The following is a 228,177-nucleotide window of genomic DNA, read 5'->3' on the forward strand; positions in this document are numbered from 1 at the left end:
AATTCTGTTCAAGGTGGTGCTGCCGGCGGCGATGCCGTCGATCCTGACCGGCTGCCGGATCGGCCTTGTCATTTCCTGCATCGTGGTGTTTCTGGCCGAGATGATCACATCGACGGACGGTCTTGGCCATGCGCTCGTGACGGCGGCCCGGACCTTTCAGGCTGTCGACATGTTCGTGCCGCTGATCACGATCTCGCTCTTGGGGCTGATCCTCAACGGCCTGTTGGGCGTCCTGCGATCGTACCTCTTGCGGGGCTTCCCCGAGGCGTGATTTGACTGACAAGAAACCACAAGACCGGGGAGTGAAACATGCTGGCGGATCGCATCGAGGCCAAATGGATCGACGCATTTTGCGAGATTTTTGAGCGTTGTGCCGTCAAGGCCGGCGATACCGCAGCGATCCTCTCGGAGACCCAGTCGCGCGCACTGAATGTGCATCTGGCAGAGCTCGCGCTGCTGCGGATGGGGGCGCGGCCGTTTCACGTGGTGATGCCGACACCGCGGAACCGGAATATCGTTCCGGTTCGCTCGACCGGAGCAAGCGAGGCGATCCAGCGGCTTGGCCCGGTCATCACCGCACTTCAGCAGGCCGGATTCGTGGTGGATTGCACCATCGAGGGCTTGATGCATGCGGTGGAGACGCCTGAAATCCTTAAGGCTGGCGCGCGGATCCTGGTAATCTCCAACGAACATCCGGAGGCGTTGGAGCGGATGGTTCCGGATCCCGCGCTGGAGAAGCGTGTAAGGGCAGCGGCGAAGATGCTGCGCGGAACCAAGCGCATGCGCGTCACCTCGAAGGCCGGAACCGCGCTCGATGTCGACATGGTCGGTGCTTCAACAGTCGGCGTGTGGGGCTGGACTGACAAGCCCGGCACGCTGGCGCACTGGCCCGGCGGTATCGTCGTCAGCTTCCCCAAGAGCAGAACGATCAACGGCACGCTGGTGATGGCGCCCGGCGACATCAACCTGACCTTCAAGCGCTATCTGACCTCGCCGGTCAAGATGACGTTGAAGGACGATTACGTCGTCGAGTTGGAAGGCGACGGGACGGATGCAGCGATGATGCGCGCCTATCTCGCCGCCTGGGGCGATCGTGAGGCCTATGCGGTGTCGCATGTCGGCTTCGGCATGAACCCGGGTGCGCGCTACGAGGCGCTGTCGATGTACGATCAGCGCGACACCAACGGCACGGAGATCCGAGCCGTCTCCGGCAATTTCCTGTTCTCGACCGGCGCGAATGAATTCGCCGGCCGCTATACGGCCGGCCATTTCGACTTGCCGATGATGGGAACGACCATCGAGCTCGATGGCGTCGCGGTCGTTCGCGAAGGCGTGCTTCAGGACGTCTTCGGCTAGCTGCGATCGAGCACCGGCGGGCGAGCCAGGTCGAAGTGGCGGAGCAGGTCGACCATGGACTGAAGCCGCTTTGTCCGATAGGCATCGACGTCGAGACCGGAATAATCAAGAAAGCCTGCACCCGTTCGCAGGCCGATCCGTCCTTCCTGCATGTTTCGTGCGATGACGTCCGGCGCGCGATAGCGGTCGCTGCCGAGCGCGCCTTCGAGATAGCGGCTGGCGTAATACAGGATGTCGCCGCCACCCCAGTCGATGAATTCGAGTAACCCCAGCACGGCGTAGCGGAAGCCAAAGCCGTAGCGGATAGCCTTGTCGATCTCCTCTGCGCTTGCAACGCCTTCCTCGACCATGCGTGCGGCCTCGTTCATCGCCAGCGCCTGGATGCGTGGAACGATGAAGCCGGGCGTCGCTGCGCAGACCACCGGCACTTTGCCAATGCCTTCGAGGAGCACCTTGACCTCGTCGATGATGGCGGGATCGGTCGCTTTGCCTGGTGAAACCTCGACCAGAGGGATTAGATAAGCGGGATTAAGCCAATGCACGTTGAGAAAGCGGCGTGGGTTTTCGATCGCGCCGGAGAGGTCGTCGACGAGAATGGTCGATGTCGTCGATGCGATGACCGTGTCCGGTCCGACCTGCTTTGAAGCAGCTCCCAGCACCTCGCGCTTCAACTCGACGACCTCGGGAACGCCTTCGAACACCATTCCGGTCTCGGCCAGCACCGCACCGCTTTGACCGGAGGGCACCACCGAGACCCGCGCGATGAGCGGTTCGACGTCTGCCTCGGCCAGCAGCCCAAGCTTGGACAGGCTGGCAAAGGTCTTCCTGGCTTCGCCGAGCGCGTCCGCCTCCAGCTTGGCGAAGTCTTCCGGGGAGCGAGCCTTGACGTCGATCATGGTGACCCGGTGGCCTGCGTAAGCGAACGCGACGGCGATGCCGCGCCCCATGCGGCCGGCCCCGAGACAGGCGATGTTGGCGCGAGTGGTCATCAGTCAGAACCCTTTGCAAAGAAGCGTCTGCAGTTCCGCCTTGTCGAGATTGCCAAGCCCCAGCGTCTGAAGCGTTCGGCCGCCTTGCGCAAAATCCTCCCCGCAGACCGCGCCGCCGATCGCCAGAAACGCCGTTGCCAGCGGCGTGGCCACATCTGCAAGGCCAGCGACGGAAACCAGCAGCGAAAGCCCCAGCCGCAGATCCTCGCGCATATAGCGGTGCTCGGTCAGCACGATGCGTTCGCGCCAATCGCCGGAATCGGTCAGTCGGTCATGCGAGCCGCGGCCATACATCCAGATCTCGCCTTCCTTGGCGTAATGGTGAGCGAGCGGAAAATGTGGCGCGCCGTAGCCGAGCGCCTCTCGCACCGCGATCCGCTCGGCGTCGAGCGCGTCGGTAACCCGCCGGATCGCGGCTTGCGTTCCTTCCTTGTGAATGTCCCACCGCTCGAAATGTTCGATTGGCCCGGCGTTCATCACGATCAGCGGCGGATGGATGATGGGGCCCGCGTTCATCAGTGCTCCGGACAGCGCGTCTCCGCACGGCTCGATCGCATCCGGAAACGCGCGTCCGATCACCTCGAGCGCGTGCGGCGCCCGATCGAGCGGAAACACGCCGACCGGCAATCGCTTGGCGCGGATCGTGATCGCGACCTCGAACGGCCCGTGCTTGCGGGTCAGCCAGGGCAACGTGCCCGTTTCCGCAAAGCTCGCTTTGGCGCGATTGCCGGCATCCCGCGCAGCTTGTGCGAAGATCATCGAGCCGAATGTGGCAGGTGGCAGAAACACGACCTGTCCGTCCCGCAGGTGCGGCGCAAGGATCCGCGCAATGTCCCACTGTGCGAAAGCAGGGGCGGGGCACAGGATCAGCTCGGCGCCGCTGATGGCCTCAGCGATATCTGTCGTCACCAGCGCCAGCTTGACGTCGTGACGACCGTTGTGGTCCTTCACCAGGATGCGCGAGCCGGCGGCGCGATGCGCTGCGATCTCCTCTGCATCGCGGCGCCATAGCCGGACCTCATGCCCCGACAGCGCGAAATCGCCCGCGGCCGCGAAAGAGCCGTTTCCCCCACCCAGAACCGCAATCTTCAAGATGCTTCTCCTTGCGCGCGCGCCTGCGCATCAAGCTGCTTCAGCAGGAAATGCTGGACCTTTCCCAGCGCCGTGCGCGGCAGGTCGGTCACGAAGACGATGTCGCGCGGAATCTTGTAACGGGCGAGCTGGACCTGAAGATGTGCTCTCAGCTCCTCCGCCTCGAGCCTGCACCCGGATCGCCGGATCACATAGGCGATCGGCACTTCGTCCCAGCGCGGGTCCGGCCTGCCGATCACGGCACATTCGCTGACATCGGGATGCTCGAGCAGGACCCGTTCGACCTCGGCCGGATAGACGTTCTCGCCGCCGGAAATGATCATGTTCTTCTTGCGGTCGCGGACCCAGAAATAGCCGTCGGCGTCGCACAAGCCGATATCTCCGGTACGATACCAGCCGTCGTGCAGCGCGTCGCGCGTGGCTTCCGCATTGCCCCAATATTCGAAGAACACGTTGGGGCCTCGTACCGAGATCTCGCCGGGCGTGCCCGCGGGCACTTCAGTCCCGGCCTGGTCGATCACCTTCGCTTCGCAGCACAGGCCCGGAAGTCCGGTCGATCCCATGCGCGAAAGATCGCCGCCCAGCCGCGTGTAAACCGCTATAGGGCAGGTTTCGGTCGAACCATAGACCTGGAGCACCGGCACTCCGCGCGAGACGATACGGTCGATCAGATGAGGCGGTACGATCGTCGAGCCGGTGGCAACGGCCTTTAGCGAAGAGAGATCTGCGGTTGCCCAGGCCGGATGCTCGCTCACGGCCTGGATGATGGCTGGGACCATAACCGTCAATGTCGGTTGTTCTTGCGCGATAGTCGCGAGCGCGGTGTCCGGCGTAAAGCGGGCGTGGATCGTGACGGTCGCGCCCAGCTGGAGCGCCGGGGTAGTCTGGATGTTGAGGCCGCCGACATGGAAGAACGGCAATACCGTCAGAACATGATCGTCAGACGTCATGTTGTGCATGTGCTGGCTCATGACGCCGTTCCAGAACAACGCCTCCTGGCGCAGCACCGCGCCTTTCGGACGCCCGGTCGTTCCGGACGTGTACACGATGAGCAGCGGACAGGAGAGATCGGTATGCGGGTTGCGGCTGTTGCCTTCGCTGCGAGCCAGCAAAGCCTCGAATGTCGCGCCGTGAGGCGGCGTGAAATCGAGCCCGATGACGGCTGTTCCCGGCGCAAGCCCGGGAAGAACTCCCTCGAATGCCTGCTCGAGCACCAGCACCTTGGCGCCTGCATCGGTGAGAATGAAGAGTTGCTCTACGACGGCGAGTCGCCAGTTCAGCGGCACCAGCATCGCGCCGAGTCGCGCGCACGCGTAGAGCAGAACCAGATAGTCCGGCCGGTTCAAACTCAGGATCGCGACGCGGTCGCCGCGGCCGACGCCGAGCTCTTCCTTCAAGGCCGTTGCAGTCCGCCCGATGCGTGCTGCGAATTCGGCGTAGGTAAGCCGTTCTCCTTCGAAGGAAATGGCCGTCTTGTCTGGCGCAAAGGCCGCGTTGCGATCGATCAGACTACAGAGATCCACCGTCAGTCGTCCGTTTCGCCGGCCTCGTACAGCGCCTCGCGGCCGATCCGGTCGAGGCAGAGCTCGGCCGTCCAGGGCAACATCAGCGAGCCGCAGCGGCTGTCGCGATAGATGCGCTCGAGCGGCAGCGACCGAAGCATGGCCTGACCGCCACAGGTGCGGATCGCGAGCGCTGCCAGCTCATTGGCACCCTCCATCACCGAATATTGCGCGGCATAGGCGCGCAGCACCTGCTCCTTGCTCGGATTGGCGCAGGCTTCGGTCACGGACTGGAACCAGATTGCCTTGATCTGCTCGAGCTTGATCTGCATCTGCGCGACTGCGATCTGCTTGGTCGGATACATCCGACGCTTGACCGGCGGCATTCCCGGAACCTCGCCGCGCAGATAGCGCACGGTGAAATCGTAGGCGGCTTGCGCAAGGCCCATATAGGTCGGCGACAGCGTCAGGAACATGTGCGGCCAGCGCATCGCGGCCTGAAAATAGACGCCGCGCGGCATCAGCGCGGAATTCTCCGGTACGAACACGTCCTTGAACAGAAGTGTCCGGGAGACCGTTCCGCGCATGCCGAGCGGATCCCAGTCCCCGACGACAGAGACACCTTCCGATTTCGCGGCGATAGCGAGGTAGAGAGTGTTGCGGCGCGAGGCCTTCTCGCCCTCCTCGATCTCGGTGCAGAGCACGCCGTAATAGTCGGCGTGGCCGGACAGCGATGCAAAAATCTTCTTCCCGTTGACGATCCAGCCGCCCGCGACCGGCTTTGCTTCCGTGCCGAAGGCAACGCCACCCGCAGCCGCAGCGCCGCCCTCCGAAAACGGTTGCGAATAGATCGCGCCGTCCTCGACGATGCGCTTGTAGTGGACGGCACGTCGCCGCTCATGCTCGGCACGGGTCTCCGCGTCCATATCGAGATCGTCGGCGAGGGGACCCGACCACAAGGTCGAGCAGACATGCATGTTCCAGGTGAGCGCAGTTGCACCGCAATAGCGGCCGATCTCGGCGGCTGCTAACGCGTAAATCTGGTAGTCCGCGCCAAGACCGCCGTGCTTCTTGGGGACGGCGATGCCGAGCAGGCCGACGCGATGCAGGTCGCGATAGTTCTCGCTCGGGAAGACCGCCTCGCGATCGTAGGTGGCTGCGCGACCGGCGAATACGCTCTGACCGATCTCTCGTGCACGCGTGATGATGCCGGCCTGCTCGTCGTTCAAGCGGAATGCGACGGGGTCGAAGATCGGTGTATCCAGCGCGATCTTGTCGGTTGTACTGATGTTCTTGCTGACTTGCATGGTCATTGCGCAGTCACCTTACGCGTTGGTCGTGACGGAGTTCAGGAATCGGCCAAGAGCCTCGTCAAATGCATCGGGACGCTCGAGGTTGGCGAGGTGGCCGACGCCGGGCAGCTCGACATATTGGGCCGAAGGAATGTAGGTCGCCGTCTTAGCCATCATCGGTGCGGGCGCATTGTTGTCCTTTGAGCCGGACAGCAGCAGCGTCGGCACGGAAATGTCCTTGAGCGTGCTGCGCTGATCGAATCCGATCAAGGCGAGCATCATGGCGCGATAGCTCGCCTCAGGCACGGCTGCCATGCACTCGCGCGCAAGCTCCATCCCCTTCGGATCGGGATTGTCACCGACGAGCTCCTTCACCAGGGAAGGGGCCAGCGACTTCATCGTCTCCCCGCGATCGAGCGGCCCCAGCCGTGCGGCGATGAACGATTTCTGCCAGTCGCCGTCGGCTTTGCCAAAGGCCGGGCTGGTCTGTGCCAGCACGACCGCTCGTGCAAGTCCCGGTGATTGCACTAGCCACTTCTGAACGATCATGCCGCCGATCGAATGCCCCACCAGAATAGGTTTCGCTGCGCCGATTTGCTCGATGAATTGTTGAAGGGCATTGGCCAGGGCAGCGATGCTGACGCTGGTGAGCGGTGCAGATCCACCATAGCCCGGCATGTCCCATGCGATTGCGCGGAAGCGGTTGCCGAAGGTGGCAAGCTGCTGCCGCCAGGCCCGCGCCGCGCCGCCGATGCCATGGAGGAAAATCAGAGGTATCGCGCCCGGCTCGCCCGCAGCTTCATAGGCGAAGCGTCCGTCCTTTGTTATCATTGGCGCAGGCTGCGACACGCGACATCCTTTTGCTCGGCCCGGCGATGCTAACAGGCCTGCGGGCGATGGGAAGAGATAATTTTATACTTAAAGCAATTTTCAGGCCGGTCTTCGGCGCTGTCTGTTTGCGGTGGTTCGGCGGACGCTTCGTTGCAAAAGCTTGAAGTTTAAAATATATCCGAAGCATAGACCCGCAACTGCGTCAGGGAGTCAGCGCATGTCCGGATTGCCGCATACGCCGCACGCACTGGTGACTGGTGGCGGCCGCGGCATCGGTCGTGCGATTGCAGCGGCTTTGGCTGGAGCTGGCGCCACGGTTACGGTGCTTGGGCGGAATGCCGCAACCCTCGAAGAGGCGGTGAATGCGGGAGCCGCGCACTTTGCGGCCGTCGCGGACGTCTCGGATGAAGCTGCGCTGAAGGCCGCGGTGGCCGAAGCGCATGCGCGAAAGCCGATCGATATCCTGGTCGCCAACGCGGGCAGTGCCGAATCCGCACCGTTCTCAAAATCGGATAGTGCGCTGTTTGCGCGCATGATGGACGTCAATTTCATGGGCGTGGTCCACGCCGTCCATGCTGTGTTGCCGGGGATGAAGGACCGTCCTTATGGCCGCATCGTCGCGGTCGCGTCGACCGCGGGCCTGAAGGGCTATGCCTATGTCAGCGCGTACAGCGCCGCCAAACACGCTGTGGTCGGTCTGGTGCGTTCGCTTGCTCTCGAGATGGCGGGGACCAATGTGACCGTGAATGCGGTCTGTCCTGGCTTTACCGATACTGATCTCGTCGCCGGCAGCATCGAAAATATCATGAAGAAGACGGGACGAACCCGCGAGCAGGCAATCGCCGAACTGGCCAAGCATAATCCGCAAGGACGGCTGGTCAAACCTCAGGAGGTGGCAGACGCGGTTCTTTGGTTGTGCGGGACGGGGGCCAGCGCGATCAACGGGCAGGCAATTGCCGTGGCCGGTGGTGAAATCTAGCGCATACGGCGCAGGCACGGAACATGGAAGCCAAGGAGATCGCATGAGCAGACCAGCCAATCCCGTGACGCTGCCGCTGGCAGACTATTCGCCGCAGCATTTCCTGCTCGCCGTTGTCGACGGTGTTGCCACCGTGACGCTCAATCGTCCCGAGCGCAAGAATCCACTGACTTTCGAGAGCTATCGGGAACTGACGGATTTCTTCCGCGCCTGCGCGTTCGACGATGCGGTCAAGACTGTCGTCGTCACCGGTGCCGGCGGCAATTTCTCGTCCGGCGGCGACGTGTTCGAAATCATCGGCCCGCTCGTGAAGATGGATACCAAGGGGCTGACGGCGTTCACGCGGATGACCGGCGATCTCGTCAAGGCGATGCGGGCCTGCCCGCAGCCGATCGTGGCGGCGGTCGAGGGCATTTGCGCTGGTGCCGGCGCGATCATCGCCATGGCCTCGGACATGCGCCTTGCGGCCAGCGGCGCCAAGGTAGCGTTCCTGTTCAACAAGGTCGGTCTCGGCGGCTGCGACATGGGCGCCTGCGCGATCCTGCCGCGGATCATCGGACAGTCCCGCGCTTCCGAACTGCTCTACACCGGCCGGTTCATGACCGCGGAGGAGGGCGAGCGCTGGGGCTTCTTCAGCCGCATCGTCACGCCTGAGCAGGTGCTGCCTCAGGCGCAGTTGCTGGCCAAACAGGTCGCGGACGGCCCGACCTTCGGCAACACTATGACCAAGCGCATGCTGGCGATGGAATGGGCGATGTCGGTGGAAGAGGCGATCGAGGCGGAAGCCGTTGCCCAAGCCCTGTGCATGACGACGGCCGATTTCGAGCGCGCCTTCGAAGCCTTCGCCAACAAGGTCAAGCCGGTATTCAGGGGCGACTAGGTCAGCGGGCTTTGATCGCAGCCCAGCCAGCGACGAGGACTTGCGCGAAATTATTTTAGGGTTAAAATAATTTCCGCCGGGTCAATTGGCGAGGCTCCCATGAAAGTCGCGATCATCGGTGGTGGACCTGCGGGTCTCTACGCAGCGATCCTGCTCAAGAAGCAGCGCCCTGGCGCTGACATCACCGTGTATGAGCGCAACCGTGCCGACGACACGTTCGGCTTCGGCGTCGTGTTCTCCGATGCGACGCTCGATAATTTCGAGAAACACGATCTTCCGAGTTACCAGCGCATCACCCAGGAGTTCGCCTATTGGGACGACATCGCCGTGCATTTCCGCGGCACCGTCCACCGGGTCGGCGGTAACGGTTTTTGTGGCTGCTCGCGGCAGAAGCTGCTTCTGATCCTTCAGGAGCGGGCGCGCGAACTCGGTGTCGGCTTGCATTTCGAAGTGGATATCGATGACGAATCCCGCTTCGCTGATGCCGATCTCGTTCTGATCGCCGACGGCATCAACAGCCGTTTCCGCGAGAAGTATGTCGATCATTTCCAGCCCGAGGTCGATCTCCGCTCCAACAAGTTCGCCTGGATGGGCTCGACCAGGCCGCTCGATGCCTTCACTTTCATCTTCCAGGAGACGGAGTGGGGCCCGTTCATCGCCCACGCCTATCAGTACGAGGCGGGGCACTCGACCTGGATTTTCGAGACCGATCCGGAAACGTTCGAGCGCGCGGGGTTGACGGGGCTCGACGAGACCCAGTCCGCCGGGCGCATGGCCGACATCTTCGGCTGGTTCCTGGATGGGCATAAGCTGCTCACCAACCGCTCGATGTGGCGCAACTTCCCGATGATCCGCAGCAAGCGCTGGGTCAAGGACAACATGGTACTGCTCGGCGATGCCAAGGCGAGCGCGCATTTCTCGATCGGCTCCGGCACCAAGCTGGCGATGGAGGATGCGATCGCGCTGGCTGAGGCGATGGAGAGAGCGCCCGGCATTCCGGCCGCGTTGGAGGTCTACGAGCACGGAAGGCGCGAGGAAGTCGAGAAGACGCAGCATGCCGCCGACGTCTCGCTGGTCTGGTTCGAGCACGTCGACCGCTTCTGGGAGTTTGATCCGGTGCAGTTCGCCTTCGGCGTGATGACGCGCTCGAAGGCGATCACCTATGACAATCTGAAACTCCGCGCTCCCGATTTCGTGGCGGAGGTCGAGAAGTCGTTTGCCAGGCAGGTTCACAGCAACGGCTTCGACGTCAACACCGACAAGCCGGTGGTGCCGCTGTTCCAGCCGTTTCGCTTGCGCGAGATGGAGATCGCCAATCGCACCGTCGTGTCGCCGATGTGCATGTATTCCGCCAAGGAAGGCGTGCCGACTGACTTCCATCTGGTACATTACGGCTCGCGCGCGATCGGCGGCGCCGGCCTGATCTTCACGGAAATGACCTGCGTCAGCCGCGACGCCCGGATCACGCCCGGTTGTGCCGGGCTATGGAACGATGAGCAGGAAGCCGCTTGGCGCCGCATTGTGGATTTCGTCCACGCCAACTCGGCTACAAAGATCTGCCTGCAACTGGGCCATGCCGGCCGCAAGGGCGCGACCAAGCTGATGTGGGATGGCATCGATCGTCCCCTCGACGAGGGCGGTTGGGAAGTGTTCTCGGCCTCGCCGTTGCCCTATTTTCCGGACAGCCAGGTGCCGCGCGAGCTCGATCGCGCCGGCATGAGCGTTGTGAGGGATTCGTTCGTCGCAGCGGCTGAGCGCGGCGAGCGCTGTGGTTTCGATATGCTCGAGCTGCACTGCGCCCATGGCTATCTGCTCGCGAGCTTCATCTCGCCGCTGACGAACACACGCACCGACGAATATGGCGGTTCGCTCGAAAACCGGCTGCGCTTCCCGCTCGAGATCTTCGAGGCACTGCGCGCCGTTTGGCCGTCGCACAAGCCGATGTCGGTCCGCATTTCCGCGACCGATTGGGCGGACGGTGGCATCACCGGCGATGACGCCGTTGCGATCGCGCGCGCCTTTGCCGAGGCTGGCGTCGATCTCGTCGATGTCTCGACCGGCCAGACCGTCCGCGATGCACAGCCGATCTACGGGCGCATGTTCCAGACGCCATTCTCCGACCAGGTCCGCAACGAGGCGCGCGTCGCCACCATGTGCGTCGGAAACATCACGACGGCGGATCAGGCCAATACCATTCTGGCCGCTGGCCGGGCAGATCTCGTTGCGCTCGGGCGGCCGCATCTGGTCGATCCGTTCTTCACCATGAAGGCGGCGGCCTGGTACGGGGCGGACGGGGCGTTCTGCCCGCCGCAATATCTGCCCGGCAAGGACCAGATTTTCCGCAACAGCGTGCGCGACAGGCAGGATCTCGAAGAGCTGAGAATTAAGGCTAAGCCCAGGACGCGGGCCGAACTGAAGGCGGAGGCGACAAAGCCGCTTGCGGCGGAGTAACCGGCTGTGCGACCTTAACCCGTTGCCTGGCGTGTTTTGAGTGGAGTTGAGGGCGATGAAGGCGATTATCGTCGGTGGCGGTATCGGTGGTCTGACTACGGCGTTGATGCTGCGTTCGCGCGGCATCGGTTGCGAGATTTTCGAGCAGGCGGACACTATCCGCGAGCTCGGCGTCGGCATCAACACGTTGCCCCATGCGATGCGCGAGCTCGCCAGCCTCGGCCTGTTGCAGAAGCTCGATGACGTCGCGATCCGCACCGACCAGCTCTACTACCTCAGCCGCCATGGCCAGGAGGTCTGGCGCGAAGCTCGCGGCGTTGACGCCGGCCACGACGTGCCGCAATTCTCGATCCACCGCGGCCGCCTCCAGGGTGTCATCCATCGTGCCGTCGAGGAGCGGCTCGGGCCGGAAGCGATCCACACCGGCTGCCGGCTCGGCGCGTTCACGCAGGACGAGGGCGGCGTCACCGCTTATTTCTTCGATCGCGCCGGCGCGCACATCCACACCGCGCGCGGCGACATTCTGATCGGTGCTGACGGCATTCATTCGCGTATCCGTGACACGCTGTTCCCGAACGAGGGTCCGCCGTGCTGGAACGGCCTGATGCTGTGGCGCGGTGCGCGCGATTGGCCGCTGTTCCTCACTGGTAAATCGATGATCGTGGCCGGTGGCCTCAACGCCAAGGTGGTGATCTATCCGATTGCGGAAGGATCCAGTCCCGCCAGCCGCCTCACCAACTGGGCAGTGCTGGTAAAGGTCGGTGAGGGCAATGCGCCGCCGCCGCGGAAAGAGGACTGGTCGCGGCCGGGCCGGCGCGAGGAACTGATGCCGCACGTCGCGCGCTTTTCGGTGCCCTACATCGACGTGAAGAGCCTGATCTCGGCGACACCCGAATTCTACGAATATCCAACCTGCGACCGCGATCCTTTGCCCTATTGGTCGTCCGGGCGCGTCACGCTGCTCGGCGATGCCGCGCATCCCATGTATCCGGTCGGCTCGAACGGCGCGTCGCAGGCGATCCTCGACGCGCGCTGCCTCGCCGATGCGCTGGTGCGCGCTGAGCACCCGCGTCAGGCGCTGATGGAATACGAGAAGAAGCGCCTGCCGATGACGGCCGACATCGTCCGCTCCAATCGGCGTGGCGGCCCCGAGGGCGTCATCGACGCCGTCGAGCAGCTCGCGCCCGACGGCTTTGACAATGTCGACAACGTCCTGAGCTATTCCCAGCGCGAGGCGATCGTGCGCGGCTACGCCACCAAGGCCGGGTTCGCCGCGGTGCCGGGACTTGCGGCAGTGCGCGCTTGACGTGAGTTGCTAGCCGGCGCCGGGAGGCGGCGGCAGAAAGTGGATGTTGAATTCGGCGGCCATCGCCACCACGTCCTCCGGCTTCTGTTCCTTCATGTTGTGAAGGCCCCAGAACAGATCGAACAGCTTTTTGGTCGGAGAGACCCAGAACAGCACCTTCGCGGTCTGCTCCGACTTGTTGAAGATACCGTGCGGCACGCCCATGCCGAGCCGGATCAGGTCGCCCGGAGTCGCCTGCGCCTCGGAGTTGCCGAGCACGAAATCGAGCTTGCCCTCCAGCATATAGAGATACTCATCCTGGTCGGGATGGATGTGCGGCGGCACGAACGTGCCCGGCGGCAAGGTCGCGTGCCAGGAGAAGCTGTGCTCGGTGTTGCTCTTTGGCACGTAGGTCTGGCCGAGGATGTTCCAGGAAATGCCCTGAATGCCCTCGTTGGCCCGCGTGATGCCGGTGATCTCACTTTTCATGCAGTTCTCCCTTTAACGCGACGCGCAGCTTTAGTTCGCCGCCTTGCAGTCCTTGGCGTACCGGTCGCCGTAATTCTCAAAGACCTTCTGAACGATCTCGGTCTGGAACTTGCCGTCCGGACGTTTTGCGACCTTGGTCAGGTAGAAGTCCTGGATCGGATAGCCGTTGGTGTTGAACTTGAAGCCGCCCCGCAGCGAGGTGAAGTCGGCCTTCTTCAGCGCGGCTCCAACGGCTTCCTTGTTCGAGAGATCGCCCTTTACGCCCTTGATGGCGCTGTCGATCAGCATCGCGGCGTCATAGGCCTGGAAGGCGTAGGTGCCGGGCACGATGTTATAGGCAGCCTCGTAGGCGGCAACGAATTTCTTGTTCTGGGGATTGTCGAGATTGGGCGCCCAGTTCGCGCCGCCGAACATGCCGACCGCGGCATCCTGCTGCGCCGGCAGCGTCGATTCATCCACCGTGAACGCCGAGAGCACCGGAATGCTGTCGGCAAGACCGGCCTGCTTGTACTGCTTGACGAGATTGACGCCCAGGCCGCCGGGCATGAACGTGAAGAGTGCATCGGGCTTCTGCGAGGAAATCTTGGAAAGCTCCGGCTGGAAATCCAGCGTGTTCAGCGGCATGTAGGACTCTTCGACGATCTCGCCCTTGTAGTCGAGCTTGAAGCCGGCCACTGAATCCTTGCCGGCCTGATAGTTCGGCACCATCAGGTACATGCGCTTGTAACCGCGATCCTGCGCGACCTTGCCGAGGATCTCGTGCACCTGGTCGTTCTGGTACGACGTCACATAGAAGAACGGGTTGCAGTCCTTGCCGGCAAAAGTCGACGGTCCGGCATTGGGACTGATCAGGAAGGTCTTGGATTCCGTGACCGGCCGATGGATGGCCTGGAGGATGTTGGAAAAGATCGGGCCGACCACGAAGTCGACCTTGTCGCGTTCGAGCAGGCCCTTGACCTTGGTCACGGCCGCGTCCGGCTTGAGCTCATCGTCGACCACGACGACCTCGACATCGCGGCCGCCCATCTTGCTGCCAAGGTCCTTCACGCCGAGCGCAAAGCCGTCGCGAACCTGCTGGCCAAGCGCGGCTGCAGGTCCCGACAGGGTCACGATCACACCCAGCTTGAGCTTTTCCTGGGCGAGGGCAGGGCTGATCGCGGTGCCAAGCAGCAAGGCCGCTGCGGTCAAGGTCAATTGCGTCTTCATGATCCGTCCCCCGTGACATCAGGGCTTGCGTCGCAAGCCGCGTGCTCCGATCCAAGCTTATGCCGATGATGGCTGCCGCGGCAAGCAAGGCCGCGGCGTCGGGCCATCGCAGGCGGCGTTCATGCAAGCGCCGCGCCAATTGCTTGAATCTTAAAGAAATTGGTACACGGTCGATTGTTGCAGCTTTAGGCTTGCGGCCGCCGCGGATTTATTTGAAGCTCAAAACGTTGGGGAATCCGTGCCGGCGCCAATGCCGGCCGTGCGTGACTGCATCAAGATGCTCGATTCCGAGACCAAAGCCGTCGAGACGCCGGAGGATCATGCCGAGGAGCTTCGGCTATGGCTGCGGCTGCTCACCTGCACGACCCTGATCGAGGGCGAAGTGCGTGGCCGGCTGCGGCAGCGTTTCGATGTCACGTTGCCCCGCTTCGATCTGATGGCGCAGCTCGACAAGGCACCCGACGGCATGACGCTGTCCGACGTCTCCAAGCGCATGATGGTGTCGAACGGCAACGTCACAGGCCTCGTCGAACGGCTCGTCGAATCCGGCCATCTCGACCGGCGGACCTCGGAGACGGACCGCCGGGTCCAGGTGATCCGCCTCACAAAGCTCGGCCGTGCCGAGTTCCGCAGAATGGCTGCGGAGCACGAGACCTGGATCGCCGATCTGTTCGCCGATCTGACGCCGAAGGATGTGCGCGAGCTGATGAGGCTCCTCGCCAAGACCAAGGCGTCGGCGCAGAAATCGGCTGCACGCCGCCGGTCCTAAGCCCGCGAACTGCGGGTCCGCCAATCCCACTCTGCCGCAGGAAATTGCATGGGATGCCCAAAATCCACTATTGCGCCGAATTGCTTTAAGCCTAAAATGTTTCCCAGATAGTGCTGCCGGGTGCTTTCCATGCGCAAAGGAGCGTGCGATGGCCAACGCCGCGAAGGTTCAAGTCTCGGGCTCGCATGACGGCAACGCCGCGACGGCCCATGTCGATACGTTCGCGCGGCAGCACCTGCCGCCGCGCGAGTTTTGGCCCGAGTTCATCTTCACGCGGCCGGAGCTGCAATATCCGCCGCGACTTAACTGCGTCAGCTATTTCCTCGACCGTTGGGTCGAAGAGGGCCATGGCGATGCGCCCTGCGTCATGAGTCCCGCCGTCAGCTACACCTATCGCGAACTGCAGGCGCTGGTGAACCGCATCGCCAACGTGCTGGTCGGCAAGCTGGGTCTCGTGCCCGGCGGCCGCGTGCTGCTGCGCTCCGCCAATAGTCCGATGATGGTTGCGACCTATCTTGCGGTGATCAAGGCCGGTGGTATCTGCGTTGCGACGATGCCGCTGCTGCGTGCCAAGGAGCTGTCTTATCCAATCCACAAGGCGGAGATTACACTCGCGCTCTGCGACGGGAAACTCTCCGACGAGATGGAGAAGGCGAAGCTAGCTGCGCCCGGTCTTAGGCGCGTGGTCTATTGGGGCAACGGCGCCGCCGACTCGCTCGAGGCCTTGATCGCCGACGCAAGCCCCGAGTTCGCTGCTGTCGATACCGCCTCCGACGACATCTGCCTGATCGCCTTCACGTCGGGCACGACCGGCGATCCCAAGGGCACCATGCATTTTCACCGCGACATGCTGGCGGTCTGCGACGGTTATGCACGCAACATCTTGCGCGCGGAGCAGAAGGACCGCTTCATCGGCTCGGCGCCGCTCGCGTTCACTTTCGGCTTCGGCGGCGTGCTGTTCCCGATGCACATCGGCGCCTCCTTCGTCGTGCTGGAGAAGACGACGCCCGACGACATCCTGACCGCGATCGAGCACTACAAGACCACGGTCTGCTTTACGGCGCCGACCGCCTATCGCGCCATGATCGGCAAGCTCCCGGGCCGCGACGTTTCCTCGCTGCGCAAATGCGTCTCCGCCGGCGAGACACTTCCCAAGCCGACCTTCGATGCCTGGCTCAAGGCCACCGGTATCAAGCTGATGGACGGCATCGGCTCGACCGAGATGCTGCACATCTTCATCAGTGCGACCGAGGATGATATCCGGCCGGGCGCGACCGGCAAGCCGGTGCCGGGCTACGAGGCCAAGATCGTCGATGACGCCGGCGACGATATGCCGCCGGGCACGATGGGCCGTCTGGCCGTGCGCGGACCTACCGGCTGCCGCTATCTCGCCGACGATCGCCAGCGTAAATACGTCCAGAACGGCTGGAACATCACCGGCGATACCTATCTGATGGATAGCGACGGCTATTTCTGGTATCAGTCGCGCTCCGACGACATGATCGTATCGGCTGGGTACAACATCGCCGGAACAGATGTCGAGGCGGCGCTGCTGACGCATCCCTCGGTCATCGAGTGCGGCGTGGTTGGAGCGCCGGACGAGGCGCGCGGAATGATCGTGAAGGCCTACGTCATTGCCGCGCCCGGGGTGGCGCCGGATGCTCAACTCGCGGCCGAGCTGCAGGACTACGTCAAACGCGAGATCGCGCCGTACAAATATCCGCGTGCGATCGAATTCGTGATGCAACTACCGAAGACCGAGACCGGCAAGTTGAAGCGCTTTGCCCTGCGGCAACTGGCGCAGGCCGCCGTGACGTCATCGGGCGTCGCGGCAGAATGAAAAGGATCGAGAATTGTCCGTGACGACGCCGAAAGGCCCGCAGCTCGCGGTGCTGCCGACCGCAGCCGAAGATGGCATTCGTTCTGGAGCGCAGGTGCTCCAGCCCTCCGGCTGGCCTGTGCCGAAGGGCTATGCCAACGGAATGGCGGCCGAAGGGCGCATTGTCGTCACCGGCGGCGTGATCGGCTGGGACGCCGAAGAGCGTCTCGCGGATGGCTTCGTCGCGCAGGTGCGCCAGACCCTGAGCAACATCGCCGCGATTCTGGCCGAGGCCGGTGCTCGGCCCGAGCACCTCGTTCGCCTGACCTGGTATGTCGTCGACATGGACGAATATCTGGCGAACCTGAAGGAGCTTGGCAAGGTCTACCGCGCCACCTTCGGTGCGCACTATCCCGCGATGGCACTCCTCCAGGTGGTGCGCCTCGTCGAGAAGACGGCGCGCGTGGAGATCGAGGCCACCGCCGTCATTCCCAACTGAATTGAGCCTCAGCCTGTCTTGGCGAGATCGTCGTCCTCGGGCGAGTTCAGATAGACGCCCGACATGGTGTCGACCCAGCACAGATGGTCGTGCACCTTCTTCACGCCATCCACGTTCTCTGCCGCGACGACCGCGGCCTGCCGCGTGCGTTCTTCGGTGATCACGCCGCTGAGATGAACGATGCCGTCGCGGACGATGACGTTCAACCCAAACGGACACCAGTCGTTCTTCTCCATGGCTTCGATGATGCGGCCGCGAATGTGATCGTCGTCGGCGGTCGGATCCGGCACCTCGCGGGCGAGGCCGGCGACCGCCTGCAGCAGGTTGGCGCGGGAGACGATCCCGACGACCTTGTCTCCGCGTACCACCGGCAGCCGTTTCACGTTGTTCCGCTCCATGAGATCGACGATCTCCGCAAGCGCGGTGTCTTCGGTGATGGTGACCGGCGAGGCGGTCATCACTTCCGAGACCTTGCGACCGTGCTCGTGCACGAAGTCGCTGGCGGACTTGCCGGGCCCGAGGATGAACCGCAGCCAACGGCCGCGCTTGCGGCCGGTGCCGATTTCGCTGCGGCGGATGAAGTCCCCCTCCGAGACGACGCCGACCAGCTTGCCGCTATCGTCAACCACGGTAAGGCCGCTGATGTGCCTCTTCAGCATGATGTTTGCCGCCTCGACGATACTGGTGTCGGGGGTAACCGAGATGACCGATCGGGTCATGATCTGGTGGGCGCGCATGGGAGAACTCCGCAAATTCGTCGAATTTCGATGAAAACAGCCTAATTCACGCATCGAGGTCCGTTTTGACTCAGGTCAAGCAGGGTGAACCGGTCAGGGCGATGAAGCAATCGTGATTGGCGAACGAAGTTGATACAGCTCAACGGCATCTGAAGCGGGTCGCCATATCCTGGCAGAGCCCGAAACCGTAAAGCGCGCAGGAATATTCAGCCATGAGCGTCGTGCAGCTTGTCCCACGAGCCGATCAACCGGCTGAAGAGCCTTCCGTCAATCCCGTTGCGAGCGTCGGCCCTCCGGCCGAACAGCCGGCAACGCAACCGGCGTCAGCGCCAGAGCCATACCCCGTCGACCGCGCATTTCACGCGATGCTGGCGCAGTTCACGGGCGGGATTTCACCGGTGGCCCTGTCGCTCGCCTGGCTCGATTGGAGTTCGCACCTCGCCGCCGCGCCGCAGCGGCAAACGGAGATCATCAGAAACGCCTTTCGCGACACCGGCCGGTTCGTGGAGGCCGCGTTGCACGCGACGTCGCCGGATCGGAAACCGTGGTCGGTGATCCAGCCGCAGCGCCGGGATCGCCGCTTCAGGGAGCCGCAGTGGGAGACCGCGCCGTTCAACCTGATGGCGCAGGCCTTCCTGCTCGGAGAGCGCTGGTGGCACGATGCCACGACTGGGGTGCGTGGCGTCGCGCCTGCGAATGAAGCCGTCGTCGAATTCGCGACACGCCAGATGCTCGACACGTTCGCGCCGTCGAATTTCGCGGCGACAAATCCGGAAGTGCTTGAAAAAGCCTTTCAGAGCGGCGGCGAGAACTTCGTCTTCGGTTTGCAGAATTGGTGCAGCGATCTGATGCGGCTGCTTTCCGCCGCGAAACCGGCTGGCGACGAGCAATTCGTGGTTGGCAAGACGGTCGCGGCGTCTCCCGGAAAGGTCGTCTACCGCAACGAGCTGATCGAGCTGATCCAGTATCATCCGACGACCGCGCAGGTGCGGCCCGAGCCGATCCTGATCGTGCCTGCCTGGATCATGAAGTACTACATCCTCGATCTATCGCCGCATAATTCACTGGTGCGTTATCTTACCAGTCAGGGCTTCACCGTGTTCGCGATCTCATGGCGCAACCCGGATGCCAAGGATCGGGATGTTGCCTTCGATGACTATCGCAAGTCGGGCGTCATGGCCGCGCTGGACACGATCGGCCGGATCGTGCCGGGCCGGACAATCCATGCGCTCGGCTATTGTCTGGGCGGCACGTTGCTGTCGATCGCCGCCGCGGCGATGGCGCGCGATGGCGACAAGCGATTGGGTACCGTCACATTGCTTGCCGCGCAGACCGACTTCACCGAGGCCGGCGAGCTGACGCTCTTCATCAACGAGAGCCAGGTTGCGTTCCTCGAAGACATGATGTGGAAGCGCGGCTATCTCGATACGACGCAGATGGCCGGCGCGTTTGCGCTGCTGCGATCCAACGATCTGATCTGGTCGCGGCTGTCGCACGACTATCTGATGGGAGAGGCGTCGTCGTCGAGCGACCTGATGGCCTGGAACGCCGACGCCACGCGACTGCCTTATCGCATGCACTCGGAATATCTGCGCAAACTGTTCCTCGACAATGATCTGGCCGAAGGCCATTACCGTGTCGATGACAGGAACATCTCGCTTTCCGATATTCACGCGCCGATGTTCGTGGTCGGCACGCTCTCCGATCATGTGGCGCCGTGGCGATCCGTCTACAAGCTCCACTATCAGGTCGATGCCGACGTGACGTTCCTGTTGACGAGCGGCGGTCACAATGCCGGTGTGGTCGCGGCTCCGGACGAGCCGGGCCACAGCTATCAGGTGATGACCAAGGCCGCGGATGCGCCCTATGTCGGTCCCGATGAATGGCTGAAGCTGGCGCCGCATGTTGAGGGATCGTGGTGGCCGGAGTGGAGCAAATGGCTCGCCGCCCGCTCGGGCGAGCCCTGCGATCCGCCTCAGATCGGGCTCGGGGACGGCTCCGGCCTGCCCGACGCGCCCGGAGACTACGTCCACACCTAGTCCTCGGGCTCCGCGTTCGGCGCGAGATCCGAAGAGCGGAACGGCTTGGCCTTGTCCAACTTCCGATAGGCTTCCGAGGCGGTTCGCAGCAGCTTCTTCTCCCGCTTGCGGTCGAGGAAGCGAATGCCCGCCCCGGGGATGGCCTCGTTCAATGAGGCCGCCAGGATCTGCCCGCGCGCATCGTCGTTCAACTGTCCGAGAGACCTTTGCGCCTTGCGCAATTGCTTGAGGATCGACTTCTGCTTGACCAACGATTCATCGGCGAACAGGTCCTCGAGCGACTCGATCGAATAGGTCAGCCGCTTGTTCAGAAGCCGCAGCTTGTGCCGTTTCTCGACGTCGAGCTTGCGAAGCTTCCGCGCCTTCCTGAGCAGCGTCGTTTCCCATGCGGTGAGTTGCGCCGTCGCGTGGTCGGCGAGCGTGCGGCGCCGCAATCTGATGGCCTCCTTGCTGCGCCGGGTCGACCAGGGACCGCTTTCGATCCAGGCCGAGGTCTGCTCGACCAGGCGCCGATAGCGCGCGGAGTGCAGCGCGCGCGCCAGCAGGCGATGGCTCTCGGCGCGCTTGTCGTCCCAGTGCCGCAGCTCGGCGATCACGGCGAGCTCTTCGCCGCTCTCGGCGACGACGCGTTCGATCGCCACGTCGAGGTCCCGCACCATGCCGAGCTGGCTGTTCAGCCATTTCAGGCCGGCCCAGACCTCCGGCCGCCGTGCGTCGTCGACCATCGGCGAGAAGAAGCGGATCGAGGTACGCAGATGCGTCAGTGCAATCCGGATCTGATGCAGCGCTTCCTGATCGCCGCGGCAGGTGCCGTCGTGCTGGGCGAGCACGGCATCGAGATGGCGGCGGGCGATGATCCGGAACGCGGTGTCGCAGGCCATGCCGGGGCTGAGGCGTCCAGGCAGGGCATTGCGTCGCACCGCCGGATTGACGCGGGCGGTCGCTGTCGAGCGCGTGGTGGGTCGCGACATCCTTATCCGCGTCACTCAGATTGCCTTACCTGCCCTCAGCGATCGCGCCCCGGCAGTTCTGGAGCGTCTGCCCTGGTGTCCCGGATGCATCGATGGTCGCCCAACCGACATGGCCGATATTATAGTGCTCTTGCCGCGCGGCAACCTCTTGCGTGGCGTCGGATGCGTCGCCCCGGCGGCCGCCGATCCGCGCCTGGCGGATCGCGAGGTCTGCGACCAGGAATAGTCCGTTGAGCGTCACACCGCACGCGTGCGCCAGAGCTGCCAAATCGTCCCGTTCTGATTCGTGTGCAAACACAGCATCGACGATGACGGAATGGCCTTGCGCCAGGACCTGCCGGGCGCGCTGCATCAGCACCTCGTACACGCGCGCTGTCACGTCGGGCCGGTACGTGGAGGGCGGCAGCCGATCGGTGTGCCCCACCTGAAACAACTGCTTGCGAATGACGTCGCTGCGCAGCACGACGGCGCCCGGTTGCGGCGCTATGGTGGGGGCCAGCGCGCGGGCGAGCACGGACTTGCCGGTGCCCGACAGTCCGCCAACCGCGATCAGGCGAGGGGCGGGCGGATGAATCAAGGTTCGGGCGAGCTCGAAATAGCGGCGCGCCTCGCCGAGAATTTCGGGACGGTCGGCATTGGGCCGGTTCAGCCTCGCCAGCGCCACTTGCGCACGGATCGCCGCGCGGATGGACATGAACAGCGGCAGCGCGGCCAGGGCGTCGAGGGTCTCGACGGGTGCGTTGATCAGATACTGGTTCAGGACCGCATTGGCTGCGTCTGCCTGATCGTAGCGCAGCAGATCCATCAGGGTGAACGCGAGGTCGTAAAGCACGTCCACGGTTGCCATCTGCGCATCGAATTCGATCGCGTCGAACAGGACGGGCTGCCGGTCGATCAGCACGATATTGGCAAGATGCAGGTCGCCGTGACAGCGGCGTACGAAGCCGTGGCGAGCGCGTTGCTCCAGCGTCGCACGGAGGTGCAGGAAGGCCCGGTGGGAAGCCTTGCCAAGCTGTTCGATAGCTGTCGCTTCAAGATGGTCGCCATTGCGCAGGCCGGTGCCGTTGCCGTCGATCAGGACAGGAATGGAGTTGATCCACGCCGCGCCGTCGGCAACCGTTGCCTTGGCATGCGATGATGCGATCGCATCGGCGATGGCCAGCGCCAGTTCGGCGCCCAGCGGGCCCGCCTTCGCCAAATGGTCCAGCGTCCGGTTCTCATCGAAGCGCGCCATATCGACCGCATATTCGATCGGCCGTCCGCGACCGTCGATCTTCACCGATCCATCCGGCTCCTCCGTGATCGCCACGACACGGTGGTAGATTTGCGGCGCGAGCGGCCGGTTGATCCTGATCTCCTCCTCGCAGGCTGCCTTGCGCTTGTCGAGCGTCGAATAATCGAGGAATGGAAACTTGACGGCGCGCTTGATCTTCAGCGCGCGGTCGCCGTCCAGGAATACCGAAGCGCCATGCGTGTCGATCCGCGCCACGCCGGTGTGTCCGGCGAGGGTCTGGAAGATCCGTTCCTGGGCCGCAGTTTCATCTGTCATCGAAGCAGGCATCCGCAATTACTCATGGCGTCAGCACGGCCGCGCCGAGAATCCGGCCGTCGCGCAGCATGCTCAGAACCTCGTTGGCTTGATCGAGCGGAAATGCCGTCGTCTCGGTGCGCACGCCGGCTTGCGGGGCGATCTTGAGAAAGTCGAGGCCATCCTGCCGGGTCAGATTGGCGACCGAGACGAGCTGCCTTTCCTCCCAGAGCAGGTCATACGGAAAGCTCGGAATGTCGGTCATGTGGATGCCGGCGCACACGACGCGACCGCCTTTGCGCACGGCGCGCAACGCGGCGGGTACCAGCTCGCCGGCTAGTGCGTAGATGATGGCTGCGTCGAGCGGTTCGTCGGGCATTTCGTCAGAAGCCCCCGCCCAGGCAGCGCCGAGACGACGGGCAAGACCTTGTGCCGCGCCGTCACCGCGCCGCGTGAATGCATAAACGGATCGCCCCTGCCAGACCGCGATTTGCGCGATGATGTGGCCGGCGGCGCCGAAGCCGTAGAGGCCCAACCTCTCCGCAGGGCCGGCCAGCACCAGCGAGCGCCAGCCGATCAGCCCTGCGCACAGCAGAGGAGCCATCTCCACGTCATTGCCGGCCTCGCCGAGCGGAAATGCATAACGTGCATCGGCGATGGCGTGCGTCGCGTAGCCGCCGTCACGCGTGTAGCCGGTGAACATCGGGCTGTCACACAGATTTTCCATGCCTTCCCGGCAGAATCGACAGTGTCCGCAGGTGAAACCGAGCCAGGGAATGCCGACCCGGTCACCGGCCGCATGTGTCGCAACATTGGGACCGACCAGATCAACCCGGCCAATGATCTCGTGGCCGGGCACGATCGGATAGCGAATATCAGGCAGCTCGGCGTCGATGAGGTGAAGGTCGGTCCGGCATACCCCGCAAGCGGTGATCCTCACCCGGATCTGCCCCTCGCCGGGCACCGGATCGGGCCGCTCCTCCATGCGGAGCCGCGCTCGTGGGGCCGGCAACACCATCGCATGCATAGGTCTCTCCGGTGCGAACCGCTCCGACTGGATTATCCATAGAGCGGCCGAGTGGCCAGTCCTTGACTTCGGTCAACGCGCAGCCCCGGCTGACCTCACTGAGTGAAGGGCTTGACGAGGATCAAGCGTCCCGACCGGAGCGGGCCTATTTTGATGGCCAAGGAGAATTCCGATGCCCATCAAGGACGTCTTTCTGCCGCTGGTCGGCCACCCCCAGGGGCAGGCTCTCGCTGCGATCGAAAAATGCGTTGCCGCGGCTGCCGATCTCGGCGCCAGGATCACGGCGCTCGCGCTGGAGGACGATGTATTCGTGCGTCCGCGCGTGGTGCTTCCGGCCGATCGGGAATCCGCCGAAGCGCGCGCGCCCGAGGTGGGCGACATGCAGCAGCTTTTGAATGCATTTACCCAGGCAGCCTCCCGCGCCAACACCCGCGCCCAAACTCGGTCGGGCAAGGTGCCGGCGGACCAGATCGCGTCGGTCCTGGCCGAGCATGCGCGCTTCAGTGATCTCACGCTGGTCCCCGTGAAGCCGCATGACAGCCGAACGGAGCACATCATCGAAACGCTCCTGTTCGAATCCGGACGGCCGCTCTTGCTCTGTCCGGAACAGCATGTGGATGCGTTACGTTCAGAATTCGAGAATGTCATGATCGCCTGGGATCACTCCGCCCGAGCCGCGCGGGCGGTCGGCGACGCGCTGCCCATTCTTCAGGCTGCGGCATCCGTTCAGGTGATTACGGTCGCGGACGACAAGACCGACGAGATGGTTCGATCCGGAACTGCGCTCGTGGACCATCTGAGGGAACACGGGGTCCACGCCTCGTTCGAAACGGCGAAGGCCGGTGGCAGCTCGATCGGTAAGGTGCTCGGAAGCTGGGCGAAATCCCATGCTATTGATGCCATCATCATGGGCGCCTATCATCATTCGCGCTTGAACGAGATCGTTTGGGGCGGTGTGACAAAGACTGTCATTGGCCAGCCACCGTGCTGGGTTATGATCTCGCACTAGGCGCGTCGCCAGTTTTTCGGCCTGATCCTCAACTGTCGGAATCCGCCCCCGACCGGGTGCATTTGGTTTCATGTCTACCTATCGCTTGAAGAATCTGCTGTCGCCACGCTCGGTCGCGCTCGTCGGGGCGAGTGCCCGTCCGACCTCCGTGGGGCGCGCCGTTCTGGACAACATCCGCAAGGCGGAATTCAAGGGGCAGTTAGGCCTCGTCAATCCGCGCCATGCGGAGATCGGCGGCATCGCCGCGGTCAAGAGCCTGGACGGGCTGGGCTTCGTGCCCGAGCTCGTGGTCATCACCGCGCCGGTGCGAGAGGTTCCCGGCATCATCGACCAGGCCGGCCGTCTCGGCTCGGCGGGTGCGCTGATCGTCTCGGCCGGACTCGGCCAGGGGCCGGGATCCCTGCAAGAGGCCGCCATCGCCGCGGCCCGCAAATACGGCATGCGCCTGATCGGCCCCAACTGTCTCGGCATCATGATGCCGGGCGTGAGCCTCAACGCGAGTTTTGCCGCGCACATGCCCGGCGCGGGAAATCTCGCGCTGATTTCGCAGTCCGGTGCGATCGCCGCCGGCATGGTCGATTGGGCCGCGCAGCGCGGCGTCGGCTTTTCCGGGATCGTCTCGATCGGCGACCAGATCGACGTCGACATTGCGGATCTGCTCGATTATTTCGCGATGGATCACAAGACCCGCGCGATCCTGCTCTATATCGAGGCCATCAAGGACGCGCGGAAATTCATGTCGGCCGCTCGCGCCGCCGCACGTGTCAAGCCTGTGGTCGTGGTCAAGTCCGGCCGCATGGCGCAGGGCGCAAAGGCAGCGGCGACCCATACTGGAGCGCTCGCCGGCGCCGATGCCGTCTATGACGCGGCGTTCCGTCGCGCCGGTGTCCTTCGGGTGTCGGATCTGCGCGAGCTGTTCGATTGCGCCGAGACGCTCGGCCGCGTCGAATCGCCGGCGGGAAAGCGTCTCGCGATCCTGACCAATGGTGGCGGTATCGGCGTTTTGGCTATCGATCGGCTGGTCGAGCTTGGCGGAATTCCGGCGTCCATCTCGGCCGACGCGCGCAAGAAGCTCGATGAAGTGCTGCCCGCGACCTGGTCCGGTGCAAATCCCGTCGACATCGTGGGCGACGCGGATGCTTCGCGCTACGCGGCCGCGCTGGAGGTGCTGCTCGTCGATCCGGACAATGACGCAATTCTCGTCCTCAATGTGCAGACCGCGATCGCCTCCGCTTCCGACATCGCAAGGACCGTGACCGAGCGCGTTGGAAAATATCGCGAGCAGCAGCGTCGATGGGCAAAGCCGGTTCTGGCTGCCTGGGTCGGAGCCGATCAAGAGATCATCGCAACGCTGTCCAGCGCCGGCATTCCCAACTATCCGACCGAAGACGACGCGGTGCGCGGCTTCATGCATCTGGTGAGGCATCGCGAAGTCGTGGAGGAACTCAGTCAGGTCCCGCCCGCGATGCCCGATACGTTCGTGCCCGACGCCAAGGGTGCCCGGCAGATCGTCGCCGCGGCGATCGCCGATGGCCGCAAATGGCTCGAGCCTGTCGAAATCAAGCATCTGCTCGAAACCTATGACATCGCGATGGTGCCGACTTATGCTGCGACGGACGTCGAGCAGGCGGTCGGCTACGCGAACGAGGTGTTTGCGCAAGGCTCGACCGTCGTGCTCAAGATCATGTCGCGCGACATCGTCCATAAATCCGATGTCGGCGGCGTCGTGCTGAATCTGACCACGCCGGACGCGGTGCGTACCGCTACCTCCGACATTCTCGCCCGGGCGAGGAAGCTGCGCCCCGAAGCCCGCATTGAGGGCGTCATCGTGCAGGCGATGGTCGTCAAGGTGAAAGCGCGTGAGCTGATCCTCGGTCTTGCCGACGATCCGACCTTCGGCACCGTCGTCGTGTTCGGCCGGGGTGGAACGGCGGTGGAAATCATCAACGACAGGGCGCTCGCGCTGCCGCCGCTCGATTTACAGCTCGCCCGCGACCTCATCGACCGCACGCGCGTGTCACGGCTGCTGAAGGCCTATCGGGATGTGCCGGCTGTCAAGCAGGATGCTGTCGCCATGGTGCTGGTCAAGCTCGCCCAGATGGCGGCCGACATTCCCGAAATCCGCGAATTCGACATCAATCCGCTGCTGGCGGACGAAACCGGCGTGACGGCGGTCGATGCTCGCGTTGCGGTCGGGCCGCCGCAACGGAAATTTGCAGGCTCCGGCCCGGCCAATTTCGCCGTTCGGGCCTATCCGTCGCAATGGGAGCGCCGGCTCAAGCTCAAGGACGACTGGCGCATCCTGGTGCGGCCCTTGCGCCCCGAGGACGAGCCGACCATTCACGAATTCCTGCGTCACGTCACGCCGCACGACCTCCGCCTGCGCTTCTTCGCGCCGATGAAGGAGTTCACCCACGAGTTCATCGCGCGCCTGACCCAGCTGGACTATGCGCGCGCGATGGCCTTCATCGCGTTCGACCAGGCCACCGGAGAAATGGTCGGCGTCGTCCGGCTTCATTCCGACTCGATCTATGAGAGCGGCGAATATGCAATCCTGCTGCGGTCGGACCTCAAGGGCAGGGGGCTCGGTTGGGCCTTGATGCAGTTGATCATCGACTACGCGAGGTCCGAAGGGCTGAAGGTCATATCCGGTGACGTGCTCAAGGAGAACACCGTGATGCTCGAGATGTGCCGGCAGCTCGGTTTCGAAGTAAAGCCGGACCCGGGCGAACCCGATATCTGCGACGTCCGGCTCAAGCTCTGAGCACCTCGGCTGACTTGGGCTATGAGTCTTGGGCTATGAGTGGGCTTCGCGTGATGTCGCCGCGGCGGGATCCTTGGCTGTCTTCCGCAGGCTCTTGATGATGATCGCGATCAGCGGTAGCAGCACAGGCACGATTGTGCTGAGCGGATGGTGGACCGCGCCGGACACTTGTGCCTGCAGCGCGCGCGCCTCGATCTGCAGGGCCTCGATGGATGAGCTGTGAATTTCGTTGGCCAGCTCAATGTCGCGGCCGGACGGAGAACGGCCAGCGATGATGAAGAGAATCCCCGCGATGGCAAAATTGACAGCGCCGAGGATGGCTGCCGCGACTATCGCGCTCCAGATCTGGACCAGCGCGAAATAGGCCGACAGTTCCAGCATCAGAAGGCCGAACGCTGCGATCAGGGCCGCAAAGGCGCGCAGGCCGAGGCCGACCAGCAGGTGGCGCAACCTGATGTCCGCAATGATCCTGTCGGTACGCCACAGCACACGCAGATGTTTGACGACATTCTCCGTATTCACCTAGTGTCTCCTCAGCATGAAGCCGACCACCACGCCGAGCGCGAAAGCCGAGGCGAGCGAGGTGATCGGGCGATCCGCAATGATGCCCTGGAGCTGTTCCTGCTCGTCGCTGACGGTCTCGCCGAGCTCGGCAAGCGCGATCTTGATCTGATCAGCCAAGGCTTCGGCCCGGTCCTTCGAGCTGTCGAATATCTCCTCGCCGGCGGTGCTCAGCAGGCGGGTGACATCAACCTTGAGAGTTCGCAATTCTTCGCTCATCCTGTCGCTGTCGAACATGAATAAGGTGCCTCCGTTAACTGGAAACGAACCTAGGGCCGCCAGCGCGGCCGCGCTTGATTTGCGTCAAGGGGCGCGCGATGTCCTGGTCTTGAGACAGGTCAAACCGGTCGCCACATGCTGGCCTAGAAGTGTCGTCTGAATGGGGACGGATTGTCCCGATGAGGTGGAAAGCGTGAACTCCCAACCGCTGTTGCTGGCGACGCCCTCCGGCGACGTGCTGAAATTGCGCCCGGAAGGGCCGTGGACCGCCGCCAATGTGTCGGCGCTCGAGACGCTGTCCCGTTCGGTCGGGGCAGATGTGGATCGATTCAGAACCGTGACGCTGGACATGTCGGGTGTCAGCGCTCTGGACACGCTTGGCGCCTGGGTCCTGGAGAAGCTGTCGCGCAGGGCCGCGTCTTCCGGCAGGTCGGCGGAATTCATCGGAGTTGCCGATCATTTCAGCGGTCTCCTGGACGAGGTGCGTCAGGTCAATCGCCACACGCCGGCGCCGACGGCCGCCCCCAATCCGATTTCGCTCAGGTTGTACGATCTCGGCAAGGCCACGGTCGGTGCGCGCGAGGACGTCACGATCTTCCTTCAAATGCTCGGCGCATTGTTCATGGCCGTGATCGGCGTGTTGCGCCACCCGCGATCGCTGCGGCTGACGTCGCTGATCTATCAGCTCTACCGCATCGGCTGGCAGGCCATCCCGATTGTCGCGCTGATTACCTTCCTGATCGGCGCCATCATAGCCCAGCAGGGATTCTTTCATTTCCGCAGGTTCGGTGCCGAATCCTACACGGTCGACATGGTCGGCATCCTCGTGCTGCGCGAGCTCGGCGTGCTGATCGTCGCCATCATGGTGGCCGGCCGTTCGGGGAGCGCCTACACCGCCGAGCTCGGCTCGATGAAGATGCGTGAGGAGATCGACGCGCTCTCGACCATGGGCCTCGATCCCGTCCACGTCCTGATCCTGCCGCGGGTTGCGGCTCTCGTGATCGCGCTGCCGATCCTGGCCTTCATTGGATCGCTCGCCGCGCTCTATGGCGGTGGCCTCGTCGCGCAATTCTATGGCGACATGGGGCCGGCGATCTACATCGCGCGGCTGCACGAGGCCATCTCCGTCACTCATTTCGAGGTGGGCATCCTGAAGGCGCCGTTCATGGCGCTGGTGATCGGGATCGTCGCCTGTAGCGAGGGGCTGCGCGTGAAGGGCAGCGCCGAATCGCTGGGACGCCAGACCACGACGTCGGTGGTGAAGTCGATCTTCCTGGTGATCGTGCTCGACGGCCTGTTCGCGATCTTCTTCGCCTCGATCGGAATGTGATGATGGCCGAATCGCAGGAAGTCTTCGCGATCCGCGTCCGCGACCTCGTGGTCGGCTTCGGCCGCCAGACCGTGCTCGATCATCTGTCGATCGACGTCCGCAAGGGCGAAATCCTCGGGCTGGTGGGTGCGTCCGGTGGCGGCAAGTCGGTGTTGATGCGCACCATCATCGGCCTCATCCCGCGCCGAAGCGGGACGATCGAGGTCATGGGACAGCCCATCGGCGGCCGCACGCAGGGCGCGGCCACGACGTGGGGCATCCTGTTCCAGCAGGGCGCGCTGTTCTCCTCGCTGACGGTCCGGCAGAACGTCCAGTTTCCGCTGCGCGAGAATCTTACCCTGTCGCAGGAGCTGATGGACGAGATCGCGATCGCCAAGCTCGAAATGGTGGGGCTGCGTCCGCAGGACGCCGACAAATATCCGGCTGAACTCTCCGGCGGCATGACCAAGCGTGTCGCGTTGGCGCGCGCGCTCGCGCTCGATCCGCCGATCCTGTTCCTGGACGAGCCGACCTCCGGCCTCGATCCGATCGCCGCCGGCGATTTCGACGCGCTGATCAAGACGCTGCAAAAGACTTTGGGCCTCACCGTGTTCATGGTGACCCATGACCTTGCGAGCCTGACCACGGTCTGTGACCGCGTCGCGGCGCTCGCTGACGGAAAGATCGTCGCGATCGGCCCGATGCGCGAATTGCTGCAATCCGAGCATCCCTGGGTGCGCGCCTATTTCCACGGCAAGCGCTCGCAGATGCTGCAACACGAGATGAGATGAGACATGGAAACCCGCGCTCCCTACGTGCTGATCGGCACCTTCGTGCTGGCTGCGATCCTCGCGGTGTTCGGCTTCGTCTATTGGCTGAACAACACCGGCGGCATCGGGCCGCGCACGAACTATCATGTGCAGTTCCAGGGGCCGGTGCCGGGCCTGCTGGTCGGCGCGGGTGTGCTGTTCAACGGCATCCGCGTCGGTGAGGTGACGCAGCTTGGCCTTGCATCTGACAATCCGCGCTTCGTCAATGCGACGGTCTCGGTAGCCTCGACGACGCCGGTGCGCGCCGACACCAAGGTTGGGCTCGATTTCCAGGGGCTGACCGGCGTGCCCGTGGTGACGCTGGAGGGCGGCACGATCGTCGCCAAATCCGGCGAGCCCCCGGTCTTGATCGCCGAGGCTGGCGCAGGCCAGAGCATGACACAGGCCGCGCGAGACGCGCTGCGGCGGGTCGACTCCGTGCTGCAGGACAATTCCGGCCCGCTCAAGGACACCATCGCCAATTTCAAGACGTTCTCCGACGGGCTGGCGCGGAACACCGGCAAGGTCGACGGTATTCTGGCGGGCCTCGAGAAGATGACCGGAGGCGGGGCGCCGGCGCAGAAGATCACCTATGACCTGCGCACGCCGCAGAACCTGGGACCGGCCGGCAAGACGCTCTCGGCGTCGCTGGCCATTCCCGAGCCGACCGCGGTCGCGATGCTCCAGACCCAGCGCATGCTGTTCGCGCCGGTTGGCGACAATCCCGGCTTTGCAGATTTCCTCTGGGCCGACAGCATTCCCAAGCTGGTGCAGGCGCGGCTGATCGACAGCTTTGAGAACTACGACATCGCCCACGCTCCCTTGCGCACGACCGATCTCGGGCAAGCGGACTACCAGCTCTTGATCGACATCAGGCGCTTCCGCATCGCCACCGACGGCGAGACAAGGGTCGAGATCGGACTAACGGCGCGGATCGTCGACAAGAGCGGCAAGGTCATCGCGTCACGCCTGGTCGAGGCCAGCGAGAAGCTCGACAAGCTCGAGCCGGCCGCGGCGGTCGCAGCCTTCGACGCGGCCTTTGCCCGTATCGCCAAGGAGCTGATCGGCTGGACGGTGCAGGCGGTGTGACGTCGGCTATTCCAGCGTCTTCAGGTAGGACAGCAGATCGTGGATCTGGTCCGGACTGAGCTCGAACACCGGCATGTCGGCGTGGCCGGTGTTGATGCCTTCGGCCAGCGCCTCTTCGAGGGCTTCGACCGGATAACGCTGGTGCAGGGTACGCAGCGGCGGTGCGATCTTGAGCGGGCTCTTCGACGCACGGTCGATCGCGTGGCAACGAGCACAATTGGCCCGCGCGAAGGCCTTGCCGCGTTGTTCGGCAGTCGGGGCCGCCAAGGCAGGCGTGACCAGAAGCAGCCCGATCAGGCCGTGGCGGAACGCGCTTGGCAGCATGGAAGGTATCCCTCGAACTCTGGAAGCAGAATAAGGCGGTGATGTCCGCCAAAATTGATCTGAGTCAACCGTCTTTGGCGCAGTGCAGTAAAATGCAGCCCGCGCGGTGGACCCGGCCTGATGCGGGGCAGCCGGCGCTTGGAGCGGTGGATGAAGGCTTCCCTGGTGACGACCGAGCCAAACGGGCATCTTTGTAGCGATTGTGCGGTCCGCGATTTCGCGGTTTGTTCGTCGCTGGACCCAGCCGAGCTCCGGGAATTCGAGCATCTGGGGCGTCGCGTCCAATTCAGCTCGGGCGAGACCGTGTTCTCCGAGGAGGACATCACGACCTCGTTCTACAACCTCCTCGAAGGCGTCATGCGGCTCTACAAGCTGCTGCCCGACGGCCGGCGGCAGATCGTGGGATTCGCGCTATCAGGCGATTTCCTGGGGATGAATATTTCCGGCCGACACAATTTTTCGGCTGATGCGATCGGCACGGTGACCGTCTGCCAGTTCGCGAAGGTGCCCTTTGGCCGTTTCATCGAGGGCCGGCCGCATCTTCTGCGTCGGATCAACGAGCTGGCCATTCGCGAGTTGAGCCAGGCCCGCGACCACATGGTTCTGCTCGGCCGGCGCTCGGCGGACGAGAAGATCGCGACCTTTCTGCTCGGTTGGCGGGAGCGGCTGGTCTCGCTCAAGGGATCGTCCGACATGGTTCCGCTTCCGATGAGTCGGCAGGACATCGCCGATTATCTCGGCCTGACCATCGAAACCGTCAGTCGCACCTTCACCAAGCTTGAGCGTCATGGGGTGATCGAGATCATTCATGGCGGCATCAGCCTGCTTGATCCGGCTCGCGTCGAGGCGCTGGCGGCGGCCTGACCCTCGATCCTGACGCCGCGTCCCCCGATTTTTGATCCCGATCAATGACGCCCGCTTTGTGTCGCCAATAATCCCCAAAACAATCAGGGGAGGGCATCATGCCGATGGACGCGGTGCTGATGAGTGTCGTCGTTGTGGCTATCTTTGTTGCATTCGGTGCGGTTTTGGCTTGGGCAGACCGCCAAACCAGCGCAGGCCGGCGCGACCAGAGCGCCAAGCGCCGAAGCTCCTGAGATCACAATCGCATTTTGCGGTGGCCACCGCGGGGCTTGCCAGTCGGCTCGCGACTGTCCGGCAGCGCCTCGACGCAATACGACGTGCACAGGCTGCAACTCTGCATCCCCCGGATCGCATTGGTGCATCCTTCGGGTGCCGGCGTGGCGGCCGGCCGTGGCATTTTCGCCGTATTTGCCTAAAACAGCGCGCATGCTTTCCGGTTGAAAAGCAGGGCAACACTGACTACGCAGGAACTCCAGTGCCTCGCAGCCTTAGGAGCCCAGCGGCGTGCCTCAGGACAAGACCGGCGATCCCCGACAAGCGGCGGGCAACAAACTATCGGTCCTGCGCAAGCATCCGATCTTTGCGGATCTGGAACCGGAGGCTCTCGACCAGCTCTGCCGTTACGCCAAGCACACCACGGTGAAGCGCGGTGCGACGATCGCCGCCAAGGGCGATCCCGGCAACAATTTGTTCGCGGTGATCACGGGAACAGTGAAGATATCCTCTTCGTCGCCCGATGGCCGGAACGCCATTCTCAATCTGATCGGTCCCGGGGAGATCTTTGGCGAGATCGCGGTTCTCGACGGCGCGCCGCGCTCGGCCGACGCGACGGCCAACACCAATTGCGAGCTCTACATCATCGACCGCCGCGACTTCCTGCCGTTCGTGAAGAGCCAGCCGGCGCTGGCAATGAAATTCATCGAGCTGCTCTGCGCGCGCCTGCGCTGGACCAGCCAGCAGGTCGAGCAGGTGATCCTGCAGAATCTTCCCGGCCGGCTGGCAAGCGCGCTGCTCGGTCTCACCGAAGAGCGCAAGTTCGACTCCGGCAGCGGCACGCTCACCATCACGCAGCAGGAGATCAGCGAGATGGTCGGGATGACGCGCGAGAGCATCAACAAGCAATTGCGCGCCTGGGCCGGACGCAACTGGGTTCGTCTCGAGCATGGCGCCATCGTTGTGCTCGATACCGAGGCGCTGCGCGAACTCGTCGAAAGCGGCCTGGACGGCAGCTGATCGTGCGGGCCTAGCTGTCGATGATGGCAACCGCGCGGGTCCAGCCCGCGGAGGCGCGTTCGATCTTCACGGGGAAGCATGAGACCGTGAATCCGGTCGAAGGCAGCTGGTCGAGATGGTGCAGCTTCTCGAGATGACAATAGCCGATGTGCCGACCCGCCTTGTGGCCTTCCCAGATCAGGCCGGCATCTTTTGTTTCGGCATATTTCTTCGCCGTGTGGACGAACGGCGCGTCCCAGCTCCAGCCGTCGGTGCCGGTCAGCCGCACGCCGCGTTCGAGCAGGTACATGGTGGCCTCGTAGCCCATGCCGCAGCCGGAATTGACGTAACCGGCCTGGCCGAACTTTGCGCCGGCGCTCGTGTTGACGACCACGATCTCGAGCGGCGACAGCGTGTGCCCGATGCGCTCGAGCTCTCTTTCGACGTCGTCGGCGGTCGCCACGTATCCATCCGGCAGGTGCCGGAAGTCGAGCTTCACGCCAGGTTGAAAGCACCATTCCAGCGGCACCTCGTCGATGGTCCATGATCGCTCACCGCGGTTCATGGTCGGGTGGAAGTGCCAGGGCGCGTCGAGATGCGTGCCGTTATGGGTGGACAGCGAGACCTGTTCGACCGCCCAGCCCTGGCCATCCGGCAGATCCTGCGCCTTGAGGCCGTCGAAAAACTGCAGCATCCGCGGCAGTCCCTGCTGGTGGTCGATATACTGGATCGTCGGGTGGTTGCCCGGCGGATCGGACGTCACGTCGTTTCGAAGCGGCACGGAAATATCGATCAGCTTCCGCGGCATGGGCATTTCCTCGATATGGTCCAATGTTTCGGACATCTTGGGCGGCGTGCATCGGCGACGTCAAGAGACGCGCCCGTGCGGATGAGTTCGGAAAAGCGGCATCATTGGCCGATCGCCGGCCCGGCCCGTTGCCCGACTGATCGATGCAACTCCGGCATTGATCGATGCCGGATTTGGCTTGGACTCGGCATGCCGCCCGCCCTAGGGACGACATTGGCGATATCGCGCGGACGCAGTGCGCTCGCGAAAGGGATGAGACGACCGTCTCGTCCGAACCTCCAAGCCGCAGCCAATAGCGGTCGAGTATAAAGCGAGAGGAACGTCCATGGATACGACGAGCATCGTTACCTCGCATCCGGCACTGGCCGATGGCGAGACGGGATTGCAGGATGCCGGCACTCGCCGCCGAGGCACGGCATCGACCTGCGCTCTGTCGTCAACCAGCCAAATCCGCTCGACACCGCCGCGCAATCCTACCAAGGTGATGCGTTTGTAACGCTTGACTTTACACCTGAAGTGGAGCGACCCAAGGCGGCCCTTAGCACCTGCCCGACAACGACATAATCAAATCAGGAGGAAAGCCCAGATGAAGACTCTCATTGGTATCGTCGCGGCCGCTGTGCTGACGGTCTCGGCCCCGCTTGCGGCCGCACGCGATTTCCGTTCCGCCGACATTCATCCCGCCGATTATCCGACCGTCGAGGCCGTCAAGTTCATGGGCAAGCAGCTCGCGACGGCGAGCGGCGGCAAGCTCGGCGTGAAGGTGTTTCCCAACGGCGCCCTGGGCTCCGAGAAGGACACCATCGAGCAGCTCAAGATCGGCGCGCTCGACATGATGCGCATCAACGCATCGCCGCTCAACAACTTCGTGCCGGAGACCATCGCGCTGTGCCTGCCCTTCGTCTTCCGCGACACGCAGCACATGCGCACGGTGCTTGACGGGCCGATCGGCGACGAGATCCTGGCGGCCATGGAGCCTGCAGGGTTGGTCGGGCTTGCCTATTACGACAGCGGCGCCCGGTCCATCTACACGGTCAAGGCGCCGGTGAAGTCGCTCGCGGACCTCAAGGGCTTGAAGATCCGCGTTCAGCAGTCCGACCTCTGGGTCGGCATGATCCAGAGCCTCGGAGCCAATCCGACGCCGATGCCGTATGGCGAGGTCTACACCGCTCTCAAGACCGGTCTGGTGGACGCTGCCGAGAACAACTGGCCGTCCTACGAGTCGTCGCGTCACTTCGAGGCGGCCAAGTTCTACAACGTGACCGAGCACTCGCTCGCGCCCGAAGTTCTCGTGATGTCCAAGAAAGTCTGGGACACGCTGAGCAAGGAGGACCAGGCGATGGTCCGCAAGGCGGCCAAGGAGTCGGTGCCCGTCATGCGCAAGCTCTGGGACGAGCGTGAGCAGGCCTCCCGCAAGACCGTCGAGGCGGCCGGCGTTCAGGTCGTCACGATCGCCAACAAGGCGGAATTCGTCGACGCGATGAAGCCGGTCTATGACAAGTTCGCCGGTGACGAGAAGCTGAAGGGCCTCGTCAAGCGTATCCAGGACACGAAGTAAGACCAGTGCGTCGGGTCCGGCGCCGCCGATTGGCGGCGTCGGACCCTCGCAAGGAGCCGCTGGAATGACAGACCCACATGTCGCAAGCTACGAGCAGGACGAGGCCGGGCGCCCGTCGACCAATCTGCTGTCGCGGATCAACGCCGTCGTCGCTCGCTTCGGCATGTATCTGTCCGTGACCGGCCTGCTCGTCATCGTCACCATCGTGTTCTATCAGGTGTTTGGACGCTACGTGCTCAATTCCAGCCCGACCTGGACGGAGAACCTGGCGCTGGTCCTGATCCTGTATGTCACGCTGATCGGTGCCGCCGTCGGCGTGCGCGATGCCGGGCACATCGGAATGGACAGTCTGCTGGTGATGCTCCCGGACCATGTGCGGGAGAAGATCGAGCTCGTGATCCACGTTCTGGTGGCCGTGTTCGGAGTTGCGATGGCTTACAATGGCTGGATCCTCGGGGCTTCGGTCGGAACCGTGAAGATTCCAAATCTCGGTCTGCCCGAGGTGATCCGCTACGTGCCGCTGATCGCTTCAGGCGTCCTGATCGTCTCCTTCTCCATCGAGCACATCATCGCTCTGCTGCGCGGCGAAGAGGTCGTCCCCTCATGGAATTGATCATTCTCGGCGCCTCCTTCTTCGGCTTCCTCATCCTCGGCGTCCCCGTCGCCTTCGCGATCGGTCTCTCGGCGATCTGCACCATCCTCTATGAAGGCCTGCCGGTCGCCGTCATCTTCCAGCAGATGATGTCGGGGATGAACATCTTCTCGTTTCTTGCCATCCCGTTCTTCGTCTTCAGCGGTGAGCTGATGCTGCATGGCGGCGTCGCCGACAAGATCGTGCAGCTCGCCAAAAATCTCGTTGGACACATCCGCGGCGGGCTCGGCATGTCGAATGTGGTCGCCTGCACCCTGTTCGGCGGCGTCTCCGGCTCGCCGGTCGCCGACGTGTCCGCGATGGGCGCGGTGATGATCCCGATGATGAAAAAGGAAGGGTTCGACACCGACTACGCCGTCAACGTCACAACCCACGCCTCTCTGGTGGGCGCGTTGATGCCGACCAGCCACAACATGATCATCTATGCGCTTGCCGCCGGCGGCAAGGTCTCGATCGGCGCGCTGATCGCCGCCGGTCTTCTCCCGGCGCTCGTGCTCATGGTGTGCATGCTGGTCGCCGCCTACGCCGTCGCGGTGAAGCGCGGTTATCCGGCCGGCAAGTTCCCGGGCTGGGCCGAGGTGTTCCGATCATTCGCGGCCGCGCTGCCCGGCCTCCTGATCGTCGGCATCATCCTGGCAGGGATCCTGTCCGGCGTCTTCACCGCAACGGAATCCGCGGCCGTCGCGGTCACCTACACGATCCTGCTGACCTTCTTCATCTACCGCACCATGACCCTGCCGAACTTCCTGCGCGCCGCCGCGAAGGCGGTGAAGACGACCGGCGTGGTCCTGCTGCTGATCGGCGTTTCCACCATGTTCCAGTACCTGATGGGACTCTACGAGGTGGCCGACTTCGCCGGTGACGTGATGAGCAAGGTGTCCTCGCAACCCTGGGTCATCTTCCTGCTCATCAACGTGATCCTGTTCGTGCTCGGCACCTTCATGGACATGGCGGCGACCATCCTGATCTGCACCCCGATCTTCCTGCCGATCGCGATGAAGGCCGGCATGGATCCGGTGCAGTTCGGCATGCTGATGCTGATCAACTGCGCGCTCGGGCTGAACACGCCGCCGGTCGGAACGACGCAGTTCGTGGGCTGCGCCATCGGTGGCATATCGGTGGGCGCGGTGATGCGCACCATCCTGCCGTTCTACGCCGCCCTGATCGCAGCTCTGATGTTCGTGACCTACGTCCCCGCGTTCTCGCTGTGGCTGCCCCGCCTGCTGATGGGCTACAAGGGCTAGCACAACAGGGAGAATTCGTTCGTGACAGACTATCGCAAGCTCTTCGATCTCACCGGCAAGACGGCCGTGGTGCTCGGTGCCGCATCGGGTATCGGCAAATCGTCCGCCGAGGCGCTGGCCGGGCTCGGTGCCCGAATCGTCTGCGCCGATCGCGCGCTTGACGGGGCGGAAGCCACCGCCGCCGGCATTCGCGACGAGGGCGGCTGGGCGGAAGCGGCAAGTTGTGACGCCGCGAGCGCTGCGGACGTCAATGCGCTGGCGAAAACCGTGATGCAGAAATTCCCGCGGCTCGACATCGCCGTGACGACGCCTGGGCTCAACATCCGCAAGACCATCCTCGACTACACCGAGGAGGATCTCGACCGCGTCCTCAACCTCAACGTCAAGGGCACGGTCTGGTTCTTCCAGGCCTTTGGCCGCATCATGGTCGAGCAGAAGGGCGGCAGCATCATCGCCTGCTCGTCGGTGCGCGCGGTGACCATCGAGCCCGGCCTCGGCGTCTACGGCTCGACCAAAGCAGCGATCGGCCTGCTGGTGAAGGGCTTTGCCTCCGAGGTCGGCCGCTCCGGCGTCCGTGTCAACGCGATCGCGCCGAGCATCGCCGAGACCGCGCTGACCGGCCCGTTCAAGCAGCGGCCGGATATCTACAATCTCTACGCCGGCCACACCGTGTTCAACCGCTGGAGCAGCGCCGACGAGGTCGCCACCGCCGTTGCCTATCTCGCGTCGGATGCCGCGAGCTATGTCAGCGGCAGCACGCTGTTTGTCGATGGCGGCTGGACCGCTGTCGACGGCCCGCCGACCGGCCTCACCCAGCTGCATAAATAGAGCTCGCATCTAGCCGGCAAAGCCCACGCGCTGGCGCAATGCCTTGCGATCTGCGCCAGCCAGCAGCGCGACCAGTGCAGCGGCCTCTTCGGGATGCACGGCCCGTGTGGTGACGCCGGCCGTGTACATCGTCACGAGCTCGCATCCCGGCGGCAGCGATCCTGATAGCGTGATGCCGTCGGTCGCGATGATTTCGGTCGCCTGCGTGCATCCGATCGGCCTCTGCGCGGTGGAGGTCGCAAGCTCCCGCATCGCGGTCGCGCCGTTCGGGAAGATCTTGAGGCGCGATGCGACCTCATAGGCGATGCCGAGCTGATCCAGCACCCTTGCGACGTGCTGCCCTGCCGTCGAGGCCTTGGTGTCGGGGACGTAGATGGCGTCGGCACTGCGCAGCGCATCGCGCAGATCGGCCTCGGTCTTCACCGTCACCTGGGGATCACGGCTGCGGACCGCCAGCGCAGTCTCGACCCGACCGATATCCGTGATCGAGGCGGGGGCGACGAGCTTCTCCTCGGCGAGTTTGGCGAGGAGGGCCTGCGTCAGGATGACGAGATCGGCCGGCGTGCTCGCGCGCAGCTTGTCGGCCATCACGCCGACCGCGCCGAACTCGCCGTCGATGCCGAGGCCGGTCTGCGCCTTGAAGGCCTCGGTGAGCCCGCGAACCAGGCCTTGCGCCGCGCCGCCGCTCAAAATGGTCACTGTCTTCACGATGCAAGCTCCATGGCTGCGATGATCCTGTCGCGCGTGATCGGCAAGTCGCGCACACGCACGCCGAGGCAATCGAACACCGCATTCGCGATCGCCGCCGTCACCGGGCCGTGGGCGGCTTCTCCGGCTCCGACCGGTTCGATCTCCGGCCGCTGGATGATCTCGACATCCACGGCCGGCACCTCGCTGAAGGTCAGAATCGGATACTCCGTCCAGGAGGTGGAGGTGATGCGCGTCCGGTCGAAGCGGACACGTTCCTTCAGTACCCAGCTCGTCGCCTGGATGGCGCCGCCCTCGATCTGGTTGACGACGCCGTCCGGATTGATGGCTTCGCCGACATCGATCGCAAGCGTCAGCCGCCTCACACGGATGGCGTCGGTGCCTTCGATCTCGGCGATCGCGGCACAATAGGCCCCTGTGTTCTTGTAGCGAGCAAAGCCGACGCCGTAGCCGACGCCGGGTTGTTTCTGCGGCTTCCATTGCGCCCGCCGAGCGGCTGCGCGGACGACATCGCGCGCCCGCTCGTCGCGTAGATGCCGCAGACGAAACGCGACCGGGTCTTCGCCGCGCAGTTCGGCGATCTCGTCGAGCAGCGCCTCGATGGCGAACACGTTGCCTTGCGCGCCGAGGGTCCGCAGCGCCGAGGTGCGCACCGGCATCGTCAGCAGCCGGTGGCTGGTGATCGTCCAGGCCGGGAAATCATAGAGCGGAACGGAGTTGCGATCGCCGCCGCCGCCGTTGGCAGCGGGCGGGTTGGTCGAGACCATGCGCGGGTAGGGGTTTTCGATCTCGGTCGCCGCGAGCAAAGCCGGCTGCGCCGCGCGCCCCGGCCGCGCCGCATGGCCGTTGCTCCAGATGTCATGGCGCCAGCCGATGATGTCGTTGTCCGCATCGAGATCGGCCTCGATCTCGATGGCCATGGCGGCACCAAACGGCGCGTGGGCCATCTCGTCGTGGCGCGACCACAGGACTCTCACAGGACGACCGCCGGCCGCCTTCGCCAGCAGGACGGCATCGAGCGCAACGTCGTCGGCCGCATTGTGACCGTAGCAACCGGCCCCTTCCATGTGCTCGACGAGGATGTTTTCGGCCGGCAGCTTGAGCACGATCGCGAGATCGGCGCGCAGCAGATAGACGCCCTGGCTGTGCGTCCAGACATGGACACGATCGCCATCCCATCGCGCCATGGCGCAGGACGGTGCGATCGAGGCATGCGCGACGTAGGGGCGGGTGTATTGCCGGCGGAGGGTGCGCGCAGCCTTCTTCGTCGATGCCGCTGTTCGGGTGTCGATGGCGGTCGTCTCGACCGGCTGGCTCCTCAGGAAGCCTGCCAGATCATCTTCGTCGGGCAGCGGCTCGCCGGCCGACCATGCCGCGCCCTTGCGCAAGGCTGTGAGCGCGGCTTGCGCCGCCATCTCGCTGTCGGCGATCACGCCGGCAAAGCCGCCGTCGCGGACGATCGCGACGAGGCCGGGAACGGCGCGCGCGGCCTTTTCGTCCAGTGCGATCGGTTTCGCGCCCGAGACGTCGGGCCGCAATATGCGTCCGTACAGCAGGCCTGGCAGCGCGAAATCATGAATGAAGCGCGGCCGCGCGAACACCTTGTCGGGAATATCGACGCGCGGGACCGAATGTCCGGCAACGGCGCGCATGGCGGCGCTCTTCGCCGCAGCGCCCGGGGTGGCGTGGTGGTCGAGCGAGACGTCGCCGGCCAGTTCCCAATAGCTGGTCCGGACATTGCCGGGGCCCGAAATCGTGCCGTCATCGATATCGAGCAGCGATGCATTGACGCCGAGACGCTCCGACGCCGCGGCGAGGAAGCGCTGGCGCACCTCGGCGCAGGCGTGGCGCAGCGCACGGCCGGATTGCTGGATCGACAGGCTGCCGGAGGTCACGCCTTCGTTCGGGCTTGCTGCCGTCGAGGCGCGGATCATCTCGACCTTGGAGATGTCGATGTCGAGCTCGTCCGCCGCGATCTGGGCCAGCGCCGTGACGATGCCCTGGCCGATCTCGACCTTGCCGGGAGAGATCGCGACGCGCCCTTCATCGGTGAACCGCACCCAGGACGACAGTCTTGGATTGGCCGCGAGGCTGACCGGCAGTGGAGGGGCAGGGGACGTCATCGGGCGGCTATCTCCGAGGCCGCCCGCAACACGGCGCGGACCATGCGATTGTGCGATCCGCAGCGGCACAGATTGCGATCGAGCGCGGTTCTGACCTCAGCTTCGGTGGGTGACGGATTACGCTTCAGCAGCGCCGCCGCGCTGGTGAGGATTCCCGAGACGCAATAGCCGCATTGCATCGCCTGCTCGGAGATGAAGGCGCGTTGCAGCGGATGCGGGCGCTCCGTTGTGCCGAGGCCCTCCACCGTGACGACGTCCTTGTCCGCAACCGACCACATCGGCATGTCGCAGGAGGTCATCGCGTGGTCGCCGACCATGACATGACAGGCCCCGCACTCACCGGCGCCGCAGCCGAAATGCGGACCGGTGATGCCGAGCCGACCGCGCAGCACGTCGAGCAGGGTGTGATCCGGGTCGGCATCCACGGCGATCGTCGCGCCGTTGAGCTGAAACTGAATGGTGGACATTGCTCTACGATCTCAGGATTTGTCGAACTTCTTGACGACATCGGCCCATTTGTCGATGTCGCCGCGCAGGAATTTGTCGAACTGCTCCGGCGTCATCGACATGGGGACGGCGCCTTGCTCGGTCCAGAGCTTGACGATGTCCGGCCGCTTCACCATTGCGTTCACGGCGGCATTGAGCTTGTCGATCACGGGCTTTGGCGTGCCGGCCGGCGCCATCAGGCCAAGCCAGATCGTGGCTTCATAGCCCGCTACGCCCGCCTCGATCGCGGTCGGCACGTTCGGCAGCACCGCGGAGCGCTGCTTGCCGGTGGTCGCGAGCGCGCGAACCTGGCTCTCGCCGATGTTCGGCGCCATCGCCGGCACGGCGTCGATCATCATCTGAACCTGTCCGCCGATCACGCCGCTGCGCGCCTCGCCGCTGTTGCGGTAGGGGACGTGGACGAGGTCGATACCGGCCATCGCTTTGAACAACTCGCCGGCCATGTGATACGGCGTGCCCTGGCCGGATGAGGCATAGTTCAGCTTGCCGGGTTGCGATTTGGCGAGCGCGATGAACTCCTGCAGCGTCTTGGCCGGAATTTGCGGATTGACCACGATGACGAGATCGGAAGCGTTCACCGGGGCGATCGGCGCGAGGTCGCGCATCAGCTCGTATTTGCGCTTGTCCGGCGTCAGCAGCGATTCGTTCGCGGTCTGGGTGTTGGACATCATCAGCAGCGTGTAGCCGTCGGCCGGCGACTTCGCCGCTTCGACCGTGCCGATGACGCCGCCCGCGCCGGTGCGATTCTCGATCACGAAGGGCTGGCCAAAGCTCTCCTGGAGCGCGTTGCCGATCAGCCGGGCCGCGACATCGGCCGGACCGCCGGCGCCGAACGGGACGACAATGCGGACCGCGTGGTTGGGATAATCCTGTGCGACTGAGGGGGCTGCTGAGAATGCGGCGAGCAGGCCGGCGGCCAGCGCCAGCATCGATTGTCGGGCCATCATGCCCACCTCCCTGATGTCGTTCTTTTGACCGACACTGTAGCGGCAGGGCAAGCCGGCTGTCGACGCCTCACAATGTCGATTGTGCCGGGAATATCAGGCGGTTTTCGGTGTGGCCGCGGCGTGCTTCGCGGCCGCGACGGGAACCGGCGGCGCGTGCGGTTTGAGCAAATCGCATGGGCATTGCCGGGAAAATGCGCTCGGCTGGCCGGTATTTTGGTGTTACGAACTGGGAGATGAACCAGCACGCCAAGATCGAAATCCGCCATTCGACCTGTCCGCATGATTGCCCGTCGGCCTGCGCCCTCGATGTCGAGGTGGTCGAAGGCCGCAGCATCGGACGCGTCCGAGGTTCGAAGAAGCAGACCTACACGGCCGGCGTCGTCTGCGCCAAAGTTGCCCGCTATGCCGAGCGCATCCATCATCCTGAAAGGCTGATGTATCCGATGCGCCGCATCGGGCCGAAGGGTTCCGGGCAGTTCGCGCGCATCTCGTGGGACGAGGCGCTGGACGAGATCGGCCACCGCTTCAACCAGGCCGAACGCGAGTTCGGCGCGGAATCGATCTGGCCCTATTACTATGCCGGCACGATGGGGCTGGTGATGCGCGACGGGCTCAACCGCCTCACGCATGTGAAGAAATATTCGCGCTTCTATCAGACGATCTGCGCCAATGTCGGGCGCATCGGCTTTGCGATCGGCACCGGCAAGATCGCCGGCGTCGATCCGCGCGAGATGGCGCTGTCCGACCTCGTGGTGATCTGGGGCACCAATCCCGTCAACACCCAGGTCAATGTGATGACGCATGCCGCGCGGGCGCGGAAGGAGCGTGGCGCCAAGATCGCCGCGGTCGACATCTACGACAACGAGACCATGAAGCAGGCTGACATCAAGATCATCCTGCGCCCCGGCACCGATGGCGCTTTCGCCTGCGGCGTCATGCACGTCCTGTTTCGCGACGGCCATGCCGACCGCGCCTACATGGACAAATACACCGATTGCCCCGGTGAACTCGAGGCGCATCTGAAGACGCGCACGCCCGAATGGGCCTCCGCCATCTGCGGCGTGCCGGTGGCCGAGATCGAGGCCTTCGCGAAGCTGGTCGGCGAGACCGAGCGGACCTTCTTCCGCCTCGGCTACGGCTTCACCCGCTCGCGCAACGGCGCGATGCAGATGCATGCGGCGCTCTGCATTCCCGCGGTGACCGGCGCCTGGCAATATGAAGGCGGCGGCGCCTTCTTCAACAATTTCGCGCTGTGGCACTTCAACGAATCCATCATCGAAGCCCACGACGCCATCGACAAGACCACCCGCGCGCTCGACCAGTCGCAGATTGGCCGCATCCTCACCGGCGATGCCGAAGCGCTGCTCGGCAAGGGGCCGGTCAAGGCGATGCTGATCCAGAACACCAACCCGATGACGGTGGCGCCGGAGCAGGCGCTGGTCCGGCAGGGCTTTGCGCGCGAGGATCTGTTCGTCGCGGTGCACGAGCAGTTCATGACCGAGACGGCTGCGATGGCCGACATCGTGCTGCCGGCGACCATGTTCATGGAGCATGACGATCTCTATTATGGCGGCGGCCACCAGCACATCTCGGTCGGGCCGAAGCTGATCGACCCGCCCGGCGAGTGCCGCTCCAACCACCAGGTATTGCAGGCGCTGGCGCCGCGCCTCGGCGCCAAACATCCGGGTTTCGAGATGACCCCGCGCGAATTGATCGACGCGACGCTGAAGCTCAGCAGCCATGGCGACATCGCCGGCCTCGAAGCCGACCTCTGGCGCGACCTGCAACCGGATTTTCGCACCTCGCATTATCTCGACGGCTTTGCCCATGCCGACAAAAAATTCCACTTCAAGGCCGATTGGGCGCATCCGCCGTTCGGGCAGACGATGGGCGACTTCGACAAGATGCCGTCGCTGCCGGACCATTGGGCGGTGATCGAGCACGCCGACCAGGCCCATCCGTTCCGGCTCGCGACCAGCCCCTCGCGCAGCTTTCTCAACACCACCTTCAACGAGACGCCGTCATCGCAGGCGCGCGAGGGCAAGGCGAGCGTGATGATCCACCCGCTGGATGCGGCCTCCCTCGACATCGCCGACGGCGACGCCGTGACGCTCGGCAATACCCGCGGCGAGACCACGCTTGTCGCGACCCTGTTCGAAGGCGTGCGGCGCGGCGTGCTGATCGCGGAGTCCGTTCACCCCAACAAGAATCATATCGGTGGCCGCGGCATCAACATGCTGACGGGCGCGGACACCATCGCGCCGATCGGCGGGGCTGCGTTCCACGACAACAAGGTCTGGATCAAGAAGGCGGCCACGGTCTAAGGCACACACTCCGTCACCCCGTAGCCGGCAAATTCCCTGGCGATGTTGGGATTCATGGACTTCGCCTGCGCGATGTCAGTGGCGCCGTTGCCGCCGCTCCTGCTGGTGGCGATACCGCGGCCGAAGAGCGAGGATGACGAGCGCGGGTTGCGCTGGATCGCATCGGTGTAGTCCTTGATCGCCTCGGCGGTACGCCCGAGCTTGAGGTTGACCAGTCCGCGGCTGTCGAACGCATCGCTCAATCCGGGATTGCTCTGGAGCGCCAGATTGCAGTCGGCGAGGGCGCCTTGCAGATCGCCGGTCGCAGCCCGCGTCCAGCAACGGTTGTTGAGCGCTTCGGCATCCCTGGGATCGCGGCGGATCACCACGTCGAAATCCTGCATGGCGAGCGCGTAGGCACGCTTGATCGCGTAGACCTGGCCGCGCTTGTAGCGAGAGACGGCATCGTCGGCGTTGGCCGCGATCCTGCGGGTGAGATCGGCGATGACAAGGTCTTTGGCGAGGTCGTCGGCGCTTGGGGCAGGCTCTGCTTGCGGAGCCTCGCAGACCTGTTTCTGCGGATCAGGCTTCGTTTGCGCCGGATCGGCGCCCTTTTTATCCGGCGGCCCTGCCACCAGGCCTGCGAACGAGAACTCCGTCGTCAGCGAGGACGACAACCACGGCACCTGCTCCCTATTGGTGGCGGCGACCACGCCGTTCTTGGTGTTGGTCAATGCCTGCTCGGCGCTGATGTTTGGCGCGCGCATCTCGCGCAGCAGCTCGGTGACGAACAGGCTGCGATCGGTCTTGCTGTTCGCTACGACCGCGCCAAGTGCGGCAGAATACAGGATCAGCGAATTGCCAGGCGCAATCGCCGGTGCGAGGCCCGCCGAGTAGCGACGAAACCTTCGTTCGAACGGATTGCCGCGGGAGGCGTCGATCAGCGCGATCTTGATCGCGGCGCCGCGCGTGTTCATCTCGGCGAGAATGGCGTCGAGGCTGAAGCCATCGCGCGACACGTCCGGCTCGGTCCAGATCTGCGCGTCGACCGGCAGCAGATAGGTCTGCCGGTTGGACTGGATGCCGAAGCCATCGAAGAAGATCAGCGCGACGGCGCCGCGTTCGATCCGGGCATAGAAGCGATCCAGCGCCTGCCGCATGGCGTCGGCCGTGAGGTTGCTCTGCCGGTCGACGACGAACCCGTCGCGCTTCAATTCCTCGGCGACGGCCTGGGCGTCGTTGGCGGCGTCGCTCAGAACGAATTCATTGTCAGGATATTTTGCGTTGCCGATCACCAGCGCGAGTTTTGTCGCGTCGGCCGCCTGGCTTGCGGCTCCGCTGCTTGCGACGATCAAGCCTGCCAGCAGCAACATGACGGCGGCGCGCATGAAATGGCTCATCGGTGATAAAATCTCCAGTCAGGATAGTCGCCGCAGTTCATAATTCAATCGGCAAGCCAAGTTGCGCCCACACGCTATGGTGACACAGCGTTGCAGTTTGCCCTTGCGCGCGCCGCCCCACCTGCCGCAAATGGCGGCAAAACGGGAGCAAGGAAGCGAGCGTGCCATGACCGACACCACAGCCGTCATCACCGAGAAGCGCGGGCAGGCGTTCTGGATCACCATCAACCGGCCCGAGAAACGCAACGCGTTGAACGGCGACGTGATCGCCGGCATCACCAAAGGCTATCGCGACGCGCATGACGACAAGGACGTCCGCGTCATCGTGCTGACGGGCGCGGGCGACAAGGCGTTCTGCGCGGGCGCCGATCTGCAGAATTCCGGCGCCGCTTTCGCGATGGACCATTCCAAACCAAATGTCGACTATGCCGATCTGTTACGTTTGTCACAGAACGCCACGAAACCGGCGATTGCGCGGGTCGGCGGCGTCTGCATGGCCGGCGGCATGGGCTTGCTCTGCATGACCGACATGGCGATCGCGGCCGATCACGTCATCTTCGGCTTGCCAGAGGTGAAGGTCGGCGTGTTCCCGATGCAGGTGCTGAGCCTGTTGCAGAACATCGCGCCGCCGCGGCTCGTCAACGAATGGGCGCTCACCGGCGAGCCGTTCGATGCCAAGGCCGCGCAAGCCGCGGGCCTGCTCAACTACGTCGTGCCTGCCGCCGAGCTGGATGCCAGGGTCGACTGGCTGATCGGCCGCATCGTCGACAAGTCCCCGACCGCGATCCGCCGCGGCAAGTACGCCATGCGCGCCATCGCCGCGATGTCGTTCGACGAGAGCATCGCCTACACCGAAAGCCAGATCGCGCTGCTCGCGATGACCGAGGACGCGAAAGAGGGGCTGAAGGCGTTCGGCGAAAAGCGCAAGCCGGTCTGGACGGGGAGGTGACATTGTTAGACCCGTCATCTTGAGGTGCGAGTGGCGCGATGCGGTTAGCAGCGCGCCGGGAGCCTCGAAGGATGTACGGCCGAGATGCAGCCGGGCCGTCGCCCTTCGAGGCTTGTTCGGCGGCGCGATTGCGCCGCAGAACGCGCACCTCAGGGTGACGGTGATACAGCCATCGTCCCGTCGCTCCCCAATTTACATCTCATACAGCAGACGCAGCTTCGCATTCTCGCGACGTATTCGTCCGAGCTTTGCTTCATCGTCTCACCCTCAAATGAAAGAGGGCGCAGGGAAGACCGGGTGCCGGCTGGCACCCGCGGTCCACTGTGCGAAGTCGTAGTGAGAAATCTGCACAGCGGCATACAGGTGAAGCCAAACATCCGGCCTTCCCTGCGCGGTGGCTTTACGGCTTATGTCGCGCTCTCCCCGGGGAGCGATGCACTATTGCCCCCGTCGCCTTGCGGATGGCTGATGCGCGGGCCCGGTCGGGCCGCCACATCACCGCAACGCTTGACGCCAGCCTGCGGGCGCCAGGACCACACGATTTTGCCGTACGCGGATCACACCGGTCGTACGTGCGATGTGCCTCGCTCACGGTTTCCCGCCCTGCGATCACCGTCGCACCGATGTGGCCCACGTCCACCGCCGTCCGGCCCGCGTTCGTGACGATCGCGATACGCCCCTCTTCCTTGGGCCGGAGTGCTCGCAATATCCGCCGATTCCGAATTTCTGTAAAGGCGAATATTTTTGGCGGCGCGCATTGACCGACAGATGGGGTGTTTTGCCCGTCGGGCAGCGCAAGGGATTGTAGCTGCGTAGGGTGGGTTAGCCCTGCAGATGCGCGAAGCGCATCTGCTCGGCGTAACCCACCTCCGTTCCTACGGAAACGAACAGTGGTGGGTTACGCCTTCGGCGAACCCACCCTACGATGACGTCAGCCCGCGTTGGCCTTCAGTCCCGCCGCCTGGATGCCTGCCACTGCGCAGGCCTCGTCATTGTCGGAAGTGTCGCCGGAGACGCCGACGGCGCCGAGCAGCGTGATGCCGTCCAGGATCAGCACGCCGCCGGGGACCGGCACCAGCGCGCCTTTCGCAATCGTGTTCACGGCGTCGATGAAATAGGCCTGCTCCTGGGCGCGCTGATAGAGCGCGCGCGAGCCCATGCCCATGGCGAGCGCGCCATAGGCCTTGCCGTGCGCGATCTCCGCACGCATCAGGCTGGTGCCGTCCTGCGCGGCGGCGAGCTTGAGCACGCCGCGCGCGTCGAGGATGGTGACGACCAGCGGCTTGAGCTTCAATTCGGTGGCTTTTGCGAAGGCGGCGTCGAGGATCTTGCGGGCGGCGTCGAGTGTGAGGTCAGCCATGGCTGGGTTCCTTTGCGGCGGGAGGGGTGGATTGGGTTGTTGCGCGATCGAGGCTCATCGCCAGCACGCGCGCGACGTGAAGCGCCTCGCGCTTGGTACCATCGTGGATCTGGTGCCGGCAGGAGGTGCCGTCGGCGACGACAAGCGTTGCCTCACCTGCACGCCGCACGGCGGGGAGCAGCGACAGCTCGGCCATCTCGATCGAGGCGTCATAGGTGTCCGCGCCATAGCCGAAGGCGCCGGCCATGCCGCAGCAGCTCGACTCGATGGTCTCGACCTCAAGGCCAGGGACGAGGCGTAGCACCTGCTCGACCGGCTTGAAGGCGCCGAAGGATTTTTGATGGCAATGACCGTGCACCACGGCCTTGTCGGCGATGGCGCCGAGCGGCAGTTGCAGCCGGCCGGCCTCGGCCTCGCGCACCAGAAACTCCTCGAAGGTCAGCGCGTGGGCGCCGACGGCCCTGGCGTCGTCGTCCTTGCGCAGCGAGGCGAGCTCGTCGCGCAGCGTCAGGAGACAGCTCGGCTCGAGGCCGACGATCGGCACGCCGCGTGCGGCGAAGGGCGCGAAGGCGGACACCAGGCGATCGAGCTCCGACCTGGCTTCGTCGACGAGGCCGGCGGAGAGGAAGGTGCGGCCGCAACACAGTGGGCGGCCGCCGTTCGTGGGCTTCGGCAAATGCACGCGATAGCCGCCGGCGTTAAGCACGCGCAGCGCGGCGTCGAGATTCTCGCGCTCGTAGATGCGGTTGAAAGTGTCGGCGAACAGCACGACTTCGCGGCCGGTCTGTGGACCGACGCTGGCGGCCGGCGCCACGAAAACGTCGCTGCGGAAGGCGGGCAGGGCGCGGCGTGCGCTGATGCCGGCGAAGCGCTCGAACAGCTTTCGCAGCAGCGGGCTGCGGTTGCGCAAATTCGCCAGCGGCGCGAAGCGCGAGGCAAGGCCGGCATAATGCGGGAGGTAGCCGACCAGCCGATCGCGCAGCGTCAGCCCGTGGGAGGCGGCGCGTGCCGCCAGCACCTCGATCTTCATCTTGGCCATGTCGACGCCGGTCGGGCATTCGTGGCGGCAGGCCTTGCAGGAGACGCAGAGTTTCAGCGTCTCCATCATCTCGTCGGAGGAGAGCGCGCCTGCGCCGAGCTGGCCGGAGATGGCGAGCCGCAGCGTGTTGGCGCGGCCGCGCGTGACGTCCTTCTCGTTGCGCGTTGCGCGGTAGGACGGGCACATCACGCCGCCCTCGAGCTTGCGGCAGGCGCCGTTGTTGTTGCACATCTCGACCGCGCCCTGGAAGCCGCCGCCGGCGCCGGGGTAGGCGGACCAGTCGAGCTTCGTCTTCAGCTCAGTGACGCGATAGCCGGGCTTGAAGCGGAACAGCGAGCGGTCGTCCATTTTGGGCGCGTCGACGATCTTGCCGGGGTTGAGGACGCCGCCGGGATCGAAGCGCTGCTTCACTTCCCTGAAGTCGGCAACGAGACGTTCGCCGAACATGGCTTCGTGGAATTCCGAGCGCACCAGGCCGTCGCCATGCTCGCCGGAATGCGAGCCCTTGTACTCGCGCACCATCGCGAAGGCTTCTTCGGCAATGGCGCGCATCGCCTTGACGTCCTTCTCCAGCTTCAGGTTCAGAACGGGACGCACGTGCAGACAGCCCTCGGAGGCATGGGCATACATCGTGCCGCTGGTGCCGTGTTTGGCAAACACTTCGTTCAGCCGCGCGGTGTAGTCGGCGAGATGGGGCAGCGGCACGGCGCAGTCCTCGACGAAGGAGACCGGCTTGCCCTCCTGCTTCATCGACATCATGACGTTGAGGCCGGCGGCGCGGAAATCGGCAATGCCACCCTGAAGCGCGGGCTCGGTGATCTCCACCACGCCGCCCCATTTGCGCTTGTCGTTATTCCAGCCGAAACCGAGATCGCCCATCAGCTCGCCGAGCTGCTTGAGGCGCATGAGATTGTCGGCCTGGTCTTCTTCCGCGAACTCCACGACCAGCACGGCATCCGGATCGCCCTTGATCGCTGCGGAGATGATGGGGCGGAACATCGCGATGTCGCGGCCGAGCGCGAGCATGGTGCGGTCGACCAGCTCGACCGCGATCGGCTTCAGCTTGACCAGGTGCTGGGCCGCGTCCATCGCCTCATAGAAACTGCCGAAATGGCAAATGCCGAGCGCCTTGTTGCGGATGACGGGCCACAGCTTCAGCTCGACCTTGGTGGTGAAGGCCAGCGTGCCTTCGGAGCCGACCAGCAGATGCGCCATGTTGTTGGGCGCATTGCGCGGTACCAGCGCATCCAGATTGTAGCCGCCGACCCGGCGCTGCACCTGTGGGAAGCGCGCGGCGATTTCGTCGGCCTCGCGCGTGCCGAGATCGAGCATATCGCGGAACAGGGACCGTGCGCTGTCGCTTGCGTCGATCTCGGAGAGATCGCGGGAGACCTCACCGAAGCGGCTGAGCGTGCCGTCGGCAAGGGCCGCCTCCATCGACAGCGTGTTGTCGCGCATGGTGCCGTAGCGCAGGCTGCGGCCGCCGCAGGAATTGTTGCCGGCCATGCCGCCGATGGTGGCGCGCGAGGCCGTGGAAACGTCGACCGGAAACCACAGGCCGTGCTTTTTGAGCTGGCGGTTGAGGTCGTCGAGCACGATGCCGGGCTCGACCACGCAGGTCCGGCTTTCGACGTCGAGCGACAGGATGCGGTTGAGGTGCTTCGACAGATCGACCACGAGACCGTCGTTGACGGTCTGGCCGCATTGCGAGGTGCCACCGCCGCGCGGGGTGACTTTCAGTCCCTTTTCGCGGGCAATCGCGAGCGTCCGCAGCGCCTCGTCCATGCTGCGCGGCACCACCACGCCGGCCGGCACGATCTGGTAGAACGAGGCGTCGGTGGCGTAGCGGCCGCGGCTGAACGGGTCGAACAGGACGTCGCCCGAAATCTCCCGGGCCAGCCGTGCCGCCAGGCCGTCCATTTGGGCCGATTCCTGTGATTTTCCGGCCACTTCAGCCGCCATGGTCCGCTCTCGCCTGTTCGCCGCCCCCGTCTTGCCTACCGGCGGGCCCCTTGGCAAGGCGAGCCCTGCTTCTTGTGCCTTGACGGACCCCACCCGGCGAGGGACAAGCCCGGCGAATAATGATATGCGAACGGCTCGCCAAGGCCTTTCGATCGAGGCCGACAGACGCAAAGCCAAGACAGGCTCAAAGACAGATTCAAGACCGGGAAGGACGCCGATGACCGTGCATAGTGGAAGGCATTTCCTACAGATTCCAGGACCGACCAATGTGCCGGACCGCGTGCTGCGGGCGATGGACATGCCGACGCTGGACCATCGCGGTCCGGAATTCGCCGAGCTCGGTTTCGGCGTGCTGGCCGCGATGCAGCGGGTGTTCCGCACCAAGCAGCCCGTGATCATCTTCCCTTCGTCCGGGACCGGTGCCTGGGAAGCGGCGATGGTCAACGTGTTCGCGCCCGGCGACAAGGTCTTGATGTGCGAGACCGGCCAGTTCGCCGTGCTGTGGCGCGGCATCGCCGAGAAATTCAAGATCGACGTCGATTTCATCCCGAGCGACTGGCGCCACGGCGCCGACCTCGCCGAGATCGAGAAGCGCCTGACCGCCGACAAGCAGCACGCGATCAAGGCGGTCTGCGTCGTGCACAACGAAACCTCGACCGGCTGCGTGACGCCGCCGCTGGAGGTGCGCAAGCTGCTCGACCGCGTCAAGCATCCGGCGCTGCTGATGGTCGACACCATCTCCGGCCTGGGCTCGATGGAATATGAGCATGACGCCTGGGGCGTCGACGTCTCGGTCGCCGGCTCGCAGAAGGGCCTGATGCTGCCGCCCGGCCTCAGCTTCAACGCTGTCTCGGAGAAGGCGCTCGCGGTGGCGAAGGCCAATCCCGGCATGCGTTCCTATTGGGACTGGCAGGAGGTCATCACCTTCAACAAGCTCGGCACCTTCCCCTACACGCCCGCCACCAACCTGCTCTACGGCCTGCGCGAAGCGGTCAAGATGCTGGAGGAGGAGGGGCTGGAGAACGTCTGGACCCGTCACAAGCGCCACAGCGCCGCGACGCGCGCGGCGGTCAAGGTCTGGGGCCTGGAGACGCAATGTGCCGATCCCGCCGCACATTCGCCGGCGCTGACCGGCGTGCGCGTGCCTGACGGACACGACGCCGACGCCTTCCGCAAGGTGGTGCTGGAAAACTTCGACATGTCGCTCGGCACCGGGCTGAACAAGGTCAAGGGCAAGGTGTTCCGCATCGGCCATATCGGCCATTTCAACGATCTGATGCTGATGGGCACGCTCGCCGGCGTCGAGATGGGCCTGGATCTTGCAAAGATTCCGCACCGGAGCGGCGGCGTGCTGGCTGCCATGGACGTCCTGAAGGGACGCGATGTGGTGCCGATGACCAAAGCCCAGGTCGCCTGAACTGAACTGGAAAGTGAGCGCGCGATGAACGCACCGACGACGACCAACGAAGACCTGCTCTACTCCGTCACGGACGGCATCGCGCGGATCACCTTCAACCGCCCCCAGGCGCGCAACGCCATGACCTTCGCCATGTATGACCGCATGGCGGAGATCTGCACCGAGATCAACGCCGACCGTTCGATCAAGGCGCTGATCCTGACCGGCGCCGGGGACAAGGCATTTGCCTCCGGCACCGACATTTCCCAGTTTCGTGCCTTCAAGACCGCGCAGGACGCCCTCGACTACGAGGCCCGCATCGACCGCGTGCTCGGCACGCTCGAGCAATGCCGCGTGCCCGTGATCGCGGCGATCGCGGGAGCCTGCACCGGCGGCGGCGCCGGCATTGCGGCCTGCTGCGATCTCCGCATCGGCACCGAGACGACGCGGATGGGCTTTCCGATCGCGCGCACGCTCGGCAACTGCCTGTCGATGTCCAACATCAGCCGCGTCGTCGCGCTGGTCGGTCCCGCCCGCACTAAAGACATGATCTTTAGGGCGCGCCTGGTCGAGGCGCCCGAGGCGCTGGCGCTCGGCCTGCTCACCGAAATCGTGCCCGACGTCGAGACGCTGCAGCGCCGCGCCGACGAAACCGCCAAGCTGGTCGCGAGCCACGCGCCGCTGACGCTGGAAGCCACCAAGGAAGCGGTGCGCCGCATCCGCCGCACGCTGTCGCGCGAGGAAGGCGAGGACCTGATCCTCAAGGCCTATATGAGCGAAGATTTCCGCGAGGGCATGGACGCTTTCCTCAACAAGCGCACGCCGAACTGGAAGGGCAAGTAGCGCGACGGCATCTCCGCGTCTCGATGACAAAAGCGGGCGCGCGAGCCAAGCGGATCACCTCGCAGCCTTCGCTCCGGTCAGCCGGGCCAGGGATATGCCCAACGCAGCAGCAAACGTTCGCTTAGCCAGCCGATCCAGATTGCCGGCGCCATGAAGAGTCCGAACGGCAGGAATGCCGTCGCCCGCATTGGTCGCCTGCGCATTGCCGCTGCTGCGATATAGGCGGCAATCGCTGAAAGCGCTGCCAACTCGATCACCGCAGCCGCTGTCGGGAGTTCGAGCCAGGCACCGGCAACCGCGGCAAGCTTGACGTCCCCAAGCCCCAATCCCTCCCGGCCTCGCCAATGGTGATAGAACACCGAGAGAAGCAACAACGGCAGAGCTACCGCAGAGGCGCGGAAGACCATCCAGAGCATGGATGATGCACCAGCATCGGGAGTGATTGCTGCTGCGTGCAGAAAAGCGAGTCCGAAGGCCGCGGCGGTCAGTTCGTTTGGAATGAGGTAGCAACGGGCATCGTTAGAGGCGATGGCCAGCATCAACGTTGCGAGATATGCACCCAGCAGCCCGTCTGCGCCCGGCGCGATCAGAAGACTTGTGACGACGGCCGCAACCACGACAGGCGGGGATAGCAGGCCGCCTCGGATAGTGGTCGACCGCCCTGTGCTGGAGCCTTGATTGGAGTCGTGCATCGCTCCCCGGCGTGTGCGACATGGAGCGAACGAGAAGGCCATTTCCTACAGGAGCGTCAGAGAGGAGCGGAAGGCGACCGATGCTTCCGGCGGCCTTTCGAACTCTGTCGCACAAGAATGTGACAAGCATCTCTCGATTGACCCAGACGGGCTAATTTCTCGATAGACCATGGGCCATCGATGATCGAGAGGGCCGAAACGCGTGCAGAGAACGGTCTGATCGTTACTGCTGGTGTGCGGGGGTCTCTACGCGCATTGCAATCCATAGCAGGTAGGCTGCGAAAAGAACCAATGGAAGCTGAACGAGGTAGGCCGGCCAACCCATCCAAGGTCCATAGTGGAGGAAGAACATCTGCTTCGGGAATTCCGCGAGATCCGCATAGTCGTTGCCTTCCCACGGGGCGATATTGAACTAATGTTCGGACCAGCGCAGGGGGCGGGTCTGATCGAGCCGCGGCGAAGGGGATGAACGGGATTCACGCCTGGAGGTTGGGCTGCAGGCCACAGTCTCGAGGATCGATTGCAAGCGTGTGCTTGCAATCGATCTCATTCCAAAGTCATAAGCGGGGCGGTGCCGGGCCGGCTTGAACTGGCCGGCATTCGCCCGCACAATGCAATTCGCCTGAATCTTGAATTACCAATCCAAACAATAACATAGGCGAAGAATAGGGAAGACGCGCGTGAGACATGGAATGAAGGCCGCGATCACGCTGGCCGCCGCGCTTTGCGGCACGCCGGCCTTTGCCGCTTGGGAGCCGACCAAACCGGTCGAGATCGTGGTGGCGGCGGGCGCGGGTGGCGCCTCCGACCAGATGGCGCGGATGATGCAGGCCGCGATCCAGAAGAACAATTTGATGAAGCAGCCGATCGTCGTCTCGCTCAAGGGCGGGGCTTCGGGCGCGGAAGCGCTGATGTACATGAAGTCCAGCGAGGGCGATCCGAACAAGGTGCTGATCGCCTATTCGCTGATCTACATGCTGCCGCTGTCGGCGAAGATCCCGTTCAACTGGCGTGAGCTGACCCCGGTCTCGGTGATCGCGCTCGACCAGTTCGTGCTGTGGGACAACAGCGCGGGTCCCAAGACCGTGAAGGAATTCGTCGCGGCGGCGAAGGCGGCGAGCGCGCCGTTCAAGATGGGCGGCACCGGCTCCAAGCGTGAAGATCACGTGCTCACCGTCTTCCTCGAGCAGAAGACCGGCGCGAAATTCTCCTATCTGCCCTACAAGTCCGGCGGCGAGGCCGCGACCCAGCTCGTCGGCAACCACACCGAAGCCAACGTCAACAATCCATCCGAAAATCTCGAAGTCTGGCGCGCCGGCCAGGTGCGGCCGCTCTGCGTCTTCGACAAGGAACGGATCTCCTACACCACCAAGGTGACGGACACGCAGTCCTGGGCCGACATCCCGACCTGCAAGGAGGAGGGCGTCGACGTCCAGTATCTGATGCTGCGCGCGATGTTCCTGCCCGGCAAGGTCACGCCGGAGCAGCAGGCGTTCTATGTCGAGCTGTTCCACAAGGTGACCCAGACCGCCGAGTACAAGGACTACATGGAAAAGCAGGCGTTGAAGCCGATCTTCCTCACCGGCAAGGACATGGTGCAATTCCTCGAGGAGGATGATGCCGTCAACAAGTCGCTGATGACGGAAGCGGGTTTCGTCGCGAAGTAAGCACATCCTCCGCGTCATGCCCCGCGAAGGCGGGGCATCCAGTATTGCACAGAACTCGAAGACGGCTTCTGCACGGCGTACTGGATCATCCGCTTTCGCGGATGATGACAGCGCAACTTGATCTGGCAGAGCATGTCCCAAACCGATCTTGAAATCGTCGTCGACGATCCGACCGCGCCTGAAGAGGATTCACCCTCCGTCGTCTCCTCCGGCACGATCGAGATATTCGTCTGCATCCTCTTGTTCGCGCTGGCCGCAACGCTCGGCTACGACAATTGGCGCACCGGCGCCTCCTGGGATTCGACCGGGCCCGAGCCCGGCTATTTCCCGTTCTATCTCTCCGTCATCCTCGGCGGCGGCAGTCTCTACGGCCTGATCGCGGCGCTGGTCGCGCACCGCAAGGCGGCTGAGACTTTCGTCACGCGCGCGCAGGCGCGCCGCGTGATGGCGGTGTTCGTGCCGACGCTGCTGTTCTGCCTGGTGACGCAGTTCCTCGGCCTCTATGTCGCGAGCTTCCTGCTGATTGCGAGCTTCATGCGCGTGATCGGCAAGATCGCGCCGTGGAAGTCCCTGCTCACCGCCTTCGTGTTCACGGCGATCATGTTCGTCACCTTCGACATCGCCTTCGACGTCATCATGCCGAAAGGGCCGCTCGAAGCGGCCTTCGGCCACTAGGCGGGCCCGCGATGGAAGCTTTCGGTCTCCTGCTCCACGGCTTCGCCGTCCTGCTGACGTGGAAGACGCTGGTGCTGATGATGGTCGGGCTGGTGCTCGGCGTCTTCGTCGGCGTGCTGCCGGGCCTCGGCGGCCCCAATGGCGTTGCTATCCTGCTGCCGCTCACCTTCACGATGGATCCGACTTCGGCGATCGTGATGCTGTCCTGCATCTACTGGGGGGCGCTGTTCGGCGGCGCGATCACCTCGATCCTGTTCAATATTCCCGGTGAAGCCTGGTCGGTCGCTACAACGTTCGACGGCTATCCGATGGCGCAGCAGGGCAGGGCGGCGGAGGCGCTGACCGCGGCGTTCACGTCCTCCTTCATCGGCTCGCTGGTCGCGGTGCTCCTGATCACCTTCCTTGCGCCGATGATCTCGTCCTTTGCGCTGAAGTTCGGCCCGCCCGAGTTCTTTGCGGTGTATCTGTTGACCTTCTGCTCCTTCGTTGGTCTCGGGCGCGAGGCCAAGCACAAGACGGTCATCTCGATGTCGCTCGGGCTCCTGCTCGCGGGTATCGGCATGGACACGGTGTCGGGCAATCTGCGCATGACCTTCGGCTCGTCCGAGCTCTTGCGCGGCATCAACTTCCTCGTCGCCGTCATCGGCCTGTTCGGCATCAGCGAGATCCTGCTGACGATGGAGGAGCGTCTGGCGCTGCGGGGACATGCGGCGAGCATCTCGCTCCGCGTCGTGCTCGGCGTCTGGAAGGACCTGCCGAAATACTGGGTGACGCTGCTGCGCTCCTCCTTCATCGGCTGCTGGCTCGGCATCACCCCGGGCGGCGCGATCGCGGCGTCGTTCATGGGATATAATCTCGCCAAGCGCTTTTCGAAGGATCCCGAGAGTTTTGGCAAGGGGCGCATCGAGGGCGTGTTCGCACCGGAGACGGCGGCGCATGCCTCCGGTACCGCCGCGCTGCTGCCGATGCTGGCGCTCGGCATCCCCGGCTCCGGCACCGCCGCCATCCTGCTCGGCGGCCTGATGGTGTGGGGGCTCAATCCGGGCCCGCTGCTGTTCGTCGAGCACAAGGATTTCGTCTGGGGGCTGATCGCCTCGATGTATCTCGGCAACGTCGTCGGCCTCGTGCTGGTGCTGACGACGGTGCCGATCTTCGCCTCGATCCTGCGCGTGCCGTTCGCGGCGGTGGCGCCGATGATCGTGGTGTCCTGTGCGATCGGCGCCTACGCGATCCAGAACGCGATGTTCGACATCTGGCTGATGCTGGGCTTCGGTGTCGTCGGCTACGTCTTCAAGAAGATCGGCATTCCGCTCGCGCCGTTCACGCTGGCGCTCGTGCTCGGCAACCGAGCCGAGGATGCCTTCCGCCTCTCGATGATCGGCTCCGGCGGGACTCTGAAGGTGTTCTGGTCGAACGGCCTGGTCGGCTCCATTACAACCCTGGCGATTGTGCTGCTGTTCTGGCCGGTGATCGATGGTTTGCTCGCCCGCGTCGGCTTGACGCAGCGGGCCAAACCCGCGTCGGGTTAGTTTGGCGGGTAATATCGTTTGATATCAATCGTATAGAAGGTGTGGTGGTGTCCTGGTCAGGATGCTACTTTAGCTCGATTGTTTCCGGATGTTGCCGGCGCGGCACAGTTCTTGGGCAGGCAAAGGAGTATATTTCGATCACAAGATTGTGCGGAGGGAATTCCATGAAGCGGATCGTGATTGGAATGGCAGCGGCGATGTCGCTGTTTGCAACCGGCGCAACGGCTGCGGACCTCGCGGCAAAGCCCTACGTCAAGGCGCCGGTCATGGTCGATCCGGTCTGGAGCTGGACCGGCTTCTACGTCGGCGCCAATGGCGGTTACAGCTGGGGCCGCTCGCGCACCGACGTCTCCTACTTCAACACGGCAACCGGCGCTGCGATCGTGCCGCCGGCCGGCTCCATCACCAATGCGGCGTTCGACATGAACGGCGGCATCGCCGGCGGCCAGGCCGGCTACAATTGGCAAAGCGCCAATTGGCTGTTCGGCATCGAGGGCGACCTGCAGTGGTCGGGCGAGAAGGGCAGTGCGGTCTACAGCTGCGTAGGCAGTGGCGTCGTTCCCATCCCCGGGCCGTGTATTCCCGGCCCGACGTTCCTTCCGCCCGGCGGTCTCGCCGGCACGACGCTGACGATCGATCAGAAGTTGCAGTGGTTCGGCACGGTCCGTGGCCGCGTCGGCATCCTGGCGACCCCGAAGGTGCTGTTCTACGGCACCGGCGGTCTGGCTTTCGGCGAGATCAAGACCACGGGCACCATGAACGGCTTCAGCGGCGGCGGCCTCCCGATCGTATCGATCGGGTCGACCTCGACGACACGCGCCGGCTGGACCGTTGGCGCCGGTGTCGAAGGCAAGATCACCCAGAACTGGAGCGCCAAGCTCGAATATCTCTACATGGATCTCGGCCGCTTCTCATCGGGTCCGTTCACGCTGGCGCCGGCCGCCACGATCGCTGCCAATGTCTCGTCGCACTTCACCGACCACATCCTTCGTGCCGGCATCAACTATCAGTTCTCCGGCCCGGTGGTTGCCAGGTACTGAGATCAACAAAGGCGTCAACAAGAAGCAAAGCCCGGCCTCGTGCCGGGCTTTGTCGTTTCTGTCCTGACCTGTGCAAAACGCGCCGCAGCCGGCGGCCGGGCAGCGAGCCCCGTCTGTTGCGGGCGTACCACATCCACGGCGTGATCTTTACTGGTTGGACCACGAAGCAGTCCGCATCGAGCGGCTCTCGAGGCTATGGCGCCAGTCCGCAGAATTTATCCCGATCATCGAAACGCGCTGAAATAGCAGCGATTTTGCGATCGACCGGATGGCCCACGCATGCCTTCCGCGCGCGATCGGCGGCTTGCGTCCTCCAAACGACTGACCTTCGAACGCAGGACGCGGAGCGATGCGCGCTTTCCTAGTGTCGCGGCACTGAATCGTCCGCGCATCGCGCGAGCAGGCGTAACGCCGCTTGTCGAGGGAAATCTGATGACACGAACTTTGCTGGTTGCGGCCGCGATCGGAATGCTGCTCGCACCGCGGGCCTTTGCCGCCGATATGGCGGTGCCGCGCGTCTATACCAAGGCTCCGCCGGCGGTCGTCGATCCCGGATACGATTGGAGCGGCTTCTATGCCGGTCTCAACATCGGCTATGGCTGGGGCCGCTCGGGGACGACGGCGGACTTCATCGACAGCGGAGGCGGCGCGCTGCTGAGCTCGAGTAGAGGCACGTTCGACCTGAACGGCGTCACCGGCGGCGGACAGATCGGCTACAACTGGCAGCGCGACATGTTCCTGGCCGGCATCGAGGCCGATTTCCAGGGCAGCGGCCAGAAGGGCAGCATCGACGCGCTGTGCGCCGGCGCGCCGGCCGGTTTGCAGGACGGCGTCTGTACACCGGGCCATCGCGGCGACAACACGTTCGATCCTGCGCTGCCGGTCGCGTTCAATCTCACCCAGAAGCTCGACTGGTTCGGCACCGTTCGCGGCCGTCTCGGCGTCGCCGTGGCGCCGCGCGTGCTGTTCTACGGCACCGGCGGTCTCGCCTATGGCCGTGTCTCCACCTCGGGCAGCGTGAGCGCGATCAATGTCGGCGGCTTCCCAGGCGCCGACGGCGGGACGTTCACGCCTGTTGCGGCAAGCTTCAGCAGCAGCACCACCAAGGTCGGCTGGAGCGCAGGCGCCGGCATCGAAGGTGCGTTCGCCGACAATTGGAGCGCCAGGTTCGAATATCTCTATGTCGATCTCGGAACCGTCTCGGGCTCGATTGCAACGCCGGTGATCGCACTCAGCGGTGCGCCGCTGGTCGTCGGCTATCGCTCGCACGTCACCGACAACGTCCTGCGCTTCGGCGTGAATTATCGGTTCGGCGGTCCGGTGGCCGCCAGATGACCGATGCGGCGTGGCCGGAAAAAAGCCTGTCTCACGCCCGGCCTTGTCGTCTCGACGATCCGTCATGCGACATTGGTTCGCGCGAGAGCCTAGCTAGCGCAACAGCGCGGCTCATCTAAAATCCTGTGCAGTTCGAAGGCGAGCCGCGACGCTTGCATGTGGGCTTTCATAGTGGTCTAGTCCGCATGAATTCCCGTTTTGCGCGTGGCTCGAAGCCGTTGTTGGACGAGGTCGTGGCCTGTCGCTGGCTGCAGGATTTTGGTAGTGAAGACCATAAGTATCGTCACTCCTTGCTTCAATGAGGAGCTCAACGTCAGGGATTGCTACGAAGCGATCCGGAAGATCTTCGACGATGAGCTGAAGGGTTATCAGCGCGAGCACATCTTCTGTGACAATGCCTCCGATGATCGCACTGTCGAGATCCTGCGCGAGATCGCTGCACAGGATCCCTTGGTGAAGGTCATCGTCAACGCGCGCAATTTCGGGCCGCTGCGCAACACCTACAATGGCGTGATGGCAAGCAGGGGCGACGCGGTTCTCCTGTTCATGCCGGCCGATCTTCAGGACCCGCCGGAACTGCTTCCCCAATTCGTCAAGCTGTGGGAGGCCGGCAACGAGATCGTTTACGGCATCCGCGCCGTCCGGGAAGAAAGCCGTCTGATGCGCGGCCTCCGAGACGCCTACTATCGTGTGTTGACCAGATTTTCCGAGCTCAAGGTGCCTCCGGGCGTCGGTGACTTCCAACTGGTCGACAGGCGTGTTGTCGAGGCCATGCGTCACATTCGTGACGCCTATCCGTTCATGCGAATGATGACGTTCGAGTGCGGCGGCCGCATGGTCGGCGTGCCCTACACTTGGCGCGAGCGCAAGAAAGGGCTTTCGAAGAACCGCGCCAGCGCGCTGATCGATCAGGGCATCAACGGGCTGGTGTCCTTCACCACCGCGCCGGTACGCTTCGGCCTGTTCGCGGGCTTTGTGATATCGGGCGTGAGCATCGTATACGCAATCGTCAATTTCATCATCGGCCTGGTGCTCTATCAGAAGCTCGCCGAACCAGGCATTCTCACGCTGATCGTCGCCATGTTCTTCTTCGGCGGAGTGCAGCTGTTCTTCATGGGCATGATCGGCGAATATGTGCTCGCGATCTACGGGCAGGTGCGCGACAAGCCCGTGGTGTTCGAGCGCGAGCGCGTCAATTTCGGACCGCCGCCGCCTTCGGGAGCGTAAGGCAGGCCCGTCAGCGTTTCGCCAGCGACTGCTCGATCCGCGCGACGATCGCCTGCACCGACAGGCCGGCGGCGTCGAGCAACGCCTCGCGCGAACCCGCGCTCGACGTCTTGCCGCCCTGCTCGGGGATACCGAGACCCGTGACCGGCGGCCGCTGCGCATCGCCGGCGAACGCGCCCGCCACCAGGCTGAACAGCCCGCCGCGCAGGATGTGCTCCTCGAGCGTCACGATGAGAGAGGCGTCGCGCACGGCCGCACGGATCGCAGCGTCGTCGAGCGGCTTCAGGCAGGAGACGCTGACCACGCCGACCTCCCTGCCGCGTCCGGCGAGTTCGCCGGCCGCCTCCAGCGCGCGCGAGGCGATTGGTCCGGACGCGAGGATGACGACCTCCTGTCCCGCACGCAGGATTCGCGGCTTGCGCGGGTCGGCCACTGCGGCCCCGAGATCTGGCTCACCCTGCCGGCTGAGCCGCAAGTAGGACGGCTTGCGGCTTGCCGCGATCAGACGGGTCGCGGCGCGCACCTCCATGGGATCGCAGGGCACGAATATCTCGATGCCCGGCAGCATTGACATGATGCCTGCGTCTTCCAAAGCATGGTGGGTGTAGCCTTGGCCGCCATAGGCGTAGCCGGCGCCCACCGCTACGACCTTGACGTCGGCCCCGTGATAGCAGACGTCGTTGCGGAGCTGCTCCAGGCAGCGAAGCGTCGGGAAGTTGCCGATCGAGTAGATGAAGACCGTCTTGCCCGACAGCGCGATGCCGGCAGCCATGCCCGCCATGTTCTGCTCGGCGACGCCGACATTGAGATAGCGCTCTGGGAACTTCGCCGCAAAGGGCTCCAGCACGGAATAGCCGAGATCGCCGCAGAGCAGCCAGATATCGGGGTTCTCGCTCGCTGCCTGCGACAGGCTCTCGATGAAGGTCGTCCTCATGCGCCGATCTCGGCCAGCGCCTGCGCGAGCAGTTCATCGGACGGCGAACGATAGTGCCATTCGAGCTTGTTCTCCATGAAGCTCACGCCCTTGCCCTTCACGGTGTGCGCGATCACCACGGTCGGCCGGCCCGATGGTGCCGGCACGGCGCTCAGTAAGCGCTCCAGCGCGACGACGTCGTGGCCGTCGATCTCCTCGACCTGCCAGCCGAACGACTTCCATTTCTCCGCGAACGGATCGAGGTTCAGCACCTCGGCGACCGAGCCGAAGCTCTGGATCTTGTTGAAATCGACGATGACGCAGAGATTGGAGAGCTTGTGATGGGGCGCGAACAGGATGCCCTCCCAGTTGGAGCCCTCATCGCATTCGCCGTCGCTGAGCAGGCAGAACACGCGGCTGCCGGCACCTGCGGAGCGCGCCGCCAGTGCCATGCCGATTGCGATCGGCAGACCATGGCCGAGCGAGCCGGTCGAGACCTCGACACCGGGAACGGCATGGCTGACGTGCCCGGTGAAGATCGATCCGTCACGGCAATAGGTGTCGAGTTCGGCCAGCGAAAAGAAACCGCATTCGGCGAGCGTGGCGTACATGATCGCCGTGGTGTGGCCCTTGCTGAGCACGAAGCGGTCGCGGCCCGGGCTGTGCGGCTCGGCGGGATCGAGGCGCAGGATCCGCGTGTACAGCACCGCAAGGATGTCCGCCATCGAGAGGCAGCCGCCGATATGCGAGGCCTTGGCGGCGTGCACCATGCGCAGTGCGTGCGCGCGAATGCGTCGCGCAAATTCCTTCGGCTCAGGACGATTTGCGGGAAGAGTTGGTCGTGTCATGCCAGTTTACCGTTTCGCGTAGTCCTTCGTCCAACGACACTTCGGGCCTCCAGCCCAACGCGAGCATGCGCGAAACGTCCGCAGCCAGAATCATAACCTGATCGGGCCGGTACGCCAACTCGCCGAACCCCAGGGTTGCGCCGGGATCGACGAGATCGCGCAGCCGCGTCACCGTCTCGCGCAGCGGCGGCGCCTCCGGGCTGCCGACGTTGTAGATGCCGCTCGCGCCAGTGTGCGTGGTCGCCAGCCGGAAGGCCGCGGCCGCATCACGCGCGTGCAAAAATCCCCAGCGCTGCTCGCAGGCCGTCAGCGCCATATGTTGTCCCGAGCGCAGGTTCCGGATCATGCTCGGGATCAGCCAGTGGTCGGCATCCTTCGGGCCATAGGTCGAGAAGATCCGCAGCCACGCCGCGCGCAGGCCCCGCTCTTCGCACAGTCGCATCGCCATCGATCCGGCAGCGAGCTTGGCCTTGCCGTAAAGCGTCGTCGGCCGCGGGATGTCGTCCTCGCGGATAGCGCGATCATAGGGACCGTATTCGGCCTGTGATCCGGCCCCGACGAATATTCTGGCGCCGGCCTCGGCGGCGAGCTCGGCAAGTCCGACCGCATCGGCGACGTTCGCCGCCTGAACCGGGCTGTTGCGGTCGCTACCCGCAACGCCGCGCCAGGCCATGTGCACAACAGCCTCCGGCGCAAATGCGCCCAGGACGCCGCGCAGCCCCTCCAGATGCTCCAGGGCGCCCGGAATTACGTGCAGGCGGTCATAGGTCTCCCCGAGGCGCCAGCGATCGCTGTCCGGCCGCAACAGAACAGCCACCTCGTGCCCCCGCGCCAGCAGGTCCGCAACGAGGTAGGAGCCCAGAAAGCCACTCGCACCGGTGATAAGAACACGCATGCTTCGGGGTAGATCGGTTCCCTGGGCCGGTCAACGGAGCGCCGATCCGAACTTGATTATCCGGCCCACGAAGCTAAACGGGGGCTCCAGAACAGTCGTTTCACGACACAGGGGTAGATGCATGGGCGACTTCAGGCTGGCCATGATTTCCGCGGGCTTCGAGCACGGCGGCAACGTTACCCACCGCCACTTCGACGGCCATCCCGACCTGCTCGTCTATCCGTTCGAGTCACAGCTCGGCAATCGCAACTTCAACGACTTCCTCGCCTCCGTCGAGCGCGTTCAGTACCGCTACCCCGAATTCCCGGAAGGGCTGACGGCGACCGAGCTCTACGAGCAGATGATCGACGAGGAGCTGAAGACATTCCTGCGCAAGCGCAACGGCTCCAAGTTCCGCGACGCCGATTGCGTCATGGACGAGAACAAGCGCGTCGCCGAATTTTCGCGGATCGTCGGCGAGCCGCCGATCTTCCGGCGCCAGGTGGTCGAAGCCTACTTCCGGTCGACCTTCGCGGCCTGGGAGAACTACTACACCAAGCCGCGCCCCGGCATGGTCCATGTCGGCTACTCGCCCGCGATCGGCATCGACGCCGACCGCATGGTGCGCGACTTCCCGAACATTCGCATCCTGCACATCGTGCGCAATCCGTTCTCGGCCTATCGCGACACCAAGCGCCGTCCGTTCCCGCAGCCGCTGACGAAATATCTGATTACCTGGAACATCTATCACTCGACCGTCGAGATGTTCGCCAGGATGTATCCGGACAACGTACGCATCGTCCGCTACGAGGACCTCGTCGAGGACAAGCGCAAGTTCATGACGGAAGCCGCCGGCTTCATCGGCGTGCCGTTCGCCGACAGCATGCTCTATCCGAGCTGGAACGGCGTCGAGATCAAGGACTCCATCGCGCCCTGGGGAACCGTGCTCAAGAGCACCAAGGACTACAACCAGGCCGTGATCCAGGAACTCTCGAACGAGGAGCGCAAGCAGATCGCGCAGGGTACCGCGGCACTGGCCCGCCATTTCGGCTACGACCAGATCGACTATCTGGGCCCGCTGTACCGTGCTGGGTAAGATCGCGTTCTTCGAAACTGACGACCGCCCCGACATCGCCGTCGATCGCGCGCGCGTCCTGCCCGCGCTGCGGCAGCAGCTGCAGTCATTCGGCCGCGCCGTCAGCGTGACGCCGGCGCCGCGCGGCACGCTCGGTGTTTGTTTCGACGCGGAGATTGCGGGCGAGAAGCGGTTTCTGAAGACGCATCTTCCAGGCGCGGCCGCCCGAGCGAGCCTTGCCAGGGAAGCCGCCGTGCTTGCGCGGCTCTATGGCGACACCATCGTGCTCGACCGCTTCGACCTCCTGCTCGCGGATGGAACAACACGGCTCTGCCTCCTGATGCCGGCGCTGCTGCCGCTGGCCGCCCAGATGCAGCCGGCCGAGGCGGCTGCGATCGCAGGCAGGTGCAGCGAGCGGCTCGGCGATTGGCGGCCGGATCATATCCCCACCTTCGAGCAACATCTGGCCGCCGCCGCCCGCGCGCTGGAGACGCTGTCGGATCGCAACTTGATCGAGCAGGCCACCGCGGCCGAGACGCGCAGGCTTATCGCACGGCTCGAAGAACGTTTCCCGAAGCTGCCCGCAGCGCTGTGTCACGGCGATTTCGGACCGAAGAACATCATGCTTGCCGGCACCGAGCCGCTAATCATCGACTGGGAAGACGCGTTCGGCGGCGTCGCCGGCTACGACTATCTGTACTGGCTGACGTTTATGGAGAATCGGGCGTTCCTGCGAACGGCGGCCTTCGGCCGAGCCGGTCTTTCGCCCGATATCGAGCGCGCGATTCTCGCGCTTGTCGTCCTGCTCAAATCATATCTTGCGGTCTGCTCGGGTGCATATCTGAAGCACGCGGTGTCGCCGCAGGCACGCATTGCCGAGATTCTGCAGCTGCGCTGATCACGCCGCTTGCGCGGCACCGACGACCTGATCGAGCTGATCGAGCGAGAATTTGCGCAGATCGCGGCCCTCGCGCAGCGCCTTGTACCAGTCGACGGTGAGGCGCAGGCCGTGCGCCAGATCGAGCCGCGGCGTCCAGCCGAGTTCGCTCCTCGCCTTCGCGCAGTCGAGCCTGAGATAGGCAGCTTCGTGCGGATGCGGGCCTGCATCGGCCGTCCAGTGTGCGCCGTTGCCCCACAGCGCGATCAGATGATCAGCCACCGTCCAGACCGGCACCTCGCTGGTGGCATCGGGCCCGAAATTCCAGCCGCCGACGAAGCGCTCATCGTCCGCCAGCCGCTCGACCAGCTCGAGATAGCCGAGCACCGGATCGAGCGCGTGCTGCCAGGGCCGCACCGAATTGGGATTGCGGATGCGCAGCGCTTCGCCCGCGAGGAACGCCTGCATCGCGTCCGGCACCAGGCGGTCGCGCGCGAAATCGCCACCGCCGAACACGTTGCCGGCGCGCGCGCTCGCGACGCGGGCTGCGCCCTTTCCGTTGAAAAAGCTGTGACGATAGGAATGCGTCACGAGTTCGGCGCAGGCCTTGCTGTTGCTGTAGGGGTCGTGGCCGCCGAGACGGTCGCCCTCACGAAAGGCCGCGCCTGCGCCATTGTTCTCGTAGCACTTGTCGCTGGTGACATTGAGGATCACCTGCACGGAAGCCAGCTGCCGAGCGGCCTCCAGCACATGCACCGTGCCCATCACGTTGGTCGCGAAGGTCTCGACCGGTTCCTCGTAGGACGGCCGCACCAGAGCTTGCGCCGCCATGTGGATGACGATGTCGGGCTCGGCCTCTGCCATCGCGGCGCGCAAGGCGGAGAGATCGCGGATGTCGGCCACGCAGTGCTTGATGTCGTCGGCGATGCGCGCGGTCACGAACAACGCGGATTGGTGCGTCGGCGGTAGTGCATAGCCGTAGACGCAGGCCCCGAGGCGGCGCAGCAGCAGCGAGGCCCAAGCGCCCTTGAAGCCGGTATGCCCCGTCAGGAAGACCTTCTTGCCACGCCAGAACGAAGGCTCCGTCACCAGACCCTCCATTCGGCGCGGTTGCCTGCCCACTCGCCCTCGAGGAAGTTGCGATCGCGCAGCGAGTCCATCGGATGCCAGAAGCCGGGATGCACATAGGCGCGCAAATCGTCACCACGCACGAGCTGCTCCATCGGCTCGCGCTCCCAGATCGTCTTGTCGCCTGCGATCAGATCGCCGACCGACGGCGACAGCAGGAAGAAGCCGCCGTTGATCCAGCCGCCGTCCTCCTTGGGCTTCTCCTCGAAATTGACGACCCGGTCGCCCTCGATCGCGACTGCGCCGAAACGCTTTGCAGGGCGCACCACCGAGACGGTCGCCCTTCGCCCATGCGCCTTGTGGAAGGCGATCTCGGCGGCAAGGTCGATGTCGGCGACGCCGTCGCCATAGGTCAGCGCGAAGAACGGCTCGTTCGCGACGTAATGCAGCACCCGCTTCAGGCGGCCGCCGGTCTGGGTGTCCTCGCCAGTATCGACCAGCGTCACCCGCCAGGGCTCGGCGGTTTCGCGATGCACCTCCATCCGGTTCTCGGCGAGATGGAAGGTGACGTCGGACATGTGCAGGAAGTAGTTCGCGAAGTACTCCTTGATCATGTAACCCTTGTAGCCAAGGCAAATCACGAAATCATTGATGCCGTAATGGCTGTAGATCTTCATGATGTGCCACAGGATCGGCCGGCCGCCGATCTCGACCATCGGCTTCGGCCGCGTGCTGGTCTCTTCGGCGATTCGCGTACCCAAGCCTCCTGCGAGGATTACGACTTTCATTCACTTGCTCCGAACGAGGAAGCACATCCCATTGTTCTCCCGAGCTTTGACTTGGGTGTTATAAGGCCTTGGAGTCAAATTCCCCTGGCTTGCCTCAGAGACGCCGGCCGCCCGAGCAGCAGCATGGACGACGTCATACGACCCTGGCGTCCCTGAGTTTCGTGATCTCAGCGGCGCTGAATCCGAACTCGGCGAGGACCTCACTGGTCTGCTCGCCGAATTCCGGCGGCCGCGCCACCATCTTGCTGGGCGTGCGCGACAGCGTCACGGGCTGGCCCACCAGGCGGATGTGGCGACCCTCGTCGTTCGGCACGTCCTGCGCGATGCCGAGATGCTTGACCTGCGCGTCCTCGAACATCTGGTCGATGGCATAGATCGGCCCGCAGGGCACACCGGCGTCGTTGAATTCCTTGACCCAAGTGTCGGTCGACTTCGTCAGCGTCCGCTTCTCGATCTCGGCGTTGAGCGCGTCGCGGTTCCTGGAGCGGGCAGGCGCCGTCGCATAGTCGGGATGGCTGTAGAGCTCGGGCGCACCGATCGCCTGCGCGCAGCGCTCCCAGATCCGGCCGCCCGTGGTGGCAATGTTGATATAGCCGTCCGAGGTCTTGAACACGCCGGTCGGGATGCTGGTCGGGTGGTTGTTGCCGGCCTGCTTTGCCACTTCCTTCTCCATCAGCCAGCGGGCGGCCTGGAAGTCGAGCATGAAGATTTGGGCCTGGAGCAGCGAGGTCCGCACCCATTGGCCCTTGCCGGAGACCTCGCGCTCGAGCAGCGCGGTGAGGATGCCCATGGCGCAGAACAGGCCGGCGGTGAGGTCGGCAACGGGGATGCCGACCCGCATCGGGCCTTCGCCCGGCGCGCCTGTGATCGACATCAGCCCGCCCATGCCCTGCGCGATCTGATCGAAGCCCGGCCGCTTGTGATAGGGGCCGTCCTGGCCGAAGCCGGAGATGCTGCCATAGACGATGCGCGGATTGACCTCGCGCAGGCTCTCATAGTCGATTCCGAGCTTCTTTTTCACGTCGGGGCGGAAATTCTCGACCACGACGTCGGCCTTGGCGGCAAGGCGCTTGAACACGGCGAGGCCGCGCTCGTCCTTCAGGTTGAGCGTCATCGCCCGCTTGTTGCGGTGCAAATTCTGGAAATCGGAGCCATGCCGCGGCCCGCCCGGCTGCTCGCCGCCTGAATCCTCTGTCAGCGCGTCGATCTTGATGACAGTGGCGCCCCAGTCCGCCAGCTGCCGCACGCAAGTGGGCCCGGACCGGACGCGGGTCAGATCGAGCACGGTGAAGCGCGACAGGGCTTCCGAGGCATGCGGAAAGGGCATAGTGAAAGGCTCCGGGGACAGATTGCGAAGCCACCATAGTGCCGAAACATCAGGCGGCAAGTCTGCCTCAACGCGGATGCCGCCTGTCGAAATGCAAAGCCTCGCAGGGTCTGACAGGGGGTTGGTCTGACGCAGCTTGCTGCGCTGCGTGAAAAGGATCAGCGCGGCAGGCGCTTCAGCTCGGCGCGGGCCTGGTCGGCCAGCGGGTCGTCGCCGTGACGCGCAATGAACAGCTCGAACGCCTCCCGCGTTCCCGTCCGGCGGGCGGCTTCGTATTCTTCGGCGACCGCGGCGGCGGGATCGCGGGCCACCGGCATTGAGGGCGCGCGTCCCGCCTTGGTGCCGTCGTCTGCACTTGCCTTCCCGACCATGACAGGCTGTTCCCCGATGGGCAGATGGTCCGGCCCGACGAGCACCGCGAGGACGCCGATCAGACTGGCTGAAATTGGGCCTAGTTTCATGATCTCCCTTATAGATCATACCCGCAGGCAGAGCCTGCATCCTTAGCCCTTGGCCGCAGTACTACAGGACTTGATGATCGAGAGTCCATTGGCCGCCTCTGTCGCCTTTTGGCGCCGCCAACATACGGAGGCCCAATATTCGCTGGGCTTGCTCTACGACCGCGGCCAGGGCGTGCCGCAGGACATCGTCGAGGCCTCCAAATGGCTCAATCTGTCGACGGCCGCGGCGCCCCCGCCGGCGCGGGAGGCGCGGGCACGGATTCGCGATGCCGTCACCACCAAGATGACGCGCGGACAGATCGCCCAGGCCCGCCTGCGGGCGCTGGAATGGACGCCGAGCCGCGAGCACTGAGCTTGCTGGCGCCTGGTCTTTCCCGGCGGCCCGCGACCGCTCGACAAAAAGGTCGAAAACAACCCCATGCACAGTAGCCGACGGCAGCCGGCAAGGCGCCGCCGAGAGCCGATGCCATTGCACGGCTGGTCACTCGACGACCGCCTGATAACATTACTTATGATACATTTCTTTAATCTGTATGTTAATTACGATCGCTAGAGACCCGCCTACCGTCGCTGCTGCGACCGAGTAGGAATAGGCAATCTTCCATGAGCAATGACGACATCGACCGCGCTGGAACCCATCGTTCCGGCAGCAGCAATTCCATGCGCCAAATGATCGATCGCCGCGCGGTCCTCCAGGGCGCGGCCAGCCTTTCCGTGCTGGCGCTCGGCGCGGGCGCGGCAAGGGCGCAGACCAGCACTCCGTCATTGACCAGCTTCTCGATCGCGGTGCTGCCCGATACGCAGTTCTATTCGCGTTACGCGACGACCGACGAAAGCCAGCAATTTCAGAAGGCCTACGGCTCAACGCCGTACGACGCGCAGACCCAGTGGATCGCCGACAACGCCGCGAAATACGGCATCCGCTTCGTCATCCATCTCGGTGACGTGGTCGACCAGCAGAGCAAGCCGAACCAGTGGATCATCGCCGACGCTGCGATGAGGAAGCTGGAAGATGCCAGGGTCCCCTATTCGATCCTTGCCGGCAACCACGACGTCGTCACCGACAACGACTACCACACCCCCTGGGATCAGAATTCCGGCACCGACGCCCAGCGCAGCCTCAACGCCGAGCCCTATTTGAAGTGGTTCCCGAGCAGCCGCGCGGCGCAGCAGTCCACGTTCCGCGAGCGCGACAGCAGCGGCTTTCACGAATGCCATATCTTCCAGGCGAGCGGCGTGAAGTTCATGGTGCTTTCGCTGTCCTGGCGCATTTCGGACGGCGCCATTGCCTGGGCGCGCGACGTGATCGATCGCAACCCGACGCTGCCGGTCATTCTTTCCAACCACCAGCTGCTCAACATCGACAGCGACGGCCTGTCGCCGCTGGAGACCGACTACGGCAAGATGCTGTGGGAGTCGCTGATCCGCGACAAGGATCAGATCTTCATGACGCTGAACGGCCATTACCATGGCGCCTCGTATCTTTCGAAGACCAATAATTTCGGCAATCCGGTTCACCAGATGGTGGTCGACTACCAGATGGACTATCAGGGCGGCAACGCCATGATGCGGCTCTACGAAGTCGACTTCACCAACAACAAGATCGACGTGATGTCGTTCTCGCCCTGGGTGGTGCAGAAGCCGAAGAACACGCTCAACCAGTTCGATCACGCCGAACTGACGGGACCGAACAACAGTTTCTCGATTCCCATCAACTTCAAGAGCCGCTTCGCCCGGTTCACGCGCTTCAGCCCGAGCAAGGCGCTGACCGGACCTGCGATCCTGCCGTCGGTGCGCGCCGACCTGCTCGCCGGTTATGTCGATCCGCCGACGCCGGAAGTCGCGCTGCCCGCCGATACCGAGGACTATCCTCACGTCGCCGATACCGTGGCGCACTGGCGCGTGCCCTCGACGGTCGTCGACGGCCAGGCCGTCCCGATCGGCGGAATCCTGCCTGACGTCGCCGGCGGCAACAATCTGATGCGTGCATCGCTCGTCGCATCCGCACAGCTTGGCGACGTGGTGTGGTCCACGGACAAGCACCGTCTGTCCTCCGCCGCGGGCAGCGTGTCGTTCCTCAACACCGACAACACCGTCGGTCGCCTCAACGCCTTCCTGACGGCATCGGCCGCCTCGCTCAACGGCCGCAGCTTCTGGAACGGCTACACGGTCGAGGCCTTCGTGAAGATCCCGGCCGGCTGGACCGCAAGCCTGCACAAATGGGGCAATATCCTCGGTCGCGCGGGCAATCGCGGCAACGTTCCCGGCGGCTATCAGGGCGGCGATCCGGAGGCCTCCAGCGTGCTGTTCGCCATCTCGAACCTGCGCGAAGTGCAGTGGGAAGTGGTGCCGGCATCCGTTTCGCATTACGCGCAGACCAACTGGTCCGGCGAGATCATCCGCGACAGCTGGTATCACGTCGCGATCGTCAACGATCCGGCGACTCTCACCACCACCTTGTACATCGACGGCGCGCCGGTGTTGCGCAACGTCGGCAACGCGGCGATCGGGATGCGCTCGCAGAGCACGCCCCAGCCCTGGATCCTCGGGGCCGGCTGGTGGAATGGCGTACTGTCCGACGGCTTCTTCGGTGCGGTCGGAGAGATCCGCATGGTCTATCGTCCGATCGGGCCCGACCAATGGCTGACCGCGCGCCGAACCTGATCTGACCGCGTCCAGGCGGCGCGATCACCGACGCAGACGATGTGGAGTTCGCTTCGGCGGGCTCCACATTTTTTTTGGCCGCTGGTCCGGCGCGACGGCGGTGCCGCGCGATGCCTGCACGCACACTGTTGCAATCCGAACTCACGACCGCGTCATTCACATAATACATAACATGCCATTAAATTTATGATATATTGCGATGCAATACGGGCGCTCTCGCAACTTTTTGCCTTGGACGGGCGGACGACATCCGCTGCCGGCACAGTTTGAATGAAAGCGATCCAGAACTATGGCTGCTCCCGTTGTAAAAGTCGGCTCCGAATTCTCCGTGACCACCAACAAGACCGGCAGCCAGGAGGCGCCGACCGTCACCGGGCTCGCCAATGGCGGCTTCGTGGTGACTTGGGATGACGCCAGCGGAACGCTGGGCGATGCCAGCGGCACCAGCATCAAGGCGCAGGTCTTTGCCGCCGACGGCAGCAAGGTCGGTTCGGAATTCCGGGTCAACACCCAGACCGCCGATGGCCAGCTCGCACCCGTGATCACGGGCCTTTCCAATGGCGGCTTCGTCGTCAGCTGGTTCGACAACAGCCATACGCTCGGCGACAGCGAAGGCACCAGTATCAAGGCACAGGTGTTTTCGGCCGACGGCACGCCGGTCGGGTCGGAAACCCTCGTCAACAGCGCGACGTCCTATTCGCAGTTCGCGCCGACCGTCGCGGGTCTGGGCAATGGCGGCTTCGTCGTCAGCTGGACCGACGACAGCGGTGAGGGCGGCGACGACGACGGCACCAGCATCAAGGCGCAGCTGTTCGCGGCCGACGGCAGCAAGGTCGGCGCAGAATTCCTGGTCAATACCGAGACCGGCGGCAGCCAGGACAACGCCACCATCACCGGGCTGGCCAATGGCGGGTTTGTCGTGACCTGGGAAGATCCCAGCGGAACGCTCGGCGACAGCGATGCGACCAGCGTCAAGGCGCAGATGTTTGCCGCCGACGGCAGCAAGGTCGGCAGCGAATTCCTGGTCAACACCGCGACCGCCTCCGATCAGCTCAAGCCGACCGTCTCGGCGCTGCCCAATGGTGGCTTCGTCGTGACCTGGTACGATTTCAGCCAGGCCGGCGGCGACAGCAGCGGCAGCGCCATCAAGGCGCAGATCTACGCGGCCGACGGCAACAAGGTCGGCAGCGAATTCCGCGTCAACACCACGACGGCCAACTCCCAGTTCACGCCGACGGTGACCGCGCTCAGCAACGGTGATTTCGCCATTGCCTGGCAGGACTGGAGCGGCACCGGCGGAGATGCCAGCGGCAGCAGCATCAAGCTGCAGGTGTTCACCGCGGACGGACGCAAGGTCGGGACTGAATTGCTGGTCAACACCAGCACGTCGTCCGATCAGTCGCATCCCTCGATCGCCGGTTATGCCGACGGCCGCTTCGTCGTCACCTGGCAGGATGCCAACGGAACCGACGTCAGGTCGCAGGTATTCTCGGTCGATACGGTGAAGCCGGTGCCGGTGCTGTCGGCCGTGGATGCGACCAGCCCGTGGGTTGCGGGGCTGTCCGGTTCGGTCGACGTCGACGCTGCCGGCCAGATCCTCACGCTGCGCGACGGCACGTCGCAAAACGCCGGCTGGAGCACCACGGTGACCGTCGGCAGCAATGGCGCCTGGAACGCCGAGCTGTCCTGGGACCAGTTCAATACCGCGGTCGATCTCGTCGTCACCGACGCCGCCGGCAACACCGGTGTCTCGAACTACGTGTACGGCACCGCCAGCGGCCGGAATTTCGGCGCCGGCAGCCATCAATACATCTACGGCACGGCGAGCGATTACGTCATCGGAGGCGGTGCGGAGCAGCACGTCTATGCTGGCGGAACGGCTATCGGCACGACCCTGAACGTCGGCGGCGTGCAGATCGACTGGGGCAACGCCATCGGCACGACCATCAACGGCGGTGCTCAATATGTCTGGGGCACGGCCAGCAACAGCACGATCGTCTCTGGTGCGCAGTACGTCGGGGCCGGCGGCAGCGCCAGCGGCACCACTATCGGTGCGGGCGGTCTTGAATACATCCACACCGGCGGCACGCTGACCGACGTCACCTTCGGCGGCGCCTCGGCGAGGCTGGTGCTCGACCAGTCGTCGGCCTTCAGCGGGACGATCTCCGGCTGGCAGGATGGCGCGCAGCTCGACCTCGGTGACGTCGCCTTCGGCGGCAACACCTCGCTTGCCTATGCGGCCAACGCCGGGAACACCGGCGGCACGCTGACGGTCACCGACGGCGTTCATACGGCCTCGCTGCAACTGCTTGGCCAGTACAGCGCCGCGGACTTCGCGCTGGCCGCGGACGGCAATGGCGGTTCGGTCATCACCAATCCGGTGGATCAGCCGCAGGCCCAGCTGTCCATTTCGCACGCGGCGTAAGCTGGAAGCGAAGCCGGGGCGGATCCGCTCGGGCAAACGGAGGTAGATCAAAGGGGCGCGCCTTATGGTGCGCCCCTTTTCGATCCTCCGCTGCTCGTTCTGGCAGAGCGGCAACCGAATGATTTTGTCAGCTTCGGTCGACGTCCTTGGTCGGCCAATCGTACGCGCAACGTCGGCTGGCGATGGTGATCGACCTGTTCATCGACAGTCAGGGAAGAACCGACGCTGCACGTCCCGGCTAGCACTCTCGGCAGGCGGGCTACGGTCGATGTTGAAGGCCGTGTCATCTGCATGATTTCCCTTTGGAATTTGGCCTCGCCGAAACGCTCTATCCCCGTATGAATACGGAATTTCATGCTTTACGCTTGGTTGCGCAGGAGCCAATGCGGTTGCCAAAATTAAACCAAACGTATCACTCTCAAGCTAGGATTCGGCGCCCGCGCCCCGAATCGCGCGCGAGCCGCTGCTCAGGAGAGTCCCTTGGCCAGTTCTGTCGCCGTCAGTGCCACCAACAATGCCGATATCGACGGCCTGCTGTCGGGCGTCAAATGGTCCGGCACGATCAGCTACAGCTTCCCCGACTCGCCTAGCGATTACATCAATCCCTACAGCGGCGGCAGCAGCGAGCCCACCACTTCGGGCTTCGCCTCGGCGCCGAGCCAGATGCAGTCGGCGATCAACTACGCGATCGCACTGATCCTCGGCTACACCAACGCCAGCTTCCAATACAACGGGACCGGCAGCGCGGATGTCATGATCGCGCAGTCACCGTCGGCCAACCCGACCTCCTACGCCTATTACCCCGGCAACTATGCGGCGGGCGGCGACGTCTGGTTCGGAACGCATTACGATTACTCGCAGGCCAAGCTCGGCAACTACTATTTCACGACCGCGCTGCACGAGCTCGGCCACGCTCTCGGCCTCAAGCACAGCCAGGAGACCGGCGGTCCCGCCAATGTCGCGGTGCCGAGCGCGCATGACGACAGTGAATACACCGTCATGAGCTATCGCAGCTATGTCGGCGCCTCGACGTCGACTGGCTACACCAACGAGGCCTACGGATATCCGCAGACCTACATGGCCAACGATATCCTCGCGCTGCAGACCATGTACGGCGCGAACTTCACGACCCAGAGCGGGACCACCGTCTACACCTGGAGCCCGACGACGGGGCAGGAGTTCATCAACGGCGTCGGGCAGCTCGCGCCGGGCGGCGGCGCCGGCGGCTCGGCCAACCGGATCTACGAGACGGTCTGGGACGGCGGCGGCGTCGATACCTACGATCTGTCGAACTACACGACGAATCTGAGCATCAATCTCAATCCCGGTGCGTCTTCGCTGTTCTCCTCCGTCCAGCTGGCCAATCTCGGCAACGGCTTTTACGCATCGGGCAACGTCTATAACGCCTATCTCTACAACAGCGACGTGCGCTCCTACATCGACAACGCCATCGGCGGCAGCGGCAACGACACGATCATCGGCAATGCGATCGCCAACGTGCTGAATGGCGGCGACGGCAATGACACCATCACGGGCGGCGGCGGCAACGATACGATCATTGGCGGCTCCGGAACGGATACCGCCGTGTATTCTGGCAGCCGGGCGAATTACAGCGTTGCCTACAATTCGAGTTCGCAGACGTTCACGTTCACGGATTTGCGTTCGGGTTCGCCTGACGGCACCGACGTTGTGACGGGGGTGGAGAACTTCCAGTTTGCGGATATGACCGTTGCGAGCACGACACTGATCAGCCAGCTCGTGCCTGTTGTGATCGAGGGGGTCGGTGTGACCGCTCTGATCCAGTCGGACAACAACTACTTCATGAATCCAACGGCGGGGGGGACTGGGCCCAAACTCCTGTTTCATGGCTCCCCGGTCACTTGGGGGCAATTCTCCGGGTGGGCTCCGATTGGCGCCGAGCAGACCTCGGGCGGCTACGTTGTCGCCTGGAAAGTGACGGGCGCTGATCAGTACAATATCTGGAATGTGGACAGCAGTGGAGACTTCGTCTCGAACACGCTTGGAAGTCTGTCTAGTTCAAGCAGCGCGTTGCAGTCGATCGAAACAACCTTCCACCAGGATCTCAATGGCGACGGGACGATCGGTATCCCCGTGAGTGTTTCGTCCGGAACGATCGAGGCGTACGGGTCGATCGCCCTGGTTCAGTCGGGCAACAACTACTTCATGAATCCGACCGCAGGTGGAAGTGGGCCAGAACTCCTGTTCCACGGATCCCCGGTGGTCTCGGGGCAATTCTCGGGCTGGACGCCGATCGGCGCCGAGCAGACCTCGGGTGGCTATGTTGTCGCCTGGAAAGTGACGGGAGCTGATCAGTACAATATCTGGAACGTGGACGGCAGTGGCAACTTCGTCTCGAACACGCTTGGAAATCTGTCTAGTTCAAGCAGTGCGTTGCAGTCGATCGAAACAACCTTCCATCAGGATCTCAATGGCGACGGGACGATCGGCATTCCCGTGAGTGCTTCGTCCGGAACGACCATTGAAGCATACGGGTCGACCGCCCTGGTTCAGTCGGGCAACAACTACTTCCTGAATCCGACCGCAGGTGGAAGTGGGCCAGAACTCCTGTTCCACGGATCCCCGGTGGTTTCGGGGCAATTCTCGGGCTGGATGCCGATCGGCGTCGAGCAGATCTCAGGGGGCTACGTTGTCGCCTGGAAAGCAGCGGGAACCGATCAGTACAATATCTGGAACGTCGATGGCAGCGGCAATTTCGCCTCGAATACGCTTGGAAATCTGACGAGCACGAGCAACGCGCTGCAGTCGATGGAGACAACGTTCCACCAGGATCTCAATGGCGACGGGACTATCGGTGTCCCCGTGAGCGTTCCGTCCGGAACGACGATCGAGGCGTTCGGGTCGACCGCCCTGGTTCAATCGGGCAACAACTACTTCATGAATCCGACCGCAGGTGGGACTGGGCCAGAACTCCTGTTCAACGGGTCCCCGGTTGCTGCGGGGCAATTCTCGGGCTGGAAGCCGATTGGCGCAGAGCAGACCTCGGGTGGCTATGTCGTCGCCTGGAAAGTGACGACCGCCGATCAATACAATGTCTGGAACGTGGATAGCAGCGGCAATTTCGTCTCGAATACGCTCGGGAGTCTGACGAGTGCGAGCAGCGCGCTGCAGTCGATGGAGACCACGTTCCACCAGGATCTTAATGGAGACGGGACAATCGGGGTCAGGGCCGCCGCCTCAAGTCCCAACGCATTCTACTTTGGCGACGAAGCGCCACATGACTCGTCGCATAGCTTTGACAATCTGGCATCCAGCGAAGTAAGGGACTATTTGCTCCACTTCCTCGAGGTGCAGCACCTTGGATCTTTCTTTTCAGCTTAGGCAGCATTGGCTCTGCGCGTACCATGACCCTCCAGGCCAAAACCGATGACGAGGGAGCAATTCTGAATATTGCTGCCGATCTCGTCAAACTGGGCTTACGCAGAGATGACACGGTTCTCGTCAGGTGCGCTACGAAGTCCATGACTGTTCAAGTTGCGAACCGCCCCGGTGCGTTGCTTGACGGAATTCGGCGTGTCATCGGTCCGGGCGGAACGATCGTGGCGCTTGCCTTTACGGACGATTTCTATTTCTGGCAAAGGAAACGTGCGCTTCAGTCTCCATTCCACGCCAAAGCACCGGCAGGAACGGGGGCTTTGCCACAGATGTTGCTCGATAATCCGCTTTCCATCAGAAGTCTCCACCCGACGAACTCATTCGTCGCGCTTGGTCCAAATGCCCGACTGATTGTTGAAGGGCACAACGAAAAGTCCACCTCGTTCTATCCCATTGAAAAACTGATGCAGCTTGGGGGAAAACTCGCCCTGATAGGGTGTGTCGAATCGAGCCCGGGTTTCAGTACGGTCCACCGAGTGCAAGAAGATCTCGGGTTGGCCGACCGAACACTCTTGAGTGGATTGCGACTCTGCGCGGTCCGGCAAGAGAAGTCATATCGCTGGTTCTTTCGACGAGACATCCCGGGTTGTAGCGCCGGATTCGGAAAATTCTATTCTGAGTACGAGCAAGAAGGAATTTTGAGCAGAGGATCTGTGGGCGGCGCGCTGTCGATGCTTGCGGACGCTGCTGCCGCGTATCGTGTTGAACGGCGCATTCTGGAGAAAGATCCAACTGCTGCGTTTTGTGACGACCCATCCTGCACCTCTTGCGGGATGCGGACATATTCGCCGAACAGGATGAGGCGGTTCTTCCTGTCCTTGCCGAAGAAGGCGGCGAACCGCGTCGCCGCCAAATTCAGATGATCTCATTCTCTCATGGCTCCGTCTCGATCGCTCCCAATCGGCCGGTACCGCTGGCCGGATGGGCTGGAGCCGCGCGAGTCACTGATGAACTCTTCGGCACATTGGAAGCGAATGTTCTCGTGGTCTCCGCGGCCGGCTTCCCCCGCGCGGTCTTGATTTCCATAGATGCGCTGTTCGTCGGGCGCAAATTGTCCGACGCCATCTTGTCGGTCTGCGGCGAATTTTCGATTCCGAGTTCCTGCGTCTTGATCGTGGCGAGTCATACGCATTTTGCACCTCCGCTGGAGGCCGACAAGCCGATGCTTGGTTTGTCTTGCGAAGACCACATTCTGGATGTCTCGCGTCGGCTGACGAACAAACTCCGGGCCCTGCTCAACGAAGGTCCGAGCGAGGGAGCGTTACGCAAAGGCAAATTCGAGATTCACGCCAGTGTCAATCGGCGACGCCCATGGCATCTGCCGCAAATTACGCGCGACGGGCTGCGATTCGAACGCATCGTTCTTGCGCCAAACGAACATGGGCCGACCTTGCCCATGATTACCGCCTTGGTCATGACCGGCGCAACAACGTGTGTTGTTTGGGGCTACACGTGTCACCCGACTTCCTTTCCTGGGGCTTGTATCAGTGCCGACTATCCCGGCGTGGTCCGTGAAGCTCTAAGACGCCGTTTTGGTCCGGAGACAACTTCGATTTTTCTGCAAGGTTTCGCTGGGGACATACGTCCTCCGAGCCCTTCGCGGGCATGGACTGCGAGCTCGGCGTTGCGGACCCTCCTGCAAGGTCCTCGGTTCCACGGCATGACCTTCGACGAATGGAAGCATTGGGCGAACAGTGTAGCGGACGGGGTGCTGCGCGCGATTGATTTGGCGCATGACGCGCCGGATGACTTTCCGATTGATGGCAGCATCGCGTCGATAGCTCTCGATCGCCTGCTGCCACAGGCCGAGCCGACGCGGCTGGTCGAGATGCAACGTCTCAGCATCCTCGGAGAGGAGATCCTCTCTGTGAGTGCGGAGCCTGTTTGCGGTCTCGAAGCGCTCTGTCCGAAAGATGCTCTGCTGGTTGGCTACAGCCGTGATGTATTCGGATACTGGCCTTCCGAGGCCGACATTGCGCTGGGCGGCTATGAGGTTGCCGGGTTCAAGAGCCTGTTTGGGCTAATGGGCGAGTGGCGCACGGGACTGGACCAGGTGTTCTCCGAGATGGTCGGGTCAGTAGCTTAGAGGCTCGCGGGCAGGCTTGTCCGACACTCCAGCGAAAGCGGTCCGCGCATTGGGCCGCGCCCCGCCATAGCGAAAATAACGCTGCGAGAACCTGATGAGAGGTAGTTCAAAATACGTGGCGCTCAAGGCGCAGATTGCTGCAGAGAGCGCGAATGCGCTGAGTGCGACGCCCACTCCCTGCCAGGTGGATACGTCTCGAGACAGATGAAAGGTCAAGGAGATCAGGAGGGCAACGCAAACGTGCACCAAGTAAAGTGCATAAGAAATTCTAGCAAAGAACTGAGCGGTCCGGCTTCGCAGGATAGCCAAGCTTGGAGAACCGCGTCGCTTCAAGACTGCGAACAACAGCGACCCGTAGAACAGCCCCAGGTAAGTGTGACCCCAGATAGCCATTTGTACGTCGGTATCTGTTGCGATCGCTATCGCGTAGATCGGGAAAAAGACAGAAGTTGCGATCAGCATAAAATTCGCAATGGTCTGCAGTCTCCGATTATCGGCTCCACCCTCTGCGTAGAGTGCAATAATCGCTCCGATCGCCAAGTTGTCGGCCCGCAAGGGAGTAAGGACATAATATCCATATGTCGCGAGCGCCCCACCATGCCACCAGGCAAAGACCCGCAAGATCGGACAAAGGACAATAATGGCTATCAAGAGCGCGCGCAGCCGACGTTCCGAAGTGAGCGCGATCACCGCCGGAAACAGGAGATAGAACTGCTCCTCGATTGCCAGTGACCAAGTGCCCGCGAGCCATATCGCTCCATAGGTCTCCCGGGCGGTCATCCAAAGGTTCTGAAGACCGACAACATAAGTCCAGAGCGGTATCTGGCCGTCGAAAAGAGCAGGTGCAAAATGAACCATGCTGGCGATTGCGCACACCAGGATCATTGCGTAGTAAATCGGTAGAATGCGAAGCGCGCGGCGTGCATAGAAAACCGAGAAGTAATTTTTGGATCCTTTGTTGCGCAATAGTATCCGGGTAATCAAAAATCCGGATAAGACGAAGAAAAGGTCTACTCCGGATCGTCCGAAGATTGTCAGCTTCCACAGGATGGATGCAGAGCCGATCTCGGAGCTGGCGCCGACATAGTGCCAAAGAACGACCAATAGGATCGCCAATGCTCTCAGGCCGTCGATCTCTGGTATTTTATCCATTGCAATCCCGAGATTTGTCGCATGCCGAGGTGACTACTAGATGCCGTTGGGAAAGGCCAGAGGTCTGCCAGCGAATATGGCTCAGACGATCATTTTCGGCATGTGGTCGATGAGCCAACCCCAATCTTTCTGAGTGTTCAATCGAGCCTCGCCTGATGGCAAGGCAGCTTCACCTCATCTTGCAGGCGTTCGTCTCCTTTGGCGGTTGAACGGTGCCAGTTCCGATGGCATTGTGGAGACGGATCGTTTTGCGGCGCGCCGGGGCTTGATTGGTTGTCTTCCAACTGGGTCATTTCGGGCTCGCGAGTCGGGCCGTTCCGCCAGTTTTGGAAAGGTTCAGAGTTGAGCGATCTACCGTCTGCCTCGGATGCCAACCCCAGCCGAATTCAACCGACAGACACTGGCAGTTCGCGGCGGCTGTTCCGTGGTTGGTCCGCGAACGTGGCGCAGATTCTTCTTGGAGTGACTCAGCAGATACTCCTCGTTCCGATCTTTCTGAAATTCTGGAGCAGCGACACGCTCGCCGCCTGGCTCGCCATCTTTGCCGCCGGCAATTTGATCATCCTCGCCGACGTCGGATTGCAGCTGCGCGCAATCAATCGATTCTTCGCGTTCGGGTCGAGCAGCGATCGGGACGGTAGAACCGGGAGTTTCTATGCAGGCCTGCTGGGGGTCTATTTCCCCACGATTGCCGGTTGGAGCGTGTTGCTGGTCTTAGGCGCGATTTTGCTGCCGCCCTCGCGCGTGCTTGGGTTTAGTGCCACTGATGGCTTCGATGTCGCGATGATCGGGATGATGTTGGGCATGCTGCTCTCTCTGCCCGTCAGCCTCGTGGCCGGCCTCTATCGTGTTCGCGGCGAATATGGCCGGATGGTTTGGTTGCAAAACGCAAGCCTGCTTCTAGGCCAGATTGCCCAAATTCTCGCGATCGCCATCTTCGGAAGTCTTGTCGCAGTAGCTACCGCCTATGTCGCTTCGCAGCTTCTGCTGATGGGCTTCCTGATCTTCCATGATGCCCCGCGATTGTTTGTATTCCTCCGCCGCGTCCCGAGCCGCAAGTCTTGGCGTTGGCGCGCCGGGCAGTTTCGCCTCGCTTTTCCGTTCGCCATCGCCAACATCACCGAATTGACGCTTCTGAACCTGCCAGTGCTGCTCGTGAGTGCCCTCGTAGTCGACCGCGTCGCGGTCGTGCAGTGGGGCCTCACCCGCGTGATTGCGGGCCTGGTCAGGGGATTTTGTATCATGATGCTACTGCCAGTCGTTGCCGAACTCGGCCATTCCTACGCGATCAGCGACAAGGAGCGGTTGCGCCGGTTCTATGCGCAAGGATCGGTGTTCGTCACGGCACTCGCCAGCCTGATTGTCGCAGGCTTGCTGCCATTCTGGTCAGATTTTTTCACGCTTTGGACGCATGGAAGCATTCCTTACGACGCACCGCTCGTCCTGACTCTGCTGCTTGGCTCTGTGGCCTCGGCGCCTTCTCTGCTCGCCCTCGTTTACGCGAGCCACAGCAACCGCGGCCATCTCCTGGTCCGCACCAAGGGGCTACAACTGGTCGTTTTCCTGGTGCTGTCCTTTGTCCTGATACCGAGGCTCGGTCCGCTCGGAGCCGCGATCGCCATTGTCGCCAGCGATGTCCTGGTTCAATTCGGACTGCTCGGTGCTGTGATCATGCGACAGACATTACAGCATCCGCTGCGGCACACGGTGTTCATCGCGGCGGTCATGAGCACATTCGTTCTGACAGGGTGGGCTTTGGGGACCACGATCTCGGCCTTGGTCCCGGGAAGCGGGCTACAGCACTTCGTGGCCGAGTGCGTCTTATGGATGATCGCCGTCGGCCTATTGGCGAGCCCACTCCTGTCGACGAAGTTCCGTGAACGTCTGCTGGGTTTTGTACCGGCTTAGAATCCGGTAGCGCCATTCCCGTGGGGGCACGCGATAGGCGGCCGAGCGTAGTTTGGTTTGCGACGTCAGCGCGGTGTGAGCGCGAGGCGGTGCTTCAGCCGTGCCATCTGCACGGCGAATTGATCCCGGCCGAGCTCTGTCTCCCTGGCGAGCTGCTTCAATCGCTGTTCACCCGCTTCGCACAGACGCTCCCGGGTCCCCTCGGTCCGAAGGCTGATGAGCGCGTCGGCGAGCGAAGCTGGATCGTCATAGTCGAACAGGATGGCGGCATCGCCGGCTTGCGCCTTGAACGCCTCGGGATAGATGACGGGCGTTCCGACCGCCCAGGCCTCCAGTGGTGGCAGGTTGGTTGGTCCGAAGTAGCTGGGCATGACCAGCGCTGCAGCGCCGCGATAGAGGGCGCCGAGTTCGGAGGATTCCACGAAGCCGAGGATCGAGACCTGATCCGCAAGGCCATAGGCCGCGATTGCGGCATTGATCTTGTCGCGTCCGCCGCGGTCCGACCCGCAAAGCACGAGTCGCTCGATCCGGCCCTGGTCGCGGAGCCTGGCCAGGGCTGCCAGGAGCGTGATGTGGTTCTTGTGGAGCCAGAACTGCGCCGGATAGAATAGATAGTCCTGTTCAAGCCCGTATTTCTTGAGGACCGTCTCGTCGCGGCCGGCGGTGTCGTCGGTGGACGAGGCAACATAGATCGAAGGCGAGAACGGGATCTGCACCATGCGCGACCTCTCCACGGCGTAGCGCCGCGACAGATCTTCGACCAGCTCCGGCGCATTGACCACCACGAGAACCGCCTTCTTGCTTCCGAGTCCGAACAGGATCTCGCGCCGCTCGAACTCGCCGAACGTACGCACTTCCGGAAACTCCGGCGCATCACGATGACAGCCGTCGAAGATCGTGATGACGAAGGGAAGCTGATAGAGCAGGAGGTGCCGCTTAGACGTCGAGGTGAAGTGCACGACGTCGATCCCGTCTCGGACCAGCGCGCGTTCGAACGGGGATTTGAGCTTCAATCCGATCTGCACGAGATCGAATGGACCGCAGTATTTGAGAAAGAGGAAGGCATGATCGAGGACGCTGAATTTCAGCAGCCGTGCCTCGATGCCGAACTCCTTCAGAATGCGCTGGGTCTGCGGATAAGGTGAGTAGACCACGACTTCGTTGCCGGACTTCGCCGCCCAGTCGCGAAGCCAGAGCACGTCGTTCAGCGGCTGCTGAAATCCCCCACCGACCTCGAGGGCTTGCTCCAGCATCACGGCCAGTCGCAAAGGTCTCACGGCGAGGGTCTCTTTCTGGCGATCGAATAGGCGGCCCAGCTCTTCGAGTTCGGTGCGGCTTGCGAGAGCCAGGCGTAGCTGCCGTCCGGTTGAAATCCGCTGGCCTGGAGCGAGGCCTCGATCTCGAACGGAAACCAGTAGCGCATGAGATGTGTTTCGTCGACGCGTCGGATCGTGGCGCGATCGATGTCCTCGCAGAAGAGCGTGTAGTTCACGAAGACCGTCGCGTTGACCTCGTCGTGCTCGGATTGTGCGATCCGGGTCAGCCGCAGCGGATGGCGCTCGATCTCCTTGACGCGCGTCTCGACGCCCTGCGCGAGCACGGCTCCGCCGTACCAATAGTCGAAGAAGAATATGCCGCCGGGCTTCAGTGCCGCGTGAGCGGTCCTGAACATTTTCTCGAGCCTTTCGCGGTCGTTCTGGTAGCTCGCGACGTGGAACAGCGACACCACGGCGTCGAAGCCGTGCTCCGGTCCGGCTTCGCAGGCATCGCCCTGGCGGAAGGGAATGCCAAGTCCTGCCTGCTCGGCCCTGGATTTTGCCCGTGCGATCATTTCGTGGCTGAGATCGATGCCGGCAACGCTCCAGCCGCGCCGTGCGAATTCGATCGCATGCAGCCCGGTACCGCAGCCGAGGTCGAGTACCTTGCCCGATGTAACGCCGTGGTCGCGCAGGCGCGTCGTCACGAAATCCACCTCCGAAGCGTAGCTCTTGTCTTCGTACAGCAGATCGTACCAGGGCGCGTATTCCGCGAAGACGGTCACGCCAAAATCTCCTTGAGCGCTTGCGCCGAGCGTGCGATTTCCGCTTCGGTCAATGCAAGGCCGCTCGGCAAATAAAAGCCGCGGCGGGCGATGCGCTCGGCGTGCGGATGGGACTCGTCCAGCATATATCCCATCCGGCGCAGCACCGGTTGTTCGTGCATGCACCAGAAGAACGGCCGCGTGCCGATGCCCTTCTCGGCCAGGCGCCGCATCGCCTCCTTGGCGTCGAATGCAACGTCTTCGTCGAGGACGATCGCGTAGACCCAGTAGATGTTGTCGGCGTAGTTGGTGCGGGCAACGGGACGGCGGATGCCGGTCACGTCCTCGAGATGTTCGTCGTATAGCCTGCCCAGCTTGCGTTTGAGCTCGACCGTGCGCGGCAGCTGCTCGATCTGTGCGACCCCGAGTGCGGCCTGCAAATTGGTCATGCGCGCGTTCCACCCCAGCTCTTCATGAACGAAGCGCTGTTGCGGCTGGAAGCAGAGATTGCGAAAGCTCTGCAGGCGGTCGGCCAGCGCGTCGTCGTCGGTGAGGATCATGCCGCCTTCACCGGTCGTGACGTGCTTGTTGGGGTAAAAGCTGAAGGTCGAGACATCGCCGAAGCTGCCGCAAGGCGCACCGCGATAGGTCTGGCCGTGCATTTCGGCAGCGTCCTCGACGATCTTCAGATCGTGCTTGCGCGCGAGCGTCAGGATCGGATCGAGATCGACCGGCAGGCCGTAGATGTGAACCAGCATGATCGCGCGCGTGCGCGGCGTGATCGCGGCTTCCACGCCCTCGGCGGTCATGTTCCAAGTGGCGGGATCGCAATCCACTCCGACCGGGACGAGGCCAGCTCGAACCACGGCTGCGGCGCAGCTGATGATCGTGAAAGTCGGGATTATGACCTCATCGCCGGGCTTGAGCCCGAGAGCGTGCACGGCAATGTCGAGAGCGACGGAACCGTTGGTCACGGCGATGCCGTGGCGCCGTCCCGCGACCTGCGCCATCTCCTGTTCGAAGCGCTTGATGAACGGGCCCTCGGAGGAGATCCAGCCGGTGCGGATGCATTCGGCGAGATATTCAGCCTCGTTTCCGTCCAGCAGGGGCGTGTTGACTGGAATGAACGAGGTCACAGGCCCGGACCCTTGATTCGTATTTCCGAAGCTGCTGTTTCCTCGAACCTCGTCTTGTCGTTCTCGCCGGAGTAGGGGCCTTGCTTGATTTCAAGCATTTCGATCGGTTCGAGCACGCGAAAGCCGTGCGCGCCGCTGCAGAGCAGGATGACGTCGCCAGGACCGAGCACGCGGCTCTCGAGGTATTCTTCGCCCACCGTGTAAAAGTCGACTTGAAGTTTCCCCTTCTGGATGAAGAGAACCTCCTGCGTGTAGTGCACCTCGCGCGTCACCTTGTTGTGGCGATGCGGCGCGATGCTCTTGCCCTGAGGATGGCTCATGAAGGCGAGTTGCTGCGACAATTCAGGTGTCGAGAAGAAGTGGATGCCCGGCTCGCGAAACGAAGCGCGCACGATGATCGCATAGAGCTGGTCGCCGAATCGGACATGTTCGACGTGTTCCATCGGTGCTTTCCAAAAATTCTGATTGTATTACAACGCCTTAGCGTTATTTCTGGGCAACTTTGGCCATTTTCCCAGGAATCGTCAAGGAGTAACGCGGGGTTTTTCGAACCTTGCCGCGCCTACTGAACAAGCTGCAAAATATCCTGCACGCGACCGCGAAACGTGTGATCCGCCAGCGTCCGCTTCTGTCCGTTTGCGGCGATCGCCGCGCGCGATTTGTCGTCTCCGAGATAACGCCCGATCGCCGCAGAACAATCTTCGGGGGATTGCCAGGCAACGACGTCCAGATCCGGTTCGAAAAGAGTGTGCAAGTTCTGTTTGAAGTCCGTCAGAAGAAAAGCGCCGACGCCCGTAGCTTCGAAGAGCCGCATATTGCCCGCTTCGTCCCCGGCGATGTCGATATGCGAGTTCAGGTTGATCCGCGAACGCCTGAGAACTTGGTACATCTCCGAGCCCCACACTTCGCCTTGAAAGCATCGCCGGAGAGGTGAGGTCGCAGGAAGCGAGCTTGAAATATTGCCCCATAGTTTGAGATCGTGGCGCTCCGCAATGAACTCCAGAAGCGCAATCCGCTCCCGGTGATCTTCGGATACGGAACCAACAAACGAGACGTCGACATCCGGTGAGGGTGGAGCTGGCAGCGCGTCCAGGACGGCCGGCTCGAACGCAAGGTGAGAGACTTCCGCACGTACATCGGCGGCCCGAAACGCCCGGACGACCCGGGGCAACTGCGACAGCATCAGGTCATAGGCGCGCCAGTCTTCTCCTCTGGTGGGTTCAATGCCGACCTGTCCGATGACGAACCGCACGCCCATGTCCCTGATGCGTCGCACCAGGCTGGTCGTGACATAGAAGACGTCCTGGTTGAGGACGAGATCCGGCCTGAAATCCTCGATCTGGGCGAGCAGAACGCGCTCGGCCTGTTCGCTGAGCTGTGGACTCAAACCCAGACGTCGGGCCAACGGCCTCAAGGCCGGTTTCAACGGCGCCATGGCGCGCTGGAGCCATCCCGGCAATCGCTGCTTTCGGCTCGCGCCGAGATCGGCCCCGGTGTCGAGTGTCATGCCATGTTCACGGGCCCAGGCGGATTGCAGCCACAGATTGTTGACGTGAACGTCGGCGGCCGGGTGACCCAGCGCCGCGAAATTGCGCGAGTAGAAGTCCGCCACACCGAACAGGCTCGTGTTTCGCGCGGCCATTTGTTCGGCGTAACTGCCTGCCTCCAATCCGGGATGGCGGCTGTATAGCCACGATAGAAACCGGGGGTAATCGGCATTCAGGATAAGCACGCGCATGGAGCTCAGACTCTTGCTTTGAAGCCCGTTTTGGAAGCCTCAGCGAATGGTTGTCGCGGTATGAAGTACCACAGGAGGAACAGAAGAGCGGTGCCGTTTGTGACCATCAGAATTGAAAGCGGAACATTGAGGAAAGCTTGCGTCACGATTCCACTCGACAGGATGACAAATCGGGGTGGGAGTCCTTTGGACGTCTGATTTCCGATCGACAGGATCAGTCCGGCTAAAAGTGCGCTTGCTGGTGCCAGTGCGCTACCTACCGAGGCGATCCCTTCGGTGGCGAGCAGGGAGGCGTTCATATTTCCGACTGGATAGCTCTTGGCGATGATGAGCCAAGGCTGCTCATCATAGGGGCAGGCCATCAAGTATTTCATCAGGGAGATCTGGCAGAAATGCGTAGTCTCGTGCCGCGAGAAAAAATCATTGTAGACGTCGATCGCGACCGACGGAAAAGCGATCATTCGGAAGTTGATGTTTCCAAAATAGTTCACGAAAAGCGACTCGGAGATCAAGCCTGCGCTGGAGAGCGCTGCCAGGACAAGGCCGACGGCAATAGGTCCGAGCAATGATACAATCACCGCGATCCTGGCTTCAAGATAGGTCGAGACAAGCAAGAGGAAGCAAAGCCAAACCGGCGCGAACAGGGCCGTTTTGGTGAGGGTCACGGGATAGAGAGCGACGCAGAGAAGCAGCACTGTCGCGGCCAGCAAGCGCGCTCTCATCTCAACGCAGCATGCAAAGGCAAATGGCAGCAAGGCTCCCAGCGCGATTCCCATGGCGTATTGGAGGGGGGCGGAAACTTCAACTCGTCGCGGAACTGATAGATGTCCGATAGCCATATCAGCTTGAAATTGTATAAGAAGCCCGTCGCAATGATCGCCAGCGCCGCGACGATGATGGCGGCGATGAGCCAGCGCAGGCTTCTTATCGAGCTAGCCGGCTTGGTCTTGATCGGCCATTTTAGAAAGAGCATCGGTGCGAGAAATGCTGCCGTGGAAGCGATCACCGAAATCACGGGAAATCTGTGGTCGTAGTCGAGCTGGGAAAAGGGAGTAAGCCAGAAGTAGCCGAGCGCCACGGTGTACAGGTAGAATGAGAGAAGGTAGCCGAAGCTGAATTTTGCGAAGATCATGGCGATCGCAAACGGGGCAATCGCAAGTGAGAGAAGTGCGGCTTCGTAAATGCGGCTGCTGCTCCAGGTAAAGAGGTGCAGATATCCATACAGCTGCAAGACGATGACGAACGAGATGCAGCAACAGATCGCGTGAACGGCAAGCAGTGCGGGCGCAATTGTCTTAAGCGGCAGTTTCTCGGAGTTATCGGAAAATTGCATCAATATGACCCTGGAGGGTCGTGGACCTTGCGTTTCGCAATACTACGCTCGGTGTCACGTACCACAGAAAGAACAGGACGGCGGCGCCGTTGGTGGCGAGCGCGACGGTGAAGGGCACGTTCAGAAAAATATGGAGCTGCAGTCCGCTCGACAGCAGAACAAAGCGTTCGGGCAGTCCAGCCGACGCGCGGCTTGCAAGGCTGATTATAAGCCCGCATGCGAGGGCAGAGAGGGGAGCAAGCAGAAGGCCCACCGAGGCAATGCCCTCGGTCGCAAACAGTGAGGCATTGAAGTAGCCGAGGTGATAGCTCTCCTGCATATAGACGGAGATCTGTTCTTCATATGGGCACGACAGGAGCTGTTTGACCAGCCCGATCTGGCAAAAGCGGGTGAGTTCGTGGGTCGAAAAGAAGTCATTGTAGAAATCGAGCGCGCTTGCGGGCATTGCGATCATTCGAAAATTGACCGTTCCGAAATACACCAGGAACGGATATTCCGGCACGAGCGCGAGCTTGTGCAGCAGGGCCAGCAGCAACCCCACCAGGACGGGCAGCAATAGCGAGAGAATGATCGCGGTACGGCTCTCGAAATAGATCGACAACAGGGTGAGAAACAGCAGCCAGGCCGGTGCGAGCAGCGCAAGCTTGGTCAGCGTGACGGGATAAAAAAGCCCCAAAAGCAGCAAGCACAGCGCTGCATATCCGTATCGTTTCAGCTGGACAAAGCTGGCATATGCAAATGGCAAGAGAGCGCCACAGACGATCCCGATGGCGTATGAGAGAGGTCTCGGAAGCGCGATCTGCTCGCGATATTGATAGATATCGAGCGGGCTGACGAATTGACGGTTGTAGGACGCTCCGATTGCCAGGACGACGCCCGACACCACCAGGATGGCGAATAAGAGCATAAGGAACTGCCCGCCGGTCAATTCGAACTTTGGGGGGCGAGCCGGAAGATTCAATAGCAGCGTGGGGGCGAGAAACGCGATTCCCGAAGCAAACGCAGAAATTGCTGCCGTGCGGTGATCATATTGAAAAGTCGAGAGCTCGAGAAGCCAGAGGTAATCCAGGATCAGCGTGAAGAGGTAGAAGCCAATCGCGTAGCCGAAATTGAAGGGGCGAATCGCGAAAAAGATCGACAACAGCGCAAATGGAGCGGCCGTCACTGCGGCGTCCAAGACGTGAGAGGCGCTGTTCTCTGCCAAGGGCAGCAGTCGTCGATAGTATTCGGCAACAAAAATCAAAGAGATACAAGAAGTTACCACATGGCAGACGACGAGAATGAGCAGCCAGTATCGAAAGCCGCTGGGTGATACGGAAACCTCGGTGATTTTCATTGGCAGGTTACTGTCCCGTACGCTGGTGCGCGCTGCGTACCATGGAAGGCAGCATGTAGCCACAGACCGTGATCCGGACCATGATCGGCCGTGGATGCTGGTTTCGGGTTGCCCCTCGAACGGCGGTAAGAGCAGCTTGAAACGCGCTTTGGTCCAAGATCACGGCAGCATCGGGCGAGCGCATTATTGGCTTGATCAACAAGGAAATTTTCGAATATAGGCTTTAACTTCAGGGCGTTGTTGAATGCTCGGTATGGCGGGCCACGCGAGGGTGACTGGATGATCAGATTCGGCTTGCTGGGCTGCGGGCGCATCGCGAAACGCCATGCGGAACTCCTTGGCGGCAACCACATCGAGCGAGCGAGCCTGGTCGCCGTTTGCGACAACGTTAAACCTCGCGCGGATGCGCTGGCGGCGAAGTTCGGAGTTCCCGCCTATGAGGACCTGAACGAGATGCTCGCGCGCAAGGACATCGATGCTGTCGCGGTTCTGACGCCGAGCGGCATGCATCCGCAGCACGCCATCGCATGTGCGCGGGCGGGAAAACACGTCGTTGTCGAAAAGCCGATGGCGCTCCGGTTGCAGGACGCCGACGACATGATCCGCGCTTGCGACGAAGCTGGCGTGAAGCTGTTTGTCGTCAAGCAGAACCGCTTCAACGTTCCGGTCGTCAAGGCGCGCGAGGCACTGGACGCCGGCAGGTTTGGCCGGCTCGTCCTCGGCACCGTGCGCGTGCGCTGGTGCCGGGACCAGGCCTATTACGATCAGGACGCCTGGCGCGGCACCTGGGCTTATGACGGCGGCGTGCTGACCAATCAGGCCAGCCACCATATCGACATGCTGGAATGGTTCTTCGGGGACGTGGTGAGCGTCCATGCCCGCGCAACGACGGCCCTGGTGAAGGTCGAGACCGAAGACACCGCGGTGGCAACGCTGAAATTCCGCAATGGCGCGCTCGGTATCATCGAGGCGACAACGGCGGTTCGTCCGAAGGACCTCGAGGGGTCCCTTTCGATCCTCGGCGAGAAAGGCACGGTCGAGATCGCAGGCTTCGCGGTCAACCAGATCCGGCACTGGAATTTCGTCGACGAGTTGCCGAGCGACAAGGTCGTCGTCGAGAAGTTCTCGGTCAATCCGCCCAACGTCTACGGCTTCGGGCACCAGGCCTACTATCAGCACGTCGTCGACTGCCTGTTGCATCAGAGTGCTGCGCTGGTCGACGGCCTGCAAGGCCGCAAGAGCCTCGAACTGATCTCGGCGCTCTACGAGTCGATCGAGACGGGGCAGGAAGTCGCGCTTCGCTTCGAGCCGCGGCGGAGCAAGCTCGGTGTGATCTCGTGAACGGCACGCCGCAGGTGCAGCAGGTCGCCGTACGCGACGTCAGATTTGGTGAGCGCGTCAAACTGGTCGAGCCCTGCAATCTCTACGGCTGCGAGATCGCGGACGACTGCTTCGTCGGCCCCTTCACCGAGATCCAGAACGGTGCAACCGTCGGCGCGCGAACCCGCGTGCAATCGCATGCCTTCATCTGCGAGTTGGTGTCGATCGGCGAGGATTGCTTCGTCGGACACGGCGTGATGTTCATCAACGACACTTTTTCCACCGGCGGGCCGGCGCGCGGGCGCCGCGAATTGTGGCGCGCCACGAAGATCGGCAATCGGGTGTCGATCGGTTCGAACGCCACCATCATGCCGGTATCCATCGCCGACGACGTCGTGATCGGAGCAGGCTCCGTGGTTACGAAGGACATCACCGAGCCCGGCAGCTACGCCGGCAATCCTGCCCGCCGCCTCAAGGGCAAGACCTAGGGAATAGCATTCATGCCGGTACCTTACGCGGATCTCGGGCTCCAATATCAGTCGATCAAGGATGAGATCGACGCTGCAATCGCTGCGGTCATCCGCGACAGCGCTTACATCCGCGGGCCGTATGTCGACGCCTTCGAGCGGGAGTTCGCGGAGGCGGCGAGCGTCAAGCACTGCGTGTCCTGTGCGAACGGTACCGATGCGCTCTACCTCGCGATGGCGGCGCTCAAGGTTAAGCCGGGCGACGAGGTCATCACGACGGCGCATTCCTGGATATCGACGTCCGCGATGATCACGCATGCCGGTGCGCAGGTCGTGTTCTGCGACACCGACGGCGAGACTTTCACGATCGATCCATCGGCGATCGAAGCGGCGATCACGCCGCGTACCGTCGGCATCATCCCGGTGCATCTCTACGGCCAACCGGCGGACATGGACGCGATCATGGCGATCGCGCGCAAGCACGGTCTTTGGGTCGTCGAGGACTGCGCCCAGGCGCATCTGGCGCGGTACAAGGGCCAGCCGGTCGGAACCTTCGGGGCGGCCGCGACCTATTCTTTCTATCCGGGCAAGAATCTCGGAGCATTCGGCGATGCCGGCGCGGTCGTGACCGAGGACGCGGCGCTTGCCGAGCACATGACCATGCTTGCTCGTCACGGCGGCCTCGTGAAGCACAAGCACCTGATCGAGGGCATCAACAGCCGGCTGGACGGTATGCAGGCGGCGATCCTGTCAGCCAAGCTGAAGCATCTGGAGGCCTGGACCAAGGCGCGACAGGATGCTGCTGCGGTCTACGATGCCGGTCTCAACCAGCTCGATGGTGTGGAGGTGCCTCGTGTCGCGCCAGACCGCACCCACGTCTACCATCTCTATACGATCAAGCATAAGAAGCGCGATGCACTCGCATCGTATCTCGGCGAGAACGGGGTTCAGACCGCAATCAACTACCCGACAGCGCTGCCGCTGCTCCCCGCCTATGCGCGGTTCGCGCATCGCCCCGAACAATTCCCGAAGGCGTTCGACGATCAGAACAAGATCCTCTCCCTGCCGATGTTCGCGGAGATCACGCGCGAGCAGCAGGACGAGGTCATTCGGCTGATCAGGAGTTTCTAGCCGTCGTCCTCGCCCAAGCGCCGCACGATGTCCCGATAGCGCAGCGTCGAGGCTTGCTCGGTGTATTTCAGCGCTGCGACCGCTGCCTGCCGGCCTCGTTCAAGCGTCGCGGCGCGATCGGCCGCTGCCTCTGATATCGCCTTTGCCAGCCTGGCGGGATCCTCCGGAGGCACGACCCAGCCGATGTCTTCTTCCGCGACCGCAAGCCCGGCCTCTGAATTCGCCTCCGTCCCGACGATGACGGCCCGCCCGACGGCGAGAAAATTGTAGAGGCGGCTTGGAATCGAGACACCGGCGACGTTGCGCCGGTAGGGGATGATCCAGGCATCGGCCGCGGCGAGAAATTCGGCGAGCTGATCCTCGGGCACGGGCTCCAACAGGGTGACGTTCTCCAAATTCTCCGCAGCCTGAAGGGACTTCAACTCGGTCCAGCCGACCCCCCAACCAGAGAGCACGAAATGTATGCTGTTCTCGTGCCGCAACAGCCGTGCCGCTTCGAAGACGGTGCGAGCTGCGTGCGTGAAGCCGAGATTGCCGCAGAGACCGGCGAGGAATTGCGATGGATGGTCTCGCCTGAGGTGATGTCCGGCATCGGGCGCGCGGAAGCTGATCGGAAGCAGCGTCCAGTTCGGCACGAAGTGGATGTTGTCCGCATTCACTCCCGGGTAGCGCAGCAACAGCGGTGGTACGTCACGGCCGATGACGAGGATCGCGTCCAGTGACCTGAAGAGCCAGCCGTTGGCGAGGCGAAGGGCGCGTGCGACGAGGGACGTCTGCCGGGCGACGCCGGCGGCGACCAGAGCTTCCGGATAGAGATCGTAGATCAGAAGCGCCGTCCTGGCGCGCCGCAGTCTGGCGGCAAGCGTGATCGCGTAGGGCAGGGTGAAGGGGCTCGTGACCGACATGACGACGTCGCCCGGCCGTGCGCGACGGTAGACAGCCCAGAACAATCGCATGGCCAGCGCCGAGCTTGCGATGAGGCGTCTGGCGAGCGCGTGCTTGGGTGGTTTCCAGTTCGCGATCTCGACGACATCTGGCATGCCCTTGCAGGTCGCCGGCGGACTCCCGGAGCCCGGCGTTCCCGATAGAACGACCGTCTTCATGTCCAGGGCGATCGCATGGGCGATCGCGCCGAGATAGGTCGCCGTCGTGCTCGAATCCGGCGGATAGAACTCCGTCGCGAGGATGAATCTGGGTGCTTTCTCCACGGCGTTATCCGCTCGCCAGCAGCGGAAGGATGAAATCCCGCAGATTTCCGCCTGGAAAGGCGTGACCCGGCAGACCGGCGGCGCGCGCCGCTTGCATGTCGGACGGCCGGTCACCGACCAAGAAGCTCCTGCTCACGTCGACGGGAAACTTCTTCAGGAGGTCTGCGATCATGCCGGGTTGCGGCTTGCGCCGATCGCTGACGAGGCGGTAACGCTCGACCAGTCCGTCCGGATGAAACGGGCAATACTCAAAAGCATCGATCCGTGCGCCATGGGCCGCCAGTTGGCTCGTCATCCAATCGTGCAGACGCAGGATGTCGGCTTCTTGATAGAACCCTCTGGCCACGCCCGACTGGTTGGTGACCACGAAGGCGAAATAACCGGCATCATTGACCGCCTTCACCGCCTCGATCGCGCCGTCGATCCAGAGGAACTTGTCGATCTCGAACAGGTAATCGCTGTCAACGTTCAGGACGCCGTCGCGATCGAAAAAAACTGCGGGCTTTCTGTCCACGAGTCTACCTGGCACGCAAGAATAGTAGCATGATCAATGCCAATTTCGTTGAGGCTGAGTGCACTGCATTGTGGTGAACCTGCGTGGTGCGATCCGCCCACGGCGCAACAGCGTTGGTCATCAGATCGCTTTCAGTTTCCGATAGGCAAAAACTACCATCTTCAGTAGAAGCCAGCCGTCGCGAAACCGCGAGATCTGCGTCTCTCCGAAGGTGCGCGCCTTGTAGTGGACCGGAGTCTCGATCATCTTGAGATTTTGCTTCGCCGCACCGAAGATCAGATCGAAATCGCCGAAAGGATCGAAATCGCCGAAATAGGATCGCTCCTTGATCAAGGCCTCATAATTGTCGCGGCGCAGGACCTTGGTGCCGCAAAGGGTGTCTGTCAGACGCGTGTTGACGAGATAGCTGAAGATATAGGCGAACGTCCGGTTCGCCAGAAAATTCAGCGGGCGCATCGCCTCGTCTTCCATCGGATAGACCAGGCGCGTTCCATTGACGAAATCGGCTTTCCCCGTCTCGATGATCGCGTGATATCTCGGAAGCTCCTCCGGCGGCATCGTGAGATCCGCGTCCAGGATCATGAGCACGTCCCCGGAGGCATTTGCGAAGCCTTTGCGGACCGCGTCGCCCTTGCCCTTGCCCTCCTGCTTCACCACCTTGATCTGCCAGTCCCCCTTGTACTTGTCGCGAACGCGTTCGCACTCCTCGAAGGTGCCGTCCACGGAATTGCCTTCGACGAAGATGATCTCCTGCTGCGATCCGAAGCGGGGCATTCGCGTTATTGCATTCTCGATGTTCCCTCGCTCATTGCGGCAGGGGACGACGATGCTGGCCGACAATTTGCGGTCCGGGAATTGCCTAATCGGCCGCCCGACGAGATAGGTGCGCAGGCAGAGCCGTCGGATGCCCGGCAGTGGCGCGATGAAGCGATTGACGAATGAGCCGAACCCCAGAAGCTTGCGGGGTAGCAGTTGTCGCTGCTCATGTCGAATGACCTCGAAGTCCGCAAGGTCCATCAGATTAAGAAAGTCGGCGGTTGCGAAATAGTTGATCGGTGGTTGCTTGCTCTTCAACTTGAAGATTTCGCCGATCTTGAGGACGGGCTCCCACAAGTGGGAGTAGTAGGCAATGATCAGGCGTGTCTCCGGCGAGCACAGCCGGTGCACCGTTCGCAAGGTCTCATCGATCTTCTCGAACATGCCGATGGTGTCGGAGATCACGACGTAGTCGAAAGGACCTTCGATCGAACTCAAAGTGTCCGGATCCTCCACGTCGCCGACTATGAAATCCAGATCGGGATACTGAGATTTCGCACGATCGATCGCGCCGGCGCTGAAATCCAAACCAACGCCGTGGCTCGGTTCGAGGGACGCCAGCAAGTCCCCGAGGCCACAGCCAAGTTCCAGCACCCGCTTTCGGCGAGGTATCAGGAACCTCATGAACGCGCGATCCTCGTTATAGTAGGCGGAATTGATCGAGCGCCAATGGGCCTGCTCGTCGATTGTCGCCTCGGTGTGTCGCAGAAAGCCAAGTTTCCGAGCGCTGGGTGGCTGCTTTGGCTCGACGACGGAGCGTGGGGGCATGATCAGGCGGTTCCTATTGGGCGGCAGTGATCAATGGGCGCCCTGTTGATCGTTCCGGCGCATTAGAACAAAGACCGTGCGAAGTTCGATCAGTGTGTCGCCATTTTGATACCGAACAGGATTCGGTCCAAGCAGATCCACATTGGCGGCCGTCTTGACCGCGTCCGCCGTTCGAAAATAGCGCTTGTCGATGACGTAGGTCCCGACGTCCTCTTGGACCAGGCCCTCGATGAGGCTATTGGTCGTCCCTCGCCTATCGCCTACATACGCTTTGGTCAATGGCTCTACGCCGGCGTAAGTCACGACAAACCCTTCGCCGTATTCACGGAATGGCACCCTGTAGGCGAAGTCTACGACCTTTTTCTGGCCGGCTGTCAATTTGAGAATCTCGTCGTGATCGAGCGCTGCTGCTTTGGTGTTCTCCGCTCCGCTCCGCAGACTGTGCTGTAGCCGCAAAACAACTGGGCCGGCCACCAATAGCAAGGCGAGGGTCGCGACCAACGACGCGTGTCTCGGAAAGCGGTCCCTCGTCAGAAGATGGTACGCGACCATGCAGCCCGGCAGCGTGGCCGAAACTCCAGCAGAATAGTGAAGGTTGTAGTGTTTGAAGACAAACAGCGCGGACAGCACGGTCGCAGCGCCGCACCCGATGGCCATCGTAAGCTCGGGACGTGGATGTCGGCGCTTGAGGAGGAGGACGCCTCCAACCAGAAGAAGCCCTGCTCCGCCCATCAGAGCGAGGGGGAGCGCGAATGGCCTGTCAGTTGGGATTGCGCGAAACGCCGTCAAGACCTCGTCCGAGCTAACCACGGTTTGGCTGCCGGCTCCGTAGAGGCCTGAACCGAGGAAAACGTTACGATGAAATAGGAGAAGAGTGCGGAAGTCGGCCCAGCCGATGATCAAGTAGCCTACCGCGGCAATCAGCGCGAAAAAGGTGAGGCTAAAAATCAAGCCGCCCCTTAACAGCCGAGGCGCGCTCTTCAGCGGAAATGCATACTGCGCGAACATGGCCGCGCAGAGAGCGGCGGGCACATAGATGTAGGACAGCTTGTTCAAATACGCGAGTGAACTGACGGCGGCGGCAATCGCGAATGTACCAGCTGTTCCGCGATCGTCGCGGACAATTCTGAGTAGGCAAAACAGGAATAGTACGTTGACGAGCAGAGCGAAGGTCTCGTTGCTCGGAGAGAGGAAGGCGGTGATGGTGGCTGGCGTCGATAGCAACCAGAGCGCGAGTCCTAGTATTATAATGGGTTTGGTTGCGAACGGGGAGCTTATTCGAACGAACATGTAGACGCTGCAAGCGCCCAACAGAGATGCCAGCGCGATAGCAGACAACTGGTAGGTACGAATGTGATCCAGGACCGAGTGGAAGAACTCTAGTGTACCGGAGGCGAACGGATATCCGCTGAACGCAAGGGCCGACCAACTCATGAAGTAGAATGGAATACCGGGATGGTTCGTCAGTCCATATGCCCGATACATGTGCTGATGGCCGAGGCGAAAGGCGAGGTTCAGTGCATTTGCCAGGCCGAGAGGTTCATAGTCGTTGCCGAGCCAGAAAGAGATCGGGTAGAGAAAGGCCAAAGACAGCGGTAACAGAAAAAACAAACTGGCCAGGATGAGCGCGTGGCTGGCGGAGATGGACTTCGTCAACTTGTAATCCCGTGTGATGCCTGCTGAGCGTGGGTTTGGGGCCGGCGCTGGCTCTGGGATTGATTTTACCGAGATTGGCGAGGTTAGCGCAACAATGTTCCATCGAGTATTGCGGGATTTCGCCGTCAAGTTGTTCGGCCTGGTCGCTCAGATCGGCTTCAATTCCAGACTTTTCCGCCGCGTTTTCCTCGCGTTCTACTCCGTGTACAAGTCGCGTCTCGAAGCTGGGCCGGTCGATGAGCTGAGACGGTTCGTCCCGGAGGGATCCGTCGTTATTGACGTTGGGGCAAACGTCGGATTCTTCTCGTTGCGTTTTGCGAGCTGGGTCGGCCCGCGAGGCGAGGTCATCCTACTAGAGCCGGAGGACCGCAATTTCGAAGCCTTGCAGTCGTTAGTTGTGCGAGAGGGGATGATCGAGAGATCCCGTCTAATGAAGGTCGCTGCGGCGGAGACGTCAGGAAAGGCGATGCTCAAAATCAATCCGCAGCATCCCGGGGACCACAAGCTGTCACTGGACGACACCGGCGTTCCCATCGACACGGTACGTTTGGACGATTTGTTGTCGGACAAGGGCCGCAGCAGGCCGAGCCTCATCAAGATCGATGTCCAAGGCGCCGAATTGTCCGTCCTGCGCGGAGCACCAGACATTCTGCGGCACGCGAGGCCGGCTCTTTTCGTGGAGCTCGATGAGGATGGGCTTCGGAAATTTGGAGCCTCTGTCGCGGATGTACTCTGCTACTTGAAGGACTTCGGGTATGATGCCTTCTGGCTCGAAAAGGGCGGGAAGCGCACGGCGGCAAGTCAATCTGATATCGCGACGCGAATCGCCAAGCTAGGCTACGTGGATGTGCTTTTTCTGAACGCGGATGGGAAGTCCTCCGGACAAGAAGATGTGGAGGCAGGAAGCTCATTCCGAGGTTCCGGTCTGCGGGTGCCGGGCTTGACCGGAAACACCGACAAGTCCAAGGAATAGCCAAATGATAACACCGCGGGTGCATGCGCTCGATTGGTCGGCCCCTTCGATCTTTGGGGATGATTTATAGGAACAGGGTCTCTTCATGACCAAACGTGTTGCCCTCATCACCGGCGTGACCGGCCAGGACGGCGCCTATCTCGCCGAGCATCTGCTGTCGCTCGGCTATGTCGTGCACGGCATCAAGCGGCGCTCGTCCTCGTTCAACACCGCGCGGGTCGATCATCTCTATCAGGATCCGCATGTCGGGGACGTGCCGTTCCTGATGCATTACGGCGACATGACGGACTCGACCAATCTGATCCGCCTGGTGCAGCAGATCAGGCCGACCGAGATCTACAATCTCGCCGCCCAGAGCCACGTCGCCGTCAGTTTCGAGAGCCCGGAATACACCGCCAATGCCGACGCGATCGGCGTACTGAGGCTGCTGGAGGCGATCCGCATCCTCGGCATGGAGAAGGAGACGCGGTTCTACCAGGCCTCGACCTCCGAGCTCTACGGCCTCGTGCAGGAGATCCCGCAGAAGGAGACCACGCCGTTCTATCCGCGCTCTCCTTACGGCGTCGCAAAGCTCTATGGCTACTGGATCACCGTGAACTACCGCGAAGCCTACGGCATGTTCGCGGCCAACGGCATCCTGTTCAACCACGAGAGCCCGATCCGCGGCGAGACCTTCGTCACGCGCAAGATCACCCGCAGCGTCGCCCGCATCGAGGTCGGCCTGGAAAACACGATCTATCTCGGCAATCTCGAAGCCAAGCGCGATTGGGGCCATGCGCGCGACTACGTCGAGGGCATGCACATGATCCTGCAGGCCGACAAGCCCGACGATTTCGTGCTCGCCACCGGCGAGACGCGCTCGGTGCGCGAGATGGTCGAACTGTCGTTCGCACAGGTCGGCCGCCGCATCGAATGGCGCGGCAAGGGCGTCGAGGAGACCGGCATCGATACCAACAGCGGCAAGACGGTCGTGAAGATCGATCCGACCTATTTCCGCCCCACCGAGGTCGATCTTCTCGTCGGCGATGCCAGCAAGGCGCGCGAGGTGCTCGGCTGGAAGCCGAAGCGGACGTTCGCCGAGCTCGTCCAGGAAATGATGGCGAGCGATCTGGCCGAGGCAAAGCGGGACGCGGCCAGTGGCAAGCGCACCGTTTGAGCTGAAGGGCAGGAGCGTCTACGTCGCCGGCCATCGCGGCATGGTCGGCAGCGCGATTGTGCGCCGGCTGGCGCGGGAGGACGTGAAGCTCGTCACGGTGGACCGGCGCGAGGTCGATCTCTGCAACCAGGCTGCCGTGTTCGACTGGTTCGGACGCGTGCGGCCGCAGGTCGTGTTCATGGCCGCCGCCAAGGTCGGCGGCATCGTCGCCAACAACACGCTGCGCGCCGAGTTCATCTACGAGAACATCGCCATTGCGGCGAACGTGATCCAGGCCGCGCATCAGAACGGCACCGAGAAGCTGCTGTTCCTGGGCTCGTCCTGCATCTATCCGAAGCTGGCGGCGCAGCCGTTGCGCGAGGACTCGGTGCTATCAGGCCCGCTGGAGCCGACCAACGAGCCCTACGCGATTGCAAAGATCGCCGGCATCAAGATGGCGGAGGCCTATCGCAGCCAATATGGCAGCGACTTCATCAGCGTGATGCCAACCAATCTCTACGGCCCCGGCGATAATTATCATCCCGAGTTGAGCCACGTCGTCGCAGCATTGATCCGCCGCTTCCACGAGGCGAAGGTCGCGGGTGCCGGGAGCGTCGTGGTCTGGGGCACCGGCACACCGCGGCGCGAGTTCCTCTATGTCGACGACATGGCGGATGCCTGCGTGCACCTGATGAAGACCTATTCCGGCGCGGAGCTGGTCAACATCGGCACCGGCGAGGACATCACCATCGCCGAGTTCGCGCGTGTCGTGGCCGAGATCGTCGGTTACAGCGGCAAGATCGATTTCGACAGCTCGCGTCCCGACGGCACGCCGCGCAAGCTGCTCGACGTCAGCCGCCTCGAAAAGCTCGGCTGGCGCGCCACGACCTCACTGCAAGACGGCTTGAGGCGCGCCTATGAGGCATACCGACAGTCAATCGAATAGTTCGGCGCGGGAGCTCGCAGCGGGTTCAAGGCCGTCCGATCACATTCTCAAACACTGACGTGGCATGCTACCGCTCGTCGGCGATCACCTTGCCGTCGTTTGGCAGCGCGCCCGGGCTGACCAGCTCGACATTGCCGCCGAGCTTGGTCACGGCGCGCAAGGTGCCGGCGATCTCCTCACGCAGGGCATCGCTTGCGGCGGCTGCCTCCGCTTTCAACGTCATCGCGTCGGCCTCGCCCTGGCGCGTGACGACGAGGCGCAGGCGTCCGAGCGCGGAATGGCGCTTGCCGATCTCGGCGATCTGCTCGGGGCGGACGAACATGCCCTTGACCTTGGTGGTCTGGTCGGCGCGGCCCATCCAGCCCCTGATGCGCATGTTGGTGCGGCCGCATTGGCTCGGGCCGGGCAGCGCAGCGGTGAGGTCGCCGAGCGCAAGGCGAATCCAGGGATGATGCGGGTCGAGCGAGGTGACGACGATCTCGCCGACGTCGCCTTCCGCAACAGGATCGCCCGTGCCGGGCTTGACGATCTCCATGATCAGATCCTCGTTGACGACCATGCCGTCGCGCGCTGCGGTCTCGAAGGCGATGAGGCCCAGATCGGCGGTGCCGAAGGCCTGGTAGGCATCGATGCCACGTGCCTTGATCTCGGCCTGGAGCGAGGGCGGAAAGGCCGCCCCCGAGACAAGCGCGCGCTTGATCGAGGAGACATCGCGGCCAGCGGTCGCTGCCGCGTCGAGCAGGATCTTCAGGAAGTCGGGCGTGCCGCTATAGCCAACCGGACGGTAGGCCTCGATCAGCTCGAATTGCTGCTCGGTATTGCCGGGGCCGGCGGGGATCACCGCGCAGCCAAGTGCCCGCGCGGAGGCGTCGAAGATGAAGCCGCCGGGAGTAAGATGGTAGCTGAAGGTGTTGAGCACGATGTCGTCGGGACGGAACCCGGCCGCGAAAAGGGCCCGCGCGCCGCGCCAGGGATCGGCCTGCCGCCCCTCCGGCTCGAAGATCGGGCCGGGGGAGGTGAACAGGCGGGCGAACGACCCGGGTGCTGCCGCCACGAAGCCGCCGAACGGCGTGGAGGCCTTGTGCAGGGCCGGCAGTTCCGACTTGCGCAGCACCGGCAGGCCCGCCAGCGCCGCCCTGGAGGTCACTGCGGCCGGATCGAGGCCCTGGAGCCGTTCCGCATAGGCCGGCGCGGCAAGCGCGCTGCGCAGCACCTCCGGCAGGCGGGAGAACAGCTCGGCCTCGCGCGCGGCCTGCTCGCGCGTCTCGCGGGTGTCGTAATGGGCAGTCATGGCTGGTCTTTCCGGGTTGGCATCCGTTGCACGCCGCCGCTGGCATCGGTATCAGACGGCCAGTGTCGGGGCGCGGAGAGGACGCGATGGCGGACGATGGCATCATTGCGACGGATGAGGCGGCGGACGTCGTCGCACGCCTGAAGCGCCGCATGATCGACGAGGCGCTGCCGCTGTGGTCGACCGTCGGCTGGAACCGGGACGCGGGCGGCTTCGTCGACCGGCTGCACCGCGACGGCACGGCTGACATGGCCGCGCCACGGCGCGTGCTCGTGCAGGCGCGGCAAATCTACTGTTACGCCAAGGCGGCGCAGATGGGCTGGTACCCGGAGGGGCGCGGCATCGCGCTGAAGGGGCTGGAGCATCTGCTGGCAAGAGCGAAGGCGCCCGACGGCCGGCCCGGTTATGTGCACGAGCTGACGCCGGATGGTGCGGTCCTGGACGGTCGGCGCGATGCCTATGACCACGCCTTCATCCTGTTTGCGCTCGCGACGGTCTATACGCTCGACAAGGATGCGCAGGTTCGCGCCGAGATCGACGCGCTGCTCGCCTTCCTCGACGGCCATCTGCGTTCGCCGCATGGCGGCGTCCACGAAGGCCTGCCGGTGTCGCTGCCGCGCCGTCAGAACCCGCACATGCATCTGTTCGAGGCGATGATCGCGTGTTTCGACGCAACCCACGATTTTTCGTTCCAGAACCGTGCCGGCGAGTTCTTCGCGCTGTTTCTCGCCAATCTCTACGACAAGCAGAAGCGCATCCTGACGGAGTATTTCGAGGAGGACTGGTCCAAGATCGAGCCGGTCAGCGTCGAGCCCGGCCATCAGGCCGAATGGGTCTGGCTTCTGAAGGGGTTTGAACGCATCACGGGTTGCCCGACCGGGCAGCGGCGCGCCGAGCTGCTGGCGACCGCATTGCGCTATCGCGACGAGGCGACCGGCTGCCTCGTCGACGAGGGCGATGCTGCCGGCAACATCCGCCGCAGCACGCGCCGGCTGTGGCCGCAGACCGAGATGGCGAAGGCGTGGATCGCGCAGGCCGAATCCGGCGAGGCGGGAGCGGCGGACGAGGCGCGCGCGGCCCTGGTGCGGCTCGAACGGCATTATCTCAGCCATCCCGTGCGGGGCGGCTGGTACGACCAGTTCGATCGCGACGGCAACTCGCTGGTCGACACCATTCCTGCGTCGTCGTTCTATCATGTTCTCTGTGCAGTCACGGAAGCGGAGCAGGTGCTTGAGAATTAAAGCCAGCGCTTGCGCCGCTTGAAGCTCTTGAGGTTCTTGAAGCTCTTGCGCTGGTCGCCGGCGCCGCCGAGGTAGAATTCCTTGACGTCCTCGTTGTCGCGGAGTTCGTCCGCGGTGCCGTCGAGCACGACCTTGCCCTGCTCCATGATGTAGCCGTGGCGCGCCACCGACAGTGCGGCGCGCGCGTTCTGCTCGACCAGCAGGATGGTGACGCCGAGGTCACGGTTGATCTTCTGGATGATCGAGAACACCTCTTTCACAAGCAGCGGCGACAGGCCCATCGACGGCTCATCCATCAGGATCATCTTCGGCCGCGCCATCAGCGCACGGCCGATCGCGAGCATCTGCTGCTCGCCGCCGGAGAGATAACCGGCAAGGCCGGTGCGCTCCTTCAGACGCGGGAAATAGGTGAAGACCATGTCGAGATCGGCATCGACCTCGCGGTCCCTGCGGGTGAAGGCGCCGAGCTTGAGGTTCTCCAGCGACGTCATGTCGGAGACGATGCGCCGACCCTCCATCACCTGGAAGATGCCGCGGCGGACGATCTTGTCGGGATCGATGCCGTTGATGCGTTCGCCCTCGAACAGGATCTCGCCGCGCGTGACCTCGCCGTCTTCGGTCTTGAGTAGCCCCGAGATCGCCTTCAGTGTCGTCGATTTGCCGGCACCGTTGGCGCCGAGCAGCGCCACGATCGCGCCCTTGGGCACGTCGAGGCTGAGCCCGCGCAGCACCAGGATGACGTCGTCATAGACGACCTCGATGTTGCGCACGGCGAGGAGAGGCGGCGCCGGGACGGCGGTGGGGGAGGGACGGGCTGCTTCGGCGGTCTCGGTCATGCTTCATTACTCCGCTGTCGTCGCCCGGCTTGACCGGGCGACCCAGTATTCCAGAGACGCCGGAGGTTCACGGAGAAGCCGCGGCGTACTGGATCCCCCGCCTTCGCGGGGGATGACAGTGTGGGTGTGGTGAGAACCGGGCTCACCAGCCCAGCAGTTCCGGCTTGCGCGGCAGCTCGACGGTCTTGACCTTCTCGAGCTTGATCGTGCCCTTGGCCATGAGGTCGTTGAGGTCGCCGTCGGTCGCACCTGATATCTTGGTGCGATAGAGGTCGACCTTCAGTGTGCCGCGGTGGTCCTTGTCGGTCCAGGTCGAGGGATTGCAGACGCCTTCCATGCCGGCCGGGACCCAATCCTTCTTCTGGTAGAATCCCTTGCGGACGTTCTCGCCGGTGGCGCCCCCGTTCTTGGCGGCCCAGTCGATCGCTTCCTTCATGTAGAGTGCCGAGCAGACGGCGGCGATGTAGTGCACCGGGCGATAGACCTTGCCGGTGGGGTCGGACATCTTGGAGATTTCCATCACCGTCTTCATGCCGGGCGCGTCGCCGCCCCAGCTCACCGCCGTGCGCAGCGGGAAGATCACGCCATTGGCTGCATCGCCGGCCGTCTTGGCGGCGTTCTCGTCCATGCCCCAGACGTTGCCGAGGAACTGCACCTCGGCGCCGGCGGTCTTGCAGGCCTTCATCACGGAGATGTTGGATGCGGCGGTGTTGCCGAGATAGGCGTAGTTGGCGCCTGAGGATTTCAGGCTCAGGCACTGCGCGCTGTAGTCACCCGGCGCGAGCGCAAACACCAGCGGCGGCAACACCTCGAAGCCGAGCTCCTGCGCCATCGCTTCGCCGGCAGCCTTCGGCGCGTTGGGATAGGGATGGTTGGCGCCCATGTGGACGAATTTCGGCTTGCCGGACTTGCCCTTGGCCTTCCAGTCCTCGGCCGCCCAGATCAGCATCGCGCGCAGCGAGTCCGAATAGCTCGGGCCGTAGAAGAAATTATAGGGCGCGGGTTTGGCTTTGCCGCTGATGCCTTCCGGATCGGTCAGCGCGGCGGCATAGGAGCCGGACATGTCGGGAATCTTGTCCTGGGCGAGGAAGCCGGTCAGCGCCTCGGTATCCGCCGTGCCCCAGCCCATGATCGCCGCGACCTTGCTGTCGGGCGCCGACCATTTCTTGTAAAGCGCGATGGCCTTGGGAACCTGGTAGCCGTAGTCGTTGGTGTCGACATTGAGCTGCTTGCCGCCGACGCCGCCGTTCTTGTTGACCCAGGCAAAGGTGTCGGCGACGGCCTGGCCGTAGGGAGTGCCGACGTCGGAGGTGCCACCGGAGCGATCCTCCAGATGACCGAGTGCGATCTGCGCCTGCGCGCTGGCCGAAAAGGCGGCGATCGAGAGCGCGAGCGACGCCGTGCTCAAAAGAGATTTCATTTTCATGGTCGTTCCTCCTGTTTTTTTGTTGAAGTGAAGCAGCCCGCGCTCAATGCGAGAACGGGTAGAGTTTCCAGTAGGTCTTGATCTGTCGCCAGCGATGCGCGAGCCCGTCGGGCTCGAACATCAGGAATGCGATGATGATCACCCCGATCGCAATCTCGCGCAGGAAGGTGAGGTTGTTGTTGAGCCCGAGCGCCTTGTCGATCGCGCCGCCCTTCAGATAAGCGCTGAGAAGCTCCATCGACTCGGGCAACAGCACGACGAACGCGGTGCCCATCAGCGTGCCCATGATCGAGCCCGTGCCGCCGATGATGATCATGGCGAGGAACAGGATCGACCGCTCGATGCCGAAACCCTCCTGCGACACCACGAGCTGGTAGTGCGCGTAGAGTGCACCGGCGATGCCGGCAAAGAAGGCGGCCAAACCGAACGACAACGTGCGGTACTTGGTGAGGTTGATGCCCATGATCTCGGCGGAGAGATAGTGGTCGCGGATCGCCACCAGCGCGCGGCCGTCGCGGGTGCGCATCAGATTGGTGACGAGGATGTAGCTCGCGACCACATAGGCCAAGACAACGTAGAAATACTGGCGGTCGCCTCGCAGCACGTAGCCGAAGATCGAGAACGGATTGGCGCTGGCCGGCACCGAGCCGCCGGTGAACCACTCGGCGCGGGAGAAGAAGTCGAGCAGGATGTATTGCGCGGCGAGCGTGGCGATGACGAGATACAGCCCCTTCAGCCGCGCCGCCGGAATGCCGAAGATCAGCCCGACGAACGCGGTCACCATGCCGGCGAGCGGAATCGCGAAGAACACCGGGATCTGCGTCTTGTTGGAGATGTAGGCCGAGGTAAAGGCGCCGAGCAGGAAGAAGGCGGCATGCCCGATCGAGATCTGGCCGGTGAAGCCGACCAGGATGTTCAGCCCGAGCGCAGCGATCGAGAAGATGCCGATCTGGATCAGGATGCTGAGCCAGTAGCCGCCGAGGAGTTGCGGCACGAGGCACAGCGCCAACACGCCGGCGATCGCGAAATTGCGGCTGGTCGTGGTCGGGAAGATCGTGGTGTCGGCCGCATAAGAGGTGCGGAAATCACCAGCAGGGATGAGAGCAGGGCCGGCCATGGATCAGATCCGCTCGATGTCGTGGGTGCCGAACAGGCCGTAGGGCTTGATCATCAGCACGATGATGAGGACGTAGAACGGCGCGATCTCGTAGAGATTGCCCCAGTGCAGATACTCGCTGTCGACATATTGCGCGATGTTTTCCAGGAGCCCGATGATGATGCCGCCGAGCACGGCGCCGCCGACGGAGTCGAGCCCGCCGAGGATCGCCGCCGGAAACACCTTGATGCCGTAGGCGGCAAGGCCCGAGGACACGCCGTTGACGACCGCAACCACGACACCTGCGACCGCCGACACCGTCGCGGAGATCGCCCAGGCCATCGCGAACACGCTCTTCACGGAAATGCCGAGCGATTGCGCCACCTGCTGGTTGAACGCGGTGGCGCGCATCGCAAGGCCGTACTTCGAAGCCCGGAAGAACCAGGCCATGCCGATCATCATCGCGACCGAGACCACGAGGCTCATGACATAGACGGTCTGGATCTGGAGCCCGAACAGGCTGACCGACTGGCTCTCGAACACGCGAGGGAACGGCTGCGGGTTGACGCCGAACATCCATTTCAACGTTGCCTGCAGCACGGTCGAGAGGCCGATCGTCACCATGATCACCGAAATGATCGGCTCGCCGATCATCGGCCGCAGGATCAGCACCTGGATCGCGATGCCGAACACGAACATGAACACCAGCGTCATCGGCATGCCGATCCAGAACGGCACCTGATATTTGGCGAGCAGCGCCCAGCACACCCAGGCGCCGACCAGCAGCAACTCACCTTGCGCGAAATTGACGACCTGCGTCGCCTTGTAGATCAGCACGAACGACATCGCGACCACGCCATAGAGCGTGCCGACGACGAGGCCGTTGACCAGGAGCTGGATGAGGAAGGCGGTGTTCATGTATGGTGGACCTTTCGCCTCTCCCCGCGCGCGGGCAGAGGCCGACGCGCAAAGCGCGGCGGGTGAGGGGGAGCTTCCGCATGCGAGGTGCTGATGAGGGCAAGACGGAGCGCGCCAGGCATTTGCGTGCCGCATTGACTGATGCAGAGGGGACGCTCTGGTATCGCCTCCGCGCTCGCAGGCTGAACGGTCACAAATTCGTCCGGCAGGAGCCGATCGGACCCTACACCGTCGATTTCATTTGCCGCGAAGCGCGCCTGATCATCGAGGTCGATGGCGGGCAGCATGCCGATAGTGCGAGCGATGCCGTGCGCGACAGATGGCTGACCGACTGCAACTATCGGATGCTGCGGTTCTGGAACAATGACGTATCGCGCAATCTGGCTGGCGTCCTCGAGATCATTGTCACCGCGCTCGCGGAGAGTCCCCCTCACCCGGATCGCTGACGCGCTCCGGCCTCTCCCCGTAGGCGGGGAGAGGCGAAGAGCAGCAGCGTTGCTCGGCGCGGTCACCTGTCTCACTCCGCAGCCTCCGCCATGTGCCCATGACCGCCCAGATCCACCACCCGTAGCGTCGTCCGTACGCGCTGCGTGGTGCCGTCCTGGAAGCGGATCACGGTGTCGACGGGGATGTCGGCATCGCCGCGGTAGATTGCGTCGATGATGCCTTCGTATTTTTCGTTGATGACGCTGCGGCGCACCTTTCGGGTGCGGGTGAGCTCGCCGTCGTCGGCGTCGAGCTCCTTGTAGAGCAAGAGGAAGCGCGAGATGCGCTGCGCCGGCGGCAGCGTCGCGTTGACGGTCTCGACCTCCTTCTTGAGCAGGGCGTAGACCTCGGGCCGCGAGGCGAGGTCGCTGTAGGTGGTGAAGGAGAGGCGGTTCTTCTCCGCCCATTTCGAGATGATGGAGTAGCGGATGCAGATCATCGCCGCGAGCGCGTCGCGACCGGCGCCCAGCACCACGGCCTCCGCGATGTAGGGCGAGAACTTCAGCTTGTTCTCGATGAACTGCGGCGAGAAGCGCTCGCCGCGCGAGGTCTCTGCGAGGTCCTTGATGCGGTCGATGACGACGAGCTGGCGGTTGGCGTTGAAATAGCCGGCATCGCCCGACAGCATCCAGCCGTCCTTGATGTCGGCGACACTGGCCTCGGGGTTCTTGTAGTAGCCGAGGAACATGTTGGGATGCCGCACCACGATCTCGCCGACGCCGTGGACGTCGGCATTGTCGATGCGGATCTGGACGCTGTCGGCCATCGGCACGCCCGTGGTGTCAGGATCGACCTTGCCCTCGGGATGCAGCGTGTAGGCGCCCAACAGCTCGGTCTGGCCGTAGAGCGTGCGCAGCGGCACGCCCATGGCCTGGAAGAACTTGAACGTTTCAGGCCCGAGCGCCGCGCCGCCGGTCGCGGCCGAGCGCAGGCGGGTGAAGCCGAGGCGGTCCCGCAGCGCACGGAACAGGATGGTGTCGGCAAATCCCGAACGCTTGCCTTCTGCGAGCGCGGCAAGGCCCGCCTTCATGCCGATGTCGAACAGCCGCTGCTTGAAGGGCGTTGCGTCCATCACTTTGGCGCGGACGTCGGCGGCGATCGATTCCCAGACGCGCGGTGCAAACAGCACGAATGTCGGCGCGATCTCGCGCAGATCGTTCATCATCGTCTCGGGCTCTTCGACGAAGTTGATCTTCATCCGGCAAAGCAGACCTTTGCCGAGCACATAGACCTGCTCCATGATCCAGGGCAGCGGCAGCACCGAGACGTATTCGTCGTCCGGCCCCTTCGGATCGAAGGCGAGATAGGTCGCGCAATGGCCGAGCACGCGGCCGGCGGCGAGCATCGCCAGTTTCGGATGCGAGGTGGTGCCCGACGTGGTGCAGAGGATCGCGACGTCCTCGCCCTTGGTGGTATCCACGAGCTTGTCGTAGAGCTCCGGTTCGCGCGCGGCCCGCGTACGCCCGAGCTCGGCGAATTTCTCTGCCGACATCAGCCTGGGATCGTCATATTTCCGCATGCCGCGCGGGTCGGAATAGATGATGTGCTTCAGATCAGGCGCACGTTCGGCCAGCACGAGCAGCTTGTCGACCTGCTCCTCGTCCTCGGCGAAGACGAGCTGGGCTTCGCCATAGTTGAGCAGGTACGACGCCTCCTCGTCGAGCACGTCGCGGTAGAGCCCGAGGCTCAAGCCGCCGATCGCATGGGTGGCGATTTCCGCAGCGACCCAGTCTGGCCGGTTGTCGCCGATGATGCCGATGACATCCCCGCGCCCCAGGCCCAGTTCGATGAGGCCGAGCGCGAAGTCGCGCACGCGGGTGTTGTAGTCATTCCAGGTGAAGACGCGCCACAGTCCGAGATCCTTTTCGCGCAATGCGATCTCGCTGCCGTGCTCCCTGGCATTGAGCCGGAGCATCTTCGGATAGGTGTCGGCCTGCGCGACGCGGCCCGCGTAATCCATCATGCCGCGCTCTCCTGCGCCGGCGGGGCATCGTCGGGATCGACCAGCACCTCGTCCTCTTCGCCGAGATAGGCGCGCCTGACGTGCGGATCGGCGAGCACCGCGGCCGGATCGCCTTCGGCGATCTTGCGGCCGAAATCCAGCACCATGACGCGGTGGGATATGTCCATCACCACGCCCATGTCATGTTCGATCATCACCACCGTCATCCCGAACTCCTCGTTGAGGTCGACGATGTAGCGGGCCATGTCCTCCTTCTCCTCGAAGTTCATGCCGGCCATCGGCTCGTCGAGCAGGATGAGGCGCGGCTCCAGCGCCATGGCGCGGGCGAGCTCCACGCGCTTGCGCAGGCCGTAGGAGAGGGTGCCGGCGGGGGCTTTACGCACCGACTGGAGGTCGAGGAAGTCGATGATCTCCTCGACCTTGCGGCGGTGCGCGAGCTCTTCCTTGCGCGCGCCGGTGAGCCAATACAGCGAGCCGGTGAGGAAATTGTTCTTCAGGAGGTGATGGCGGCCGACCATGATGTTGTCGAGCACGCTCATGTGGTGGAACAGCGCCAGGTTCTGGAAGGTGCGGCCGATGCCGAGCGAGGCGCGGGCGTTCGGCGTCAGGCCGGTGATGTCGCGATCCGCGTAGAACAGCTGGCCTTCGGTCGGCTTGTAGCGACCGGAAATACAGTTCACGATCGAGGTCTTGCCGGCCCCGTTGGGACCGATGATCGAGAACAGCTCGCCGTCCCTGATGGCGAAGCTGACATCGGTCAGCGCCCGGACGCCGCCGAATCGCAAGGACACGCCGCGCACTTCAAGACTGGTAGCCACCAAACAAATCCCTCCCGGTGATGGCGCGTTCAGCGGCGCTCTTCGTCGGTTCCTGCCGGGCGATCCTAGTACGGCCGTGCCGGTGAGGCCATGCAGCAGATGGTCTCCACGGAAAGCCGCACCGCTCTCGTTCCCGCTTGGGATCAAAAGCCGCATCGCCCGAGGTGGCCCTCAATAGGGGAAAGCGCTATTTTGAAATGTCTCCCGGCTGACAATTCTGCGACAAAGTTTTTCGGGTGGCCGCGGCCTTCGTCTTTCGTCGGATGGTGGCCGAAACGACGTGTTGCGGTGCAGCAGAAGGATAGGGTGACGAAACGGTGCGGCTGGCTTCGGGATCATGATTTCAGAGGATCAACTGAAGCGCGTCGCCGCCTGGTCGCGCGAGCTCACGCAGGCTGAGATCGAGGTCGCTCGCGCAGGCATCAGCGAGCGGTCCTATGGCACCGGAGAGACCGTGTTCATGCGCGGCGACACGTTCGATTATTGGGCCGGCATGGTCTTTGGGCTGGCCCGCATGGGCGGTGTCTCGCGCGATGGCAAGGAGACCAGCCTTGCCGGCCTCACGGCGGGAGCCTGGTTCGGCGAGGGCAGCGTGCTGAAGAACGAGCCGCGCCGCTACGACGTGGTCGCGCTACGGAGCAGCCGCGTCGCGCTGATGGAGCGCAGCGCCTTCATGTGGCTGTTCGAGAACAGCGTCGGCTTCAACCGCTTCCTGGTGCGCCAGCTCAACGAGCGGCTCGGGCAGTTCATCGGCATGCTCGAGGTCAACCGCACGCTGGACGCCACCGCGCGGCTCGCCCGCAGCATCGCCTCGCTGTTCAACCCGATCCTCTACCCGGAATCGACGGCGCATCTGGAGATCACCCAGGAAGAGATCGGCGCGCTGTCCGGCATGTCCCGGCAGAATGCCAATCGCGCGCTGAACCTGCTTGAGAAGGAGGGGCTGCTGCGGCTCGAATATGGCGGTGTCACCATCCTCGATGTGGAGAAGCTGCGCGGGTATGGGGATTAGCGCATGTCCTCATCAGCGTCAGCTTCCGACAGGTGAGCGGAAGTCGCTCCGCTCGGTTGGCATCGACTGCTTATGATCGAGAGCTGAGGTTCAGGCCACGTTGGTGGCGCTAAGCATGCCTCCTTCTCAGCAGCTTTCGCGTAAGCTGCCCGCCAAAGACCAGACCGCTAAGAAGCGTAACGGCGAAGGCGTGGGTTAGACTGAAGTAAAAGTGGACCATGAAGGACAAGACACTAAGCTCGTCGTTTAGAAGCGAGCCGCCTATGACGTAAATAAACGCAAGCCCTAGGATTGAGAATATCTCTGCGAACAGCAAACCGATCCAGACGCGAGAGAATAATGCACCCGCACCAAAACAGGCGGCGACGGATATCGCCGATGGCAGGAAAAGGGGCGGCGAGAGAAACGCGTCGAGCATATTGAGCAAAAGTCACGAGGTTCCGTAGTTGAAGGTCCTGTCTATCACGACAGCAGTTTCGTGTCGCCTTCTGGCCCAACGCGGAAATCCTGCGACCTCCGGTTTCGCGCCGCTATCGAGCAGCATAGCGGACGTCAACGGCGCCCCCAATTTATGAGTGCAAGCCCTAACGCGCATTTGCCGGCGCGTTGACCGGCCAGAGGTCGGCGCGCCAGAGCACCGCAATCGCGACCATCGCGATGAAGCCCGCGACGGCATAAAGCGAACCTGTCGCGGAATAGCCAATGATGTCGATCAGGCTGCCGGCGGGGAGTAATCCCAGCGGCAGGCCGTAGATCACCATCATGCGGACACCCATGACGCGGCCGCGCAGATGTGCGCTCGCTGTGCGCATCAGGATCACGGCGGCCGAGATCATCGACATGCTCTGGGCCACGCCGGCGAGAACGAGGCAGGCCATTGCCACCGGCATGGTCCGGATCTCGACGAATACGAGGAGCAAGATGTACCAGGCCAGCGTGGCGCCGATCAGTAGCCGGGCAATGCGCACTCCGCTGACCAGGCTGAGGGTGATCGAGCCGATCAGCGAGCCGACGGCGAAACTGGCGGAGAGATAACCGAGGCCGGTCTGGTCGGTCTGGAAGATCTCGCGCGCGATGTAGGGCAACAGTCCGCTGGTGAAGGGAAATGCGGTGAGGTTGGCGAGGAAAGCGACGCAAAGCGCTGCGCCCATGGCCGGCCCGCTCCAGGCATAGACGATCCCTTCCTTGAGCTCGCCGAGCAATCGCGAGATCGCGTGGCTGTTGGCCGGAAGATCGGATGTGGTGACGGTCCGCTTGGGCCGGGTCAGGCAGGACATGAGAATCGCGGCCGCGAGGTAGAGGCTCGCGACCGCCGCATAGACCAGCCCGATGCCGAGCACGGCAAACAGTCCGGCTCCCGTCAGCGCGCCGGCAATGCGCGCGCTATCCTGGGTCGTGCGTGACAGGCCGATCGCACCCACGAGCTGCTCGGCCGGCATGATGTCGGCGAGCAATGCGCTGCGAAGGCCGAGATCCGAGGAACGGATCAGGCCCATGATCGTCACGATGATCATGACGTTGAGCGGAGCGAGGTGACCGGTCAGCGCCAGCACCATGATGGTCGAGGCGAGCACCGCATAGACAAGGCGCATCATGACCAGAAGATCGCGATGACCGATGCGGTCGCCGATCATGCCGAGCACCGGTGCGACGAGCGTTCCGACGTACTGGAGCGAGGCAAGCACACTCAGCAGCAGCACCGAGCCGGTCTCGACCAGGATGTACCAGCCGAGCACCAGCGTCTCGATCTCGAACGCCCAGGAGGTGAGGAGGTCGGATGGCCACTGGAAACGATAGTTGCGGATGCGGAATGGCGCGAGCGCCGAAGGCCGTGCGGCTGCGTTCACAGCGCGATGACTCGTATCACGGCGATTCCCTTGCCCCAGTTGTTTCTTGTGTCAGTCGGCAACGTATCGCCGGTGATGGTCGTGTCAATTGGAGCTGCCGCAGGGCGCCCTTGCGCTCCGCGTCTACCTGGCCGTGGTTCCCGGCTTCCGTTCCGCCAGCGCCGCTGCCATGGCCGAGATCAGCGGACGCATGAAATAGGCCTCGTCCGCCGGCGAGACGTCGGTGCGCAAGCCATGCGCGGCGAGTTCGCCTGAGACCGCCGGGCCCACCGAGGCGATCAGAGTCCGATCCAGACCTGCGCGCAACTTCGCCTCGCTGCCATGCGCCTTCGCGGCCTCGATCAGCCGGCGGACCTGGCCGAGATTGGTCAGCGCGATGGCATCGATGCGACCCTGCGCCATCTCGTCGATGGCGGTGATGATGTTGGCGTCGGCCGCCTTGGAATCGTAGACATAGGGCTGCACGCTGTCGACATCGGCGCCTTGCGAGGCCAGCGCGGCGGTCAGCGCGCCGTGGTCCTTGTCCGGATAGAGCTGCAGGCCGATGCGCCGTCCCTTCAGGTCGAGCTTGCCCAGCATGTCGATCACGCCCTCGGTGGTCGGCTTCTCCGTGGTCTGCTGCGCCTCGAGGCCGACCTCGCGCAGCGCCTTGCCGGGCTTCGGTCCGCGAGTGAATGTTCGCGATTTGGCGAGCGCTGCCACGAGTGCCTGGTCGAGCCCGCGGGCGACGGCGAGCTTCATGATCCGCCGCAGGCCTTCGCCGGTCATCAGCACGAGGTCGTCGAAGGGGTTGTCGATGGCGCGGCGGATCCAGGCCTCGACCGGGGCGGGGTCCGGCGTGTCGTGGATGGTGAACATCGGGCATTGCACGACATCGGCGCCTTGCTCGGCCAGGAGCTTCGAAAACTGCGCTTCCTCGCGCGTTTCCAGGATCAGGATGCGGGTGCCGTTCAAGCGGTCGGCCATGGGCGTCTCCGGTCAGTCAATCGCAATGGTCCGTTCATCCTCACCCTACGCACTACGGTGAAGCAAGTCTTTGGATTGGCGCAAGGGCGGCGTCGGTGATAGAGCAGAGCGCAAATCGCGGTGTTTCGCGAGCCTCTGCCCAAACCTTCGTCAAGAGCCATTTCTTAGAAGACCATGCCCGATCATCAATATGTCCTGACCCTGTCCTGCCCGGATCGCCCCGGCATCGTCTCGGCGGTGTCGACCTTCCTGGCCCATAACGGGCAGAACATCCTCGACGCCCAGCAGTTCGACGACACCGAGACCAACAAGTTCTTCATGCGGGTGGTGTTCGCCGCAGCGGATCTTGCCGTGGAACTTTCGGCGCTGCAGACCGGATTTGCCGCGATTGCCGAGCGCTTCGGCATGGAGTGGCAGATGCGGGACCGCGCCGCGCATCGCAAGGTGATGCTGCTGGTGTCGAAGTCCGACCACTGCCTGGTCGACATCCTCTATCGCTGGCGCACGGGCGAGTTGCCGATGACGCTGGCCGCGATCGTCTCCAACCATCCGCGTGACGTCTATGACGGACTCGATTTCGGCAGCATCCCGTTCCATTATTTGCCCGTTACCAAGGAGACCAAGCGCGAGCAGGAGGGGCAAATTCTCGATCTCGTCGCCAGGACCGGGACCGATCTGGTCGTGCTCGCTCGCTACATGCAGATCCTGTCGGACGATCTCTCGGCAAAGCTGTCGGGGCGTTGCATCAACATCCACCATTCGTTCCTGCCGGGCTTCAAGGGCGCAAAGCCCTATCACCAGGCCCACGAGCGCGGCGTCAAGCTGATCGGCGCCACCGCGCATTACGTCACGCGCGATCTCGACGAGGGTCCGATCATCGACCAGGACGTCGAGCGTATCAGCCATCGCGACACGCCCGAGGACCTCGTGCGCAAAGGCCGCGACATCGAGCGCCGTGTGCTTGCCCGCGCGATCCGCTATCATCTGGATGATCGCGTCATTCTCAATGGCCGCAAGACTGTGGTGTTTATGGATTAATGTGTCTTCACCTTGCCCCCCTTGCGGGAGAGGTCGGATTGCGCAGCAATCCGGGTGAGGGGGACTCTCCACGGGCCTAACTGTCACCGACCCTGCGGAGACTCCCCCTCACCCCAACCCTCTCCCGCAAGCGGGGCGAGGGAGTGCGCCGCATCAACGTACCGCGGTCCCCGACGTCGATCCCGTCGCGCCTTTCTGCGCCTGCTCTTCCTTCTCGCGATCCGCCGCCGGCATCAACCGCTTGCGTTCGCGCTCTTTCATGTAGGCATCGTATTGCGGCGTGCCCGGTCGTGGCGGAGCGTCGGCTGGCAGGCCGCCGACCCATTGCGGGACGTAGTCGCCCATGCCGGCCGAGAGCTTTTCGTTGACGGTGCCGCAGCCGGACAGCCCCGCGGCGAGCGCTGCGAGAACCAGAAGGGGGCGGAAGGGCTTGGGCATTGTGTGAGCGAGTTCGGTCGTTGGACGCCAGTCAGTCTGGCGCCGGGAGAGTAGCCTTCAACAAGGTAAAATAGACTTATTCGAGGTAGGTAATTAATTACCTATTGGCGGCTGGCCATGGCCTCGACGATGTCCGAATCCTGCAAAAGAAAAACGAAATCCTCCATCCACCCAGCCGGTCGCGTTTCTAGACTACGGTGCCGGCTCGCGGCAAATTGGCTTGGCCGATGGAGGGGCTTTTTCGTTGACAGGTCCATTTTATTTGTACAATCGTACAAATAAGCGCGGCCAGGATCGGTGGCTCGGGTTACTCCGTCGTAACCGCGTTCATCGCTCCCGCTGTCGCAACCGGAACGCTCGGATTGCGCCGAATGGTCGCCAAACGTCCGATTGACAATGAGGGCGCGGAAGACGCCATGTGGCGCGCGACATCACTCGCGCGTGCGCTAAGATGAGGCCAAGGATCGGCAAGGATCGGGCACTCGGTCCGGCGCGCAAGAGATCAGGAATTAAGGGGAGGGATAGTCTGATGTTCGAACGCAAACAGTTTTCTTGGGCTGCGATGGCGGCCATCGCTGGCCTCGCGGCCGTCGCGCCTGTAAAGGCCGAGGACACCGTCAAGGTCGGCCTCATCCTGCCGATGACCGGCGGCCAGGCCTCGACCGGCAAGCAGATCGAGAACGCGATCAAGCTCTACATGCAGCAGAAGGGCGACACCGTCGCCGGCAAGAAGATCGAGATCATCCTCAAGGACGATGCTGCGATTCCCGACAAGACCAAGACCGCTGCGCAGGAGTTGATCGTCAACGACAAGGTCAGCTTCATCGCCGGCTTCGGCGTGACGCCGGCTGCGCTTGCCGCCGCGCCGCTCGCGACGCAGGCCAAGATCCCGGAAGTCGTGATGGCGGCCGGCACCTCCATCATCACCGAGCGCTCGCCCTATATCGTGCGCACCAGCTTCACGCTGGCGCAGTCGTCGACCATCATCGGCGACTGGGCGGTCAAGAACGGCATCAAGAAGGTCGCGACGCTGACCTCTGACTATGCGCCGGGCAATGACGCGCTCAACTTCTTCAAGGAGCACTTCACCGCCGGCGGCGGCGAGGTGGTCGAGGAGGTCAAGACGCCGCTCGCCAACCCCGATTTCGCGCCGTTCCTCCAGCGCATGAAGGACGCCAAGCCCGATGCGATCTTCGTGTTCGTTCCGGCCGGCCAGGGCGGCAACTTCATGAAGCAATATGCCGAGCGCGGCCTCGACAAGGCCGGCATCAAGGTGATCGGGCCGGGCGACGTCACCGACGACGATCTGCTCAACAACATGGGCGACGCCGTGCTCGGCACGGTCACTGCGCATCTCTATTCCGCGGCGCATCCCTCGCAGATGAACAAGGATTTCGTCGCGGCCTACAAGAAGGCCTACGGCAACCGTCCGGGCTTCATGGCGGTGAGCGGCTATGACGGCATCCACCTGATCTACGAGGCGCTGAAGAAGACGGGTGGTGACACCGACGGCACCAAGCTGGTCGAAGCCATGAAGGGCCAGAAGTGGGAAAGCCCGCGCGGCCCGATCTCGATTGATCCCGAGACCCGCGACATCGTGCAGAACATCTACATCCGCAAGGTCGAAAAGGTCGACGGCGAGCTCTACAACGTCGAGTTCGCGACCTTCGAGGCCGTCAAGGATCTCGGCAAGACCAAGAAGTGACGCGCGAAAGCGCGTCATCCCGGGGCGCGCATTAGCGTGAACCCGGGATCTCGAAGTGATTGAAGCGAGATTCCGGGTTCAGCGCTACGCGCTGGCCCGGAATAACGAGTGTCTACCAGGAACGATCCACTTTCGATGACCTCGATCCTCACCAATTTGTTCGATGGCGTTGCCTACGGCATGCTGCTGTTCGTGCTGGCCTGCGGGCTCGCGGTCACGCTCGGCCTGATGAACTTCGTCAACCTTGCCCACGGCGCCTTCGCCATGGCCGGCGGCTATGTCTGCATGGTGCTGGTCAACCGGATGGGCTGGCCGTTCTTCGCCGCGCTGCCGCTCGCCTTTGTCTCTTCGGCGGCGATCGGTATCGTGCTCGAGCGCACGCTCTACCGGCACCTCTACACGCGCAGCCATCTCGACCAGGTGCTGTTCACCATCGGCCTGACGTTCATGTCGGTGGCGGCGGTGGACTACATCCAGGGCTCCTCGCGGGTCTTCATCAATTTGCCGGCCGCGCTCCAGGGCCAGTTCGACGTGTTCGGCGTCGGCATCGGCCGCTACCGGCTGATGATCATCGTGATCTGCGGCCTGCTCACCATCGGTCTCCAGATGGTGCTGGCCAAGACCCGCTTCGGCAGCCGCCTGCGCGCCGCGGTCGACGATCCCCGAGCCGCGAGCGGCCTCGGCATCAACGTGCCGCAGGTGTTCGCCTTCACCTTCGCATTTGGCTGCGGGCTTGCCGGTCTCGGCGGCGCGCTGAGCGCCGAGGTCCTCGGCCTCGATCCGTACTTCCCGCTGAAATTCATGATCTACTTCCTGATCGTGGTCACCGTCGGCGGCTCCTCCTCGATCACCGGACCATTCCTGGCCTCGCTGCTGCTCGGCATCGGCGACGTCGCCGGAAAATACTACGTGCCGAAGATGGGCCCCTTCGTGATCTACACCATGATGATCGTGATTCTGATCTGGCGCCCGAACGGCCTGTTCGGCCGCACGGCCGCGCGTTGAGTTCGCCGATGAACGCTTCGTCCGACGTCGGTTATCACGCCCAGCGCCAGGCGCGCTGGCACTACGGCGAAGTCGCCTTCTGGCTTGTCGTGCTGGCCTGCGGCTTCGCATTTCCCACCCGCTATCTGATCATGACCGACATCCTGCGGCTGGCGCTGTTTGCGATGTCGCTCGATCTGATCCTCGGCTATGCCGGCATCGTCTCGCTCGGCCATGCCGCCTTTTTCGGCGTCGGTGCCTATGCTGCGGGGCTGCTCGCGCTTCACGGCATCATCAACGAGCCCGTGCTCGCGCTGGTCGCCGCAGGCCTTGCCGCCATGGTGCTCGGCTTCGCCACCAGCTTCCTGGTGATCCGCGGCGTCGACCTGACCCGCCTGATGGTGACGCTCGGCATCGCGCTGCTGCTGGAGGCACTCGCGGAGCGCTTCTCCAGGATCACCGGAGGCACCGACGGGCTGCAAGGTATCGAGATGCAGCCGATCTTCGGCGAGCTTCCGTTCGACATGTTCGGCAAGACCGGCTTCTTCTATTCGCTGGCCGTGCTGTTCCTGCTGTTCCTGTTCGCCCGCCGCGTCGTGCACTCGCCATTCGGCCTGTCGCTGCGCGCGATCAAGAACAATCCGCTGCGTGCCGCCGCCATCGGCATTCCCGTCAACCGCCGCCTGATCGCGATCTACACGCTCGCGGCGTTCTATGCCGGCGTCGCGGGGGCGCTGTTCACCCAGACCACCGCGATCGCCTCGCTCGACGTGTTCGCCTTCGAGCGCTCGGCCGACCTGATGCTGGTGCTCGTCATCGGCGGCACCGGCTATCTCTATGGCGGGCTGATCGGCGCGGTGATCTTCCGCATGCTGCAGGAATTGTTCTCCACGATCACCCCGCAATACTGGCAGTTCTGGATCGGCCTCGTGCTGGTCGTGATCGTGCTGGTCGGCCGTCAGCGCCTGCATCGCTGGGTGCTGTATGTGCCTGGCCTGATCGTCAGGCAGTTTGCCGGGCGCAAGGCCGACGTCGCCGTGCCGGAGAGCGATGCATGACCATCGCGCTCGAAACCCGGAATCTCGAAAAGCAGTTCGGCGGCCTCCGCGTCACCCGCGATCTCTCCTTGAAGATCGAGCAGGGCGCCCGCCACGCGCTGATCGGCCCGAACGGCGCCGGCAAGACCACAGTCATCAATCAGCTCACCGGCGTGCTCAAGCCGAATTCCGGCCGTATCCTGCTCGAAGGTCAGGACATCACCGATCTTGCCGTGCACAAGCGCGTTCTGCGCGGCCTGTCGCGTACCTTCCAGATCAACCAGCTCTATCCCGACCTCACCCCGCTGGAAACCATCGGCCTTGCCGTCTCCGAGCGCCTCGGCCATGGCGGCGACTGGTGGCGTCGGATGGGCACGCGGAGCGACGTCAATGGCGAGATCGCCGACCTTCTGGCGCGCTTCCACCTGCTCGACGTCATGAACGAGGAGACCGTGACGCTGCCTTACGGCAAGCAGCGCCTGCTCGAGATCGCGGTCGCGATCGCGGCCAAGCCGCGCGTGCTGCTGCTTGACGAGCCCGCCGCCGGCGTGCCCGAGAGCGAGCGCCACGACATTCTCGCCGTCGTAGGCAGCCTGCCGCGCGACGTCACGGTGCTGCTGATCGAGCACGACATGGACCTCGTATTCTCGTTCGCCGACCGCATCTCGGTGCTGGTCTCGGGTGGGCTGCTCACGGAAGGTCCGCCAGACCAGGTCGCGCGCGATCCGCAGGTCAAGGCCGTCTACCTCGGCGAGGAGGCGGTCAATGTCTGACCTGCTCGTGCTCGACTCGCTTCGTGCCGGCTACGGCGAGGCGGTGGTGCTGCCCAACATGTCCCTGCGCCTCGCCGAGGGGCAGGTGCTGGCGCTGCTGGGGCGCAACGGCACCGGCAAGACCACGCTGATCAACTCCATCGTCGGCGTCACCCGTCGCTTCTCCGGTACCGTCGCGCTCGCCGGCAGCGACGTCACCACTTTGCGACCCGACCAGCGCGCCCGCGCCGGTATCGGCTGGGTGCCGCAGGAGCGCAATATCTTCCGCTCGCTCACGGTGGAAGAGAACATGACCGCGGTCGCGCAGCCCGGTCCCTGGACGGTCGAGAAGGTCTACGAGATGTTCCCGCGGCTGAAGGAGCGGCGGAGCAATTTTGGCAACCAGCTGTCCGGCGGCGAGCAGCAGATGCTGGCGATCGGCCGCGCGCTGACCCTCAACCCGAAGGTCCTGCTGCTGGACGAGCCGACCGAGGGGCTGGCCCCCATCATCGTCGAGGAGCTTCTGAAGGCGATCGGCGCGATAACCCGGGCGGGGGGCATCTGCTCCATCATCGTCGAGCAGAATGCCCAAAAGATTCTGGGGCTCGCCGACCGCGTTGTGATATTGGAGCGCGGAACGATCGTCCACGACGCCCCAAGCGCCGCGCTGAAGGCCGACCCGTCGGTCCTGGAGCGTCACCTCGGTGTTGCAGGGGCGGCGGCCCACTAGAATTTCGGGAGAAACAAGAAATGCAGCGAACCAGAGCCCCCTTCCGCGCCGACGAAGTCGGCAGCCTCCTGCGCCCCGCCAAGATCAAGGAAGCTCGCAGCCGTCTTGAAAAGGGAGAGATCTCTGCCGACGATTTGCGCAAGATCGAGGACACGGAGATCGAGAAGGTCGTGCACAAGCAGGCCTCGGTCGGCCTGAAGCTTGCCACCGACGGCGAATTCCGCCGTTCCTGGTGGCATTTCGACTTCCTGGCCAAGCTCACCGGTTGCGAGCTGTTCCACCCCGATTCCGGCATCCAGTTCGCGGGCGTGCAGACCCGTCATGACGCGGTGCGTGTGATCGGCAAGCTCGACTTCCCCGACGACCATCCGATGCTCGATCACTTCCGCTTCCTGAAGAAGTGCGCCGACCAGGCCCACGTCACCGCCAAGATGACGATCCCCTCGCCAGCGGTGTTGCACTTCCGCGGCGGCCGCAAGGCGATCTCAAAGGACGTCTATCCCGATCTCGACGCCTTCTACGAAGATCTCGGCAAGACCTATCGCAGGGCAGTGAAGGCGTTCTACGACGCCGGTTGCCGCTATCTCCAGTTCGACGATACCGTGTGGGCCTATCTCTGCTCGCCGGACGAATTGCAGAAGGCGCGCGAGCGCGGTGACAATCCGGACGGCCTCCAGCAGATCTATGCGCGCGTCATCAACTACGCGCTGGCCGAGAAACCCGCCGACATGGTGGTGACGACACACGTCTGCCGCGGCAATTTCCGCTCGACCTGGATTTCTTCAGGCGGCTACGAGCCCGTGGCCGAGACCATGCTCGCCGGCACCAATTACGACGGCTATTTCCTCGAATACGACAGCGACCGCGCCGGCGGCTTCGAGCCGCTGCGCTTCCTGCCCAAGGGCAACAAGGTCGTCGTGGTCGGCGTCATCACCTCGAAGTTCGGCGAGCTCGAGAAGAAGGACGACATCAAGCGCCGCCTCGAGGAAGCCGCCAAGTTCGCGCCGCTGGAGCAGCTCGCGCTGTCGCCACAATGCGGTTTTGCTTCGACCGAAGAGGGCAACGTCCTCTCCGAGGAAGAGCAGTGGGCCAAGCTCAGCCTCGCGGTCGAGATCGCGAAGGAAGTGTGGGGCAACTAGCCGCGCGTATCGGGGATCACCCTCGCACCCGCGCGCGAGTTGTTGAGAATTGCGGCGCCGCAAGCCGCCGCGATTCTTGCTCCTAAAGTCCTGGTTCCGAGAGGGGGCTGCGTTTGCACTCAATCGAACGTTGAGCTAAAAGCCCGGAATTGGCAGCCATCGGCGCGCTTGGGGCGGGCTGGCGAGGCGCCGTGGGGCGTTCGATGATCGATGTTCGTAACAGGCTGGTTGGCGTCTCCGACCGCCGCCTGTGTATCCTGGTCTCGCTCGTGCTGGCGCTGATCTGGACCAACAACATCTTCCACTTTCGGATATCGAGCGCCTACGGGGTTTTCGATCCAACCTCCGAAGGGCTGGTGGTCGGAAGACTTGGACGTGCGGCCGCCGAAGGAATACTCTCTCAAGGCGGATCCCTCGGCAGCAATGCGAAGCTGGAAGGCAATCCAGATCCAGGAAAGTACTGGGAGCAGCTCAAGTATTTCGAGCATCCCGAACTGATCGCGCCCGACGGCGCCGTGTTCGGAGCCTATCTTAGCCAGTTCGGCCTGCAGTCTCTCTTCTTCGCCGTGGTCGACAAGCTGAATCCGTTTCCCAGACAGTACAGTATCGGACTGTATCATTTCCTTGCTGCGCTGATGTGTGCGGCCGTCCTGATGTGGATAGGCTTCATGTTCATCGAGCGGTTCGGGCGTCCGGCATTCGTCGGCTTTGTTGTTCCCCTTGCATTCGAGCCGTTGTTGTCGGCTCTCGCGCCCAATCTCTATTGGGCGGCTCCGCTGTGGTTTCTTCCGATGGCGCTCAGCATGCGCCTCATCAATGCGCAGAACCGGACGCAAAGGCGTTGGCTTTTCGTAGCAATCTGGCTCGCAGTCACGGCAAAGGCGTTGTGCGGATACGAGTTCATCACCACGGTCATCGTGGCCGCAATGGTTGGCTGCCTGCTGAACACGAAGGAGGAGTCTCTCTACAGCAACGTCGTCGACATGATGTGGACCTGTGCGGTGGGACTTGCAGGTTTCGTGATGGCGGTCATCCTTCACGGCTACAGATTTGGGTTTGCAAACATCCTCGCAAGAGCGGTCGAGCGCACGTCAGGCGGCGGCGAAACGCTTGATGAGGAGCTGCTGGTCGGCCGATTTGCGTCGGTATCGTCGGTACTGCGCGCGTACTTCATGGGAAACGAATACACGTTGATCAAGAATTTCGGCGTTGTATTCGCTGTCCTGGCCGTGATTGCATTGCTGGTCTTCTTCGAGAAGAAATATAGCTGGTTCTTCGGCGAAAATCGCCGAGAGCTGAGGTCGCTCTCCGTTGCCTATTTCGTGTCTTTTGCCGCTCCGATGTCGTGGCTCATCCTCGCCAAGGCGCACTCGTTCGCGCACAAGCCGATCGACTTCATTCTCTGGTATATCCCGACCGTGCCGATCGGCGGTGCTCTTGTTGCTCTCGCCATCAAGGAGGTCAGAGCGAACCGGAAGGAGTGGACGGCATCACCCTTCCGCGCGATCGTGACCATTTCGATACCGGCTGCGTTTCTTCTGGCGGTTGCGCTAGTCGCGGTCCTGGATCGATCGATCAATGAAAAGGGCGCATGGATTGTGCAAGCTCATACCGGGGGCAAGCGGATCTTTACCGATCCCGCGACCGGCGTGGACTTTCGGTTCAACGAGAACTGGTTTACCGTCGAATACGTATGCGACCGGACTTTACCCTCCGACGTTTTCTTCATCCACGCGTTCAACGGCGATGCGGTAACCAACCATGATTTCGTCTTGGGAGACCGGATTGTTTTTTCACCGAGAGGTGGGAAGTGCTACTATGCTCAGACGAAGTCGTCGCAGCCGATCACGCGCATCGAGTCAGGATTAGTATCGGGCGGAAAGATCATCTGGCGGCATGAAGACGCGTTTTGAACGTGTCGCCGGATATGACAAGGGCGATGGTTCGCTGGGATCAGCTGGGATGGTGAACGCGGCGGAGATCACGGCCGACGCCATTGTGATCGGAGGCGGCTTCTACGGCTGCGAGACAGCGCTTGAGCTGAAGCGTCTTGGCCTTGAGCGTGTCGTTATTGCTGAACGCGAACCCGACATCCTGCGGCGCGCATCGTTCGTCAACCAGGCGCGTGTGCACAACGGCTACCACTATCCTCGTGCGCCCGCGACTGCGCTGCGGTCGCGCAGGAATTTCGAGAGATTCGTTGCGGATTATGCGGGCGAGGTCATGCATGACCTCGAAAAATATTACGCGATAGCCCGTGGCTCCCGGGTCAGCGCTGACCAATTCGAGGCCTTTTGCCAACGGATCGGTGCGCCGATCCAGTTGGCCTCCCACGATGTCGTGCAATTGTTTTCTCCAGGCTCGATCGAACGTGTCTTCAGGGTGCGTGAACTGGCTTTCGACGCCGGAAAGCTTGCTGCTCGCCTTCGGAACGAGCTGAACGCCGCGCGCATTGATCTCAGGCTTGGCACGGCAGCACGGATCCGCACGTTCGACGATCGCGGTGTCGACGTCCTGGTCGGCGACACCACGGAGCGTGCGCGCTTTGTTTTCAATTGCACCTATTCGGAACTCCCTTTCGTCGGAATCGAGGTCAAGTCCGCGATCAAGCGGGAGCTCACCGAGATGGCGTTGATTGCGCCGCCGCCGCAGCTTCGGGGACGCGGCTTCACGGTGATGGATGGACCGTTCTTTTCGGTCATGCCGTTCCCGCCGACAGGGCTGCACGCCCTCTCGCACGTTCGCTACACTCCGCATGAGGCCGCGCAGGGCTCGGCTCGGCTGCGCCCTGTCAAGAGCAACGCGGTCGCCATGATTCGGGATGCCAGCCGCTACATGCCCTGCCTGGCCCACGCGGAGGTCAGGGAAACGATGTTCGAGATCAAGGCCGTGCTGATGCAGACCGAGGACAGCGACGCAAGGCCGATTCTGGTCGAGCGCAATGACGATGAGGGGCGGATATTCTCGATTTTGGGCGCGAAGATCGATAATATCTATGAACTCCGCGACTTCCTCCGTGGACGGACCTGGAACTGAGGCGTCTGGAACTGGGATGATTGCAATACTCTCGTCGGTGACCGTCGTTATCGTGGTGCGCCATGTGACGTTCGAGCAGAGGCTTTTCGATCGACTGATCGAGACGCTGCACGATCGCTTTCACGACGTCGAAACGGTCATTGTGGCCAACGGCGTGTCGGCCGACGAGTCCGTTCGCATCAAGACCGCGGCTGAGACGATCCCGGACTGCACCGTTCTTTTCCTGAGCGAGGAGGTCCATGATGACGTCGCCCGCCTGCTCGGCATCGACCACTCGATTTCCGACTACGTTCTGTTTGCGACGCCTCTGCAATCACAGATCGATGCCTTGCCAGCCATGATTGTTCCACTGCATCAGGGCAATGATGTCGTGATCGGGGAAAGCGAGGGCGGCGTGATGAGCGCGCGGGGGACCATCTCGGCAACCCTGTTCGATGCCTTCCGTGGTCTGTACAGGCTGCTGGCGGGCGTGCCCTACGAGGCGCAGTCGCCGACCTTTCGGATATTCTCGCGGGCAGCCGCGCTCTATATCGCCAACCGCCGCGATGGCGAGGTGTTGGTGAGGGCACGTTCGCTCGCCCAGGGATTTCCGTCCGTCATCGTGCCGGTCGAAGATTCCACGCGCGTGCCGGTCCCTAGTGTGTCGCCGCGGATCGCGGTGGCGAAAGCGCTTCGCTTGATCCTCACGGGCAGCGCGACGCCACTGCGTCTGACCGCCTATCTCGGCTTCGGTGGCGGAATCGTCGCCGTGCTTTACGGCACCTACGCCATCATGGTCTTCTTCTTCCAGAAGAACGTCGAGCCGGGATGGACGACGCTGTCACTGCTCCTTTCGGCGATGATGTTTGTGTTCAGTGCGCAATTCCTCTTTTTGTCCGAATATCTCGTGCAGATCCTGTCGGCCGTTCCATCGAGCAGCCGCCGTCAATTGGTGGCACGCGAGTTTCGTGGTCCTCTGACCAGCCGGGCAGGTCGTCTGAACGTGGTCGACAGCGCGGGTGAATTCCAACTCGGCGCGGCGGGGCTAGCCGGTTACGTGGAGAAGCGATCATGAGTGCTTCTGCCCTCATCGGCTACACGGGTTTCGTTGGCGGCACGCTCCTTAGGGCGCGCCCGTTCGACACGCTGATCAACTCGCGCAACAGCGACGAATTTCGGAATAGAGAGTTCGATTTTGTGGTTCATGCCGGCGTGCCTGCGGTCAAGTGGCTCGCCAACAAGGAGCCAGCCGCAGACCGCGCGGCTGTCGAATCCATTCGCGATACGCTTGCCACCGTGCGGATCAAGGAGCTCGTGCTCATCTCGACCATCGATGTCTATCCTGATCCGACCGCGACCGACGACGAACTGGCCGCAATCGATCCAGCGCGCAACCACGCCTATGGCAGGCACCGTTTCGAGCTGGAGCAATGGGTGCGGAGCCATTTTGACAACGTCCGCATCATCAGGCTTCCGGCTTTGTTCGGTGAGGGATTGAAGAAGAACGTTCTTTTCGATCTCCTGAACGAGAACCAGGTCGATCGCATCAATCCGGCGAGTCGCTTCCAATGGTACCCCCTGCGCCGGCTGAGCGCCGATATAGAAGCTGTCCGCGCACACGATGTCCGGCTCATCAATCTTTTTCCCGAGCCGATTCGCACCTCCGATATCCTGCACGCATTCTTTCCGGATGCCGCGGTCGGTCCCGCAATCGAGCCCGCGCCGGCCTATTCGCTGCGCACGAGACATGCGGAACTCTTTGGCGGGCCTGCCGGCTACCAGCTACACGGAACGACGGTGATGGCAGAGCTGGCGTCCTTCATTGCACAGGAGAGGTCGCGACGTGCCGGCGAAGCCTGAGCTTTCGGTTTCCAATATCGCGGTTCCGCCGGGCGAACTCGACGCCGCGATTGCGTTGCTGAACGAGCTTGACATCGGAGCGATCGAGATTGCTCCCTACAACGTCTTTGGCCGCTGGGATGTCTCGCCTGCCGACGTTGTGGCGCTCCATGGAAGGCTGGCCAATCGCGGTATTCACTGCGCGGCGATGCAAGGGATCGTCTACAACGCGGGCCCTGTGCACCTTTTTTCCTCGGCGGACGCTCGCGAAGCACTCTATGAGCATCTCGTCGGGGTAGCCCGTATGGCGGGCGCCCTCGGCGCGAAGGCCTGCGTGTTCGGGGCGCCCAAGCTGCGTGATCCCGGCGATTTGGCGCCGGAACGGGCGACCGAGATCGCAGTGGAGTTCTTCAGGCGGATCGGCCCAGTGTTCGCGTCTGAAGGATCGACGTTGACGATCGAACCGAACGCCCGTCATTACGCATGCCGCTTCGTCACGACCACCGCCGAGGCAATGGAGCTGTTGGACCGTATCGAGATGCCCGGCGTCGGCCTGCAGATCGACACGGGCACCCTTTTTCTCGAGCAGGAGCCGCCAGAAATTCTGCTAAAAGCGGCGCGCTATGCGCCTCATGCCCATGTCAGCGAGCCGGACCTCGCCCCGTTGGGAACGTCTGGGGTCGATCATGCCGCTCTGGCTGATGCCTTGCGCCGCAGCGGATATCGAGGCTCGCTCTCGATTGAAATGCGGGCCGTCAGCGATTGGCCGGCTGCAATTCATCGCGCGGTCACACTGATCAGAAAGATCTATTTGAAATGACCACGATTCCGCCCGCGCGGCAGGTTCCTACGAGCAACGTCCACGTGTTGCATGAACGACGGCACAAATACGCGCTCGTCATTCCCGTGCTCAATGAAGGCGAGCGGATCCGTCGGCAACTGTCGCGGATTGCCGAAGTTCAACCGTCCGTCGATATCGTCATCGCTGACGGCGGTTCGACTGACGGCTCGCTCGCGCTCGAATTTCTCAATGCGGTCGGATGCCGTGCCCTCTTGGTCAAGACCGGGCCCGGTCGGCTGAGTGCGCAGCTTCGAATGGCCTATGCCTGGCTCTTGGATGAAGGCTATCAGGGTGTCATTACGGTAGACGGCAACGGCAAGGATGGCGTGGAGGCAGTCGATGCTTTCGTCGCCAAGCTCGACGCCGGCTTCGATTACATCCAGGGCTCGCGTTATGCACCGGGCGGGCGCGCCATCAATACGCCGATGGACCGCAAGATCGCGGGGCGGCTGATCCACGCGCCGCTTCTCAGTCTTGCTGGGAGGCATTGGCTGTCCGACACCACCAACGGCTTCCGCGCCTATTCGGCGCGCTATTTGCTGGATCCGCGGGTGGCTCCGTTCCGGGATGTATTCGAACGGTACGCGCTGTTGTTCTATCTGAGTGTCCGGGCTGGTCAACTCGGCTACCGCGTGGTCGAGATTCCCGTCACCCGGGCCTATCCCGAAAATGAGAAGACGCCGACCAAGATCTCTGGATTTCGCGGCCGCATTGACATGATGAAAGAGCTGCTCGCTGTGGTCTTTGGACGATTTGATCCGGGCTGATCGTCGGCAGTCGCACTCTTGATCGCACTGCGGATGACCGCGCGCGCGCCCCATCACCTCGCCGCCAGATAGACCTCGCCCAGCAGCGACGAGTTCGACCACGGCACCTGCTTGCTCTTCGTGCTTGAGACCACCTCCGCCCGCACCCGCGTGAGCATCTGCTGCACTTCAAGTCCCGGCGTGCCGAGATGGCGGGAGAGGGCTGCGGAGAACGGCGAGTTGGCGCCTTCACCGTCGAGCGCGACCTGGCCCGGCGCGGTGGCGAAGGCGATCAGCGTGCCCGCACCCAGCGTCGCACCGGCGCCCAGGCTCGTCGGCGCTGCGAGGCCCGAGGCGCCCTCGATGGCGCGATTGCCGCCGGCGCTTGCTACCTGCTGCGCCATCGGATTGTTGCGGCAGGCATCGAAGATCAAGATGTTGGTACGGACCTGGTCGTCGAGGCCGGCCATGATCGTATCCATGTCGATCATCGCTTCCGTCATGCTGCTGCCGGCCTTCAGCTCGACATCGACCGGAATGAGATAGTTGCGGCCGTCGACTTGCACGCCATGACCCGCATAGTAGACGATCGCGACCTGCGCCCGTGCCGCCTCGCGCAGGAAGTCGCGCGTCACCTTCTGCATGGACGCGCGGTCGAGATCGATGCCCTCCGAGACCGTGACGCCGATATCGCGCAGGCTCCTGGCGACGGCGCGCGCGTCGTTGGCCGGATTGGGCAGCGCATTCACGTGTGCGTAAGCGCCGTTGCCGATCACCAGCGCCATGCGCTTGCCAAGCGTCCCCGGGGCAGGTGAGGGGGATGGCGCCATGCCGGTCTGCTGTTGAGCCGGCTGCGTCGTTGGTGACGGCGCATCACGCGGGATCGGGGCGAGCGCGTCAGTCACCAGCGACAGCCGCACCTTTGCGGTGGCCTGGTTGGCCTTGCTGCCGGCATCGGACGCCACGATCGCCAGCGTCGCCTTGTAGTCGTCGCGCGCATGCGCGTAGTCGCCCTTGGCCTCATAGGCCAGCGCGCGGTGGATGTAGCCGGAAATCAGCACGCTGTTCGGCGGCGTCATGATGTTGACGGGGGACTTTTCCTTCGCAAGCCTGATCGCCTCGCTGCCATCGGCGATCGCGCGATCGAGATCGCCGCGTACGCGCCAGATCGCGGTGCGGTTGATCAGCGGCTGCGGCAGCGTTGGGTCGAGCCGGATCGCCTGGTTGATGTCGGCCAGAGCCCCGTCGAGCTCGCCGAGCGCCTCCTTCGCGATGCCGCGGTTCTGGAACGAGAACGCCGATTTCGGCTCCAGCTTGATCGCGGCATCGTAGTCGGCGATCGCTCTGGTGAAGTCGCCCTTGCCGCGCCAGGCGTTGCCGCGGTTGTGGAAGATGGTGCCGCTCGGAGCTCCGAGCTTCAATGCATCGTCGAAATCCGCGATCGCGATCTCGTACTCGCCCTTGTCGTAATAGGCCGATCCCCTGAGGTTGTACGCCGCCTGGCTCGGCCGGAGCCGGATCGCCTCAGTGGCGTCAGCGATGACTTTCGAATAGTCGCCTTTCTTGTTCCAGCCCACAGCACGCCAAAAATGGATCGTCGCGAGTTGTTCGCCTTTGAAGACCTTCAGCGCGACGATCTTGTCGCAGGCGTCGATCATCTGGTCCGCCGGTGTGGTGTCGGTGGTGCAGAGCGGGCCGAGCTGGCTGCGCGCCTGCGCGAGAGCGGACGCCGGCCACGTGGTGGCGGCGAGCAGGCAGAGCACGATGAGCTGGCGCATGGTGGTGGTCCCACAGGAGAGAAGCGCTTGTTTGTTGGCTAACGGGGCGTTGCGGTTCACGGCCACGTCATAGTGGGTGGATTAAATCCGATGGGGTATTCCCTCAGTGGGCAGATTTTGTTAGGAAGTGGGTCCCAACGCTTCTGCCCACTGCATTCCCACTGATGAAGAACGACGAAATCCTCAGCCAGATCACCGAGTTCTGCCGCAAGGCAGACATGGCGGAGTCGACGTTTGGCCGGCGGGCGGTGAACGACGGGAAGCTGGTGCATCGGCTGCGCGAGGGAAAGCGCATCACCATCGACACGCTGGACCGGATCCAGGCCTATGTGGCCGCATCGATGACCGGCGGCTTGCCGCCGCCGCGGGGCCTTCAGGTGCCGCCGGAAAAGCGCGATCCGCGCAGCAATTTCCGCTTCTTCGAGAACCGGCAGAAATACCTGTTGTTCGTTCACACCTGCAGCGAGAAGCGGGTGGTTGCGGAACGCGTGGCGCTCGAACTCGCCAGCATCCATCCCCGGCCGCCGGCGTTACGTGTGTTCGACGCCGGCGTTGGCGACGGCTCGGTGCTCGCGCGCGTGCTGCGCTCGATGCATCAGCGCTTTCCTCACATGCCGTTCTACGTCGCCGGCAAGGAGCTCAGCCTGGAAGACGTCCGGCTGACGCTGGACAAGGTCCCGGACCGGCTGTTCGAGCATCCGGCGTCGGTGTTCGTCTTCACCAACATGCACTACGCGGAGGCGCCCTGGCTGACGCCGAGCTCACCCGCGGCCGCGGCTGCCACTGTGTGGCACGATGTGCCGCTCAGGGGAAACTCATCGGGCGACTTCGAGACGCAGATTGCGGAGCTGAAGCCGTTTCTGGAGCAGAACTGGCGCGCCGCCATCAGCCCGCGTACGGGCATGCCGCTGTATGAGCGGCCGGTCGTGCTGGTGCTCTACCGCGAGGACCAGAGGTTCCTGCTGGATTCGACCATTCCGCGGCCGGGTCAGGCCGAGGCCAATTTCGACCTCGTCATCGCATCCCAGCCCTATCGCGCGTTGTCCTCGGTCAATTTCAGGGCAAAGCGGATCATTGCACCTCTGGCGCGGGCGTTGCGGCCGGGGGGCCGGCTCATCGGAATTCACTCCCATGGGCAGGATCCGGGCATGGAAATGATCCAGGCAATCTGGCCCGGAGAAAATCCTTTCGCCGTGAGCCGCCATGAGCTATTGCGCGCCGTAAAATACGAACTCGGATCGTTGGGACGGGACCTGAATTTTAATGTTTACGCGGACAACCGCTCGATCTTCAGGTATGATATGGAAGCTCTGCCCAACGAGGTCACTGGAACGATCGGAACCTCGACGGCCTTTGCAGCGTGGAATGCGGCAGTCTATGTCGCCCAGATTGAGGACGACCGGTTGGCAGATATGACTCAAAACGGCCGCGCTCTGGATGCTGCCAGGGACGTGCTGCGAAAGTACAACGGGCTCTGGTTTCTCGACGAATCCTACGTCATCTCGCGACGGCGTGATTGACACAATCCAAGGCTAAACATCGCAAACGCCCGCCGGCTTAGCGGCGGAACAAGGGGTTACTGATGCGCGCGTCCTATCTCTTCACCAGCGAGTCCGTGTCCGAGGGGCATCCCGACAAGGTTTGTGACCGGATCTCCGATGAAATCGTCGATCTGTTCTATCGCGAAGGGCCGAAAGCCGGCATCGATCCCTGGGATATTCGCGCCGCCTGCGAGACGCTTGCGACCACCAACAAGGTGGTGATCGCGGGGGAGACCCGCGGCCCGAAATCCGTCACCAACGAGCAGATCGAAGGCGTCGTGCGCGCCGCGATCAAGGACATCGGCTACGAGCAGGAAGGCTTCCACTGGAAGACCGCTGACATCGAGATCCTGTTGCATCCGCAGTCGGCCGACATCGCGCAGGGCGTCGATGCGCTTCAGCCGGGCGAGGTCAAGGAAGAGGGCGCGGGCGACCAGGGCATCATGTTCGGTTACGCCACCAACGAGACGCCTGACCTGATGCCGGCGCCGATCTTCTATGCCCACAAGATCCTGCGCCTCATCTCGGAAGCGCGCCACTCCGGCCGCGAGAAGGTGCTGGGTCCGGACTCCAAGAGCCAGGTCACCGTGCAGTACGAGAACGGCAAGCCGGTCGGCGTGCGCGAGATCGTGGTGTCGCACCAGCATCTGGTCGAGGACATCTCGTCCAAGCAGATCCGCGACATCGTCGAGCCCTATGTGCGCGAGGCGCTGCCGAAGGACTGGATCACGCCGAAGACGATCTGGCACATCAATCCGACCGGCAAGTTCTACATCGGCGGCCCCGACGGAGACACCGGCCTGACCGGCCGCAAGATCATCGTCGACACCTATGGTGGTGCTGCGCCGCATGGCGGCGGCGCGTTCTCCGGCAAGGATCCGACCAAGGTCGACCGTTCGGCGGCGTACGCCGCGCGCTACGTCGCCAAGAACATCGTCGCGGCCGGTCTTGCCGACCGCTGCACGCTCCAGCTCGCTTACGCCATCGGCGTGGCGCGTCCGCTGTCGATCTACATCGACACCCACGGCACCGGTAAGGTGTCGGAGGACCAGCTCGAGAAGGCGGCGGCGCAGGCGATGGATCTGACGCCCCGCGGCATCCGCAGCCATCTCGACCTCAACCGCCCGATCTACGCGCGCACCTCCGCCTATGGTCATTTCGGCCGCACCCCCGACAACGAGGGCGGCTTTTCCTGGGAGAAGACCGATTTGGTCGAGCCGCTCAAGCGCGCGCTCTAGTTTGTTCGTGTCGTTCCGGGGCGCTCGCGTGAGCGAGCGGGCCCGGAACCCTTACCCATCATGTCGAGATTCCGGGTTCACCTGTTCGAGGTGGCCCGGAATGACCAATTCAACAACAGGATCTCCGCTATGAGTGCGAAGCCCGGCTTCACCGACTACATCGTCAAGGACATTTCGCTCGCCGATTTCGGCCGCAAGGAGCTCTCGCTCGCCGAGACCGAGATGCCCGGCCTGATGGCCACCCGCGAGGAGTACGGCCCGAAGCAGCCGCTGAAGGGCGCGCGCATCGCCGGCTCGCTGCACATGACCATCCAGACTGGCGTGCTGATCGAGACGCTGGCAGCACTCGGCGCCGACATCCGCTGGGTCTCCTGCAACATCTATTCGACGCAGGACCACGCCGCGGCTGCGATCGCTGCCGCCGGCATTCCGGTGTTCGCGGTCAAGGGTGAGACGCTGACCGAGTACTGGGACTACACCGCCAAGCTGTTCGACTGGCACGGCGGCGGTCATCCGAACATGATCCTCGACGACGGCGGCGATGCCACCATGTACGTCCATCTCGGTCTGCGCGCCGAGAACGGCGATGCTGCCTTCCTGGACAAGCCGGGTTCGGAAGAAGAGGAAGTCTTCTTCGCGCTTCTGAAGAAGCAGCTCAAGGAAAAGCCGAAGGGCTACTTCGCCGAGATCGCCAAGAGCATCAAGGGCGTTTCCGAAGAGACCACCACGGGCGTGCATCGTCTCTATGACATGCAGAAGGCCGGCACGCTGCTGTGGCCCGCCATCAACGTCAACGACAGCGTCACCAAGTCGAAGTTCGACAACCTCTATGGCTGCCGTGAATCGCTGGTCGACGGTATCCGCCGCGGCACCGACGTGATGATGTCGGGCAAGGTCGCGATGGTCGCCGGCTTCGGCGACGTCGGCAAGGGTTCGGCCGCCTCGCTGCGCCAGGCCGGCTGCCGCGTCATGGTCTCCGAAATCGATCCGATCTGCGCGCTGCAGGCGGCGATGGAAGGCTACGAAGTGGTGACGATGGAAGACGCCGCCCCGCGCGCCGACATCTTCGTGACCGCGACCGGCAACAAGGACATCATCACCATCGAGCACATGCGCGCGATGAAGGATCGCGCCATCGTCTGCAACATCGGCCATTTCGACAACGAGATCCAGATCGCGGGTCTGCGTAACCTGAAGTGGACCAACATCAAGCCGCAGGTCGACGAGATCGAATTCCCCGACAAGCACCGCATCATCATGCTGTCTGAGGGGCGCCTCGTGAACCTCGGCAACGCGATGGGGCATCCGTCGTTCGTGATGTCGGCCTCCTTCACCAACCAGACGCTGGCGCAGATCGAGCTTTTCGCCAATAACAAGGACGGCAAGTACAAGAAGGAAGTCTACGTGCTGCCGAAGTCGCTGGACGAGAAGGTGGCCCGGCTGCATCTCGCCAAGATCGGCGTCAAGCTCACCGAGCTGCGCAAGGACCAGGCCGACTACATCGGCGTGAAGCAGGAAGGCCCGTTCAAGTCGGACCACTACCGCTACTGAGCCATTGGTTCGATCGAAGATCGACGCGAAGCCCCGGAGTGATCCGGGGCTTCGTTGTTTCGGCGCATGGAATTCCGCTCGCTTTGTAGTTGCTGCACGGCTGATTGCCAATTGACGGCCAGCGGCGGCGGGCTGACAATCCTCGGTGGCGGAGGAAATCATGCAACAAGAACATTTCGGCGTGCTGATCGTCGGTGCCGGCCTGTCCGGCATCGGCGCGGGCTACCATTTGCAGACCAAGTGCCCGGGCAAGAGCTACGTCATCCTCGAGGGCCGCGACTGTATCGGCGGCACCTGGGACCTGTTTCGCTACCCCGGCATCCGCTCCGACAGCGACATGTTCACGCTCGGCTATTCCTTCAAGCCGTGGACCGATCCGAAGGCGATCGCCGACGGGCCGCAGATCCTGAACTATGTGCGCGAGACAGCCAGCGAGAACGGCATCGACAAGCACATCCGCTACCGTCACCGCGTCAAGCGCGCGGCGTGGTCGACGCCGGACGCACGCTGGACCGTCGAGGCCGAGCGCATCACAGGCGAGGGCGCGACCGAGCTCGTGCGCTTGACCTGCAATTTCCTGTTCATGTGCTCGGGCTATTACAAATACGAGGCGGGCTATACGCCGGAGTTCAAGGGCGCGGCCGATTTCGCCGGCCGGATCGTGCATCCGCAGAAATGGACCGACGACATCGACTATGCGGGCAAGCGCGTCGTCGTGATCGGCTCGGGTGCGACCGCGGTGACGCTGGTGCCCGAGCTCGCCAAGAAGGCGGCGCAGGTCACCATGCTGCAGCGCTCGCCGACCTACGTGGTGTCGCGTCCGGCGCTGGATCCCGTCGCCAACAAGCTTCGCCGCAACCTGCCGGCGCGGCTTGCCTATCATCTGATCCGCTGGCGCAACGTGATGTGGGGGATGTTCTTCTTCCAGCTCAGCCGGCGCCGGCCTGCGAAGGTCAAGGAGCTGGTGCTCAAGGGCGTGCAGATGGCGCTCGGCCCCGACTACGACGTCGCAACCCATTTCACGCCGCGCTACAATCCCTGGGACCAGCGGCTCTGCCTCGTGCCGGATGGCGACTTGTTCAAGGCGATCCGCGAGCAGCGCGCTTCCGTCGTCACCAACGAGATCGAGACCTTCACCCGTGACGGCATCCGCCTGAAGGATGGTAGCGAGCTTGCGGCCGATATCATTGTCACAGCGACAGGGCTGGTGCTCCAGGTCGTCGGCGGACTCGAGGTGAGCGTCGATGGCCGCGCCGTCGATTTCGCCAACACGCTGACCTACAAGGGCATGATGTATGCCGACGTGCCGAACATGGCGTCGGCTTTCGGCTACACCAACGCGTCGTGGACACTGAAATGCGATCTCACCTGCGAATATGTCTGCCGGCTCATCAACTACATGGACCGGCACAATTTCCGGCAGGCCATGCCGCACAATGACGACCCCGAGATCACCGCACAGCCGTCGCTCGATTTCACCTCGGGCTATGTGCAGCGCTCGGTCGCCAAGATGCCGAAGCAGGGCTCGAAGCAGCCATGGCGGCTGTACCAGAACTACGCGCTCGACATCGTCTCCCTGCGCTTCGGCCGGATCGACGACGGCGTGATGCAGTATTCCTGACCACGCCGCCGCCGTCCGACGTGTTTCCACGTTCAGCTCAGTGGCCGGCGCTCTGGCCGCCGTCGACATGCAGAATCTCGCCGGTGACGAAGGAAGCACCCTCGAGATAGAGCACGGCATCTGGATGCGATGAATGTGTTCGTCCTCGCGGTGGACGAGGGAAGCTTGACGGCTACGGGGCGCAAGCTTGGCCGCTCAGAGGCTGCGGTGAGCCGCGCCATCGCTTTCCTTGAAGAGCGGGTCGGTGCCGCGCTATCTGAAGCAGCACCCACGCATCTGATCTGCCCGCAGGGCAGGCTGTCGGTGCCCAAGTCGCGTGGCTTCGCCGACTTTGCCGCGCCGAGGTTGAAGAAGCAATTTGCGCAGCTCAGGAAGAGCATCGCTGCGCGCTGAGCCGCCGCCGCCGCCGGCAATGCGTTGTTTTGCGTATACGGCCGCCGGGCTGAATCAGCGATGGTTCCAAGACGGTTAACGCCGATTTAACGGATGAGTCCTAGCCTGTCTCGGCCGGGGTTACTCGCAAGGCCGAGGTGAGCCCAATGGAAGCCCAGAAGATCGCGGTCGACGCCGTCGTCGCGTTGACCGATTGCGACCGCGACGCCGTCATCGCGTTCATCCGCCGGCTGTATCTGGCCGGCGTCACGGATCCCAAGCGCCTCACCTTCAAGGGTCTTCAGGCGCTGTCTCGGTCGTGAGGCGCACGCAACCGGACTTACTGCGTCGTGACCGTCGGATCGTTGATCCGGATCGAGGTGACGCGGTCCTCGCGCACCTCGAATGAGAAAGGCCAGGGACTGTAGGTCCAGAGCTCGGTCTTCTCGAGCCCGCTTGGGCCGACATGGAAGGGGCTTCCGAGCTGTGCCAGAAGTTTTTCCGTGCTGTCGCCGAGATTGATCTGGTTGAAGCTGTAGCCGGCGACCGGTGCCGGCCCGCTGATCTGAAGCGCGGTTACGCGGTTCGCCTTCACGGTTGCGGCGAGATAGGGAAATTGATCGGCCTTGCCGAGGAAGTACACATAGTTCGTCGCGTTGTTCGCCGGCGGCAGCTTGCGGTGCGGCTCGCCGAGCACGGCCTTGAGTGACGTCTCCGAGATACCGATGCCGAGCGCGCCCATCCGCTGGCAGGCAAAGCTGAGCACGTCGGGGTCTGGCGGGGTGACGCGCTTGCCGGTTTCGACCTTGCAGGCGAATCCCTGACCAGCCCGTAACCACTGGCCGCGGAGCTCCGGATCCGGCGCCTTGCCCTGCGGCGGAGCTCCTTGACTATTCGCAGATGCGAACATTCCAAGCAGAGACAGCGCGAGCGCTGAGCCCGCCAACGACCGCCACATCCCCAAGACGTACCTCGACTTTCCAACCCTTGGAACCAGAATATCATGCCGGAAACCGGCTGCAACGCCGGGATTGACGTGGCGCGCCCTGCGATCTGTAATTGTGGATGATGCGGCCCGCGACCGGCTCAATCACAACCTGCGGAACAGCCTCTGGATGTACCGCCGATATCTTGCCGCTCGGGCCGGCTCGGAGTAGATCACGTCCCCAGCTGGATCACTTGGGATTGGGGAAATGTTGAAACAGCTTTTCGCGCCGCAACTCGTGATTTTGTATGTGCTTGCGGCCTCGACGATCTACGTTCACTTCCGCGGCAAGCAGCGGCTGCGCTTTGCGCGCCAGCTCGGCGATCACTCGACCTATCTCGCCCCCTACAATGTGCTGATGTATGCCGGCTCGGCCGTCCCGAACGAGCCGGTGATCCCGGTCGAGCAGTTTCCCGAACTCAAGCCGCTCAGCGAGAACTGGGAGACCATCCGCGACGAGGCCGTGCGCCTGTTCGACGAAGGTTTCATCCGCGCCGCCGCCAAGAACAACGACTGGGGTTTCTATTCGTTCTTCAAGAGCGGCTGGAAGAGGTTTTACCTGAAATGGTATGACGACTTCCTGCCGTCCGCGAACACGCTGTGCCCGAAGACGGTGGAGCTGCTGAAGTCGATCCCGAGCGTGCACGGTGCGATGTTCGCGATGCTGCCGCCGGGCGGCAAGCTGGGCGCGCACCGCGATCCCTTCGCAGGTTCGCTGCGCTACCACCTCGGCCTCGTCACGCCGAACTCGAACAAGTGCCGCATCCTCGTCGACGGCGTCGAGTGCGTCTGGCGCGACGGCGAGGCCTTCATGTTCGACGAGACTTTCATCCACAGCGCCGAGAATGCGACCGACGTCAACCGCATCATTCTGTTCTGCGACGTCGAGCGCCCGATGAAATACGGCTTCATGACCGCGATCAACCGCTGGGTCAGCCATCACATCGTCAAGGCATCGGCAACCCAGAACGTCGATGGCGAGCATGTCGGCGTGCTCAACAAGGTGTTCGGCAAGCTCTACGAGATCCACCTCGGCAGCCGCAAGGTCAAGGAGTGGAATCGCAACGTCTACTACACGCTGAAATACTCGCTGACCGCGCTGATCCTCGGCCTCATCGTACTGTCGGCGTTGAGGTGAAGCAGGTGAATTGCAAGGCCCCGGACGCATCCGAGGCCCTGATTCAGTGCGTAGGGTGGAATAGCGAAGCGTAGTCCACCATCTATTGCAGCAAGGATCGATAATGGCGGATTACGCTACGCTAATCCGCCCTACGATTTCAGCCTACTCCGGCTGGCCGATGCTCACCTTCAGCGTGCCGACGCCGTCGACACCGCATTCGAGCTTGTCGCCGGGCTGGAGCTGCGACACGCCGGCCGGCGTGCCCGTCATGATGATGTCGCCGGCAGCGAGCTTCACCTGCTGCGAGAGCTGCCAGATCGTCTCCGGCACGTTCCAGATCATCTGCTCGAGGTCGCCCGTCTGGGCTTCCTTGCCGTTGACCGTGAGCCAGATCCTGCCCTTGGAGGGATGGCCGATCTTCGAGGCCGGCTGCAGCGCGGAAGCGGGTGCGGAGCCATCGAACGATTTGCCGATCTCCCAGGGGCGCTCCTTCTTGCGCGAGGCGATCTGGAGGTCGCGGCGAGTGAGGTCTATGCCGACGGCATAGCCATAGACATGGTCCAGCGCCTTGTCGGCCGGGATGTTGAGCCCGCCGCTCTTCAGCGCGACGATCAGCTCGACCTCGTGATGCAGATCCTTGGTCAGCGGCGGGTAGGGAATGGTGGCGCCGTCGGGCACCAGCATGTCGGCGTGTTTGGCGAAGAAGAACGGCGGCGCACGCTCGTCATTGCCCATCTCGCGGATGTGCTCGAGATAGTTGCGGCCGACGCACCAGATGCGGCGCACCGGAAAGCGGCCGCTCTCGCCGACGACGGGGAGCGAAGCCTGGGGCGGAAGCGGGATGACGTAGGACGCGGCGTTCATGGAGCGATCTCGCTGCTCTTGGGGTGATGAGGAATTCTATGCGGTTGCGCTGATCGGCGCCAGAGCGCCGGCGTCGTGATGTTGCAGGCGGAAGAAGGAGGCGTAACGGCCCGAGCGGCGCAGCAGATCGTCATGCCGGCCCTGCTCGACGATCTCGCCGCCCTCGACCACCAGGATGCTGTCTGCGTGCATGATGGTGTGCAGGCGGTGCGCGATCACGATGGTGGTGCGGTTCTGGCAGAGATGCTCGATCGCCTCCTGCACCTGCCGCTCGGACTCCGAATCGAGCGCGGCGGTGGCCTCGTCCAGCAGGATGATCGGCGCGTTCTTGAGCAGCGCGCGCGCGACCGCGATGCGCTGGCGCTGGCCGCCTGACACCTGGGTGCCGTGCTCGCCGACCGGCGTGTCGTAGCCGAGCGGGAAGCCCATGATGAAATCATGCGCGCAGGCCGCCTTGGCGGCGTCGATGATTTCGTTCTCGGTCGCGCCGGGCTTGCCGAACGCGATGTTGTTGCGGATGGTGTCGCGGAACAGATAGACGTCCTGGCCAACATAGGCGGTCTGCGCCCGCAGCGACTTGCGCGAGACCGCGCCGATCGACTGGCCGTCGATCACGATGTCGCCTTGCGTTACCTCGTAGAACCGCAGCAGGAGCCCAAGCACGGTCGACTTGCCGCCGCCGGACGGGCCGACCAGCGCGGTGACCTTGCCGGGTTCCGCAACGAAGCTCATGCGGTTGAGCACGGTCTCGCCGGTCCGGTAGGAGAAGCTGACGTCGCGCAGCTCGATCTTCGCGTCGGACAGTTTCAGTGCCGGCTTGTCGTCGTCGGACTGCTCGCTGGCCGGGCTGTCGACGACTTCGAGCAGCATCCGCGCGCCGACGAGCTGGCTGTTCAGATCGATGTTGAGCCGCGCCAGCCGCTTGGCCGGCTCGGTCGCCATCAGGAACGCCGTCATGAAGGAGAAGAACGCGCCGGGCGTGGCGTTGAGCGCGACCACGCTGTAGCCGCCATAGAGCAGGCAGCCGGCGACCGCGAAGCCGCCGAGCATCTCCATCAGCGGGTTGGAGCGGTTGGCGACACGGGCCATCTTGTTGGCGTTGCGCTCGACGATCGCGATGTTCTCGTCGATGCGCTTCTGCATGGTCTCTTCGAGCGTGAACGCCTTGACGGTGCGGATGCCCTGCAGCGATTCCTGCATCGTCTCCATGATGTCGGCGGTGCCGGTGAACTGGTTGAAGGCGAGACCCTTGATGCGCTTGACCAGCTTGCGCAGCACCAGCATCGCCGGCGGCACCACGACGAGGCCGATGAACGACATCACGGGGTCCTGCCACACCATCACGCCGATCATGGCGAGCAGCATCATGAGGTCGCGCCCGACCGCGTTGACCAGCATGTTGAGGACGTCGGTGATCGATTTTGCGCCGGCCGTCAGCCGCGCCAGGAACTCAGAGGAATGCCGTTCGGAGAAGAAGCCGACGCTCTCGCGCATCAGCTTGGCGAACAGTTGCCGCTGGTTGGTGGCGAGGATGGCGTTGGAGATCTTGGTCAGGATCACCATGTGGCCGTAGGTCGCCACGCCCTTGATGAAGAGCAGGATCACCGTGATGCCCGAGAACATCGCGATGCCCGGGATGTTCTTGTCGACATAGGCCTGGTTGATGACCTGGCCCAGCACATAGGTCGCGCCCGCGGTCGATCCGGCGGCAAGCGCCATCAGCGCGAAGGCGACGAGGTAGCGCCGCCAGTAGACGACCCCCTGTTCCGTGACCAGGCGGCGAACGAGGACCATCGCCCCATAGGGATCGTCGGTGATTTTCTTTGGAAACTGGGCCATCCGCTTTCCATTGACGGCGCAGCGGCAAAGCTGCCCGCGCGTCAGGGATCGAACGGCCTCTGTGCCCGCTCAAGCGGGGTTTTTCAAGCCCAATTAAGGGCTTGCGCCCGGATGGAATCTAGGCCGATGCGGCGTGGCGGAGCTCGCCATGGCGCTCGCGGAACAGCTTCTCCTCCCACGCGAGGGCGTGGGCAGCGATGGTCTCGAGGTCGTCGTATTGCGGCCTCCAGTCGAGCAGGCCGCGGATGCGGCTGGTGTCGGCCACCATGGTCATGATGTCGCCGGGCCGGCGCGGGGCGTATTGCACGGCGAAGCTGCGGCCCGAAACCCGGCGCACCGCGTCGATGGTCTCCAGCACCGAATAGCCGCGGCCATAGCCGCAATTCAGCGTCGTCGAGACGCCGCCATTGCGCAAATAGGCCAGCGCCGAGCGATGCGCCTGCGAGAGGTCCGTGACGTGGATGAAGTCGCGGATGCAGCTGCCGTCCTGGGTCGGATAGTCGGTGCCGAACACGTCGATCTTGGCGCGCTGGCCGGTCGCGGCCTCCACCGCGATCTTGAGCAGATGCGTGGCGCCGACGGTGGCCAGCCCAATGCGGGCCTGCGGATCGGCACCGGCGACGTTGAAATAGCGCAGGGTCACGTACTGCATGCCGTAGGCGGCGGCAACGTCGTGCAGCATGATTTCGGTCATCAGCTTCGACGAGCCGTAGGGCGACAGCGGCCGCGTCGGCGCGTGCTCGGGCACCGGGACCTGGTCCGGATTGCCGTAGACGGCGGCGGTCGAGGAGAAGATGAAGCGGTTGATGCCGCGCTTGACCGCGACGTGGAGCAGGTTGCGCGCGGTCATGAAGTTGTTGCGGTAATAGCCGAGCGGATCGCGCATCGACTCCGGTACGACCACCGAGCCCGCGAAATGGATGATGCTCTCGATATTGTGCTGGGCGATCACGCCTTCGACCAGGTTCTCGTCGCCGGCGTCCCCGATGAACAGCGGCACGCCTTCCGGCAGGTAAGCGGAGAATCCGGTGGAGAGATCGTCGATCACGACCACGTCCTCGCCGGCTTCCGCCAGCGCGAGAACCGTGTGACTTCCGATATAGCCGGCGCCGCCGGTGACTAGCACTGTCATGATCTCACCCGTCCTCGATCAACGCGCCACGTTAACGTTAGCGCGGTGAAGAGTGGGTTTCGGCGCGGCTGAACTGGTCACTATGCTTAATGTTGCGTATAGGGACTTTTCGAAACGGAGCGTGACGTGGCGAATTCCCCGGGCGATCTGCAAGTGATCGTGCCAAATCTGCACAGGCGCTATTCCGGGGTCACCGCGACCAACCGGATGGTGGCGCCGCGGCTGGCAAAGCTGTATCGCGCCGCGTGGTTCGGTTCCGACGCGCCGGAGGGGATTGCGCGGCTGAGCGGCGCCGATCTCCTGAAACTATGGCGCCGCGAGGCGCCGCTGATCTGGCATGCGCGGCGCAACAACGAGATGATTGCCGGCGTCGTGCTGCGCGCGCTCGGCTGGCCGCTCAAGCTTGTGTTCACCTCGGCGGCCCAGCGGCATCACAGCTGGATCACGCGCTGGCTGATCCGGCAGATGGACGCGATCATCGCGACCTCCGATATCTCGGCCTCGTTCCTGAAGGTGAAAGCGACGGTGATCCCGCATGGCGTCGACACCGACATCTACGCGCCGCCGGCCGACCGCGCTGCGGCGTTCGCGGAAGCCGCGCTGCCCGGCCGTTACGCGATCGGCTGCTTCGGCCGCGTGCGCGCGCAGAAGGGCACGGATGTGTTCGTCGATGCGATGTGCCGGTTGCTGCCGCGCTATCCGGATTTCACCGCCGTCATCGTCGGCCAGGTCACGCCCGAGCAGACTCCGTTTGCGAATGACCTGAAGAAGCGGATTGAATCGGCGGGCCTGCAATCGCGCATCGTGATCACCGGCGAGTTGCCGATCGAGCAGGTGCAGCGCTGGTATCAGCGGCTGACGATCTACGCTTTCACCTCACGCAACGAAGGCTTTGGCCTGACGCTGATCGAGGCGATGGCGGCCGGCAGTGCGCTGGTCGCCGCGCGCGCCGGTGCGGCTGAGCTCGTGGTCGAGGACGGGGTCACCGGCGTCCTGATCCCGACGGGCGATGCCGAGGCGCTGGCTGCGGCGCTGGAGCCGCTGATGCGCGACGTGACCGCGGCAACGGCTATGGGCGAGCGCGGGCGGGCGCGGGTCCTTGCGAAGTTCAGCCTCGAGGCGGAGGCGGCGCGGATCGGCGAGGTCTATCGGCCGCTGCTCTGAGCAGCTTTCAGGCACCGAAGTACAAGAACCGCGAAAACAACCCCATGCACAGTAGCCGGTCGCAGCGGAATCAATGACTTGCGGGGGGCGCGATGGAAATTTTCTGATTATACGAAAATTGATTGACCCGTCGGGCAAAACAGCGCTAAGCTTTCATCATCGCAACAATCGTCAGCTCCGTCGAAACGGAGGTGTCTCACCGGCCGAACTCAGCCACGATCAGGGCGATGACGACGATCATCGTCAGCGGCTGGCGAAGCACGCGATACCATGGCGGGACCAAGCCTTGACGCGTGGACCGGATATCCAGCAGCAGGTTCGCGGCGAAGCCGACCGCCAACAGGGCGAGTCCATATCGGGGGTCGATCAGCAGCGACGTCCAGCCGACGAGCGAGGGAATGACACTGATGCCGAGCCGGACAGAATCGATACCGTGATCCGTCCGCGAGATCGACTGGATCATCGCGGCGCCCCAATGGATGCCGCCGAGGAACGACAGGATAACGGCGCCGTAGGCCAGTAGTCCGTGGAGCGCGGCCGTCTTCAAGTCACCCTCGATGGCCCGCGAGGCGATCGAGAGCCCGACGAACGGTATCAGGCCCAATCCGCCGAGCCATACTGCAGCGGCGGGAACGAGTGCGCGCCGCGGCCCGTCATCATGATCGTCAGTCAGAGATGTCGACATGCTGCCTCGCGCAGGGGATCTCAGTTGTCACGATTTCATACCTCTCGCGCCGCCAGCAGCGTCGAGCAGAGCAGGCCGATCAGCGCGATCAGGGCTGCCACGCTCATCCCGTTCAAGGCGACGAGCCTCGCATACTCCGACGTCATCATCACGGGCTCGCCGAGATGGGCGTCGACGAAGAAATAGACGATGAAGGGCAACGCGGCGACGACCGCAGACTTCAGGCGCTCGTCAGGCCTGAACAGGACGGTGCCGAGCAGCGCACAGGGAAGCAGGAACAGCTCGACGCCCGACGCCGCGCCGAACAGCTTGACGCAGAAGACGGTGTTGCCGACACCGGCCAGTGGCAGCAGCGTGCGGCCCGCAAACGAATGCCTTTTTGCCAGTGCGGGGACGGCCAGGAAGAAAGGGGTCGACAGCAGGCTGAGCCAGGCCGGCCAGGCGGCCGTTCCCACGATCCAATGCAGATAGAGCGGATAGAATGGCTGGTTGGAGGCCACCACGAGCGCGACCTTGCCGGCCAGCGCAGAACGAGGGTCCGGGTGATCCGCATAACTGCCGATCCAGGCTGCAATTGTCTTGATCATCTGGCTTGGATCATCTGCCTCGGACGCGCCGGTCGTCCCCCACGATAGCGGGGCCATGGGTAAGAAACGACCAAAAGCCGGCGTCGGATCACAAGCCGTGCGGCGAAGAGCCAGGAGGCATGATCCAAAAACCATGCAGAGTCGTTTATTGAGAGAAGTCTCGACCCGTGCGGGCAACACGCCGGTGCTCGCACCAGCCGCGCCGGCGGGCCTCTCTTCCTCTCCGGGCTAGCCTCCCATGCCGAAGATGCGACGCAAAGCGGACCTTCCGACCAAGATATGCGCCGTTTGCAAGCGGCCGTTCGCATGGCGGCGGAAATGGGCGCGGGATTGGCAAAGCGTGAAATTCTGTTCCGAACGGTGTCGCGGCGACGGGCGACGAGCTGCTCGCCAGGAAGGCTGACCATGCTGCGCAAGGACATGAAGACCGGCCTCGCACCGAGCGTCGATCCCGACGAGATCGCGCGATTCGAGGCTCTCGCCGAGGATTGGTGGAATCCCGACGGCCGCATGAAGCTGGTTCACAGCTTCAATGCGGCGCGCGTCGCGCACCTCCGCAACCGGCTTCCCGCGCTGATGGTTCGTGACGCAAGGCTGGAGCGGCCCCTCGACGGATTGACCCTGCTCGATGTCGGTTGCGGCGGCGGTCTGGTGACGGAGCCGATGGCGCGTCTCGGCGCGCTCGCACTCGGCATCGACGCCGCCGAGCGCAACGTCCGCGTGGCAACCGTCCACGCGGACCAGACTGGTTTGCCCATCAGCTATCGGCAGGCCGTTCCCGAGGAGCTGGTCGCCGAACGGCGGCAGTTCGACATCGTGCTGTCGCTCGAAGTCGTCGAGCACGTCGCCGACACCGATCGTTTTCTGGCTGCGACCGGTAGCCTGGTTGCGCCCGGCGGGCTACTCGTCATCGGCACGTTGAACCGCACGCTGGTGTCGTTCGTGAAGGCGATCATCGGCGCGGAATATGTTCTGGGCTGGCTGCCCCGCGGCACGCACGACTGGCGGCGCTTCATGCGGCCGGACGAGATCGCAGGCACGCTCGCTCCGCTCGGATTCTCCGTCGTCGAGACCTGCGGTCTGGAGCTCGCTCCGATCACCATGCGCTGGCATACGACCCGCTCGTGCAACACCAACTATCTCCAGATCTACAGGCGGCGCGGCGAGCTGGCGGCGGCGTGATACGCAGCGCCGCTGGCGTCTCGTGTGCCTCAAAGCGAATTGCGAATCTGGGGAGATCGGAAGAGTCCCAAGCATCCGAAGCTGCCGAATTTCGAGTTCCGGAGGGACGGCAGTTTTCTGGCCAACCGGACATTCGGCTGCAGCCAAAAGTCCCTTAAGGGCCAGAAGCTGACCATGAAGCTGATCAGTGGAAGTCGATACAATTGGCATTTTATGGGTTCCCACGGCGTGGGGAGTTTTTACCCGCAGGCTTGCGTTGGACTTTTCATTTGCCTCAACGGCTATCGAATACTCGGCTATGGTCCAATTGCTTACAAGGATGGCCACAGGGTTCGGCATGAACGGGAAACGTCCAACGATCTATTCCCAGCGCGGTATGGTGGCGGCGGCGCACCCCGTTGCAGCATCAGCCGGTGCCAAGATACTCGCAAGCGGCGGCAACGCATTTGATGCTGTCGTGGCGGTGGCATCGACCCTAAATGTGGTCGAACCATTCATGTCGGGCCTTGCCGGAATGGGGCTGGCGACGTGTTGGATAGCGAACGAAAACAGGGTCCGGACACTGAATTTCGTGCCCCCAATTCATACGAATTTCCCCTATCGGAAATTCTCCGATCGCGAAGAGGTAAGACGCGGCGCCCAGGCGGTCGGGACGCCAGGCAATCTTGCCGGCTGGGCAGAGTTGAACAAGCGCTATGGCAAACTGTCGCTCGGCGATTGCCTGCAGCCCGCGATAGTTGTTGCGCGCGACGGTTACGGCATCACCGAATTCAATGAGTTCGAAACCAACGTGACCTCGCCAGAGATCGCTAGGTACCCAGCGCTCTATGCTCCCTGGGCAAAAAATTACACCGACGGCTCCGGCAAGGTGCGACTCGGCTGGGTGCTCGAACAGCCGGACCTCGCCAAGACTTATGAGACGATTGCCGAGCGTGGCCCTGAGCATCTCTATGCCGGAGCGCTTGGCAAAGCCATGGTCGAGCACCTATCCGAGAACGGCGGGTCTGTACGATGGCAGATCTCGAAGCCGTGGGCACGATCATAGCGAATTCGTGGAGCGATCCCCTCACCGCCCGTTATCGCGATCTGACGGTGAGCCTGCCGCCGCCCCCTTGTGAAGGCTTCCAGATGTTATTGGCGCTCCGGATTCTCGACGGTTTCGATCTCGGCGCATTGCAGAACAACGGCATTGAGCACCTCGATATCGTGCTGCGCGCCATTCGCCTCGCCGCAGGCGACCGCATCGTGCACAACAATCCGCCGCCGGCGAAGCTGGCCGAACTATTGTCGGAGGGCCACATTGCCAGGCTGCGCGCCAAGGTGAGATCGGGTGCCACTATCGATGGGCCGACAGAGCAATGGACGGGAATGCCTGCTGCCGAACATCACACCACCTCGATGTCGATCGGCGATGGTGACGGCAATCTTGTATGCCTGACCAATAGCCTCGGCTCACCGTACGGTGCTGCGGTGATTGTGCCAGGTACAGGCGTAACGCTGAATAACTTCATGCATTGGGCCGATGCGCAGCCGGATTCGCCGCATCGCGCGAAGCCTGGCGATGCGTTGCCCATGTGCATGGCGCCGACGATATCAACCCGCAACGGAGCGGCGGTGCTGGCCCTCGGCACTCCGGGCAGTTACGGGATCTTGCAGACGCAGGTGCAAGCGCTGGTCCAATACGTCGATTTCGGCCACTCCCTGCAGCAAGCGATCGAACAGCCGCGCATACGTCTCTGGGACGGCCGGCAGATCGAGCCGGAAACGCGGTTGCCCCCCGACGTCCTGGCCGCTCTGGCTGAACGCGGTCACACCATCATCCCCAGCGAGGATTGGGTCATGCGCGTCGGCGGCATGCAGGGCGTGACGCGTGATCCGTCGACTGGTTTGATGAGTGGTGGCTGCGATCCGCGCCGCGATGGTTATGTGGTGCCGGCCTAGCCACTGATCCACTTCGTCATGCTGCCTTCAGCGAATGTCCGCGCCTTAGCAATCGCAGGGCGCCCGTCTGGACCAATAGCGTACAGGCAAGGGCGGCAAGGAACGCCGGCAGAACGCCGGCCGTCGTGAGCAGGAGCCCGAGGACGAAAAAGAACGTAGCGAAACCGTAGAGAGCGAGCACCATGCCCCGCAACACCTGGATGGCCATCGTGGCTCCGCTGATGCGGTGCGCGAAGATCGCCAAGATGGTACCGAACACGGGAAAGCTCGCCAGCACGCCAGCCGTTTTCGGGCCGACGAACGCGGCGGCTGCGGTCAAGGTCAGCACGATGAGCGTTGCTATCAGCATGCGAGCGGGCAGATCCCACCAAGGAGTAGGAACCGTGACGCGGATTGCTGCCCGGTGTGGAATGAAGCGCGCTGCTCCGATGAGCGCGGCTAAGGCGACCAAAAAGAAGCCCCAGTGTGCCAGAGGTAAGGACTGCAGGAGCAGCCCGGCGAGCGCATAGGCTGCGGTTCCGCAAACCAGGGCGGCCAACCAACCGCGCTGAGCGATCAGGACGTAGCCGAGGGAGAAGCACGCCTGCGCGGCCGTCCCGACCAGCGAGCCGTTGGTGGCCGCCGCGGCGAAGTCCGGGCCGTACTGTACGGCGAGGAAGGCTGCGACCGGCCCGGACGTCAGCGGCAGGCCGACCAGCCAGCCGCCGATGGCGTCGCCCCAACGACGTCCCGCGAGCGAAGCAGCCAGAATGAGAAGGGGCGGCAGGGTCAGTTTGAAGACGATGAGGCTCATTCGTGCGGCACTGCTTCCTCGGCCTTGCGCTTGGAGGCTACCGCCAAAGCGAGACCGGCAAGGATCAGCACGACGCCGACACCGAAGAGGAGACCGAGCGAGTCGCCGAACATCGCCGCAGCGGCCGCGATGCCGAACACGGGCTGGAGATATTGAACGCTCGCCGCCACGGGCGCGGAAACGGTCTTGAGTATGTGAAGCCAGAGGAAGAGGCCGACTACACTGACCGCCACCCCGAGATACACGGCCGCACTGATGACGCCAATCGTCAGATGGACTTCGGTGTGCGACATCTCCCAGGCGCACCATGGCAGGAGCGCGAGAAAGCCGAAGAGAGTGCTCCAAGCCGCGATGGTGACAGTGCCGTATTCGCGCGTGAGCTCCACGCTCCAGACGTAGTAAAAGGCGATCGTGACCGCCGAGAGCAGCATCCAGAAGGCGCCCGCCAAGTCCGACGAAGCGACCGCACCCGCCGGCTGATCGCGCCCGAGCGCCACCAGACCGATGCCGAGGAATGCCGCCAAAAGCCCAAGTTTCTGCCGCCCGGAAACCCGCTGCCCGAGCCGAAGTGCGGCGAACACCACGACGAAGATGGGAATCGTGGCCGAAATGATCGTTCCCACGGAGGCGGACGTGCCTTGGATGCCAAAGGCCTGCGACACCTGTCCGACACCGATTCCAAGAACGCCCAAAGCGACCGCGCGCGGCAGCGCCCGGAACGAGAGCGCGGGCTTGCCTATCGTGCATAGGAACAGCAGCACCACGGCGACAGCAAACCGCATCGCAGTCAGCGTCAACGGAGGAGCCGATTGAAGTCCGTACTTCGTGATCGGGATGGAAAGGCCCCACATCAGCGCGAGCAGGAGCATCCAGATGATACCCCGCATGGAAAGGCCGGTCGACGAGAGCGGCTCGGCTCGTCCGAGTCGAAATGTCCGTGAGATCATGCAGGCCAAATTACCCAATCGGGTTGCTTCAGAGATTTCTTTTTTAGGCTGATTTCTTTGCTGAACTAGCCTAAAAACCCTTCATGAAGAAATCCAAGGCTTCTAAGAGGGCCGAAAGCTTTCCAAAAGGAAAGCCTGCTGTGGCAGCTTCAGTCGTCCTCGACGAGATCGACAAGCGGATCCTGCAAACTTTGCAGAGGGATGCCCTGGTCGCCAACCAGGTGCTGGCGGACCAGATAGGGTTGTCGCCTCCGGCGTGTTTGAAGCGCGTCCGTCGCTTGCGCAGCGCCGGGATTATCGCGCGCACGATATCGCTTCTGTCCGCCGAGGCACTCGGATATCCGCTGCTGACGGTGGTGCGCCTAAAGCTCGACGGTCCGACCGAGTCGATGATGCACACGTTCGAAACCCGCATGATGGCTTCCCCGCGCGTGATGCAGTGCATGCTGATCGCCGGAGACACGGACTACATTCTGCTCGTCCGCAGTCGTGACGTCGCGCACTACCAGGAGTTTGCTCGGCGCATGTTGAAGGTCGCTCCGGGTGTTCGCGCCTACACCAGCGAGATAGTATTGGCTCTAACCAAGTCGACAACGGAACTTCCTGTTGATCCGTGATCGACAAGTTCGCTTTTGGTCAAAATGCGGCTTCGGCTGCAGGTCGACTGTCGAACAAAACCGGACATCCAACGTAAGCGACCGTCGGCCGCGCGACGATCTGCCGGCTTACTATAGGACCAAGCTCAATCATTTTGCTCCTGGGGCCCATCCCGCTCAAAAACGCTCCGGCCGCACCACCTCCACGTCGCTGACCGAGACCAGTCCCACCTGCCGGGAGACGATCGCGAAGACGGCCTCCAGCAGGCCGTCGAGGCGGCCGGGATCGACGATGCACCACAGCGCGAACATGCCGGCGGCGTCTCCGATCTGGCCGTCCGAGTCCCATTGCCCGGCCTGGCCGCGTCCCGCGGCGAGGGGCACGACGGAAAATCCGCTGACGCCGGCCGACACCAACTCGTCCGTCAGGCGCTTCAGCAGGGCCCGCTCGATCAGGATTTCGACGCGCTTCTTGGCAAACATCTGCATGCTGTCCTCATTCTGCGATCATCTGTGCGGCGGCGATGTACAAGGGGATGCCGACCGTGAGGTTGAAAGGAAACGTCAGGCCGAGCGAGAGCGTGAGAGCGATCGCCGGATTGGCCGCGGGCAGCGCCAGCCGCATCGCGGCCGGCACGGCGATGTAGGAGGCGGATGCGCCGAGCGTCATCAGCACCGCCGTGCTGCCGGCCCGCAATCCGATCAGCCACGCCAGGGCCGCCGCGAGCGCGGCGCCGACCAGCGGCATGACCCAGGCAAAGGCGGCGACGGGGACGGACAGTGATCTCCAGCCGTCCCGGAGACCCCGGCCGGCGATCAGGCCCATGTCCAGCAGGAAGATGCACAGGAAGCCTGCGAATGCGTCGAGCAGGAATGGCTTGAGCGAGGTCACGCCGCGTTCGCCCGTGATGCAGCCGACTGCGAAGGCGCCGAGCAGGGCGACGATCGAGCCGTTGAGTGCGATCTCCCGCAGGAAATCCTTTGGCATCTCTCCGTCGGTCCGGCCTCGCCCTGTCCGCGCGATGAAGAGCGCGGAGAAGATCGCCGGCGCCTCCATCGCGGCCGCAACTGCGATCATGTAGCCGTCGAAGGGCAGGGCGAGCTGGGTCAGGGCGCCCGTGACCGCGACGAAGGTCACGGCCGAGATCGACCCGTAATGTCCGGCCACCGCTGCGGCGTTGACGTGGTCGAGGCCCGCGATTTTGCGCAGGAAGGCGTAGGCGACGAAGGGCAAGCCGCCGGACAACGCAATTCCGGCGGCGATCGTTGCCGCCAGCGTCAGCGTCAAGCCCTGATGGGCGACCTCGGCGCCGCCCCGAAAGCCGATCGAGATCAGCAAATACAGCGAGAGGAAACGCGCGATCGCCTCGGGCACCGACAGGTCCGACCGGCCAAGCGAAGCCCCAAGGCCCATCCCGAAGAAGAGCACCGGGGGAGAAACAAGATTCTGAACAGCGAGTGCCAGCACGGGACCTCCAGGCGTGTTTCGACGAATGGCGGTCTGATAGCTTCCGGCTGGCATTTGTTGAAATTGATTGTATTAAGGATCATCATTGAGAAAGGTAATGATGATGCCGCGCTCGCGCGTCAATCTGGACATCGACCTGGTCAGGTCCTTCGTCACCATCGTATCGCTCGGAAATTTCACGCGGGCCGCGCAGGCGCTCGGCGTCCAGCAGTCCACGATCTCGCTGCAGATCCGCCGGCTGGAGGAGCAGGTCGGCGGCAAGCTGCTGGAGCGCTCACCGCAATCGGTTGCGTTGACCGCCGAAGGCGAGACGTTCTTCGACTATGCGCGGCGCATGCTCGATCTGAACGACGAGATGGTCTCGCGCATCCAGGAGCCGGCGATGCGCGGGCTGGTTCGGCTCGGGGCTCCCGAGGATTTCGCAACCCGCCATCTTCCCGACGTGCTTGCGCGTTTCGCCCAGGCCTATCCGCAGGTCGACCTCGAGGTCACCTGCGATCTGACGATGAATCTGATCGAGCGCTTCAGGAAGGGCGCGTTCGACCTTGCCCTGATCAAGCGTGAGCGATCCATCGAGATTCCCGGCATCCGTGTCTGGCGAGAGCCGCTGGTCTGGGTAACGGGCGGGCTCGATCTCAGGCAGGGGGTCTTGCCCCTGGCCGTATCGCCCAAGCCCTGCGTCTACAGGAAGCGGGCGACCGAAGCGCTCGATCGCGCCAAGAGGTCCTGGCGGGTCGCCTATACTTGCGGTTCACTGGCGGGGACGCTCGCGGCCGTGCGCGCCCGGCTTGGCGTAACGGTGCTTCCCAAGGACATGGTTCCCCCGGATCTGCATGTCGTAGACGGAAAGCCGATGCCTGACCTGAAGGATACCGAGATCGCGATCCTGGAGCGCGACCGTCTTCCCCGGCCGGCGCAACGACTCAAGGACTTCGTGATCAAGACTCTGAGTTGAAGCGTCCCGCGGGGCGCGCGGTGATCCAAGAGCTCGCGCCGCTCGTTATCCGGTGTCGTTCGTCATGGAAGCGGTTGCTTCGTGGCGGCGGATAACGCGAAAGGTTTGATGGCGTGACTGTGGATACCGGAATTGCTCCCAATCGGCTGCAGCGGCCGAGCCGTGAAGAAGCCGAAGCCGCATTTCGGACCATTATCCGGTGGGCGGGTGATGATCCGGACAGACCCGGCTTGCTCGACACGCCGGCGCGGGCCGCGCGTGCGTTCGAGGAATATTTCGCAGGCTACGAGCAGGATCCGATTCAGATCCTCGACAGGACCTTCGACGAGACCGGCAGCTACGAGGAGATGGTCATCCTGCGCGGTATCTCGTTCGAAAGCCATTGTGAGCATCATATCGCGCCCATCATCGGCCGTGCCTGGGTCGCCTATGTGCCGGATGGCCGTGTCGTCGGCATCTCGAAGCTCGCGCGCGTGGTCCAGGTCTACGCCAAGCGATTCCAGATCCAGGAGCGCATGACGTCTGAAATTGCGTCGGCCGTTCAGACGGCTCTCAAGCCGAAGGGCGTGGGGGTGATCCTCAAGGCCAATCACCACTGCATGTCGAGCCGCGGGGTGCAGAAAATCGGCTCGGATATGGTGACGAGCTGCATGCTCGGTTGCTTCCGGGACAATCCGATCTCGCGTCAGGAGTTCATCGGCATGGTCGAGGATTGAGCGCGGCACTGCGCCGCAGGATTCTCGAACAGATAGGTGATCCAGCCGTCGCGATGCTCCGTTTCGTCAACGTCGATCGCATCTGATCGCACGGCGGATGCGTGGTCTCGTGCGCATCCGTCACATCGGTTGAGACTCAATCACAGCAACTCGGAGAAAATGATGACGCCTGCAATACGTTCATTCGCGGCCGGAGCCGCCATGCTGGCTGGATTGCTCGGTCCCTCAATGGCGCGAGCCGCCGACATCGTGGACACCGCCGTTGCTGCCGGATCGTTCACCACGCTGGTCACCGCAGTGAAGGCCGCGGGCCTCGTTCATACGCTGAAGGGCAAGGGCCCGTTCACGGTGTTCGCGCCGAACGATGCGGCTTTCGCCAAGCTGCCGCCGGGAACGGTCGAGTCGCTGCTCAAGAACAAGACCAAGCTCGCGGCGATCCTGAAATATCACGTCATTCCGGGGCGCGTGAAGGCGGCTGATGTGGCGGGCAAGTCGCTACAGGTCGCGACCGTCCAGGGCCAGACGGTCAACGTCGATGGCAGCTTCGGCGTGACGGTCAACGATGCGCATGTCATCCAGCCGGATATCGAGGCGTCGAACGGCGTGATCCACGTCGTCGACACCGTGCTGTTGCCTCCGGCGCGCAAAAAGACTCATCACTGAGGATCGACCGGAAACCACCCGGCTGGCGCAGGGTGGTTTCCGGCAAGCCTTGGACCAAGCCTTAGTCCAAGCCTTGGACCAAGCCTTGGACCAAGCCTTGGACCAAGCCTTGGACCAAGCCTTGGACCAAGCCTTGGACCAAGCCTTGGACTAGGTGTCTCGGGTCGTCACGCGTGCCCCCGCTTCCCCCAGCACCCTCTCCGCAATCCCCACCACCTCCGACGCCGCAATGTCCCGCATGCAGCGGTGGTCGTTCATCTTGCAGATCGTGCTCTGGCAGGGCTGGCAGGACAGCACGCTCTTGTCCTGCACCACGGTGGCGGCAAGGCCGTTGAGGGGGGCCCAGAGATAGGGGCTGGTCGGACCGAAGATTCCCATGGTGGGCGTGCCGAGCGCGGCGGCGATGTGCATCAGGCCTGAGTCGTTGGAGATGGCGACGCCGGCCGCGGCCATGGCGAGGACGCCGTTGCGCAAATCGGTGCCGGTGAGGTCCCGGACCCCAGAGCCGCCCGCGGCGACGATCTCCTGGGCGAGGCCCTTTTCGGCGGGGCCGCCGACGACCCAGACGTCCAGCCCGCGCGCGACCAGCAAGCGGGCGGCTTCCGGATAGTAGGTCCAGCGCTTTGACACCCCGACCGAGCCTGGGGCGAGCGCCACGGCGGCGCCGGCGCTGAGGCCGTTGGCCTGTCGCCAGCAGGCGATGTCCTCAGGCAGCACCCGCAATTGCGGCACCGGCCATTCCGGGGGCAGGGGAGCGCCGTCGGGCTGGGCCAAGGCGGCATTCTTGTCGATGAAGCGGGGCAGCTTCTTCTCGCCCCAGCGCCAGCGGTTGAGCAGGCCGAACCGGAACTCGCCGACGAAGCCGACCCGCTCGGGGATTCCGGCCAGCGCCGGCGCGATGGCGGCCTTCCAGGTCCGCGGCAGCACCAGGGCGGTGCCGTAGTTCCGCTCGCGGAGGAGCTTGGCCAGGCCGAGCTGGCGGCCCACGGCGAGCCGGCCGCGTGGCAGGTCCCAGACGATCCCCTGCCGCACGCCGGGCATGTAATCGACCAGCGGGGCGCACAGGGAGGTCGTCAGCAGGTCAACCGGCCGGTTGGGCCAGCGCTCCTTCAGGACCCGCACCACGGTGTGATTCCGGACGAAATCGCCGATCCACATATAGGGGACGATCAGGATCGGGCGGGTGTCGCTCCGATCGGCTGCTCCACTAAGTTGCGAATCAATGTTCATTTATTGAGGGGCCGGGTCTGCTGAGACGTGCCGGTTCGGTTAGCCGCTCCGGGCCGGCAGGTAAAGCCGGCCGCAGCCCAATCCCAAAACCGCTTACACTTTGGCGGATCATGCGCTAGGGCAGAAACGGATCGCAAAAATCGGGCAGGGACGTTGGAATGTTGCTGGTGACCGGCGGGGCCGGTTTTATCGGATCGAATGTCGTGGCTGCGCTGAACGAGGCCGGCCGCAGCGACGTCGTGGTCTGCGACCTGCTCGGCAGCGAGGGCAAGTGGCGCAACCTCGCCAAGCGCCAGCTTGTGGATATCGTCCCGCCGGCCGAGCTGTTCGACTGGCTGAAGGGCCGCAAGCTCGACGCCGTGATCCATCTCGGGGCGATTTCCGAGACCACCGCGACCGACGGCGATCTCGTGATCGAGACGAATTTCCGCCTCTCCATGCGCCTGCTGGACTGGTGCACGGCGAACGCGGTGCCTTTGATCTACGCCTCGTCGGCGGCGACCTATGGCGACGGCGAGACCGGCTTTGACGACGACGCCTCGCTGCCCGCTCTCAAGCAACTGCGGCCGATGAATCTCTACGGCTGGAGCAAGCATCTGTTCGATCTCGCGGTGGCCGGGCGCGCAGCGAACGGCGATCCGCTCCCGCCGCAATGGGCGGGCCTCAAGTTCTTCAACGTGTTCGGCCCCAACGAGTACCACAAGGGCACGATGATGAGCGTGCTCGCGCGCCGCTTCGACGAGGTCAAAGCGGGCCGCGTCGTGCAGCTGTTCAAGTCGCATCGCGAGGGCATCGCCGACGGTGACCAGCGCCGCGATTTCATCTATGTCGACGACGTCGTGCGCGTGATGATGTGGCTGCTGGCGAGCCCGTCGGTGTCCGGGCTCTTCAATGTCGGCACCGGCAAGGCGCGCAGCTTCAAGGACCTGATGTTGGCTGCCTATGCGGCGCTCGGCACCAGACCCAACATCGAATATGTCGACATGCCCGAGAGCATCCGCGGCAGCTATCAATACTTCACCCAGAGCAAGGTCGATCGCCTCCACCGCGCCGGCTATAATGGCGGCTTCACGACGCTCGAAGATTCGGTGAAGGCCTATGTCGGGGATTATCTCGACCGGCCCGACCGCTTCCGCTGAGGCTGCAGAATCATGCCGACGCCCATTCTCGATTTCGATGCCCTCGCGCAGGCCATCTCCGGTCGCACGGTGCTCTGCATCGGCGACATCATGCTGGACGAGTTCGTCTATGGCGAGGTGTCCAGGATTTCGCCGGAAGCGCCGACGCCTGTCATCGTGGCCCAGCGCAGCGAGATCCATATCGGCGGCGCCGGCAATGTCGCGCGCAATATCGCCGCTCTCGGGGCGCGCTGCATCTTCGTCGGCCTCGTCGGCGAGGACGATGCCGGCAGGCAGCTCAGGGACACGCTGGGTGAGCACGACGGCATCGAAAGCGTGCTGGTGTGCGATCCGTCGCGGCCGACCACGCGCAAGGTCCGATTCGTGTCCGAGCATTTTTCCACGCACATGCTGCGCGCGGATTGGGAGCAGGCGGTGCCTGCCTCCGACGACGTCGAGACGAAGCTGATCGAGGCGATCCTGCCGCAGATCGCGCGTGCCGACATCGTGCTGCTCTCCGACTACGCCAAGGGCGTGCTGACCGCGCGGGTCATCCGGCACACGATCGATGCCGCGCGAAAATCCGGCAAGCCCGTGATCGTCGATCCCAAGAGCCTGAACTGGGCGATCTATCGCGGCGCCACGCTGCTCACGCCCAACCGCAAGGAATTTTCGGAGGCCACGCGCAGCCGCGCCGACACCGTGCAGAGCATCGTCGATGCCAGCGAGGACGTGATGCGGCTGGCCGATTGCGAGGCGATCCTGGTCACGCAAGGCGAACAGGGCATGACGCTGGTGCCGCGCAGCGGCGACGCCGTTCATGTTCCGGCCTTCCCCGTCAAGGTGCGCGACGTCTCCGGTGCCGGCGACACCGTCGCAGCCGCGCTCGCGGTCTCGCTTGCCGCAGGCGCGGACTGGGATACGGCCCTGCGCATGGCGAGTGCCGCGGCCGCCGTCGCGGTCGGCAAGCAGGGCACCGCCAGCGTGAGCGCGGCAGAGTTGCGGCGAAAGATCCTGCCGCATGCCTATCTGGCGGCCGAGGAGAAGATCGTGCTGGAGCCTGATACGCTCGACGCGCAACTCGCGGAATGGAAGCGGCAGGGCCTGCGCGTCGGCTTCACCAATGGCTGTTTCGACATCCTGCATCCCGGCCACGTCAAGGTGCTGACCGCGGCGCGCGGCGCCTGCGATCGCCTGATCGTCGGCCTCAACAGCGACGCCTCGGTGCGGCGGCTGAAGGGCGAGGAGCGTCCGGTCCAGGACGAGCGCGCGCGCGCGGAAGTGCTGGCGGCGTTAGAGGCCGTCGATCTCGTCGTCATCTTCGAGGAGGACACGCCGATCGAGCTGATCACCCGGATCAAGCCGAGCGCGCTGGTGAAGGGGGGCGACTATGCCCGCGAGCAGGTGGTCGGCCACGAGGTCGTCGAGGCCGCGGGCGGAACGGTGGTTCTGGTCGACATCCTCCAGGGCTTCAGCACCACCGCGCTGGTCCGTCGCGCGCGGGGCGGCGGCAAGTGACGGACCAAGTGACGACGCTTGCCCGCGAGACCACCGCCCAAATGCTGTTGCGGCGCCTGCGCAGTCCGGCGGCCTGGAGCGAAACGGTCGATCTGTTCGCGATCCTCACCGTGGCTTCGCTGCCCTGGTCGACCTCGCTCGTGGCGATCTTCAACGCCGCGTTCCTGGTCTGCATGGTGCCGTTTCTCGACGTCAGGGCATTCCTGCAATCGCTCAAGCGCCCGATCTGCGCGGCGCCGATCGCGTTGTTCGTGCTGGCACTGCTGGGGACGCTGTGGTCGGACGCGGCCTGGGGCGCGCGCCTCTACGCCGTCGGTCCGACCGTCAAGCTGCTCGTGCTGCCCGTCCTGCTCTATCACTTCGAGCGCTCGTCGCGCGGCAACTGGATGTTGATCGCCTTCCTGGTGTCCTGCGCGCTGCTGTCGGTGATGTCGTGGCTGGTCGCCTTCTACCCGGGTCTGTCGCTGAGACCCTATGACCCCCTCGAACGCGGCATCTTCGTCAAGAACTACATCGACCAGAGCCAGGAGTTCACCCTGTGCGCGGTCGCGCTCGCCTATCCCGTGCTGCATCTGCTGCGCGAGAAGCGCTACTGGCTCGCGGGCCTGCTCATGGCGCTGGCGCTGAGCTTCCTGGTCAACATGGCCTTCGTGGTGGTCTCGCGTACCGCGCTCGTCACCGGGCCCATCATGCTAGCCGTGTTCGCGCTGCTTCACTTGAGGTGGCACAGCATCGCCATCATCTTCGCGGTTTTGATCGCCGGCGCCGCCATCGCCTGGCAGGCCTCGCCGCAACTGCGCAAGACCGCCGATACGTTTTCGCGGGACTATCGACTTTACATGCAGGAGAACGTCCCGACGTCCATGGGGGAACGCCTCGAATATTGGCGGCACTCGATCAAGTTCTTCGTGCAGGCTCCGCTTATGGGCCACGGGACCGGCTCCTCGCAGGGACTGTTCGAGCGGGCCTCCAAAGACCCCTCATGGGTTCAAGGCGTCAGGGTCTTTCCGAATCCGCATAACCAGACGCTGCACGTCGCGGTGCAGTGGGGCGTCATCGGCGTCGTCGTTCTCTACGCGATCTGGATCAGTCATTTCCTGCTGTTTCGCGGCGACGGCTTTGCCAGGTGGATCGGCCTGCTGGTCGTGGTCCAGAACGTCTTCACCTCGCTGTTCAACTCCCATTTGTTCGATTTCCACGAGGGCTGGATGTACGTCATCGGCGTCGGCGTCGCCGGCGGCATGGTGATCCGGGCGCAGCGGGCGTCGGCGAAGCCCGAATCGGGTTCCTGAGCGGCCGGCTAGTCCTGTGTTGCAAGGTCCTGTGCCGGCAGGTCTCAGGCTGGCGTCTTGTGCTGGCAGTTCTTGCCGAGATGGGCTATGAGCGCGGTCAGGTTGCACCTAACTGGATTTTCATCGGTCGGCGGATGACGCGTCTCTCGCATCTCACCTTGCGTAATTTCTTGATTGCGCTCCACGACCTCCTGGCGACCACGGCGGCGCTGTTTGCCGCCTTCTACATCCGCTTCGAGGGCGGCGAGGGCTTCTACGACCGCCTGCCGCTGCTGTTCCAGATCCTGCCCTATTTCCTCGCGTTCAGCGTGGTCGTGTTCTTCGTCTTCAACCTGACCACGACGAAATGGCGCTTCATCTCGCTGCCTGACGCGCTGAACATCATCCGCGTCGCGAGCGTCCTGACGGTCGCGCTGCTCGTGCTCGATTACGTCTTCGTCGCCCCCAACGTTCGCGGCGCCTTCTTCCTCGGCAAGGTGACCATCGTCCTCTACTGGTTCCTCGAGATCACCCTGCTCAGCGCGCTGCGCATGACCTACCGCTACTTCCGCTATACGCGGGTGCGGCGTCATGCGCGGACCGAGGATGCCGCGCCGACGCTGCTGATCGGCCGCGCCGCGGACGCCGAGGTGCTGCTCCGCGGCATCGAGAGCGGTGCGATCAAGCGCATCTGGCCGGTCGGCATGCTGTCGCCGTCGAGCTCAGATCGCGGCCAGCTCATCCGCAACGTGCCAGTGCTGGGCGACATCGATGATATCGAAGACGTCATCGCCGACTTCGCCAAGCGCAACAAGCCGATCGCGCGCCTCGTCATGACGCCGTCGGCGTTCGAGCCGGACGCGCGTCCGGAATCGATCCTGATGCGGGCGCGCAAGCTGGGCGTGATCGTCAACCGCATGCCCTCGCTCGAGAGCGGCGACACGCCGCGCCTCACGACCGTCGCGGTCGAGGACCTGCTGCTGCGGCCGAGCGAAAAGATCGACTATGCGCGCCTCGAAGCCCTGATCAGGGGCAAGGCGGTGATCGTCACCGGCGGCGGCGGCTCGATCGGCTCCGAGATCTGCGAGCGCGTCGTCGCCTTCGGTGCCGCGCGCCTCTTGATCGTGGAGAATTCCGAGCCGGCGCTCTACGCCGTCACCGAAGCGCTCGCCGCGCACGGCGCGGCGGCCGCGATCGAAGGACGGATTGCCGACATCCGCGACCGCGAGCGTATCATGCGCCTGATGGCGGAGTTCAAGCCAGACATCGTGTTCCATGCCGCCGCGCTCAAGCATGTGCCGATCCTCGAGCGTGACTGGAGCGAGGGCGTCAAGACCAACATCTTCGGCTCGATCAACGTGGCCGATGCGGCGCACAGCGCCGGCGCCGAAGCCATGGTGATGATCTCGACCGACAAGGCGATCGAGCCGGTATCGATGCTCGGCCTCACCAAGCGCTTCGCCGAGATGTACTGCCAGGCGCTCGATCATGACCTCGCGGCAGGGAGCGGCGGCGCCAGGCCGGCGATGCGGCTGATCTCGGTGCGATTCGGCAATGTGCTGGCGTCGAACGGTTCGGTGGTGCCGAAGTTCAAGGCCCAGATCGAGGCCGGCGGCCCCGTGACGGTGACGCATCCCGACATGGTCCGCTACTTCATGACGATCCGCGAGGCCTGCGACCTCGTCATCACGGCGGCGACCCACGCGCTCGGTACGCAGCGTCCGGACGTCTCGGTCTACGTGCTCAACATGGGCCAGCCGGTGAAGATCGTCGACCTTGCCGAGCGCATGATCCGCCTCTCGGGCCTGCAGCCCGGCTATGACATCGAGATCGTGTTCACGGGCATGCGGCCGGGCGAGCGCCTGCACGAGATCCTGTTCGCCTCCGAGGAGCCGACCCGCGAGATCGGCGTCGCCGGGATCATGGCCGCACAGCCGAACGAGCCGCCGATGCAGACGCTGCGCAAGTGGATCGTCGCGCTGGAGCAGGCGATCGCGCGCGACGATCGGGCCACGATCAGGACCATCCTGAAGGACGCGGTTCCGGAATTCGGGTCGACTGCGGCCTGACCATGCAGTCCCAAGACAAGATCGCTGGCAAGATCGTCGTCGCGAGCCAGCATTATCCGCCGGATACGAGCACGACCGCCGCAATCATGGCCGAGATCGCCTGTCGTCTCGCCGAGGGGCACGAGGTCGTCGTGCTGTCGGGCTGGCCCGGTGCGCTGCCGGTCTCGCACACCGGTCCGGGCAAGCCGCGCGTCGTTGCGATCAGGAACCGGATGGCGGGCAAGGCGGCGCTGGTGCGGCGCGGCGCCTCCGAGCTGCTGTTCGCGGCGCGCACGTTCGTCGCGCTGGTCCGGGAGCTCAAGGCAGGGGACGTCGTGCTTACCGTCACCGCGCCGTTCATGCTGCCTTATGCCGTTGCTGCCGCGGCGAAGCTCAAGCGCGCGCGGTCGGCGCTGATCCTGCACGACCTGTTCCCCGACGTGCTGGTGATGGCGGGCCTCCTGAAGCCGGGCTCGATCGTGACGAGGACGATGCGTGCCGCCAACAGCCTGATGTTCCGCGCGCTCAATGCCGTCATCACCATCGGCCGCGATGCGGAGGGGCCACTGCTGAGCTACGCCGGTATGACGCGCAGCAAGATCCGCTTCATTCCGAACTGGGCGACGCTGGTGCCCGGTCCGCGTCCGCTGTCAGCGGACAATCCGTTCCGCAAGACCATCCCTGCGCGTTTCGTCGTCGGTCTGTCGGGCAATCTCGGCTTCACCCATGATCCGGAGATCGTGTTCGAGGCGGCGCGTCTTCTCGAGGACGAGCCGGACATCCACTTCCTGCTGTCCGGCTGGGGCATCGGCTTCGAGCGGCTGAAGCAGTTGCAGGCCGCAGCGAACCTCGCCAATGTCTCCTTCGTGGCGCGCGTCGCGGATGCCGAGCTCGAGGCGTTCCTGGCGGCGGCCAATCTCTGGATCATTCCGTACCGGAAGGACGTGGCGGGGGTGTCGGTGCCGAGCCGGTTCTACAATCTGCTGGCGGTCGGCCGTCCCGTGCTGCTGGTCTCCGAGCCGGAGGCCGAGGCGGCCTTGACCGTGGTGGAGAACGGGCTCGGCTGGGTCGTGACACCGGGCCGCGCCGACCAGCTCGCAGACGCAATCCGTGCGGCGGCCCGTTCCGACGACGGTGTAGTCGCGGCGCGCGCGGTGAAGGCGGCAGCGCGATACGACCGGGCCGTGGCGATGGACGCCTATGCCGGACTGATCGACGAATTGTTGCGCAACCGGGATCTTTCGGAGCGGCGATGAGCGAACACAAACCGGTCGTGCTGGTGACGGGAGCGAGCGGCTTCGTCGGCCGTCACGTCGCGCCCGCGCTGGCGCGTGAGGGGTGGTCGGTGCGCCGTGCGGTTCGCAGTCCTGAAGGCCTCGACGACGAGGTCGTGATCGAATCGATCGGCCCGGAGACGGATTGGAGCGCCGCGCTCCAGGGCGTCGATGCCGTCGTCCATCTCGCCGCGCGCGTGCATCACAAGCACGAGGAGCACGCGGTCCAGCTCTACCGCAACGTCAACATCGCCGGCACGCTGCATCTGGCGCGCTCCGCGGCGACGGCCGGCGTGCGCCAGTTCATCTTCGTCAGCACCGTTCTCGTGCACGGCCGCAGCAATGAAGGCCGCGCGCCGTTCAGCGAGAACGACATCCTGACGCCGCGCGGCCTCTACGGCATGTCAAAGGCGGCGGCCGAGGCGGGGCTGAAGACGCTGGCGCGCGACAGCAACATGAAGATCTCGGTGATCCGGCCGCCGCTGGTCTACGGCGCGGGCGCCAAGGGCAATTTCGCGCTGCTGACGCGCGCGGTGAGCCTCGGGCTGCCGCTGCCCTTTGGCGCGATCCGCAATCAGCGTGCCTTCCTCGCGGTGCAGAACCTCTCCTCGTTCATCGCGCGCCGGCTCGTCCATCCCGACACGGCAAGCAATTTCGAGATCTTTCTGGTGGCCGACAGGGAGCAGGTCTCGACGCCTGAGTTCATCGAGCGGCTGGCGAAGGCGGCCGGCAAGAACTCGCGGCTGTTCGGCATGCCGCCGCACCTGCTCAGCACGCTGCTGAGCGTGATGGGCCGGCAGGACACGCATGACAGCCTGATCGGCTCGCTGGAGCTCAACGTCTCCAAGGCGATTGCGACCGGGTGGCAGCCAGAGGTCTCTCTCGACGAGGGCCTGCGGCTCGCGCTGTCGGATCAGGATGCCTGAGGGCGCGAGAACCGTCGCAGCACGAACGCGATCGCGATCGCGCCGACAAGCGCCGCGACGATCGTGATCGCCGTTGAGCCTGCGCGAACGGTGACGATGGCAAGCACCGCCAGCAATAGATTGAGCGCGAACACCTCGCCGATCACGCGCGGGACCGTGAAGCCGTTGTCGGTGGCGCGCTGATAGAAATGCGAGCGATGCGCCGACCAGAACTGCTCGCGGCTGGCGATGCGGCGAAACAGCGTGATGGTGGAATCCGCGAGGTAATAGGCCGGCAGCAGCAGCGCAGCGGCAGGCTGTCCGTGCCAGGCCAGCTCCAGCAGGCACCAGCCCAGCAGAAGGCCGATCGGCAGGCTGCCGACATCGCCTAAGAACACTCTTGCGACCGGCTTGTTGAACGGCGCAAAGCCGAGCATGGCGCCGCACAGCGCCGTGGCGATCAGCACGGCCGGCCACGAGAGATCGCCGAGCAATCCCAGCAGCAGCAGCGCCGCGGTGACCGGCACCACTTCGGCGACCGACATCAGGTCGAGCCCGTCCATGAAATTGACGAGGTTCACGAACCACACGCCGGCGAGTAGGATGAGACCGCGCTCCAGCAGCAGCGGCAGCGCCGGCACGATGCGCGCGGTCTCGGGCGCGGTGAACACGACCGCGCCGACGCAGACTGCTTGCAGCAGAAGCCGCACCAGCACCGGCAGCGACACGATGTCGTCGGCAAATCCGACCAGCGCGATCACGATCGTCGCAATGACCAGCGCCGGAGGAATCGCAGCGTTGGCCGATGCCCCCCAGACGGACGCGACCAGCAGCGTCGCTGCTATCACCGCGATGCCGGCGCCCTGCGGGGTCGGGATGCGATGCGAGGATCGCGCGTTGGGCCGCGCCAGCGCGTAACGCTGCAGCAGGGGACGGCTGCTCCAGGTGACGACGGCCGAGATCAGCGCGGCGATCGCAACGGCAAGCAGCGACGATACGATGGCGACCGCGTCGCTGGCCGGGTTCACTCCGGCACCCCGAGCGGCGCCGAGCCCTGCGCGGCTTTCTCCGCGCTGAGGATCCAGACCAGGCCGCCGACCGCGCCGACGATGAACGAGACCGCGCCGAACAGGAGCGAGATGTTGACGCCTTCGTTGGCGGCGAGCCCGGCGAAGCCGAAGGCCAGGCCCATGGTCGCCTCGCGCACGCCCCAGCCGGCGATCGAGATCGGCATCAGGGTGATCAGCATGACCGGCGGAAGCAGCTGGAAGATCTGGCCAAAGCTGACCGGTGCCGCGATCGACTGCACCACGCACCAGCCGATGATGACGGCGAGCACGTGAACGAGGAACGACAGGATCGCGATGATGGGCCCGCGCCTTGCGTCGAAGATCACGCGGTTGGCGATCACGGCGCAGGCGTGGATGTGGTGGGTGGCCCACCAGGTCTTCAGCCACGGCCATTGCAATGCCCCGAAGACCAGGAAGCCGAGGCCGCCCGCCAGCGCGGCGAAGTCGACCAGCAGCAGCGCCGAGCGGCCGTGCGGATCGGTTATGAGCTCGTAGCTCCAGGGCAGGCTCGCGACGATGAGAATTGCCAGTGCGACGAGGCCGATCGCGCGATCGACGAAGATGGAGTAGGTGGCCGCGCGCCATCCGGCGCCGGCGCGCGCGACCAGCCAGAGCCGGACCGCATCGCCGCCGATCGCGGACGGCAGGGTCTGGTTGAAGAACGCGCCGATCACGTTGTAGCGCATGGCGCGGCCGAGCTCGAGCGGCGCGCCGCATGCGGCGCTGATCTCGCGCCAGCGCAGCACGCCGACGAAGATTTGCAGGAACGTGACCGCGATCGCCATGGCGATCCAGAACAGGCTGCTCGCCGTGAAGCGCGAGAGCAGCTCGGACAGATCGACCTTGCGAAGCGCCAGATAGAGCAGCGCTCCGGAAATCAGGATTTTGGCCGTCGACAGCAGGATTCGGCGCATCTCGCCCGCATGAACAGGGTTTGCGAAGATTTGAGGCAACCCGACGCGTGGCGCCGAATTCGGCCGCTTTGGTATGGTTTTGGCGTCGATCTTGCAATAGCGGTGACGAAGAGCGGTCGTGAACCGCCAATATGAGGGGGGCGGGGCTATTGTGCCCCCTCGATGCGGCTAAACAGGCGCCGCGGGCACAGGATCGGATTTGGGGGCCCTCGGGAACAGGATGACGGATCAGGCGATTTTGGTCACGGGTGCGGCCGGCTTCATCGGCTTTCACGTCGCCCGGCAGCTGCTCGCCGAAGGCCGGACCGTCGTCGGGCTCGACAATCTCAACAGCTATTACGATCCCGCGCTGAAACTGGCCCGGCTGGACCTGTTGCGCGACGATTCCCGCTTTTCGTTCGTCAAGGCCGATCTCGCCGACCGCGAGGCGATCGCCGCGCTGTTCGCACGGCACGGATTCGCCAAAGTCGTGCATCTCGCGGCCCAGGCCGGCGTGCGCTACTCGATCGAGCAGCCGCAGGCTTACGCCGATTCCAATCTCCAGGGCTTTCTCAACGTGCTGGAGGGCTGCCGCCACAATGGCTGTCGTCATCTCGTCTACGCCTCGTCATCCTCCGTTTATGGCGCCAACGCTAAACTGCCATTTGCCGTGCAGGACCGGACCGACCATCCCGTGAGCTTCTATGCCGCGACCAAGAAGGCGAACGAGGTGATGGCGCAGTCCTACAGCCATCTCTACCGGCTGCCGGTCACTGCCTTGCGCTTCTTCACCATTTACGGCCCGTGGGGACGGCCCGATATGGCCCTGTTTCTGTTCGCGAATGCCATCATGGCGGGCAAGCCGATCCGGCTCTTTAACCATGGCCGGATGCGTCGCGACTTCACCTATATTGACGACGTCACCCGTGTAGTATCCAAGCTGGTCGATCGGGTGCCCGCGGATGACCCGGCTGCCGCAAATGCGCCGTCTAAGGTCTACAATGTCGGCAATCACCACCCGGAAGAGCTGATGCATGTCGTCGGACTTCTGGAGCAGGAGCTGGGTCGGACGGCGATCAGAGAATTGCTGCCGATGCAGCCGGGAGACGTCTTGGAAACGTTCGCGGATGTCGAGGATCTGATGCGCGACACCGGCTTTGCGCCGTCAACGCCGATCGCGCACGGGGTTCGTAATTTTGTCACCTGGTATCGGGACTACTTCAAGGTTTGAAATGACGATGGACAAACGCATTATCCCCCTGATCATGTGCGGCGGTGCCGGAACACGGCTGTGGCCGGCTTCGCGCGAGGTGCGCCCCAAGCAATTCCTGCCGCTGTTCGGCGCGCGCTCGACCTTCCAGGATACGCTGCTGCGTGTCTCGGATGCTTCGCTGTTCGATCGTCCTGTTATCATCACCAATGCGTCCTACCGCTTCATGGTGCTGGAGCAGCTCGCCGAGATCGGCATCGAGGCCGATGTGATCCTCGAGCCGATGCGGCGCGATTCCGGCCCCGCGATCGCAGCGGGTGCGGTGTTCGCGCAGAACCGCTCGAGTGAAGCCATCGTGCTCGCGCTCGCCGCCGATCACGTGGTGCAGGACAATGCCGCCTTCGTCGCCGCCTGCCGCGAAGGTCTCACCGCCGCAAGCGCCGGGCGCATCGTCACCTTCGGCGTCAAGCCGGAACGGCCGGCGACCGAATACGGCTATATCAGCCCGGGCGAGGTGATCTCGGGCGAGGTGCACGCGGTCGCGCGCTTCGTCGAAAAGCCGGACGCGGTGAAGGCCGCCGACTACGTCAATTCGGGTTATCTCTGGAACAGCGGCAACTTCATGTTCCCTGCTGCTCTCCTGCTCGACGAATACCGCAAGGTCGACGCGGGAAGCGTGGAGGCGGTCACCAATGCAGTCGCCAATGCCGGCCGCGATCTCGGCTTCGTGACGCTGGAGCCGCAGGCTTTCGGCGCGGCGAAGGCGATCTCGATCGACTACGCCGTGATGGAGAAGACCTCGCGCGCGGCCGTGGTGCCGGTGTCCTGCGGCTGGTCCGATGTCGGCTCCTGGCATGCGGTGTGGGAGCTGTCGGACAAGGACGCGCAGGGCAACGCCTCGCATGGCAGTGCGGTGTTCGAAGACTCGCGCAACTGCAACGTCACCTCCGATTCCGCGCTGGTCGCGCTCGAAGGCGTCGACGATCTCATCGTGGTCGCAACCGCCGATGCGGTGCTGGTGTCGCGCCAGAAGGATGCCAACGGCCTCAAGCGTCTCGTGACCAAGCTCAAGACGGTCGCGCCGAAGGTCACCGAGGAGCATCTGAAAGTGCACCGGCCCTGGGGCAGCTATCAGTCCGTCGACAATGGCGAACGCCACCAGGTCAAGCGCATCGTGGTGAAGCCGGGCGGGCGGCTGTCGCTGCAGAAGCACCACCATCGTGCCGAGCACTGGATCGTGGTCCGCGGCGCCGCCCGGGTCACCGTCAACGAGACGGTCAAGACCGTGCACGAGAACGAGTCGATCTACATCCCGATGGGCGCCGTCCACCGGATGGAGAACCCCGGCAAGATCATGCTGGAACTCATCGAGGTGCAGACCGGAAGCTATCTCGGGGAAGACGACATCATCCGGATTGAAGACGACTATCAAAGGTCGTAACCAGCACACTCCGAATCACGCGCCCCGGCCCGAAACAGCGGTATCTTTCAGCCACTTAAGGCCCGGGGAACGTGTAACTTTTTGAATCAAATCGTGTCCGGTCAGTCAGGCCGGCATTCGCCACAAATGTGGCGTCCGTGCTAGAAGCGGCCCGGGGATTTGCGTTGAATCGGGGTTTGCTCAGATGAGTTCCAAAGTGTCTTCACCGGCAAAGGCCGGCTTGCGCGTCGGCGTCATTGGCGCGGGCGTGATGGGCAGCAACCACGCGCGCGTGCTTGCGGGTCTTCCGGGCGTCAACCTCGTTGGCGTGGTCGATCCCTCGCCGGCGCACCTTGCGCGCACCACCGAGCTTGCCAACTGCCAGGGCTTCGAGACGCTCGACCAGCTCCTCGCCGCCGGCGTCGATGCCGTCACCATTGCCGCGCCGACCCATCTGCATCACGAGGTCGCGCTCGCCTGCATCGCCAAGAACATCCACGTGCTGGTCGAGAAGCCGATCGCCTCCACGGTCGCGGAAGGGCGCGAGATCGTCACTGCTGCGCAAAAGGCCGGCGTGACGCTGATGGTCGGCCATGTCGAGCGCTTCAATCCGGCCGTCGCCGCCGTCAAGCAGGCGATCGCGGGCGAGGACATCCTGTCGATCGCGATCACGCGCGTCGGCCCGTTCCCGCCGCGCATGTCCAATGTCGGCGTCGTCATCGATCTCGCCGTGCACGACATCGATTTGATCCGCTGGTTCACCGAATCCGACATCGTCGAGGTGCAGCCGCAATTGTCGAGTGCGATCGCCGAGCGCGAGGACATCGCGCTGCTGCAGTTCCGCACCGCCAACGGCGTGCTCGCCCACATCAACACCAACTGGCTGACGCCGTTCAAGGCGCGCAGCGTCACGGTCGCGACCCGCGGCAAATACGTGATGGGCGATCTGTTGACGCGCCAGGTCACCGAGTGCTTCGGCTTCAAGCCCGACGGCAGCTATTCGATGCGGCATCTGCCGGTCGGCCATGACGAGCCGCTGCGTGCCGAGTTGATTGCGTTCCTCAGGGCCGTGCGCCATGGCGAGACGCCGGCGGTGACCGGCGACGAGGGCGTTGCCAGCCTCGAGATCGCGACGCAGTGCCTGGAAACACCCTCGCGTCCCGCAGCCAATTCGGCCGCCCGCAAGGGCCCGCGCCGCGTTGTCGGCTGATCCTCCTCGCATGTCGACCGCTCAAACTCAGCAAGGCGCCATGAACCAGCATCTGCGTTCGGATCCCATTCCCTTCATCGATGTCAGCTCGCAGCGCCGCCGGCTCGGCGCCTCGCTCGATGCCGCCGTCAAGCGCGTGCTCGACCATTGCCAGTTCGTCAACGGACCTGAAGTCACCGAGCTCGAGAAGCAGCTCGCGGCCTATTGCGGCGCCAAGCACGTCATCGCCTGCTCCAGCGGCACCGATGCGCTTCTGATGGTGCTGATGGCAAAGAACGTCGGCCCCGGCGATGCCGTGCTGTGCCCGTCGTTCACCTTCATCGCGACCGCATCGCCGGCGGCCCGGACCGGAGCGACGCCGGTTTACGTCGATGTCGACGAAGCCACCTTCAACATGAGCCCGGAGTCGCTGAAGCGCGGCATCGCGACCGCCCGCAAGGCCGGCCTGAAGCCCGTCGCGGTCATTCCCGTCGACCTGTTCGGACAGCCGGCCGATCACGATGCCATCGCCGAGATCGCCAAGGCCGAGGGCCTGTTCGTGCTCGATGACGCCGCCCAGGGTTTTGGCGCCAGCTACAAGGGCCGCAAGCTCGGTACCTTCGGGCTCGCCACCACGACCAGCTTCTTCCCGGCGAAGCCGCTCGGCTGCTTCGGCGACGGCGGCGCGATCTTCACCGATGACGACGAGCTCGCCGCGACGCTGCGCAGCATCCGCGTGCACGGGCAGGGCGTCGACAAATACGACAACGTCCGCCTCGGCCTGACCGGCCGGCTCGACACCATGCAGGCCGCGATCCTGCTCGAGAAGCTGACGATTTTCGACGACGAGGTCGCCGCCCGCAACAAGGTCGCGGAGCGCTATGCGCGGGGCCTGTCGAACGTCGTCACCGTGCCGCGTCTGGCGCCGGGCAATACCTCGGTCTGGGCGCAATACACCATCCGCCTTCCTGAGGGCACCGACCGCGACGGCTTCGCCGCCGCGCTGAAGGCCCAGGGCGTGCCGACCGCGATCTATTACGGCAAGTCGATGCACCAGCAGACTGCCTACAAGCAATATCCGGTCGCCGACGGCGGCCTGCCTGCTTGCGAGAGCCTGTCGCAGGACGTCATCAGCCTGCCGATGCACGCCTACCTGACCGAAGCCGATCAGGAGCGAATCATCGCCGCCGTGCGCGGCGCGATCGCGGGCTGATCTTGCTTTTCTTCCCCTCTCCCCCTGTGGGAGAGGGTGGATCGCCGCGTAGCGGCGAGACGGGTGAGGGGTCTCTCTCCACTCGGAAGGCGCGGAGAGAAACCCCTCACCCCAATGAGCTTGTGTCTGCTTGCGGAGCTGCCCTCTCCCACAAGGGGAGAGGGCACATTAATGCGCATCGCAAGATGCAATCGACCTCTGTCCGATTAGCCTCTAAAACAGACGCATGCTCGGACGCATCTTCACGGTTGGTGGTTACACGCTGCTCTCGCGGCTGACGGGATTTGCCCGCGACATCATGCTCGCGGCGATCCTCGGCGCCGGTCCCGTGGCCGACGCCTTCTTCGTGGCGCTGCGGCTGCCCAACCATTTCCGCGCGATCTTTGCCGAAGGCGCCTTCAATGCGGCCTGGGTGCCGGCCTATGCCCATGTCCATGGCGAAAAGGGCGAGGGGGCGGCAAAACTGTTCGCCGACCGCATCTTCACGCTGCTGCTGGCCTCGCAAATCGTGCTGCTGATCGTCGCGTGGCTGTTCATGCCGCAGGCCATGAGCATCCTGGCACCGGGCTTTTCCGAGGATGCCGAGCAGCGCAAGCTCGCGATCGAGCTGACCCGGATCACCTTTCCCTATCTGCTGCTGATCACGCTGGTGACGCTCTATGGCGGCATGCTCAACGTGATGCAGCGCTTTGCCAGCGCAGCCGCCGCCTCGATCTTCCTCAACGTCGCGATGATGATGACCCTGGCGCTGGCCGCCTGGTTTCCGACCGCGGGCCACGCCGCGGCCTGGGGCGTGCTGATCTCAGGCTTCCTGCAGTATTTCCTGCTCGCCGGCGATCTTGCCCGCCATGGCGGCCTGCCGCGCTTTGCCCCGCTCAGGCTCGACGAAGACATCCGCGGCTTCTTCAAAGCGCTCGGGCCGGCGACGCTGGGATCGATGGGCACGCAGGTCGCGCTGTTCGCCGACACCATCATCGCGACCTTCCTGCCCGCGGGCGCGCTGTCGGCGCTCTATTACGCCGACCGCCTCAATCAATTGCCGATCGGCGTCATCGGCATTGCCATCGGCACGGTGCTGCTGCCGGAGATGTCGAAGCGGATCACGGCCAACGACCATGACGGCGCGATGAAGGCGCAGCGCCGCGCGTTCGATTTCACGCTGCTGTTCTCGATCCCTTTCGTCGCGGCCTTCCTGACCGTGCCCGACGAGATCATGCGCGCGCTGTTCGCCCGCGGCGCGTTCTCGAAAGCCGATGCGGTGGCCGCCGGCGGCACACTGGCGGCTTACGCCATCGGCCTGATCCCCTTCGTGCTGATCCGCAGCGCGGTCGCGACCTTCTATGCGCGCAAGGATACGGCGACGCCGGTGCGGGCGTCGCTGACCGGGATCGCGGTCAACGTCGCGCTGAAAGTCGCCTTGATGGGATCGCTCGCCCAGATCGGTCTCGCGCTGGCAACAGCAGCCGGTGTCTGGACCAATCTGCTGCTGGTGCTGTTCTTCGCCGTGCGGCGAGGGTTTCTCGTGCTGGACCGCGCCTGGCTGACGTCGTTCGCGAAATTCCTGCTGACTGGAGTGATCTTGGCCGCGAGCTTCTGGCTGATCGCGCGGTTCTGCGCTGCGTCGCTGGCCTCGATGCACTTCGGGGACGAAATGACGCTGGGCCTGCTCGCCCTCGGGGGCACGATCGTCTACGCGCTCGCGATCCTCATCCTGTTCGGTCGCAACTGGCTGGTCTCGCTGGTGCGCAGTTAGGCGCTGGAGCGAGGCACTCGCCTCCAGGATGTAACTGAAATCCGTACAGCCCTTGATTTTGCGCGATCGCCCTGCTATTGGTCCCTCATGATTAAATCGTCGCGCAAAGTGAACTTCAACCACATGACCCGCTTCGGCTGGGCCGTGGAAGGAGTCGTGCGCTAGGAATTCGTCGACGACATCTTTTCCACCAGGCCCCGCCGGCATCGGACGGGGCCTTTTGTTTGGCCACGCTCCCTGCCGGCACAACAGCAGGAGCGTGCGATGCCACCTCAACTGACCAGCGTTTCATCCGGGATCGAGCGCGACGCCGCGAGGCGTCGCCTCGACCTCTCCGTCATATCAAGCCCGCTCAGGCGATATTGGCGTGCGTTTCAGCAGCGGCGCCAGCGCTCACGAGTCACCTTGCAGGATCTGAATGACAGGGAGCTGATGGATATCGGCCTGACGCGTGGCGAGATCGACTACGTCACGCCTGAACGCGCGATCGATAGACTGAGAGATAGCACGATGCAGATATGGGGCCGAGGTGGGATGTGAGCGATCATCCCTCCCTGCCGATACGATCCCAAGCGTTGCCAACAACAAGCGTTGCCAACAACAAGCGTTCCCAAAAAAAGGATGCCGATGATGACGTCACATGCAGCAATTGCCTCGGCGGACGTGGAAATCCGACGATTGATCATCGACGATCTGGATATCTTTCGCGAGATTCGCGCAGAGGCACTTCAGATGCATCCTGCGATCAGGGCTTGATGGCCACTTTCAGAACGCCGTCTCGCTGGTTGGCGAAGAGATCGTAAGCCTCGACGATGTCATCGAGTTTGCGCGTGTGCGTGACCAGTGGCTTCAGATCCACCCTGCCGGAAGCGACGACGGCCATGAGCCGGCGCATGCGCTCCTTGCCTCCGGGGCACAGCGCGCTGTTGATCTTGTGGTCGCCGAGACCGGCGCCGAAGGCATCCATGGGGATCTTCAGGTCCGAACTGTAGACGCCCAAACTCGACAGCGTGCCGCCCGGGCGGATGCAGCGTAGCGCGCTCTCGAACGTGGCTTGCGTCCCGAGAGCCTCGATCGCGCTGTCCGCGCCCTTGCCTCCGGTGTATTTCATCACCTCGGACACCGGATCCTGAGTCTTGAAATTGATGGTGATGTCCGCGCCGAGCTTCTTGCTGACGGCCAGCCGGCCATCATTGCCGTCCACCGTGATGATGGTGGTCGCACCCAGCAGCCTGGCGCCCGCGGCCGCGCACAGGCCGATTGGACCCTGCGCGAACACCACGACGGTGTCGCCAATCTTGATGTTGGCGTTTTCTGCGCCTTTGAAGCCGGTGGACATGATGTCCGGGCACATCAGCACCTGCTCGTCCGTCAGGCCGTCGGGCACGGGCGCGAGGTTGCCCTGGGCATCGGGCACGAGGATGTATTCGGCTTGCGAACCGTCAATCAGGTTGCCAAAGCGCCAGCCGGCGGTGAGTTTGTAGCCGTGACATCCGCAGCGCCCCGATGCGACGAGATAGCTGCCGTCCTGTGAAGGCGCGCAGTCCTGAGCGGCGTAGCTGTTGAAGTTGGGGCAGATTGCGCCAGCGATGACGCGCTGCCCTTCCCGATACCCGGTCACGCCGCTACCAAGCTTTTCAATGATGCCGACCGGTTCGTGGCCGATGGTGAGGCCCTTTGCCACGGGGTATTCGGCCTTGAGAATGTGGACGTCGGTTCCACAGATCGTCGTCGTCGTAATCCGGACCAGCGCATCGTTGGGGCCGACATCCGGGATCGGCTTGTCGGTCAGCTCGATTCGCCCCTTCTCGACAAAAACGGCGGCCTTCATCATCTTGCCCATAGCGCTTCCCTTGCTCAACTCATGACGACTGCACAATTCAGGGTGGCCCGGGTCGGGGAGGGCGGCGTTGATCTGGCTCAAGAAGGCCAACATGCCGTTCCAAAACATACTTCGGTTGAAGCTCCCGCCTCAGGAGTTTGCCGTCATCAAAGGCTCGGCCCATGGTCGAACGCACCTCGACGCTGCCGAGGCGCGAGGGCGGAGCTTTTTTGTGGCAAGATGGATCGCTTCACGGACCTGCCTAAAGCCGTTTGCCTTGCCAGTTTTTCCACGGCAATATGCCGGCAAAACAACCATAGGACGGGACAATACAATGGCGGCTCCCATCAAGTTCGGCGTTGGCCAAAGCGTGCTGCGCAAGGAGGATGACGCGCTCATCCGCGGCAAGGGCCGCTATACCGACGACTATGCGCCGCAGGCCGCGCTCCGCAGCCTGATGCTGCGCTCGCCGCACGCGCATGCCAAGTTCACCATCGATGCGAGCCGCGCCCGCACGCTGCCCGGCGTTGCGCTCATCCTGACCGCCGATGACGTCAAGGATCTCGGCGATCTGCCCTGCCTGTTCAATCTCGAAACCGAGCCGTTCAAAGGCCCGCCTTACCCCATTCTCGCCAAGGACGAGGTGCGTCATGTCGGCGATTCCATCGCCTTCGTCGTCGCCGAGACCATCGACCAGGCCCGCGACGCGATCGAGGCGATCGAGGTCAAGTGGACGCCGCTGCCTTCAGTGACCGGCCTCGTCAACGCGATCAAGAAGGGCGCGCCGCAGGTCTGGCCGGACAAATCAGGCAATGTGCTGTTCGATGTTTCGATCGGCGACAAGAAAGCCACCGAAGCCGCCTTCGCCAAGGCCCATGCCGTCGCCGAGATCTCCATCGTCAATCCGCGCGTGGTCGCGAGCTTCATGGAGGCGCGCGCGGCGGTCTGCGAATACGACGCCAAGGCCGATTATCTGACGCTGACCGTCGGCAGCCAGGGCAGCCATCGCCTGCGCGACATTCTCTGCCAGAACGTGCTCAAGATCCCGACCGAGAAGATGCGGGTGATCTGCCCCGACGTCGGCGGCGGCTTCGGCACCAAGCTGTTTCCCTATCGCGAATACGCCCTCCTGGCGGTTGCCGCGCGACAGCTGAAGAAGGCCGTGAAATGGGCGGCCGACCGCACCGAGCATTTCATGGGCGACGCGCAGGGCCGCGACAACGTCACCACCGCCAGGATGGCGCTGACTGAGGACGGCAAATTCCTCGCGATGGATTGCGACCTGATGGGCGACATGGGCGCCTATCTGTCGACCTTCGGGCCCTACATTCCCCACGGCGGCGCCGGCATGCTGCCGGGTCTCTACGACATCCAGGCCTTCTACTGCCGGGTGCGCACGGTCTTCACCAACAGCGTTCCTGTAGATGCCTACCGCGGCGCGGGACGGCCCGAAGCCGCCTATGTGATCGAGCGTCTTGTGGACGCCTGCGCGCGCAAACTCGACATGACGCCGGACGCCATCCGCCGCAAGAATTTTATCCCGCCGAAGGCGCTGCCCTACAAGACGGCCACGGGCAAGGTCTACGATTCCGGCGACTTCGCCGCGCACCTCAAGCGCGCGATGGAGATCGGCGAGTGGAAGGAGTTTCCCAAGCGCGCCAAGGCAGCCAAGAAGCACGGCTTGATCCGTGGCATTGGTCTAGCGAGCTATGTCGAGGTCTGTGGCACCATGGGCGAGGAGACCGCCAATGTGCGGATGGACCCCAACGGCGACATCACCGTCCTGATCGGCACGCAGTCGAGCGGGCAGGGTCACCAGACCGCCTATGCGCAGATCGTCGCGGAGCAGTTCGGTGTTGCGCCGGAACGCGTGCACGTCCATCAGGGCGACACCGCCATGATCGCAACGGGCCTCGGCACCGGCGGCTCAGCCTCGATTCCCTCCGGTGGCGTCAGTGTCGAGCGCGCCACGCGCGAGCTTGGACAAAAGCTGAAAGAGATCGCGGCGCAGGCGCTGGAAGCCAGCGCCGGCGACCTCGAGATCACCGACGGTATCGTGCGGATCGCCGGCACCGACCGGTCGATCTCGTTCGCCGATCTTGCCAAGCGGCCCGGCGCCGACCCGTCGAAGCTGAACGCGAGCGCGACCTTTGCCAGCGCCGACGGCACCTATCCCAACGGCACGCATGTCGCGGAGGTCGAGATCGATCCGGCGACCGGCATCATCAAGATCGTCAACTACGTGATCGTCGACGATTTCGGCAAGACGCTCAATCCGCTGCTGCTGGCGGGGCAGGTGCATGGCGGCGCCATGCAGGGCATCGGCCAGGCCTTGATGGAGCAGGTGGTCTATGGCGCGGGCGACGGCCAGCTCATCACCGCGACCTACATGGACTACGCGCTGCCGCGCGCGGCGGATGGTCCCGACTTCGTGTTCGAGACCAACAACATCCCCTGCACGACCAATCCGCTGGGCGTGAAGGGGGCGGGCGAAGCCGGCGCGATCGGCTCCTGCCCGGCGGTGGTCAATGCCATCGTCGACGGCCTCTGGCGCGAATACAAGATCGACCACATCGACATGCCGGCAACGCCTGAGCGGGTGTGGATCGCCATCAACGAGCACCATCGCCGTCACAGCCTGTGAGCCCAGGTTTCGGCGGCGGGAATAAATCCCCGCCGCCGGGTTCTATCCATGGACGGCCTATTCCCCTAGAGCTCTGCGAGCCGGAGAAATAATCCAATGAAGCGGATGATGATTGTCGCGGGCACCCTGCTGCTGGGTGCGGGCGCCGTGATGGCGCAGCAGGAGATTGCCGTCCAGCAGGACAATCTGATGCGCTCGATCGCCAAGAACCAGTATGGCATCATCCTGAAGATGACGAAGGGCGATATCCCCTACGACCAGAAGGCGGTCGATGAGGCCATTGCCAGCATCGAGGCCGACGTCGGCAAGATCGCCAAGACGTTCGAGGTCAATCCCAAGCAGGACGTCGTGAACGCGACCTACGGCTCGTCGCCGAAAGTCTGGCAGAGCAAGGCCGATTTCGACTCGAAGATCCCACCGGTGCAGAAGGCGATCGCCGAGGTCAAGGGCAAGATCACCGACGTGGCCAGCCTCAAGACCGCCTACACGGGGATCAACGACCGCTGCAACGATTGCCACGAGACGTACCGGGTGAAGCTGAAATAGCGGGACGCTGTTCGTAGCCCGGATGGAGCGCAGCGCAATCCGGGGGCACCTTCTCCGCGGAGAGACTTTCCCGGATTGCGCTGCGCTCCATCCGGGCTCCGGTGCTGCACTCTCATGTGAGGTCCGGGCTCTGATGACCGACTCTTCCGCCCGACAGGCGCAACTTCGCGCGCGAGTCCTCGAGCTGGCGCGGGCGAGCGACCCCTACGCCCACATCTATGCGGGCAAGGAGTTTCGGCGCGACTACGTCGCCGCGCGCACGCTCGCCTGGAGCGTGCTGTTCAAGGACCTGCGCGACACCACCGGCCGTGTGCTCGAGATCGGCTCCAAGGAGGGGCGATCCGCCATTTTCTGGCTGGAGTTCTTCGCCGGTGCACATCTCACCTGTATCGATCTCTTCCACGACGAGGATTCCGAGCGGTTCGACCTCAACCTCGTCGCCTACGGAATGCGCCTGCGCAAGATCGCGGGCACCTCGATCAAGGCGCTCGGTGTCCTGCGCGAAGAGAATGCGGTGTTCGATTTCATCTATGTCGACGGCAGCCATCAGCGTGACGACGTGATGATCGATTGCCTCGGCGCCTGGCGCCTGCTGCGCGAGGGTGGCGTGATGCTGATGGACGACTACACCTGGAAGCCCGACAATCCCGACGCAGAACGCGTCGCGCCCGCCGTCGACGTCTTCCTGGCCTGGCACGGCGATGCCGAAGTGATCCTCAGGAGCCATCAGGTCGCCGTGCGGAAGCGCCGCGCCTGAGATCTTCACCTCGCTTTGAATCGAAAAGGCCGGACGCCCCCTCCAGCGCCCGGCCTTCGTCGACGACGTCGTTATGAGCTTATTTCGTCACCTGACCGCGGATCTCGCCGCCCGGGTTGGCTGCGGTGTGGATGTTGACGTAGAGCTTGCCGCCGAGCAGATCGGCGGCCTGCGCGTCGGTCAACGTCGCCGAGCCCTCGACCGGGCTGGTGGCTGCGCCCGGGATCGGGATCGCGACGCCGGCGTTCTTGCCGGCTTCGGCGGGGCCGTGGAAATGCGCGGCGGTGGCGGGGCCGGAGAGGCCCGAATAGCGCAGCTTCCAGGAGAGTTTCTTGCTGGCGGCGTCATAGTCCAGGTCGGCCGTTCCGGTGGCGCTGCTGGTGGTCGCGGGCACCTCGGACTTGCCGTCCAGCGTCGCCTTCAGCTTCTCCGCGCTGGCGGGGCTTGCGAATGCGACGGCGGCTCCGAGCGCCAGCGTGGCATAAATGGCTTTGTTCATCGATCTCTCCCTGTTGACATCTGATTGCGGTCAACCTGCAAACAGTGCGCTTGCGAGTTTATTCCCGCATTCCGGTCAAACCATCTAAATTATTCGTGGCTGGAGCGGGCGCGGGATGATCCGTAATTTCGACCTGTCCTGATGGAACATTTTCAATGCTGCGACGAACAATTCTTGCCGTGCTGATCGCCGCCCTCGCAGCCTTCGGCGTCTATTGGTGGCTGACGGCACCGGCCGCGCTGGCGTTGCCTGTGACAGCGCGCGCGCCAAATCTCGCCAACGGGCAGGAGCTGTTCAACGCCGGCGGCTGCGCATCCTGCCATGCGATACCCAACCAGCCGGATCGTCTGCGGCTCGGCGGCGGACTGCCGCTCGGCTCGCCGTTCGGGACGTTCTATGCGCCGAATATCTCGCCCGATCCGGTCGACGGCATCGGCCGCTGGAGCGAAGCCGATTTCGTCAACGCCGCGATACGGGGCGTCTCACCGGATGGCACGCATTACTTCCCGGCATTCCCCTACACGTCCTATCATCTGGCTGACGTCGACGATTTTCGCGATCTGTTCGCCTATCTGAAGACGCTGCCGGCCGTGCAGGGCAAGGTGCGCGATCACGATTTGCCGTTTCCTTTCAACATCCGCCGCAATGTCGGCATCTGGAAATTGCTGTTCATGGACGGCAAACCGTTCGCGCCGGATGCATCGCGCTCGCCGCAATGGAATCGCGGCGCCTATCTCGTGAACGGTTTCGGCCATTGCGCCGAATGCCACAGCCCGCGCAATTTCTTAGGCGGCATCATCACCTCGCAGCGCTTCGCCGGCGGTCCCAATCCGGACGGCGAGGGCTGGGTGCCGAACATCACCCAGAAGGGCATCGGCGCGTGGAGCGAGAAAGATATTGCCGACTTCCTCGAGACCGGCGACATGCCCGAGGGCGACAGCGCATCGGGCGCGATGCGCCCGGTCATCAAGAACCTGGCGCAGCTCACGCGCGAGGACCGCGCCGCGATGGCCGCCTATCTCAAGTCGCTGCCGCCGGTCGATGGTCCGACGCCGCCCAAACGCAAGGCGGGTGGCGGCTGAGGCATGCCCTTTCCAATTGACACGCGGCGGGGGCGACCTCATCGTTGTCGCTGCCGGTTTGTGAATTGGAAGTGCGTTACGATGGGGTGTCGGGTCTTTGCGCGATTGCGGCTGATCGTTTTGACACCTGATTTTACCGGCTGGACGAATCTGGCCCCGTCACCTCAACCGTTCGGATGAGATGACATCGAAACTGCCCGACGCGCTGAGGCCGCGCTTTCTGATGCTGTTCCGGGCTGCGCTCGGGCACGGCCAGACCGCCGTCGACGCCTACCAGGCCTGGCGTGCGTCAGAGCCGCTGGATGCCGCCGACGAGGTCGTCTACCGGACCATGCCGCTGCTCGTCGCCACCGCCGACAAGGCCGGAATTACGGATGCCGACACCAGGCGGATGCGCGGCGTCGTCAAGCATGTCTGGCTGTCGAACGCGACGCGGGTGCGCGACGTCGTCGCGGCCGGCGCGGCGCTGAAGCAAGCCGGCATCGCCTCGCAGCTGATCAAGGGCGGCGCCTTGTTCGCGCGCGACGAGAGCTACATGGCCAAGCGCATGACCGGAGATTACGATCTGCTGGTCAGGCGCTCCCAGGCGAAACGTGCCATCGACGTGCTGAGGCAGGCCTCGTTCCGCAGCCACGGCATGAAGGTCGAGCTGTTCTCGGAGTCCGATTTCGACCGCGATATCCACGCAGTTGCGATGTCGCGGGCCGGTTTCAGCCGGTCCATCGACCTGCATTGGCGTGCGCTGTTCTGGCTCGAGGACGAGAGCCTGACCGAGGAGCTGTTCAGCACCGCCGAGACGGCGACGCTGCTGACGCACGAGGTGCTGATCCCCGGGCTCGCCGAGCATCTGGCGATCGCGGCGATGCGTCCGGAGCCGGCCGATCAGAGCGAGATGGTCTCCCGAGCGCTCGAGGTCGTGCATGTTCTGGAGAGCGCCGGCGGCAAGGTCGACTGGGATCGCTTCCGTTCGATCGTGACGCGCTACAATGGCAGCCTGTTCGCAGCGCAATTGCTCGACGTCGTCGCGCGCGAGATGCCGGAGCTCGTGCCGGATGGTCTGGTCGATGAGTTGTGGCGCTACGGCCCGCCCGGGAAATCCGTCGAGATCGCCATTCGCGCGGTACCGTGGGCGCAGCGCTCGCAATGGCAGCACTTCTGGGTGGCCTTCTTTGCCGCCCTGCGCGCGCAGTTCAAGAGCCCGTTCCGGGGCGGGGATTGGCTGAGGCTGCCGGGCGCTGCCGCCGCCGCGTTCGATGCCAGTGCCGTGCATTTTCCTCTGTTTCGGGACGCGATCCTGAAGCGGGTCTGGCAGCGGGCGGCGCGCGCGCCGCATCCGCTGCAAGGCAAGGACGTCTGGTTCGGGCAGGGATTCTCGATTCCGGAGGACGAGGGACGCTGGACCGATCAGCAATTCGCGGTCATCGACGTGCCGGTCGACGGACAGTCGCAGGCGCTAGCCGACGTCGAGCTCGCGGTGATCCCGTTCCTGCCGCCGGGCACGGAGCGCTTTCGCTTCGCCGCCTATGCCGGCGGCGAGGTGCTGCAGATCACCGCCGGGCGCAAGGATCCGATGCCGTTCAGGGTCGCACTGAAGGCAAGCATCCTCGGCAAGGACAAGCGGAAAATCGTCGTCGCGCTGCGGATGCTGGACATGCGTCGCCCGATGGACAACGGCCATTCGATCGACCACCGGCTGCTCGGACTGTTCGTGAAATCGGTCTCGGTCAACGGCGTGCCGGTGTTCACTCCGGCGGGCGCTGCGCCTTGATGGCCTTGCGCAGCGCCATCAGCGTCTGGAGATTTTGAGCGTCCGTATGGATGCGGCCGCCATTGCCTTGATGCAGCCGCCGACGGACGACGATGTCGTCGACATGCGCGGTTTTGAGCCCGCTCTGCTTGGCGCGGCCGAGCCAGGCGATGAAGAAGGTCGCGGGCAGCGTCTCGTCGAACGCGCCGATCCGCATCAAGGCGGCGCGCCGGATCAGCATGCATTGCTTCAGCTCGCCCGGCATGATCTCGACGGCCGGTGCGAGGCGCGCGCGCTGCTGCTCCGGCACGTCGGGGCTGACGAATTGCTGCACCTTGCCGAACACGGCGTCGAGCGCGCTGTCGCGTTCGAGCAGCGCCAGTTGAAGCTCCTGCTTGCGCGCCGTCCAGAGATCGTCCGCATCGCAGAAGCCGATCAGCTCGCCGCGCGCCAGCGCGAGGCCCTTGTTGACGGCGACGGACTGGCCGCTGTTTCCTTGCGTGAGCGCGACGATGCGGTCGCCGAAGCGGTCGAGAACGCCGCGCGTGCCGTCGGTCGATCCGTCGTCGATGACGATGACCTCGCCCGGCGGGACCGTCTGGTCGAGCACGCTTTCGATCGCCTCGGCGATGTAGGCTTGCGCGTTGTAGGCGGCGATGACGACGGAGACGCGCATGCGGCCTCAGAGCTGGTCGAGCTGGCGGGCAAAGGCCGCGGGAATCTCCATCGGCGCGGTGCCGGTGTCGGCGAAGAACACCGGCGCGAGTCCAGCGATCTTCGCGACCTTGTCGGCGATCTCGTTCGGCCATCCCGGCAGTTCATAGGCCGTGGTCGGCAGCAGCGCACGAAACGCATCCGATTGCCTGGCCGCGGTAAATTCGGGCGTCGCAGCGCCGCGCCGGCGCGGGATGAAGGTCGCGCGCAAGCTGCCGCCGCCGATGCGCTCGCCGAGATCGGCGAGGCTGAGCTCATGACGCGGCTCGCCGTTGAAGTCGGAGACCGCGGTGGTCTTGCCGATGAAGTCCTGAAACGTATCGATCAGGGCGGGGCGCAGCCGCGCCGAGCAGAACAGCGGTTCGATCCGGCCGGTCGCGCTGTTGACCGCGACGAAGTCGTCGCCCGCGTAAAGCCAGCCGGCCTTGGCGCAGGCCAGCGCCGCGGTGGTCTTGCCGCTATGGCCTTCGCCGGCGAGCAGCGTGAAGCCTGCGTCGCCGCCGACGGCCGCGGCATGGACCGCGCACCAGGGCGTCTCATGCATCATGGCATGGATCAGCGAGATCGCGGGACGGCTACGGATCCAGGGCGGCGCCTCGCCCTTCGGCAGCCAGGCGATGCCGCGCTTTGCCGCAAGGTCGACCGCGTACAGCACGGGGATGACGGCCGGCTGCCAAACCGAATAGATGCCGTCCTCGATCAAGAGACGCGGTTTCTCGGCGGCCTCCGGCACCAGCGCGGAGAGATCATGATGATCAGCGGTGATGAAGCGCAGCTCGAGATCGACATGACCCGGCGTGCTCTGGATATAGGCCGGCAGGAACATGCCGGCCAATTCCTGTGATGCAAATCCGAGGCGCAAGCCGAACGGGCCGCAGCGCGCGTGCGCCTCGATCGGCTCCGATGGCCTGGCGAAGATCTTCGCGATCTCCTGCCGGATGAAGCCGCTAGCTTTCATCTAGTTTTCTTAGGTCTCGCGCAGCGGCCAGCCTTGCTCGCCGGCGTCATGCACGGGGTCCATCAGCAACAGCTCCCGCAGATTGTCGAAGCGCTGGAATTCCGGGGCGACGAATGCGCCCGCCAGCACCGGAGACCAAGTCTCCATGGCGGTCTCGCTGCGCGCCTCGGGGGTGCCCTCGGCGATGAGGCCCTCCGCCAGCATGCTGTCGACGAAGGCCTGCACCTGTTGCGTGATGGAGGGCACATCGCCGCCGGTCGCCGCGGCGAGGGCGCCTGCAATTTCCTCAACCGTTCGGTTGATCTTGAGGCCGAGCCAGATTTGCGCGGCGCTGCCGTCGAGGTTGTAATAGACGCCGTTCTGATAGTTGGCGAGCACCACTTCACTATCAAATTGCTGGCTGATCAGCAGCGGCACCGACGTGGTGAGAGCCATGACTTACTCGGTACTTGGTTCATTTCCAGTGGCTGGACGCTAGCACAGGCGAGCGGCGGCGCAACCTGCGCCCGGCGTCAATTCCGGGCCGTCACTTGGCACCAAAGGCCTTGAAGGTGATGATGGTGAGCGTGTCCTGGATGCCCGGCAGCACCTGCACCTTCTCGTTGACGAAATGGCCGATGTCGGTGTCGTTGGGGACGTAGAACTTCACCAGCAGGTCGTAATGGCCGGCAGTGGAGTAGATCTCGGAGGCGATCTCGGCTTCGGCGAGCGCATTGGCGACCGCATAGGACTGGCCGAGCTTGCATTTGATCTGGACGAAGAAAGGAACCATTGTAGTCACTCCGAAGGCATATCTGGCCGCTAATAGGCCAAAACCGGCCGGATTTAGCAAGCGAACTTGCTGGCAGCCTTGTCGCCCCTGGGTCTGCGCGCTAGGACGGATCATGGCCCCGAACACGCGGAAAATCGCCCCATGACGACGCCTGTGGCCCTCACCATCGCCGGCTCCGATTCGAGCGGCGGCGCCGGCATCCAGGCTGACCTGAAGACCTTTGCCGCGCTCGGCGTCTATGGCGCGTCCGCCATCACGGCGCTGACGGCGCAGAACACGCGGGGCGTGACCGGCATTCACGCGGTGCCGGCGGAGTTCGTCACCGCGCAGATCGACGCGGTGTTCTCCGATCTCGAGGTCGGCGCGGTGAAGATCGGCATGGTGGCGCAGGCCGCCAGCATCGATGCGATCGCGGCCGCGCTGTCGCGCTGGACGCCCCGCCACATCGTGCTCGATCCCGTGATGGTCGCAACCTCAGGCGACCGCCTGCTGGCGTCGGAGGCCGTCGACGCGCTGCGCAAGAAGCTGATGCCGCTGGCCTCGGTGATCACGCCCAATCTGCCGGAAGCCGCTGCTCTGCTCGACGAGCCGATTGCGACCAGCGAGGCCGGGATCGAGAGCCAGGGGCGCCGCCTGCTCGCGCTCGGCTGCCGTGCGGTGCTGATCAAGGGCGGGCACGGCGAGGGCGCCGAGAGCATCGACTATCTCGTCGACGCGGAGACGACGATCGTGCTTGCCGCGCCGCGCGTCGCCACCCGAAACACCCATGGCACGGGGTGTTCACTGTCCTCGGCCGTCGCGGCGGAGCTTGCCAGGGGCGAGGACCTCGAGCGCGCCGTGCGCAACGCCAAGGCCTGGATCAGCGCGGCGATTGCGGCCGCCGATCGCTTCAGCGTCGGTCACGGCCACGGGCCGATCCATCATTTCCACAAGTTTTACTGACGCCGGCTTCGCGCGGTGTGGCGGCTACCGCCGTTAACCAACATGGCCGTGGCTCCCGAGCTCTTGCGGACGATCATTGCCGCTTCATGTCGCCTGATTGTCGCATGCGACTGATATTCGCAGGACGGGCGAGGCGAGGTTTGATTCGTATCTGAGGGTGCCTCAAAGGTTCAATGGTCATCCCCCTGTCACGGGATATTGTTACAGGCTGTCGCATGGGAAGTTACGATATGAGTGACGAGAGCCCTGAAAGGCGCTTTCGCACCTTGTTCATCTCCGACGTTCATCTCGGAGCCCGCGGTTCTCAGGCCGACCTTTTGCTGGACTTCCTGCGCTATCACGACGCCGATACGATCTATCTCGTCGGCGACATCGTCGATGGCTGGGCGCTGAAATCGAGCTGGCACTGGCCGCAATCGCATAACGACCTCGTCCAGAAGCTGCTGCGCAAGGCGCGCAAGGGCGCCAAGGTCATCTACATCCCCGGCAATCACGACGAATTCCTGCGCAATTATTACGGCACGCATTTCGGCGGCATCGACGTCGTCGAGAACACCGTCCACACCGGCCCGGACGGCAAGCGCTACCTCGTCATCCACGGCGACATCTTCGACCTCGTGGTGCAGAACGCGCGCTGGCTCGCCCATCTCGGCGACAAGGCCTACGACTTCGCGATCCAGATGAATCGCTTCGTCAATTTCTTCCGGCGCATGTTCAAGGTGCCCTATTGGTCGCTGTCGCAATGGGCCAAGCAGAAGGTCAAGAACGCGGTCAACTATATTGGCGCGTTCGAGCAGGCGCTCGCGGCCGAAGCGCGCCGCCACGACGCCGACGGGGTGATCTGCGGCCACATCCACTACGCCGTCATCCGCGACGAGGCCGGCATCCGCTACATGAATTGCGGTGACTGGGTGGAGAGCTGCACCGCGCTGGTCGAGCATGACGACGGCCATTTCGAGATCATCACCTGGGCGGATCACGCGCAAAAGCCTGCGGCCGTTCCGCAGGTAGCAGCCAGAGCTGCATGACAGAGGCCGCCTGATGCGCATCCTGGTCGCGACCGACGCCTGGCACCCGCAAGTCAACGGTGTGGTTCGGACGCTGACCAAGCTTGCTGATGCGGCCAAGGGGCTCGGCGTCGAATTCACGTTCCTGACGCCGCAATCGTTCCGCACCTTTGCGATGCCGAGCTATCGCGACGTGCGGCTCGCGATGCCGCGGCCGGCGCGAATCGCAGCGCTGATCGAGGAAGCGCGCCCCGACAGCATCCATATCGCGACCGAGGGGCCGATCGGCCTGATGGTCCGCCGCTATTGCCGCCAGCGCAAGCTGCCGTTCACGACCAGCTTCCATACGCGTTTCCCCGAATATATCCGCGCCAGGGTGCCGGTTCCGGAATCCCTGATCTGGCGCGCGTTGCGTCGATTCCATGCGCCCAGCCGCGCGGTGATGGCGGCAACGCCGGCGCTCGCCCGCGAGCTTGGCGAGCGCGGCTTTGCCAATGTCGTGCTGTGGCCGCGCGGCGTGGACACTCACTTGTTCCACCCCCGCGCCATCGATCTCTGCTTTCCTGCACCGGTGTTCCTCTCGGTCGGCCGCGTCGCGGTGGAAAAGAATCTCGAGGCGTTCCTCGATCTCGACCTGCCGGGCACCAAGGTCATCGTCGGCGACGGCCCGGCGCGCGCCGCGCTGGAGGAAGCCTATCCGGAGGCGATCTTCCTCGGGCAGAAGCACGGCGAGGAGCTGGCGGACATCTACGCGGCGGCCGACGTGTTCGTGTTTCCAAGCAAGACCGACACCTTCGGCCTGGTCCTGCTGGAAGCGCTCGCGAGCGGCCTGCCGGTGGCGGCCTTCCCGGTCAAGGGCCCCCGCGACGTGATCGGTGATGCGCCGGTCGGGGCGCTGGATCACGATCTGCGCAACGCCTGCTTCGCGGCGCTCGACGTCTCCCGGCAGGACTGCGTCGAATTCGCCTCCAATTACACCTGGGAGGCCTCGGCCAGGGCGTTTGTCGATAGCATCAAGGCGGTGGGCGCCGTCCTGCCCGGCGGGAGCGGCGGGGAACAGCCACGCTTCGTCGCCTGAGGGGCCGATTCCCGTCGCGGATGTGTCTTCCCAGCCGTCATTGGCCGGGATACAAATTGCTGATGACAGAACAGCCTCTTCCGGTCAGCTCTGCTGACATCGATGCCGCAGCGCGCGTGATCGCGCCTTTTGCCATCCGCACCCCGCTGCTGTCGTTTCCCGTGCTCAACGAGCGCGTCGGCGCCAAGGTCTTCCTGAAGCCGGAGATGCTCCAGCGCACCGGCTCCTTCAAGTTCCGCGGCGCCTTCAACAAGGTCGCCTCGATCCCGCAGGACAAGCGCGCCGGCGGTGTCGTGGCGTTCTCCTCCGGCAACCATGCCCAGGGCGTGGCGGCGGCGGCGAAGATCCTCGACATGCAGGCCACCATCGTGATGCCCGCGGACGCGCCGCTGTCGAAGCGCGAGCGCACCAAGTCCTACGGCGCCGAGGTCGTGCTGTACGACCGCTACAATGACGACCGCGAGGCGATCTCGCGCGGGATCGCCGAGAAGCGCGGCGCGACGCTGGTCAGGCCCTATGACGATCCCTTCGTGATCGCGGGGCAGGGCACCGCCGGCCGCGAGATCGCGGAGGACATGGCGGCGCTCGGCCTCAGCCCCGACATCGTGGTGGCCCCGGCCTCCGGCGGCGGCCTGATCGCGGGTGTCGCAACTGCGGTGAAGGCGCGCTATCCGCTGGCCGAAATCGTGGTGGCCGAGCCCGAGGCGTTCGACGATCACGGACTGTCGCTGACCGCAGGCCATCGCGAGCCGCATGCGCCCGCGGGCCGCACCATCTGCGATGCGCTGATGGCGCTGATTCCCGGCGAGATGACCTTTGCGATCAACAGCAAGCTGCTCGCGCGCGGCGTGACCGCCTCGGACAAGGAAGTCGGCGCGGCCGTTGCGTTCGCCTATCGCGAACTGAAGCTCGTGGTCGAGCCGGGCGGCGCGGTGGGCCTTGCCGCGCTGCTTGCCGGGCGTCTCAATGTGGCCGGCAAGAACGTGGTGATCGTGCTCTCCGGCGGCAATGTCGATGCGGATTTGTTTTCCGAGCTGGTGGCCTAAGCTTCTGGGCTTCTGACATGAAGAAGGGGCAGAGCGTTTTCGCTCTGCCCCTTCTTCGTTTCGCGTGTGGCGATCAGCGCATGAAGCCGCCGCGGTGGTTGTTGCCGCCGCTGTTGCCCTGCGACTGGTTCATCGACTGGCGGAAGTTGTTGCCGCCGTTGTTGACGATGCGGTTGGTCGTGTTGAGCTGCGGGCGGGTGTTCTGCTGGATGTTCTGAACCTGCACCTTGTTCACCGGGTTGTTGTTGATCCTCGCGCCGTTGTTGATGCGGATCGGGTTGCTCTGCGTCTGGACGTTGACCGGCTTCGCGTCGACGGTCGAGCCGCCCTTGCCGACATTCACCGGCATGCTCACGATCTTGCCGGGATTGCCAGTGCTCGTGCCGGCATTGTTGCTGCCGCCATTCTGGTTGTTGTTGGTGGCGGGCAGGGTCACGATCTTGCCGATGCCGCCATTGGTGTTGGTCGTGTTGGTCGGCGCGGGCAGGGTGACGATCTTGCCCGGAGTCTGCGATGGCGTGCCGTTCTGCTGGTTGTTGCCGGAGGGCAGGTTGATGATCTGGCCGCCATTGCCGAGCTTGCCGATGCCGTTGTTGTCGCCGGACTTCTGCACGACCGGCAAATTGCCGCCCATCTGGCCGCCACCGTTGCCCTGCTGCGGCATGTACTTCGGCTGGCCGAGATTGCCGATCTTGAAGGTCGGGTTGATGCTCTGCGGCGCCAGGAACTTGGTCGCCTGCATCAACGGGATCTGCTTCGGCTGGGCCTCGAGCTTCAGCGCGACTTGCGCGTAGGGGGTGTTGCCGTAGCTGTCGTAGAAATTCTTGTAGCCGAGCGGCGAGTTGGCGAGCACCGCCTTGTGCCAGGCCTGCGTGAGCAGCAGGTTGTTGAGCAGCCAGCGGACGTGGTCGCATAGCGGGTCGTGCGGGTACATCTGGATGAACTCCTGATAGTACTCCGGCCGTGCCTCGGACACGACGTAGTCATAGGCCTGCCGCATCGAGCGGCTCGGCAGGTTGGAGGCCATCTGCACGACAGGCGCATTCACCGGCGCGCGGCTGGCGGCAACCGCGGTGTCGCCGAAGAAGGTGAAGTCCGAGGTCAGCGACGAGCTCTCCCACGGGATCTGTGCGCCGAGCGTGGTCTGGTTCACCTGAAGGCGCACGCGCTTGAACAATTGCTCGATCGGCACGTTGGGCTCGCGCGCGACGTTCAGGAAGGCCTGCGTGTAGGGGCTGTGACCGCCGGTGCCGTCCTGCGCCTCGGCGCCCGGCGCGGTCGAATAGCCGACGATCGAGCCGTTCGGCGCATCGACGATCGCAAGGCCGCGGCCGGCGTCGTTGACATCAGGGAACGGATTGTTGCGGCAGGCATCGAGGATGACGATGCGCATCCGGCTCGGGATCGTCTCCAGCGTCGACATCACGTCGACCAGGCGCACCGAGTTGTTGACGAGCTCGGTCGGGTTCGAGACCTTGGCGTCGACCGGGACGAGGTAGTTCTCGCCGGCGAGCTGCACGCCGTGACCGGCGTAGTAGATCATCGCCACGGTATTGGGGCCCCGCGCGGACACCTTGGCCGAAAAATCCTGCACCACGCGAAGCATGTCGTTCTGGCCGAGATCGGTCGCGGCGACCACTTCGAAGCCGGCGGAGTTCAGGAACTGCGCCATCGACTGCGCGTCGTTGTCGGGGTTGGCGAGCTGCGGCGCGTTCTGGTAGTTCGAATTGCCGATCACCAGCGCGACCCGCTGCTCCGGGCCTTGCAGCGCGGTCGGGGCCGGCTCGACCGGGGCGACTTGCGCGGAAGCTGGGCCGCAGGCGAAGCCGAACAGGCTTCCCAGCAGGCTGGCCGTCATCAGGAAAGGCTTTAGGCGGAACATGGCGTGCTCCTCTGGCACTGATCTCGATGCGAGATTGGTTGCGGGCAAGCCTGGCCGCGTTCGAGCCCGTGGTCCGTGATCGCCATCACCATGAGGGGCTGCGTGATCTGAATCACGCCTGGAACCTGCTATGCTGAACCGCCGGTGTCGCCGGCCAACGACACGCCTTCGGGAGAAATGCCGTCACATGCTGAAATCGATCGATCCCATTCTCACGCCCGACCTGCTCTGGCTGCTCGCCTCCATGGGCCACGGCGACGATCTCGTTTTCGTCGATGCCAATCACCCGGCGACGCGGATCGCGCGGAGCACGACATCGCAGCGCCTGATCCAATTGCCGGGCATCAGCATGGAGACCGCGATCCGCGCCGTCATGTCGGTCTACCCGCTCGATGATTTCGATCCCGACCCGGTGCGCGTGATGGTGCCGGTCGACGATCCCGATCGCGTACCCGACGTGCAGCGCGCGGTGATGGCGGAGATCGAACGCGCCGCCGGCCGGCCGGTCACTCCAGGCAAGCTAACGCGCCCGGATTTCTATCTCGCGGCGGCTGCGGGTTTTGGTGTCGTGCAGGTCGGCGACAGCAGGGGCTATGGCTGCTTCCTGATCCGCAAGGGCGTGATCAGCTGAGGGGACGCTTTGCATCCTTCTATCTGATTTTAACGCTCACGTTGATTGTCATGGCGCTTGGTGTCGTGCCACCTTGCTTGCCGACCCATTGAAAGCTGTAGGAGTCATCACCTTTGAATCCTGGGGTTGGGCGGTAGACGATAGTCAAACGTTGTACAACAGTCAGGGAACCGTGCTTCGGGTTCGATCTCACGTTGATCCCGTAGATCGGGTCACGGCTGCTTCCTACATTGTGGCGGCACGGGGAGCCGTCGCTGTCCCTGTGGATACTCAATTCCGTGCCGAGACTTACTCCGTAGCTAGGCCCGATGCATTTTGCGTTGGCCATCGACACGAACAGCAGTGAAGCACCAAGTCCGATCAAGGCCCGCCGCACTGCTTCCCCCCAATATGGTCGCTTTTGAACTCCACGATACAGCCCTCGGCTCTTCGGGATCAACTGTGGGCAGATGTCGTCAATTGGCTCGAAGTCTATTTTGGCAGAACCCCGCACTCGAATTTGAGTGGCCTCGCTGTAATCGACTGGCTATGGTCTCTCCATGTCTCGCTTCATGTGTCTAATTGTTGCCGTCGTTCTGTCTCTGCTGTCGGCTGTCGCGCCCGCCGCGTCAATCCAGAAACGCCCCAAGCAGGCCTTTCATGGCTACGGCTTCCTGCCCGGCTATCGTCAGCCGCTGAGCAACAGCATTCCGCTCTACAAGCAGAAGGAAGCGATGCGGCGCATGTCGCGCAGCGACCGCCGCCACTGGTACATCGATCCGGTTCCGCAATATTACGGCTGGGATGGCGACTGGCACTATTTCGGCAGGCCCGGCTTCGGCGGCGGTCGCTACAATGGCGGCAGCTTCGGCCCGTGCTGGACGCGCACGCCGATCGGCGCGGTGTGGAACTGCGGGTGAGCGGCTGAACGCGCCGTCGGTACGGTGAAGCGAAAGCCTGCGCCGTATCCCGGCCTCGTGCCCCGGACGCAGCGCAGCGCTTCTTCAGCGATGCGCTGCTGGGCCGGGGCCCATGCTGCAGAGGAATTCGCCGCCCGCTGGGTCCCGGATCTGCGCAGCAACGCTGAGGGCGTTGCTGCGCGTCCGGGACACGAGAGCGAGTGCGCAACGCCCCCTTACGAGAAGAACGCGATCTTCTCGGCCTGGGTCATGCGGCGGATCGGCGCGAGCGGATCGTTCGCTGCGCGGGGCTTTTGCAACATGCCGCTGGCGAGGATGCTGGCACCGAGCGAAGGTTCGGGGACCGGCGAGGGCATCGGCAGTGTCGAGCTCTGCGTCGCTCCGAATGTTGCCGCGGCTGCCATCGGCATGGCCGGCTGCTCCATCACTTCGGCTGCGGCCTCCGCGATGGCGCTCGTGAGGCGCGCCAGCGATTCCATGGCGATGGGCGCTTCCTCTACGGGCTGCTCCACGACCTGCGCGGCGACGGGCTCCGGCGCGATCGGCGTCGCGACCTCCGTAACCACCGGCTCCGGAACGGGCGCTGCCATCTGGGCGGGTTCGATGATCTCGATCTCGACGGGGTCGATGATCTCGTCGAACTCCGGATCGGGCGCGGCCATCTCCCGCGCGATGGCCTCGAGCACGGCCTCGTCCTCGGCTTCCGCGGCGGCATCGAGCGCGAACTCGTCGGTGACTTGCGCGAAGGCGGCGGGTTCGGTGGGCTCTTCGAGCACGGCGTTTTCAAACGCAGTCTCGCTGTCGGCGACGATCTTCGGCGCCACGTCGGCGTCCATGGCCAGCTCGGCAATCGCGAATGCTTCGGCAGCGTCGGCTGTCTCCGGCTCCGGAGCCTGGTCGATCGGCTGCGGCGTCTCCGTAAAAACCACGGGGGCTTCGCTCGCCATCGCGGCAGGCGAGGCCGCGACCGCCTCAGCCGCAGCAACAGGCGCTCCCTGCGCCGGCGCGGGACGCGCTGCCGCCGCTTGCGGCGCTGTGTCGCCGTCCGCATCAAGCTGCCCGACCCGATCCTTGAGCAGATCGAATGCGGCCTTGAGCTCGACGCGGGGATCGATCGTCGAAATCTGCGCGCAGGCGGCCTCGATGGAGGCGAGCTGCGAATCGATGAGGTCGCAGATTCGCCCGTCGGCGCCGATCTCGCGCCAGCGCCAGGAGATCTCCTTGATGATGCGCACGCCGCGCGGGATCGCGGCGCGGCTCGCCTCGATCGCCGCGGGATCGAACGCCGCGACCGCGCTCGTTTCGGCCTCGTGGATCGCGCGGCGGATCTCGACCAGCGCCTCGGGCAGGCGGTCCTCGACGACGGGTTGTCGCTGTGCCGCAAGGGTTTCTTCAATTTTCGCGACCGCATCGAGCACCATGCGGGTGTCCGCATTGCGGTTGCGCTTGGCGTATTCGCCGAGGAACCAGCGGCCGCGCGCCGTCTCCAGGAAGGCTTCGCGGATCGCGTCGTAATCCTGCTCGTTCGGCTCGGCCGCGCGGGCAGACATAGGCGAGAGGGCGAATGCTTCGTTGGCCATGTCAATCTCGTCGCGCAAATCACTGCGCGTTACTGTAACGATCACCACGATATCGACCGAATCGCAATTGGTTTGATGCCGCCCGAATCACAAATCCCCATCGCTGCGTCCGTGAAGCGGCGATTCGCCGTGAGCCTCGCTCTGTTCTACGCGGCCATCTTTGCCGTGTCGGGCACGCATATGCCGTTCTTCCCGCTCTGGCTGAAGGCGATCGGAATCGACGCGTCCTGGATCGGCCTCATCAACGCACTGCCCGCGATCACGCGCTTCACCACACTGCCGCAAATCACGGCCTTTGCCGAAAAGCGACAAGCGATTCGCACCGCCATGATGCTGTCGGTGCTGGCGACGGCGATCGGCTTTACGGCGATCGGGTTGCAGCAGCCGCCGCTGGCGCTGTTCCTGATCTATGCGCTGACCTGCATGCTGTGGACGTCGACGATGCCGCTCACCGATGCCTACGCGCTGCGCGGCGTCGCCCGTTACGGGCTCGATTACGGACCCTTGAGGCTGTGGGGTTCGGCGGCCTTCGCCGCCGGCTCGCTCGCCTGCGGTTACCTCGCCGACAGTATCGCCGCGCGCGACCTGATCTGGGTGATCGTCGCGTGGGCGGTGGTTGCGGTCCTCGCCAGCCTGCTGCTGCAGCCGCTCGACGATGTCAGGCGGAGGGCCGCCGGGCCGCCGACGGGTAAGGCGCTGCTGCGCGATGGTGGCTTCTGGGCGGTGATCGTCTCGGCCGCACTGATCCAGGGCAGTCACATCGCCTTCTACACCTTCTCGGCCATCAGCTGGCAGCTCCATGGTCTCGGTGGGCTGACCATCGCGGGGCTGTGGACGCTGGGCGTGATCGCCGAGATCGTCGTGTTCGCGCTGTCGCCGCGCTTCTCGCTGCATCCGTCCACGCTGATGGCGATCGGCGGGGTGAGCGCCGTGCTGCGCTGGGTCGTCACCGCCAACGAGCCGCCGCTCGCGTTGCTCGCGATCGTGCAGCTCGGCCACGGCCTGACCTTCGGCATGAACATCCTAGGCACCATGAGCCTGCTGGTGCAGCGCGTGCCGTCGCATCAGATCGCGCGGGGGCAGGGCTATTACGCCGCGTGCAACGGGCTGCTCGGCGCGGCAACGTCGATCGCCTCAGGTGCGATCTACGCCCGCATCGGCGATGGCCTCTATTACGTCATGGCCGCGATGGCCGCTTCCGGTGCGCTTGTGATCTGGTCGGCGCGGCATCGGCTCAACGCTCATCCCCACAGCGAAGCATCGGGCGGATAGACAAGGCTGTCGTCATAGCGCAGCGCGTGATCACGATCGCGCGCCAGCAAGAGCGGGCCGTCGAGATCGACGAAGCGCGCCTGCGGCGTCACCAGCATGGCGGGGGCCATCGACAACGATGTCGCGACCATGCAGCCGATCATGATCTCGAAGCCGAGCGCCTGCGCGGCATCGGCCATTGCGAGGGCCTCGGTGAGGCCGCCGGTCTTGTCGAGCTTGATGTTCACGGCGTCGTAGCGCTCGCGCAAGGGGGCAAGCGAGTGGCGGTCGTGCACGCTCTCGTCTGCGCAGACCACCAGCGGCCGCCTGATCCGCGCCAGCGCGTCGTCCTTGCCTGATGGTAGCGGCTGCTCCACCAGGGTGACGCCGACGGCGTCGCAGGCGGCAAGGTTCCGTTCCAGATTCGCCTCGGTCCAGGCCTCGTTGGCGTCCACGATCAGCTCGGATTCGGGGGCGGCCTTGCGGACCGCCGCGATCCGCTCCGGATCGCCGTCGCCGCCGAGCTTGATCTTGAGCAGCGGCCGGTGCGCCGCCTTGGCGGTCGCCGCTGCCATGGCCTCGGGCGTGCCCAGCGAGATCGTGTAGGCGGTGGTGCGCTCGCCCGGGCTCGGGCGGTCGAGCAAGTTCCAGGCCCGCAGGCCCGCCGCCTTGGCCTCGAGGTCGATTAGGGCGCAATCCAGCGCGTTGCGGGCCGCGCCTGGCGGCATGGCGGCTTGCAGGGCCTGCCTGGTGATACCGTCGGCCACGGCCGCCTGCATGGCCTCGATGGCCGCGAGGGTCGCCTCGGGCGTCTCGCCATAGCGGGGGTAGGGCACGCATTCGCCGCGGCCGACGAGGCCGTTCCGGCTGACTTCGGCCACGACCGTGACGGCTTCGGTCTTGGCGCCCCGGCTGATGGTGAAACTGCCGGCGATGGGAAAGCGCTCGATTCGCGCCCGAAGCGCCGGAACTTTGCTGGAAGTCATTTTGAACTCTGGCGAAATCTGAACCTGCTGGTTACCTGTAGCAACTAACATTAACCAGTTGGGGATAGCTTCTCTGGGCAAGGGCGTGTGTGCAACCATCTGATTTCCTCCGCGCCGGCACGGGAGCGGACATCTTGACTGGCGATCCGAAGCTGGAACGGATTGCGAAAGGCAATGCGCTGGCCCTCTGCGCCACCGGAACCTGGACCGCGAGCTTCGCGCCGGTCCTGGAGCGGATGGTGGCCGACGCGGAGAAGCTTGCCGGCGGTTCGCAGAATATCTTCATCGACGTCTCAGAGGTCGCCAAACTCGACACGTTCGGCGCTTGGCTGATCGAGCGGCTGCGCCGCAGCCTGACCCAGGGCGCCGTCGAGGCGCAGATCGCGGGTCTCTCCGCCAATTATTCGAGCCTGGTCGACGAGGTGCGCCGGGTCCGGGCGACGCCCGTCATCGACCGCGGCAACATCACCATCACCGGCATGCTCGAGCAGATCGGCCGCGCCGTGGCCGGCGTCGGCGGCACCGTGGCCGGCCTGATCGACATGCTGGGCGCGGTGCTGGCGGCCGGTGCGCGCACCCTGATCCACCCTCGTTCGTTCCGCCTGACTTCGACGGTGCATCACCTCGAGCAGGTCTGCTGGCGCGCCGTGCCGATCGTGGTGTTGATCACCTTCCTGATCGGTTGCATCATCGCGCAACAAGGCATCTTCCATTTCCGCCGCTTCGGCGCCGATCTCTTCGTCGTCGACATGCTCGGCGTGCTGGTGCTGCGCGAGATCGGCGTGCTGCTGGTGGCTATCATGGTCGCGGGCCGCTCGGGCAGCGCTTACACCGCCGAGCTCGGCTCGATGAAGATGCGCGAGGAGATCGACGCGCTGCGCACCATGGGTTTCGACCCGATCGAGGTGCTGGTGCTGCCGCGCATGCTGGCGCTGGTGCTGGCGCTGCCGATCCTGGCGTTCCTCGGCGCGATGGCCGCGCTTTATGGCGGCGGTCTCGTCGCCTGGCTCTACGGCGGCGTTCAGCCCGAGGCGTTCCTGCTGCGGCTCCGCGACGCCATCTCGATCGATCATTTCATCGTCGGCATCGTCAAGGCACCGGTCATGGCCGCCGTGATCGGCATCGTCGCCTGCGTCGAGGGCCTCGCCGTGCAGGGCAGCGCGGAATCGCTCGGGCAGCACACGACGTCGTCCGTCGTGAAAGGCATCTTCTTCGTCATCGTCATGGACGGCGTGTTCGCCATCTTCTTCGCCGCGATCGGGATGTGACGATGGCGCAAGACGTTCAAAACGGGATCCAGAGCCCTATCATCCGCGTCCGCGGCATCACCGTGCAGTTCGGCGCGGCGCGCGTGCTCGACGGACTCAACCTCGACGTCAGGCGCGGTGAGATCCTCGGCTTCGTCGGCCCTTCCGGTGCCGGCAAGTCGGTGCTGACGCGCACCATCATCGGTCTCGTGCCGAAGATTGCGGGCAGCATCGAGGTGTTCGGCGTCGACCTCGATTCCTCCAACACATCGCAGCGCCGCAACGTCGAGCGGCGCTGGGGCGTATTGTTTCAGCAGGGCGCGCTGTTCTCCTCGCTCACCGTGCGGCAGAACATCCAGTTTCCGATGCGCGAATACTTACGCGTCTCGCAGCGGCTGATGGACGAGATCACCATGGCCAAGCTGACCATGGTCGGCCTCAAGCCGGAGGTCGCCGAGCGTTTTCCGTCGGAACTGTCCGGCGGCATGATCAAGCGCGTCGCACTCGCCCGCGCGCTATCGCTCGATCCGGACCTCGTCTTCCTCGACGAACCGACCTCGGGCCTCGATCCGATCGGCGCCGGCGATTTCGACGAGCTGGTCAGGACGCTCCAGCGCACTTTGGGGCTGACTGTTTTCATGGTAACGCACGACCTCGACAGCCTTTACACAGCATGTGACCGCATCGCCGTTTTAGGGAACGGTAAGATCATTGCGGCAGGGTCGATCGCCGACATGCAGGCCTCGCAGCATCCCTGGCTGAGGCAATATTTCCATGGCAAGCGCGCTCGCGCGGTGATGGGCTGAGGGTGCCGGAGTAGCTGATGGAAACGCGGGCGAATTACGTATTGATCGGATCGTTCACGCTGGCGGTGATCGCCGCGGCGATCGGCTTCGTGCTGTGGTTCCAGTCGCTGCACACCACCAAGCAGCGCAGCCCCCTGCGCGTCGTGTTCGAGGGCCCGGCGGCGGGCCTGCGCAACGGCGGCAGCGTCAACTTCAACGGTATCCGGGTGGGCGAGGTGGTCTCGGTGAAGCTGGACAACCCGCGGCGGGTAGTCGCACTCGCGATGATCGAGAACAACGCCCCGATCCGCAAGGACACCCTGGTCGGCCTCGAATTCCAGGGACTCACGGGCGTCGCCGCGATCTCTCTCAAGGGGGGTGACGAAGCCGCTCCGCCGCCGGCGCTCGATCAGGACGGCATCCCGACGCTGACGGCTGATCCCAACAAGCTCCAGGACGTCACCGAGGCGATCCGCGGCACGCTCCAGAACATCAACAGGATCGTGGCCGATAACCAGGAATCGGTGAAGAATTCGCTGAAGAACCTCGAGACCTTCACCAACTCGCTCGCCCGCAACTCCGAGAAGATCGACGGCGTGATGGCCAAGGTCGACGGCGTAGTGCTCAAGGCCGACAGCCTCATGCTCGGCCTCAACACGCTCGCTGGCGGCAAGGACGGCGGCGAGCTGTTCCAGGCGGTGAAGTCGATCCGCGAGCTCGCCGACGATTTCGACAAGCGCTCCGGCGCTCTGATGTCCGACGGCCGCCGCACGCTCGGCGATATCAGCCGCGCCGTGAACAATTTCGATCGCAACCCGACCCGCGTGCTGTTCGGCGCCAGCAACAGCGCACCAGCCGCCGCTCCGCCGCCACCGCCCGAGCAGCCGAAGCCGGCAGTGACGCCCAGGCGGCAGTAGGCGCTTGGGGTATTCCTGCGCCGCAAGACCCGTCATCCTGAGGTGCGCGGCTCGCGTTGCGTAGCAGCGCGGGCCAAGCCTCGAAGGATGCACGGCCCGCATGTTGCGGCAGAGCCTAACTTGTCGACTTCGTCGATCCAGCGCGTCGCCGTGCTAGCTGGCTGACAGCCTTCCAATCCGAAAGGATCAGCGCCTCCTTCTTGGCGCGGCTCCAGCCTTTGAGCTGTCTCTCGGCCGCGATCCCATCGGTGATCCGATCGAAATATTCCGACCAAACAAGCACGACCGGCCGTCGCGAGTATGTGTATCCCAGGTAGGCCCCGGCATTGTGCTGGTCGACACGTTTGGATGTGTCTTCGCCCGTGGCGCTCCCGATCTAGAAGGAGCCATCTGCGCATCTCAGCATGTAGACGAAAATGCCCATGCGAACACCTCTGGAGGCTCGCGCATCAGGATGACGCCAGCTCATGTGGTGTCAAGCACACGGGCTGTCGCCCTTCGAGGCCTCCGCTACGCTCCGGCACCTCAGGGTGACGGGATGGATTGGTGGGGGCGGCTGGCGGGCCTTTCCCTAGAAACGCCGCTCCAAACAACAACGGAGGCCGTAAGGCCTCCGTTGTCTGGTTGCATCTGTCGCCGCCTTACCCCAGCCGTCCCGCCGCATGCGCGAGCAGCGTGTAGACCAGACCCGTTTCCGAGGTCAGGTGGTTGCGCAGCTCCTGTGGGCCGCGGCCGTCGCGGGCGACTTCGTCGAGCAGGCGCTCGAATTCGGCGACGTAGCGATCGACCGTGCCCTTGAAGTTGCGGTCGGCGCGGTACTTGCGGGCGACCTCGTCGAAGGCCTTCTGGCCGGCCGGCGTATAGAGGCGCTTGGTGAAGGCCTTGTTCTCGCCGCGCTGGTAGCGGTCCCACATCTCGGCCGCGAGGTTGCGGTCCATCAGCCGGCCGATGTCGAGCGACAGCGATTCCAGCGGATTGCCGCCACCCTGCGGAGCCTGCGGCTGCGGCGCCGGTGCAGCCTGGCGGCCGCGCGGAGCTTCACGCCCCGTGGGCGCACCCTGGTTGGCGTCGGTGCGGTTCAACAGGTCCGACAGCCAGCCGTCGCGACCCTGGTCGTTGCCCGCGGGGGCAACCGGCGGCGCTTCGGTGCGGCGCGAAGAGGCGGGCATGCCGAGGTCCGGCGGCGGCAGCGTCGAGGCGCTGCCGGTATCGCGCACGCGCGTCTCGGCACCACGACCGCCTGCGGTTGCCATCATCGGCTCTTCCTGGCGCTGGACGGCGACAGAAGCGCGGCCCGCGGTGGAGACGTCGAGCCCGCGGCCGTGCTGGGCCACGATGCGGTTGAGTTCGGCGAGGGCCTCGATCTGGTCGACGATCACCTTGCGCATCTGCGCAGTGCTCTCGGCGGCCTCCTGCGGCATCTCGAGCACGCCGCGGCGCAGCTCGTTGCGGGTGGCTTCGAGCTCGTTGTGCATCTCGTACGCCATCTGCTTCATGCTGGAGACGAGGTTGCCGAACTTCTCGGCCGACTGCTTGAACATCGCATCCGCCTCGTCGGTGGTCTGGCGGTAGATGTCGTGCATGGACTCGATGGTCTGCCGATGCTCTTCCTCGGAGGCCGACCGTACCGCCTCGAACTGGCGGGTGATCGCGGCCGAGCCTGCGCCGGCGGTCTCCGCGACGACGCGGGCGATGTCGCGGGCGCGCTCTTCGGCGGCGGCCAGCGATTCATCGAGCAGGCCGGTGAAGCGCGACAGCCTCTGGTCGAGATCGGTCGTGCGCAGGTCGATCGTGGTGACGAGCGATTCCAGCGCCAGCTTGCGTTCGGTGAGCGAGGCGGTGGTGTTCTTGTTGCTCTGCTCCACGACCTGGGCGGCTTCGACGAGCGCCTTGCCGTGCGCGTCGAACTGCGTCGAGAGCTCGCCGAGGTCCTGGAGCGCCCGCGTGGTCTTCGTGTTGAAGACGTTGAGCTGGTCTTCCAGGTTCTGCGTCGCAGCCCCGTTGCGCGAGGTGACGTCGTTCATCGCCGAGACGAAGTCGGCGACACGCGTCACCAGCGCCCGCTCGAGCGAGTTGAGGTTGTCGTGCGCACCGGTCAGCACCTCCTGGAGGAGGATGTTGCCTTCGCGCAGGCGCTCGAACAGGGCGACCGTGTCGGTGCGCAGGATCTTGCTGGTCTCCTGCATCTCGGTGACCGCCGCGATCGAGACCTGGCGCGACTGGTCGATTGCCGAGCGCGAGGATTGCTCGAGGTCCTTGAGCGACTTGCTGACCGCGCCGGTGGCCATCTCGCTCGCCGCGTTGATGGTGCGGGCGACTTCCGAGCCGTTGCCCATCATGGTCTGCGAGAACGCGTGACCGCGGGTCTCGATCGACTTCAGCGCGTCGGAGGTGACGCGGTCGATGTCGAGCGTGAGCTGGCTGGTCTTCGAGCCGATCGCGTCCACGAGCGAGCCGCGCTTGGCGTCGATCATGTTCGACAGGCGGTCGGCCTGCTGCTGCACATAGGTGACGATCTCGTCGGTCTTGCCGGTCATGGCCTGGCCGAAGCTGCTGCTGGCGGCGAGCACCGAGCGCTCGACGTCGGCCGAGCTCGACTTGACCCGCGAGCTCGCCTCGTTGGAGGCGTTGATCAGCGCATTCTGGGCGTTGAGCGCGCTGGTCTGGATGTCGTTGGTCGCATTCGTCGTCGCCGTGCTGAGCGCGCGCTCGATCTCGGTCGAGATCGTGCGGATCTGGCTCGCGGCATCCGCCGACGTCGAGGTCAGCGAGGTCTGCGCCTCACGCGCGCTGTTGAGGATCGTCGAAGCGGTGTCGGCGCCGACCGCGGTCAGCGTGCGCTCGATGTCCGTCGTCAGCGACTTGATCTGGCTCGCCGCGTCCGTCGAGGCGGAGATCAGCGTGCCCTGGGCCTCGCGCACGCCGCTGGTGAGGGCCTCGATGGTGGCGCCGCCGGCCGTCGCCAGCGCGCGCTGCATCTCGGCCGCCAGCGAACGGACCTGGCCGGTCTGTTCTGCGGAGACAGCAAGAAGGGTGCTCTGGGCGTCGCGGGCGCTGGTGGTGATCGTCTCGGCAGTCGACTGGCCGACCTGCGAGAGCGAACGGTGCACTTCCGCCGCGAGCGACTTGACCTGGCTCGCCGCATCCGAGGATGCCGTGACCAGCGTGTTCTGCGCTTCGCGGGCGCCGGTGGTGATGGTCTCGGCGGTCGCGGTGCCCGCCATCGAGAGCGAGCGCTGCACGTCGGAGGACAGCGCCTTGATCTGGTTGGCGGTCTCGCTCGAGGCCGCGATCAGCGCGCTCTGCGCATCGCGGGCGCCGTCGGTGATCGATTCCGCCGTGGTGGTGCCGGCCAGCGACAGCGAGCGCTGCACGTCGGCGGTGAGCGTCTTGACGTGGTTGGCCGCGTCCGAGGACGCCGTGACGAGCGTGGTCTGCACCTCGCGGGCGCCGGCCAGGATCGAGGCGGCGGTCGCCGAGCCCGCCGACGACAGCGTGCGTTCGACGTCGGCCGACAGCGCCTTGATCTGGTTCGAAGCATCGCCGGAGGCGGCGACCAGTGTCGACTGCGCTTCGCGGGCGCTGGTCAGGATCGAGTTCGCGGCACCAGTGCCGACCGCGGTCAGCGCACGCTCGACCTCGGAGGAGGTCATCTTGAGCTGGGCGTTGACGTCGGAGGAGACCGTCATCAGCGACTGCTGGGCGGTGCGCGCACCGGTCTGGATCGTCTCGCTGGTGTTGACGACGAGGTTGGTGAGCGAGCGCTCGGCGTCCTCGACATGCGAGCGGATCGCGGTCGAGATCATCTCGGCGCGGGACATCATGTCCTCGCTGGCCTGGCGGCCGCTGCTTTCGATGCGGCCGGCAACGGCCTCAACGCGCGAGCCGAGCAGGTCCTCGAACTGCGCCACGCGCACGTCGATGTCGTTGGCGACCGAGCCGACCTTGGTCTCGATGGCCTGGTGGATGTCCTGGAAGCGCGCCGTGACCGTGTCGGTCAAATGCATGCTGCGGCCGTCGATGAGCTCGGTGACGCCGGTGATGCGGCGATCGACCGCCTCGATTGCCTGCGCGGTGCCGTCCGTGAGCGTCGAGGTCAGCAGCGTGAGGCGCGTGTCGATCGACTGCACCGCCTGAGAGGCGCCATTCGTCACCGCGGTCGTCAGATAGGTCAGGCGGGAGTCGATGGACTCGAGCGCCTGCGAAGCGCCACCCGTGAGCGTCGTCGTGAGATGGGTCAGCCGCGTATCGATCGTCTGGATCGTCTGCGAGGCGCCATCGGTCAATGTCGTCGTCAGGTTGGTGAGACGGGAGTCGATGGACTCGAGCGCCTGCGAAGCGCCACCCGTGAGAGTCGTCGTGAGGTGGGTGAGGCGCGAGTCGATCGACTGGATCGCCTGCGTGGCGCCGTCGGTCAGCGACGTCGCGAGCGTGTTGAGACGCCCGTCGATGGTCTCGGTGACGGACCGGGCGCGGGTGTCGAACGATTCCTCGAGCGCGGTGACGCGGCCGCCGAGCTGCTCGTCGAAGGTCTTGATGTGGCCTTCGATCGTGCCGTCGAGGCTTGCGATCTTGCCGTTCAGCGACGAGTCGAGGTTGGTGACGCGTTCGCCGATCGTGGTCTCGAACTGTACCAGGCGCTGGTCGAGCACGGCCGTGATCGCGCCGCCGTTCGAGGTGAAGCGGGTGTCGAAATTGTCGACATAGGTCTTCAGCGACTCATGGATGTCCTGCGTGCGCTGGCCCATGCGATCGACGATCTCGCCGCCGAACGTCTTCACGGTGCGGTCGAACTCGGAGATGTGGCGCGTGATCAGGGCGCCCAGCGTGCCGCTGTCGCGGGCGAACTTCTCGACCAGCTCGGTGCCCTGGTTCCTCACCAGTTCGTCGAACGCGCTCATCTGCAGCGACAGCGAATCGTGCGCGGTCTCGGTCTGGCTGACGACCTTGGCGACGAGGGTGTTGACCGTGGCGTCGAGCGCCTCGCTCGCCTTGTCGCCGGAGGTCATGATGTGGCCGGCGAGGCGGTTGCCGGCGTCGTCGATCTTGGCGGAGAGGTCGTTGGAGCGCAGCTCGAGCTCGAGCAGCAGCGAGTCCGACGAGTTCTTCAGGCTGTCGTGCACCTGCTCGGTGCGCTCGGAGATGCCGTCGACGATCGCGGCGGAGCGCTGCTCGAACTCGCCGGTGATGCGGTCGATGCGCTCGTTCAGCATCTCGTGGACGCGGTCGGCGAGGTCGACGAACTCGTCGTGGACGTGGCCGGTCTTGAAGTTGAGGCTGGTGGTCAGCCGCTCGCTGGCGTCGAGCACGGCGCGCGTGGTCTCGTTGCTGGCTTCCTCGAGGCGGTCGAGCAGGTCGCCGCCGCGCTCGCCGAGCGCGAGGATCATGTTGTCGCCGGCGTTGCTCAGCGCGCCGGTGATGTGGGCGCCGCGCTCTTCCAGAGCGCCGGTGATGGACTTGGCGACCTCGTCGACGCGCGAGGCGATCGCGTCCGAGATCAGCGCGATGTCGTGGCGCAGATCGATCTGCACGCCGGAGATGGCGCTGCGGACCTGCTCCGCCTGGCCGACCAGGTTGTCGCGCTGGTGCGCGATGTCCTGGAGCAGGGCGCGGATGCGCACTTCGTTGTCGGAATAGGCGCGCTCGAGCGCCGCGACCTCGTTGGCGACCAGCGTCTCGAGCTCGCCGGCGCGCGCGATGGCGCGCTCGATGCCGTCGCCCATCGCCGCGACCTCGCGGCGGATGGCCTGGCCGACGGTGACCATGGAATCGGAGGCCGAGCCCTCCGGCTCGGAGAAGCGGATCGCGACCTGCGCCATCGCCTGCGCGACGGCACTCATCTGCTGGCCGCGCCAGACCAGGCTTGCCAGGAAGAAGAACAGCATGACCGGCGCGAAGAACATCGTGACGAGGCCGGCAATGGCCAGCACGCCGCCGCTCTGGCCCATCGCGGCCTGGATCGAGGGCAGGAAGCCGACGGTCAGCGCGGCGCACGCCGCGAGCCAGATGACGGTGAAGATCGTCGCGCCCGTGTAGATGTTGCGGGACGGGCGCCCCGTCTGCAGCGTCTGCAGGAGCTGACCGATGGTCGCGCGGTCGTCGTTGGCGGCGCGGCGCGAGGAACGCGGTTCTTCGATCGGATCGAACACGGCACGCTCGTTGGCGGCGGGGCGCGGTTCGAAGGTCGGCTCGTCGAACATCGGGGGAGACGGGGGCGCCATGGACGGCGCCGTCTCGTTGCGCATCGATGCGCTGCGGCTGGTATCGGCCGCCGTGTCGCTGATGTTCAGGGCTTCCTGGATCGCAGAAAGCGCAACTTCTGTGGGGTCTTTGGCCTTTTTCGGAGTGTTTGCCATGTTCAGTCCGAGCCCTCGTTACTTGTACGCGTCCCCCGCGAGCCCCGCGCGCTACGCAAGCCCACAGACCGGATCATGCCGCTTTTGCGGATTTCCGAGCCGTCCCCACCCGGACGGCTTGTCCGCTAATTTCCGCAACATCCTATTGGCAGAGCGTCGCGAATGAAATGCCTGCGATTAAGACAATCTTAATCATCGTTAACAGGATCGCGCCGTAACGCCTTAGCAATAAATGCAATTCTCCACTGGACTCGTGGGATTGCGGCAACTTTTCGTCAATAAACCGGCAGAATTAGGCAAAACGGCCCAAACATTTCATTAACCATTTTCGTGGTTGGGTGGAGGGAACCTGACCGCCGGACCGGCGGATCATCGCGTGATGCCGGGGCCTGCGCCATGACGCCTGAACTGCAACGGATGGACTGGATGCCTTCGCCCCCGCTTGCACCCATCGACAGCCCGCTCGACCTCGACCACCTCTCCCGCATGACGCTCGGCGACGCCGAGCTGGAACAGGAAGTGCTCGCGATGTTCGCCGAGCAGGCGGTTCGCCTGATCGTGGCCATGGCGGCATTGCCGGCCGAGGCCGGTGCGCTCGCACACAAGCTCAAGGGATCCGCGCGCGGAATCGGCGCCTTTGCGGTGGCGGATGCCGCCGCGAGCCTGGAGACGGCGATCCGGACCGGCCACAACCGGCCCGATGCCTTCGCCGCGCTGAAAGAGGCGGTGGCCGAGGTCCGCGCCGCCATCGAGGCTATCCTGAAGCACTAGGCCGGCACCCCGACAAAAGCGGGTGGCTTTAGTGGTTTGTTTTGACGCGCTTTCTTCCCGCGAACCGGTATCCACTTCGCTCGAAAACGCTATGGCGCCGCCCTGATCGACCCGTTATAGGACAGCCCGGACCCTCCTTTCTCCCAGATCGCGGCAGCACGAGCACACATGGCCAAAATTCACTTTGTCGACCACAAGGGCGAAACCCGTACGGTGGAAGTCGAGAACGGCGCAACCGTGATGGAAGCCGCCATCCGCAACAGCATCCCCGGGATCGAGGCCGAATGCGGCGGCGCCTGTGCCTGCGCCACCTGCCATGTCTATGTCGACGAAGCCTGGCGCGAGAAGGTCGGCAGCCCGACGCCGATGGAAGAGGACATGCTCGACTTCGGTTTCGACGTGCGTCCGAACTCGCGCCTGTCCTGCCAGATCAAGGTCTCCGACGAGCTCGACGGGCTCGTCGTGGCGACGCCGGAACGCCAGGCCTGAGCTTCTTGCTCGTTACGTGCGCGGCGGCGCGACCTCGACGCCGCGCTTGTGCCAGGGTCTGAGCTTCTCCAGCACTTCCGCCGTCAGCGCCGCGGGCCGGCGTGTCGCCTCGTCGAGCAGGACGCCGACCGACGTCGCTGACGCGATGCACTTCCCGTTCGAGAACACGACCTGTTCGAAGGTCACTGACGTCCGTCCCAGCTTCACCACACCGAGGCCAAGCTCGATCGTGTTGGGCCAATGCAGCTCGGCGCGGAAATGCATGTCGAGCCGCACCATGATCCAGGCAAGGCCCGGCGGGGTCAGCCCGTATTCGGGTAGCTTCATCAGCGTGACACGGCCGGTCTCGAAATAGGTGGCGTAGACCGCGTTGTTGACGTGCTGGTTCGGATCGAGGTCGCCGAAGCGGACATTGTCACCGAGGCGAAAAGGGAAGTCCTCGAGGCGCGGCGTCGTATTGAGGCGGCTTGGTGCGTTCACCGATTGATCTCCGTCATATCGCATCCCGTTACAGCCCAGTTATCCTGACCCGGCAAGTGGGGGCGGCTGCGGGGCGCTACCGCTTTTATGCCTTCCCTGATCCATCCCCGTTGGCTAGACAGGCAGGGTCACCTCTGCCCGCCGGGCGCCGTCCAACCGATAAAGAGACGACATGAGCGACGTGATCAAAACTGATGTGCTGATTATAGGCGCCGGCCCTTGCGGTCTGTTCGCCGCCTTCGAGCTTGGCCTTCTCGACATGAAGGCACATTTCGTCGACATCCTCGACAAGGTCGGCGGCCAGTGCGCCGAGCTCTATCCGGAAAAGCCGATCTACGACATTCCCGGCATTCCCCAGGTTTCGGGCCAGGGCCTCACCGATGCGCTGATGGAACAGATCAAGCCGTTCCATCCGACCTTCCACCTCGGCGAGATGATCGAGACGGTGGAGAAGATCGGCGATCCCGGATTTCGCTGCACCACCGACGCCGGCAAGGTGTTCGAATGCAAGGTGCTGGTGATCGCGGCCGGCGGCGGCTCGTTCCAGCCGAAGCGTCCGCCGGTGCCGGGGATCGAGGCCTACGAAGGCACCTCGGTGCACTACGCCGTGCGCAAGATGGAAAATTTCCGCGACAAGAACGTGCTGGTCGTCGGCGGCGGCGATTCCGCGCTCGACTGGACGCTCAATCTGCATCCGCTCGCCAAGCGCATCACGCTGCTGCACCGTCGCGACGATTTCCGTGCCGCGCCTCACAGCGTCGAGCAGATGCGCGCGCTGGTTGCGGGTGGCAAGATGGACCTGCGGCTCGGCCAGGTCACTGCGCTCTCAGGCGCGGACGGCAAGCTGACCGGCGCCACCGTCAAGGGCAACGACAACAGCGTGACGGAGATTGCCTGCGACACCATGCTGCCGTTCTTCGGCCTGACCATGAAGCTTGGTCCGGTCGCGAACTGGGGCATTGCGCTGGAGAACAATCTCGTGCCGGTCGAGACGTCCGCGTTCGAGACCAATGTGCCCGGCATCTTCGCCATCGGCGACATCAACACCTATCCCGGCAAGATCAAGCTGATCCTGTGCGGCTTCCACGAGGGCGCGCTGATGTCGCAAAAAGCACATCGCTACGTCTATCCGGAGAAGCGGCTCGTGTTCCAATACACGACCTCGTCCTCCAGCCTGCAAAAGAAACTCGGTGTCAACTGACGACACCGGGAACGACAGGCGATGCCCCATGTTTCTGGTGCTGGAACCGTTCGCGAAATCGCCGTAGTCTGCGGCCATTGCAGTGGCGGCTCAGCAAGGTGATCATAATGCGGAATTTCTTTTTCAGCTTTCGGCTGCTCTCGCTCCTCGCGCTGTCGTTCAGTGCGGTGAGTCCTGCTGCCGCGCAGGCCCAGCAGCCGACGGCTGCGGGGTTGTGGCAGAAGGTCGAAGACGGCAAGACGGTGGGCTGGTTTCTCTTCATCGACCACAACGGTATCTTCGAAGGCGTGATCGCAAAGACCTTCCCGCGCCCCGGCGATGATCCGAACGAGGTCTGCGCCAAATGCACCGACGATCGCAAGAACGCGCCGGTGCTCGGCCTCTCCTTCATCCGCGACATGAAGCGCGACGGCTTGAAGTACGACGGCGGCAACGTGGTCAATCCGCGCGACGGCAACATCTGGAAGGCCAAGATGACGGTGAGCCCCGATGGCCAGACGCTGACCATGCGCGGCTTCCTCGGCATTTCCCTGTTCGGCAAGGACGAGACCTGGACGCGCCTGCCTGATGCCAACATCGCCCAGGTCGATCCCGCCATCGTCGCCAAATATCTTCCCGCGCAGGCGACCGCCGCGACGACGAAGCCCGCGACCGCGCCCGCACCCGCGACCAAGAAGGGCGGCGCGATGATGGCGCCGGCGCCGAAGCAGTAGGCTGCGTCCGCCTCTCTTGTAGCCCGCATCAGCGAAGCGATATGCGGGACGGCTTTTGCCGGATGTCGCTGCGCTCACCCGGGCTTCTGTAACGGGCCCTGGTTAGTCAATCCCTTTTTGCGTCGTCCACTCGCCGGGAACCTGCTTCTGTACGGGATCGGCGCGGTGGCCGTCGCCTGATGGGGTTCTAGAGAGGAGCAGGTCGGCCAATCTACGGAAGCGTGATCGCATCGACGGATGCGTCGACAACCCGGATGACGGCCTGGCCTGATCCATCGTCCCGGCGAAGGGACTTCGCTTCGGGGAGGCTGGTGTGATGCCCGCCCGAATCTGTGTGCTCTTGCTTTAAGCCATGGCAGTCGTCCTGAACGGTGCGTTGTCCTTGAGCATGCGCAGCATGATCACGGCGAGCTTGCGTGCTAACGCTACCTTGGCCTTGTTCATGCCGGCGCGCTTGGCGATCCGCATGGCCCAGCTCTTGAGCGGCGCGCAGCCCTTGATCGGCTTGGTCAGGATGATGTGGGCGGCTTCATAGAGCGCCTCGCGCACGGAGGCGTCGCCATTTTTACTGATGCGGCCGCGGTAGTCGGTCTCGCCTGACTGGTACTTCTTCGGCGTCAAGCCGAACAACGGTCCCGCGCGCTTCGCCGAGTTGAAGCGCGAGGGGTCATCGATGGCGCTGGCAAAGGTCAGCGAGATGATCGGTCCCACGGCCGGTGTCGACATCAGCAGCTTGGCTTTGGCATCCAAAAGCGACATCGCCCGCACCCGCTTCTCAAAGCCGTTGAACTCGCGCAGTAGCACTGCATGAACCGCCAGCGTCGCAGTAGCGATCGTCTCGAGGGCCTGATGGCCGGCCACCAGCTCACGGATGCGTGCCGCAAAACTGCGCTTCGTCGTTTTGCCAACCTTCAATCCGAAGCCGCGCAGGATCCCGCGCAGGCTGTTCTCGATGTCCTGAAGCTTGGCCTGGATCAGCTTGCGCGCCGTCAGCATCGCACGGGTCTCCTGGGCACTCATCGACTTGCAATGCACCGGCCGGAACCAGCCGAGCCGCATCAATTGCGCGATGTTGCGGGCGTCGTTACGGTCCGACTTCACCGGCATCGCCTTGAAGGCATCGCTCACGTGCCGCGTTTCCAGGAGCTCGACCGCGAGGCCCTCGTGCTTCATGGCTGTATAAAGCCACTGAGACAGCGGTCCGGCCTCCAGCCCGATCCTGGCGAGTTCGAACCCGAGCGAGCGGAACCAGCCAATCAGCGCCACAGGCTCGCTGGCAACCTTGACCTCCCGAACGATCTTTCCGCTCGCGTCGACAACGCACACGCTGGAGCATTCCAATGACACGTCGATTCCGGCATAGTAGTCCATGGTCGTTCCTCCTTGATGCTTGGAGCGAAGCTTAGGCCTCGACTCCGCTACACCATCAATGTGAGGGACGACCGCAAACCTTCCAGTCAAGCCGCGCGACGCGCGCAATCAAAATAGCGCCGTAGCTAGCGCGGCTTGACTGGAAGGCCTCCGGGGCCCGTTACCCCATCTACGACACCGTCAATACGTCCGCGCCTTCTTGCAGGGCGCATAGAAGGTGCCGTTGCCGGCGACGACGCGCTCGAGGCATTGCCGGGGATCGGTGATCTCGCCGTCGACCTGGAAATAATAGGCCTGCGATCCCAGGCTGAGGACGTAATGTCCCGGTGCAAGCTCAAGCCCTGAATCGCCGGTGTGAAGCTCGTACATTTCGGGTTTCCCCGGAATCGGCGATACCCGGAACGGATAGGCGAAGTTGCGGATGACGGCCACATCGTCTCCGCCGGCCAGCGCCTTGCCTGCGGCGTCGGTCGAAAACTCCCGCGCGATCTTCGCGACGACCCGAACCTCGACGCGCTCGGGAATCGCGTTGGCTGCGTCCCGGCGAAACACGATGAACTTGACGCGGCCGTTCGGCAGATGCGGCCGGTCCGGCTTCTTGAACTCCGGTGAAATCGCAATCCGCATGTCGGGCGCCATCACGCCGGTCGCATTCAACTCCGCCAGCGACTTGTCGTCGATGAGCGCGTAGATGCCGTAGTCGGTTGGCAGCACGCGCGCCGGAGGCGCTGGGACAGGCGGCACCATTTCCGGCTTGGCGACCGTGACCGTCGTCTCCGGCCTGGGCGCGACCAGAGCGATCTCCGGGGACTGGGACGAGATCAGCCGGCGCAGCGCGGCGATATTGTCTCGCTGCGAGACGATCAGGATGACTGCGCCGACCGCAAGCAGGATGGCCGCTGTCCGCTTGATCACCGGTAGAAGCGGGCCCGAATGCGCGGGCAGCTTGCTGCCGGACATCCCGATTCCGGATCGCAAAACGGTCGCCTCGCCGGACACCAGAAGACCGCCTGTCTCCTTTGACGATGTGAGTTGCTGCGACGGCAGGCGCTCCAGCGGCGCCTCGTCACGCGAGAACTTCTCGACCTCCTCGATCGCGACCTCGAGGGCCCGCTTCATCTGGTCGATATTCTTCGCGTCGGCGTAGGTGAACTGCTCCTGGAGCTTGTAGCGGGCAAGATCGTAGACCATCTGCCGCCTGGCTTCAGCGTCGTCCTTCACCGTTTCGAGCATGCGCGAGATCACCAGCGCAAACTGCACCTGGTTTGCGGGCAAATCGGTCGGGTCCTGCTGGCTCGGAAGCAGATCTTTCGAACCACTCATCGCGCCGACGGTCCGATGCCAGTCACGCCAACACCCAATTCTTCCATTCGAAACAGTCGGTTAAACGATGCGATCCGCGCCCGCGGCAGCTTCGTACACGTCCTGACGCAACAAGGAAAGCCTCCGAAACATCGCGGCAAATCGCCGGCCGTCACACATGCGGCCTGCGCGCCCCGGCGAGGGTGAGGCTTCGCGCCAGTAGTTCCCCGGAATGCGCGTTGGCGTCCGATTTGCATAGCGGTCGCAAAGCAGCTGGGGGAACGAGTCGCCGGCGCCGCGCATCTGTAACCGCGCCGCGCGCGAGCGGCTTCGTGCGCCCCCGCGATGACAATCTCGATCCGCGGGAAGACCACATGAGACCTGCAAGTATGAGGCCTGGAAGAGTGTGTGCGGCGATGCTGCTGGGGCTGATGACGCTGCTGGCGACATCGGCGCTTGCGCGCGACGACGGACGTTATGCCAACTCGCTCTTGAAGCCCTGGTTCGAGAGCCTGCACAGCGAATTCGGGCAATGCTGCTCGGATGCCGACGGCTACGTGGTCGCCGATGTCGACTGGGAGTCCGACAAGGGCCGCTACCGCGTGCATCTCGACGACGAATGGGTCGTCGTGCCGGACGGCGCCGTGATCACCGAGCCGAACAAGATCGGCCGCACCATGGTGTGGAAGCACTATATCGACGGCCACCCGCGCGTGCGCTGCTTCATGCCCGGCAGCATGACGTAGAGGTCGCTCCGGGGCGCCGTGCGCCCCGGGAACGACACGAGGCGCTCAGCGCGCCGCGTTCTCCGAACTCATGCTCGCAAGCCGCTTGACGCGCGGCGACAGCACCGAGAGCTGCGCGGGCGAGGCAGGCATGCCGGCGAGGGTCATCGCGGGAGCAGTCAACTGCTCTTCGACGCCGGCGCCGCCGAGCACCTGCACTTGTGTCGCCGAGATCGGAAACGACTTCGCTTCGTAAGAGGGCAGCTCGCCGGCGAATGCGCCGGCCGAACTCGCAATCATGGCGCCGGCAATGGCAATCATCGAGAGAACACGCATTGGAAAATCTCCGTTGAAGACATCAATCGGAGGTTTGGTCGCTGCGTTGCCGCACCAGGTTCGCTCGTGTGCGAACATTAGACCGCCGCCCGCGGATCTATTTGATTGCGTGATGCGACAGGACGAAACGAAAGCGAAATGCTTCGCTGCCGTGTTTCAGGACTGCTTCGTCGCCGCCCTCAGGTCACCGGCGCCGGATTGAACAGCGTGAGATCATTGTGAATGCCCCAGCGGTCCGACCACGGCTTGGTCCGGCCGCTGGCGACGTCGAGGATCAGGCGGAACAGGTCCCAGCCGGTTTCCTCGATGGTCTTCTCGCCGGTGGCAATGCCGCCCGCGTCGAAGTCGATCAGGTCCTTCCAGCGGCGGGCAAGCTCGGTGCGGGTCGCCACCTTGATAACGGGCGCAGCCGCAAGGCCGTAGGGCGTGCCGCGGCCGGTGGTGAACACCTGCAGCGTCATGCCGGAGGCGAGCTGGAGCGTGCCGCAGATGAAGTCGGAGGCGGGTGTCGCCGCGAACAGCATGCCCTTCTGCGTCGCCTTCTCGCCGGGCGCGAGCACGCCGGTGATGGCGCTCGAGCCGGACTTGACGATCGAGCCCAATGACTTCTCGACGATGTTGGCGAGGCCGCCCTTCTTGTTGCCGGGCGTGGTGTTGGCGCTGCGGTCGGCGCCGCCGCGGGCGAGATAAGAATCGTACCAGGCCATCTCGCGCACCAGCGCGCGGCCGACATCCTCGTTGATGGCGCGGCGGGTGAGCAGCTGGATCGCGTCGCGCACTTCGGTGACTTCGGAGAACATCACGGTGGCGCCGGCGCGCACCAGCAGGTCGGCGGCAAAGCCGACGGCGGGGTTGGCCGTGACGCCGGAGAACGCATCGCTGCCGCCGCATTGCAGCCCGATGACGAGATCGGAGGCCGGACAGGTCTCGCGGGTGCGCTTGTTGAGGATTTTCAGGCGCGCTTCCGCCTGGGTCATGATCGCATCGACGATCGCGCCAAAGCCGTCGAAGGCTTCATCCTGCATGCGCACGATGGCGTCGCTGACGCCTTCCGGCACCAGCCGCTCGGGCGCGAGCTTTTCGCATCCCAAGCTAATGACCAGAATCTCGCCGCCGAAATTCGGATTGAGCGCGATGTTCTGCAGCGTGCGGATCGGCACCACCGCATCGGGGGCATTGATGGCGACGCCGCAGCCATAGGCGTGCGTCAGCGGCACGACGTCGTCGACGTTCGGGTATTTCGGCAGCAGCTCGGCGCGGATGCGCTTGACCGCATATTCCATCGTGCCCTTGACGCATTGCACGGAGGAGGAGATTCCGAGGATATTCTTGGTGCCGACCGAACCGTCGGTGTTGCGAAAGCCCTCGAAGGTGAAACCTTCGAGCGGCGGCAGCGGTGCGGGGACGGCGGTGGAGATTTCGAGCTTGTCGAGGGCAGGGGCCTCCGGCATGCGGATGCGCGCCTCATCCACCCATTCGCCGGCCGGGATCGGCGACAGCGCATGGCCGATCACCTCGCCATAGCGGACGATCGGCGCGCCTTCCGCGATGTCGACCAGCGCCGTCTTGTGCCCCTGCGGCACGAAGGCGCGCAGTGTCAGGCCGCTGGCGAAGCGGGAGCCGGCGGGTAGCCCGAAATCATTGACCACGATCGCGACATTGTCGCGCTCGTTGAGCTTGATGTAGCGAGGCTGCTCTTTCGCTGCGACGTCCTGGTCCATGGAAGGACTCCGAAGTGTAGGGTGGGTTAGCGTAGCGTAACCCACCAAGGGCTCTATCCGCGGAAGCAGAAGAGGTGGGTTACGCCCGCGGACTGCGCTGCGCGCAGCCGCGGGCTAACCCACCCTACGATATCAGCCTATCAACCCGGATAGGTATAGGCCGTCTTCACCGTGGTGTAGAATTCGCGCGCATAGGAGCCCTGCTCGCGGGCGCCGTAGCTAGAGCCCTTCCGGCCGCCGAACGGGACGTGATAGTCGACGCCGGCGGTCGGCACATTGACCATCACCATGCCGGACTCGCTGTTGCGCTTGTAGTGCGAGGCGTATTTCAGGCTCGACGTGCAGATGCCGGAGGCGAGGCCGAACTCGGTGTCGTTGGAGATCGCCAGCGCTTCGTCGTAATTCTTCGCACGAATGACGGCGGCCACCGGGCCAAAAATCTCCTCACGCGCGATGCGCATGTTGTTGTTGGCTTCGGTGAACAGAGCTGGCTGGAGGTAGTGGCCGGGCGTCTCGCGCTTGAGCAGCTCGCCGCCGAAGGCGAGCTTGGCGCCTTCGTCCTGGCCGATCTTGATGTAGCGCAGGTCCTGGTCGAGCTGGCTCTGGTCGACGACGGGGCCGATATGCACGCCGGCCTTGAGCGCGTCGTCGATCGAGAGGCCCTTCAGCCGTTCGGCCATCGCCGCGACGAAGCGGTCGTGGATGCCTTCGGTCACGATCAGGCGCGAGGAGGCGGTGCAGCGCTGTCCCGTGGAGAAATAGGAACCGTTGACGGCGACCTCGACGGCGGTCTTCAGGTCGGCGTCGTCGAGCACCACCAGCGGATTCTTGCCGCCCATTTCGAGCTGGAACTTCTTCATCGGGTTCGACAGCACGCAGGCCTGCGCGATCTTGCGTCCGGTCTGTACCGAACCGGTGAAGGAGATCGCGGCGACATCAGGATGTTCGAGCAGGGTCTGGCCGACCACGGAGCCGGAGCCGATCACGAGATTGAACACACCGGCGGGAATGCCGGAGCGGGTGATGATCTCGGACAGCGCATGCGCGGAGCCCGGCACCAGCTCAGCCGGCTTGAAAACCACCGTATTGCCGTAGCAGAGCGCCGGCGCGATCTTCCAGGCCGGAATCGCGATCGGGAAATTCCAGGGCGTGATCATGCCGATGACGCCGACCGGCTCGCGCGTGAGCTCGACGTCGAGACCGGGACGCACCGAAGCGCCCTTTTCGCCGATCAGCCGCAGGGCCTCGCCGGCGAAGAACGCGAAGATCTGGCCGGCACGCGCGACCTCGCCGACGCCTTCCGGCAGCGTCTTGCCTTCCTCGCGCGCCAGCAGGCGGCCGAGCTCGTCCTTGCGGGCGAGAATTTCGAGCGAGATCTTGTTCAGCGCGTCATAGCGCTGCTGGGGCGTCGATTGCGCCCAGGCGGGGAAGGCGGCCTTGGCGGCCGCGATAGCCGTCTCGGTCTGCGCCTTGTCGGCCTTGGCGTATTCGCCGACGACATCGTTGGTGTTGGAGGGGTTGATGTTCCTGGTGACGCCGGAGCCGTCGACCCATTCGCCGCCGATGAAGTTTTTCAGGATCGCAGTCATAGCTTCCTCCAGAGTTTCTTAGCGCACAAGGCATGGGCGCTTGTCGTCAAACGTCCAGCCCGGGATCAAGTCCTGCATGGCAATAGCGTCATCACGGGCGCCAAGTCCATGCTGTTTATAGAGCTCATGCGCGGCCTCGATGGCCGTGCGGTCGATCTCGATGCCGAGGCCCGGACGTTCCGGCACGGCGATCTTGCCGCCCCTGATCTGGAGCGGCTCTTTGGTGAGCGCCTGGCCATCCTGCCAGATCCAGTGGGTGTCGATCGCCGTGACCTTGCCGGGGGCGGCCGCGCCGACATGGGTGAACATCGCGAGTGAAATGTCGAAATGGTTGTTGGAGTGCGAGCCCCAGGTCAGGCCGTTGTCACGGCAGGTCTGGGCGACGCGCACCGAGCCCTGCATGGTCCAGAAGTGGGGATCGGCGAGCGGAATGTCTACCGCCCCCAAGCGCAGGGCATGGGAGAGCTGGCGCCAGTCGGTCGCGATCATGTTGGTCGCGGTCGGCAGGCCAGTTGCGCGGCGGAACTCGGCCATGATCTCGCGGCCGGAGAAGCCGACCTCGGCGCCGCAGGGGTCCTCGGCATAGGCGAGGATGCCATGCATGTTCTTGCAGAGGCCGATCGCTTCATCGAGCGACCAGGCCCCGTTCGGGTCCAGCGTGACGCGCGCGTTAGGAAAGCGCTTGGCGATCGCGGTGGCGGCCTCGATCTCCTGCTCGCCGCGCAAGACGCCGCCCTTGAGCTTGAAATCGGCGAAGCCGTAGTGGTGATGGGTGGCTTCCGCGAGCCGCACCACGGTTTCCGGCGTCATCGCCTCCTGATGGCGGAGGTTGAACCATTCCGCCTTGCCGGTCTCGCCCTTGACGTAGTCGAGCTTGCTCTTCCGGCGGTCGCCGACGAAGAACAGGTAGCCGAGCGTCTCGACGCTGCTGCGCTGCTGGCCTTCGCCGAGCAGGGCGGCAACGGGCAGATTGAGATGCTGGCCGAGCAGGTCGAGCAGCGCGGATTCGATTCCCGTGACCGCGTGGATCATCACGCGCAGGTCGAATGTCTGCTTGCCGCGGCCCCCGGCATCACGGTCGGCGAAGGCGGTGCGGACGTCGGCGAGGATGTTGTTCATCGCGCCGACGGTCTTGCCGATCACGAGATCTCGGGCGTCCTGGAGCGTCTGCCGGATCTTCTCGCCCCCCGGCACCTCGCCGGCGCCGGTGTGACCGGCATTGTCGGTGAGGATGACGATGTTGCGGGTGAAGAACGGCGCATGCGCGCCGCTGAGATTGAGGAGCATGCTGTCCCGGCCGGCGACCGGGATCACCTGCATCGACGTAACGACCGGTGCACCAGAAATATTGGTTTCGGCCATCGCACGCTCCTCCCTGTTGTCGTCTGTTATTCTGCAGCCTGTTGTGACGATCGAATGGCGGGCAGATTCTTCACCAGCGCGGCCAGCTCCGCGATCTCCTGCTCGGTGAGATCGGTCAGCGGCGGACGGACCGGGCCGGAATCGCGGCCGATCACCTTCATGCCGGCCTTGATGATCGAGACTGCGTAACCCTTCTTGCGGTTGCGGATCGCGATCAGCGGCAGGATGAAGTCCTTCAGCCCGGCGTGGATGGTCGCATGGTCGCGCTTGCGCACCGCGGCATAGAAGTTGGTGGCGAATTCCGGAACGAAGTTGAACACGGCCGAGGAGTAGGTCGTCACGCCCATGTCGAGATAGGGCAGCGCGAAGGTCTCCGCGGTGGGCAGTCCGCCGATATAGGTCAGGCGGTCGCCGAGCTTGGTATAGACGCGGGTCATCAGCTCGATGTCGCCGATGCCGTCCTTGTAGCCGACGAGGTTCGGGCAGCGCTCGGCGAGGCGGGCGAGCGTGTCGGGCTGCAGGATGGCGTTGTCGCGATTGTAAACGATGACGCCGATCTTCACGGAGGCGCAGACCGCCTCGACATGGGCGGCAAGTCCGTCCTGCTCGGAATGGGTGAGATAGGGCGGCAGCAGCAGCAGGCCGTCGGCGCCGGCCTTCTCCGCGCCAATAGCGATCTCGCGGGCGGTGGCGGTGCCGTAGCCGGTGCCGGCGAGCACGGGCACGCGGCCCTTGGTCTCGTCCACGGCGATCTTGACGATCTCTGGCACTTCGCTCGCCGTCAGCGAGAAGAACTCGCCGGTGCCGCCGGCGGCGAACAGACCTGCGACATCATAGCCGCACAGCCAGTCCATGTTGGCGCGGTAGGTCGCCTCGTCGAAGGAGTAGTCCGCCTTGAAGGGTGTGACGGGGAAGGACAGGAGGCCCGATCCGATCTTCTGGGCCATTTCCTGCGGGGTCATCTTGCTCATGGGCGCGGCTCCCTTGTCCGGTGTTGTGGAGGACGCAAGCGTGCGCGTCCATGCGCCGTGGTTTAGGAGACCGTTCAATGCGCGTCCAAGCCAAAGCCTATATCGACCAATGCGAAATCAGCATCAATCTTCCATCGTGTCCGCGGAGGACAATTCACCTGCGATCTTGATCAGTGCCGACAGCAGCGGATTTTCGTCGTCGCGCCGCCAGACCATGAACAGCTCGACCGGAATGCGCGTGCGCAGCTTCAGAGGACGCAGGCGGACGTCGGAGATCTTCAGCCCGGCAGCTGCGGCCGGCACGATGGCGAGGCCGAGGCCGGCCCGCACCATGGCGAGGATCGAGTGGATCTGGCTGAGATGCTGGACGTAGCGCGGCAACACGTCGGCGCGGGTGAATAGCGCGACCAGTAGATCGTGAAAGTAGCCGCTCTCATAGGGCGAATACATCACGAAGGGCTGGTCGTCGAAATCCTTGATGGTGATGGTGTCGGCATTCGCCAGCGGATGCTTCTTCGGGATCGCGGCGAGCAGGGGTTCGGCGACGACGCGGCGGCTGGCCACTTCGGGGCGCGCGATCGGCGGGCGGAGCAGGCCGGCGTCGATTTGACCGGAACTGAGCGCCTCGAACTGATCGCCCGAGACCATCTCCTTCAGCGAAAAATCCACCTCCGGCAGCTTGGCGCGGCAGGCCGCGACCAATTCGGGGAGGAAGCCGTAGGCGGCGGCCGCGGTGAAGCCGATCTTCAATGAGCCGGTCTTGCCGAGCGCGATGCGGCGGGCGACCTGCGAAGCGCTCTCCGCAAGCTTCAGGATGCGCCGCGCTTCCGGCAGGAAGCTGCGCCCGGCCGGCGTCAGCCGCACCGAGCGGCTGGTCCGCTCCAGCAGCGGCGCATCGATGATGTGCTCGAGCACCTGGATCTGCCGCGACAGCGGTGGCTGGGTCATGTTCAGCCGCGCGGCGGCGCGGCCGAAGTGCAGTTCTTCGGCCACCGTAACGAAACAGCGGAGCTGGTTGAGGTCGAACATCGATACATGCCTTAGATGGATAAGGCGCTTCCCCGGCACTTCTAGCATCGATCATCCCCAAAACAAAGACGGCGGCCTTTTGAGCCGCCGTTGAGTTGCCTGTCCCGCTCCGCTCACCTGGAACGCTCAGGAGGAACGTTTGAGTACCACCCGCTCGATCTTGCCGACCACCACGAGATAGGCAAAGGCGGCCACCAGCGCGTTGGCGCCGACGAAGACGAGCGCGCCGTTGAAGGAGCCGGTCGCCGCCAGGATGTAGCCGATCACGATCGGGGTCGAGATCGAGGAGAGGTTGCCGAAGGTGTTGAACAGGCCGCCGGAGACGCCGCCGGCTTCCTTCGGCGAGGTGTCGGAGACGACCGCCCAGCCGAGCGCGCCGATGCCCTTGCCGAAGAAGGCGAGCGCCATGAAGCCGACCACGAGCGCCTGTCCGTCGACATAGTTGCAGGCGACGATCGACATCGACAGCAGCATGCCGCCGACGATCGGGATCTTGCGCGCCATGGTCAGCGAGCCGGTCCTGCGCAGGATCGTGTCGGAGATGACGCCGCCGAGTACGCCGCCGATGAATCCGCACAGCGCAGGCAGCGTCGCGACGAAGCCGGCTTGCAGGATCGACAGGCCGCGCTCCTTGACGAGGTAGACCGGGAACCAGGTCAGGAAGAAATAGGTGAGCGTGTTGATGCAGTACTGGCCGAGATAGACGCCGAGCATCATGCGGTTGGAGAGCAGCTGGCGGATGTGGTCCCAGCGGGGGCCGGAGTCCGGCGCGCGCTCGCCTTTCGGCGCGTCGAGATCGACCAGCGCGCCGCCTTCCTTGATGTAATCGAACTCGGCGTCGTTGATGCCGGGGTGCTCTTTCGGGCCGTAGATGGTCTTGATCCAGGCAAGGCCCATGATCACGCCGAGCGCGCCCATCACGAAGAACACGTAGCGCCAGCCGTAGTCGTGCGCGATCCAGCCCATCAGCGGCGCGAAGATCACGGTGGCGAAATACTGGCCGGAGTTGAAGAAGGCGGAAGCCGTGCCGCGCTCGCTGCTGGGAAACCAGGCCGCGACGATGCGGGCATTGGCCGGGAAGGAGGGTGCCTCCGCGATGCCGACCAGGAAGCGAAGGCCGAACAGCACGGCGATGGCGGTGCCGGCGCTGAAGAAGCCGACCCAGCCCTGCATCATCGTGAACAGCGACCAGACGATGATGCTGAAGGCATAGACGACGCGCGAGCCGTAACGGTCGAGTAGCCAGCCGCCCGGCACCTGCGCGATCACATAGGACCACCCGAACGCCGAGAAGACCCAGCCCATGGCGACGGGATCGAGATGCAGCTCCTTGGAGAGCGCGGGACCGGCGATCGACAGCGTGGCGCGGTCGGCATAGTTCACGGTCGTGACCAGGAACAACATGGTCACGATGAACAGCCTGACGCGAGACCTCCTCACGCCCGCTGCGGACACAACTGCGCTCATCAGGCGCCTCCTTAGAACTCGAACTGTTTCCTCACCACGACTCCTAGAGGCGCGTGCGGCAGAGTGTCCAAGTTGAAGGGAGTATTGATTGATGCCGTTTTTGGATTGATGGAACGCTGAAAAGAGTCCGTTCTCGCTTCTACTGCTGCGTGCCCAACAACGGCGCGAGCAGCCCGCGTGTGACGCCCGGCGGCACGGCGTCGAGCCCGAGCACTGAGCTCGCCGCCGGCAGCGTGGCGTCCGCCATCGCGGCGTGGCCTTCGGCGCTTGGATGAACCGCGCCGCCATAGACGGCTGACAGCACGCCCCAGGTGGCGTCGTGGATATCGGTCGGCTGGCTCGCCGCCGGCAGGCCTTGCGGATAGGTCATCGCGGCAAAGTAACTGTCATTGGCGTCGCGGATCCAGCGCGCGCGCGGCAGGTAGGCGCGATATTCGGAGGCGCCGCGACCGCACAGCATCGGTTGGCTCGCCGCACTGACGATATCCGGATTGAAGCTCTGGCCGTTCTCGGCAAAGCAAGTGCGGTCGAATTCGGGATCGTTGCCGGCATGAGCGCAGAAGCCGTGATCGGCGAACGCGGCCTGATGCGAATCCACGAAGGTCATGCGGTCGGCTTCGGGATCGCGGCACAGCGCGCCGCGCGTGCAGGTGGCGAGACCCTTCAGTTGCGGCAGGAACTCGGTGTCGACGAACGTCGAAACGCGGGCGAGACGCTGCGGGTCGGCGTTGAAGGACGGATGGATGTCGAAGCCGGCGCGGCCGCCGCGGCAGGGCACGCCGCCGTCGGCGAGCGCGGGATTGGCGTAGGAGACATAGACCACGCGCGAGAGGTCGCCGCCGACCAGCGGTTTCAGCGCCTCGCGCAGCTTCACGAAATTCTGCGGCAGTTCGCGGGCGAGCGCATCGCGGGAATCGTCGACGCTCGCCATCACGCCCGAGCGGCGGAAAATCGCGCGTTCGGTAGCGGTCTCGACGATCACGTCGGCGACGAGGCCGGAGAAATAGACATCGTTGGCCCCGACCGAGAGCAGCACGAGGTCGAGGTTGCGCTCGGGCTGGCGCTTCTTCGCGGCGGTGAGCGCTTCGCGCAGCTCGGCGACCTGCGCGTTCAAACTGGTGTTGCAGACGCCGGTTTTGCCGGGCGGGCATTCGCGGGCACGCTGCGAACCGAGCAGGCCATCGCTGATGCTGGCGCCGGTGCAGGCGAGCGGGAGGAAGGTCACCGCGATGTGGGTGTAGCGGACCGCGAGCGCGAGCGCGGTGCGGGCCTGGTAACTGTAGAGCGAACGGTGGCAGGGCGAGTTGAACCAGAGCGCGCCGTAGCGCTGCCAGTTGGCGAGCGTGTCCGGCGCCTCGCAGGCGCGGCCGCCCTTGTAGCCGGCGCGGCTCGGCCGGTAGTACTGCGCGCCGGCGGTGCCGAGATAGGAGCGGAAGCAGAAGCCTTCGTCCGACAGCGCCAGCGGCCGGTCCGGATTGCCTTCGCCGGAGGCGATGCTGTCGCCGAGGCCGGCGACGAAGATGTCGCGGACCTGGATCTCGGTCTGGACGCGCTGGGTCGGATCGGCGCCGGAGGAGACGTCGACGCTCGCGACCGTCTGCTTTCCGTAGCGGACGCGCAGATTGATCGGCTCGGCGCAGTCGAAGGTCGATTGTTGCGGACCGTCGCCGTCGTCGAACGACCAGGCGCAGGTGGCGCCGACCGGCACCGCGCCGGTCAGGCGCACAGTCACCGGGTGGTCGATCGGGGTGATGTAATTCTCTTTGACGTTGTCGCGGGTGCAGGGCTGGTTGACGCGGCCCTGCAGGTCGATGCAGAGCCGGTTGACCATGTTGCGGGCCCAGCCGCGGCCCTCGCTCTGCAGCTCCAGCGACTGCTCGGCGGCGAGAATGCTGCGGTTACGCGCGTTCTCGACGTGGAGCAGGAAGTCGCGCTCTTCGCGAAAGAGGCGAAAGCGGTTGCGCACCTCCCAATTGATCTGCATGGCGCCGGCGTCCTGCGCGGCGGCGTGCTGGAGCGGCAAAGACGTCAGAATTCCGGCAAGCAGCAGAGCGCCTGCGGAGAGGGTACGAAAGGATAAAGGGATCATGGCCCGCGTGTTCAACGGCAAAGTTGAGGCGGAAATAAGAGAGGATTGCTCCGCCGCCCGCAACCCTTGTTTGGACCGGCCAGCCTCTTAACGCTTGCTGGCCTGCCGCAGCGACCGCTCGCGCTCCATCGCTGCCACCTGCTTGGGCAAATTGGCCTGGGCGCAGGCTTCCGCCAGCCGCCGCCGCTCCTGCCAGGGCTCGACCACGTTCATCCAGAGTTCGCGCGTGCCCATGATGGAGATGGCCAGACCGAACGGGATCATGAAATAGAGGATGCGGAACACCAGCAAGGTCGCCAGCAGCTGCTCGCGGCCGAATTCGGGCAGCGCCACCAGCATGGCGGCGTCGAACACGCCGAGCGAGCCGGGGGCGTGGCTGGCAAAGCCGAGCAGCGTCGCCAGGATGAACACGACGGAGAGCGACAGGAAATCGATATGTGGATTGGCCGGCACCAGCAGGTACATCGCCAGCGCGCAGAAGCCGAGATCGACCACGCCGATCATGATCTGCACCAGCGTCAGCGGCGCCGACGGCAGCATCACCTTCCAGCCCTTCTGGCCGAGCTCGCGGCGCTTCTCGCCCATGCACAGCCAGGTCAGATAGGCGCCGATCGAGGCCAGGCCCCCGAACCCGATCAGCCGGTTGATCGACGGCGGCAGCTGATCCATGTAGGTGGCAGCATCCGGATGAATGACCATGCCGATCGAGAGCACGAAGATGTTACCGAGCCAGAAGGTCAGGCCGGACAGGAAGCAGATCTTGGCGACGTCGATCGCGTTCAGCCCGTAATCCGAATAGATCCGGAATCGGATTGCGCCGCCGGTAAACACGGTGGCGCCGATGTTGTGGCCGATCGAATAGGACGTGAAGCTGGAAAGTGCTGCGATGCGATAGGGCACGTGTTTCTTGCCGATCGTTCGCAGCGCAAAAAAGTCGTAGAAGGTCAGCGTACAGAACGCGAAGACGACGCAGAGCGCCGCCAGCCCGATATTGGCGCGGGGGATTTCAGTCAGCGCGGTCAGGATGACGCCGGTATCGATCCCCTTGAGGGTCCGCACCAGCGTGGTAACGGCGAAGGCGATGATGAAGACGCTCGCGGCAATGCCGAGCCGTCGCCAGCCGATCCATCTCTTGAAGCCGCGCTTCAGCGCGGGCAGCAGTCCGTGCATTCGTCCTCCCGGCGGGGGGCAAAACCGACCAGGCCAGACATTGGCCGGTCGGATACGATCACTGCCCGAACCGGGCGTCGATCGCTAGGCATGATGTAATTCATTTAAGGCAAAAACAGCGACTTGTGCAGCCCTTGACAAGGATAGGTTCTGCGTTGGACCGGCCGCTTTGTCATATGTGGTTCATATGGGCGCGCGTTAAGCATATGAGTCGTGACGCAGCCGGCGGATCGTGCGCCCGTATGGCGGGCATCATCTCAAATCCGCCCGTCGCCGGCATTGTTCCAGCGCAAGGGATCCCGGGCTTTTCTGGAACGTCGATGCCGCGCGCCGGTTCGCACCGCATCGAGCAGCAGCTCGTCAAGCGACTGCCGAAAATGGCGGACAAGGCGACCGCCCCGCCGCTGAAGCAGGGCTTTTTGACGCACCTCGAGGAAACCAAGCGGCACGTGACGCGGCTCGCGGAGGTGTTCAGGATGCACGGGACGCAGGTGGAGACGATCGACTGCCCGGCGATATCGCGCGGCGTTTTCGTGTTCAGCCGCGGCGCAGCGCGAAATGCGCACCGCAGAACGCCATCACCGCGCCGAGGCAGAGCGCGGCCAGCCCGGCGAGCACGCCCGACACGGTCGGGCTCGGCGCCGAAGCCACCTGGCCCGCACCCGCGAGCAGGAGCACGCCGACCCCGATCAGGAACTGCCGCATGCGCTGCGGGATCTGGCCGTCGGCGGCGCTCTGCATCAACGTCGCGGTGAAATAGCCGCCGGAAAAACCGACCGTGGCGATCAGCCACCAGGCGATCGCCGCGCCCGCGGGAATGAACTCATGTGTGTCGGAGTGCCAGAGGCCGCCGAGGTCGAGCCCGTAGCGCGCGCCCAGCATGTGCACCGCGAGCGCGAGCAGCACGCCGGAGATCACGGCGGCGCCGAGGATAAGGCGTCGCGGAAAAAAGGTCGTCTCAGCCATGTCCCGCTTGTAGGATGGGCGAGGGCGATCGTGCAAGCGGATCGCGGACCGGATCGCGCGCAGGGGATTGCGCGGAGGGGATTGATCGTCGAGATGCCGGTTTCGGAAGCTGAGGCGCCCTCGGGTGTGAGCTACGCCTACAAGGCGTCGCTGATCGGTTCGGCGCATCGCTTCGAGCTGACGGACGAGGGGCTGTCCTGGCACATCTCCGGCCGTTCCGGCCTTTGGCGCTATGACGAGATCAGTGCTGTCAGGTTGTCGTTCCGCCCGGTGTCGATGCAGCAGCACCGCTTTCGCGCCGATGTCAGCCACGCCGGTGGCGGCCGCATCAGGATCCTGTCGACGAGCTGGCAGACCCCGGCGCTGGTGGCGCCGCAGGACAACGGTTTTCGCGCGTTCATCCTCGCGTTGCACGCGCGGATGGCGAAGGCCGGCAGCGGCGCGACGCTGACGGCAGGCCTCGGCCGCAACACTTATGCCGCGGTGCTGGCGTTCCTGGCCGTGCTGGCGGTGGCGATGACGGGGCTGCTGATCCGCGCGCTGATGATCGGCGAGTTCGCCGGCGCACTGTTCATCCTCGGCTTTGCCGCGCTGTTCACCTGGCAGGTCGGCGGCTTCGTCCGGCGCAACCAGCCGCAGAGCTACGGCTTCGATCGCGTGCCGAAGGCCTTGCTGCCTTAACGCGCGAGGAGATCGCTACTCCGTCGAGTCGAAATCCTCTTCCTTGGTGGCGAGCAGCGAGACGAGCGTGCGCAGGCCGGAATCGAGTTGCTCGGGCGAGGGCGGTGCGAGCGCGAGCCGCACTGCGTTCGGTGCATGTCCATGCGCGATGGCGAAGGTCGAGGACGGCGTCAGTGCAATGCCGCGCCGGGCGGCCGCGGCGACGAAGGTCTGCGAGCGCCAGTGCGGCGGCAGCGTCAGCCACAGATGATAGGAGCGCGGGTCGGCCGCGAGCTGGTAGCCGGCGAGCAGCCGTGCCGCGGTGTGCTGGCGGCGCGTGGCGTCGATCCGTTTCAGCCGTGTCAGCTCGGCGACGGTACCGTCGGCCATCAGCCGCTGCCCGGAGGCGAGCGCGTGGCCAGAGGCGATCCAGCCGCCAGTGCGGACCGCGCCCATCACGCTCTCGCGCAAATGCGGCGGTGAGACCATGATGCCGAGTGCAAGTCCGGGCGCGACCTTCTTGGACAGGCTGT

General features: G+C 64.0%; 206 protein-coding genes and 3 pseudogenes (2 of these 209 only partly in view). 114 read left to right on the forward strand and 95 right to left on the reverse strand.

The features are described 5' to 3' along the window. A protein-coding gene (locus tag F8237_RS26010) for an ABC transporter permease (protein WP_151649092.1) crosses the window boundary here: on the forward strand, positions 1-271 show its final stretch. Its footprint begins 497 nt before the window's first position; only the last 271 of its 768 coding nucleotides appear in the window; the start codon falls outside the window, past its left edge; the stop codon is at positions 269-271. A gap of 38 nt (positions 272-309) precedes the next feature. Further along, on the forward strand, positions 310-1,356 hold the full coding sequence (locus F8237_RS26015; RefSeq protein WP_151649093.1) for a 2,5-dihydroxypyridine 5,6-dioxygenase NicX family protein: 1,047 nt from the start codon (positions 310-312) through the stop codon (positions 1,354-1,356). Here F8237_RS26015 and F8237_RS26020 read toward each other — a convergent pair. The 5 genes from F8237_RS26020 to F8237_RS26040 are packed head-to-tail and all read right to left on the reverse strand — an operon-like array spanning position 1,353 to position 7,080. After that, a complete protein-coding gene (locus F8237_RS26020; protein ID WP_151649094.1) occupies positions 1,353-2,345 on the reverse strand; it encodes a 3-hydroxybutyryl-CoA dehydrogenase in 993 nt (330 codons plus the stop codon). The genes F8237_RS26015 and F8237_RS26020 overlap by 4 nt on opposite strands. A 3-nt stretch (positions 2,346-2,348) precedes the next feature. Then, positions 2,349-3,437 (reverse strand): NAD/NADP-dependent octopine/nopaline dehydrogenase family protein, encoded by a 1,089-nt coding sequence (locus F8237_RS26025; protein WP_151649095.1) that lies wholly within the window; start codon positions 3,435-3,437, stop codon positions 2,349-2,351. Further along, entirely contained in the window at positions 3,434-4,960 is a 1,527-nt protein-coding gene (locus F8237_RS26030; protein WP_151649096.1) for a class I adenylate-forming enzyme family protein, read from the reverse strand. Before F8237_RS26030 ends, F8237_RS26025 begins: the two co-directional genes overlap by 4 nt. A 2-nt stretch (positions 4,961-4,962) precedes the next feature. Next, positions 4,963-6,252 (reverse strand): acyl-CoA dehydrogenase family protein, encoded by a 1,290-nt coding sequence (locus tag F8237_RS26035; protein ID WP_151649097.1) that lies wholly within the window; start codon positions 6,250-6,252, stop codon positions 4,963-4,965. Between the two features lie 12 nt (positions 6,253-6,264). Further along, positions 6,265-7,080, reverse strand: a complete 816-nt coding sequence (locus F8237_RS26040; protein ID WP_151649098.1) for an alpha/beta fold hydrolase — start codon at positions 7,078-7,080, stop codon at positions 6,265-6,267. A gap of 199 nt (positions 7,081-7,279) precedes the next feature. On the opposite strand from F8237_RS26040, the gene F8237_RS26045 reads away from it, so the two are divergent. The 4 genes from F8237_RS26045 (at position 7,280) to F8237_RS26060 (ending at position 12,678) form a co-directional block, all read left to right on the forward strand. Then, entirely contained in the window at positions 7,280-8,041 is a 762-nt protein-coding gene (locus F8237_RS26045) for an SDR family NAD(P)-dependent oxidoreductase (protein WP_151649099.1), read from the forward strand. A gap of 43 nt (positions 8,042-8,084) precedes the next feature. Next, positions 8,085-8,921 (forward strand): enoyl-CoA hydratase family protein, encoded by an 837-nt coding sequence (locus F8237_RS26050; RefSeq protein WP_151649100.1) that lies wholly within the window; start codon positions 8,085-8,087, stop codon positions 8,919-8,921. A gap of 99 nt (positions 8,922-9,020) precedes the next feature. Continuing rightward, positions 9,021-11,372 (forward strand): bifunctional salicylyl-CoA 5-hydroxylase/oxidoreductase, encoded by a 2,352-nt coding sequence (locus F8237_RS26055; RefSeq protein WP_151649101.1) that lies wholly within the window; start codon positions 9,021-9,023, stop codon positions 11,370-11,372. Positions 11,373-11,427: 55 nt separating this feature from the next. After that, positions 11,428-12,678, forward strand: a complete 1,251-nt coding sequence (locus F8237_RS26060; protein ID WP_151649102.1) for a flavin-dependent oxidoreductase — start codon at positions 11,428-11,430, stop codon at positions 12,676-12,678. Positions 12,679-12,687: 9 nt separating this feature from the next. Here F8237_RS26060 and F8237_RS26065 read toward each other — a convergent pair whose 3' ends face one another. Continuing rightward, the gene (locus F8237_RS26065) at positions 12,688-13,146 is read right to left on the reverse strand and encodes a cupin domain-containing protein (RefSeq protein WP_151649103.1); all 459 of its coding nucleotides are present in this window, start codon (positions 13,144-13,146) and stop codon (positions 12,688-12,690) included. A gap of 30 nt (positions 13,147-13,176) precedes the next feature. Continuing rightward, on the reverse strand, positions 13,177-14,352 hold the full coding sequence (locus F8237_RS26070; protein ID WP_151649104.1) for an ABC transporter substrate-binding protein: 1,176 nt from the start codon (positions 14,350-14,352) through the stop codon (positions 13,177-13,179). Between the two features lie 250 nt (positions 14,353-14,602). Between F8237_RS26070 and F8237_RS26075 the strand changes: the two genes are divergently transcribed. From F8237_RS26075 to F8237_RS26085, 3 genes are all read left to right on the forward strand, one after another. Further along, on the forward strand, positions 14,603-15,121 hold the full coding sequence (locus F8237_RS26075) for a MarR family winged helix-turn-helix transcriptional regulator (protein ID WP_162006219.1): 519 nt from the start codon (positions 14,603-14,605) through the stop codon (positions 15,119-15,121). Between the two features lie 148 nt (positions 15,122-15,269). Then, entirely contained in the window at positions 15,270-16,961 is a 1,692-nt protein-coding gene (locus F8237_RS26080) for a benzoate-CoA ligase family protein (protein WP_151649105.1), read from the forward strand. Between the two features lie 19 nt (positions 16,962-16,980). After that, positions 16,981-17,439, forward strand: coding sequence for a RidA family protein (locus tag F8237_RS26085; RefSeq protein WP_151649106.1), 459 nt, complete (start codon positions 16,981-16,983; stop codon positions 17,437-17,439). Between the two features lie 8 nt (positions 17,440-17,447). Here F8237_RS26085 and F8237_RS26090 read toward each other — a convergent pair whose 3' ends face one another. Continuing rightward, the gene (locus tag F8237_RS26090) at positions 17,448-18,176 is read right to left on the reverse strand and encodes a CBS domain-containing protein (protein ID WP_151649107.1); all 729 of its coding nucleotides are present in this window, start codon (positions 18,174-18,176) and stop codon (positions 17,448-17,450) included. Positions 18,177-18,388: 212 nt separating this feature from the next. Between F8237_RS26090 and F8237_RS26095 the strand changes: the two genes are divergently transcribed. Next, positions 18,389-20,215, forward strand: a complete 1,827-nt coding sequence (locus tag F8237_RS26095; RefSeq protein WP_151649108.1) for a PHA/PHB synthase family protein — start codon at positions 18,389-18,391, stop codon at positions 20,213-20,215. Here F8237_RS26095 and F8237_RS26100 read toward each other — a convergent pair. From F8237_RS26100 to F8237_RS26110, 3 genes are read right to left on the reverse strand one after another with little or no spacing between them, the layout of a single operon-like run. Then, positions 20,212-21,186, reverse strand: a complete 975-nt coding sequence (locus tag F8237_RS26100) for a CHAD domain-containing protein (RefSeq protein ID WP_151649109.1) — start codon at positions 21,184-21,186, stop codon at positions 20,212-20,214. The two genes, F8237_RS26095 and F8237_RS26100, sit on opposite strands and share 4 nt — an antisense overlap. A gap of 25 nt (positions 21,187-21,211) precedes the next feature. After that, complete coding sequence (locus tag F8237_RS26105; RefSeq protein ID WP_151649110.1) at positions 21,212-22,735, reverse strand: bifunctional aminoglycoside phosphotransferase/ATP-binding protein; 1,524 nt, start codon at positions 22,733-22,735, stop codon at positions 21,212-21,214. Positions 22,736-22,757: 22 nt separating this feature from the next. Then, the gene (locus F8237_RS26110; RefSeq protein ID WP_151649111.1) at positions 22,758-23,741 is read right to left on the reverse strand and encodes a zinc-dependent alcohol dehydrogenase family protein; all 984 of its coding nucleotides are present in this window, start codon (positions 23,739-23,741) and stop codon (positions 22,758-22,760) included. Between the two features lie 172 nt (positions 23,742-23,913). Between F8237_RS26110 and F8237_RS26115 the strand changes: the two genes are divergently transcribed. Both F8237_RS26115 and F8237_RS26120 read left to right on the forward strand, forming a co-directional pair. Continuing rightward, positions 23,914-24,750, forward strand: coding sequence for a universal stress protein (locus F8237_RS26115; RefSeq protein ID WP_151649112.1), 837 nt, complete (start codon positions 23,914-23,916; stop codon positions 24,748-24,750). A 70-nt stretch (positions 24,751-24,820) separates the two neighbouring features. Then, positions 24,821-27,514 (forward strand): bifunctional acetate--CoA ligase family protein/GNAT family N-acetyltransferase, encoded by a 2,694-nt coding sequence (locus tag F8237_RS26120; protein ID WP_151649113.1) that lies wholly within the window; start codon positions 24,821-24,823, stop codon positions 27,512-27,514. A 33-nt stretch (positions 27,515-27,547) separates the two neighbouring features. Here F8237_RS26120 and F8237_RS26125 read toward each other — a convergent pair whose 3' ends face one another. After that, positions 27,548-28,036, reverse strand: a complete 489-nt coding sequence (locus F8237_RS26125; RefSeq protein WP_151649114.1) for a phage holin family protein — start codon at positions 28,034-28,036, stop codon at positions 27,548-27,550. Further along, positions 28,037-28,312, reverse strand: coding sequence for a hypothetical protein (locus F8237_RS26130; RefSeq protein ID WP_151649115.1), 276 nt, complete (start codon positions 28,310-28,312; stop codon positions 28,037-28,039). A gap of 175 nt (positions 28,313-28,487) precedes the next feature. Here F8237_RS26130 and F8237_RS26135 point away from each other — a divergent pair, with 175 nt between their 5' ends. Genes F8237_RS26135 through F8237_RS26145 form a run of 3 tightly spaced genes read left to right on the forward strand, consistent with a single transcriptional unit; the run spans position 28,488 to position 31,501 of the window. After that, a complete protein-coding gene (locus F8237_RS26135) occupies positions 28,488-29,624 on the forward strand; it encodes an ABC transporter permease (RefSeq protein WP_151649116.1) in 1,137 nt (378 codons plus the stop codon). 2 nt (positions 29,625-29,626) lie between these two features. Beyond that, positions 29,627-30,394: an ABC transporter ATP-binding protein gene (locus F8237_RS26140; RefSeq protein ID WP_162006408.1), complete on the forward strand. Its 768-nt coding sequence runs from the start codon at positions 29,627-29,629 to the stop codon at positions 30,392-30,394. A gap of 3 nt (positions 30,395-30,397) precedes the next feature. Continuing rightward, positions 30,398-31,501, forward strand: a complete 1,104-nt coding sequence (locus tag F8237_RS26145; protein ID WP_151649118.1) for an ABC-type transport auxiliary lipoprotein family protein — start codon at positions 30,398-30,400, stop codon at positions 31,499-31,501. A gap of 6 nt (positions 31,502-31,507) precedes the next feature. Here the strand turns inward: F8237_RS26145 and F8237_RS26150 are convergent, their stop codons facing one another. Beyond that, complete coding sequence (locus tag F8237_RS26150) at positions 31,508-31,825, reverse strand: c-type cytochrome (protein ID WP_151649119.1); 318 nt, start codon at positions 31,823-31,825, stop codon at positions 31,508-31,510. Between the two features lie 150 nt (positions 31,826-31,975). Between F8237_RS26150 and F8237_RS26155 the strand changes: the two genes are divergently transcribed. From F8237_RS26155 to F8237_RS26160, 3 genes are all read left to right on the forward strand, one after another. Then, on the forward strand, positions 31,976-32,689 hold the full coding sequence (locus tag F8237_RS26155) for a helix-turn-helix domain-containing protein (protein WP_151649120.1): 714 nt from the start codon (positions 31,976-31,978) through the stop codon (positions 32,687-32,689). A gap of 98 nt (positions 32,690-32,787) precedes the next feature. Beyond that, positions 32,788-32,922 (forward strand): hypothetical protein, encoded by a 135-nt coding sequence (locus F8237_RS37265; protein ID WP_259172424.1) that lies wholly within the window; start codon positions 32,788-32,790, stop codon positions 32,920-32,922. A 271-nt stretch (positions 32,923-33,193) separates the two neighbouring features. Beyond that, complete coding sequence (locus F8237_RS26160; protein ID WP_151649121.1) at positions 33,194-33,922, forward strand: Crp/Fnr family transcriptional regulator; 729 nt, start codon at positions 33,194-33,196, stop codon at positions 33,920-33,922. Positions 33,923-33,932: 10 nt separating this feature from the next. Here the strand turns inward: F8237_RS26160 and F8237_RS26165 are convergent, their stop codons facing one another. After that, on the reverse strand, positions 33,933-34,709 hold the full coding sequence (locus F8237_RS26165; protein WP_151649122.1) for a cyclase family protein: 777 nt from the start codon (positions 34,707-34,709) through the stop codon (positions 33,933-33,935). Positions 34,710-35,034: 325 nt separating this feature from the next. On the opposite strand from F8237_RS26165, the gene F8237_RS26170 reads away from it, so the two are divergent. The 5 genes from F8237_RS26170 to F8237_RS26190 all read left to right on the forward strand — a co-directional run bounded on the left by F8237_RS26170 (position 35,035) and on the right by F8237_RS26190 (position 38,991). After that, positions 35,035-35,205 (forward strand): hypothetical protein, encoded by a 171-nt coding sequence (locus tag F8237_RS26170; RefSeq protein ID WP_244625975.1) that lies wholly within the window; start codon positions 35,035-35,037, stop codon positions 35,203-35,205. Positions 35,206-35,295: 90 nt separating this feature from the next. Beyond that, positions 35,296-36,267 carry a TRAP transporter substrate-binding protein gene (locus tag F8237_RS26175; RefSeq protein WP_151649123.1) on the forward strand — a complete coding sequence of 324 codons (972 nt, stop codon included), beginning with the start codon at positions 35,296-35,298 and terminating at the stop codon, positions 36,265-36,267. Positions 36,268-36,331: 64 nt separating this feature from the next. Continuing rightward, complete coding sequence (locus F8237_RS26180; RefSeq protein ID WP_151649124.1) at positions 36,332-36,880, forward strand: TRAP transporter small permease; 549 nt, start codon at positions 36,332-36,334, stop codon at positions 36,878-36,880. Continuing rightward, positions 36,871-38,163, forward strand: a complete 1,293-nt coding sequence (locus tag F8237_RS26185) for a TRAP transporter large permease (RefSeq protein WP_151649125.1) — start codon at positions 36,871-36,873, stop codon at positions 38,161-38,163. The genes F8237_RS26180 and F8237_RS26185 overlap by 10 nt, the downstream gene beginning before the upstream one ends. 21 nt (positions 38,164-38,184) lie before the next feature. Then, the gene (locus F8237_RS26190; RefSeq protein ID WP_151649126.1) at positions 38,185-38,991 is read left to right on the forward strand and encodes an SDR family NAD(P)-dependent oxidoreductase; all 807 of its coding nucleotides are present in this window, start codon (positions 38,185-38,187) and stop codon (positions 38,989-38,991) included. Between the two features lie 9 nt (positions 38,992-39,000). On the opposite strand, the gene F8237_RS26195 is transcribed toward F8237_RS26190, so the two are convergent. Genes F8237_RS26195 through F8237_RS26210 form a run of 4 tightly spaced genes read right to left on the reverse strand, consistent with a single transcriptional unit; the run spans position 39,001 to position 43,276 of the window. After that, positions 39,001-39,699, reverse strand: a complete 699-nt coding sequence (locus F8237_RS26195) for a molybdate ABC transporter substrate-binding protein (RefSeq protein WP_151649127.1) — start codon at positions 39,697-39,699, stop codon at positions 39,001-39,003. Next, positions 39,696-41,822 carry a xanthine dehydrogenase family protein molybdopterin-binding subunit gene (locus tag F8237_RS26200; protein WP_151649128.1) on the reverse strand — a complete coding sequence of 709 codons (2,127 nt, stop codon included), beginning with the start codon at positions 41,820-41,822 and terminating at the stop codon, positions 39,696-39,698. The genes F8237_RS26195 and F8237_RS26200 overlap by 4 nt, the downstream gene beginning before the upstream one ends. Beyond that, on the reverse strand, positions 41,819-42,289 hold the full coding sequence (locus tag F8237_RS26205) for a (2Fe-2S)-binding protein (RefSeq protein ID WP_151649129.1): 471 nt from the start codon (positions 42,287-42,289) through the stop codon (positions 41,819-41,821). Before F8237_RS26205 ends, F8237_RS26200 begins: the two co-directional genes overlap by 4 nt. A 12-nt stretch (positions 42,290-42,301) precedes the next feature. Further along, positions 42,302-43,276, reverse strand: a complete 975-nt coding sequence (locus tag F8237_RS26210) for a tripartite tricarboxylate transporter substrate binding protein (protein WP_162006220.1) — start codon at positions 43,274-43,276, stop codon at positions 42,302-42,304. 233 nt (positions 43,277-43,509) lie between these two features. On the opposite strand from F8237_RS26210, the gene F8237_RS26215 reads away from it, so the two are divergent. Beyond that, positions 43,510-45,600 carry a molybdopterin-dependent oxidoreductase gene (locus F8237_RS26215; protein ID WP_151649130.1) on the forward strand — a complete coding sequence of 697 codons (2,091 nt, stop codon included), beginning with the start codon at positions 43,510-43,512 and terminating at the stop codon, positions 45,598-45,600. Here the strand turns inward: F8237_RS26215 and F8237_RS26220 are convergent. Then, the gene (locus F8237_RS26220) at positions 45,597-46,979 is read right to left on the reverse strand and encodes a caspase family protein (RefSeq protein ID WP_201280154.1); all 1,383 of its coding nucleotides are present in this window, start codon (positions 46,977-46,979) and stop codon (positions 45,597-45,599) included. The two genes, F8237_RS26215 and F8237_RS26220, sit on opposite strands and share 4 nt — an antisense overlap. Before the next feature lie 166 nt (positions 46,980-47,145). Here F8237_RS26220 and F8237_RS26225 point away from each other — a divergent pair, with 166 nt between their 5' ends. After that, complete coding sequence (locus F8237_RS26225; RefSeq protein ID WP_151649131.1) at positions 47,146-47,928, forward strand: enoyl-CoA hydratase/isomerase family protein; 783 nt, start codon at positions 47,146-47,148, stop codon at positions 47,926-47,928. A 931-nt stretch (positions 47,929-48,859) separates the two neighbouring features. On the opposite strand, the gene F8237_RS26230 is transcribed toward F8237_RS26225, so the two are convergent. Continuing rightward, a complete protein-coding gene (locus F8237_RS26230; RefSeq protein ID WP_151649132.1) occupies positions 48,860-49,288 on the reverse strand; it encodes a GlcG/HbpS family heme-binding protein in 429 nt (142 codons plus the stop codon). After that, positions 49,281-52,289: an FAD-binding and (Fe-S)-binding domain-containing protein gene (locus F8237_RS26235; protein ID WP_374761588.1), complete on the reverse strand. Its 3,009-nt coding sequence runs from the start codon at positions 52,287-52,289 to the stop codon at positions 49,281-49,283. Before F8237_RS26235 ends, F8237_RS26230 begins: the two co-directional genes overlap by 8 nt. A gap of 217 nt (positions 52,290-52,506) precedes the next feature. On the opposite strand from F8237_RS26235, the gene F8237_RS26240 reads away from it, so the two are divergent. Then, positions 52,507-53,706 carry a pyridoxal-phosphate-dependent aminotransferase family protein gene (locus tag F8237_RS26240; RefSeq protein ID WP_151649133.1) on the forward strand — a complete coding sequence of 400 codons (1,200 nt, stop codon included), beginning with the start codon at positions 52,507-52,509 and terminating at the stop codon, positions 53,704-53,706. Positions 53,707-53,730: 24 nt separating this feature from the next. Continuing rightward, positions 53,731-54,528 carry an enoyl-CoA hydratase/isomerase family protein gene (locus F8237_RS26245; protein WP_151649134.1) on the forward strand — a complete coding sequence of 266 codons (798 nt, stop codon included), beginning with the start codon at positions 53,731-53,733 and terminating at the stop codon, positions 54,526-54,528. Between the two features lie 77 nt (positions 54,529-54,605). Here F8237_RS26245 and F8237_RS26250 read toward each other — a convergent pair whose 3' ends face one another. Beyond that, the gene (locus F8237_RS26250; RefSeq protein WP_275938756.1) at positions 54,606-55,145 is read right to left on the reverse strand and encodes a prepilin peptidase; all 540 of its coding nucleotides are present in this window, start codon (positions 55,143-55,145) and stop codon (positions 54,606-54,608) included. Between the two features lie 767 nt (positions 55,146-55,912). On the opposite strand from F8237_RS26250, the gene F8237_RS26255 reads away from it, so the two are divergent. The 6 genes from F8237_RS26255 to F8237_RS26280 all read left to right on the forward strand — a co-directional run bounded on the left by F8237_RS26255 (position 55,913) and on the right by F8237_RS26280 (position 62,693). After that, complete coding sequence (locus F8237_RS26255; protein WP_162006221.1) at positions 55,913-56,887, forward strand: Bug family tripartite tricarboxylate transporter substrate binding protein; 975 nt, start codon at positions 55,913-55,915, stop codon at positions 56,885-56,887. 132 nt (positions 56,888-57,019) lie between these two features. Beyond that, positions 57,020-57,562: a tripartite tricarboxylate transporter TctB family protein gene (locus F8237_RS26260; RefSeq protein ID WP_151649137.1), complete on the forward strand. Its 543-nt coding sequence runs from the start codon at positions 57,020-57,022 to the stop codon at positions 57,560-57,562. Positions 57,563-57,573: 11 nt separating this feature from the next. After that, positions 57,574-59,091, forward strand: coding sequence for a tripartite tricarboxylate transporter permease (locus tag F8237_RS26265; protein ID WP_151649138.1), 1,518 nt, complete (start codon positions 57,574-57,576; stop codon positions 59,089-59,091). 164 nt (positions 59,092-59,255) lie between these two features. Continuing rightward, positions 59,256-60,131 (forward strand): outer membrane protein, encoded by an 876-nt coding sequence (locus F8237_RS26270; RefSeq protein WP_151649139.1) that lies wholly within the window; start codon positions 59,256-59,258, stop codon positions 60,129-60,131. Positions 60,132-60,563: 432 nt separating this feature from the next. Next, entirely contained in the window at positions 60,564-61,466 is a 903-nt protein-coding gene (locus F8237_RS26275) for an outer membrane protein (protein ID WP_151649140.1), read from the forward strand. A 264-nt stretch (positions 61,467-61,730) separates the two neighbouring features. After that, positions 61,731-62,693 (forward strand): glycosyltransferase family 2 protein, encoded by a 963-nt coding sequence (locus tag F8237_RS26280; protein ID WP_151649141.1) that lies wholly within the window; start codon positions 61,731-61,733, stop codon positions 62,691-62,693. A gap of 10 nt (positions 62,694-62,703) precedes the next feature. Here the strand turns inward: F8237_RS26280 and F8237_RS26285 are convergent, their stop codons facing one another. From F8237_RS26285 to F8237_RS26295, 3 genes are read right to left on the reverse strand one after another with little or no spacing between them, the layout of a single operon-like run. Next, positions 62,704-63,627, reverse strand: coding sequence for a transketolase family protein (locus F8237_RS26285; RefSeq protein ID WP_151649142.1), 924 nt, complete (start codon positions 63,625-63,627; stop codon positions 62,704-62,706). Further along, the gene (locus F8237_RS26290; protein ID WP_151649143.1) at positions 63,624-64,454 is read right to left on the reverse strand and encodes a transketolase; all 831 of its coding nucleotides are present in this window, start codon (positions 64,452-64,454) and stop codon (positions 63,624-63,626) included. Before F8237_RS26290 ends, F8237_RS26285 begins: the two co-directional genes overlap by 4 nt. Continuing rightward, positions 64,420-65,349 carry an NAD-dependent epimerase/dehydratase family protein gene (locus F8237_RS26295; protein WP_151649144.1) on the reverse strand — a complete coding sequence of 310 codons (930 nt, stop codon included), beginning with the start codon at positions 65,347-65,349 and terminating at the stop codon, positions 64,420-64,422. The genes F8237_RS26290 and F8237_RS26295 overlap by 35 nt, the downstream gene beginning before the upstream one ends. A 121-nt stretch (positions 65,350-65,470) precedes the next feature. Between F8237_RS26295 and F8237_RS26300 the strand changes: the two genes are divergently transcribed. Together F8237_RS26300 and F8237_RS26305 are read left to right on the forward strand one after the other, a co-directional pair. Continuing rightward, a complete protein-coding gene (locus tag F8237_RS26300; RefSeq protein ID WP_151649145.1) occupies positions 65,471-66,424 on the forward strand; it encodes a sulfotransferase family protein in 954 nt (317 codons plus the stop codon). Continuing rightward, entirely contained in the window at positions 66,414-67,301 is an 888-nt protein-coding gene (locus F8237_RS26305; RefSeq protein WP_151649146.1) for a phosphotransferase, read from the forward strand. The genes F8237_RS26300 and F8237_RS26305 overlap by 11 nt, the downstream gene beginning before the upstream one ends. On the opposite strand, the gene rfbG is transcribed toward F8237_RS26305, so the two are convergent. From rfbG to F8237_RS26325, 4 genes are all read right to left on the reverse strand, one after another. Beyond that, positions 67,302-68,369: a CDP-glucose 4,6-dehydratase gene (rfbG, locus tag F8237_RS26310; RefSeq protein ID WP_151649147.1), complete on the reverse strand. Its 1,068-nt coding sequence runs from the start codon at positions 68,367-68,369 to the stop codon at positions 67,302-67,304. Then, positions 68,366-69,136, reverse strand: a complete 771-nt coding sequence (rfbF, locus tag F8237_RS26315; protein ID WP_151649148.1) for a glucose-1-phosphate cytidylyltransferase — start codon at positions 69,134-69,136, stop codon at positions 68,366-68,368. The genes rfbG and rfbF overlap by 4 nt, the downstream gene beginning before the upstream one ends. 133 nt (positions 69,137-69,269) lie before the next feature. After that, positions 69,270-70,463, reverse strand: a complete 1,194-nt coding sequence (locus tag F8237_RS26320; RefSeq protein ID WP_151649149.1) for a CaiB/BaiF CoA transferase family protein — start codon at positions 70,461-70,463, stop codon at positions 69,270-69,272. Positions 70,464-70,621: 158 nt separating this feature from the next. Next, positions 70,622-70,924 carry a hypothetical protein gene (locus F8237_RS26325; protein ID WP_151649150.1) on the reverse strand — a complete coding sequence of 101 codons (303 nt, stop codon included), beginning with the start codon at positions 70,922-70,924 and terminating at the stop codon, positions 70,622-70,624. 88 nt (positions 70,925-71,012) lie between these two features. On the opposite strand from F8237_RS26325, the gene F8237_RS26330 reads away from it, so the two are divergent. The 6 genes from F8237_RS26330 to F8237_RS26355 all read left to right on the forward strand — a co-directional run bounded on the left by F8237_RS26330 (position 71,013) and on the right by F8237_RS26355 (position 81,513). Further along, positions 71,013-71,276, forward strand: a complete 264-nt coding sequence (locus F8237_RS26330; protein ID WP_244625978.1) for an SEL1-like repeat protein — start codon at positions 71,013-71,015, stop codon at positions 71,274-71,276. Positions 71,277-71,527: 251 nt separating this feature from the next. Next, complete coding sequence (locus F8237_RS26335) at positions 71,528-73,588, forward strand: LamG-like jellyroll fold domain-containing protein (protein ID WP_151649151.1); 2,061 nt, start codon at positions 71,528-71,530, stop codon at positions 73,586-73,588. A 289-nt stretch (positions 73,589-73,877) separates the two neighbouring features. Continuing rightward, complete coding sequence (locus tag F8237_RS26340) at positions 73,878-76,013, forward strand: hypothetical protein (RefSeq protein WP_151649152.1); 2,136 nt, start codon at positions 73,878-73,880, stop codon at positions 76,011-76,013. A gap of 480 nt (positions 76,014-76,493) precedes the next feature. Continuing rightward, a complete protein-coding gene (locus F8237_RS26345) occupies positions 76,494-79,373 on the forward strand; it encodes a M10 family metallopeptidase C-terminal domain-containing protein (RefSeq protein ID WP_151649153.1) in 2,880 nt (959 codons plus the stop codon). A gap of 23 nt (positions 79,374-79,396) precedes the next feature. Beyond that, positions 79,397-80,290, forward strand: a complete 894-nt coding sequence (locus F8237_RS26350) for an AAC(3) family N-acetyltransferase (RefSeq protein WP_151649154.1) — start codon at positions 79,397-79,399, stop codon at positions 80,288-80,290. Next, complete coding sequence (locus tag F8237_RS26355; protein ID WP_151649155.1) at positions 80,287-81,513, forward strand: hypothetical protein; 1,227 nt, start codon at positions 80,287-80,289, stop codon at positions 81,511-81,513. The genes F8237_RS26350 and F8237_RS26355 overlap by 4 nt, the downstream gene beginning before the upstream one ends. Here F8237_RS26355 and F8237_RS26360 read toward each other — a convergent pair. After that, positions 81,502-82,665, reverse strand: a complete 1,164-nt coding sequence (locus F8237_RS26360) for an acyltransferase family protein (protein WP_151649156.1) — start codon at positions 82,663-82,665, stop codon at positions 81,502-81,504. The genes F8237_RS26355 and F8237_RS26360 overlap by 12 nt on opposite strands. 137 nt (positions 82,666-82,802) lie before the next feature. After that, the gene (locus F8237_RS35995) at positions 82,803-82,958 is read right to left on the reverse strand and encodes a hypothetical protein (protein ID WP_154696376.1); all 156 of its coding nucleotides are present in this window, start codon (positions 82,956-82,958) and stop codon (positions 82,803-82,805) included. A 49-nt stretch (positions 82,959-83,007) separates the two neighbouring features. Between F8237_RS35995 and F8237_RS26365 the strand changes: the two genes are divergently transcribed. Beyond that, positions 83,008-84,573 carry an MATE family efflux transporter gene (locus F8237_RS26365; RefSeq protein ID WP_151649157.1) on the forward strand — a complete coding sequence of 522 codons (1,566 nt, stop codon included), beginning with the start codon at positions 83,008-83,010 and terminating at the stop codon, positions 84,571-84,573. A 65-nt stretch (positions 84,574-84,638) separates the two neighbouring features. Here F8237_RS26365 and F8237_RS26370 read toward each other — a convergent pair whose 3' ends face one another. The 8 genes from F8237_RS26370 to F8237_RS26405 form a co-directional block, all read right to left on the reverse strand. Next, positions 84,639-85,850: a glycosyltransferase gene (locus F8237_RS26370; RefSeq protein WP_151649158.1), complete on the reverse strand. Its 1,212-nt coding sequence runs from the start codon at positions 85,848-85,850 to the stop codon at positions 84,639-84,641. Beyond that, a complete protein-coding gene (locus F8237_RS26375; RefSeq protein WP_151649159.1) occupies positions 85,847-86,614 on the reverse strand; it encodes a class I SAM-dependent DNA methyltransferase in 768 nt (255 codons plus the stop codon). The genes F8237_RS26370 and F8237_RS26375 overlap by 4 nt, the downstream gene beginning before the upstream one ends. Next, a complete protein-coding gene (locus tag F8237_RS26380; RefSeq protein WP_151649160.1) occupies positions 86,611-87,729 on the reverse strand; it encodes a DegT/DnrJ/EryC1/StrS family aminotransferase in 1,119 nt (372 codons plus the stop codon). Before F8237_RS26380 ends, F8237_RS26375 begins: the two co-directional genes overlap by 4 nt. Next, a complete protein-coding gene (locus tag F8237_RS26385) occupies positions 87,726-88,172 on the reverse strand; it encodes a cupin domain-containing protein (protein ID WP_151649161.1) in 447 nt (148 codons plus the stop codon). The genes F8237_RS26380 and F8237_RS26385 overlap by 4 nt, the downstream gene beginning before the upstream one ends. A gap of 119 nt (positions 88,173-88,291) precedes the next feature. After that, positions 88,292-89,467, reverse strand: a complete 1,176-nt coding sequence (locus F8237_RS26390) for a CgeB family protein (protein ID WP_151649162.1) — start codon at positions 89,465-89,467, stop codon at positions 88,292-88,294. Between the two features lie 5 nt (positions 89,468-89,472). After that, positions 89,473-90,177: a hypothetical protein gene (locus tag F8237_RS26395; RefSeq protein WP_151649163.1), complete on the reverse strand. Its 705-nt coding sequence runs from the start codon at positions 90,175-90,177 to the stop codon at positions 89,473-89,475. 8 nt (positions 90,178-90,185) lie between these two features. Continuing rightward, complete coding sequence (locus tag F8237_RS26400) at positions 90,186-90,800, reverse strand: hypothetical protein (RefSeq protein WP_151649164.1); 615 nt, start codon at positions 90,798-90,800, stop codon at positions 90,186-90,188. After that, a complete protein-coding gene (locus tag F8237_RS26405; protein ID WP_151649165.1) occupies positions 90,784-92,136 on the reverse strand; it encodes a hypothetical protein in 1,353 nt (450 codons plus the stop codon). Before F8237_RS26405 ends, F8237_RS26400 begins: the two co-directional genes overlap by 17 nt. Before the next feature lie 279 nt (positions 92,137-92,415). On the opposite strand from F8237_RS26405, the gene F8237_RS26410 reads away from it, so the two are divergent. Genes F8237_RS26410 through F8237_RS26420 form a run of 3 tightly spaced genes read left to right on the forward strand, consistent with a single transcriptional unit; the run spans position 92,416 to position 95,054 of the window. Continuing rightward, positions 92,416-93,477 (forward strand): Gfo/Idh/MocA family protein, encoded by a 1,062-nt coding sequence (locus F8237_RS26410; RefSeq protein ID WP_151649166.1) that lies wholly within the window; start codon positions 92,416-92,418, stop codon positions 93,475-93,477. Further along, positions 93,474-93,944, forward strand: a complete 471-nt coding sequence (locus tag F8237_RS26415) for an acyltransferase (protein WP_151649167.1) — start codon at positions 93,474-93,476, stop codon at positions 93,942-93,944. Before F8237_RS26410 ends, F8237_RS26415 begins: the two co-directional genes overlap by 4 nt. Positions 93,945-93,956: 12 nt before the next feature. After that, positions 93,957-95,054, forward strand: coding sequence for a DegT/DnrJ/EryC1/StrS family aminotransferase (locus F8237_RS26420; protein ID WP_151649168.1), 1,098 nt, complete (start codon positions 93,957-93,959; stop codon positions 95,052-95,054). Here the strand turns inward: F8237_RS26420 and F8237_RS26425 are convergent. The 4 genes from F8237_RS26425 to F8237_RS26440 all read right to left on the reverse strand — a co-directional run bounded on the left by F8237_RS26425 (position 95,051) and on the right by F8237_RS26440 (position 100,016). Beyond that, positions 95,051-96,262 (reverse strand): glycosyltransferase family 4 protein, encoded by a 1,212-nt coding sequence (locus F8237_RS26425; RefSeq protein ID WP_151649169.1) that lies wholly within the window; start codon positions 96,260-96,262, stop codon positions 95,051-95,053. The two genes, F8237_RS26420 and F8237_RS26425, sit on opposite strands and share 4 nt — an antisense overlap. A 4-nt stretch (positions 96,263-96,266) precedes the next feature. Continuing rightward, the gene (locus F8237_RS26430) at positions 96,267-96,776 is read right to left on the reverse strand and encodes a D-glycero-alpha-D-manno-heptose-1,7-bisphosphate 7-phosphatase (protein ID WP_167527490.1); all 510 of its coding nucleotides are present in this window, start codon (positions 96,774-96,776) and stop codon (positions 96,267-96,269) included. Between the two features lie 120 nt (positions 96,777-96,896). Then, positions 96,897-98,360, reverse strand: a complete 1,464-nt coding sequence (locus F8237_RS26435) for a bifunctional class I SAM-dependent methyltransferase/glycosyltransferase family 2 protein (protein ID WP_151649171.1) — start codon at positions 98,358-98,360, stop codon at positions 96,897-96,899. Between the two features lie 30 nt (positions 98,361-98,390). Next, positions 98,391-100,016, reverse strand: coding sequence for a hypothetical protein (locus F8237_RS26440; RefSeq protein ID WP_151649172.1), 1,626 nt, complete (start codon positions 100,014-100,016; stop codon positions 98,391-98,393). Between the two features lie 94 nt (positions 100,017-100,110). On the opposite strand from F8237_RS26440, the gene F8237_RS26445 reads away from it, so the two are divergent. The 3 genes from F8237_RS26445 to fcl all read left to right on the forward strand — a co-directional run bounded on the left by F8237_RS26445 (position 100,111) and on the right by fcl (position 103,070). Beyond that, positions 100,111-100,989, forward strand: a complete 879-nt coding sequence (locus F8237_RS26445; protein WP_162006222.1) for an FkbM family methyltransferase — start codon at positions 100,111-100,113, stop codon at positions 100,987-100,989. An 85-nt stretch (positions 100,990-101,074) separates the two neighbouring features. Continuing rightward, positions 101,075-102,145, forward strand: a complete 1,071-nt coding sequence (gene gmd, locus F8237_RS26450; protein ID WP_151649174.1) for a GDP-mannose 4,6-dehydratase — start codon at positions 101,075-101,077, stop codon at positions 102,143-102,145. Continuing rightward, positions 102,126-103,070: a GDP-L-fucose synthase gene (gene fcl, locus F8237_RS26455; RefSeq protein ID WP_151649175.1), complete on the forward strand. Its 945-nt coding sequence runs from the start codon at positions 102,126-102,128 to the stop codon at positions 103,068-103,070. Before gmd ends, fcl begins: the two co-directional genes overlap by 20 nt. A gap of 67 nt (positions 103,071-103,137) precedes the next feature. On the opposite strand, the gene F8237_RS26460 is transcribed toward fcl, so the two are convergent. Beyond that, positions 103,138-104,361, reverse strand: a complete 1,224-nt coding sequence (locus F8237_RS26460; RefSeq protein ID WP_151649176.1) for a phenylacetate--CoA ligase family protein — start codon at positions 104,359-104,361, stop codon at positions 103,138-103,140. Positions 104,362-104,447: 86 nt separating this feature from the next. Between F8237_RS26460 and F8237_RS26465 the strand changes: the two genes are divergently transcribed. Further along, positions 104,448-105,602: an AGE family epimerase/isomerase gene (locus F8237_RS26465; RefSeq protein WP_162006223.1), complete on the forward strand. Its 1,155-nt coding sequence runs from the start codon at positions 104,448-104,450 to the stop codon at positions 105,600-105,602. Here the strand turns inward: F8237_RS26465 and F8237_RS26470 are convergent. From F8237_RS26470 to F8237_RS26485, 4 genes are all read right to left on the reverse strand, one after another. Continuing rightward, positions 105,599-106,438, reverse strand: a complete 840-nt coding sequence (locus F8237_RS26470; protein ID WP_151649177.1) for an ABC transporter ATP-binding protein — start codon at positions 106,436-106,438, stop codon at positions 105,599-105,601. The genes F8237_RS26465 and F8237_RS26470 overlap by 4 nt on opposite strands. A gap of 142 nt (positions 106,439-106,580) precedes the next feature. Further along, on the reverse strand, positions 106,581-107,864 hold the full coding sequence (locus tag F8237_RS26475) for an ABC transporter substrate-binding protein (RefSeq protein ID WP_151649178.1): 1,284 nt from the start codon (positions 107,862-107,864) through the stop codon (positions 106,581-106,583). Positions 107,865-107,907: 43 nt separating this feature from the next. After that, entirely contained in the window at positions 107,908-108,981 is a 1,074-nt protein-coding gene (locus tag F8237_RS26480; RefSeq protein WP_151649179.1) for a branched-chain amino acid ABC transporter permease, read from the reverse strand. A 3-nt stretch (positions 108,982-108,984) separates the two neighbouring features. After that, positions 108,985-109,878 carry a branched-chain amino acid ABC transporter permease gene (locus F8237_RS26485; protein ID WP_027545085.1) on the reverse strand — a complete coding sequence of 298 codons (894 nt, stop codon included), beginning with the start codon at positions 109,876-109,878 and terminating at the stop codon, positions 108,985-108,987. Between the two features lie 80 nt (positions 109,879-109,958). Here F8237_RS26485 and F8237_RS26490 point away from each other — a divergent pair, with 80 nt between their 5' ends. Further along, the gene (locus F8237_RS26490; protein ID WP_151649180.1) at positions 109,959-110,324 is read left to right on the forward strand and encodes an endonuclease domain-containing protein; all 366 of its coding nucleotides are present in this window, start codon (positions 109,959-109,961) and stop codon (positions 110,322-110,324) included. A gap of 71 nt (positions 110,325-110,395) precedes the next feature. Here F8237_RS26490 and F8237_RS26495 read toward each other — a convergent pair whose 3' ends face one another. Together F8237_RS26495 and F8237_RS26500 are read right to left on the reverse strand one after the other, a co-directional pair. Continuing rightward, positions 110,396-112,327, reverse strand: a complete 1,932-nt coding sequence (locus F8237_RS26495; protein ID WP_151649181.1) for a long-chain fatty acid--CoA ligase — start codon at positions 112,325-112,327, stop codon at positions 110,396-110,398. Next, a complete protein-coding gene (locus tag F8237_RS26500) occupies positions 112,324-113,145 on the reverse strand; it encodes an ABC transporter ATP-binding protein (protein WP_151649182.1) in 822 nt (273 codons plus the stop codon). Before F8237_RS26500 ends, F8237_RS26495 begins: the two co-directional genes overlap by 4 nt. A 337-nt stretch (positions 113,146-113,482) precedes the next feature. Here F8237_RS26500 and F8237_RS26505 point away from each other — a divergent pair, with 337 nt between their 5' ends. Further along, a complete protein-coding gene (locus F8237_RS26505; RefSeq protein ID WP_151649183.1) occupies positions 113,483-114,157 on the forward strand; it encodes a Crp/Fnr family transcriptional regulator in 675 nt (224 codons plus the stop codon). A gap of 584 nt (positions 114,158-114,741) precedes the next feature. On the opposite strand, the gene F8237_RS26510 is transcribed toward F8237_RS26505, so the two are convergent. Together F8237_RS26510 and F8237_RS26515 are read right to left on the reverse strand one after the other, a co-directional pair. Then, positions 114,742-116,004 (reverse strand): MFS transporter, encoded by a 1,263-nt coding sequence (locus F8237_RS26510; protein ID WP_151649184.1) that lies wholly within the window; start codon positions 116,002-116,004, stop codon positions 114,742-114,744. A gap of 123 nt (positions 116,005-116,127) precedes the next feature. Then, the gene (locus F8237_RS26515) at positions 116,128-116,970 is read right to left on the reverse strand and encodes a uroporphyrinogen-III synthase (protein ID WP_151649185.1); all 843 of its coding nucleotides are present in this window, start codon (positions 116,968-116,970) and stop codon (positions 116,128-116,130) included. A gap of 174 nt (positions 116,971-117,144) precedes the next feature. On the opposite strand from F8237_RS26515, the gene purU reads away from it, so the two are divergent. Then, the gene (purU, locus tag F8237_RS26520; protein ID WP_151649186.1) at positions 117,145-118,008 is read left to right on the forward strand and encodes a formyltetrahydrofolate deformylase; all 864 of its coding nucleotides are present in this window, start codon (positions 117,145-117,147) and stop codon (positions 118,006-118,008) included. A 153-nt stretch (positions 118,009-118,161) separates the two neighbouring features. Here purU and F8237_RS26525 read toward each other — a convergent pair whose 3' ends face one another. Next, positions 118,162-118,446: a hypothetical protein gene (locus F8237_RS26525; RefSeq protein WP_151649187.1), complete on the reverse strand. Its 285-nt coding sequence runs from the start codon at positions 118,444-118,446 to the stop codon at positions 118,162-118,164. Positions 118,447-118,975: 529 nt separating this feature from the next. On the opposite strand from F8237_RS26525, the gene F8237_RS26530 reads away from it, so the two are divergent. The 12 genes from F8237_RS26530 (at position 118,976) to F8237_RS26585 (ending at position 131,255) form a co-directional block, all read left to right on the forward strand. Beyond that, complete coding sequence (locus tag F8237_RS26530; RefSeq protein WP_151649188.1) at positions 118,976-120,151, forward strand: ABC transporter substrate-binding protein; 1,176 nt, start codon at positions 118,976-118,978, stop codon at positions 120,149-120,151. Between the two features lie 135 nt (positions 120,152-120,286). Then, complete coding sequence (locus tag F8237_RS26535; protein ID WP_151649189.1) at positions 120,287-121,156, forward strand: branched-chain amino acid ABC transporter permease; 870 nt, start codon at positions 120,287-120,289, stop codon at positions 121,154-121,156. A gap of 8 nt (positions 121,157-121,164) precedes the next feature. After that, positions 121,165-122,193, forward strand: a complete 1,029-nt coding sequence (locus tag F8237_RS26540; protein WP_151649190.1) for a branched-chain amino acid ABC transporter permease — start codon at positions 121,165-121,167, stop codon at positions 122,191-122,193. Next, the gene (locus tag F8237_RS26545) at positions 122,190-122,945 is read left to right on the forward strand and encodes an ABC transporter ATP-binding protein (RefSeq protein WP_151649191.1); all 756 of its coding nucleotides are present in this window, start codon (positions 122,190-122,192) and stop codon (positions 122,943-122,945) included. The genes F8237_RS26540 and F8237_RS26545 overlap by 4 nt, the downstream gene beginning before the upstream one ends. Then, on the forward strand, positions 122,938-123,654 hold the full coding sequence (locus tag F8237_RS26550) for an ABC transporter ATP-binding protein (protein WP_151649192.1): 717 nt from the start codon (positions 122,938-122,940) through the stop codon (positions 123,652-123,654). The genes F8237_RS26545 and F8237_RS26550 overlap by 8 nt, the downstream gene beginning before the upstream one ends. A 20-nt stretch (positions 123,655-123,674) precedes the next feature. Continuing rightward, a complete protein-coding gene (locus F8237_RS26555; protein ID WP_151649193.1) occupies positions 123,675-124,793 on the forward strand; it encodes a cobalamin-independent methionine synthase II family protein in 1,119 nt (372 codons plus the stop codon). A 149-nt stretch (positions 124,794-124,942) separates the two neighbouring features. Next, on the forward strand, positions 124,943-126,706 hold the full coding sequence (locus tag F8237_RS26560) for a hypothetical protein (protein WP_151649194.1): 1,764 nt from the start codon (positions 124,943-124,945) through the stop codon (positions 126,704-126,706). Beyond that, complete coding sequence (locus F8237_RS26565; RefSeq protein ID WP_201280155.1) at positions 126,690-127,829, forward strand: NAD(P)/FAD-dependent oxidoreductase; 1,140 nt, start codon at positions 126,690-126,692, stop codon at positions 127,827-127,829. The genes F8237_RS26560 and F8237_RS26565 overlap by 17 nt, the downstream gene beginning before the upstream one ends. Positions 127,830-127,845: 16 nt before the next feature. Then, positions 127,846-128,883 (forward strand): glycosyltransferase family protein, encoded by a 1,038-nt coding sequence (locus F8237_RS26570; RefSeq protein WP_151649195.1) that lies wholly within the window; start codon positions 127,846-127,848, stop codon positions 128,881-128,883. Beyond that, the gene (locus F8237_RS26575) at positions 128,880-129,668 is read left to right on the forward strand and encodes an NAD-dependent epimerase/dehydratase family protein (RefSeq protein ID WP_151649196.1); all 789 of its coding nucleotides are present in this window, start codon (positions 128,880-128,882) and stop codon (positions 129,666-129,668) included. Before F8237_RS26570 ends, F8237_RS26575 begins: the two co-directional genes overlap by 4 nt. Next, entirely contained in the window at positions 129,652-130,467 is an 816-nt protein-coding gene (locus tag F8237_RS26580; protein ID WP_162006224.1) for a sugar phosphate isomerase/epimerase family protein, read from the forward strand. Before F8237_RS26575 ends, F8237_RS26580 begins: the two co-directional genes overlap by 17 nt. Then, the gene (locus tag F8237_RS26585; RefSeq protein ID WP_151649198.1) at positions 130,464-131,255 is read left to right on the forward strand and encodes a glycosyltransferase family 2 protein; all 792 of its coding nucleotides are present in this window, start codon (positions 130,464-130,466) and stop codon (positions 131,253-131,255) included. The genes F8237_RS26580 and F8237_RS26585 overlap by 4 nt, the downstream gene beginning before the upstream one ends. Positions 131,256-131,308: 53 nt before the next feature. On the opposite strand, the gene F8237_RS26590 is transcribed toward F8237_RS26585, so the two are convergent. Next, positions 131,309-133,012, reverse strand: a complete 1,704-nt coding sequence (locus F8237_RS26590; RefSeq protein WP_151649199.1) for a caspase family protein — start codon at positions 133,010-133,012, stop codon at positions 131,309-131,311. A 164-nt stretch (positions 133,013-133,176) separates the two neighbouring features. Here F8237_RS26590 and F8237_RS26595 point away from each other — a divergent pair, with 164 nt between their 5' ends. The 4 genes from F8237_RS26595 to F8237_RS26610 all read left to right on the forward strand — a co-directional run bounded on the left by F8237_RS26595 (position 133,177) and on the right by F8237_RS26610 (position 138,963). Beyond that, the gene (locus F8237_RS26595) at positions 133,177-134,532 is read left to right on the forward strand and encodes a hypothetical protein (protein ID WP_162006225.1); all 1,356 of its coding nucleotides are present in this window, start codon (positions 133,177-133,179) and stop codon (positions 134,530-134,532) included. A 62-nt stretch (positions 134,533-134,594) separates the two neighbouring features. After that, on the forward strand, positions 134,595-135,791 hold the full coding sequence (gene metK / locus F8237_RS26600; RefSeq protein WP_015684841.1) for a methionine adenosyltransferase: 1,197 nt from the start codon (positions 134,595-134,597) through the stop codon (positions 135,789-135,791). A gap of 129 nt (positions 135,792-135,920) precedes the next feature. Beyond that, complete coding sequence (gene ahcY, locus F8237_RS26605; RefSeq protein WP_151649201.1) at positions 135,921-137,342, forward strand: adenosylhomocysteinase; 1,422 nt, start codon at positions 135,921-135,923, stop codon at positions 137,340-137,342. A 160-nt stretch (positions 137,343-137,502) separates the two neighbouring features. Then, positions 137,503-138,963 carry a flavin-containing monooxygenase gene (locus F8237_RS26610; protein WP_151649202.1) on the forward strand — a complete coding sequence of 487 codons (1,461 nt, stop codon included), beginning with the start codon at positions 137,503-137,505 and terminating at the stop codon, positions 138,961-138,963. A 37-nt stretch (positions 138,964-139,000) separates the two neighbouring features. Here F8237_RS26610 and F8237_RS26615 read toward each other — a convergent pair. Next, a pseudogene (locus F8237_RS26615) lies at positions 139,001-139,081 on the reverse strand (3-oxoacyl-ACP reductase); the annotation flags it as partial. Positions 139,082-139,092: 11 nt separating this feature from the next. On the opposite strand from F8237_RS26615, the pseudogene F8237_RS26620 reads away from it, so the two are divergent. Next, positions 139,093-139,218 (forward strand): annotated as a pseudogene (locus F8237_RS26620) (helix-turn-helix domain-containing protein); the annotation flags it as partial. 284 nt (positions 139,219-139,502) lie between these two features. After that, positions 139,503-139,658, forward strand: a complete 156-nt coding sequence (locus F8237_RS36480; protein ID WP_167527491.1) for a hypothetical protein — start codon at positions 139,503-139,505, stop codon at positions 139,656-139,658. A gap of 17 nt (positions 139,659-139,675) precedes the next feature. Here F8237_RS36480 and F8237_RS26630 read toward each other — a convergent pair whose 3' ends face one another. Then, the gene (locus F8237_RS26630; protein WP_244625980.1) at positions 139,676-140,281 is read right to left on the reverse strand and encodes a hypothetical protein; all 606 of its coding nucleotides are present in this window, start codon (positions 140,279-140,281) and stop codon (positions 139,676-139,678) included. A gap of 247 nt (positions 140,282-140,528) precedes the next feature. Between F8237_RS26630 and F8237_RS26635 the strand changes: the two genes are divergently transcribed. Next, positions 140,529-141,458, forward strand: coding sequence for an aspartyl/asparaginyl beta-hydroxylase domain-containing protein (locus F8237_RS26635; RefSeq protein ID WP_151649203.1), 930 nt, complete (start codon positions 140,529-140,531; stop codon positions 141,456-141,458). A 144-nt stretch (positions 141,459-141,602) separates the two neighbouring features. Here the strand turns inward: F8237_RS26635 and F8237_RS26640 are convergent, their stop codons facing one another. From F8237_RS26640 to galE, 3 genes are all read right to left on the reverse strand, one after another. Further along, positions 141,603-142,304, reverse strand: a complete 702-nt coding sequence (locus F8237_RS26640) for a fumarylacetoacetate hydrolase family protein (RefSeq protein ID WP_143840864.1) — start codon at positions 142,302-142,304, stop codon at positions 141,603-141,605. Positions 142,305-142,340: 36 nt separating this feature from the next. Continuing rightward, positions 142,341-144,143, reverse strand: coding sequence for an ABC transporter ATP-binding protein (locus F8237_RS26645; RefSeq protein ID WP_151649204.1), 1,803 nt, complete (start codon positions 144,141-144,143; stop codon positions 142,341-142,343). Positions 144,144-144,261: 118 nt separating this feature from the next. Beyond that, positions 144,262-145,275, reverse strand: coding sequence for a UDP-glucose 4-epimerase GalE (galE, locus tag F8237_RS26650; protein WP_151649205.1), 1,014 nt, complete (start codon positions 145,273-145,275; stop codon positions 144,262-144,264). 126 nt (positions 145,276-145,401) lie between these two features. Between galE and F8237_RS26655 the strand changes: the two genes are divergently transcribed. Further along, the gene (locus tag F8237_RS26655) at positions 145,402-146,439 is read left to right on the forward strand and encodes a glycosyltransferase family 4 protein (protein WP_151649206.1); all 1,038 of its coding nucleotides are present in this window, start codon (positions 145,402-145,404) and stop codon (positions 146,437-146,439) included. Positions 146,440-146,635: 196 nt separating this feature from the next. Here F8237_RS26655 and F8237_RS26660 read toward each other — a convergent pair whose 3' ends face one another. Then, positions 146,636-147,124: a DUF3429 domain-containing protein gene (locus F8237_RS26660; RefSeq protein WP_151649207.1), complete on the reverse strand. Its 489-nt coding sequence runs from the start codon at positions 147,122-147,124 to the stop codon at positions 146,636-146,638. Between the two features lie 35 nt (positions 147,125-147,159). Next, on the reverse strand, positions 147,160-147,711 hold the full coding sequence (locus tag F8237_RS26665) for a hypothetical protein (protein WP_151649208.1): 552 nt from the start codon (positions 147,709-147,711) through the stop codon (positions 147,160-147,162). A gap of 247 nt (positions 147,712-147,958) precedes the next feature. Here F8237_RS26665 and F8237_RS26670 point away from each other — a divergent pair, with 247 nt between their 5' ends. From F8237_RS26670 to F8237_RS37275, 4 genes are all read left to right on the forward strand, one after another. Next, the gene (locus F8237_RS26670) at positions 147,959-148,114 is read left to right on the forward strand and encodes a DUF2256 domain-containing protein (protein ID WP_338025204.1); all 156 of its coding nucleotides are present in this window, start codon (positions 147,959-147,961) and stop codon (positions 148,112-148,114) included. 2 nt (positions 148,115-148,116) lie between these two features. Beyond that, on the forward strand, positions 148,117-148,893 hold the full coding sequence (gene ubiG, locus F8237_RS26675; RefSeq protein WP_151649210.1) for a bifunctional 2-polyprenyl-6-hydroxyphenol methylase/3-demethylubiquinol 3-O-methyltransferase UbiG: 777 nt from the start codon (positions 148,117-148,119) through the stop codon (positions 148,891-148,893). A gap of 337 nt (positions 148,894-149,230) precedes the next feature. Continuing rightward, positions 149,231-149,938 carry a gamma-glutamyltransferase gene (locus F8237_RS37270; RefSeq protein ID WP_201280156.1) on the forward strand — a complete coding sequence of 236 codons (708 nt, stop codon included), beginning with the start codon at positions 149,231-149,233 and terminating at the stop codon, positions 149,936-149,938. After that, positions 149,905-150,834: a gamma-glutamyltransferase gene (locus tag F8237_RS37275; protein ID WP_201280157.1), complete on the forward strand. Its 930-nt coding sequence runs from the start codon at positions 149,905-149,907 to the stop codon at positions 150,832-150,834. Before F8237_RS37270 ends, F8237_RS37275 begins: the two co-directional genes overlap by 34 nt. Before the next feature lie 16 nt (positions 150,835-150,850). On the opposite strand, the gene F8237_RS26685 is transcribed toward F8237_RS37275, so the two are convergent. Both F8237_RS26685 and F8237_RS26690 read right to left on the reverse strand, forming a co-directional pair. Next, entirely contained in the window at positions 150,851-151,627 is a 777-nt protein-coding gene (locus tag F8237_RS26685; protein WP_151649211.1) for a hypothetical protein, read from the reverse strand. Then, positions 151,624-152,514 (reverse strand): DMT family transporter, encoded by an 891-nt coding sequence (locus tag F8237_RS26690; protein ID WP_151649212.1) that lies wholly within the window; start codon positions 152,512-152,514, stop codon positions 151,624-151,626. The genes F8237_RS26685 and F8237_RS26690 overlap by 4 nt, the downstream gene beginning before the upstream one ends. A gap of 143 nt (positions 152,515-152,657) precedes the next feature. Here F8237_RS26690 and F8237_RS26695 point away from each other — a divergent pair, with 143 nt between their 5' ends. Next, on the forward strand, positions 152,658-153,191 hold the full coding sequence (locus tag F8237_RS26695) for an Lrp/AsnC family transcriptional regulator (RefSeq protein WP_151649213.1): 534 nt from the start codon (positions 152,658-152,660) through the stop codon (positions 153,189-153,191). A 156-nt stretch (positions 153,192-153,347) separates the two neighbouring features. Here F8237_RS26695 and F8237_RS26700 read toward each other — a convergent pair whose 3' ends face one another. Together F8237_RS26700 and F8237_RS26705 are read right to left on the reverse strand one after the other, a co-directional pair. After that, positions 153,348-153,659 (reverse strand): P-II family nitrogen regulator, encoded by a 312-nt coding sequence (locus F8237_RS26700; RefSeq protein WP_015684862.1) that lies wholly within the window; start codon positions 153,657-153,659, stop codon positions 153,348-153,350. Between the two features lie 7 nt (positions 153,660-153,666). Next, positions 153,667-154,638, reverse strand: a complete 972-nt coding sequence (locus tag F8237_RS26705) for a sodium-dependent bicarbonate transport family permease (RefSeq protein WP_201280158.1) — start codon at positions 154,636-154,638, stop codon at positions 153,667-153,669. Positions 154,639-154,735: 97 nt separating this feature from the next. Here F8237_RS26705 and F8237_RS26710 point away from each other — a divergent pair, with 97 nt between their 5' ends. The 3 genes from F8237_RS26710 (at position 154,736) to F8237_RS26720 (ending at position 156,972) form a co-directional block, all read left to right on the forward strand. Then, positions 154,736-155,593 (forward strand): LysR family transcriptional regulator, encoded by an 858-nt coding sequence (locus tag F8237_RS26710; RefSeq protein WP_244625982.1) that lies wholly within the window; start codon positions 154,736-154,738, stop codon positions 155,591-155,593. A gap of 113 nt (positions 155,594-155,706) precedes the next feature. Continuing rightward, positions 155,707-156,309 (forward strand): GTP cyclohydrolase I FolE, encoded by a 603-nt coding sequence (folE, locus tag F8237_RS26715; RefSeq protein WP_151649215.1) that lies wholly within the window; start codon positions 155,707-155,709, stop codon positions 156,307-156,309. Between the two features lie 201 nt (positions 156,310-156,510). Continuing rightward, entirely contained in the window at positions 156,511-156,972 is a 462-nt protein-coding gene (locus tag F8237_RS26720; RefSeq protein ID WP_151649216.1) for a fasciclin domain-containing protein, read from the forward strand. 150 nt (positions 156,973-157,122) lie between these two features. On the opposite strand, the gene waaF is transcribed toward F8237_RS26720, so the two are convergent. Next, on the reverse strand, positions 157,123-158,202 hold the full coding sequence (gene waaF / locus F8237_RS26725) for a lipopolysaccharide heptosyltransferase II (protein WP_151649217.1): 1,080 nt from the start codon (positions 158,200-158,202) through the stop codon (positions 157,123-157,125). Positions 158,203-158,360: 158 nt separating this feature from the next. On the opposite strand from waaF, the gene rfaD reads away from it, so the two are divergent. From rfaD to F8237_RS26755, 6 genes are all read left to right on the forward strand, one after another. Beyond that, positions 158,361-159,341 (forward strand): ADP-glyceromanno-heptose 6-epimerase, encoded by a 981-nt coding sequence (rfaD, locus tag F8237_RS26730; protein WP_151649218.1) that lies wholly within the window; start codon positions 158,361-158,363, stop codon positions 159,339-159,341. Between the two features lie 24 nt (positions 159,342-159,365). After that, on the forward strand, positions 159,366-160,838 hold the full coding sequence (gene rfaE1, locus F8237_RS26735; RefSeq protein ID WP_201280227.1) for a D-glycero-beta-D-manno-heptose-7-phosphate kinase: 1,473 nt from the start codon (positions 159,366-159,368) through the stop codon (positions 160,836-160,838). Between the two features lie 8 nt (positions 160,839-160,846). Further along, entirely contained in the window at positions 160,847-162,130 is a 1,284-nt protein-coding gene (locus F8237_RS26740) for an O-antigen ligase family protein (RefSeq protein WP_151650680.1), read from the forward strand. Positions 162,131-162,264: 134 nt separating this feature from the next. After that, complete coding sequence (locus tag F8237_RS26745) at positions 162,265-164,178, forward strand: SDR family NAD(P)-dependent oxidoreductase (protein WP_162006227.1); 1,914 nt, start codon at positions 162,265-162,267, stop codon at positions 164,176-164,178. A 2-nt stretch (positions 164,179-164,180) separates the two neighbouring features. Then, entirely contained in the window at positions 164,181-165,413 is a 1,233-nt protein-coding gene (locus F8237_RS26750) for a glycosyltransferase family 4 protein (RefSeq protein WP_162006228.1), read from the forward strand. Further along, the gene (locus F8237_RS26755) at positions 165,410-166,357 is read left to right on the forward strand and encodes an NAD-dependent epimerase/dehydratase family protein (protein ID WP_151649221.1); all 948 of its coding nucleotides are present in this window, start codon (positions 165,410-165,412) and stop codon (positions 166,355-166,357) included. Before F8237_RS26750 ends, F8237_RS26755 begins: the two co-directional genes overlap by 4 nt. Here the strand turns inward: F8237_RS26755 and F8237_RS26760 are convergent. Next, positions 166,345-167,364, reverse strand: coding sequence for an MraY family glycosyltransferase (locus F8237_RS26760; protein WP_151649222.1), 1,020 nt, complete (start codon positions 167,362-167,364; stop codon positions 166,345-166,347). The genes F8237_RS26755 and F8237_RS26760 overlap by 13 nt on opposite strands. Next, positions 167,361-168,320 carry a lysylphosphatidylglycerol synthase transmembrane domain-containing protein gene (locus F8237_RS26765; RefSeq protein WP_151649223.1) on the reverse strand — a complete coding sequence of 320 codons (960 nt, stop codon included), beginning with the start codon at positions 168,318-168,320 and terminating at the stop codon, positions 167,361-167,363. Before F8237_RS26765 ends, F8237_RS26760 begins: the two co-directional genes overlap by 4 nt. Positions 168,321-168,540: 220 nt before the next feature. Here F8237_RS26765 and F8237_RS26770 point away from each other — a divergent pair, with 220 nt between their 5' ends. The 6 genes from F8237_RS26770 to F8237_RS26800 all read left to right on the forward strand — a co-directional run bounded on the left by F8237_RS26770 (position 168,541) and on the right by F8237_RS26800 (position 175,624). Then, a complete protein-coding gene (locus tag F8237_RS26770; RefSeq protein ID WP_151649224.1) occupies positions 168,541-169,530 on the forward strand; it encodes an SDR family NAD(P)-dependent oxidoreductase in 990 nt (329 codons plus the stop codon). Between the two features lie 7 nt (positions 169,531-169,537). Next, positions 169,538-170,950 (forward strand): mannose-1-phosphate guanylyltransferase/mannose-6-phosphate isomerase, encoded by a 1,413-nt coding sequence (locus F8237_RS26775; RefSeq protein ID WP_162006229.1) that lies wholly within the window; start codon positions 169,538-169,540, stop codon positions 170,948-170,950. A gap of 184 nt (positions 170,951-171,134) precedes the next feature. Next, on the forward strand, positions 171,135-172,139 hold the full coding sequence (locus tag F8237_RS26780; protein WP_151649226.1) for a Gfo/Idh/MocA family protein: 1,005 nt from the start codon (positions 171,135-171,137) through the stop codon (positions 172,137-172,139). 40 nt (positions 172,140-172,179) lie between these two features. Beyond that, positions 172,180-173,331: a DegT/DnrJ/EryC1/StrS family aminotransferase gene (locus F8237_RS26785; RefSeq protein WP_162006230.1), complete on the forward strand. Its 1,152-nt coding sequence runs from the start codon at positions 172,180-172,182 to the stop codon at positions 173,329-173,331. Positions 173,332-173,557: 226 nt separating this feature from the next. Further along, positions 173,558-175,084, forward strand: a complete 1,527-nt coding sequence (murJ, locus tag F8237_RS26795) for a murein biosynthesis integral membrane protein MurJ (RefSeq protein WP_151649229.1) — start codon at positions 173,558-173,560, stop codon at positions 175,082-175,084. A 264-nt stretch (positions 175,085-175,348) separates the two neighbouring features. Then, positions 175,349-175,624: a DUF1127 domain-containing protein gene (locus F8237_RS26800; RefSeq protein WP_151649230.1), complete on the forward strand. Its 276-nt coding sequence runs from the start codon at positions 175,349-175,351 to the stop codon at positions 175,622-175,624. A 205-nt stretch (positions 175,625-175,829) separates the two neighbouring features. Here F8237_RS26800 and F8237_RS26805 read toward each other — a convergent pair whose 3' ends face one another. After that, on the reverse strand, positions 175,830-176,927 hold the full coding sequence (locus F8237_RS26805) for an NAD(P)-dependent alcohol dehydrogenase (protein WP_151650682.1): 1,098 nt from the start codon (positions 176,925-176,927) through the stop codon (positions 175,830-175,832). A 313-nt stretch (positions 176,928-177,240) separates the two neighbouring features. On the opposite strand from F8237_RS26805, the gene F8237_RS26810 reads away from it, so the two are divergent. From F8237_RS26810 to F8237_RS26820, 3 genes are all read left to right on the forward strand, one after another. Then, the gene (locus F8237_RS26810) at positions 177,241-179,550 is read left to right on the forward strand and encodes a xanthine dehydrogenase family protein molybdopterin-binding subunit (RefSeq protein WP_151649231.1); all 2,310 of its coding nucleotides are present in this window, start codon (positions 177,241-177,243) and stop codon (positions 179,548-179,550) included. Between the two features lie 96 nt (positions 179,551-179,646). Next, positions 179,647-180,096 (forward strand): cytochrome c, encoded by a 450-nt coding sequence (locus F8237_RS26815; protein WP_151649232.1) that lies wholly within the window; start codon positions 179,647-179,649, stop codon positions 180,094-180,096. Between the two features lie 133 nt (positions 180,097-180,229). After that, positions 180,230-180,853: a class I SAM-dependent methyltransferase gene (locus tag F8237_RS26820; RefSeq protein ID WP_151649233.1), complete on the forward strand. Its 624-nt coding sequence runs from the start codon at positions 180,230-180,232 to the stop codon at positions 180,851-180,853. A gap of 79 nt (positions 180,854-180,932) precedes the next feature. Here F8237_RS26820 and F8237_RS26825 read toward each other — a convergent pair whose 3' ends face one another. Next, a complete protein-coding gene (locus tag F8237_RS26825) occupies positions 180,933-181,352 on the reverse strand; it encodes a CHRD domain-containing protein (protein WP_151649234.1) in 420 nt (139 codons plus the stop codon). 155 nt (positions 181,353-181,507) lie between these two features. Between F8237_RS26825 and F8237_RS26830 the strand changes: the two genes are divergently transcribed. Together F8237_RS26830 and F8237_RS26835 are read left to right on the forward strand one after the other, a co-directional pair. Beyond that, positions 181,508-182,434, forward strand: coding sequence for a cytochrome c (locus F8237_RS26830; RefSeq protein ID WP_151649235.1), 927 nt, complete (start codon positions 181,508-181,510; stop codon positions 182,432-182,434). A 181-nt stretch (positions 182,435-182,615) separates the two neighbouring features. Next, positions 182,616-184,202 (forward strand): nucleotidyltransferase family protein, encoded by a 1,587-nt coding sequence (locus F8237_RS26835; protein ID WP_151649236.1) that lies wholly within the window; start codon positions 182,616-182,618, stop codon positions 184,200-184,202. Here the strand turns inward: F8237_RS26835 and F8237_RS26840 are convergent. From F8237_RS26840 to F8237_RS26855, 4 genes are all read right to left on the reverse strand, one after another. Further along, on the reverse strand, positions 184,177-184,857 hold the full coding sequence (locus F8237_RS26840; protein WP_151649237.1) for a glycosyltransferase family 2 protein: 681 nt from the start codon (positions 184,855-184,857) through the stop codon (positions 184,177-184,179). The two genes, F8237_RS26835 and F8237_RS26840, sit on opposite strands and share 26 nt — an antisense overlap. Positions 184,858-184,863: 6 nt before the next feature. Beyond that, positions 184,864-185,853, reverse strand: a complete 990-nt coding sequence (locus F8237_RS26845) for a hypothetical protein (protein ID WP_151649238.1) — start codon at positions 185,851-185,853, stop codon at positions 184,864-184,866. Positions 185,854-185,862: 9 nt separating this feature from the next. Further along, a complete protein-coding gene (locus F8237_RS26850; RefSeq protein WP_151649239.1) occupies positions 185,863-186,288 on the reverse strand; it encodes a PqqD family protein in 426 nt (141 codons plus the stop codon). Positions 186,289-186,379: 91 nt separating this feature from the next. Further along, positions 186,380-186,625 carry an Lrp/AsnC ligand binding domain-containing protein gene (locus F8237_RS26855; RefSeq protein ID WP_151649240.1) on the reverse strand — a complete coding sequence of 82 codons (246 nt, stop codon included), beginning with the start codon at positions 186,623-186,625 and terminating at the stop codon, positions 186,380-186,382. 141 nt (positions 186,626-186,766) lie between these two features. On the opposite strand from F8237_RS26855, the gene thiD reads away from it, so the two are divergent. The 4 genes from thiD to F8237_RS26875 all read left to right on the forward strand — a co-directional run bounded on the left by thiD (position 186,767) and on the right by F8237_RS26875 (position 190,698). After that, a complete protein-coding gene (gene thiD / locus F8237_RS26860; RefSeq protein ID WP_151649241.1) occupies positions 186,767-187,567 on the forward strand; it encodes a bifunctional hydroxymethylpyrimidine kinase/phosphomethylpyrimidine kinase in 801 nt (266 codons plus the stop codon). Positions 187,568-187,782: 215 nt separating this feature from the next. Beyond that, a complete protein-coding gene (locus F8237_RS26865; RefSeq protein ID WP_151649242.1) occupies positions 187,783-188,595 on the forward strand; it encodes a UDP-2,3-diacylglucosamine diphosphatase in 813 nt (270 codons plus the stop codon). Between the two features lie 13 nt (positions 188,596-188,608). Then, complete coding sequence (locus F8237_RS26870) at positions 188,609-189,652, forward strand: glycosyltransferase family 4 protein (protein ID WP_151649243.1); 1,044 nt, start codon at positions 188,609-188,611, stop codon at positions 189,650-189,652. Positions 189,653-189,714: 62 nt separating this feature from the next. Then, positions 189,715-190,698, forward strand: coding sequence for a threonine/serine dehydratase family protein (locus F8237_RS26875; RefSeq protein ID WP_151649244.1), 984 nt, complete (start codon positions 189,715-189,717; stop codon positions 190,696-190,698). 73 nt (positions 190,699-190,771) lie between these two features. Here the strand turns inward: F8237_RS26875 and F8237_RS26880 are convergent, their stop codons facing one another. Beyond that, positions 190,772-192,580, reverse strand: a complete 1,809-nt coding sequence (locus F8237_RS26880; protein ID WP_162006231.1) for a caspase family protein — start codon at positions 192,578-192,580, stop codon at positions 190,772-190,774. 187 nt (positions 192,581-192,767) lie between these two features. On the opposite strand from F8237_RS26880, the gene F8237_RS26885 reads away from it, so the two are divergent. Beyond that, positions 192,768-193,211, forward strand: a complete 444-nt coding sequence (locus tag F8237_RS26885) for an RbsD/FucU family protein (RefSeq protein ID WP_151649246.1) — start codon at positions 192,768-192,770, stop codon at positions 193,209-193,211. 19 nt (positions 193,212-193,230) lie between these two features. Here the strand turns inward: F8237_RS26885 and F8237_RS37480 are convergent, their stop codons facing one another. After that, entirely contained in the window at positions 193,231-193,539 is a 309-nt protein-coding gene (locus F8237_RS37480) for an Ig-like domain-containing protein (protein ID WP_374761635.1), read from the reverse strand. 211 nt (positions 193,540-193,750) lie between these two features. Here F8237_RS37480 and F8237_RS26890 point away from each other — a divergent pair, with 211 nt between their 5' ends. Next, the gene (locus F8237_RS26890; protein WP_151649247.1) at positions 193,751-194,110 is read left to right on the forward strand and encodes a hypothetical protein; all 360 of its coding nucleotides are present in this window, start codon (positions 193,751-193,753) and stop codon (positions 194,108-194,110) included. Positions 194,111-194,325: 215 nt separating this feature from the next. Here the strand turns inward: F8237_RS26890 and F8237_RS26895 are convergent, their stop codons facing one another. Then, positions 194,326-195,690, reverse strand: a complete 1,365-nt coding sequence (locus F8237_RS26895) for a hypothetical protein (RefSeq protein WP_162006232.1) — start codon at positions 195,688-195,690, stop codon at positions 194,326-194,328. Positions 195,691-195,765: 75 nt separating this feature from the next. Between F8237_RS26895 and F8237_RS26900 the strand changes: the two genes are divergently transcribed. Beyond that, positions 195,766-196,962, forward strand: coding sequence for an MFS transporter (locus tag F8237_RS26900; protein WP_151649249.1), 1,197 nt, complete (start codon positions 195,766-195,768; stop codon positions 196,960-196,962). On the opposite strand, the gene dgcA is transcribed toward F8237_RS26900, so the two are convergent. Beyond that, positions 196,932-197,927 (reverse strand): N-acetyl-D-Glu racemase DgcA, encoded by a 996-nt coding sequence (gene dgcA / locus F8237_RS26905; protein WP_151649250.1) that lies wholly within the window; start codon positions 197,925-197,927, stop codon positions 196,932-196,934. The genes F8237_RS26900 and dgcA overlap by 31 nt on opposite strands. A gap of 134 nt (positions 197,928-198,061) precedes the next feature. On the opposite strand from dgcA, the gene F8237_RS26910 reads away from it, so the two are divergent. The 3 genes from F8237_RS26910 to F8237_RS26920 are packed head-to-tail and all read left to right on the forward strand — an operon-like array spanning position 198,062 to position 200,876. Then, a complete protein-coding gene (locus tag F8237_RS26910) occupies positions 198,062-199,195 on the forward strand; it encodes an MlaE family ABC transporter permease (protein ID WP_151649251.1) in 1,134 nt (377 codons plus the stop codon). A 2-nt stretch (positions 199,196-199,197) separates the two neighbouring features. Then, complete coding sequence (locus tag F8237_RS26915) at positions 199,198-199,980, forward strand: ABC transporter ATP-binding protein (RefSeq protein ID WP_162006233.1); 783 nt, start codon at positions 199,198-199,200, stop codon at positions 199,978-199,980. A gap of 17 nt (positions 199,981-199,997) precedes the next feature. Beyond that, complete coding sequence (locus tag F8237_RS26920) at positions 199,998-200,876, forward strand: MlaD family protein (RefSeq protein WP_151649253.1); 879 nt, start codon at positions 199,998-200,000, stop codon at positions 200,874-200,876. Between the two features lie 115 nt (positions 200,877-200,991). Here F8237_RS26920 and F8237_RS26925 read toward each other — a convergent pair whose 3' ends face one another. Together F8237_RS26925 and F8237_RS26930 are read right to left on the reverse strand one after the other, a co-directional pair. Then, entirely contained in the window at positions 200,992-201,252 is a 261-nt protein-coding gene (locus F8237_RS26925; RefSeq protein ID WP_244626160.1) for a GIY-YIG nuclease family protein, read from the reverse strand. Positions 201,253-201,517: 265 nt separating this feature from the next. Beyond that, the gene (locus tag F8237_RS26930) at positions 201,518-207,232 is read right to left on the reverse strand and encodes an apolipoprotein A-IV repeat region-like domain-containing protein (protein ID WP_151649254.1); all 5,715 of its coding nucleotides are present in this window, start codon (positions 207,230-207,232) and stop codon (positions 201,518-201,520) included. Positions 207,233-207,628: 396 nt separating this feature from the next. Here F8237_RS26930 and F8237_RS26935 point away from each other — a divergent pair, with 396 nt between their 5' ends. Both F8237_RS26935 and F8237_RS26940 read left to right on the forward strand, forming a co-directional pair. Further along, on the forward strand, positions 207,629-208,003 hold the full coding sequence (locus tag F8237_RS26935; protein WP_151649255.1) for an Hpt domain-containing protein: 375 nt from the start codon (positions 207,629-207,631) through the stop codon (positions 208,001-208,003). A gap of 168 nt (positions 208,004-208,171) precedes the next feature. Beyond that, entirely contained in the window at positions 208,172-208,492 is a 321-nt protein-coding gene (locus tag F8237_RS26940; protein WP_027560383.1) for a 2Fe-2S iron-sulfur cluster-binding protein, read from the forward strand. A gap of 12 nt (positions 208,493-208,504) precedes the next feature. Here the strand turns inward: F8237_RS26940 and F8237_RS26945 are convergent, their stop codons facing one another. After that, positions 208,505-208,972: an acyl-CoA thioesterase gene (locus F8237_RS26945; protein ID WP_151649256.1), complete on the reverse strand. Its 468-nt coding sequence runs from the start codon at positions 208,970-208,972 to the stop codon at positions 208,505-208,507. A gap of 172 nt (positions 208,973-209,144) precedes the next feature. Between F8237_RS26945 and F8237_RS26950 the strand changes: the two genes are divergently transcribed. After that, the gene (locus tag F8237_RS26950; protein WP_151649257.1) at positions 209,145-210,173 is read left to right on the forward strand and encodes an NAD(P)/FAD-dependent oxidoreductase; all 1,029 of its coding nucleotides are present in this window, start codon (positions 209,145-209,147) and stop codon (positions 210,171-210,173) included. Between the two features lie 107 nt (positions 210,174-210,280). Then, complete coding sequence (locus F8237_RS26955) at positions 210,281-210,886, forward strand: DUF2147 domain-containing protein (protein WP_162006234.1); 606 nt, start codon at positions 210,281-210,283, stop codon at positions 210,884-210,886. Between the two features lie 345 nt (positions 210,887-211,231). Here the strand turns inward: F8237_RS26955 and F8237_RS26960 are convergent, their stop codons facing one another. Together F8237_RS26960 and F8237_RS26965 are read right to left on the reverse strand one after the other, a co-directional pair. Continuing rightward, positions 211,232-212,257: an IS110 family RNA-guided transposase gene (locus tag F8237_RS26960; protein WP_151644825.1), complete on the reverse strand. Its 1,026-nt coding sequence runs from the start codon at positions 212,255-212,257 to the stop codon at positions 211,232-211,234. 180 nt (positions 212,258-212,437) lie between these two features. Beyond that, positions 212,438-213,580 (reverse strand): hypothetical protein, encoded by a 1,143-nt coding sequence (locus F8237_RS26965; RefSeq protein WP_151649259.1) that lies wholly within the window; start codon positions 213,578-213,580, stop codon positions 212,438-212,440. 368 nt (positions 213,581-213,948) lie between these two features. Here F8237_RS26965 and F8237_RS26970 point away from each other — a divergent pair, with 368 nt between their 5' ends. Further along, a complete protein-coding gene (locus tag F8237_RS26970; protein ID WP_151649260.1) occupies positions 213,949-214,305 on the forward strand; it encodes a hypothetical protein in 357 nt (118 codons plus the stop codon). 45 nt (positions 214,306-214,350) lie between these two features. Here F8237_RS26970 and F8237_RS26975 read toward each other — a convergent pair whose 3' ends face one another. From F8237_RS26975 to F8237_RS27015, 9 genes are all read right to left on the reverse strand, one after another. Continuing rightward, positions 214,351-214,620 carry a hypothetical protein gene (locus tag F8237_RS26975; RefSeq protein ID WP_162006235.1) on the reverse strand — a complete coding sequence of 90 codons (270 nt, stop codon included), beginning with the start codon at positions 214,618-214,620 and terminating at the stop codon, positions 214,351-214,353. A 179-nt stretch (positions 214,621-214,799) separates the two neighbouring features. Then, positions 214,800-216,341, reverse strand: coding sequence for a galactarate dehydratase (gene garD, locus F8237_RS26980; RefSeq protein ID WP_151649262.1), 1,542 nt, complete (start codon positions 216,339-216,341; stop codon positions 214,800-214,802). 140 nt (positions 216,342-216,481) lie between these two features. Then, the gene (locus tag F8237_RS26985; RefSeq protein ID WP_151649263.1) at positions 216,482-217,930 is read right to left on the reverse strand and encodes an aldehyde dehydrogenase family protein; all 1,449 of its coding nucleotides are present in this window, start codon (positions 217,928-217,930) and stop codon (positions 216,482-216,484) included. An 18-nt stretch (positions 217,931-217,948) separates the two neighbouring features. Beyond that, on the reverse strand, positions 217,949-219,292 hold the full coding sequence (gene gudD, locus F8237_RS26990) for a glucarate dehydratase (protein ID WP_151649264.1): 1,344 nt from the start codon (positions 219,290-219,292) through the stop codon (positions 217,949-217,951). Between the two features lie 26 nt (positions 219,293-219,318). Continuing rightward, positions 219,319-220,263: a 5-dehydro-4-deoxyglucarate dehydratase gene (gene kdgD, locus F8237_RS26995; protein ID WP_151649265.1), complete on the reverse strand. Its 945-nt coding sequence runs from the start codon at positions 220,261-220,263 to the stop codon at positions 219,319-219,321. A 123-nt stretch (positions 220,264-220,386) separates the two neighbouring features. Continuing rightward, positions 220,387-221,292 (reverse strand): LysR family transcriptional regulator, encoded by a 906-nt coding sequence (locus tag F8237_RS27000; protein ID WP_151649266.1) that lies wholly within the window; start codon positions 221,290-221,292, stop codon positions 220,387-220,389. A gap of 126 nt (positions 221,293-221,418) precedes the next feature. Further along, complete coding sequence (locus F8237_RS27005; protein WP_162006236.1) at positions 221,419-222,759, reverse strand: MFS transporter; 1,341 nt, start codon at positions 222,757-222,759, stop codon at positions 221,419-221,421. Between the two features lie 139 nt (positions 222,760-222,898). Continuing rightward, positions 222,899-224,848 carry an SGNH/GDSL hydrolase family protein gene (locus F8237_RS27010; RefSeq protein WP_151649267.1) on the reverse strand — a complete coding sequence of 650 codons (1,950 nt, stop codon included), beginning with the start codon at positions 224,846-224,848 and terminating at the stop codon, positions 222,899-222,901. Between the two features lie 87 nt (positions 224,849-224,935). Further along, positions 224,936-226,018, reverse strand: a complete 1,083-nt coding sequence (locus F8237_RS27015) for a lysylphosphatidylglycerol synthase transmembrane domain-containing protein (protein WP_151649268.1) — start codon at positions 226,016-226,018, stop codon at positions 224,936-224,938. A gap of 347 nt (positions 226,019-226,365) precedes the next feature. Here F8237_RS27015 and F8237_RS27020 point away from each other — a divergent pair. Next, a pseudogene (locus F8237_RS27020) lies at positions 226,366-226,536 on the forward strand (DUF892 family protein); the annotation flags it as partial. 19 nt (positions 226,537-226,555) lie between these two features. Here the strand turns inward: F8237_RS27020 and F8237_RS27025 are convergent. After that, the gene (locus F8237_RS27025) at positions 226,556-226,984 is read right to left on the reverse strand and encodes a hypothetical protein (protein WP_151649269.1); all 429 of its coding nucleotides are present in this window, start codon (positions 226,982-226,984) and stop codon (positions 226,556-226,558) included. 93 nt (positions 226,985-227,077) lie between these two features. Here F8237_RS27025 and F8237_RS27030 point away from each other — a divergent pair, with 93 nt between their 5' ends. Then, on the forward strand, positions 227,078-227,665 hold the full coding sequence (locus F8237_RS27030) for a hypothetical protein (protein WP_151650684.1): 588 nt from the start codon (positions 227,078-227,080) through the stop codon (positions 227,663-227,665). A gap of 15 nt (positions 227,666-227,680) precedes the next feature. Here F8237_RS27030 and F8237_RS27035 read toward each other — a convergent pair whose 3' ends face one another. Beyond that, positions 227,681-228,177 carry the final stretch of an aminotransferase-like domain-containing protein gene (locus F8237_RS27035; protein ID WP_162006237.1) on the reverse strand. 847 nt of this gene lie beyond the right edge of the window, so only the last 497 of its 1,344 coding nucleotides appear in the window; its start codon lies off the right edge, out of view; it ends in the stop codon at positions 227,681-227,683.

The sequence above is a fragment of the Bradyrhizobium betae genome (assembly GCF_008932115.1).
GTDB lineage: Bacteria > Pseudomonadota > Alphaproteobacteria > Rhizobiales > Xanthobacteraceae > Bradyrhizobium > Bradyrhizobium betae.

Excerpts from the sequence above, each read along its gene's own strand:
- F8237_RS26015 (WP_151649093.1), top strand. The coding sequence starts at position 310 with ATGCTGGCGGATCGCATCGAGGCCAAATGGATCGACGCATTTTGCGAG.
- F8237_RS26020 (WP_151649094.1), bottom strand. The coding sequence starts at position 2,345 with ATGACCACTCGCGCCAACATCGCCTGTCTCGGGGCCGGCCGCATGGGG.
- F8237_RS26035 (WP_151649097.1), bottom strand. The coding sequence starts at position 6,252 with ATGACCATGCAAGTCAGCAAGAACATCAGTACAACCGACAAGATCGCG.
- F8237_RS26045 (WP_151649099.1), top strand. The coding sequence starts at position 7,280 with ATGTCCGGATTGCCGCATACGCCGCACGCACTGGTGACTGGTGGCGGC.
- F8237_RS26050 (WP_151649100.1), top strand. The coding sequence starts at position 8,085 with ATGAGCAGACCAGCCAATCCCGTGACGCTGCCGCTGGCAGACTATTCG.
- F8237_RS26055 (WP_151649101.1), top strand. The coding sequence starts at position 9,021 with ATGAAAGTCGCGATCATCGGTGGTGGACCTGCGGGTCTCTACGCAGCG.
- F8237_RS26060 (WP_151649102.1), top strand. The coding sequence starts at position 11,428 with ATGAAGGCGATTATCGTCGGTGGCGGTATCGGTGGTCTGACTACGGCG.
- F8237_RS26065 (WP_151649103.1), bottom strand. The coding sequence starts at position 13,146 with ATGAAAAGTGAGATCACCGGCATCACGCGGGCCAACGAGGGCATTCAG.
- F8237_RS26070 (WP_151649104.1), bottom strand. The coding sequence starts at position 14,352 with ATGAAGACGCAATTGACCTTGACCGCAGCGGCCTTGCTGCTTGGCACC.
- F8237_RS26075 (WP_162006219.1), top strand. The coding sequence starts at position 14,603 with ATGCCGGCCGTGCGTGACTGCATCAAGATGCTCGATTCCGAGACCAAA.
- F8237_RS26080 (WP_151649105.1), top strand. The coding sequence starts at position 15,270 with ATGGCCAACGCCGCGAAGGTTCAAGTCTCGGGCTCGCATGACGGCAAC.
- F8237_RS26090 (WP_151649107.1), bottom strand. The coding sequence starts at position 18,176 with ATGCGCGCCCACCAGATCATGACCCGATCGGTCATCTCGGTTACCCCC.
- F8237_RS26095 (WP_151649108.1), top strand. The coding sequence starts at position 18,389 with ATGAGCGTCGTGCAGCTTGTCCCACGAGCCGATCAACCGGCTGAAGAG.
- F8237_RS26100 (WP_151649109.1), bottom strand. The coding sequence starts at position 21,186 with ATGTCGCGACCCACCACGCGCTCGACAGCGACCGCCCGCGTCAATCCG.
- F8237_RS26105 (WP_151649110.1), bottom strand. The coding sequence starts at position 22,735 with ATGACAGATGAAACTGCGGCCCAGGAACGGATCTTCCAGACCCTCGCC.
- F8237_RS26110 (WP_151649111.1), bottom strand. The coding sequence starts at position 23,741 with ATGCATGCGATGGTGTTGCCGGCCCCACGAGCGCGGCTCCGCATGGAG.
- F8237_RS26115 (WP_151649112.1), top strand. The coding sequence starts at position 23,914 with ATGCCCATCAAGGACGTCTTTCTGCCGCTGGTCGGCCACCCCCAGGGG.
- F8237_RS26120 (WP_151649113.1), top strand. The coding sequence starts at position 24,821 with ATGTCTACCTATCGCTTGAAGAATCTGCTGTCGCCACGCTCGGTCGCG.
- F8237_RS26130 (WP_151649115.1), bottom strand. The coding sequence starts at position 28,312 with ATGTTCGACAGCGACAGGATGAGCGAAGAATTGCGAACTCTCAAGGTT.
- F8237_RS26140 (WP_162006408.1), top strand. The coding sequence starts at position 29,627 with ATGGCCGAATCGCAGGAAGTCTTCGCGATCCGCGTCCGCGACCTCGTG.
- F8237_RS26145 (WP_151649118.1), top strand. The coding sequence starts at position 30,398 with ATGGAAACCCGCGCTCCCTACGTGCTGATCGGCACCTTCGTGCTGGCT.
- F8237_RS26150 (WP_151649119.1), bottom strand. The coding sequence starts at position 31,825 with ATGCTGCCAAGCGCGTTCCGCCACGGCCTGATCGGGCTGCTTCTGGTC.
- F8237_RS26155 (WP_151649120.1), top strand. The coding sequence starts at position 31,976 with ATGAAGGCTTCCCTGGTGACGACCGAGCCAAACGGGCATCTTTGTAGC.
- F8237_RS37265 (WP_259172424.1), top strand. The coding sequence starts at position 32,788 with ATGCCGATGGACGCGGTGCTGATGAGTGTCGTCGTTGTGGCTATCTTT.
- F8237_RS26165 (WP_151649122.1), bottom strand. The coding sequence starts at position 34,709 with ATGCCGCGGAAGCTGATCGATATTTCCGTGCCGCTTCGAAACGACGTG.
- F8237_RS26170 (WP_244625975.1), top strand. The coding sequence starts at position 35,035 with ATGGATACGACGAGCATCGTTACCTCGCATCCGGCACTGGCCGATGGC.
- F8237_RS26175 (WP_151649123.1), top strand. The coding sequence starts at position 35,296 with ATGAAGACTCTCATTGGTATCGTCGCGGCCGCTGTGCTGACGGTCTCG.
- F8237_RS26180 (WP_151649124.1), top strand. The coding sequence starts at position 36,332 with ATGACAGACCCACATGTCGCAAGCTACGAGCAGGACGAGGCCGGGCGC.
- F8237_RS26185 (WP_151649125.1), top strand. The coding sequence starts at position 36,871 with ATGGAATTGATCATTCTCGGCGCCTCCTTCTTCGGCTTCCTCATCCTC.
- F8237_RS26200 (WP_151649128.1), bottom strand. The coding sequence starts at position 41,822 with ATGACGTCCCCTGCCCCTCCACTGCCGGTCAGCCTCGCGGCCAATCCA.
- F8237_RS26205 (WP_151649129.1), bottom strand. The coding sequence starts at position 42,289 with ATGTCCACCATTCAGTTTCAGCTCAACGGCGCGACGATCGCCGTGGAT.
- F8237_RS26210 (WP_162006220.1), bottom strand. The coding sequence starts at position 43,276 with ATGATGGCCCGACAATCGATGCTGGCGCTGGCCGCCGGCCTGCTCGCC.
- F8237_RS26215 (WP_151649130.1), top strand. The coding sequence starts at position 43,510 with ATGAACCAGCACGCCAAGATCGAAATCCGCCATTCGACCTGTCCGCAT.
- F8237_RS26220 (WP_201280154.1), bottom strand. The coding sequence starts at position 46,979 with ATGAGCCATTTCATGCGCGCCGCCGTCATGTTGCTGCTGGCAGGCTTG.
- F8237_RS26225 (WP_151649131.1), top strand. The coding sequence starts at position 47,146 with ATGACCGACACCACAGCCGTCATCACCGAGAAGCGCGGGCAGGCGTTC.
- F8237_RS26230 (WP_151649132.1), bottom strand. The coding sequence starts at position 49,288 with ATGGCTGACCTCACACTCGACGCCGCCCGCAAGATCCTCGACGCCGCC.
- F8237_RS26235 (WP_374761588.1), bottom strand. The coding sequence starts at position 52,289 with ATGGCGGCTGAAGTGGCCGGAAAATCACAGGAATCGGCCCAAATGGAC.
- F8237_RS26240 (WP_151649133.1), top strand. The coding sequence starts at position 52,507 with ATGACCGTGCATAGTGGAAGGCATTTCCTACAGATTCCAGGACCGACC.
- F8237_RS26245 (WP_151649134.1), top strand. The coding sequence starts at position 53,731 with ATGAACGCACCGACGACGACCAACGAAGACCTGCTCTACTCCGTCACG.
- F8237_RS26255 (WP_162006221.1), top strand. The coding sequence starts at position 55,913 with ATGAAGGCCGCGATCACGCTGGCCGCCGCGCTTTGCGGCACGCCGGCC.
- F8237_RS26260 (WP_151649137.1), top strand. The coding sequence starts at position 57,020 with ATGTCCCAAACCGATCTTGAAATCGTCGTCGACGATCCGACCGCGCCT.
- F8237_RS26265 (WP_151649138.1), top strand. The coding sequence starts at position 57,574 with ATGGAAGCTTTCGGTCTCCTGCTCCACGGCTTCGCCGTCCTGCTGACG.
- F8237_RS26270 (WP_151649139.1), top strand. The coding sequence starts at position 59,256 with ATGAAGCGGATCGTGATTGGAATGGCAGCGGCGATGTCGCTGTTTGCA.
- F8237_RS26275 (WP_151649140.1), top strand. The coding sequence starts at position 60,564 with ATGACACGAACTTTGCTGGTTGCGGCCGCGATCGGAATGCTGCTCGCA.
- F8237_RS26285 (WP_151649142.1), bottom strand. The coding sequence starts at position 63,627 with ATGAGGACGACCTTCATCGAGAGCCTGTCGCAGGCAGCGAGCGAGAAC.
- F8237_RS26290 (WP_151649143.1), bottom strand. The coding sequence starts at position 64,454 with ATGACACGACCAACTCTTCCCGCAAATCGTCCTGAGCCGAAGGAATTT.
- F8237_RS26295 (WP_151649144.1), bottom strand. The coding sequence starts at position 65,349 with ATGCGTGTTCTTATCACCGGTGCGAGTGGCTTTCTGGGCTCCTACCTC.
- F8237_RS26300 (WP_151649145.1), top strand. The coding sequence starts at position 65,471 with ATGGGCGACTTCAGGCTGGCCATGATTTCCGCGGGCTTCGAGCACGGC.
- rfbF (WP_151649148.1), bottom strand. The coding sequence starts at position 69,136 with ATGAAAGTCGTAATCCTCGCAGGAGGCTTGGGTACGCGAATCGCCGAA.
- F8237_RS26320 (WP_151649149.1), bottom strand. The coding sequence starts at position 70,463 with ATGCCCTTTCCGCATGCCTCGGAAGCCCTGTCGCGCTTCACCGTGCTC.
- F8237_RS26325 (WP_151649150.1), bottom strand. The coding sequence starts at position 70,924 with ATGAAACTAGGCCCAATTTCAGCCAGTCTGATCGGCGTCCTCGCGGTG.
- F8237_RS26335 (WP_151649151.1), top strand. The coding sequence starts at position 71,528 with ATGAGCAATGACGACATCGACCGCGCTGGAACCCATCGTTCCGGCAGC.
- F8237_RS26340 (WP_151649152.1), top strand. The coding sequence starts at position 73,878 with ATGGCTGCTCCCGTTGTAAAAGTCGGCTCCGAATTCTCCGTGACCACC.
- F8237_RS26350 (WP_151649154.1), top strand. The coding sequence starts at position 79,397 with ATGACCCTCCAGGCCAAAACCGATGACGAGGGAGCAATTCTGAATATT.
- F8237_RS26355 (WP_151649155.1), top strand. The coding sequence starts at position 80,287 with ATGATCTCATTCTCTCATGGCTCCGTCTCGATCGCTCCCAATCGGCCG.
- F8237_RS26360 (WP_151649156.1), bottom strand. The coding sequence starts at position 82,665 with ATGGATAAAATACCAGAGATCGACGGCCTGAGAGCATTGGCGATCCTA.
- F8237_RS35995 (WP_154696376.1), bottom strand. The coding sequence starts at position 82,958 with ATGACCCAGTTGGAAGACAACCAATCAAGCCCCGGCGCGCCGCAAAAC.
- F8237_RS26385 (WP_151649161.1), bottom strand. The coding sequence starts at position 88,172 with ATGGAACACGTCGAACATGTCCGATTCGGCGACCAGCTCTATGCGATC.
- F8237_RS26390 (WP_151649162.1), bottom strand. The coding sequence starts at position 89,467 with ATGCGCGTGCTTATCCTGAATGCCGATTACCCCCGGTTTCTATCGTGG.
- F8237_RS26400 (WP_151649164.1), bottom strand. The coding sequence starts at position 90,800 with ATGCAATTTTCCGATAACTCCGAGAAACTGCCGCTTAAGACAATTGCG.
- F8237_RS26405 (WP_151649165.1), bottom strand. The coding sequence starts at position 92,136 with ATGAAAATCACCGAGGTTTCCGTATCACCCAGCGGCTTTCGATACTGG.
- F8237_RS26410 (WP_151649166.1), top strand. The coding sequence starts at position 92,416 with ATGATCAGATTCGGCTTGCTGGGCTGCGGGCGCATCGCGAAACGCCAT.
- F8237_RS26420 (WP_151649168.1), top strand. The coding sequence starts at position 93,957 with ATGCCGGTACCTTACGCGGATCTCGGGCTCCAATATCAGTCGATCAAG.
- F8237_RS26435 (WP_151649171.1), bottom strand. The coding sequence starts at position 98,360 with ATGCCCCCACGCTCCGTCGTCGAGCCAAAGCAGCCACCCAGCGCTCGG.
- F8237_RS26445 (WP_162006222.1), top strand. The coding sequence starts at position 100,111 with ATGTTCCATCGAGTATTGCGGGATTTCGCCGTCAAGTTGTTCGGCCTG.
- gmd (WP_151649174.1), top strand. The coding sequence starts at position 101,075 with ATGACCAAACGTGTTGCCCTCATCACCGGCGTGACCGGCCAGGACGGC.
- F8237_RS26460 (WP_151649176.1), bottom strand. The coding sequence starts at position 104,361 with ATGACTGCCCATTACGACACCCGCGAGACGCGCGAGCAGGCCGCGCGC.
- F8237_RS26465 (WP_162006223.1), top strand. The coding sequence starts at position 104,448 with ATGGCGGACGATGGCATCATTGCGACGGATGAGGCGGCGGACGTCGTC.
- F8237_RS26470 (WP_151649177.1), bottom strand. The coding sequence starts at position 106,438 with ATGACCGAGACCGCCGAAGCAGCCCGTCCCTCCCCCACCGCCGTCCCG.
- F8237_RS26475 (WP_151649178.1), bottom strand. The coding sequence starts at position 107,864 with ATGAAAATGAAATCTCTTTTGAGCACGGCGTCGCTCGCGCTCTCGATC.
- F8237_RS26480 (WP_151649179.1), bottom strand. The coding sequence starts at position 108,981 with ATGGCCGGCCCTGCTCTCATCCCTGCTGGTGATTTCCGCACCTCTTAT.
- F8237_RS26485 (WP_027545085.1), bottom strand. The coding sequence starts at position 109,878 with ATGAACACCGCCTTCCTCATCCAGCTCCTGGTCAACGGCCTCGTCGTC.
- F8237_RS26490 (WP_151649180.1), top strand. The coding sequence starts at position 109,959 with ATGCGAGGTGCTGATGAGGGCAAGACGGAGCGCGCCAGGCATTTGCGT.
- F8237_RS26495 (WP_151649181.1), bottom strand. The coding sequence starts at position 112,327 with ATGATGGATTACGCGGGCCGCGTCGCGCAGGCCGACACCTATCCGAAG.
- F8237_RS26505 (WP_151649183.1), top strand. The coding sequence starts at position 113,483 with ATGATTTCAGAGGATCAACTGAAGCGCGTCGCCGCCTGGTCGCGCGAG.
- F8237_RS26515 (WP_151649185.1), bottom strand. The coding sequence starts at position 116,970 with ATGGCCGACCGCTTGAACGGCACCCGCATCCTGATCCTGGAAACGCGC.
- purU (WP_151649186.1), top strand. The coding sequence starts at position 117,145 with ATGCCCGATCATCAATATGTCCTGACCCTGTCCTGCCCGGATCGCCCC.
- F8237_RS26525 (WP_151649187.1), bottom strand. The coding sequence starts at position 118,446 with ATGCCCAAGCCCTTCCGCCCCCTTCTGGTTCTCGCAGCGCTCGCCGCG.
- F8237_RS26530 (WP_151649188.1), top strand. The coding sequence starts at position 118,976 with ATGTTCGAACGCAAACAGTTTTCTTGGGCTGCGATGGCGGCCATCGCT.
- F8237_RS26535 (WP_151649189.1), top strand. The coding sequence starts at position 120,287 with ATGACCTCGATCCTCACCAATTTGTTCGATGGCGTTGCCTACGGCATG.
- F8237_RS26540 (WP_151649190.1), top strand. The coding sequence starts at position 121,165 with ATGAACGCTTCGTCCGACGTCGGTTATCACGCCCAGCGCCAGGCGCGC.
- F8237_RS26545 (WP_151649191.1), top strand. The coding sequence starts at position 122,190 with ATGACCATCGCGCTCGAAACCCGGAATCTCGAAAAGCAGTTCGGCGGC.
- F8237_RS26550 (WP_151649192.1), top strand. The coding sequence starts at position 122,938 with ATGTCTGACCTGCTCGTGCTCGACTCGCTTCGTGCCGGCTACGGCGAG.
- F8237_RS26555 (WP_151649193.1), top strand. The coding sequence starts at position 123,675 with ATGCAGCGAACCAGAGCCCCCTTCCGCGCCGACGAAGTCGGCAGCCTC.
- F8237_RS26565 (WP_201280155.1), top strand. The coding sequence starts at position 126,690 with ATGAAGACGCGTTTTGAACGTGTCGCCGGATATGACAAGGGCGATGGT.
- F8237_RS26570 (WP_151649195.1), top strand. The coding sequence starts at position 127,846 with ATGATTGCAATACTCTCGTCGGTGACCGTCGTTATCGTGGTGCGCCAT.
- F8237_RS26575 (WP_151649196.1), top strand. The coding sequence starts at position 128,880 with ATGAGTGCTTCTGCCCTCATCGGCTACACGGGTTTCGTTGGCGGCACG.
- F8237_RS26585 (WP_151649198.1), top strand. The coding sequence starts at position 130,464 with ATGACCACGATTCCGCCCGCGCGGCAGGTTCCTACGAGCAACGTCCAC.
- F8237_RS26590 (WP_151649199.1), bottom strand. The coding sequence starts at position 133,012 with ATGCGCCAGCTCATCGTGCTCTGCCTGCTCGCCGCCACCACGTGGCCG.
- F8237_RS26595 (WP_162006225.1), top strand. The coding sequence starts at position 133,177 with ATGAAGAACGACGAAATCCTCAGCCAGATCACCGAGTTCTGCCGCAAG.
- metK (WP_015684841.1), top strand. The coding sequence starts at position 134,595 with ATGCGCGCGTCCTATCTCTTCACCAGCGAGTCCGTGTCCGAGGGGCAT.
- ahcY (WP_151649201.1), top strand. The coding sequence starts at position 135,921 with ATGAGTGCGAAGCCCGGCTTCACCGACTACATCGTCAAGGACATTTCG.
- F8237_RS26610 (WP_151649202.1), top strand. The coding sequence starts at position 137,503 with ATGCAACAAGAACATTTCGGCGTGCTGATCGTCGGTGCCGGCCTGTCC.
- F8237_RS36480 (WP_167527491.1), top strand. The coding sequence starts at position 139,503 with ATGGAAGCCCAGAAGATCGCGGTCGACGCCGTCGTCGCGTTGACCGAT.
- F8237_RS26635 (WP_151649203.1), top strand. The coding sequence starts at position 140,529 with ATGTTGAAACAGCTTTTCGCGCCGCAACTCGTGATTTTGTATGTGCTT.
- F8237_RS26640 (WP_143840864.1), bottom strand. The coding sequence starts at position 142,304 with ATGAACGCCGCGTCCTACGTCATCCCGCTTCCGCCCCAGGCTTCGCTC.
- F8237_RS26645 (WP_151649204.1), bottom strand. The coding sequence starts at position 144,143 with ATGGCCCAGTTTCCAAAGAAAATCACCGACGATCCCTATGGGGCGATG.
- galE (WP_151649205.1), bottom strand. The coding sequence starts at position 145,275 with ATGACAGTGCTAGTCACCGGCGGCGCCGGCTATATCGGAAGTCACACG.
- F8237_RS26660 (WP_151649207.1), bottom strand. The coding sequence starts at position 147,124 with ATGTCGACATCTCTGACTGACGATCATGATGACGGGCCGCGGCGCGCA.
- F8237_RS26665 (WP_151649208.1), bottom strand. The coding sequence starts at position 147,711 with ATGATCAAGACAATTGCAGCCTGGATCGGCAGTTATGCGGATCACCCG.
- F8237_RS26670 (WP_338025204.1), top strand. The coding sequence starts at position 147,959 with ATGCGACGCAAAGCGGACCTTCCGACCAAGATATGCGCCGTTTGCAAG.
- ubiG (WP_151649210.1), top strand. The coding sequence starts at position 148,117 with ATGCTGCGCAAGGACATGAAGACCGGCCTCGCACCGAGCGTCGATCCC.
- F8237_RS37270 (WP_201280156.1), top strand. The coding sequence starts at position 149,231 with ATGAACGGGAAACGTCCAACGATCTATTCCCAGCGCGGTATGGTGGCG.
- F8237_RS37275 (WP_201280157.1), top strand. The coding sequence starts at position 149,905 with ATGGCAGATCTCGAAGCCGTGGGCACGATCATAGCGAATTCGTGGAGC.
- F8237_RS26685 (WP_151649211.1), bottom strand. The coding sequence starts at position 151,627 with ATGAGCCTCATCGTCTTCAAACTGACCCTGCCGCCCCTTCTCATTCTG.
- F8237_RS26690 (WP_151649212.1), bottom strand. The coding sequence starts at position 152,514 with ATGCGGGGTATCATCTGGATGCTCCTGCTCGCGCTGATGTGGGGCCTT.
- F8237_RS26695 (WP_151649213.1), top strand. The coding sequence starts at position 152,658 with ATGAAGAAATCCAAGGCTTCTAAGAGGGCCGAAAGCTTTCCAAAAGGA.
- F8237_RS26700 (WP_015684862.1), bottom strand. The coding sequence starts at position 153,659 with ATGCAGATGTTTGCCAAGAAGCGCGTCGAAATCCTGATCGAGCGGGCC.
- F8237_RS26710 (WP_244625982.1), top strand. The coding sequence starts at position 154,736 with ATGATGATGCCGCGCTCGCGCGTCAATCTGGACATCGACCTGGTCAGG.
- F8237_RS26720 (WP_151649216.1), top strand. The coding sequence starts at position 156,511 with ATGCTGGCTGGATTGCTCGGTCCCTCAATGGCGCGAGCCGCCGACATC.
- waaF (WP_151649217.1), bottom strand. The coding sequence starts at position 158,202 with ATGAACATTGATTCGCAACTTAGTGGAGCAGCCGATCGGAGCGACACC.
- rfaD (WP_151649218.1), top strand. The coding sequence starts at position 158,361 with ATGTTGCTGGTGACCGGCGGGGCCGGTTTTATCGGATCGAATGTCGTG.
- F8237_RS26745 (WP_162006227.1), top strand. The coding sequence starts at position 162,265 with ATGACGCGTCTCTCGCATCTCACCTTGCGTAATTTCTTGATTGCGCTC.
- F8237_RS26750 (WP_162006228.1), top strand. The coding sequence starts at position 164,181 with ATGCAGTCCCAAGACAAGATCGCTGGCAAGATCGTCGTCGCGAGCCAG.
- F8237_RS26755 (WP_151649221.1), top strand. The coding sequence starts at position 165,410 with ATGAGCGAACACAAACCGGTCGTGCTGGTGACGGGAGCGAGCGGCTTC.
- F8237_RS26765 (WP_151649223.1), bottom strand. The coding sequence starts at position 168,320 with ATGCGCCGAATCCTGCTGTCGACGGCCAAAATCCTGATTTCCGGAGCG.
- F8237_RS26770 (WP_151649224.1), top strand. The coding sequence starts at position 168,541 with ATGACGGATCAGGCGATTTTGGTCACGGGTGCGGCCGGCTTCATCGGC.
- F8237_RS26775 (WP_162006229.1), top strand. The coding sequence starts at position 169,538 with ATGGACAAACGCATTATCCCCCTGATCATGTGCGGCGGTGCCGGAACA.
- F8237_RS26780 (WP_151649226.1), top strand. The coding sequence starts at position 171,135 with ATGAGTTCCAAAGTGTCTTCACCGGCAAAGGCCGGCTTGCGCGTCGGC.
- F8237_RS26785 (WP_162006230.1), top strand. The coding sequence starts at position 172,180 with ATGAACCAGCATCTGCGTTCGGATCCCATTCCCTTCATCGATGTCAGC.
- murJ (WP_151649229.1), top strand. The coding sequence starts at position 173,558 with ATGCTCGGACGCATCTTCACGGTTGGTGGTTACACGCTGCTCTCGCGG.
- F8237_RS26800 (WP_151649230.1), top strand. The coding sequence starts at position 175,349 with ATGCCACCTCAACTGACCAGCGTTTCATCCGGGATCGAGCGCGACGCC.
- F8237_RS26805 (WP_151650682.1), bottom strand. The coding sequence starts at position 176,927 with ATGGGCAAGATGATGAAGGCCGCCGTTTTTGTCGAGAAGGGGCGAATC.
- F8237_RS26810 (WP_151649231.1), top strand. The coding sequence starts at position 177,241 with ATGGCGGCTCCCATCAAGTTCGGCGTTGGCCAAAGCGTGCTGCGCAAG.
- F8237_RS26815 (WP_151649232.1), top strand. The coding sequence starts at position 179,647 with ATGAAGCGGATGATGATTGTCGCGGGCACCCTGCTGCTGGGTGCGGGC.
- F8237_RS26820 (WP_151649233.1), top strand. The coding sequence starts at position 180,230 with ATGACCGACTCTTCCGCCCGACAGGCGCAACTTCGCGCGCGAGTCCTC.
- F8237_RS26825 (WP_151649234.1), bottom strand. The coding sequence starts at position 181,352 with ATGAACAAAGCCATTTATGCCACGCTGGCGCTCGGAGCCGCCGTCGCA.
- F8237_RS26830 (WP_151649235.1), top strand. The coding sequence starts at position 181,508 with ATGCTGCGACGAACAATTCTTGCCGTGCTGATCGCCGCCCTCGCAGCC.
- F8237_RS26835 (WP_151649236.1), top strand. The coding sequence starts at position 182,616 with ATGACATCGAAACTGCCCGACGCGCTGAGGCCGCGCTTTCTGATGCTG.
- F8237_RS26840 (WP_151649237.1), bottom strand. The coding sequence starts at position 184,857 with ATGCGCGTCTCCGTCGTCATCGCCGCCTACAACGCGCAAGCCTACATC.
- F8237_RS26845 (WP_151649238.1), bottom strand. The coding sequence starts at position 185,853 with ATGAAAGCTAGCGGCTTCATCCGGCAGGAGATCGCGAAGATCTTCGCC.
- F8237_RS26850 (WP_151649239.1), bottom strand. The coding sequence starts at position 186,288 with ATGGCTCTCACCACGTCGGTGCCGCTGCTGATCAGCCAGCAATTTGAT.
- F8237_RS26855 (WP_151649240.1), bottom strand. The coding sequence starts at position 186,625 with ATGGTTCCTTTCTTCGTCCAGATCAAATGCAAGCTCGGCCAGTCCTAT.
- thiD (WP_151649241.1), top strand. The coding sequence starts at position 186,767 with ATGACGACGCCTGTGGCCCTCACCATCGCCGGCTCCGATTCGAGCGGC.
- F8237_RS26865 (WP_151649242.1), top strand. The coding sequence starts at position 187,783 with ATGGGAAGTTACGATATGAGTGACGAGAGCCCTGAAAGGCGCTTTCGC.
- F8237_RS26870 (WP_151649243.1), top strand. The coding sequence starts at position 188,609 with ATGCGCATCCTGGTCGCGACCGACGCCTGGCACCCGCAAGTCAACGGT.
- F8237_RS26875 (WP_151649244.1), top strand. The coding sequence starts at position 189,715 with ATGACAGAACAGCCTCTTCCGGTCAGCTCTGCTGACATCGATGCCGCA.
- F8237_RS26880 (WP_162006231.1), bottom strand. The coding sequence starts at position 192,580 with ATGTTCCGCCTAAAGCCTTTCCTGATGACGGCCAGCCTGCTGGGAAGC.
- F8237_RS26885 (WP_151649246.1), top strand. The coding sequence starts at position 192,768 with ATGCTGAAATCGATCGATCCCATTCTCACGCCCGACCTGCTCTGGCTG.
- F8237_RS37480 (WP_374761635.1), bottom strand. The coding sequence starts at position 193,539 with ATGGCCAACGCAAAATGCATCGGGCCTAGCTACGGAGTAAGTCTCGGC.
- F8237_RS26890 (WP_151649247.1), top strand. The coding sequence starts at position 193,751 with ATGTCTCGCTTCATGTGTCTAATTGTTGCCGTCGTTCTGTCTCTGCTG.
- F8237_RS26895 (WP_162006232.1), bottom strand. The coding sequence starts at position 195,690 with ATGGCCAACGAAGCATTCGCCCTCTCGCCTATGTCTGCCCGCGCGGCC.
- F8237_RS26900 (WP_151649249.1), top strand. The coding sequence starts at position 195,766 with ATGCCGCCCGAATCACAAATCCCCATCGCTGCGTCCGTGAAGCGGCGA.
- dgcA (WP_151649250.1), bottom strand. The coding sequence starts at position 197,927 with ATGACTTCCAGCAAAGTTCCGGCGCTTCGGGCGCGAATCGAGCGCTTT.
- F8237_RS26915 (WP_162006233.1), top strand. The coding sequence starts at position 199,198 with ATGGCGCAAGACGTTCAAAACGGGATCCAGAGCCCTATCATCCGCGTC.
- F8237_RS26920 (WP_151649253.1), top strand. The coding sequence starts at position 199,998 with ATGGAAACGCGGGCGAATTACGTATTGATCGGATCGTTCACGCTGGCG.
- F8237_RS26930 (WP_151649254.1), bottom strand. The coding sequence starts at position 207,232 with ATGGCAAACACTCCGAAAAAGGCCAAAGACCCCACAGAAGTTGCGCTT.
- F8237_RS26935 (WP_151649255.1), top strand. The coding sequence starts at position 207,629 with ATGACGCCTGAACTGCAACGGATGGACTGGATGCCTTCGCCCCCGCTT.
- F8237_RS26940 (WP_027560383.1), top strand. The coding sequence starts at position 208,172 with ATGGCCAAAATTCACTTTGTCGACCACAAGGGCGAAACCCGTACGGTG.
- F8237_RS26950 (WP_151649257.1), top strand. The coding sequence starts at position 209,145 with ATGAGCGACGTGATCAAAACTGATGTGCTGATTATAGGCGCCGGCCCT.
- F8237_RS26955 (WP_162006234.1), top strand. The coding sequence starts at position 210,281 with ATGCGGAATTTCTTTTTCAGCTTTCGGCTGCTCTCGCTCCTCGCGCTG.
- F8237_RS26960 (WP_151644825.1), bottom strand. The coding sequence starts at position 212,257 with ATGGACTACTATGCCGGAATCGACGTGTCATTGGAATGCTCCAGCGTG.
- F8237_RS26965 (WP_151649259.1), bottom strand. The coding sequence starts at position 213,580 with ATGAGTGGTTCGAAAGATCTGCTTCCGAGCCAGCAGGACCCGACCGAT.
- F8237_RS26970 (WP_151649260.1), top strand. The coding sequence starts at position 213,949 with ATGAGGCCTGGAAGAGTGTGTGCGGCGATGCTGCTGGGGCTGATGACG.
- F8237_RS26975 (WP_162006235.1), bottom strand. The coding sequence starts at position 214,620 with ATGCGTGTTCTCTCGATGATTGCCATTGCCGGCGCCATGATTGCGAGT.
- garD (WP_151649262.1), bottom strand. The coding sequence starts at position 216,341 with ATGGACCAGGACGTCGCAGCGAAAGAGCAGCCTCGCTACATCAAGCTC.
- F8237_RS26985 (WP_151649263.1), bottom strand. The coding sequence starts at position 217,930 with ATGACTGCGATCCTGAAAAACTTCATCGGCGGCGAATGGGTCGACGGC.
- gudD (WP_151649264.1), bottom strand. The coding sequence starts at position 219,292 with ATGGCCGAAACCAATATTTCTGGTGCACCGGTCGTTACGTCGATGCAG.
- kdgD (WP_151649265.1), bottom strand. The coding sequence starts at position 220,263 with ATGAGCAAGATGACCCCGCAGGAAATGGCCCAGAAGATCGGATCGGGC.
- F8237_RS27000 (WP_151649266.1), bottom strand. The coding sequence starts at position 221,292 with ATGTTCGACCTCAACCAGCTCCGCTGTTTCGTTACGGTGGCCGAAGAA.
- F8237_RS27005 (WP_162006236.1), bottom strand. The coding sequence starts at position 222,759 with ATGAGCGCAGTTGTGTCCGCAGCGGGCGTGAGGAGGTCTCGCGTCAGG.
- F8237_RS27010 (WP_151649267.1), bottom strand. The coding sequence starts at position 224,848 with ATGATCCCTTTATCCTTTCGTACCCTCTCCGCAGGCGCTCTGCTGCTT.
- F8237_RS27015 (WP_151649268.1), bottom strand. The coding sequence starts at position 226,018 with ATGCACGGACTGCTGCCCGCGCTGAAGCGCGGCTTCAAGAGATGGATC.
- F8237_RS27025 (WP_151649269.1), bottom strand. The coding sequence starts at position 226,984 with ATGGCTGAGACGACCTTTTTTCCGCGACGCCTTATCCTCGGCGCCGCC.
- F8237_RS27030 (WP_151650684.1), top strand. The coding sequence starts at position 227,078 with ATGCCGGTTTCGGAAGCTGAGGCGCCCTCGGGTGTGAGCTACGCCTAC.